Annotated in this window: 223 protein-coding genes, 9 tRNA genes, 1 other RNA gene and 4 pseudogenes (2 of these 237 only partly in view); 97 read left to right on the top strand and 140 right to left on the bottom strand. The window is 63.2% G+C overall.

All coding sequences use genetic code 11. The annotated features are described in order from the left end of the window. Positions 1 to 366, bottom strand: the start of a protein-coding gene (locus ACX80A_RS05885) for a multicopper oxidase domain-containing protein (protein WP_459258741.1). It extends 1,077 nt beyond the left edge of the window; the window shows 366 of its 1,443 coding nt (coding positions 1-366); its start codon is at positions 364 to 366; its stop codon lies off the left edge, out of view. Further along, positions 359 to 1,036, bottom strand: coding sequence for a hypothetical protein (locus ACX80A_RS05880; RefSeq protein WP_459258740.1), 678 nt, complete (start codon positions 1,034 to 1,036; stop codon positions 359 to 361). The genes ACX80A_RS05885 and ACX80A_RS05880 overlap by 8 nt, the downstream gene beginning before the upstream one ends. A gap of 109 nt (positions 1,037 to 1,145) precedes the next feature. Here ACX80A_RS05880 and ACX80A_RS05875 point away from each other — a divergent pair, with 109 nt between their 5' ends. Further along, complete coding sequence (locus ACX80A_RS05875; protein ID WP_459258739.1) at positions 1,146 to 2,036, top strand: hypothetical protein; 891 nt, start codon at positions 1,146 to 1,148, stop codon at positions 2,034 to 2,036. On the opposite strand, the gene ACX80A_RS05870 is transcribed toward ACX80A_RS05875, so the two are convergent. Continuing rightward, on the bottom strand, positions 2,033 to 2,533 hold the full coding sequence (locus ACX80A_RS05870) for a glutathione peroxidase (protein ID WP_459258738.1): 501 nt from the start codon (positions 2,531 to 2,533) through the stop codon (positions 2,033 to 2,035). The two genes, ACX80A_RS05875 and ACX80A_RS05870, sit on opposite strands and share 4 nt — an antisense overlap. A 75-nt stretch (positions 2,534 to 2,608) precedes the next feature. On the opposite strand from ACX80A_RS05870, the gene ACX80A_RS05865 reads away from it, so the two are divergent. Beyond that, positions 2,609 to 3,544 carry an oxygenase MpaB family protein gene (locus ACX80A_RS05865; protein ID WP_459258737.1) on the top strand — a complete coding sequence of 312 codons (936 nt, stop codon included), beginning with the start codon at positions 2,609 to 2,611 and terminating at the stop codon, positions 3,542 to 3,544. 156 nt (positions 3,545 to 3,700) lie between these two features. Here ACX80A_RS05865 and ACX80A_RS05860 read toward each other — a convergent pair. Then, a tRNA-Ser gene (locus ACX80A_RS05860) sits at positions 3,701 to 3,785 on the bottom strand. A gap of 191 nt (positions 3,786 to 3,976) precedes the next feature. On the opposite strand from ACX80A_RS05860, the gene ffs reads away from it, so the two are divergent. The 4 genes from ffs to recR all read left to right on the top strand — a co-directional run bounded on the left by ffs (position 3,977) and on the right by recR (position 8,323). Beyond that, positions 3,977 to 4,072: signal recognition particle sRNA small type (gene ffs, locus ACX80A_RS05855), an RNA gene on the top strand. 24 nt (positions 4,073 to 4,096) lie between these two features. Next, positions 4,097 to 4,990 (top strand): tRNA glutamyl-Q(34) synthetase GluQRS, encoded by an 894-nt coding sequence (gene gluQRS, locus ACX80A_RS05850; protein WP_459258736.1) that lies wholly within the window; start codon positions 4,097 to 4,099, stop codon positions 4,988 to 4,990. Between the two features lie 44 nt (positions 4,991 to 5,034). After that, complete coding sequence (locus ACX80A_RS05845; protein ID WP_459258735.1) at positions 5,035 to 7,686, top strand: DNA polymerase III subunit gamma and tau; 2,652 nt, start codon at positions 5,035 to 5,037, stop codon at positions 7,684 to 7,686. A gap of 40 nt (positions 7,687 to 7,726) precedes the next feature. Continuing rightward, positions 7,727 to 8,323: a recombination mediator RecR gene (recR, locus tag ACX80A_RS05840; protein ID WP_459258734.1), complete on the top strand. Its 597-nt coding sequence runs from the start codon at positions 7,727 to 7,729 to the stop codon at positions 8,321 to 8,323. A 17-nt stretch (positions 8,324 to 8,340) separates the two neighbouring features. Here recR and ACX80A_RS05835 read toward each other — a convergent pair whose 3' ends face one another. Then, complete coding sequence (locus ACX80A_RS05835; protein WP_459258733.1) at positions 8,341 to 9,477, bottom strand: ABC transporter permease; 1,137 nt, start codon at positions 9,475 to 9,477, stop codon at positions 8,341 to 8,343. After that, entirely contained in the window at positions 9,474 to 10,406 is a 933-nt protein-coding gene (locus ACX80A_RS05830; RefSeq protein ID WP_459258732.1) for an ABC transporter ATP-binding protein, read from the bottom strand. Before ACX80A_RS05830 ends, ACX80A_RS05835 begins: the two co-directional genes overlap by 4 nt. A 163-nt stretch (positions 10,407 to 10,569) precedes the next feature. Here ACX80A_RS05830 and ACX80A_RS05825 point away from each other — a divergent pair, with 163 nt between their 5' ends. Further along, entirely contained in the window at positions 10,570 to 11,862 is a 1,293-nt protein-coding gene (locus ACX80A_RS05825) for an aspartate kinase (RefSeq protein WP_459258731.1), read from the top strand. Here ACX80A_RS05825 and ACX80A_RS05820 read toward each other — a convergent pair. After that, positions 11,859 to 12,140, bottom strand: a complete 282-nt coding sequence (locus tag ACX80A_RS05820) for a hypothetical protein (RefSeq protein WP_459258730.1) — start codon at positions 12,138 to 12,140, stop codon at positions 11,859 to 11,861. The genes ACX80A_RS05825 and ACX80A_RS05820 overlap by 4 nt on opposite strands. 84 nt (positions 12,141 to 12,224) lie before the next feature. Beyond that, entirely contained in the window at positions 12,225 to 12,431 is a 207-nt protein-coding gene (locus ACX80A_RS05815) for a hypothetical protein (protein ID WP_459258729.1), read from the bottom strand. Positions 12,432 to 12,542: 111 nt separating this feature from the next. Between ACX80A_RS05815 and ACX80A_RS05810 the strand changes: the two genes are divergently transcribed. From ACX80A_RS05810 to purL, 5 genes are all read left to right on the top strand, one after another. Further along, on the top strand, positions 12,543 to 13,517 hold the full coding sequence (locus tag ACX80A_RS05810) for a 3-methyladenine DNA glycosylase (protein ID WP_459258728.1): 975 nt from the start codon (positions 12,543 to 12,545) through the stop codon (positions 13,515 to 13,517). Between the two features lie 92 nt (positions 13,518 to 13,609). After that, positions 13,610 to 14,143 (top strand): subtilase-type protease inhibitor, encoded by a 534-nt coding sequence (locus ACX80A_RS05805; protein WP_459258727.1) that lies wholly within the window; start codon positions 13,610 to 13,612, stop codon positions 14,141 to 14,143. A gap of 173 nt (positions 14,144 to 14,316) precedes the next feature. Then, complete coding sequence (gene purS / locus ACX80A_RS05800; RefSeq protein ID WP_459258726.1) at positions 14,317 to 14,589, top strand: phosphoribosylformylglycinamidine synthase subunit PurS; 273 nt, start codon at positions 14,317 to 14,319, stop codon at positions 14,587 to 14,589. Beyond that, positions 14,586 to 15,344 (top strand): phosphoribosylformylglycinamidine synthase subunit PurQ, encoded by a 759-nt coding sequence (purQ, locus tag ACX80A_RS05795; protein ID WP_459258725.1) that lies wholly within the window; start codon positions 14,586 to 14,588, stop codon positions 15,342 to 15,344. The genes purS and purQ overlap by 4 nt, the downstream gene beginning before the upstream one ends. Next, positions 15,344 to 17,656: a phosphoribosylformylglycinamidine synthase subunit PurL gene (gene purL / locus ACX80A_RS05790; RefSeq protein ID WP_459258724.1), complete on the top strand. Its 2,313-nt coding sequence runs from the start codon at positions 15,344 to 15,346 to the stop codon at positions 17,654 to 17,656. The genes purQ and purL overlap by 1 nt, the downstream gene beginning before the upstream one ends. Positions 17,657 to 17,801: 145 nt before the next feature. Here the strand turns inward: purL and ACX80A_RS05785 are convergent, their stop codons facing one another. Both ACX80A_RS05785 and ACX80A_RS05780 read right to left on the bottom strand, forming a co-directional pair. Continuing rightward, on the bottom strand, positions 17,802 to 18,329 hold the full coding sequence (locus ACX80A_RS05785) for a DUF1990 family protein (RefSeq protein WP_459258723.1): 528 nt from the start codon (positions 18,327 to 18,329) through the stop codon (positions 17,802 to 17,804). Then, positions 18,316 to 18,711 carry an MmcQ/YjbR family DNA-binding protein gene (locus ACX80A_RS05780; protein ID WP_459258722.1) on the bottom strand — a complete coding sequence of 132 codons (396 nt, stop codon included), beginning with the start codon at positions 18,709 to 18,711 and terminating at the stop codon, positions 18,316 to 18,318. Before ACX80A_RS05780 ends, ACX80A_RS05785 begins: the two co-directional genes overlap by 14 nt. A gap of 60 nt (positions 18,712 to 18,771) precedes the next feature. Between ACX80A_RS05780 and ACX80A_RS05775 the strand changes: the two genes are divergently transcribed. Further along, a complete protein-coding gene (locus tag ACX80A_RS05775) occupies positions 18,772 to 19,599 on the top strand; it encodes a DUF1206 domain-containing protein (protein ID WP_459258721.1) in 828 nt (275 codons plus the stop codon). Positions 19,600 to 19,605: 6 nt separating this feature from the next. Here ACX80A_RS05775 and ACX80A_RS05770 read toward each other — a convergent pair whose 3' ends face one another. After that, positions 19,606 to 20,022 carry a CoA-binding protein gene (locus tag ACX80A_RS05770; protein ID WP_459258720.1) on the bottom strand — a complete coding sequence of 139 codons (417 nt, stop codon included), beginning with the start codon at positions 20,020 to 20,022 and terminating at the stop codon, positions 19,606 to 19,608. Between the two features lie 25 nt (positions 20,023 to 20,047). Continuing rightward, positions 20,048 to 21,028, bottom strand: a complete 981-nt coding sequence (locus ACX80A_RS05765) for a GlxA family transcriptional regulator (RefSeq protein WP_459258719.1) — start codon at positions 21,026 to 21,028, stop codon at positions 20,048 to 20,050. A gap of 260 nt (positions 21,029 to 21,288) precedes the next feature. On the opposite strand from ACX80A_RS05765, the gene ACX80A_RS05760 reads away from it, so the two are divergent. From ACX80A_RS05760 to ACX80A_RS05725, 8 genes are all read left to right on the top strand, one after another. After that, positions 21,289 to 21,510, top strand: coding sequence for a hypothetical protein (locus ACX80A_RS05760; protein ID WP_459258718.1), 222 nt, complete (start codon positions 21,289 to 21,291; stop codon positions 21,508 to 21,510). Positions 21,511 to 21,691: 181 nt separating this feature from the next. Next, on the top strand, positions 21,692 to 22,504 hold the full coding sequence (locus tag ACX80A_RS05755) for an ABC transporter ATP-binding protein (protein WP_459258717.1): 813 nt from the start codon (positions 21,692 to 21,694) through the stop codon (positions 22,502 to 22,504). Positions 22,505 to 22,645: 141 nt separating this feature from the next. Next, a complete protein-coding gene (locus tag ACX80A_RS05750) occupies positions 22,646 to 23,686 on the top strand; it encodes an aliphatic sulfonate ABC transporter substrate-binding protein (protein WP_459258716.1) in 1,041 nt (346 codons plus the stop codon). After that, a complete protein-coding gene (locus ACX80A_RS05745) occupies positions 23,683 to 24,609 on the top strand; it encodes an ABC transporter permease (RefSeq protein ID WP_459258715.1) in 927 nt (308 codons plus the stop codon). The genes ACX80A_RS05750 and ACX80A_RS05745 overlap by 4 nt, the downstream gene beginning before the upstream one ends. After that, positions 24,600 to 26,549, top strand: coding sequence for an acetate--CoA ligase (gene acs / locus ACX80A_RS05740; RefSeq protein WP_459258835.1), 1,950 nt, complete (start codon positions 24,600 to 24,602; stop codon positions 26,547 to 26,549). Before ACX80A_RS05745 ends, acs begins: the two co-directional genes overlap by 10 nt. A 348-nt stretch (positions 26,550 to 26,897) precedes the next feature. Beyond that, positions 26,898 to 28,043: a dimethylsulfone monooxygenase SfnG gene (gene sfnG / locus ACX80A_RS05735; RefSeq protein ID WP_459258714.1), complete on the top strand. Its 1,146-nt coding sequence runs from the start codon at positions 26,898 to 26,900 to the stop codon at positions 28,041 to 28,043. Next, complete coding sequence (locus ACX80A_RS05730) at positions 28,043 to 29,374, top strand: O-acetylhomoserine aminocarboxypropyltransferase/cysteine synthase family protein (protein WP_459258713.1); 1,332 nt, start codon at positions 28,043 to 28,045, stop codon at positions 29,372 to 29,374. The genes sfnG and ACX80A_RS05730 overlap by 1 nt, the downstream gene beginning before the upstream one ends. Continuing rightward, positions 29,371 to 29,874: a CoA-binding protein gene (locus ACX80A_RS05725; protein ID WP_459258712.1), complete on the top strand. Its 504-nt coding sequence runs from the start codon at positions 29,371 to 29,373 to the stop codon at positions 29,872 to 29,874. Before ACX80A_RS05730 ends, ACX80A_RS05725 begins: the two co-directional genes overlap by 4 nt. 20 nt (positions 29,875 to 29,894) lie before the next feature. Here the strand turns inward: ACX80A_RS05725 and ACX80A_RS05720 are convergent, their stop codons facing one another. Then, positions 29,895 to 30,701: a carbon-nitrogen hydrolase family protein gene (locus ACX80A_RS05720; protein WP_459258711.1), complete on the bottom strand. Its 807-nt coding sequence runs from the start codon at positions 30,699 to 30,701 to the stop codon at positions 29,895 to 29,897. A gap of 72 nt (positions 30,702 to 30,773) precedes the next feature. Between ACX80A_RS05720 and ACX80A_RS05715 the strand changes: the two genes are divergently transcribed. Both ACX80A_RS05715 and ACX80A_RS05710 read left to right on the top strand, forming a co-directional pair. Further along, complete coding sequence (locus tag ACX80A_RS05715; protein WP_459258710.1) at positions 30,774 to 31,268, top strand: DUF427 domain-containing protein; 495 nt, start codon at positions 30,774 to 30,776, stop codon at positions 31,266 to 31,268. A 114-nt stretch (positions 31,269 to 31,382) separates the two neighbouring features. Continuing rightward, entirely contained in the window at positions 31,383 to 32,159 is a 777-nt protein-coding gene (locus ACX80A_RS05710; RefSeq protein WP_459258709.1) for a SurA N-terminal domain-containing protein, read from the top strand. Between the two features lie 21 nt (positions 32,160 to 32,180). On the opposite strand, the gene ACX80A_RS05705 is transcribed toward ACX80A_RS05710, so the two are convergent. From ACX80A_RS05705 to ACX80A_RS05695, 3 genes are all read right to left on the bottom strand, one after another. Further along, positions 32,181 to 32,450, bottom strand: coding sequence for a DUF3253 domain-containing protein (locus tag ACX80A_RS05705; RefSeq protein ID WP_459258708.1), 270 nt, complete (start codon positions 32,448 to 32,450; stop codon positions 32,181 to 32,183). Between the two features lie 8 nt (positions 32,451 to 32,458). After that, positions 32,459 to 33,745, bottom strand: a complete 1,287-nt coding sequence (locus tag ACX80A_RS05700) for an adenylosuccinate synthase (protein WP_459258707.1) — start codon at positions 33,743 to 33,745, stop codon at positions 32,459 to 32,461. A gap of 160 nt (positions 33,746 to 33,905) precedes the next feature. Beyond that, complete coding sequence (locus tag ACX80A_RS05695) at positions 33,906 to 34,274, bottom strand: DoxX family protein (protein ID WP_459258706.1); 369 nt, start codon at positions 34,272 to 34,274, stop codon at positions 33,906 to 33,908. Positions 34,275 to 34,321: 47 nt separating this feature from the next. Here ACX80A_RS05695 and ACX80A_RS05690 point away from each other — a divergent pair, with 47 nt between their 5' ends. Beyond that, positions 34,322 to 34,918 (top strand): hypothetical protein, encoded by a 597-nt coding sequence (locus ACX80A_RS05690; RefSeq protein WP_459258705.1) that lies wholly within the window; start codon positions 34,322 to 34,324, stop codon positions 34,916 to 34,918. A 1-nt stretch (position 34,919) separates the two neighbouring features. Here ACX80A_RS05690 and ACX80A_RS05685 read toward each other — a convergent pair whose 3' ends face one another. The 3 genes from ACX80A_RS05685 to ACX80A_RS05675 form a co-directional block, all read right to left on the bottom strand. Further along, positions 34,920 to 35,339 carry a DUF3151 domain-containing protein gene (locus ACX80A_RS05685; RefSeq protein ID WP_459258704.1) on the bottom strand — a complete coding sequence of 140 codons (420 nt, stop codon included), beginning with the start codon at positions 35,337 to 35,339 and terminating at the stop codon, positions 34,920 to 34,922. Between the two features lies 1 nt (position 35,340). Next, entirely contained in the window at positions 35,341 to 36,360 is a 1,020-nt protein-coding gene (gene fbaA / locus ACX80A_RS05680) for a class II fructose-bisphosphate aldolase (RefSeq protein WP_459258703.1), read from the bottom strand. A 62-nt stretch (positions 36,361 to 36,422) separates the two neighbouring features. After that, positions 36,423 to 37,088 (bottom strand): TrmH family RNA methyltransferase, encoded by a 666-nt coding sequence (locus tag ACX80A_RS05675; protein ID WP_459258702.1) that lies wholly within the window; start codon positions 37,086 to 37,088, stop codon positions 36,423 to 36,425. A 63-nt stretch (positions 37,089 to 37,151) separates the two neighbouring features. Here ACX80A_RS05675 and ACX80A_RS05670 point away from each other — a divergent pair, with 63 nt between their 5' ends. Beyond that, on the top strand, positions 37,152 to 37,931 hold the full coding sequence (locus ACX80A_RS05670) for an HAD-IIA family hydrolase (protein WP_459258701.1): 780 nt from the start codon (positions 37,152 to 37,154) through the stop codon (positions 37,929 to 37,931). Between the two features lie 3 nt (positions 37,932 to 37,934). Then, complete coding sequence (locus ACX80A_RS05665) at positions 37,935 to 38,669, top strand: tyrosine-protein phosphatase (protein ID WP_459258700.1); 735 nt, start codon at positions 37,935 to 37,937, stop codon at positions 38,667 to 38,669. Here ACX80A_RS05665 and ACX80A_RS05660 read toward each other — a convergent pair. The 3 genes from ACX80A_RS05660 to ACX80A_RS05650 form a co-directional block, all read right to left on the bottom strand. Next, complete coding sequence (locus ACX80A_RS05660; protein WP_459258699.1) at positions 38,663 to 39,664, bottom strand: thioesterase domain-containing protein; 1,002 nt, start codon at positions 39,662 to 39,664, stop codon at positions 38,663 to 38,665. The two genes, ACX80A_RS05665 and ACX80A_RS05660, sit on opposite strands and share 7 nt — an antisense overlap. A gap of 14 nt (positions 39,665 to 39,678) precedes the next feature. Then, positions 39,679 to 40,239, bottom strand: a complete 561-nt coding sequence (pyrE, locus tag ACX80A_RS05655; RefSeq protein WP_459258698.1) for an orotate phosphoribosyltransferase — start codon at positions 40,237 to 40,239, stop codon at positions 39,679 to 39,681. A gap of 64 nt (positions 40,240 to 40,303) precedes the next feature. Next, the gene (locus tag ACX80A_RS05650; RefSeq protein ID WP_459258697.1) at positions 40,304 to 41,515 is read right to left on the bottom strand and encodes an ROK family transcriptional regulator; all 1,212 of its coding nucleotides are present in this window, start codon (positions 41,513 to 41,515) and stop codon (positions 40,304 to 40,306) included. 203 nt (positions 41,516 to 41,718) lie between these two features. On the opposite strand from ACX80A_RS05650, the pseudogene ACX80A_RS05645 reads away from it, so the two are divergent. From ACX80A_RS05645 to ACX80A_RS05615, 7 genes and pseudogenes are all read left to right on the top strand, one after another. Next, positions 41,719 to 42,808, top strand: a pseudogene (locus ACX80A_RS05645) (Gfo/Idh/MocA family protein). A gap of 38 nt (positions 42,809 to 42,846) precedes the next feature. Next, the gene (locus tag ACX80A_RS05640) at positions 42,847 to 43,584 is read left to right on the top strand and encodes a sugar phosphate isomerase/epimerase family protein (protein ID WP_459258696.1); all 738 of its coding nucleotides are present in this window, start codon (positions 42,847 to 42,849) and stop codon (positions 43,582 to 43,584) included. Beyond that, complete coding sequence (locus ACX80A_RS05635) at positions 43,581 to 44,684, top strand: Gfo/Idh/MocA family protein (RefSeq protein WP_459258695.1); 1,104 nt, start codon at positions 43,581 to 43,583, stop codon at positions 44,682 to 44,684. Before ACX80A_RS05640 ends, ACX80A_RS05635 begins: the two co-directional genes overlap by 4 nt. Positions 44,685 to 44,693: 9 nt before the next feature. Further along, positions 44,694 to 45,692, top strand: coding sequence for a sugar phosphate isomerase/epimerase family protein (locus ACX80A_RS05630; protein WP_459258694.1), 999 nt, complete (start codon positions 44,694 to 44,696; stop codon positions 45,690 to 45,692). A 92-nt stretch (positions 45,693 to 45,784) separates the two neighbouring features. Next, on the top strand, positions 45,785 to 46,609 hold the full coding sequence (nadE, locus tag ACX80A_RS05625; RefSeq protein WP_459258693.1) for an ammonia-dependent NAD(+) synthetase: 825 nt from the start codon (positions 45,785 to 45,787) through the stop codon (positions 46,607 to 46,609). 28 nt (positions 46,610 to 46,637) lie between these two features. After that, positions 46,638 to 47,438: an exodeoxyribonuclease III gene (locus tag ACX80A_RS05620; RefSeq protein ID WP_459258692.1), complete on the top strand. Its 801-nt coding sequence runs from the start codon at positions 46,638 to 46,640 to the stop codon at positions 47,436 to 47,438. Between the two features lie 3 nt (positions 47,439 to 47,441). Beyond that, positions 47,442 to 48,296 carry a hypothetical protein gene (locus ACX80A_RS05615; RefSeq protein WP_459258691.1) on the top strand — a complete coding sequence of 285 codons (855 nt, stop codon included), beginning with the start codon at positions 47,442 to 47,444 and terminating at the stop codon, positions 48,294 to 48,296. A 239-nt stretch (positions 48,297 to 48,535) separates the two neighbouring features. Here the strand turns inward: ACX80A_RS05615 and ACX80A_RS05610 are convergent, their stop codons facing one another. The 5 genes from ACX80A_RS05610 to ACX80A_RS05590 all read right to left on the bottom strand — a co-directional run bounded on the left by ACX80A_RS05610 (position 48,536) and on the right by ACX80A_RS05590 (position 53,749). Next, a complete protein-coding gene (locus ACX80A_RS05610; protein WP_459258690.1) occupies positions 48,536 to 49,291 on the bottom strand; it encodes an alanine--tRNA ligase-related protein in 756 nt (251 codons plus the stop codon). Positions 49,292 to 49,300: 9 nt separating this feature from the next. Next, the gene (locus ACX80A_RS05605) at positions 49,301 to 50,323 is read right to left on the bottom strand and encodes a LacI family DNA-binding transcriptional regulator (RefSeq protein ID WP_459258689.1); all 1,023 of its coding nucleotides are present in this window, start codon (positions 50,321 to 50,323) and stop codon (positions 49,301 to 49,303) included. Between the two features lie 6 nt (positions 50,324 to 50,329). Further along, on the bottom strand, positions 50,330 to 51,292 hold the full coding sequence (locus tag ACX80A_RS05600) for a carbohydrate ABC transporter permease (protein WP_459258688.1): 963 nt from the start codon (positions 51,290 to 51,292) through the stop codon (positions 50,330 to 50,332). Then, positions 51,289 to 52,254 carry a carbohydrate ABC transporter permease gene (locus ACX80A_RS05595; RefSeq protein ID WP_459258687.1) on the bottom strand — a complete coding sequence of 322 codons (966 nt, stop codon included), beginning with the start codon at positions 52,252 to 52,254 and terminating at the stop codon, positions 51,289 to 51,291. The genes ACX80A_RS05600 and ACX80A_RS05595 overlap by 4 nt, the downstream gene beginning before the upstream one ends. A 139-nt stretch (positions 52,255 to 52,393) precedes the next feature. Continuing rightward, positions 52,394 to 53,749: an ABC transporter substrate-binding protein gene (locus ACX80A_RS05590; RefSeq protein WP_459258686.1), complete on the bottom strand. Its 1,356-nt coding sequence runs from the start codon at positions 53,747 to 53,749 to the stop codon at positions 52,394 to 52,396. Positions 53,750 to 53,943: 194 nt separating this feature from the next. Here ACX80A_RS05590 and ACX80A_RS05585 point away from each other — a divergent pair, with 194 nt between their 5' ends. Further along, positions 53,944 to 55,692, top strand: a complete 1,749-nt coding sequence (locus ACX80A_RS05585) for a glycoside hydrolase family 13 protein (protein WP_459258685.1) — start codon at positions 53,944 to 53,946, stop codon at positions 55,690 to 55,692. A 2-nt stretch (positions 55,693 to 55,694) separates the two neighbouring features. On the opposite strand, the gene ACX80A_RS05580 is transcribed toward ACX80A_RS05585, so the two are convergent. From ACX80A_RS05580 to ACX80A_RS05545, 8 genes are all read right to left on the bottom strand, one after another. Then, on the bottom strand, positions 55,695 to 56,309 hold the full coding sequence (locus tag ACX80A_RS05580) for a hypothetical protein (RefSeq protein ID WP_459258684.1): 615 nt from the start codon (positions 56,307 to 56,309) through the stop codon (positions 55,695 to 55,697). Further along, on the bottom strand, positions 56,306 to 56,893 hold the full coding sequence (locus tag ACX80A_RS05575) for a DUF6286 domain-containing protein (protein WP_459258683.1): 588 nt from the start codon (positions 56,891 to 56,893) through the stop codon (positions 56,306 to 56,308). Before ACX80A_RS05575 ends, ACX80A_RS05580 begins: the two co-directional genes overlap by 4 nt. Next, on the bottom strand, positions 56,890 to 57,255 hold the full coding sequence (locus ACX80A_RS05570) for a hypothetical protein (RefSeq protein ID WP_459258682.1): 366 nt from the start codon (positions 57,253 to 57,255) through the stop codon (positions 56,890 to 56,892). The genes ACX80A_RS05575 and ACX80A_RS05570 overlap by 4 nt, the downstream gene beginning before the upstream one ends. After that, entirely contained in the window at positions 57,252 to 57,443 is a 192-nt protein-coding gene (locus tag ACX80A_RS05565; RefSeq protein ID WP_459258681.1) for a DUF2273 domain-containing protein, read from the bottom strand. Before ACX80A_RS05565 ends, ACX80A_RS05570 begins: the two co-directional genes overlap by 4 nt. Positions 57,444 to 57,452: 9 nt before the next feature. After that, on the bottom strand, positions 57,453 to 57,938 hold the full coding sequence (locus ACX80A_RS05560) for an Asp23/Gls24 family envelope stress response protein (RefSeq protein ID WP_459258680.1): 486 nt from the start codon (positions 57,936 to 57,938) through the stop codon (positions 57,453 to 57,455). A gap of 83 nt (positions 57,939 to 58,021) precedes the next feature. After that, positions 58,022 to 58,546, bottom strand: coding sequence for a hypothetical protein (locus ACX80A_RS05555; protein ID WP_459258679.1), 525 nt, complete (start codon positions 58,544 to 58,546; stop codon positions 58,022 to 58,024). 117 nt (positions 58,547 to 58,663) lie between these two features. After that, on the bottom strand, positions 58,664 to 59,848 hold the full coding sequence (locus ACX80A_RS05550; RefSeq protein ID WP_459258678.1) for a fatty acid desaturase family protein: 1,185 nt from the start codon (positions 59,846 to 59,848) through the stop codon (positions 58,664 to 58,666). Between the two features lie 13 nt (positions 59,849 to 59,861). Next, entirely contained in the window at positions 59,862 to 60,944 is a 1,083-nt protein-coding gene (locus ACX80A_RS05545) for a ferredoxin reductase (RefSeq protein WP_459258677.1), read from the bottom strand. 97 nt (positions 60,945 to 61,041) lie between these two features. Between ACX80A_RS05545 and ACX80A_RS05540 the strand changes: the two genes are divergently transcribed. From ACX80A_RS05540 to ACX80A_RS05530, 3 genes are all read left to right on the top strand, one after another. Further along, positions 61,042 to 62,241, top strand: a complete 1,200-nt coding sequence (locus tag ACX80A_RS05540) for a PucR family transcriptional regulator (protein ID WP_459258676.1) — start codon at positions 61,042 to 61,044, stop codon at positions 62,239 to 62,241. A gap of 136 nt (positions 62,242 to 62,377) precedes the next feature. Continuing rightward, positions 62,378 to 62,740, top strand: a complete 363-nt coding sequence (locus tag ACX80A_RS05535; RefSeq protein ID WP_459258675.1) for a YtxH domain-containing protein — start codon at positions 62,378 to 62,380, stop codon at positions 62,738 to 62,740. A 69-nt stretch (positions 62,741 to 62,809) separates the two neighbouring features. Then, the gene (locus ACX80A_RS05530; RefSeq protein WP_459258674.1) at positions 62,810 to 63,022 is read left to right on the top strand and encodes a hypothetical protein; all 213 of its coding nucleotides are present in this window, start codon (positions 62,810 to 62,812) and stop codon (positions 63,020 to 63,022) included. Positions 63,023 to 63,089: 67 nt separating this feature from the next. On the opposite strand, the gene ACX80A_RS05525 is transcribed toward ACX80A_RS05530, so the two are convergent. The 3 genes from ACX80A_RS05525 to ACX80A_RS05515 form a co-directional block, all read right to left on the bottom strand. Continuing rightward, positions 63,090 to 63,165 (bottom strand) — tRNA-Phe (locus tag ACX80A_RS05525). Positions 63,166 to 63,222: 57 nt separating this feature from the next. After that, positions 63,223 to 63,296, bottom strand: a tRNA-Asp gene (locus ACX80A_RS05520). 86 nt (positions 63,297 to 63,382) lie between these two features. Then, positions 63,383 to 63,455: transfer RNA gene (locus tag ACX80A_RS05515), tRNA-Glu, on the bottom strand. A gap of 124 nt (positions 63,456 to 63,579) precedes the next feature. On the opposite strand from ACX80A_RS05515, the gene ACX80A_RS05510 reads away from it, so the two are divergent. The 3 genes from ACX80A_RS05510 to ACX80A_RS05500 all read left to right on the top strand — a co-directional run bounded on the left by ACX80A_RS05510 (position 63,580) and on the right by ACX80A_RS05500 (position 66,589). Then, the gene (locus ACX80A_RS05510; RefSeq protein ID WP_459258834.1) at positions 63,580 to 63,939 is read left to right on the top strand and encodes a metallopeptidase family protein; all 360 of its coding nucleotides are present in this window, start codon (positions 63,580 to 63,582) and stop codon (positions 63,937 to 63,939) included. A 45-nt stretch (positions 63,940 to 63,984) separates the two neighbouring features. Continuing rightward, the gene (locus ACX80A_RS05505; RefSeq protein WP_459258673.1) at positions 63,985 to 64,905 is read left to right on the top strand and encodes a cation diffusion facilitator family transporter; all 921 of its coding nucleotides are present in this window, start codon (positions 63,985 to 63,987) and stop codon (positions 64,903 to 64,905) included. 178 nt (positions 64,906 to 65,083) lie between these two features. Further along, positions 65,084 to 66,589 carry a C40 family peptidase gene (locus ACX80A_RS05500; protein ID WP_459258672.1) on the top strand — a complete coding sequence of 502 codons (1,506 nt, stop codon included), beginning with the start codon at positions 65,084 to 65,086 and terminating at the stop codon, positions 66,587 to 66,589. Positions 66,590 to 66,626: 37 nt separating this feature from the next. Here ACX80A_RS05500 and ACX80A_RS05495 read toward each other — a convergent pair whose 3' ends face one another. Beyond that, the gene (locus ACX80A_RS05495; protein ID WP_459258671.1) at positions 66,627 to 67,649 is read right to left on the bottom strand and encodes a universal stress protein; all 1,023 of its coding nucleotides are present in this window, start codon (positions 67,647 to 67,649) and stop codon (positions 66,627 to 66,629) included. Positions 67,650 to 67,920: 271 nt separating this feature from the next. Between ACX80A_RS05495 and ACX80A_RS05490 the strand changes: the two genes are divergently transcribed. Next, complete coding sequence (locus ACX80A_RS05490; RefSeq protein ID WP_459258670.1) at positions 67,921 to 68,556, top strand: FAD-dependent monooxygenase; 636 nt, start codon at positions 67,921 to 67,923, stop codon at positions 68,554 to 68,556. Between the two features lie 12 nt (positions 68,557 to 68,568). Here ACX80A_RS05490 and ACX80A_RS05485 read toward each other — a convergent pair whose 3' ends face one another. Further along, the gene (locus tag ACX80A_RS05485; protein ID WP_459258669.1) at positions 68,569 to 69,174 is read right to left on the bottom strand and encodes a copper resistance CopC family protein; all 606 of its coding nucleotides are present in this window, start codon (positions 69,172 to 69,174) and stop codon (positions 68,569 to 68,571) included. Between the two features lie 278 nt (positions 69,175 to 69,452). Between ACX80A_RS05485 and ACX80A_RS05480 the strand changes: the two genes are divergently transcribed. Further along, positions 69,453 to 70,904, top strand: a complete 1,452-nt coding sequence (locus ACX80A_RS05480; protein ID WP_459258668.1) for an NCS2 family permease — start codon at positions 69,453 to 69,455, stop codon at positions 70,902 to 70,904. Positions 70,905 to 70,952: 48 nt separating this feature from the next. Here the strand turns inward: ACX80A_RS05480 and ACX80A_RS05475 are convergent, their stop codons facing one another. The 6 genes and pseudogenes from ACX80A_RS05475 to ACX80A_RS05450 form a co-directional block, all read right to left on the bottom strand. Continuing rightward, the gene (locus tag ACX80A_RS05475; RefSeq protein WP_459258667.1) at positions 70,953 to 71,762 is read right to left on the bottom strand and encodes a 3-hydroxybutyrate dehydrogenase; all 810 of its coding nucleotides are present in this window, start codon (positions 71,760 to 71,762) and stop codon (positions 70,953 to 70,955) included. 3 nt (positions 71,763 to 71,765) lie between these two features. Further along, a pseudogene (locus ACX80A_RS05470) lies at positions 71,766 to 72,494 on the bottom strand (MFS transporter); the annotation flags it as partial. 26 nt (positions 72,495 to 72,520) lie between these two features. After that, the gene (locus tag ACX80A_RS05465) at positions 72,521 to 73,378 is read right to left on the bottom strand and encodes a spermidine synthase (protein WP_459258666.1); all 858 of its coding nucleotides are present in this window, start codon (positions 73,376 to 73,378) and stop codon (positions 72,521 to 72,523) included. Next, a complete protein-coding gene (locus ACX80A_RS05460) occupies positions 73,378 to 73,578 on the bottom strand; it encodes an N-acetyltransferase (protein WP_459258665.1) in 201 nt (66 codons plus the stop codon). The genes ACX80A_RS05465 and ACX80A_RS05460 overlap by 1 nt, the downstream gene beginning before the upstream one ends. A 64-nt stretch (positions 73,579 to 73,642) precedes the next feature. After that, positions 73,643 to 73,771, bottom strand: a complete 129-nt coding sequence (locus ACX80A_RS05455; RefSeq protein WP_459258664.1) for a hypothetical protein — start codon at positions 73,769 to 73,771, stop codon at positions 73,643 to 73,645. Then, positions 73,768 to 74,109, bottom strand: a complete 342-nt coding sequence (locus ACX80A_RS05450; RefSeq protein ID WP_459258663.1) for a thiamine-binding protein — start codon at positions 74,107 to 74,109, stop codon at positions 73,768 to 73,770. The genes ACX80A_RS05455 and ACX80A_RS05450 overlap by 4 nt, the downstream gene beginning before the upstream one ends. Before the next feature lie 277 nt (positions 74,110 to 74,386). On the opposite strand from ACX80A_RS05450, the gene pta reads away from it, so the two are divergent. Together pta and ACX80A_RS05440 are read left to right on the top strand one after the other, a co-directional pair. Further along, positions 74,387 to 76,462, top strand: coding sequence for a phosphate acetyltransferase (pta, locus tag ACX80A_RS05445; RefSeq protein WP_459258662.1), 2,076 nt, complete (start codon positions 74,387 to 74,389; stop codon positions 76,460 to 76,462). Further along, a complete protein-coding gene (locus ACX80A_RS05440) occupies positions 76,459 to 77,592 on the top strand; it encodes an acetate kinase (RefSeq protein ID WP_459258661.1) in 1,134 nt (377 codons plus the stop codon). Before pta ends, ACX80A_RS05440 begins: the two co-directional genes overlap by 4 nt. Positions 77,593 to 77,605: 13 nt before the next feature. On the opposite strand, the gene ACX80A_RS05435 is transcribed toward ACX80A_RS05440, so the two are convergent. Next, positions 77,606 to 77,917, bottom strand: a complete 312-nt coding sequence (locus tag ACX80A_RS05435; protein ID WP_459258660.1) for an AzlD domain-containing protein — start codon at positions 77,915 to 77,917, stop codon at positions 77,606 to 77,608. Beyond that, positions 77,914 to 78,636, bottom strand: coding sequence for an AzlC family ABC transporter permease (locus ACX80A_RS05430; RefSeq protein WP_459258659.1), 723 nt, complete (start codon positions 78,634 to 78,636; stop codon positions 77,914 to 77,916). Before ACX80A_RS05430 ends, ACX80A_RS05435 begins: the two co-directional genes overlap by 4 nt. 114 nt (positions 78,637 to 78,750) lie before the next feature. Here ACX80A_RS05430 and ACX80A_RS05425 point away from each other — a divergent pair, with 114 nt between their 5' ends. After that, the gene (locus ACX80A_RS05425) at positions 78,751 to 79,926 is read left to right on the top strand and encodes a zinc-dependent alcohol dehydrogenase (RefSeq protein ID WP_459258658.1); all 1,176 of its coding nucleotides are present in this window, start codon (positions 78,751 to 78,753) and stop codon (positions 79,924 to 79,926) included. Positions 79,927 to 80,033: 107 nt separating this feature from the next. Here ACX80A_RS05425 and ACX80A_RS05420 read toward each other — a convergent pair whose 3' ends face one another. Continuing rightward, entirely contained in the window at positions 80,034 to 81,833 is a 1,800-nt protein-coding gene (locus ACX80A_RS05420; RefSeq protein ID WP_459258657.1) for a glycoside hydrolase family 15 protein, read from the bottom strand. Between the two features lie 21 nt (positions 81,834 to 81,854). Continuing rightward, a complete protein-coding gene (locus ACX80A_RS05415) occupies positions 81,855 to 82,745 on the bottom strand; it encodes a glycerophosphodiester phosphodiesterase (protein WP_459258656.1) in 891 nt (296 codons plus the stop codon). Positions 82,746 to 82,937: 192 nt separating this feature from the next. Between ACX80A_RS05415 and ACX80A_RS05410 the strand changes: the two genes are divergently transcribed. Beyond that, positions 82,938 to 84,143 carry a DUF445 domain-containing protein gene (locus ACX80A_RS05410; RefSeq protein WP_459258833.1) on the top strand — a complete coding sequence of 402 codons (1,206 nt, stop codon included), beginning with the start codon at positions 82,938 to 82,940 and terminating at the stop codon, positions 84,141 to 84,143. A gap of 89 nt (positions 84,144 to 84,232) precedes the next feature. Here the strand turns inward: ACX80A_RS05410 and ACX80A_RS05405 are convergent, their stop codons facing one another. Both ACX80A_RS05405 and ACX80A_RS05400 read right to left on the bottom strand, forming a co-directional pair. Continuing rightward, entirely contained in the window at positions 84,233 to 84,982 is a 750-nt protein-coding gene (locus ACX80A_RS05405; RefSeq protein WP_459258655.1) for a hypothetical protein, read from the bottom strand. A 121-nt stretch (positions 84,983 to 85,103) separates the two neighbouring features. Then, positions 85,104 to 85,370 carry a GlsB/YeaQ/YmgE family stress response membrane protein gene (locus tag ACX80A_RS05400; RefSeq protein ID WP_459258654.1) on the bottom strand — a complete coding sequence of 89 codons (267 nt, stop codon included), beginning with the start codon at positions 85,368 to 85,370 and terminating at the stop codon, positions 85,104 to 85,106. Between the two features lie 371 nt (positions 85,371 to 85,741). Here ACX80A_RS05400 and ACX80A_RS05395 point away from each other — a divergent pair, with 371 nt between their 5' ends. From ACX80A_RS05395 to ptsP, 3 genes and pseudogenes are all read left to right on the top strand, one after another. Then, on the top strand, positions 85,742 to 85,996 hold the full coding sequence (locus ACX80A_RS05395; protein WP_459258653.1) for a DUF6458 family protein: 255 nt from the start codon (positions 85,742 to 85,744) through the stop codon (positions 85,994 to 85,996). Positions 85,997 to 86,094: 98 nt separating this feature from the next. Continuing rightward, positions 86,095 to 86,397: pseudogene (locus tag ACX80A_RS05390) on the top strand (PTS lactose transporter subunit IIC); the annotation flags it as partial. 22 nt (positions 86,398 to 86,419) lie between these two features. After that, positions 86,420 to 88,117 carry a phosphoenolpyruvate--protein phosphotransferase gene (ptsP, locus tag ACX80A_RS05385; protein ID WP_459258652.1) on the top strand — a complete coding sequence of 566 codons (1,698 nt, stop codon included), beginning with the start codon at positions 86,420 to 86,422 and terminating at the stop codon, positions 88,115 to 88,117. Between the two features lie 318 nt (positions 88,118 to 88,435). Here the strand turns inward: ptsP and ACX80A_RS05380 are convergent, their stop codons facing one another. The 5 genes from ACX80A_RS05380 to ACX80A_RS05360 all read right to left on the bottom strand — a co-directional run bounded on the left by ACX80A_RS05380 (position 88,436) and on the right by ACX80A_RS05360 (position 91,337). After that, positions 88,436 to 89,155, bottom strand: coding sequence for a hypothetical protein (locus ACX80A_RS05380; protein WP_459258651.1), 720 nt, complete (start codon positions 89,153 to 89,155; stop codon positions 88,436 to 88,438). Next, a complete protein-coding gene (locus tag ACX80A_RS05375) occupies positions 89,152 to 89,886 on the bottom strand; it encodes a hypothetical protein (RefSeq protein ID WP_459258650.1) in 735 nt (244 codons plus the stop codon). The genes ACX80A_RS05380 and ACX80A_RS05375 overlap by 4 nt, the downstream gene beginning before the upstream one ends. Before the next feature lie 129 nt (positions 89,887 to 90,015). Continuing rightward, the gene (locus ACX80A_RS05370; RefSeq protein ID WP_459258649.1) at positions 90,016 to 90,246 is read right to left on the bottom strand and encodes a hypothetical protein; all 231 of its coding nucleotides are present in this window, start codon (positions 90,244 to 90,246) and stop codon (positions 90,016 to 90,018) included. 203 nt (positions 90,247 to 90,449) lie between these two features. Then, on the bottom strand, positions 90,450 to 91,070 hold the full coding sequence (locus ACX80A_RS05365) for a hypothetical protein (RefSeq protein ID WP_459258648.1): 621 nt from the start codon (positions 91,068 to 91,070) through the stop codon (positions 90,450 to 90,452). A gap of 194 nt (positions 91,071 to 91,264) precedes the next feature. Further along, positions 91,265 to 91,337: transfer RNA gene (locus tag ACX80A_RS05360), tRNA-Lys, on the bottom strand. Between the two features lie 178 nt (positions 91,338 to 91,515). On the opposite strand from ACX80A_RS05360, the gene ACX80A_RS05355 reads away from it, so the two are divergent. The 3 genes from ACX80A_RS05355 to ACX80A_RS05345 all read left to right on the top strand — a co-directional run bounded on the left by ACX80A_RS05355 (position 91,516) and on the right by ACX80A_RS05345 (position 94,106). Next, entirely contained in the window at positions 91,516 to 92,163 is a 648-nt protein-coding gene (locus tag ACX80A_RS05355) for a hypothetical protein (RefSeq protein ID WP_459258647.1), read from the top strand. 314 nt (positions 92,164 to 92,477) lie between these two features. After that, on the top strand, positions 92,478 to 93,095 hold the full coding sequence (locus ACX80A_RS05350) for a DUF47 domain-containing protein (RefSeq protein ID WP_459258646.1): 618 nt from the start codon (positions 92,478 to 92,480) through the stop codon (positions 93,093 to 93,095). Beyond that, a complete protein-coding gene (locus ACX80A_RS05345; protein ID WP_459258645.1) occupies positions 93,096 to 94,106 on the top strand; it encodes an inorganic phosphate transporter in 1,011 nt (336 codons plus the stop codon). A 57-nt stretch (positions 94,107 to 94,163) separates the two neighbouring features. Here ACX80A_RS05345 and pstB read toward each other — a convergent pair whose 3' ends face one another. From pstB to ACX80A_RS05325, 4 genes are all read right to left on the bottom strand, one after another. Next, the gene (pstB, locus tag ACX80A_RS05340) at positions 94,164 to 94,943 is read right to left on the bottom strand and encodes a phosphate ABC transporter ATP-binding protein PstB (protein WP_459258644.1); all 780 of its coding nucleotides are present in this window, start codon (positions 94,941 to 94,943) and stop codon (positions 94,164 to 94,166) included. Between the two features lie 27 nt (positions 94,944 to 94,970). Next, the gene (gene pstA, locus ACX80A_RS05335; RefSeq protein WP_459258643.1) at positions 94,971 to 96,074 is read right to left on the bottom strand and encodes a phosphate ABC transporter permease PstA; all 1,104 of its coding nucleotides are present in this window, start codon (positions 96,072 to 96,074) and stop codon (positions 94,971 to 94,973) included. After that, positions 96,074 to 97,006: a phosphate ABC transporter permease subunit PstC gene (gene pstC / locus ACX80A_RS05330; protein WP_459258832.1), complete on the bottom strand. Its 933-nt coding sequence runs from the start codon at positions 97,004 to 97,006 to the stop codon at positions 96,074 to 96,076. Before pstC ends, pstA begins: the two co-directional genes overlap by 1 nt. Before the next feature lie 174 nt (positions 97,007 to 97,180). After that, positions 97,181 to 98,305, bottom strand: coding sequence for a phosphate ABC transporter substrate-binding protein PstS (locus tag ACX80A_RS05325; protein WP_459258642.1), 1,125 nt, complete (start codon positions 98,303 to 98,305; stop codon positions 97,181 to 97,183). Between the two features lie 268 nt (positions 98,306 to 98,573). Between ACX80A_RS05325 and ACX80A_RS05320 the strand changes: the two genes are divergently transcribed. The 3 genes from ACX80A_RS05320 to disA all read left to right on the top strand — a co-directional run bounded on the left by ACX80A_RS05320 (position 98,574) and on the right by disA (position 102,420). After that, positions 98,574 to 99,701, top strand: a complete 1,128-nt coding sequence (locus ACX80A_RS05320) for an FUSC family protein (protein WP_459258641.1) — start codon at positions 98,574 to 98,576, stop codon at positions 99,699 to 99,701. Positions 99,702 to 99,774: 73 nt separating this feature from the next. After that, positions 99,775 to 101,151: a DNA repair protein RadA gene (gene radA, locus ACX80A_RS05315; protein WP_459258640.1), complete on the top strand. Its 1,377-nt coding sequence runs from the start codon at positions 99,775 to 99,777 to the stop codon at positions 101,149 to 101,151. A gap of 192 nt (positions 101,152 to 101,343) precedes the next feature. Further along, on the top strand, positions 101,344 to 102,420 hold the full coding sequence (disA, locus tag ACX80A_RS05310) for a DNA integrity scanning diadenylate cyclase DisA (protein WP_459258639.1): 1,077 nt from the start codon (positions 101,344 to 101,346) through the stop codon (positions 102,418 to 102,420). A gap of 3 nt (positions 102,421 to 102,423) precedes the next feature. On the opposite strand, the gene ACX80A_RS05305 is transcribed toward disA, so the two are convergent. Then, complete coding sequence (locus ACX80A_RS05305) at positions 102,424 to 103,086, bottom strand: hypothetical protein (protein ID WP_459258638.1); 663 nt, start codon at positions 103,084 to 103,086, stop codon at positions 102,424 to 102,426. Positions 103,087 to 103,172: 86 nt separating this feature from the next. Here ACX80A_RS05305 and ACX80A_RS05300 point away from each other — a divergent pair, with 86 nt between their 5' ends. Further along, entirely contained in the window at positions 103,173 to 104,114 is a 942-nt protein-coding gene (locus ACX80A_RS05300) for an HhH-GPD family protein (protein ID WP_459258637.1), read from the top strand. A gap of 41 nt (positions 104,115 to 104,155) precedes the next feature. On the opposite strand, the gene dhaM is transcribed toward ACX80A_RS05300, so the two are convergent. The 24 genes from dhaM to dacB all read right to left on the bottom strand — a co-directional run bounded on the left by dhaM (position 104,156) and on the right by dacB (position 128,178). Beyond that, on the bottom strand, positions 104,156 to 104,890 hold the full coding sequence (gene dhaM / locus ACX80A_RS05295; RefSeq protein WP_459258636.1) for a dihydroxyacetone kinase phosphoryl donor subunit DhaM: 735 nt from the start codon (positions 104,888 to 104,890) through the stop codon (positions 104,156 to 104,158). Beyond that, positions 104,887 to 105,546, bottom strand: a complete 660-nt coding sequence (gene dhaL / locus ACX80A_RS05290; protein ID WP_459258635.1) for a dihydroxyacetone kinase subunit DhaL — start codon at positions 105,544 to 105,546, stop codon at positions 104,887 to 104,889. The genes dhaM and dhaL overlap by 4 nt, the downstream gene beginning before the upstream one ends. Positions 105,547 to 105,548: 2 nt before the next feature. Then, a complete protein-coding gene (gene dhaK, locus ACX80A_RS05285) occupies positions 105,549 to 106,550 on the bottom strand; it encodes a dihydroxyacetone kinase subunit DhaK (protein WP_459258634.1) in 1,002 nt (333 codons plus the stop codon). Between the two features lie 229 nt (positions 106,551 to 106,779). Further along, positions 106,780 to 106,962: a CsbD family protein gene (locus ACX80A_RS05280; protein ID WP_459258633.1), complete on the bottom strand. Its 183-nt coding sequence runs from the start codon at positions 106,960 to 106,962 to the stop codon at positions 106,780 to 106,782. Between the two features lie 88 nt (positions 106,963 to 107,050). Beyond that, positions 107,051 to 107,596: an amino-acid N-acetyltransferase gene (locus tag ACX80A_RS05275; protein WP_459258632.1), complete on the bottom strand. Its 546-nt coding sequence runs from the start codon at positions 107,594 to 107,596 to the stop codon at positions 107,051 to 107,053. A gap of 35 nt (positions 107,597 to 107,631) precedes the next feature. Continuing rightward, the gene (locus ACX80A_RS05270; RefSeq protein WP_459258631.1) at positions 107,632 to 109,734 is read right to left on the bottom strand and encodes a S9 family peptidase; all 2,103 of its coding nucleotides are present in this window, start codon (positions 109,732 to 109,734) and stop codon (positions 107,632 to 107,634) included. A gap of 188 nt (positions 109,735 to 109,922) precedes the next feature. Then, positions 109,923 to 112,430, bottom strand: coding sequence for an ATP-dependent Clp protease ATP-binding subunit (locus tag ACX80A_RS05265; RefSeq protein ID WP_459258630.1), 2,508 nt, complete (start codon positions 112,428 to 112,430; stop codon positions 109,923 to 109,925). 130 nt (positions 112,431 to 112,560) lie between these two features. Beyond that, entirely contained in the window at positions 112,561 to 112,881 is a 321-nt protein-coding gene (locus ACX80A_RS05260; protein ID WP_459258629.1) for a histone-like nucleoid-structuring protein Lsr2, read from the bottom strand. A gap of 124 nt (positions 112,882 to 113,005) precedes the next feature. Beyond that, entirely contained in the window at positions 113,006 to 113,200 is a 195-nt protein-coding gene (locus ACX80A_RS05255; RefSeq protein ID WP_459258628.1) for a hypothetical protein, read from the bottom strand. Continuing rightward, positions 113,193 to 114,683, bottom strand: a complete 1,491-nt coding sequence (gene lysS, locus ACX80A_RS05250; protein ID WP_459258831.1) for a lysine--tRNA ligase — start codon at positions 114,681 to 114,683, stop codon at positions 113,193 to 113,195. Before lysS ends, ACX80A_RS05255 begins: the two co-directional genes overlap by 8 nt. 113 nt (positions 114,684 to 114,796) lie before the next feature. Further along, a complete protein-coding gene (gene panC / locus ACX80A_RS05245) occupies positions 114,797 to 115,666 on the bottom strand; it encodes a pantoate--beta-alanine ligase (protein ID WP_459258627.1) in 870 nt (289 codons plus the stop codon). Positions 115,667 to 115,710: 44 nt separating this feature from the next. Further along, positions 115,711 to 116,622: a Rossmann-like and DUF2520 domain-containing protein gene (locus tag ACX80A_RS05240; protein WP_459258626.1), complete on the bottom strand. Its 912-nt coding sequence runs from the start codon at positions 116,620 to 116,622 to the stop codon at positions 115,711 to 115,713. Next, entirely contained in the window at positions 116,609 to 118,168 is a 1,560-nt protein-coding gene (locus tag ACX80A_RS05235; protein ID WP_459258625.1) for a PH domain-containing protein, read from the bottom strand. Before ACX80A_RS05235 ends, ACX80A_RS05240 begins: the two co-directional genes overlap by 14 nt. After that, the gene (locus ACX80A_RS05230; RefSeq protein WP_459258624.1) at positions 118,165 to 118,680 is read right to left on the bottom strand and encodes a PH domain-containing protein; all 516 of its coding nucleotides are present in this window, start codon (positions 118,678 to 118,680) and stop codon (positions 118,165 to 118,167) included. The genes ACX80A_RS05235 and ACX80A_RS05230 overlap by 4 nt, the downstream gene beginning before the upstream one ends. Continuing rightward, entirely contained in the window at positions 118,673 to 119,188 is a 516-nt protein-coding gene (locus tag ACX80A_RS05225) for a DUF3180 domain-containing protein (protein WP_459258623.1), read from the bottom strand. The genes ACX80A_RS05230 and ACX80A_RS05225 overlap by 8 nt, the downstream gene beginning before the upstream one ends. Continuing rightward, a complete protein-coding gene (gene folK, locus ACX80A_RS05220) occupies positions 119,176 to 119,691 on the bottom strand; it encodes a 2-amino-4-hydroxy-6-hydroxymethyldihydropteridine diphosphokinase (protein ID WP_459258622.1) in 516 nt (171 codons plus the stop codon). Before folK ends, ACX80A_RS05225 begins: the two co-directional genes overlap by 13 nt. Beyond that, on the bottom strand, positions 119,688 to 120,098 hold the full coding sequence (gene folB / locus ACX80A_RS05215) for a dihydroneopterin aldolase (RefSeq protein WP_459258621.1): 411 nt from the start codon (positions 120,096 to 120,098) through the stop codon (positions 119,688 to 119,690). Before folB ends, folK begins: the two co-directional genes overlap by 4 nt. Further along, positions 120,086 to 120,991: a dihydropteroate synthase gene (gene folP / locus ACX80A_RS05210; protein ID WP_459258620.1), complete on the bottom strand. Its 906-nt coding sequence runs from the start codon at positions 120,989 to 120,991 to the stop codon at positions 120,086 to 120,088. Before folP ends, folB begins: the two co-directional genes overlap by 13 nt. Positions 120,992 to 121,005: 14 nt before the next feature. Beyond that, positions 121,006 to 121,623 (bottom strand): GTP cyclohydrolase I FolE, encoded by a 618-nt coding sequence (gene folE, locus ACX80A_RS05205; RefSeq protein ID WP_459258619.1) that lies wholly within the window; start codon positions 121,621 to 121,623, stop codon positions 121,006 to 121,008. Positions 121,624 to 121,659: 36 nt separating this feature from the next. Further along, complete coding sequence (ftsH, locus tag ACX80A_RS05200) at positions 121,660 to 123,732, bottom strand: ATP-dependent zinc metalloprotease FtsH (protein ID WP_459258618.1); 2,073 nt, start codon at positions 123,730 to 123,732, stop codon at positions 121,660 to 121,662. A 188-nt stretch (positions 123,733 to 123,920) separates the two neighbouring features. After that, on the bottom strand, positions 123,921 to 124,472 hold the full coding sequence (gene hpt, locus ACX80A_RS05195; RefSeq protein WP_459258617.1) for a hypoxanthine phosphoribosyltransferase: 552 nt from the start codon (positions 124,470 to 124,472) through the stop codon (positions 123,921 to 123,923). Between the two features lie 40 nt (positions 124,473 to 124,512). Beyond that, positions 124,513 to 125,556: a tRNA lysidine(34) synthetase TilS gene (gene tilS, locus ACX80A_RS05190; RefSeq protein WP_459258616.1), complete on the bottom strand. Its 1,044-nt coding sequence runs from the start codon at positions 125,554 to 125,556 to the stop codon at positions 124,513 to 124,515. Then, entirely contained in the window at positions 125,549 to 126,703 is a 1,155-nt protein-coding gene (locus tag ACX80A_RS05185) for a zinc-dependent metalloprotease (RefSeq protein ID WP_459258615.1), read from the bottom strand. Before ACX80A_RS05185 ends, tilS begins: the two co-directional genes overlap by 8 nt. 41 nt (positions 126,704 to 126,744) lie before the next feature. Continuing rightward, positions 126,745 to 128,178: a D-alanyl-D-alanine carboxypeptidase/D-alanyl-D-alanine endopeptidase gene (dacB, locus tag ACX80A_RS05180; protein ID WP_459258614.1), complete on the bottom strand. Its 1,434-nt coding sequence runs from the start codon at positions 128,176 to 128,178 to the stop codon at positions 126,745 to 126,747. Between the two features lie 143 nt (positions 128,179 to 128,321). On the opposite strand from dacB, the gene ACX80A_RS05175 reads away from it, so the two are divergent. Both ACX80A_RS05175 and ACX80A_RS05170 read left to right on the top strand, forming a co-directional pair. Then, positions 128,322 to 128,888, top strand: coding sequence for an inorganic diphosphatase (locus tag ACX80A_RS05175; protein WP_459258613.1), 567 nt, complete (start codon positions 128,322 to 128,324; stop codon positions 128,886 to 128,888). A 72-nt stretch (positions 128,889 to 128,960) separates the two neighbouring features. Further along, positions 128,961 to 129,608, top strand: a complete 648-nt coding sequence (locus ACX80A_RS05170; protein WP_459258612.1) for a hypothetical protein — start codon at positions 128,961 to 128,963, stop codon at positions 129,606 to 129,608. Positions 129,609 to 129,649: 41 nt separating this feature from the next. Here the strand turns inward: ACX80A_RS05170 and ACX80A_RS05165 are convergent, their stop codons facing one another. Together ACX80A_RS05165 and serS are read right to left on the bottom strand one after the other, a co-directional pair. Continuing rightward, positions 129,650 to 130,480, bottom strand: coding sequence for an HAD family hydrolase (locus ACX80A_RS05165; protein ID WP_459258611.1), 831 nt, complete (start codon positions 130,478 to 130,480; stop codon positions 129,650 to 129,652). Positions 130,481 to 130,528: 48 nt separating this feature from the next. Then, on the bottom strand, positions 130,529 to 131,815 hold the full coding sequence (serS, locus tag ACX80A_RS05160; RefSeq protein WP_459258610.1) for a serine--tRNA ligase: 1,287 nt from the start codon (positions 131,813 to 131,815) through the stop codon (positions 130,529 to 130,531). Between the two features lie 72 nt (positions 131,816 to 131,887). Between serS and ACX80A_RS05155 the strand changes: the two genes are divergently transcribed. Beyond that, positions 131,888 to 132,988, top strand: coding sequence for a diacylglycerol/lipid kinase family protein (locus ACX80A_RS05155; protein WP_459258609.1), 1,101 nt, complete (start codon positions 131,888 to 131,890; stop codon positions 132,986 to 132,988). Here ACX80A_RS05155 and ACX80A_RS05150 read toward each other — a convergent pair. From ACX80A_RS05150 to ACX80A_RS05135, 4 genes are all read right to left on the bottom strand, one after another. Then, positions 132,985 to 133,350 carry a hypothetical protein gene (locus tag ACX80A_RS05150; protein WP_459258608.1) on the bottom strand — a complete coding sequence of 122 codons (366 nt, stop codon included), beginning with the start codon at positions 133,348 to 133,350 and terminating at the stop codon, positions 132,985 to 132,987. The genes ACX80A_RS05155 and ACX80A_RS05150 overlap by 4 nt on opposite strands. Positions 133,351 to 133,433: 83 nt before the next feature. After that, a complete protein-coding gene (locus tag ACX80A_RS05145) occupies positions 133,434 to 134,408 on the bottom strand; it encodes a DNA topoisomerase IB (RefSeq protein ID WP_459258607.1) in 975 nt (324 codons plus the stop codon). Positions 134,409 to 134,487: 79 nt separating this feature from the next. Beyond that, entirely contained in the window at positions 134,488 to 135,420 is a 933-nt protein-coding gene (gene pheA, locus ACX80A_RS05140; RefSeq protein ID WP_459258606.1) for a prephenate dehydratase, read from the bottom strand. A 10-nt stretch (positions 135,421 to 135,430) separates the two neighbouring features. Beyond that, positions 135,431 to 135,757 (bottom strand): rhodanese-like domain-containing protein, encoded by a 327-nt coding sequence (locus ACX80A_RS05135; RefSeq protein WP_459258605.1) that lies wholly within the window; start codon positions 135,755 to 135,757, stop codon positions 135,431 to 135,433. A gap of 93 nt (positions 135,758 to 135,850) precedes the next feature. Here ACX80A_RS05135 and ACX80A_RS05130 point away from each other — a divergent pair, with 93 nt between their 5' ends. The 5 genes from ACX80A_RS05130 (at position 135,851) to pgm (ending at position 142,030) form a co-directional block, all read left to right on the top strand. Continuing rightward, entirely contained in the window at positions 135,851 to 136,603 is a 753-nt protein-coding gene (locus tag ACX80A_RS05130) for a Type 1 glutamine amidotransferase-like domain-containing protein (RefSeq protein ID WP_459258604.1), read from the top strand. Continuing rightward, positions 136,600 to 138,021: an amidase gene (locus ACX80A_RS05125; RefSeq protein ID WP_459258603.1), complete on the top strand. Its 1,422-nt coding sequence runs from the start codon at positions 136,600 to 136,602 to the stop codon at positions 138,019 to 138,021. The genes ACX80A_RS05130 and ACX80A_RS05125 overlap by 4 nt, the downstream gene beginning before the upstream one ends. Positions 138,022 to 138,095: 74 nt before the next feature. After that, complete coding sequence (locus ACX80A_RS05120; RefSeq protein ID WP_459258602.1) at positions 138,096 to 139,619, top strand: long-chain-fatty-acid--CoA ligase; 1,524 nt, start codon at positions 138,096 to 138,098, stop codon at positions 139,617 to 139,619. Positions 139,620 to 139,685: 66 nt separating this feature from the next. After that, complete coding sequence (locus ACX80A_RS05115; RefSeq protein WP_459258601.1) at positions 139,686 to 140,312, top strand: class I SAM-dependent methyltransferase; 627 nt, start codon at positions 139,686 to 139,688, stop codon at positions 140,310 to 140,312. Between the two features lie 83 nt (positions 140,313 to 140,395). Beyond that, positions 140,396 to 142,030, top strand: a complete 1,635-nt coding sequence (gene pgm / locus ACX80A_RS05110; RefSeq protein ID WP_459258600.1) for a phosphoglucomutase (alpha-D-glucose-1,6-bisphosphate-dependent) — start codon at positions 140,396 to 140,398, stop codon at positions 142,028 to 142,030. Positions 142,031 to 142,098: 68 nt separating this feature from the next. Here pgm and ACX80A_RS05105 read toward each other — a convergent pair whose 3' ends face one another. Together ACX80A_RS05105 and ACX80A_RS05100 are read right to left on the bottom strand one after the other, a co-directional pair. Further along, a complete protein-coding gene (locus ACX80A_RS05105) occupies positions 142,099 to 143,466 on the bottom strand; it encodes an aldehyde dehydrogenase family protein (RefSeq protein WP_459258599.1) in 1,368 nt (455 codons plus the stop codon). Between the two features lie 8 nt (positions 143,467 to 143,474). Beyond that, positions 143,475 to 144,302: an SDR family NAD(P)-dependent oxidoreductase gene (locus ACX80A_RS05100; protein ID WP_459258598.1), complete on the bottom strand. Its 828-nt coding sequence runs from the start codon at positions 144,300 to 144,302 to the stop codon at positions 143,475 to 143,477. A gap of 74 nt (positions 144,303 to 144,376) precedes the next feature. Here ACX80A_RS05100 and ACX80A_RS05095 point away from each other — a divergent pair, with 74 nt between their 5' ends. The 4 genes from ACX80A_RS05095 to ACX80A_RS05080 all read left to right on the top strand — a co-directional run bounded on the left by ACX80A_RS05095 (position 144,377) and on the right by ACX80A_RS05080 (position 148,259). Beyond that, positions 144,377 to 145,705: a uracil-xanthine permease family protein gene (locus ACX80A_RS05095; protein ID WP_459258597.1), complete on the top strand. Its 1,329-nt coding sequence runs from the start codon at positions 144,377 to 144,379 to the stop codon at positions 145,703 to 145,705. A 5-nt stretch (positions 145,706 to 145,710) separates the two neighbouring features. Then, on the top strand, positions 145,711 to 146,295 hold the full coding sequence (locus ACX80A_RS05090; protein WP_459258596.1) for an RBBP9/YdeN family alpha/beta hydrolase: 585 nt from the start codon (positions 145,711 to 145,713) through the stop codon (positions 146,293 to 146,295). A 479-nt stretch (positions 146,296 to 146,774) separates the two neighbouring features. Continuing rightward, positions 146,775 to 147,155 (top strand): DUF7793 family protein, encoded by a 381-nt coding sequence (locus ACX80A_RS05085; protein ID WP_459258595.1) that lies wholly within the window; start codon positions 146,775 to 146,777, stop codon positions 147,153 to 147,155. 108 nt (positions 147,156 to 147,263) lie between these two features. Next, complete coding sequence (locus ACX80A_RS05080; RefSeq protein WP_459258594.1) at positions 147,264 to 148,259, top strand: phosphotransferase; 996 nt, start codon at positions 147,264 to 147,266, stop codon at positions 148,257 to 148,259. 110 nt (positions 148,260 to 148,369) lie between these two features. Here the strand turns inward: ACX80A_RS05080 and ACX80A_RS05075 are convergent, their stop codons facing one another. From ACX80A_RS05075 to ACX80A_RS05055, 5 genes are all read right to left on the bottom strand, one after another. Next, complete coding sequence (locus tag ACX80A_RS05075) at positions 148,370 to 149,164, bottom strand: glycerophosphodiester phosphodiesterase family protein (protein WP_459258593.1); 795 nt, start codon at positions 149,162 to 149,164, stop codon at positions 148,370 to 148,372. 2 nt (positions 149,165 to 149,166) lie between these two features. Continuing rightward, positions 149,167 to 149,979 (bottom strand): HAD family hydrolase, encoded by an 813-nt coding sequence (locus ACX80A_RS05070; RefSeq protein ID WP_459258592.1) that lies wholly within the window; start codon positions 149,977 to 149,979, stop codon positions 149,167 to 149,169. 83 nt (positions 149,980 to 150,062) lie between these two features. After that, positions 150,063 to 150,293 carry a zinc-ribbon domain-containing protein gene (locus ACX80A_RS05065; protein ID WP_459258591.1) on the bottom strand — a complete coding sequence of 77 codons (231 nt, stop codon included), beginning with the start codon at positions 150,291 to 150,293 and terminating at the stop codon, positions 150,063 to 150,065. 82 nt (positions 150,294 to 150,375) lie between these two features. After that, a complete protein-coding gene (locus ACX80A_RS05060) occupies positions 150,376 to 150,906 on the bottom strand; it encodes a YbhB/YbcL family Raf kinase inhibitor-like protein (RefSeq protein WP_459258590.1) in 531 nt (176 codons plus the stop codon). A gap of 13 nt (positions 150,907 to 150,919) precedes the next feature. Next, positions 150,920 to 151,846, bottom strand: coding sequence for a carbohydrate kinase family protein (locus tag ACX80A_RS05055; protein ID WP_459258589.1), 927 nt, complete (start codon positions 151,844 to 151,846; stop codon positions 150,920 to 150,922). Positions 151,847 to 152,036: 190 nt separating this feature from the next. Here ACX80A_RS05055 and ACX80A_RS05050 point away from each other — a divergent pair, with 190 nt between their 5' ends. Beyond that, positions 152,037 to 152,636 (top strand): DUF6318 family protein, encoded by a 600-nt coding sequence (locus ACX80A_RS05050; RefSeq protein ID WP_459258588.1) that lies wholly within the window; start codon positions 152,037 to 152,039, stop codon positions 152,634 to 152,636. Positions 152,637 to 152,716: 80 nt separating this feature from the next. Here the strand turns inward: ACX80A_RS05050 and ACX80A_RS05045 are convergent, their stop codons facing one another. Together ACX80A_RS05045 and ACX80A_RS05040 are read right to left on the bottom strand one after the other, a co-directional pair. Further along, the gene (locus ACX80A_RS05045) at positions 152,717 to 153,637 is read right to left on the bottom strand and encodes an ROK family protein (protein ID WP_459258587.1); all 921 of its coding nucleotides are present in this window, start codon (positions 153,635 to 153,637) and stop codon (positions 152,717 to 152,719) included. Positions 153,638 to 153,735: 98 nt separating this feature from the next. Beyond that, entirely contained in the window at positions 153,736 to 154,635 is a 900-nt protein-coding gene (locus tag ACX80A_RS05040) for an alpha/beta hydrolase family protein (RefSeq protein WP_459258586.1), read from the bottom strand. Between the two features lie 111 nt (positions 154,636 to 154,746). Here ACX80A_RS05040 and ACX80A_RS05035 point away from each other — a divergent pair, with 111 nt between their 5' ends. Together ACX80A_RS05035 and ACX80A_RS05030 are read left to right on the top strand one after the other, a co-directional pair. After that, the gene (locus ACX80A_RS05035) at positions 154,747 to 155,856 is read left to right on the top strand and encodes a GTP pyrophosphokinase (protein ID WP_459258585.1); all 1,110 of its coding nucleotides are present in this window, start codon (positions 154,747 to 154,749) and stop codon (positions 155,854 to 155,856) included. Between the two features lie 74 nt (positions 155,857 to 155,930). Further along, on the top strand, positions 155,931 to 156,758 hold the full coding sequence (locus tag ACX80A_RS05030; RefSeq protein WP_459258584.1) for a caspase family protein: 828 nt from the start codon (positions 155,931 to 155,933) through the stop codon (positions 156,756 to 156,758). Positions 156,759 to 156,769: 11 nt separating this feature from the next. Here the strand turns inward: ACX80A_RS05030 and ACX80A_RS05025 are convergent, their stop codons facing one another. Next, on the bottom strand, positions 156,770 to 158,428 hold the full coding sequence (locus tag ACX80A_RS05025; protein WP_459258583.1) for a gluzincin family metallopeptidase: 1,659 nt from the start codon (positions 158,426 to 158,428) through the stop codon (positions 156,770 to 156,772). Positions 158,429 to 158,625: 197 nt separating this feature from the next. Between ACX80A_RS05025 and ACX80A_RS05020 the strand changes: the two genes are divergently transcribed. Continuing rightward, on the top strand, positions 158,626 to 160,704 hold the full coding sequence (locus ACX80A_RS05020; protein WP_459258582.1) for a caspase family protein: 2,079 nt from the start codon (positions 158,626 to 158,628) through the stop codon (positions 160,702 to 160,704). A 14-nt stretch (positions 160,705 to 160,718) separates the two neighbouring features. Here ACX80A_RS05020 and ACX80A_RS05015 read toward each other — a convergent pair whose 3' ends face one another. The 4 genes from ACX80A_RS05015 to ACX80A_RS05000 form a co-directional block, all read right to left on the bottom strand. Next, complete coding sequence (locus tag ACX80A_RS05015) at positions 160,719 to 162,197, bottom strand: flotillin family protein (RefSeq protein WP_459258581.1); 1,479 nt, start codon at positions 162,195 to 162,197, stop codon at positions 160,719 to 160,721. Positions 162,198 to 162,439: 242 nt separating this feature from the next. Continuing rightward, a complete protein-coding gene (locus ACX80A_RS05010; protein ID WP_459258580.1) occupies positions 162,440 to 162,904 on the bottom strand; it encodes an SRPBCC family protein in 465 nt (154 codons plus the stop codon). Between the two features lie 34 nt (positions 162,905 to 162,938). Beyond that, positions 162,939 to 165,413, bottom strand: a complete 2,475-nt coding sequence (locus ACX80A_RS05005) for an ATP-dependent DNA ligase (protein ID WP_459258579.1) — start codon at positions 165,411 to 165,413, stop codon at positions 162,939 to 162,941. Between the two features lie 68 nt (positions 165,414 to 165,481). Next, positions 165,482 to 165,973, bottom strand: a complete 492-nt coding sequence (locus ACX80A_RS05000; RefSeq protein WP_459258578.1) for an SRPBCC domain-containing protein — start codon at positions 165,971 to 165,973, stop codon at positions 165,482 to 165,484. Between the two features lie 45 nt (positions 165,974 to 166,018). Here ACX80A_RS05000 and ku point away from each other — a divergent pair, with 45 nt between their 5' ends. Next, the gene (gene ku, locus ACX80A_RS04995) at positions 166,019 to 166,891 is read left to right on the top strand and encodes a non-homologous end joining protein Ku (protein ID WP_459258577.1); all 873 of its coding nucleotides are present in this window, start codon (positions 166,019 to 166,021) and stop codon (positions 166,889 to 166,891) included. A gap of 107 nt (positions 166,892 to 166,998) precedes the next feature. Here the strand turns inward: ku and ACX80A_RS04990 are convergent, their stop codons facing one another. Further along, complete coding sequence (locus tag ACX80A_RS04990) at positions 166,999 to 167,667, bottom strand: haloacid dehalogenase type II (protein ID WP_459258576.1); 669 nt, start codon at positions 167,665 to 167,667, stop codon at positions 166,999 to 167,001. After that, entirely contained in the window at positions 167,667 to 167,903 is a 237-nt protein-coding gene (locus ACX80A_RS04985; RefSeq protein WP_459258575.1) for a DUF2630 family protein, read from the bottom strand. Before ACX80A_RS04985 ends, ACX80A_RS04990 begins: the two co-directional genes overlap by 1 nt. A gap of 208 nt (positions 167,904 to 168,111) precedes the next feature. Here ACX80A_RS04985 and ACX80A_RS04980 point away from each other — a divergent pair. After that, a tRNA-Val gene (locus ACX80A_RS04980) sits at positions 168,112 to 168,188 on the top strand. A 94-nt stretch (positions 168,189 to 168,282) separates the two neighbouring features. Next, on the top strand, positions 168,283 to 169,080 hold the full coding sequence (locus ACX80A_RS04975; protein ID WP_459258574.1) for an SDR family oxidoreductase: 798 nt from the start codon (positions 168,283 to 168,285) through the stop codon (positions 169,078 to 169,080). A 444-nt stretch (positions 169,081 to 169,524) separates the two neighbouring features. On the opposite strand, the gene ACX80A_RS04970 is transcribed toward ACX80A_RS04975, so the two are convergent. Together ACX80A_RS04970 and ACX80A_RS04965 are read right to left on the bottom strand one after the other, a co-directional pair. Next, entirely contained in the window at positions 169,525 to 169,758 is a 234-nt protein-coding gene (locus ACX80A_RS04970; RefSeq protein WP_459258573.1) for a hypothetical protein, read from the bottom strand. 290 nt (positions 169,759 to 170,048) lie between these two features. Then, on the bottom strand, positions 170,049 to 170,279 hold the full coding sequence (locus tag ACX80A_RS04965) for a hypothetical protein (RefSeq protein ID WP_459258572.1): 231 nt from the start codon (positions 170,277 to 170,279) through the stop codon (positions 170,049 to 170,051). Between the two features lie 204 nt (positions 170,280 to 170,483). On the opposite strand from ACX80A_RS04965, the pseudogene ACX80A_RS04960 reads away from it, so the two are divergent. After that, a pseudogene (locus ACX80A_RS04960) lies at positions 170,484 to 170,945 on the top strand (LuxR C-terminal-related transcriptional regulator); the annotation flags it as partial. Positions 170,946 to 171,060: 115 nt separating this feature from the next. After that, the gene (locus ACX80A_RS04955) at positions 171,061 to 171,279 is read left to right on the top strand and encodes a hypothetical protein (protein WP_459258571.1); all 219 of its coding nucleotides are present in this window, start codon (positions 171,061 to 171,063) and stop codon (positions 171,277 to 171,279) included. An 18-nt stretch (positions 171,280 to 171,297) separates the two neighbouring features. On the opposite strand, the gene ACX80A_RS04950 is transcribed toward ACX80A_RS04955, so the two are convergent. From ACX80A_RS04950 to ACX80A_RS04940, 3 genes are read right to left on the bottom strand one after another with little or no spacing between them, the layout of a single operon-like run. After that, positions 171,298 to 172,002 carry a glycosyltransferase family 2 protein gene (locus tag ACX80A_RS04950; RefSeq protein ID WP_459258570.1) on the bottom strand — a complete coding sequence of 235 codons (705 nt, stop codon included), beginning with the start codon at positions 172,000 to 172,002 and terminating at the stop codon, positions 171,298 to 171,300. Beyond that, a complete protein-coding gene (locus ACX80A_RS04945; protein WP_459258569.1) occupies positions 171,999 to 173,360 on the bottom strand; it encodes a PIG-L family deacetylase in 1,362 nt (453 codons plus the stop codon). The genes ACX80A_RS04950 and ACX80A_RS04945 overlap by 4 nt, the downstream gene beginning before the upstream one ends. Continuing rightward, positions 173,354 to 174,385 (bottom strand): acyl-CoA dehydrogenase, encoded by a 1,032-nt coding sequence (locus tag ACX80A_RS04940; RefSeq protein ID WP_459258568.1) that lies wholly within the window; start codon positions 174,383 to 174,385, stop codon positions 173,354 to 173,356. Before ACX80A_RS04940 ends, ACX80A_RS04945 begins: the two co-directional genes overlap by 7 nt. Positions 174,386 to 174,539: 154 nt before the next feature. Between ACX80A_RS04940 and ACX80A_RS04935 the strand changes: the two genes are divergently transcribed. After that, positions 174,540 to 176,039, top strand: a complete 1,500-nt coding sequence (locus ACX80A_RS04935) for an FAD-dependent oxidoreductase (RefSeq protein ID WP_459258567.1) — start codon at positions 174,540 to 174,542, stop codon at positions 176,037 to 176,039. Positions 176,040 to 176,137: 98 nt separating this feature from the next. On the opposite strand, the gene ACX80A_RS04930 is transcribed toward ACX80A_RS04935, so the two are convergent. After that, positions 176,138 to 176,707: an SRPBCC family protein gene (locus ACX80A_RS04930; RefSeq protein ID WP_459258566.1), complete on the bottom strand. Its 570-nt coding sequence runs from the start codon at positions 176,705 to 176,707 to the stop codon at positions 176,138 to 176,140. Positions 176,708 to 176,877: 170 nt separating this feature from the next. Between ACX80A_RS04930 and ACX80A_RS04925 the strand changes: the two genes are divergently transcribed. Then, positions 176,878 to 177,357, top strand: coding sequence for a Dps family protein (locus ACX80A_RS04925; protein WP_459258565.1), 480 nt, complete (start codon positions 176,878 to 176,880; stop codon positions 177,355 to 177,357). Between the two features lie 23 nt (positions 177,358 to 177,380). Here ACX80A_RS04925 and ACX80A_RS04920 read toward each other — a convergent pair whose 3' ends face one another. Continuing rightward, positions 177,381 to 178,190: an enoyl-CoA hydratase/isomerase family protein gene (locus ACX80A_RS04920; protein ID WP_459258564.1), complete on the bottom strand. Its 810-nt coding sequence runs from the start codon at positions 178,188 to 178,190 to the stop codon at positions 177,381 to 177,383. A gap of 42 nt (positions 178,191 to 178,232) precedes the next feature. After that, a complete protein-coding gene (locus tag ACX80A_RS04915) occupies positions 178,233 to 179,129 on the bottom strand; it encodes a CPBP family intramembrane glutamic endopeptidase (RefSeq protein ID WP_459258563.1) in 897 nt (298 codons plus the stop codon). Between the two features lie 130 nt (positions 179,130 to 179,259). On the opposite strand from ACX80A_RS04915, the gene ACX80A_RS04910 reads away from it, so the two are divergent. Further along, positions 179,260 to 180,627, top strand: a complete 1,368-nt coding sequence (locus tag ACX80A_RS04910) for a GH1 family beta-glucosidase (RefSeq protein WP_459258562.1) — start codon at positions 179,260 to 179,262, stop codon at positions 180,625 to 180,627. 148 nt (positions 180,628 to 180,775) lie between these two features. Here the strand turns inward: ACX80A_RS04910 and ACX80A_RS04905 are convergent, their stop codons facing one another. From ACX80A_RS04905 to ACX80A_RS04870, 8 genes are all read right to left on the bottom strand, one after another. Next, positions 180,776 to 182,401, bottom strand: a complete 1,626-nt coding sequence (locus ACX80A_RS04905; RefSeq protein ID WP_459258561.1) for an HNH endonuclease — start codon at positions 182,399 to 182,401, stop codon at positions 180,776 to 180,778. A gap of 166 nt (positions 182,402 to 182,567) precedes the next feature. Beyond that, a complete protein-coding gene (locus ACX80A_RS04900) occupies positions 182,568 to 183,308 on the bottom strand; it encodes a LysR family substrate-binding domain-containing protein (protein ID WP_459258560.1) in 741 nt (246 codons plus the stop codon). Between the two features lie 63 nt (positions 183,309 to 183,371). Continuing rightward, entirely contained in the window at positions 183,372 to 184,175 is an 804-nt protein-coding gene (locus tag ACX80A_RS04895) for an HpcH/HpaI aldolase family protein (protein ID WP_459258559.1), read from the bottom strand. Continuing rightward, positions 184,160 to 184,945 carry a 2-oxo-hept-4-ene-1,7-dioate hydratase gene (gene hpaH / locus ACX80A_RS04890; RefSeq protein ID WP_459258558.1) on the bottom strand — a complete coding sequence of 262 codons (786 nt, stop codon included), beginning with the start codon at positions 184,943 to 184,945 and terminating at the stop codon, positions 184,160 to 184,162. The genes ACX80A_RS04895 and hpaH overlap by 16 nt, the downstream gene beginning before the upstream one ends. A gap of 2 nt (positions 184,946 to 184,947) precedes the next feature. Further along, entirely contained in the window at positions 184,948 to 186,027 is a 1,080-nt protein-coding gene (hpaD, locus tag ACX80A_RS04885) for a 3,4-dihydroxyphenylacetate 2,3-dioxygenase (RefSeq protein ID WP_459258557.1), read from the bottom strand. Between the two features lie 28 nt (positions 186,028 to 186,055). Further along, positions 186,056 to 187,591: a 5-carboxymethyl-2-hydroxymuconate semialdehyde dehydrogenase gene (gene hpaE / locus ACX80A_RS04880; RefSeq protein ID WP_459258556.1), complete on the bottom strand. Its 1,536-nt coding sequence runs from the start codon at positions 187,589 to 187,591 to the stop codon at positions 186,056 to 186,058. Positions 187,592 to 187,624: 33 nt separating this feature from the next. Then, a complete protein-coding gene (locus ACX80A_RS04875) occupies positions 187,625 to 188,326 on the bottom strand; it encodes a GntR family transcriptional regulator (RefSeq protein ID WP_459258555.1) in 702 nt (233 codons plus the stop codon). Beyond that, complete coding sequence (locus ACX80A_RS04870) at positions 188,319 to 189,794, bottom strand: fumarylacetoacetate hydrolase family protein (RefSeq protein ID WP_459258830.1); 1,476 nt, start codon at positions 189,792 to 189,794, stop codon at positions 188,319 to 188,321. Before ACX80A_RS04870 ends, ACX80A_RS04875 begins: the two co-directional genes overlap by 8 nt. 251 nt (positions 189,795 to 190,045) lie before the next feature. On the opposite strand from ACX80A_RS04870, the gene ACX80A_RS04865 reads away from it, so the two are divergent. From ACX80A_RS04865 to ACX80A_RS04850, 4 genes are read left to right on the top strand one after another with little or no spacing between them, the layout of a single operon-like run. Then, a complete protein-coding gene (locus ACX80A_RS04865; RefSeq protein ID WP_459258554.1) occupies positions 190,046 to 191,968 on the top strand; it encodes an FAD-binding monooxygenase in 1,923 nt (640 codons plus the stop codon). Further along, positions 191,965 to 192,351 carry a DUF5997 family protein gene (locus ACX80A_RS04860; RefSeq protein WP_459258553.1) on the top strand — a complete coding sequence of 129 codons (387 nt, stop codon included), beginning with the start codon at positions 191,965 to 191,967 and terminating at the stop codon, positions 192,349 to 192,351. The genes ACX80A_RS04865 and ACX80A_RS04860 overlap by 4 nt, the downstream gene beginning before the upstream one ends. Positions 192,352 to 192,406: 55 nt before the next feature. After that, positions 192,407 to 193,516 (top strand): glycosyltransferase, encoded by a 1,110-nt coding sequence (locus ACX80A_RS04855; RefSeq protein ID WP_459258552.1) that lies wholly within the window; start codon positions 192,407 to 192,409, stop codon positions 193,514 to 193,516. Positions 193,517 to 193,523: 7 nt separating this feature from the next. After that, complete coding sequence (locus tag ACX80A_RS04850) at positions 193,524 to 194,573, top strand: glycosyltransferase (RefSeq protein WP_459258551.1); 1,050 nt, start codon at positions 193,524 to 193,526, stop codon at positions 194,571 to 194,573. Here ACX80A_RS04850 and ACX80A_RS04845 read toward each other — a convergent pair. Next, positions 194,570 to 195,469: a glycosyltransferase family 2 protein gene (locus ACX80A_RS04845; RefSeq protein ID WP_459258550.1), complete on the bottom strand. Its 900-nt coding sequence runs from the start codon at positions 195,467 to 195,469 to the stop codon at positions 194,570 to 194,572. The genes ACX80A_RS04850 and ACX80A_RS04845 overlap by 4 nt on opposite strands. Continuing rightward, on the bottom strand, positions 195,466 to 196,176 hold the full coding sequence (locus ACX80A_RS04840) for an SOS response-associated peptidase (RefSeq protein ID WP_459258549.1): 711 nt from the start codon (positions 196,174 to 196,176) through the stop codon (positions 195,466 to 195,468). Before ACX80A_RS04840 ends, ACX80A_RS04845 begins: the two co-directional genes overlap by 4 nt. 102 nt (positions 196,177 to 196,278) lie before the next feature. On the opposite strand from ACX80A_RS04840, the gene ACX80A_RS04835 reads away from it, so the two are divergent. Genes ACX80A_RS04835 through ACX80A_RS04825 form a run of 3 tightly spaced genes read left to right on the top strand, consistent with a single transcriptional unit; the run spans position 196,279 to position 202,102 of the window. Continuing rightward, positions 196,279 to 197,043, top strand: a complete 765-nt coding sequence (locus ACX80A_RS04835; protein WP_459258548.1) for a hypothetical protein — start codon at positions 196,279 to 196,281, stop codon at positions 197,041 to 197,043. Then, positions 197,040 to 198,650 carry a DNA polymerase Y family protein gene (locus tag ACX80A_RS04830; protein ID WP_459258547.1) on the top strand — a complete coding sequence of 537 codons (1,611 nt, stop codon included), beginning with the start codon at positions 197,040 to 197,042 and terminating at the stop codon, positions 198,648 to 198,650. Before ACX80A_RS04835 ends, ACX80A_RS04830 begins: the two co-directional genes overlap by 4 nt. 32 nt (positions 198,651 to 198,682) lie before the next feature. Continuing rightward, positions 198,683 to 202,102 carry an error-prone DNA polymerase gene (locus tag ACX80A_RS04825; protein ID WP_459258546.1) on the top strand — a complete coding sequence of 1,140 codons (3,420 nt, stop codon included), beginning with the start codon at positions 198,683 to 198,685 and terminating at the stop codon, positions 202,100 to 202,102. 95 nt (positions 202,103 to 202,197) lie between these two features. Here the strand turns inward: ACX80A_RS04825 and ACX80A_RS04820 are convergent. Next, positions 202,198 to 202,280, bottom strand: a tRNA-Leu gene (locus ACX80A_RS04820). Between the two features lie 324 nt (positions 202,281 to 202,604). On the opposite strand from ACX80A_RS04820, the gene ACX80A_RS04815 reads away from it, so the two are divergent. From ACX80A_RS04815 to pknB, 7 genes are read left to right on the top strand one after another with little or no spacing between them, the layout of a single operon-like run. Next, complete coding sequence (locus ACX80A_RS04815; protein ID WP_459258545.1) at positions 202,605 to 203,330, top strand: FhaA domain-containing protein; 726 nt, start codon at positions 202,605 to 202,607, stop codon at positions 203,328 to 203,330. A gap of 2 nt (positions 203,331 to 203,332) precedes the next feature. Next, a complete protein-coding gene (locus ACX80A_RS04810; protein WP_459258544.1) occupies positions 203,333 to 203,818 on the top strand; it encodes an FHA domain-containing protein FhaB/FipA in 486 nt (161 codons plus the stop codon). A gap of 44 nt (positions 203,819 to 203,862) precedes the next feature. After that, positions 203,863 to 205,326 (top strand): PP2C family protein-serine/threonine phosphatase, encoded by a 1,464-nt coding sequence (locus tag ACX80A_RS04805; protein ID WP_459258829.1) that lies wholly within the window; start codon positions 203,863 to 203,865, stop codon positions 205,324 to 205,326. Then, a complete protein-coding gene (locus ACX80A_RS04800; RefSeq protein WP_459258543.1) occupies positions 205,323 to 206,726 on the top strand; it encodes an FtsW/RodA/SpoVE family cell cycle protein in 1,404 nt (467 codons plus the stop codon). Before ACX80A_RS04805 ends, ACX80A_RS04800 begins: the two co-directional genes overlap by 4 nt. Further along, on the top strand, positions 206,723 to 208,165 hold the full coding sequence (locus ACX80A_RS04795; protein ID WP_459258542.1) for a peptidoglycan D,D-transpeptidase FtsI family protein: 1,443 nt from the start codon (positions 206,723 to 206,725) through the stop codon (positions 208,163 to 208,165). Before ACX80A_RS04800 ends, ACX80A_RS04795 begins: the two co-directional genes overlap by 4 nt. Then, complete coding sequence (locus ACX80A_RS04790; protein ID WP_459258541.1) at positions 208,162 to 209,910, top strand: protein kinase domain-containing protein; 1,749 nt, start codon at positions 208,162 to 208,164, stop codon at positions 209,908 to 209,910. The genes ACX80A_RS04795 and ACX80A_RS04790 overlap by 4 nt, the downstream gene beginning before the upstream one ends. Before the next feature lie 39 nt (positions 209,911 to 209,949). Then, a complete protein-coding gene (pknB, locus tag ACX80A_RS04785) occupies positions 209,950 to 211,833 on the top strand; it encodes a Stk1 family PASTA domain-containing Ser/Thr kinase (protein ID WP_459258540.1) in 1,884 nt (627 codons plus the stop codon). Between the two features lie 31 nt (positions 211,834 to 211,864). On the opposite strand, the gene ACX80A_RS04780 is transcribed toward pknB, so the two are convergent. Continuing rightward, positions 211,865 to 212,509, bottom strand: a complete 645-nt coding sequence (locus tag ACX80A_RS04780) for an anthranilate synthase component II (protein ID WP_459258539.1) — start codon at positions 212,507 to 212,509, stop codon at positions 211,865 to 211,867. 261 nt (positions 212,510 to 212,770) lie between these two features. Here ACX80A_RS04780 and ACX80A_RS04775 point away from each other — a divergent pair, with 261 nt between their 5' ends. Next, positions 212,771 to 213,019 (top strand): cell division protein CrgA, encoded by a 249-nt coding sequence (locus ACX80A_RS04775; RefSeq protein WP_459258538.1) that lies wholly within the window; start codon positions 212,771 to 212,773, stop codon positions 213,017 to 213,019. Positions 213,020 to 213,223: 204 nt separating this feature from the next. Here the strand turns inward: ACX80A_RS04775 and ACX80A_RS04770 are convergent, their stop codons facing one another. Together ACX80A_RS04770 and ACX80A_RS04765 are read right to left on the bottom strand one after the other, a co-directional pair. Then, entirely contained in the window at positions 213,224 to 213,832 is a 609-nt protein-coding gene (locus ACX80A_RS04770) for a rhomboid family intramembrane serine protease (RefSeq protein ID WP_459258537.1), read from the bottom strand. A gap of 268 nt (positions 213,833 to 214,100) precedes the next feature. Next, complete coding sequence (locus ACX80A_RS04765; RefSeq protein ID WP_459258536.1) at positions 214,101 to 214,643, bottom strand: peptidylprolyl isomerase; 543 nt, start codon at positions 214,641 to 214,643, stop codon at positions 214,101 to 214,103. A gap of 152 nt (positions 214,644 to 214,795) precedes the next feature. Here ACX80A_RS04765 and ACX80A_RS04760 point away from each other — a divergent pair, with 152 nt between their 5' ends. Together ACX80A_RS04760 and ACX80A_RS04755 are read left to right on the top strand one after the other, a co-directional pair. Further along, a complete protein-coding gene (locus ACX80A_RS04760) occupies positions 214,796 to 215,662 on the top strand; it encodes a hypothetical protein (protein ID WP_459258535.1) in 867 nt (288 codons plus the stop codon). Positions 215,663 to 215,764: 102 nt separating this feature from the next. Beyond that, positions 215,765 to 216,640: a glycosyltransferase family 2 protein gene (locus ACX80A_RS04755; protein ID WP_459258534.1), complete on the top strand. Its 876-nt coding sequence runs from the start codon at positions 215,765 to 215,767 to the stop codon at positions 216,638 to 216,640. Here the strand turns inward: ACX80A_RS04755 and ACX80A_RS04750 are convergent. The 10 genes from ACX80A_RS04750 to gnd form a co-directional block, all read right to left on the bottom strand. After that, complete coding sequence (locus tag ACX80A_RS04750; RefSeq protein ID WP_459258533.1) at positions 216,637 to 217,548, bottom strand: DMT family transporter; 912 nt, start codon at positions 217,546 to 217,548, stop codon at positions 216,637 to 216,639. The two genes, ACX80A_RS04755 and ACX80A_RS04750, sit on opposite strands and share 4 nt — an antisense overlap. A 91-nt stretch (positions 217,549 to 217,639) precedes the next feature. Then, a tRNA-Ala gene (locus tag ACX80A_RS04745) sits at positions 217,640 to 217,712 on the bottom strand. A 36-nt stretch (positions 217,713 to 217,748) separates the two neighbouring features. Further along, positions 217,749 to 217,865, bottom strand: a complete 117-nt coding sequence (locus ACX80A_RS04740; protein WP_459258532.1) for a DLW-39 family protein — start codon at positions 217,863 to 217,865, stop codon at positions 217,749 to 217,751. A 41-nt stretch (positions 217,866 to 217,906) separates the two neighbouring features. Further along, positions 217,907 to 217,980, bottom strand: a tRNA-Ile gene (locus ACX80A_RS04735). 86 nt (positions 217,981 to 218,066) lie between these two features. Further along, positions 218,067 to 218,603, bottom strand: a complete 537-nt coding sequence (locus tag ACX80A_RS04730; RefSeq protein ID WP_459258531.1) for a DUF3566 domain-containing protein — start codon at positions 218,601 to 218,603, stop codon at positions 218,067 to 218,069. Beyond that, a complete protein-coding gene (gene gyrA, locus ACX80A_RS04725) occupies positions 218,600 to 221,221 on the bottom strand; it encodes a DNA gyrase subunit A (RefSeq protein WP_459258530.1) in 2,622 nt (873 codons plus the stop codon). The genes ACX80A_RS04730 and gyrA overlap by 4 nt, the downstream gene beginning before the upstream one ends. 76 nt (positions 221,222 to 221,297) lie before the next feature. Next, complete coding sequence (gene gyrB, locus ACX80A_RS04720) at positions 221,298 to 223,367, bottom strand: DNA topoisomerase (ATP-hydrolyzing) subunit B (protein ID WP_459258529.1); 2,070 nt, start codon at positions 223,365 to 223,367, stop codon at positions 221,298 to 221,300. Between the two features lie 292 nt (positions 223,368 to 223,659). After that, complete coding sequence (locus tag ACX80A_RS04715; protein ID WP_459258528.1) at positions 223,660 to 224,232, bottom strand: DUF721 domain-containing protein; 573 nt, start codon at positions 224,230 to 224,232, stop codon at positions 223,660 to 223,662. Beyond that, positions 224,222 to 225,394 carry a DNA replication/repair protein RecF gene (recF, locus tag ACX80A_RS04710; protein WP_459258527.1) on the bottom strand — a complete coding sequence of 391 codons (1,173 nt, stop codon included), beginning with the start codon at positions 225,392 to 225,394 and terminating at the stop codon, positions 224,222 to 224,224. The genes ACX80A_RS04715 and recF overlap by 11 nt, the downstream gene beginning before the upstream one ends. Before the next feature lie 10 nt (positions 225,395 to 225,404). Next, a protein-coding gene (gene gnd, locus ACX80A_RS04705) for a phosphogluconate dehydrogenase (NAD(+)-dependent, decarboxylating) (protein ID WP_459258526.1) crosses the window boundary here: on the bottom strand, positions 225,405 to 226,073 show its 3' portion. 225 nt of this gene lie beyond the right edge of the window; the window shows 669 of its 894 coding nt (coding positions 226-894); its start codon lies off the right edge, out of view; it ends in the stop codon at positions 225,405 to 225,407.

Genomic DNA, 226,073 nt, shown 5'->3' with positions numbered 1-226,073 from the left:
CCCGTCCGCTGTGTACACCTTGGGGGCAATGGTAAGGCTCGGGCGGAAATCGTCGACATCGGTCGGTCGGTCCCCGAATCCACGGTGGTAAACCAACGAATTGTCGACCATTTTGAGGTAACCCTCATTGATGTAGAGATCCAGCACACCGGGGATTGGGCTGACGGCGAGGGGCCGCGCCGTCACCACTCTACTAACCCGTGCGGCCTGGGGCTGGGCGTGAAGCAGGGCTACCGCGCCCACACCGGCGGCTGCCCCGTACCGGAGGAAGTCCCAACGACCCAGCTGGCCGCCCGTGGCCCTCGGATCGGTGGGTTCTCCAACGTTCTCGTAGCCAGTTTTTGCGGTTCCCTGGCTATCAGTCATGATTCACCGCCAGCGCGCCCAGCCGGTTGAGCACCGGCGGCAACTCAAGGACCAGGGGGGCGCTGCCGCCCCACGGGTCGGTGAACTCGGCGGAGAGTCGCGTCTCATCGGAGGGCACCAGGAAGTTGATCCATCGGGAGGTTGTCGATTTGGCCGGGAGCGGGCCGGTGATCGCTTCTGCGTCCCGGTTCGTCACGGTAGGTCCGTCCGCCCCGATCCGCAGGCGCAACTGGCCCGGGGCGAAGAGGACGGACTGGTCGGAGTCGTTGCGGACCTCCAGTCGAAGGGCAAGGTGTTCCCCCCAGGTGCTGTTCGCCGGTTGGGCTGTGCCACCGAGCGTGCTGCCGAGCGCACTGTGACCGCCATGGGCGGTGCCTGGCAAATTCTGTGCGTCGGCGCCATCTGGACCGTTCGCTGACAGGAACCTCAACTGCCGCTCGGCCTCGGTCAGCCGGACGCTGCCAAAGGAAGTCTTCGTTCCCGGCGGGCCACCAGAAGTGCCAGTTGCCAGCAGGCCGCCCATTGCCGCTGCGCCAGTCACCGTGACACCGATCAGTACGCCAAAGACCCGGCGCGTCAGGCCGATCCGGTCGCCATCTGTGGCGCTCACGTCGACGACTTCGTCCGCCTCTACAGCGGGTTGCTCAACTTCCTCCAATAGTGTGATCATCGGTCCATCCGGTCAGTATGTGTGAGTATTTTTGAAGGATGCGTGTCTGAAAACACGCGTGTCATCATTTTGCTTTCGACACCTTGTAGAAACCATGGAGAATTGACCTATGCCCGATACAGATGCACACCTGCGCACCGGACTTCTGCTGGACGTCGACGGGCCGATCGCGAGTCCCGTGACCCGGACCGTGCGCCCGGGAATCATCGCCGATCTAATCACCCTCGCCGCCGCGGGGTGGCCGGTCATCTTCAACACCGGACGGTCCGATTCGTTTATCCGCAGCGAGGTGATGGAACCGATGCTCGCGGCCGGGATTCCGGAGGGCGTGGTGTTCCACGCCATTTGCGAGAAGGGCGGGGTCTGGTTCAGCTTTGACCGCTCAGGAGCCGGCGAACTGCACGTCGATCAGTCGCTCGCGCTGCCGAAGGAGTTCGGGGCAAAGATCCGCGACCTTGTGGGAAAGAAATACTCGGCCCACATGTTTTTCGACGAGACCAAGTATGCGATGGTCTCGGCGGAACAGCACATAGACGTGGACAACACCGACTACCTGGCGGAGCAGGCCGGATTCGACGCGGATGCGCTGGCCCTGATGCGTTCCTTCGGGATGGGAGTGTGCCGGTTGGCCCACCATGCCCCGGACAGCGACGACAACATTGACTTCAGGATCGATCCGACCATCATCTCCACCGATATCGAGTCGGTCCGCCTGGGCAAGGACCTCGGCGCCGAGCGGGCCCTGGCCCTGCTCCACACCATTCCGTCCCGGTGGCGGACCGTCGGGGATTCACGCACCGACTACGCGATGGCCGATTATCTCCACGAACACGGGTATGACGTCGCCCATGTCGACGTCCGGCCCGCCGACGGCGTTCCCGCGACCCCCTACCCAGTGCTCACCGAGGACCACCTGACCAACGACGACGCCGGTGCCGCCTTCCTCGCGGGCTGCGTGCGGTCCCTCCGGGAGGCCGGTCACGAGCCACCAGCCAGCTAGGCCGCTTTGCCGAGCGCGTCCTCGATGGCCGCGACAACCTCTTCCGACTCAGGGTCAACGGTCGGGGCGAAGCGCGCCACCACCGAGCCCCGATCGTTGATCAGGAACTTCTCGAAATTCCACTTCACCAGTCCGGGTAGGATCCCGTTCTTGAACTTGGTCAGCTCCGAGTACAAAGGGTGCTGGTTCTTGCCGCGCACGTCAGCCTTTTTGGTCAGCGGGAAGGTGACGTCGTAGGTGGTGGAGCAGAAGGACTGAATGTCCTCGTCGGTGCCGGGCTCCTGGCTCATGAACTGGTTGCAGGGCACCCCGACCACCACAAACCCCTGATCGCGATACTTCTGATACAGGTTCTCCAGCCCACCATACTGTGGGGTGTACCCGCACTTCGACGCGACATTCACCACCATCACCGTCTGGCCTTTGAATTCCCCGAACGACTTCTCGGTGCCGTCATTCATGGTCAAAGGAATGGAATGCAGATTCTTTGGTGACATGGTTACTCCCGGTAGGCGACTGCTTAGCATTCGTACGGTAGCAGTCCGCGGATGGGCCTGCGCAATAATGAGAGCGTGGCCTCCCTTATCAGCACCTGGCGAACACAGCTCCGCAAAACCTTCACCGGCAACGCGGAGGCCCCTCCATCCTGGGCTGAGAAGCTCGACGAGGGCGACGATGTCGGCTACTTCCCGCCGTCGTCAGCGGCCTGGGCAGTTCACGGCTCCATGACTCCCCTGGTCGGCGGCATCCGCGCGCTACTCCTACAGGCCCTGCACCCGGGGGCGATGGCGGGCGTCCACGACTTTTCCCGCTACCGCGAAGACCCCCTCGGGCGCCTTGCCGGCACCATCCAGTGGATCTTCACCGTCACCTATGGGTCTGCCGCGGCGGCCAGGGGCGGCTCCGCCTGGGTGCAGCGGCTGCACCGGCGGGTCTCGGGGACCTACACCGACAGCAGGGGCGCCACTCAGCCCTATTCCGCGGCGTCCCCGGATCTGCTGCGCTGGGTGCATCTGGCTTTCACCGACGCGTTCCTCGCCTCACACCTTGCCTACGGGCCGAAAATTCCCGGTGGCGCTGACAGCTACGTGGCTGAATGGGCCCAGGCGGGGCGACTGATGGGGGTCACCGATCCGCCGGAGTCCACCGTGGAGCTGGCCGCCCAGCTGGCCGCGTTCGACGGCGAACTCGTCTGCGGCCCGCAGGTCACCGAAGCCCTCCGGTACATCAAACGTCCGCCACTACCGGCGTCACAGCGGCTGGGATACCAGGTCCTGTTTGCCGGGGCGGTAGCCACTCTCGAGCCGCGCCACCGGGAACTACTCGGGCTCCGCGTGCCATCCCTCGGACCGATCCCGCTGCCTGTTCGTACAGCAACCCGGCTAGTGATGCTTATCGTCCGGATGGGTCTTGGACCTGAGGGGCCCAGCGAGGCTGCCGCACTCCGTCGGCTGGCACGGCTGCGCGGCACCGACGCCGAGGCCAACCCGCCACGGCGTGGGAGGTAGCATCCGGGCAAGCTGCAGGGCTGCTCGCTAAGACCGGGCTTTTACTGCGCATGAACGCTCATGCGCAGTAAAGCTGGCCAATGGATGGGCATCTGTGCCGGCTTGGCCCAAAGGAAAAGCACCCCCAGCCGAGGCTGAGGGTGCTTTTTTCTAGTGCGGAGGATGGGGGATTTGAACCCCCGAGGGCGTTAACCCAACACGCGTTCCAGGCGTGCGCCATAGGCCGCTAGGCGAATCCTCCTAGTTTGGAGCAGATACCAGACTACCCAACGGAGAACGATCTAACGAATCGCCGTCGGGTGACCCCGCCCCACACCACCAGAAAGAACCGTTACCCGACGCGCCGCCGACCGGTCCTAGGCCGGCATTTGAGCCCTCGGCCCGGCCGATAGCCCAGTTCGAAGCTGACCGCCGGATTCCTGTAGACTCTTTTCCGGCCCCTCATGTGGTGTCACCCTGTGAACTCCCCCAGGACCGGAAGGTAGCAAGGGTAAGCGGGCTCTGGCAGGTGCATGGGGGGTCTTCTCATTCCCTGACGCTTCAGGAGCACCGATGAACAGCCCCGGCGCCGGACGCTTCGCACCCAGCCCCTCCGGGGAGCTGCACCTGGGAAATCTTCGCACCGCTATGCTCGCCTGGCTGTTCGCGCGCAGCACCGCACGGACGTTCCTCCTGCGGATCGAGGACCTGGATCGCGTCCGTGCTGGAGCCGAGGATGCGCAGCTCGCCGAGCTGGCCGCCGTCGGGATTGACTGGGATGGGAGGCCGGTTCGCCAAAGCGAGCGCCTTCCCCGGTACCAGGACGCAATCGAATCCCTGCGACATGCTGGCCTGCTGTACGAGTGCTTCTGCACCCGTCGGGACATCGCCGAGGCAGCAACCGCGCCGCACGGCCTGCCCGGCTCCTACCCGGGCACCTGCCGTGCCCTCACGCCGTCGGCCCGCACCAGGCGACCTGACCGTCCGCCGGCGCTTCGATTACGGTCGCGGGTCATCTCGTGGACGGTTCCCGATCAATTGCACGGCGAGTACACGGGATCGGTGGATGACTTCGTCATTGTCCGCAGCGACGGTGTGCCCGCCTACAACCTGGCCGTGGTGGTCGACGATGACGCCCAGGGGGTGGACCAGGTGGTCCGCGGCGATGACCTTCTCAGCTCCGCGCCACGGCAGGCTTACCTCGCCACGCTGCTGGGGATCACGCCGCCTCAGTACGCGCATGTTCCCCTGGCTCTGAACCCGGAGGGTCGGCGGCTCGCCAAACGGGACGGCGCCGTCACCCTGGAATCCCTCGCCGAAAAAGGGTGGAGCAGTGGCCGGGTAAGGGATCTGATCCTTCGTTCGGCAGGACTCCCGGCGGGTACGCTGGCAGAAGCGCTGGAGGCGTTTCACCCCGCAGAAGTGCCGCGCGAAGCCTGGCTGGTCGACCCCGAGGACCTGTCCTGATGCCACCACTGCAATACGTCACCACCAACCGATAGGGTTCTTCTGTGAGCACAGCCCTTTACCGCCGATACCGTCCCGAAGCTTTCGCGGATGTCATTGGCCAGGAGCACGTCACTGAGCCCCTCATGGCTGCCATCGAGAAGGGTAGGGTCAACCACGCCTACCTGTTCTCCGGGCCCCGCGGCTGCGGCAAGACCACGTCCGCACGCATCCTGGCGCGCTGCCTTAACTGTGCCCAGGGCCCCACCCCGGTCCCCTGCGGTGCTTGCGACAGTTGCGTGGAGCTGGCCCGCGGTGGCTCCGGAAGTCTCGACGTGATTGAGATCGATGCCGCAAGCCATGGCGGTGTCGACGACGCCCGGGACCTGAGGGAACGCGCCACTTTCGCGCCCGTCCGCGACCGGTACAAGATCTTCATCATTGATGAGGCCCACATGGTCACGTCGGCGGGCTTCAACGCGCTGCTGAAGATCGTTGAAGAGCCGCCCGAGCACATCAAATTCATCTTCGCCACGACCGAACCTGACAAGGTGATCGGCACCATCCGGTCCCGCACCCACCATTACCCGTTCCGGCTGGTTCCGCCCGAGCCGCTGCTGGCGTACCTTGATCTCCTCTGCCAGCAGGAGGGCATCCCGGTGGCGCCCGGGGTGCTGTCCCTCGTGATCCGGGCCGGCGGCGGCTCGGTACGCGATTCCCTCTCGGTCCTCGACCAGCTCATGGCAGGGGCCGGTCCGGAGGGTCTCGACTACGAACTGGCCGTGTCCCTCCTCGGGTACACGCACGCCTCGCTGCTCGACGACGTCGTCGACGCTTTCGCAGCAGGCGACGCCGGCACGGTGTTCAGCGCCGTCGACCGCGTGATCCAGACGGGCCATGACCCACGCAGGTTCGTTGAGGATCTCCTTGAGCGGTTCCGCGACCTCATCATTGTCAACGCCGTCCCGGACAGCGCCGCAGCGATCCTTCGCGGTACCCCGGATGACCAGCTGAATCGCATGCGCACCCAGGCGAACCAGCTGGGACGCGGCGAGCTCTCCCGTGCGGCCGACATCACCAATACGGCCCTGACGGAAATGACCGGCGCCACCTCCCCCCGCCTTCACCTTGAGCTCTTGTGTGCGCGCATCTTGTTGCCTGCCGCCGACGAGACCGAGCGGGGAACCCTGGCACGCGTCGACAGGATTGAACGTCGGCTGCAGTATGCCGGCCCCGCAGCCGTCGCCGACCAGCCCGCCGGACCGGGCGCCAACGCGCAGGAACCCACTCCTACCTCCAGCGCACCAGGCAGCCCCCGGGTAACGCCGCCTACCGCGACCCCCGCACCGGAAAAGATCGCGCCCAGTGATTCGACGTGGCCAGAGGAGCCAGCCCCTGCCGAGAAGTCGCCGACCGCACCGGTTCCAGCTTCATCGGATCCGGGCGCTTCGGCACCCGAGGCCTCCGCGCCGACCACTACGGGTCCTGACGCACCGGAATCTGCGCAGCGAGAGGCAACAGCGGCTCCTGGCTCGTCTGGCGCGCCGCAAGTGGAGATGATCCGCCGTGCGTGGCCCGAGATCATGGACGAACTGGCCCGGATCAAGCGGACCACCTGGCTCAACGTCAACCCCGACGCCAAGCCGCGGACCATGAACGGAAACCAGCTGGTGCTCGCCTTCGCAACGCAGGGGAACGCCATCGCCTTCCAACGCGGCACCCATATGGATAATGTGAAACAGGCGATCCACAAGATCCTCGCCTTGAACGTCACTATTGAAGTACTTCATGATGGAGCAGCGCCAGCGGGTGAGCCAAACCCAAAAGTACCCACTAGTCGGCAGGCGCCGACGGAGCCCCCCAGCAGCTCGATGCCCGAGTCGCGCCAGCCAAGCCAATCGCTTCCGCCGGCGACGCCCATCTCACCACCGCCGGCATCACCGGCTAGCTCGCCCCAACCAGAACCGTCAGCAGGCACCCCAGCAACCGCTGAATCACCCTCGGAGCCGGACAGTCCTGAATCTCCCGCCCCGACACCCCCTCCCCCGGCGGCTCCGAAGTCAGCCACTGCCGGTGCGTCGCCCGCGCGATGGAATACCGGGTCCGTCGCCCCCGCGACCGGGGCCACCTCTGGAGTTCCGAACACCGAACGCCCCCGTCCGGGCCGGCCCTCCGCCGCCGAACCTGATGACTCGTGGGCTTCGATTGAGCCGCCCTCCGATGAATATGATCTGGGACCCGAAAGCAACGCCTGGCAGACAGCCGAACCAGCCAGCGCTGAGCCGGAGCACTCATCGCCTGTTCGCCGTCCAGCGACACCGAAGATCGCGACGCCGGAACAGGCCACTGTGTTAGTGCGGGAACCAACGCCTGAACGCCCACCCGCCCCCGAGCCGGCGAGTGCACCCCGGCAGGCACAGCCACAGCAGCAGGCCGCCGCCCCGCCACAACACTCAGTGGCTCCCGCGATGGAGGTTGCCCCGCCCCCAGCGAAACCGCTTAGCCGGTATCAGCGCCTGCTCGACGAGGCAGAGCGCAAGCGGCTGGAGGAGGAAGCGGCCAATCCGCGTATCGGCGCCGTAGACTTGACCTACGTTGAGGACGAGCCAAGCGCCGATGATGAAACCATCGAGGAGTCAGGGCTGGTTGGACGCTCAGCCATCGAACGCATCCTCAACGGCAAGCTGATTGAGGAACGCGGCGTCGACAGCCCGTAGGGTTCCGCCCCAAAGGATTTAACAACCAGAAGAAGGTCCAGTGTACGAAGGCGCAGTCCAGGAGCTCATTGACGAACTGGGCCGCCTTCCGGGGGTCGGGCCCAAGTCGGCCCAGCGGCTTGCCTTCTACATTCTCGAGGGCGACGGCGAGGACATCAAGCGCCTCGTGAACGCCATTGTCACGGTCAAGGAACGGGTCAAATTCTGCTCGGTCTGCGGCAATGTCGCCGAACAGGATACCTGCGGGATCTGCCGTGATCCGCGCCGTGATCCAACAGCGATCTGCGTGGTGGAAGAGTCAAAGGACGTGATCGCGGTGGAGCGCACCCGATCCTTCAGGGGCCGCTACCACGTGCTCGGCGGCGCCATCAATCCCATCGCGGGTGTCGGCCCCGATCAGCTCCGGATCCGGGAACTTCTGAGCAGGCTCTCCGACGATCAAATCGAAGAGGTCATTATCGCCACCGATCCGAACCTCGAGGGAGAAGCGACCGCCACCTACCTGGCGCGGATGCTGAAGACCATCGGGGTCAAAGTGACCCGTCTGGCCTCCGGCCTACCGGTGGGCGGCGACCTTGAATACGCCGACGAAGTGACCCTTGGCCGCGCCTTCGAGGGGCGCCGGACCGTCTCCTGACCCAGCACCTTCGCCGGTCAGGCGATCCGCGTCCCCTGCGCGAGCCGCCGGGCGGGAGTGGCAAGCTTCCGGCGTCCAAGCCATAGCAGGCCTCCCGCCAGCGCCGACTGCAGCACCAAACCCAGTGGCCAGATCGGGAATCCGCCTTCGGGGAGGTCCCGGCCAAAACCTTGTGCTTCCTCGCAGGTCGTCTCATAGTCGGGGCCAGCCTGCAGGAAACGAACCCCATCGCTGATGCCCTCCATCACGCCGGGCTGGACGTATCCGTCGGAGGTCATCGGCGAAGACACCTGCCCAAAATCACCACCGCGAGAGTACGGCACCGAGTCGGCCACGATGACGAAGGGGTTGGCTGCCAACAGCCAGGCCGTCCGTTCGGTGTGGTGCACGGTCTGAATCTCGGTGCGGGTGATGCATTCCATCTCCACCGACGGTGGAATCTCTGCCGAGAAATCGGTGCCAGGTGGATAGTCCATGTAGGAGTAGGACACCTCCACGTTGTCTTCCTCGACCAGTGCGTAGCTCAGCCCGAACGTGATCAGCGTGCCGATGCCCAGCAGTGCCACCACCATGTAGGTGGTCACGATGGAGAACAGAGGGCGGTTCGCCAGAGCCGAGATACCGATGCCGATCGCCGACACAATGCCCAACTCAATGCTGAGCATCAGTAACGAGACAAACGCCTCTGCCGGGTTCACCCCACCCAGCGCGAGCGCCCAGAAGATGAACGGTGTGCTGACCAGCAGGAAGGCCAGCGACGCCACCCACGAGGCAAGCCACTTGCCCCACAGAATCTGCCCGGGAGTAAGCAAGGTGATCTGCAGGATGGCGAGGGTACCGGCGGCACGGTCCCCATTGACCGCATTTGCCGAGAGTCCCGGCGCGACCAGCAGCCCAAAGAACAAGACGAAGCCCACCACCAGGTCAAAGAGGATGGCTCCCGTCCCGAAGGTCGACGCCGTCGTCAGGGACGCCAGCAGAAATACCAGACCGATGACGAAGAACCAGACAACCAGCATGATGTACCAGGCCCGTGCCCGCAGCCGTTGCCGCATTTCCAGGCCGAACACCGCTTTTACTCCACCCCAATACGTCAGGGCGAGGTCGGAGGACGCTCCGGTGGAGCCCGGCTGCTCAGTGATTGAGATACTCATTGTCTGTCCGTATCGAGGCTCATGTAGGTTTCTTCGAGGGCACCGCCGGCTGGCGCGAAGGCAGTGATGGCGACGTCGGCGAGGACCAGGGTGCGCAGGAGCCATGCCGCCTGGTCAGTGCTGCTGACCAGTACCTGATACTCGGTGCGGCGCGAATCCCCCCGCACCTCAAACTCGACGCCGTGACTGGCCAGCGCGTCGGCCAGCGGCTGCAAGGGATCAGCCTGGATGTAGTAGCGGCGGATCTGGGTGCCAGCCTCGTCGAGCGTCTGATTCTTGACCGACTCGCCCCGGTTGATGAACACCGCCCGGTCGGCGATCTCGTCGAGTTCGGAGAGCACATGGCTTGACACCACAATGGTCTTTCCCTGATCCGCGAGGGACCGCAGTGTGGTGCGAAGGTCCACCCGGGACCCAGGGTCGAGCCCAGACGCCGGCTCATCCAGGAGGAGCACCGCAGGATCGTGGATCAGCGCGCGGGCCAGGCTTAACCGCTGTTGCTGCCCGCGCGACAGCACCCGTGCGGGTTTGTCTGCGAACTCCTCAAGCCGGACGGCCGCCAGTAACTCTGCTGCGCGGTCACGGCGTCGGTCGACCGGCATCCCGTAGAGCGAACCCATCGTGGTGAGGATCTCGGTTGCGGTGAGTGTTTCCCAGACCCCCAGGGTGTCGGGCATCCATCCGACCCTGCGCCGCACTGCGGCGGCATCCTGCATTGGGTCCGCGCCGCCCACGGTGAGCGTCCCGCTGTCGGGCGCTAGCAGCGAGGCCAGGATCAGTAGCAAAGTCGTTTTACCCGAGCCGTTGGGCCCGATCAGCGCTGTCACCTCCCCGGGCGGCGCCGCAAAGTCGATGTGCCTGATGGCTGCGACGGAACCGAAATTCCGCGCAATCCCCCTGGCAACGATTCCCCCATACTCGTTGTTCATAGTTGAACATTATGCGACTTACGTCACATTGAGGGGATGCTGGGCGGAACAATCGGACGCACAATTGGTTGACGCAAATCCCGCAGGGCTAAACTTGGACCGTCAACCGCGGCGCCAACGATGTCGCACGGCATCACCCACATATCCGTCAGCGAGCGTGCGCATGAGCTTGATCGTCCAAAAGTTTGGTGGCTCCTCAGTTGGGGACGCTGCTGGCATCAAGCGTGTCGCGCAGCGGATCGTCGAGACCCAGCGTGCTGGCCACCAGGTAGTGGTCGTCGTATCGGCGATGGGCGACAGCACCGACGAGCTCCTCGACCTGGCCGCACAGGTGTCCAACGACGTCGTCGCCAACCCCCGCGAAATGGACATGCTCCTGAGCGCGGGCGAACGTATTTCCATGGCTCTGCTGGCGATGGGCATTCAGGGGCTCGGCGCGTCTGCGCAGTCATTCACCGGCAGTCAGGCCGGCATGATCACCGACGCCATCCATGGCCGCGCCCGCATCATTTCCGTGTCACCGCACCGGATCCGAACCGCTATTGACCGCGGCGACGTTGCCATTGTCGCGGGCTTTCAGGGAATGAGCCGTGAGAGCAACGACATCACGACGCTTGGCCGTGGCGGGTCGGATACGACGGCGGTGGCGTTGGCTGCAGCGCTCAGCGCGGATGTCTGCGAAATCTATACCGACGTCGACGGCATCTACAGCGCTGACCCGCGAGTGGTGCCGAGTGCCCGGAAGATCGACCAGATTTCCAGCGAGGAAATGCTGGAAATGGCAGCGTCAGGCGCGAAAATCCTGCACCTGCGCAGCGTCGAGTACGCACGTCGGTTCGGGGTCCGCCTGCACGTACGCTCCTCGTTCAGCGAGCGGGAAGGAACCTGGGTGCTGCCCAGCCCCGACGACCAGATCAAGATTCAAGAGGGAGATCCCATGGAACAACCCATCATCTCGGGCGTCGCCCATGACCGTTCGGAAGCGAAGGTCACCGTGGTGGGTGTCCCCGACATTCCCGGCAAGGCCGCGGAGATTTTCGGCATTGTTGCTGGAGCGCATTCCAACATCGACATGATCGTGCAGAACGTGTCGACGCACGGGTCCGGGCGCACCGACATTTCCTTCACGCTACCGATCGTTGAGGGTTCTGAAGCGTTGGCCGCCCTGAAAGCTGCCCAGAACCGGGTGGGGTACGAAAGCGTCGACTACAACGAGAAGATCGGCAAGCTGTCACTGATCGGCGCGGGAATGCGCTCGAATCCCGGAGTGTCCTTCCGGTTCTTCAAGGCTCTGTCCGACGCCGGGGTGAACATCGACATGATTTCAACGTCGGAAATCCGCATCTCGGTGGTAACCGATGCCGACCTGCTGGACCGTGCGGTCCGAGCCGTCCACGCGGCGTTTGACCTCGACGGCGAAACGGTGGCCACCGTGCACGCTGGCACCGGGCGCTAATCCTCAGTGTGAAGGACCTTCTTGCCTGACCAGTCGTCGTATTTCATTGGTGGCTCGGGCGCTCGTGCTGGCGGGTGCTCTTTCCGCACCGCGTAGTGGTGCCCCGTCGAGTCCTGCTCCACCTCAAATCCGGCAAGGTCGACCTCCGACGCCTGCTCAAATTCGTCATGCCGGTGGATAACGGGGAGGCTGGAATCGCTGCGTTCCGCCGGGCCCATAAAGACTTTGGCCGGGTTTTTTAACCACCTGCGTGACGATGCTCCGGGGTGATCTTTCATTCGAACCGCCTTCTTTCCGCGCGAGACGCCTGCCGACAATTTTACCGCCAACGGACGGAAAAGGCGCCGCCGAAAGCCGGTCAGCTAGCTTTTGGGCACAATGTAGGTGCTGCCGTCCGGGCGCTTCACCGTTTCCCACTGCGACGCCTCGGCTTCACGGTCTTTCAGCAGCGCCTGGTTCTCCTGGGTCATGGGGTGATCCAGTGAACTGCTCTGGGCCGGCCCGAACACTGCGCGAGCCCGCCCCGTCGCCTTCATGAACCGTTGCACAAAACTGGTCTTACCTGCCATGGTGTTCCTTCCGCGCTGCTGGTCGATCAACGCCTTCCTGCTCCCATTATCCTCTCTGGGCGACCGGTCCCACGCTTCGACCGGACGTAGGCACGGTGAGACACTAAAGGGGTGAGCAGCTTATCGACCAGTGCGACGACGTCGGCCCGGCCGGACACCCTGACAGTGCTGCGACGGGAACAGTGGCTCGACGCTGCGGCATCACACCGGGCACGGGTGGAACCCTTCGCGCGCCCATATCTGGAACGGCGATCGGCCGGGTTGAAGCACCCGGTTGAGGACTTCCTGTTCACCTACTACACCCAGAAACCGGGCCAGCTGTCGCGCTGGCACCCGGGAGCCGGCGTCGTACTCACCGGCCCGGAAGCCGCCGAACGGACCGACTGGAAGCACTACCGGACGCTTACTGGAGCCGAGCGTACGGAACTGGCCCTGGAGAAGGACGTAGCCGCCGTCACCGCCGACGTTGACGCGTTCCGCCGCGACCGTGCGGAGGCGCTGCATTTCGCGGCGATCATTGTCCGCCGCACGCAGGCCCGGCGGGCGCAGCTGGGTTGTTTCGGTCTGCACGAGTGGGCGATGGCGTACCGGTCGCAGGTCAATGGGGTGCGCCACGAGTACCTCGAACTCCGGCTCGGGGCTGAGGGAACCGACCAGCTGGTCGAAGACAGCAAGATCAGTTGCACCCACTTCGACGCCTTCCGGTTTTACACCCCGCAGGCGGTTCCGCTGAACGCGCTGCAACCCACCCGGGTGACGCAGCGTGACCTTGAACAACCCGGGTGCCTGCATGCCAACATGGACCTGTACAAATGGGCGTACAAGCTCACCCCCCTGCTCCCCAGCGCCCTGGTGATGGACTGCTTTGAACTGGCCTGGCGGATCCGGGCAATGGACATGCGGGCTTCACCCTACGACCTCGACGCGTGGGGCTATGGCCCGATCCGCGTCGAAACACCCAGGGGCCGCTCCGAGTATGCCCGTCTGCAGCGCGGCTTCTCCGACGAGTCCCAGCACCTTCGGCAACGATTGGGCACCGCTTTGGCGAACGTGGAACTGACCGGGAATGGGTCAGCGTTGAGCTAGTAAAGGTCCCTCAGGGCCACCGGGCCAAAGGGGCCACCGAACGCAGAGCCACCGGGCCACAAGAGCTCGTCGGCAGGAGAAGGAGAGATTCCATGATCCGCGAAGACCTCTCCCGCCAGCCGTCGACGCCGCTGGGCGTCCTGGCCGGTGCTGGCATGCTCCTGGCGCTGCTCACCGGCTGCGGTGCCGGCGGAGGCACACCGCCGGGGTCAGCACCCGGCGACCCGACCACGCAGGCGCCGAGAACAGATCCCGAGCCGTCGGCAAGCGTCGGCCCCGCCGCTGACTCTCACCTCACCATTATCGTGACCGCCGACGACGACGCCGAACCGGTCACCTATGAGCTGGGGTGCACCGCCGGTGCGCCCGTTGGGGAATCCGAGTTACCGGACCCCGCCGCGGCCTGCGAGGTGCTCACCTCGCACGGTGACCTGATCATGGCCGCGCCGGAACCCGGCGCCATGTGCACCCAGCAATACGGCGGTCCGGAGACCGCCGTCGTGAAAGGCACTGTTGCCGGAGAACAGGTCAAGGCAAGCTTCTCCCGGGAGAACGGCTGCGAGATTGCCCGGTGGACCATGTTTGCGCCGCTGCTCGGGGGCCCCGGCGGCGCGGGCGCCCTGTAGCCTGGTGTCCCGCCGAACGCCCTCCCCCGCCGCCCGAAATAACGGGCTGCAGTGATCCCCGGTAGACTGGCCAGGCAAGCTCGCGGAGCGCTGGATTCACCACTTCTTCTCAGCGTGAGACGGCACCTCCGAAGCCACTGCATTTAACGCACCTTGAGCCCAGGAGTAACCGGATGCCCCGGATAATTGTTGACGTCATGCCTAAACCCGAGATTCTTGACCCGCAGGGCAAGGCCATTGCGGGTGCGCTGCCGCGGTTGGGCTTTACCGGGTTCTCCGGGGTCCGTCAAGGTAAGCGCTTCGAACTCACCGTTGACGGCGAGGTGACCGAGGAACTGCTGGAGCAGGCACGCGCCGCTGCAGCCACCCTTCTGTCCAACCCGGTCATCGAAGACGTCACCCGCGTTGAGGTGCTCACCGACGGACCCGGCGAGGCCGCGAAGTGACCCAGGTGCTCGCATCGGAGACTGGGGCGGCGCTGGATTTGGTCCGGGTCGGGATTGTCACCTTCCCGGGCTCCCTCGACGACCGTGATGCCGCCCGCGCGGTGCGCCTCGCCGGTGGCACCGCCGTCCCCCTCTGGCATGGCGACCACGACCTTCAGGACGTTGACGCCGTCGTCATTCCCGGTGGTTTCTCCTACGGCGACTACCTGCGCGCCGGCGCCATCTCCCGCTTCGCGCCGCTGATGGAACAGATCACCGCCGCCGCCTCGGGTGGCGAAAACGCACTGCCAGTGCTGGGAATCTGCAACGGATTCCAGGTCCTCACCGAAGCTCACCTGCTGCCTGGCTCCATGATCAAGAACAACCACCTGCACTTCCTCTGCCAGGACCAACGCCTGCGCGTGGAGAACTCCACCACCGCGTGGACCGCTTCCTACGCCACCGGAGACGAGATCGTGGTTCCTCTAAAGAACCAGGACGGCCAGTTTGTTGCCGACGAACGCACCCTCGACGAACTGGAGGGCGAAGGCCGGGTAGTGTTCCGCTACGTCGGCGGCAATCCCAATGGGTCCCGCCGCGACATTGCCGGAATCTCTAACGCCGCCGGAAACGTGGTGGGCTTGATGCCGCACCCCGAGCACGCGGTCGAGGCCGGCTTCGGTCCCGACTCCTCAGCGACCGGGCAGGTCGGCGTCCGCGGTGGCACCGACGGTCTAGGAATATTCACCTCTGTACTCAAGAAGCTGGTTAAGTAGTGACCTTCAATAGCTCCGGCGCGCCCGCTGAGGCCCGCAAATTCAACATCGACACCGTAGCGCACGCCGCCGAGACTCCCGACGTCGAACTTCCCTGGGCGGCTCTCGGGCTGAAGGAGAACGAGTTCAACCGGGTCGTCGAGATCCTCGGTCGCCGCCCTACCGCCGCGGAGTTGGCCATGTACTCGGTGATGTGGAGCGAACACTGCTCCTACAAGTCCTCGAAGGTGCACCTGGCGCAGTTCGGGGACAAGGTCACCGACGCCATGAAGGAGCACCTCCTGGTAGGCATCGGCGAGAACGCCGGCGTCGTCGACATCGGCGACGGCTGGGCCGTCACCTTCAAGGTGGAATCCCATAACCACCCCTCCTTCGTGGAGCCCTACCAGGGTGCAGCGACCGGCGTCGGCGGCATTGTGCGTGACATCATCTCGATGGGCGCCCGTCCGGTCGCGATCATGGATCCGCTGCGGTTCGGTGCCATCGACCACGCCGACACCCCACGTCTGGTGCACGGCATCGTGTCCGGCATCGGCGGGTACGGGAACTCCCTCGGCCTGCCGAACATTGGCGGTGAAGTGGTCTTCGACTCCGTCTACCAAGGCAACCCACTGGTCAATGCACTGGCTGTCGGCGTCCTGCGGCACGAGGACATCCGCCTGGCCAACGCCTCCGGCGTGGGCAACAAGGTGGTCCTCTTCGGCGCCCGCACCGGCGGCGACGGGATCGGCGGCGCCTCGGTGCTGGCCTCCGAGTCGTTCGACGCCGACAAGCCGTCCAAGCGCCCCGCGGTGCAGGTGGGCGACCCGTTTGCCGAGAAGGTCCTCATCGAGTGCTGCCTTGAGCTGTTCAAGGCCTCAGTGGTGGAGGGCATCCAGGATCTCGGCGCGGCCGGGATCTCCTGCGCCACCTCTGAACTGGCGTCCAACGGCGACGGCGGCATGCACGTGGAGCTGACCGATGTGCTGTTGCGCGATCCTTCCTTGACACCGGGCGAGATCCTGATGTCCGAGTCGCAGGAACGCATGATGGCGGTCGTCACCCCGGCCAACGCGGCCGCGTTCGAAGCCATCATGGACAAGTGGAACGTTGAGTACTCGTGGCTCGGCGAGGTCACCGACACTGGCCGGCTCATCATTGAATGGGACGGCGAGAAGATTGTCGACGTCGACCCCCGGACCGTCGCCCACGACGGACCCGTCTACAACCGGCCCTTCCACCGCCCAGCCTGGCTCGACGCGTTGCAGGACAACACGTTCGACGGCGACCGGCCAGCGGACGGCGATGCCCTCCGCGCCGCCGTGCTGGAGCTGATGGCGTCACCGAACATGTGCTCGAAGGAATGGATCACCAACCAGTACGACAGGTTTGTGCAGGGCAACACCGCTCTGGCCATGCCCGACGACGCCGGCGTGGTCCGCGTGGATGAGGAAACCGGCCTGGGCGTCGCTATCTCCACCGACGCGAACGGCCGCTACTCCTACCTGAACCCTTACGAGGGCGCCCGTCTGGCCCTCGCCGAGGCCTACCGGAACGTCGCCACCACCGGCGCCAAACCGCTGGCCGTCACGGACTGCCTGAACTTCGGCTCCCCAGAGGACCCCGAGGTGATGTGGCAGTTCGCCGAGACGGTGCGCGGCCTCGCGGACGCCTGCCAGGAACTCGGTGTCCCGGTCACCGGCGGCAACGTGTCCCTCTACAACCAGACCGGCGGCGTGCCCATCCACCCCACGCCGGTGGTCGGAGTGCTCGGCGTGTTTGACGACGTCGCCCGCCGCACTCCCTCAGGCTGGCGTGATGACGGGCAGGCCGTCTACCTGCTTGGCACCACCCGGAATGAGCTGGACGGCTCTGAGTGGGCCAACCTGCGCGGCCACCTCGGCGGGCAGCCGCCGGCGGCCGACCTGACGGCGGAGAAGACCCTGGCCGCCATCCTGATCAACTCCTCCCGTGACGGCATGATCGACGCCGCCCACGACCTGTCCGAGGGCGGGCTCGCCGCTGCACTGTCCGAGGCTGCCCTGCGCTTCGGCGTCGGCGCGCGGATCGGGATCGATGAGCTATGCGAGCGCGACGGCATCGACCCGTTCACCGCACTGTTCTCCGAGTCGCAGGGGCGCGCCGTCGTCAGCGTCGCCCGCTCCGAAGAGGTCCGGTTCAACGACATGTGCACGGCACGCAACTACCCGCACCTGCGGATCGGCGTGGTCGACGTCGAAAGCGGCGCCCTTGACGTGCAGGGCCACTTCGCCCTGCCGCTGGATGAGCTGCGTGCAGCCCATGAGTGGACCCTGCCAGCGCACTTCGCCTGACCGTCCACCGCGCCCGATCCCGGCAGCCGCCCCACAAAACGGCGAACGCCCCCGATATATTAGGGGCGTCCGCCGATATCTGGGGCGTTTGCCGGGATCGGGGGCGCTAGCGGATTCGGACGCCCGCGGATTAGGGGCCCGGAAGCTAGCTGGCCAGGCGCTGCGCGGTGGAAAGGTACCGGCGGGTGACAAGTTCCTGGCAGAACCGGGCCACGGGTGCGCCGAGCGTAAAGAACCAGTTGGCGTGCCGGCTGAAGGCAAACACCTCGAAGTAGACGGCATCGTCCGCATCGAGGATGGCGATGAAGGCCTCTTCACCGCGCGCCGGGTGGCCCGGCAACGTGCCGTACCCAAACCCGGCCCGCTGCGCGCCGCCGCCGGCATCGGCCGGCTCCTCGACCCACACCACCCGGCACGGCGCGGGCAGCCGCAACCGGCCCACGCCGAACCCGGGTACCACGTCGCGGCCGACGACGGCGCGACCCTGGTCCGGGGGCACACTCAACCCGGCGCCGCGGTGCAGCTGCCAGGACAGGATGCCGTCCGCCAGGCGGACATACGCGGCGTGCCCTGTACCGACCCGGACCCGGCGGTTGACCTGCCGAAAACCATCCGGGGACTCACCGCGCTGACTCCATCCAACAGGCTCATACGTGAAACTAGGTGTCGTCATCTGCTGCCCATCTGCTCCAGCCGAGCATCACGCGGTCTCGCGTTGGCAGGGATGCCACCACAAGGTCATAGGAATCCTCAATCATGTCGCGGATCATCGGGTCCGGGAGGCTACCGGTGCACGACACACCATTCCAGTGGGTCTTGTTGAGGTGGTAGGCGCCCACAATTTCCGGGTGCGCGGCGCGCAACTGCTCCGCCAGTAGCGGCTCACACTTCAGGCTCACTGACAGCTGCGGGTCCGACAGATCGGATAGGGCGAACATCTTCGCGGCACCCCCAGGGGCTTTCACCTTGAACACCGATGCTGCAGGGCCGAAAGGGAAGTCCTCGAAGGTGCCCGGCAGCGCCAGACACAACTCCCGCAGACCAACTGGATCCATAGGGCGAGCGTACCGCGAACTAATGGCAGGATGGGAGGACACCAACCGCAGGAGCGCACCATGAGCGAGGCAAAACGCCAGGCAGATAAGGCAGTGGACGCCGCCGAGGACGTATCGGAGTCCAAGGCATTTGAGATCGCGGCCCGGGCTGGCTACATCGCCGCCGGTCTGCTCCACCTTCTGATCGGCGTGATCGCGCTCCGCGTGGCGATGGGCGGGTCCGGCAGCGCTGATCAAAGCGGGGCAATCAGTGCTCTGGGCGACGGCCCAGGTGGAGCACTGCTCCTCTGGGGATGCGCCATTGGCTCGATCGCGCTGGCACTGTTCTCGGTCAGCGAGGTGTTCTTCGGCGCCCGCGGCCTCAAAGATTCCGACAAGCTCAAGTTCCGCGCCAAGAACGGCGCCAAAGCGGTCGCCTATGGTGTCATCGGCGGCACCTTCGCCACCTACGCCGCGGGTGGCGGCAGGGACAGCAGCGAAAGCACCCAAAACCTGAGCGCCTCCCTCATGTCCAACCCCGCCGGTTCGATCCTACTGATGGCTGTTGGGGCCGCAGTGATGGTGGTCGGTGGCTACTTCGTCTACAGCGGTGCCACCAGACACTTCACCAAGAATCTGTCCGGGCTGCCCGGGAATGGCGCGGGCGACTCAGTGATCCGCCTCGGCATGGTGGGTTACATCGCCAAGGGTGTTGCCCTGCTGGTGCTGGGTTTGCTGTTCATTGTGGCGACGGTGAAGAACAATCCCGAAGAATCCACCGGCCTGGACGGCGCATTGAAGTCCCTGCAGGACCAGCCGTATGGCGCGTGGATCCTCGGCGTCGTCGCCGTCGGCCTGATCGCCTACGGCGTGTTTATGGTGATCCGCTCCAAATACCAAAAAATGTAGCTGGTTTTACAACCCCAGGCGCGGCGCTTCGATCGCCGGGCAGGTGTTCATGATGACGGTGAGGCCCGCCGCCGTAGCGCGAGCCGCCGCGGCCTCGTCGCTGACCCCCAGTTGGAGCCAGACGGCTTTCGCGCCGACGGCGATGGCTTGATCCACCACCGCCCCCACCTTCGATGAGTTCACAAAGCAGTCGACAACGTCGATGGTCCCCGGGATATCGGCTAACCGCCGGTACCCGGCCCGCCCGTGCACGGCGTCACCCTTGAGGCTCACCGGGATGACCTCCATCCCCAGGTGATCGATCAGGAACCGGGAGACCCCCAGCGCCGCCCGTCGGGGGTTATTGGACAGGCCCACCACCGCCCAGCGCGCCGGGGTGGTGAGCAGTGAGCGGATCAATTCGGGATCGTTGCTATGTGCCAAGGTGTTCCCTCTCCTCTAAATCTGATCAGTTGGCCGCAGGAGCAGTTGCCTGCTGGGATCGCCTCCCCCGGAAGGTTCTGCGGTAGCCAGCCGGGCTAACGCCGAGCGCCTTATGAAAATGATGACGCAGCAGGACGGCCTGCCCGAACCCGGCTCTCGTTGCGACGGCGTCGATGCTGAGCTCTGTGTCTTCCAGCAGGGCCTGCGCCCGCAGCAGCCGTTGAGCGTTCACCCAGGCGGCCGGGGTTGTCCCCGTTTCAGCCCGGAATCTCCGCGCGAAGGTGCGATCAGACATGTGCATCCGTGTCGCCAGGGCGGCCACAGGTTGGTCCTCGTCCAGATGATCGCCCAACCAGACCAGCAGCTGTTCCATCGTTTCGCCGCACGTCACCGGAAACGGCCGGTCAATATATTGCGCCTGCCCACCATCGCGGTGGGGTGGAACCACCATCCCTCGGGCTATCGCGTTGGCAACCTTGGTGCCCAGTTCGGTGCGCACGAGATGCAGACAGGCATCAATTCCCGCCGCGGACCCCGCACTGGTGATGATGTTGCCGTCCTGGACGTAGAGCACATCCTCATCTACGGTCACTTCCGGGTAGTCATCAGCCAGCATCCGTGAGTGCTTCCAATGCGTTGCGGCCCGGCGTCCGTTGAGCAACCCTGCCTCAGCCAGAACGAATGCTCCGCTGCAAACGGACAGAATCCAGGCGCCACGCTCGTTCGCCTGCCGCAGGGCATCGATGACAGGCTGGGGTAGCGTCCGCCCGCCGTTGTAAGGGCAGACGATCACCAGGTCAGCTGTCGCAACGGGCGAAAGATCATTGTCTACTTGCACCGCAAAACCCAGGCTAGTCGGCACCAGACCGGGGCTGTGAGCGCAAATTTGAAGGTCAAAGGGGGGCACCCCGTAGGCGGTCCGGTCCGAGCCGAATACCTCACACACCACGCCGAATTCGAAGGGCGCCAAGCCTGGGAGAACCACTACTGCCACACTTTTCAGCATGAAACCAGTATGGCAGAAATTTAGCGAATAGGGTCGTTTCTGCCACTGTTTTTGTACCCTGGTCGGGCGGATTATCGAGGTATGGAACTCATAACAGCCCTCGCGTTGATCGCAGTGTTCACGGCCGTAGTGCAGGTATTATGGGCCGTTGTTCGTGACGGTTCGGGGCACGCCCCGCCTATCCGGTCGCATCGTCCCTGGGCCGCTGAGCACTTGCCGAGCATCGCCTATTCACGCACCCAGGATCCTGGGGACAGTTGATGATTGCCGCGATAATCTTCGGCATCCCAATTGCAGCGTTCGCCTACATCGGCAGGATGAGTGTGCCAGCGGTCGAGCGGCTTCCGCTGGGATCCTGGGGTATCCGCGGGCTCGCCAGAAACCTCTGGCAAGGGCTCACCATTTGCTCCGCGGAGACCCCGCTGGCGCGCACCCTGAACGACCTGGAACGGTGGCAGCACGCTGCGCGCGGGCGACACTAATTGTCGGATTGTTACGCCCACACTTGCGAAGCATCCTTCCACAGGAGTTTAGTAGTGCTTGACCATCCCGAGCGGCCGAGAGACCTGGATCGATGAAGCCGCAGCAACCCTGGCCATCCGGCTGACCACAGTCAACCGGTGACAGTAGGGTGCTACCGCCAGGACCGATGGAGTTGACTCTATGAGCGTTCTGGCATCACCACATCCGAGAACTTCCCTGTCCACCAAGCAGGCACTCACTATCACGTTCACTGGCGTGGGCCGCAGCTTCGGCTCTGCCTCCGATCGCCGCGCCGTGCTACGGGACATCAACTTCGAGGTCAATGCCGGCGAGGTACTCGCCATTCTGGGGCCCAGCGGCTGCGGCAAGTCGACCCTGTTGCGGGCAGCCGCCGGCCTTGACGCACCCAACGCCGGGTCGGTGCTGATTGATGGTATCGAAGTTCACGGCATCGACGAACGCTGTGCCGTCGCATTCCAGGAGCCACGACTCCTGCCCTGGCACACCTTGCAGGCTAATGTGGCGATCGGACTACCCAAAGCCTTCAGCGCCAGCGAAGGCAAGGCCAAAGTGGCCGAGCTGCTGCACCTGGTCGAACTGGATTCGTTCGCCAAGCACCGTCCGCGGGAAGTCTCCGGCGGAATGGCGCAGCGGGCCTCCCTGGCGCGCGCGCTGGCCCGCAACCCGGGCGTTCTCCTCCTTGACGAACCGTTCGGCGCACTGGACGCCCTGACCCGGATCAAAATGCAGGACCTCCTCCTCAGCATCCACCGCGCCCAGCCCACCACTGTGCTGCTCGTGACCCACGACGTCGATGAAGCGCTGCAACTCGCGGACCGCATCATCGTCCTTGGGCCCGACGGCGACCGGCCCGGCGCGACAATCACCGAGGTGCTTACTGTCCCAGGGCATCGACCCCGCAACCGCAACTCGACTGACCTCGGCCGAATGCGCAGCTCTCTTCTGGCTTCCCTCGGAGTCACCGGCCACTAGGCTGCACCCTCCTCCCCGCCCTCCGGCACCACCGCCTTACCTCTTTGCAGCTCCCCCGCACCGGGTGCCGCACTTGCACCACCCCACTTTTGTTCGTCTCATCCATCCCGTCTCGGACGATTTCTTACCTAAAGGACCCTCATGAACCGCAAACCTGCACCTTTCCCACGCCGCTCCGCTCTGGCCGCCGCGTCCCTTGCCGCCGTCGCTTCACTGACGCTGACGGGTTGCATGGCCGGTGAGGATGCCGAATCGGCGGGCCCTGCCGGGGGTGAGCTGAACATCGATTTCGCCACCTACAATCCGCTAAGTTTGGTCATCAAGGAGCAGGGCTGGCTTGAGGATGAACTCGCCGACGAGAACGTCACCGTCAACTGGATCCAGTCCGCCGGCTCCAACAAGGCCAATGAGGCGCTGCGGGCCGGCGCGATCGACGTTGGTTCCACCGCCGGTTCGGCTGCCCTGCTGGCCCGGTCCAACGGATCGCCCATCAAAGCAATCGACATCTACTCCCAGCCGGAATGGGCTGCCCTGGTGACCAGTGCAGACTCCGACATCAAGGAGATCGAGGATCTGCGGGGCAAGTCGATCGCCGCGACCAAGGGCACCGACCCCTACTTCTTCCTCTTGCAGGCCCTGGAGGCCGGCGGGGTCGATCCCTCCGAGGTGACAGTTCAGAACCTGCAGCACGCCGACGGGCGGGCGGCCCTGGCCAACGGGTCGGTCGACGCCTGGTCGGGGCTCGACCCGATCATGGCCTCAGCCGAGCAGGAGGGCGCGACCCTGTTCTTCAGGGACATCGACTTCAACACCTACGGCTTCCTCAACGCCACCGAAGACTTCCTGGCCGAGAGCCCCGAGGTCGCCCAGACAGTGGTCAACGCCTACGAGAAAGCCCGCGAATGGGCGAAGGAAAACCCTGAGGAGACGGCCGAGATTCTCGCCGAGGTGGCAGGGATCGACGTCGAAATCGCCAATGCCGTCATCATCGACCGCACCAACCTCGACGTCGACCCGGCCCCGGGCGACGCGCAGCGGGCCGTCCTGGAGAAAATCGGGCCGGTATTCGTCGAATCCGGTGACGTCTCCAGCCAAAAGCAGGTCGACGAAGCGTTGGATACCCTCTTTGATGACTCCCTGGTACGTAACGCGGACCCCGCAGCGATTGAGGCTTCCTCATGACCCACGGCGGGGATCCCTATTTCACCGGGAACAGTGTTGCGGGGGTGGTCAGGCCCGAGGGGCTTGCACCCTTGGCGGCCTCAGGCTCCACCGTAACAACGGCAGACGCTGCCCAGCCGCAGCCCGAACGGGGTGGACCGGCACATGGATGGTCCCAGGCCGGTCCGCTGCGGCGCGGCTGGGTGCGTCTGCTCCTTGGGATGATCCTGCCAGCGCTGATTATCACCGTCTGGCAGCTGAATTCGGTGACCGGCCTCTTCAGCGCTGTTCAGGTGCCGCCACCCGCAGCAGTATTCAACGCCGCCGTCGAGCTGATCCAGCGCGGCGAACTGTGGACCCATGTCGGCATCTCCACCCAACGGGTCCTGCTTGGCTTCACCTTCGGTGCCGCATTGGGCCTGGCGATCGGCTCCCTGGTGGGACTCTCGCGGATCGCCGATGCCCTCCTCGCACCGACGATCGGCGCGCTGCGGGCCGTTCCGTCGCTGGCCTGGGTGCCGCTACTGATCCTCTGGATGAAGATCGGTGAGGACTCGAAGATCACGTTGATCCTCATCGGGGCCTTCTTCCCGGTTTTCACCACTGTGTATCTGGCGTTACGCCACGTGGACCGGAACCTGGTCGAGGCCGGCCGGGCGTTCGGGCTCAACGGGTTCAAACTGCTGACCACGGTGCAGCTGCCTGCCGTGATTCCCTCGGTCTTCTCCGGTCTCCGGCTCGGCCTCGCCCAGGCGTGGCTGTTTCTGGTCGCTGCGGAACTGATCGCCTCCTCCCTCGGGCTCGGGTATCTGCTCAGCGACTCGCAAAACAACGGGCGGGTGGACAGGATTTTCCTGGCGATCATCCTGTTGGCTGTCATCGGCAAGACCACCGACGCGCTACTGGGGATTGCAGAGAAGTGGGCGGTGCGGAAATGGGCCTGAGCCTGCCGGAAGTGGACCCGCTCACGGAGACCGACCGGGTGGCGTTCTGGGAACGGCAGGCCCGCCGGCTGGACTGGGCTGCCGAGTGGTCCTCAGCGCACACCTTCGCACCGGCCCGCCCCGTCCCGGGCGGGGAAGACGGAGAGCTCACCGTTCCAGTGATCGAGTGGTTCACTGGCGGCCAGCTCAACGTGGCGCACAACTGCGTGGACCGCCACGTCGATGCCGGGTTGGGCAACAAGGTGGCATTGCACTTTGAGGGCGAACCCGGTGACCGCCGGACCGTCACCTACGCGCAGTTGCGGGACCAGGTATCCCGTGCCGCCAACGCCCTGCTGAATCTGGGGATCGGCAAGGGCGATCGGGTGGTGATCTACCTGCCGGTCCTGGTGGAAACCGTCGTCGTCACCCTGGCCTGCGCCCGGATCGGCGCGGTCCATTCGCTGGTGTTCGGCGGGTTCTCCGCCGAGGCGCTCCGGTTCCGGGTTGAAGACACCGGCGCCAAGCTGCTGGTCACCACCGACGGGCAATACCGTCGCGGTGCGGCGGTACCGGTCAAGGCCAACGCCGACGAGGCCGTGTCCGGATCCAACAGCGTCGAGCACGTCCTGGTGATCCGCCGCACCGGCAGTGACATCGACTGGACCGCGGGCCGCGACATCTGGTGGCACGACGCCGTCGATGCCGCCTCCCCCCAGCACGCCGCTGAGCCGTTCGACGCCGAGACCCCCCTGTTCATCATGTACACCTCCGGCACCACCGGGAAACCCAAGGGCCTGGTGCATACCTCCGGTGGGTACCTCACCCAGGCGTCATGGAGTTTCGACTATCTGTTCAGTCACCCGGACCCTGCCCGGCGCGACAAGGAAGTGCACTGGTGCACCGCCGACCTCGCCTGGGTCACCGCCCACACCTACGAGATCTACGGGCCGCTCTCCAACGGCGCCACCCAGGTGATCTTCGAGGGGACGCCCAACACGCCCCATCCTGGACGGCACTTCGAGATCATCGAGCGCTACGGCGTGACGAGTTACTATACGGCCCCCACCCTGATCCGGTCGCTGATGGGCTGGTTTCCGGACGGCGTGCCATCCGGTTACAACCTCTCCAGCATCCGGCTCCTCGGCACCGTCGGTGAGGCGACCAACCCTGAGGCCTGGCGCTGGTTCAGGGAGCACCTCGGATCTGGTACCGCGCCGGTGGTGGACACCTGGTGGCAGTCCGAAACCGGCGCCGCCATCCTGTCTCCCCGCCCTACCGATACGTCCTTCAAGCCGGGCAGTGCATCCCGGGCCCTACCAGGTGTCAGCACCCGAATTGTCGACGACGCCGGTCGTGCGGTGCCGCCCGGCGTGCAGGGCCTGATCGTGCTCGACCAGACCGGGCCCGCCATGGCCCGGACCGTGTGGGGTGACCCGCAGCGTTACCTGGATTCCTATTGGCGGAAGTTCGCGGCTCAGGGCTGGTTCCTGGCCGGTGATGGCGCCCGCTACGACGACGACGGCGATACCTGGATCCTCGGTCGGATCGACGACGTGCTCAACGTGTCGGGTCACCGGCTCTCCACCATCGAGATTGAATCGGCATTGGTGGCTCACCCGTGGGTGGTTGAGGCAGGGGTGTGCCCGGTCGCGGACCCGCGGACCGGTCACGCCATCGCCGCTTTTGTGGTGCTGTCCTCGTCGAGTAGTGAGGTACGCACTGAAGAGGAAGTGGCCCGGGTTCTGCGGGACCACGTCGGTACGGTGATCGGGCCGATCGCCAAGCCGGCGGCCGTCGTCGTCGTCGGGGATGTCCCGAAGACCCGGTCCGGGAAGATCATGCGTCGGCTACTGACCCAGCTGTACGAGGGATCCACCCTCGGTGACACTACGTCGCTGCAGAATGAGGCCTGCGTGCCGGGTATCGCGGCGGTCCTTGCCGGACGGGCAGCACAATGACCCCGTCCGCGGCCCGCGCCTCGCCCTCCGGCCATCCCGGGAACCTTTCGCGCCGTCCCGGAGTCAAAGTGGACATCGGTGGGAAACGTACCGCCCACCGACCTCCACGTTGACCCCCACGGTCCAGGTTGCTCACCGATCCGGACGTTCAGCGGCGCAGCATCATGTGGCTGGGGGCAAACCTGCAATGGGGAGCAACATTCTTGGCCTTACCGCGATGGGCCTGCCACACTGGTAGTGACCATCCCGAGCGGTACGAGAGATCTGGCTCGTTGACACCGCAGCAACCCTGGCCACTGCCCCCACAGTGACATTAGGGTGCTAACGCCAGGCACGATGGAGGTTTTCATGACTATTGACCTTTCCCAACCCCTGAAATTCGCCTACTGGGTTCCCAATGTGAGCGGCGGGCTGGTGGTGTCGACCATTGAGCAGCGCACCAGCTGGGACTTCGATTACAACAAGAAGCTGGCGCGCATCGCGGAGACCGCCGGCTTCGAGTACGCCCTCTCGCAGACCCGGTACGCGGCGTCGTACGGCGCTGACAAGCAGCACGAGGCCACCTCGTTTTCGCTGGCCCTGCTCGGTGCCACCGAGAAGCTCAAGGTGATTGCCGCCGTCCACCCCGGCATGTGGCAGCCGGGTGTCCTGGCGAAGTTCATCATCACCGCCGACCACATCTCCGGTGGCCGGGCCGCAGTGAACATTGTCTCGGGCTGGCTGAAAAGTGAGTTCACCGGGTTCGGGCTGCCGTGGCTGGAACACGACGAGCGGTACGTCCGCACCGAGGAGTTCATCAGGATCCTCCGCGGCCTCTGGACCGAGCAGAACTTCACCCAGGCCGGGAAGTACTACAACATCACCGATTTCACCCTCAGCCCGCCACCCGTTGACGTGCCGGGTCGGCCGCACCCGGAAATCTTCTTCGGCGGTAACTCGACGGCGGCACAGGCGACCGCGGGCCGGGTTGCCGACTGGTATTTCTCCAACGGGAAAGACCTCGAGGGGTTCAAGGAAAACGTCGCGGGCGTGCAGGCATCAGCGGCCGACGCCGGACGGCACCCGAGGTTCGGGCTCAACGGCTTTGTCATTGCCCGCGATACCGAGAAGGAAGCCCGCGAAACCCTTCGCGAGATCGTCGCCAAGGCCCATAAGCCGGCCGTCGAAGGGTTCCGTGACGCAGTCCAGGAGGCCGGCGCGTCAACCAAGGACGGCAAGGGCATGTGGGCCGACTCGTCCTTCGAGGACCTGATCCAATACAACGACGGGTTCAAGACCCAGCTCATCGGTACACCGGAGCAGATTGCCGAACGCATCGTCGAGTACAAGAAGATCGGTGTGAACCTGATGCTGACCTGCTACCTGCACTTCCAGGAGGAAGTCGAGGCCTTCGGCAAGAACGTCCTCCCCATTGTCCGCGAGCTCGAAGCGGATCTCGCCCGCAAAGAGGGCCTAGATTTCAATGTTGACAACCAGATTAAGGCAGGTGTCTGATGGCTGACCGCAGCTTCGGTTTCCGCACGCGCGCCCTCCACGCGGGTGGCACCCCCGACTCGGCCCACGGTGCCCGGGCCGTACCTATCTACCAGACGACGTCGTTCGTCTTCAAGGACACGGCCGACGCCGCCAACCTGTTTGCGCTACAGAAGTACGGCAACATCTACTCGCGGATCGGCAACCCCACGGTCGCCGCATTCGAGGAGCGGATCGCGTCCCTGGAGGGCGGGATCGGGGCGGTGGCGACGGCGTCGGGCATGAGCGCCGAATTCATCACCTTCGCGGCGCTCTGCCAGGCGGGGGATCACATCGTCGCCGCGTCGCAGCTCTACGGTGGCACCGTCACCCAGCTCGACGTGACGCTGCGCCGGTTCGGCATTGACACCACGTTCGTGCCCGGCACCGACCCCGCAGATTATGCGGCGGCCATCCAGGACAACACGAAGGCCGTCTACGCCGAAGTAATCGCCAACCCGTCCGGCGAGATCGCCGATATTCAGGGGCTGGCGAAGATCGCCCACGACGCCGGGGTGCCCCTGATCATCGATTCCACCCTGAGCACTCCCTACCTGATCCGTCCGATCGAGCACGGCGCGGACATTGTGATCCACTCCGCCACGAAGTTCATCGGCGGGCATGGGACCACACTTGGCGGCGTCGTCGTCGAGGCCGGCACCTTCAACTGGGGTAATGGCAAGTTCCCCACCATGACCGAGCCCGTGCCGTCTTACGGCAATATCCAGTGGTGGGCCAACTTCGGGGAGTACGGGTTCCTGACCAAGCTGCGCACCGAGCAGTTGCGGGACATCGGGCCGTCCCTCTCCCCCATGTCGGCGTTCCAGCTGCTGCAGGGCGTGGAAACCCTGGCCCAGCGCCTCGACGAGCACCTGTCCAACGCTCAGGCGGTCGCCGAATGGTTGGAGAACGACCCGCGAGTGGAATACGTCAACTACGCAGGGCTCCCCTCACATCGTCATTTTGAACGGGCAGCCAGGTACCTTCCTCAAGGGCCGGGGTCGGTCTTCAGCTTCGGTGTGAAGGGCGGCCGGGCGGCGGGGCAAAAGTTCATCGAATCGCTGCAGCTTGCTTCGCACTTGGCGAACGTTGGTGACTCCCGGACTCTGGTTATCCATCCCGGCTCGACGACGCACCAGCAGCTGTCCGCCGAACAGTTGGTCACGGCTGGCATCCCCGAGGACCTGGTCAGGATTTCGATCGGGCTGGAGGACCTGGACGATATCCTGTGGGACATCAACCAGGCGCTGGACCTTGCCACTGCGCCCGATCTTGCAGTAACGACGACCCTAACCGAAGGAGTTCAGGCATGAGCGCTGACCTGGAAACGTCACGGACCTGGGAGGGCCCGTCCGCACCCGAACGGCTCGCCCTCCTGCGCAAGGCAAAGTCAGTGGCGATTGTCGGGGCGTCGGACAAGCCGTCCCGGGCGTCATACTTCGTGGCGACGTACCTGCAGTCGTCGTCGCCCTACCGGTTGTACTTCGTGAACCCGGTGGCCAAGGAAATCCTGGGCCAGCCCGCCTACGCATCACTAGCGGATCTACCCGAGGTTCCCGATATTGTTGACGTGTTCCGGAAGCACGACGACCTCCCAGGGGTGCTTGAGGAGACGAAGGCGGTCGGCGCCAAGACCCTGTGGCTGCAACTGGGTTCCTGGCATGAGGGCGTTGCGCACGGCGCCGAAAAGGCCGGCCTGAATGTTGTGATGGACCGGTGTATCAAGATTGAGCACGCGCGGTTCCACGGTGGACTGAACCTGGCCGGCTTCAACACGGGAGTTATCTCCTCGAAGCGCCAGGTCACCGCCTAGCCCGACAACACCACCAAGGGCTAGTGGGATTCGACGATTTCCTCGTTGCGCGCAAACCGCCGATTCTTCAGGACGGGCAAGAACTGCCGGACGTCGGCGATCCGCTGGCGTGACACGTTGGTGGTTACCACGCTCTCTTCCTCGTCGTTGAGGAAGACCTGCGGGATCCCCATCGGATCGAGGATGGCCGAGTGGCCGATGGTGTGCCCGCTGGAGGTTCCTGCCGCAGCGATCCAGACGGTGTTCTCGATGGCGCGGGCCTTCAGCAGGGTTTCCCAGTGATCCACCTTGTGGTCGCCCTTGAACCAGGCGGCCGGCACCAGGATCAGATCTGCTCCGCGGTCAGCGAGGGCGCGGGCCTGTTCCGGGAAGCGGATGTCGTAGCAGGTCATCAGGCCTACCGTGAGCTCACCGATGGTGACCACCTTGATACCGCCGTCGCCCGGTTTGATCCGGGTGGACTCCTGGTAGCTGAAAGCGTCGTACAGGTGGAGCTTGCGGTAGGTGTCCACGATCTTCCCGGTGGCATCCACCAGCACCAGCGTGTTGTAGGGGCGGTCCTCACCGCTGCCCTCATACCCGCCGGCGACGATCGCGATGTCCAGTTCAACGGCGATGAAAGACAGATGCTGCACGAACGTCGACCAGTTCTCGTCAACGGCGGCAGCCAGCGAACCTTCCACCTTGCCGATGGAGAACATGGATTCCTCGGGAAAGACGATCAGCTCCGATCCCTCGGAGCGCGCCCGTTCGGCGAGCCCCCGCATGGTCCTGAGGTTGTCCGAGACGTCGCCGCCCGGCCGGAACTGCCCAACACTGATCTTCATTGTCGCCGCTTTCAGTCATGAAATAGGTGCCCTTACAGCCTACCGAATGCTTGAAGGTCCTATCGTTGGGTTATGAGACTGCAACCTATCGTCCCCGGTCCGGGCCAGGAGTCAGTGTGGGACTACCCGCGACCACCCCGGCTGGAGAACGCCAGCGAGCGGATAGTGATCGAGTTTAACGGCACGGTGATCGCCGAGAGCACCACTGCGGTCCGGGTCCTCGAGACCAGCCACCCGCCGGTGTATTACGTGCCGATCGAGGATTTCGTAGCAGCTGCGTTGGTCTCCGCGGAAGGTTCCTCGCTGTGCGAGTACAAGGGGATGGCGGCCTATTACGACGTCGTCAGCGACCGCCACCGCGCACAACGCGCCGGGTGGACCTATCCCAGTCCGGCTCCCGGCTTCGAGGCTTTGCAGACCCGGGTAGCGGTTTACCCGGGAGCGATGGACCGCTGCCTGATCGGCGACGAGGTGGTCACTGCCCAGGATGGCGACTTTTACGGGGGCTGGATTACCAGCCGAATTGTCGGGCCTTTCAAGGGTGCGCCGGGCACCTGGGGCTGGTAGCCCGGTAAGCACCGTCAGCGCAAAACCTCGTGGCGGGATCAGGTAACGCCCAGCTAACGCTCATAGAGACCTGATAGCTTCGCAGGTTGGTTATCTATCTGGCAGGAGAACGTTGTGCGGAAGAAGTTGTTACTGAGTATTGCCTTGGCCGGGATTATGTCTGTGGTGTCCGCGTGCGGCACGCCCGAGGACGGCAGCGAGTCAGGATCCGAGACGTCGCAGTCCCCCGCCAATGAAAGCGCAGCACCCGATGCGGCTCCCGAGGTAGCCGAGCCCGACCTTGAGGGCGTGCCCGACGTCGTCGCGCTGGTCAACGGCACAGAGATCCTGAAAGCCGACTTCGAGTCGGTCTACACCGCCCAGTACGAGCAGGCCGCCATTCAGTCGCAGATGTCCGGGGAGGCTGTCGATCAGGATGGGCTGAAAACCCAGACCGTTGAGGGAATGATCGGCACGGAACTGCTGGTTCAGGAAGCTGGCAAGAGGGGGCTCGAGGCGAGCGAGGAAGCAATCACCGCCGCACTCGACGAGCTCGTGGCAGCCAACCAGCTCGGTTCGGCGGATGAGTTTTACGCGGCGCTCGCCGAGCAGGGCATGGACGAGGCAACCGTCAAGGACCAGCTTGCCACCCAGGTCCAGGTGGAGCAGCTCATCAAGGAAGAGGCCGGGGACGCCGCACCCTCAGAGGAAGAGCTCACCACCGCCTACGAGGAGGCAGTGGCCCAGCAGGAAGAGCAGAACGCCCAGAGCGGCGAAAAAACCGAGGTTCCTCCCTTCGAGGAGGCGCGTCCAGCTCTTGAGGAGCAGCTCAAGAGCCAGAAGGAATCCGCAGCAGCGGAGTCCCTGGTGTCCAGCCTCCGTGAGGAAGCGGACATCACGATTAACCTGTAAGACGCACGGTCGGTGCCACAGCTACCCTGTGCGTCGGCGCCGAATCCTGATCGGGCCCTTGATCGCTGACGGGTCAATGACCGACCCGCCCTGGGTAATTTCCACCTCGCCGGCCGCCACCATCCGCCGGGCAGCGTCGCGGGACGCCTCCATCAGGTCCCGCCACTGCCCGTCGGAGACGGCGCGGGCGGCCTCCGACGGGCAGATCGTCGCCTCCGGCGCACGCCTGTCGAGCAACCGCCGGATGGCGGCCTCGAGGAGCTGGCCGGTGTCGTCGCTGGCGGGATCCACTGGCTGTTCTAGCCGATCAGATCATTGATGACGATGGTCTGATCACGGTCCGGGCCCACCCCAATGGCCGAGAACCGCGCACCCGACATCTTCTCCAATGCCCGCACGTACACTTGCGCGTTCTCTGGCAGGTCATCGATGGTGCGTGCCGTGGTGATGTCCTCGGTCCAGCCCTCGAAGTACTCAAAGATGGGCTCGGCGTGATGAAAGTCGGTCTGGGTCATCGGCATCTGATCATGCCGGACGCCGTCGACATCGTACGCCACACAGACCGGGATCCGCTCGATTCCGGTGAGCACGTCAAGCTTCGTCACGAAGTAGTCGGTGAAGCCATTGACGCGGGCGGCGTGGCGCGCCAGCACGGCGTCGTACCAGCCACAGCGGCGGGGACGGCCGGTGTTGACGCCGAACTCACCACCCTTCGTCTGCAGGTACATGCCCATGTCGTCGAAGAGTTCGGTGGGGAACGGTCCGGCGCCAACCCGCGTGGTGTAGGCCTTGATGATGCCCACGGCGCGACTGATCCGGGTGGGACCGATTCCCGACCCGACCGAGGCGCCGCCGGCGGTGGGGTTCGACGACGTCACGAACGGGTAGGTGCCGTGGTCCACGTCGAGGAAGGTGGCCTGGCCGCCCTCCATGAGGACGACCTTACCTGCGTCGAGGGCTTCGTTGAGCACGTAGGTGGAGTCAATGACGAGCGGACGCAGGCGGTCGGCGAAGGACAGGAAGTATTCGACCACTTCCTCCACCTCGACGTCACGGCGGTTGTACACCTTGACCAGCAGCTCATTTTTCTGGGCCAGCGACCCTTCGACCTTCTGCCGCAGGATCGACTCGTCGAAGACGTCCTGAACCCGGATCCCCAGGCGTGCGACCTTATCCATGTAGGCGGGGCCGATGCCACGCCCGGTCGTCCCGATGGCCCGCTTGCCGAGGAACCGTTCGGTGACCTTGTCGAGGACCTGGTGGTACGGCGCCACCAGGTGGGCGTTTGCCGAGATGCGCAGCTTGGAGGTGTCGGCGCCGCGGGCTTCGAGACCCTCGATTTCCTCGAAGAGCGCCTCAAGGTTGATGACGCACCCGTTGCCGATGATCGGGATCGCGTTGGGGCTCAGGATGCCTGCCGGCAGGAGCTTCAGCTCGTACTTTTCACCACCGACGACGACGGTGTGCCCTGCATTGTTTCCGCCGTTCGGCTTGACGACATAGTCAACCCGTCCGCCGAGCAGGTCGGTTGCTTTGCCTTTACCTTCGTCGCCCCACTGGGCTCCGACAATAACGATCGCTGGCATGGGATCCTCCCCCATCGTTGCGGCAGCACCCGCACAACACGCGATGCCGCCAGAAGTGCATGAGAATGCCCCAAGACCTCACACTGCGTAGCTGCAAGAAATCTGGGGCTCTTACCACCCGAGTTTAGCAACAGATCCTACGGGAGCTCACTTGCGGTGGCTATTCGCGGCGAGTTAGGAGATGCGGGCGTCCCTGCCAGGCCAGGACCAGGGCTCCGGCACCAAGCAGCACGTTGGTCCACACATAGCCAACGTCGCCATTGACGATGTTGGTCACCGCCGCGCCCGCCATGACCAGCACGAGCAACAGCGCCCCCAGGGTACGGACCCGGGGTACAAACAATGCGACGCTGCCAATAAACTCGAAGGCAGCGGTCAGGTAGACGGTCCACCCGGGCAAGCCTGATTTCTGGAACGGGAGCAGGGCGGCTGGTTCCCCGATAACCTTCTCGATGCCCGCCCGGACGAAAAAGAAAGCCAGCACGGCGGCGAGCGCTAGCCAAACCAGGTCGATCCGCTTCTTCTGCATAGGCCCATAATGCCACTCGGGACACCGCCGGAGGGGAGAATACTCTCATGGATCGTTTTGTTGGCACCATCGCAGGACTTGGCACCGGTTCAGGCACCCGACTGGTGGTGGGCCGCTGGGTCGAGTCGCCGTTCGGGCCCTTCACCGACGTGATGGTGGAGGACAACGGCGGGATGCGGACGCTGCTCGCTCCCACCCGGGCGGTCGCCGACTACGTCAGCGCCACCTACCAGTTCGACCGCGTGCTCGTGGTCGACGTAACCTCTACGCTCGACGGCAGCACCCTGACGGTCACAGCCGGGCCCCTGACGGTCGCCGCTGAACTGGGCGAGGTCACCGGGCTGGGCCGGTTGCTGCGCCTCGTTCCCGCCCGGCTGGCCACCTCACCACGCTGGCTCAGCCTCATCAATCCGGTCGCTGGCTTGTTCATGCCGGGCGTCAGGACGGCCGGTTCGGCAGGGAATGGCCGCACGGAATACTACGGGGTAACGACGGCCCGGAGCATCCTCGCGGCGACGGCGAGCTGGGACGAAACCGACCTGGGTTGTCTGGCCCGGCTGACACCCCCGGTACGGTTTGGGTTCAGCTCGGCCCCGGCCGCGCCGATGCTGGTCACCGTTGTGACCAGCATCAGGCAGCCGTAAGTTAACTACCGAGCTGTTTGCTCGCCTCGGGGTCGGATTCGCCCAGAAACTTGGCAATCCGTTCGGCCTCGTCAATCTCCCCGATGGAAGCGGCGGCCCGCCCCAACGCGTAGAGCGAACGCAGGAACCCGCGGTTGGGCTCGTGCGAGTACGGGACCGGACCGGTGCCCCGCCAGCCGTTACGGCGGAGGGCGTCGAGGCCGCGGTGGTAGCCGGTCCGGGCATACGCATAGGACTCGATGGTGCGTCCCTCGTCGTACGCCTCATCGGCGAGGATGGCCCACACCAACGACGACGTCGGGTACTGGGCGGCGAGGTCAACCGCCTCGTCACCGGCAGCCAGCCGTGCCCCAAGATCCGTCTCCTCAGGGAGCAGGGTGGGCTCGGGGCCGAGCAGGTTACGGCGGAATTCGTCAGACATCCTAGAGCTTCTTCCCGGCGGAGCCCAGGGATGCGGCGGCCTCGACGACGCGGGCGGCGAGGCCGGCTTCGGCTGCTGCACCCCAAACCCGTGGGTCATAGACCTTCTTGTTGCCCACCTCGTTGTCGACCTTCAGGACGCCGTCGTAATTCTTGAACATGTGGTCAACCACCGGGCGGGTAAACGCGTACTGCGTGTCAGTGTCGATGTTCATTTTAATGACCCCGAAGGAGACGGCGTCGGAGATTTCCTGCGCTGACGAGCCGGACCCGCCGTGGAAAACCAGATCGAAAGGCTTGTCCTTCCCCAGCTTGGCGCCGATCTGGTCCTGGATATCCTTGAGGATTTCGGGGCGCAGCTTGACGCCACCAGGCTTGTACACGCCGTGCACATTGCCGAAGGTCAGGGCGGTCAGGTAGCGGCCGTGCTCGCCGGAGCCCAGGGCATCAACGGTGGCCAGGGCGTCTTCGACAGTGGTGTACAACTTGTCATTGATGGCGTTTTCCACGCCGTCCTCTTCACCACCGACGGTCCCGATCTCCACCTCCAGGATGATCCTTGCTGCTGCCGCCCGGGGGAGGATGTCCTTGGCGATCCGCAGATTTTCTTCGAGCGTTTCGGCTGAACCGTCCCACATGTGGGACTGGAAGATGGGGTTGCCGCCGCGCTTGACTGCCTCTTCGGACGCGGCAAGAAGTGGGAGGACGAAGTCGTCCAGCTTGTCCTTGGGGCAGTGATCGGTGTGCAGGGCAATGTTGATGTCGTACTTCTTGGCTACCTCGTGGGCGAACGCCGCGAACCCGAGAGATCCGACCACCATGTCCTTTACCGACGCGCCGGACCAGTACGCGGCACCGCCGGTGGAGACCTGCACAATGCCGTCGGAGCCCGCCTCAGCGAACCCGCGCATCGCCGCGTTGAGGGTCTGTGACGAGGTGACGTTGACGGCCGGATACGCGAATCCCCCAGCCTTGGCCCGGTCGATCATTTCCGAATAGATCTCAGGTGTTGCGATAGGCATAAGGACTCCTTTGTGGAATGCGTGCTAACAGGCGGGATGCAAAATGGACCGCTCAAGCCATCCTATTCGACTGGTCGATCAGCAGAAACGGCCTGAACGCTCTGGTCGAAGACGTGGCGGCGGATCCAGGCGTGCATGGCGATTGCGGCGGCGGCTGACGCGTTGATGGAGCGGGTCGACCCGAACTGGGCGATGGAGAGAGTGGCATCAGCGGCAGCGTGCACCTCGGGGGTGAGCCCTGGCCCCTCCTGGCCGAACACGAGCACACAGTTCTCGGGCAACTCGTAGCCTTCCAGCGACACCGAATCAGGGAAATTATCGATCCCAATTATTCGCAGCCCCTCCCCCGTGGCCCAGGCCACGAACTCCTCCACCGTGGGGTGGTGACGGACGTGCTGGTAGCGGTCGGTGACCATGGCGCCCCGGCGGTTCCACCGCCGTCGTCCGATGATGTGGACTTCCTTGGCCAGGAAGGCGTTTGCGGTGCGCACCACCGAGCCGATGTTCAGGTCGTGCTGCCAGTTTTCGATCGCCACATGGAAGTTGTGGCGGCGGGAGTCAAGATCGGCGACAATCGCGTCGTGAGCCCAATAGCGGTATTGATCAACCACGTTGCGGGTGTCCCCTGCGGCGAGCAGGTCGGGATCCCAGTGACTGCCTTCCGGCAACTGGCCCGCCCAGGGTCCAACGCCAACCGGGACCGGCGGAATTTCGGGATTTTCTTTCACGCTCCCAGCCTAAGGTGAAAGACTGGGGCTGATAGCACCGCCCAGACGGCAGGGAGAGATCACATGCGCGAGAACGAACACATTGAATGCTGGCTGACGGACATGGATGGTGTACTCGTCCACGAGAACCAGGCCATCCCGGGTGCAGCGGACCTGATTGACCGTTGGGTGGCCACTTCCAAACGATTCCTGGTGCTGACCAACAACTCGATCTACACACCGCGTGACCTGGCAGCCCGGCTCAAGGCTTCGGGCCTGGAAATCCCCGAGGAGAACCTATGGACCTCGGCTCTGGCGACCGCCCAGTTCCTCAAGGATCAACTGCCGGGCGGACGCGCCTATGTCATCGGTGAGGCGGGATTGACGACGGCGCTGCACAACGCGGGTTTTGTGCTCACCGATCAGCACCCCGACTACGTGGTTCTCGGCGAGACCCGCACCTACTCGTTCGAGGCCATCACCAAGGCGATCCGACTGGTGGAAGGCGGCGCCCGGTTCATCGCGACCAACCCCGACGTCACCGGTCCCTCCAAGGAAGGGCCGCTGCCCGCGACCGGGGCGGTAGCCGCCCTGATCACTGCTGCCACCAGTCGCGTCCCCTACATTGTGGGAAAGCCCAATCCCATGATGTTCCGGTCGGCCATGAACCAGATTGACGCCCACTCGGAGACGACGGCGATGATCGGCGACCGGATGGACACCGACATTATCGCGGGGATGGAGGCCGGGCTGCATACGGTGCTGGTGCTGACTGGGATAACCCAGCGGGGCGACATTGACGCGTACCCGTTCCGGCCCGCGCAGATCATGGAGTCGGTGGCGGATCTCATCGATCAGGTGTAGCAAGTGCCCGGAATTCTCAATTTCCGCGACATCTCCGAGCTCACTGCAGCCGATCCCCGGGCGCCCGTGCCCGGCCGGGTGTTCCGCTCCAGCCAACCCTTCGGGTGGGATCGCGGGGCCACCATGGACTTCCTCACAGGCAAGGGGATCGAGGCGATCGTTGACCTGCGGAGCAGCCGCGAGGCGGGCATGGTGCCGTGGCTGGTGGCGGCCGACGCCGGGATCGACGTCGTCGCTGCACCGCTCGACCCCTCAGAGGCGAACCTGGCCTCCACCCTGGACCTGTTGACCGCCGAAGACCTGGGAAACCACTACGTGGGTTGGCTGCACAGCCGCCCCGAAGCGGTGGTCAGCGCTCTGACGCCGATCACCGCGGGCCGGACCACGCTGGTGCATTGCGCGGCGGGCAAGGATCGGACGGGAGTGATCACCGCCGTCGTCCTCCTGGTGGCGGGGGTCTCCGATGAGCTGATCATCCAGGACTACGCCCACACCAGTGGCGCCCTGCCCCTTATCCTGCCGGCGCTCGCACAGCTCTGGATGGGAAACGCACCGTTGGGTTCGGACCAGATTTCGTTCGATAACCCGCCGGTGATCCTCACATCCCCGGCCGCAGCCATGGCCACATTCATCGACGGGCTGCGCCGTGAATTCGGGACCGTCGACGCCTTCCTGGCCGGTGCAGGCATGGACCGCACCGATCTGGCGCGGCTGCGGCGGACGCTCAGGGGTCAGTAGATAGTTTTGAGGTAGCCGCCGCGCGGGCGTGGAAGGAATTCATCCTGCAGCGCCACGACGATGCTCTGGTAAATCAGTGGGTTCCACTGCGGGCTGGCGTGAGCGGGGACCGCACCCTCGGTGACGTAGTCGGCCGATACCAGGTTGTCGGGGAACGCCTCCGCCCAGCCCGGCCGCGCGGTTGAGTAGTTCACCGTACCGTCGTGGGGGTTCCCGATAAAGGCGATCTGGGTATCGCCGAGAGTACCCTGAAACCGGGTGACGTTGTAGTGGTAGATGTAGGACGACTGCGACTGGATCAGTACGCTGGACGGCGCGAGCGGGGACAGCTGTTCGAGGGTTTGGTTGAGGATCTGTTGCCAGGTGCGCTCGTCCTTGTTGACGATCCGCTCACCCAGTTCGTAGCCGCCCCGCAGCACGGTAGGCACCCGGTAGCCGGCGTCGTACAGGAGCACCACACCCTCGAAAACTGCCTGGTCCAGCACATCGTCGCGGGAGTGCGGACTGGAATCGAGAATGATCAGCTCCACGTTAATGCCTAGGCTACGCAGCTTCGACGCCACCTCAATTGCCACCATTCCGCCAAAACTGTGACCGTAGAAGTACAGGGTTTCCACTTGGAAGATGCGCACGTAGCGGTTCAGTGCCGCCACAATGTTGGCGACGTTCAGCCCCCGGTTGGAGTACCCGACCACCGAGATCTGCCCGCGCTGGCTCAGCGCCGGCTGGAGTGAGTTGGCAATCCAGCCGCCTTCCTCCCAGCTGGTCTTGTAGCCGGGGAAGATAATCCAGCGGGTTCGCGGGAACCGCCGCGCTGCCTCGTCGTCGGTGACGGGCAGGACCTGCAGTTCTTCGCGTTCCTCCTGAATCCGCCGGGTCAGGAACAGATCCGCAGCCAGCGTGAGTCCAAACCCCGCGCCAACCAGGAACGACCGGCGGGACATGCCTTTGATCCCGTGCGCCAGGTGAAGCAGCCGCTCGGAGTCGTCAGTCATCGCTCGACGGGGCGCTAGCCCAGACCAAGCTCGTCCTTGCCGAAGGCGTAAAGGTAAGGCACGCCGGCTTCGGACTCGATCCGTTCCTTCGAGCCGGTGTCCCGGTCAACGATCACTGCCACCGCCTGCACGAGGCCACCTGCCCGCCGGACACCCTCGACAGCGGTCAAGGCCGATTCCCCGGTGGTCGAGGTATCTTCAAGCACGACGACGGCCCGGCCGGCGACATCCGGGCCTTCCACCTGACGAGCCATGCCATGCGTCTTCTGGGTTTTGCGCACCACGAACGCGTCAATACCTCGGCTGTCGCGGGCGGCGGCATGCATGAGGGCAGTGCCCACCGGGTCGGCGCCCATGGTCAGCCCGCCCGCGCTCTGGAATGTAATCCCGGCGTCGTCGAGCAGGTCCAGCATGACCCGCCCCACCAGCTGCGAGGCTTCGTGATGGAGGGTGACCCGGCGGAGGTCGATGTAATAGTCGGCTTCCTTTCCGCTGGACAGGATGACCTTCTCATGCACGATGGCCAGTTCCCGGATGAGTTCACGCAGGCGGTCTCGGGCGGCGGTAGCTGTCATGCGTGCAATTCTAATGTCTTTGCCAGGCCCGGTGACGCCGATGCCTGGTGCGTGGCAACCGACATCAAAGCGTGGCCAGGCTCGCCGCCTCTACTGACTCGGGGGACAGGACGTGCGAAATGGCCATCACCGAGGCGCCCCGGACGCCAGCACTTTCGCCGGCGACCGACGCCACAATCCGCAGGTGCTCGGTTGCCAGTGGCAGGGACCGCCGGTAGACCACCTCGCGAATCCCGGCCAGCAGCTGCTCGCCCGCCTGTGCGAGGCTGCCCCCGATCACCACCACTGACGGGTTGATCAGGTTCACACAGGTCGCCAGCACATCGCCGATGTCCCGTCCGGCCTGGCGGATCACCTGGATGGCGTCGCTGTCCCCCGAGCGAAGCAGGTCGATCACCCCCTGACTACTGGTCAACGCACCACCGGTACGGGCGTTCAACGCCGCCGCGAGGGCGGGCCCGCCCGCCAACGCTTCGAGGCACCCGGTGTTTCCGCAGCGGCAGGGAGTGTCGCCGCCACGGGGAACGCGAACGTGGCCAAGGTCGCCCGCCGTGCCCTGCGCACCGCGTTGCAGCAGGGACCCGGAGATGATCCCCGCGCCGATTCCGGTGGCTACCTTGATAAACATCAGGTCAGTAATACCCGGCCAGTTATCGCCCAGCTCGCCAAGAGCCATGATGTTGACGTCGTTGTCCACCAGCACCGGCACGTCGAAGCTCCGCCGCACCAGCCCCGGCACGTCGAACCGGTCCCAGCCCGGCATGATCGGGGGGTTGAAGGGGCGCCCGGTCTCGTGTTCGACCGGCCCCGGCAGACCAATGCCAATGGCTGCCAGTTCGGTGCGGTTCCGCCGGGCCTCCAGCAACAAGGCGCCGATCGCTTCGACCAGCCAGCCAAGCACCGCTGCAGGCCCGTCGGAAATGTCCAGCGCCTGCCGGGTGCTGGCAAGTTCGGCTCCCGAGAGGTCGGTGAGGATGACGAGCGCGTGGGTCGCACCGATATCGGCGCCGACCACCACCCGGGCCCCGGGGTTGAGCGCAAACAACGACGGCGGCCGCCCCCCGGTGGAGACCGCGCCCCCGTACGGCGCAACCAGCCCCAGGGCCATCAGGGTTTCCACCCGGGACGTGACAGTCGAGCGGGCCAGACCGGTGAGCTGCGCCAGCTCCGCCCGAGTCCGCGGCTGCCCGTCGCGGAGAAGCTGGAACACCTCGCTAGCGCCGGGAGCAGGCAACGCCGGGGAACGGGCCTGCCATTCGGACTCGATCTTCACCACAGTTTCAGTAAACCATGAGGATCTTAATCGCGTCTCGCAAGCAACTAACTAATGTTTAACAGATTACTTTTGCTTCACACTCGACAAAAGTGCGAATCCCATGCCACAGTGAGCGAGTGGATAAAGATGTCTTCCCCCAACGTCTCGGGCCAGCAGTTGCCGCGCCCGGTCCGCTCGGGGTGGCCGTGCTCGGCTACTCCTTCATGGGGAAGGCGCATTCCAATGCCTGGCGCAACGTCAATGCCTTCTACCCGACGCCGCGCGTGACGCAGCAGCTCCTGGTGGGACGGGATTCCGACCACGTCGCCGATGCCGCCAACCAGTTCGGCTGGGCCGAGAGCTCTACTGACTGGCGGGAAGTGCTCGAACGCGACGACATCCAGATTGTCGACATTTGCACCCCCGGTCATCTCCACGCCGAACTGGCCATTGCCGCCCTGAACGCTGGCAAACACGTCATCGTGGAGAAACCGCTGGCCAACTCGGTAGCGGAAGCCGAACGAATGGCCGCCGCGGCCGTCGAGGCACGGACCCGCGGCATCCAGTCAATGGTCGGCTTCAACTACCGTCGACTTCCCGCGCTTGCCCTGGCGCGGTCCCTGATCTCTGACGGGCGGGTGGGGGACGTCCGTCAGCTACGCGTGAGTTACCTGCAGGACTGGCTCGCTGATGAGCGCGCCGCCATGAGCTGGCGGCTGCGTAAAAGCATCCGCCGGCTCGGGTGCCCTGGGCGACCTGGCGTCGCACGCAGTCGATCAGGTGGCGTTCCTGCTCGACGACCCCGTGACCACAGTGTCGGGCACGGTCAACACGTTCGTGACCGAACGTCCCGGCCCGGGAGGCCCCGAGCCGGTCACCGTCGACGACGCCGCCTGGGCCACCTTGCGGCTGGCCTCCGGCGCCGTCGCCAGCCTGGAAGTCTCACGGTTCGCCACGGGCCGCAAGAACTCGCTGCAAATTGAGATCTACGGCTCCCGCGGCGGGCTGCGCTTCGACCTTGAGCACCTCAACGAGCTGCGGTACTTTGACAGCAGCACACCGGCTGGGTTGCAGGGCTACAGCACAATACTCGTCACCGAGCCTTCCCACCCGTACCTTGGAGCGTGGTGGCCCGCCGGGCACATCCTCGGTTGGGACCACACCTTCACAAGCCAGGCAGCCGACTTCCTCACCGCAATCGACACGGGTTCCCCACCATCGCCTTCGTTCGAGGACGGGTTGGCGACCCAGCGGGTGCTGGCCGCGTTGGAAGCCAGCGCCGCCCGGACGGGCACCGCCGTCGCACCCGCCTGAAAAACCTACTGCATCCACTACTGCATCCAGGAGTAACTATGGAACTGTCTGTTCAGCTGTACACCGTCCGCGATTCGCTTGAGGCCGACCTCGATGGCACCATCGATCGGATCGCCGCGATGGGCTTCACCAACGTCGAGCCCTACAACTTTGCTGCCGATCCGGGCCCACTAGCCGCCGCACTGCGGCGTAACGGACTGTCGGCGCCGTCCGGTCACGCGCCGTTGCTCTCCGCTGACCAGGCCGCAATCTTTGAGGCCGCCCGCACCCTCGGCATGCGCACCGTAATCGACCCCTTCGTCGATCCGCAACGCTGGACGTCGGTCGCCGACATCGCCGCAACGGCCGGTCAGCTCAACGAAGCGGCGGCCCTCGCCGCCGGGTATGGTCTCAAGGTGGGGTATCACAACCACTGGTTCGAGGTGGAGACCGACTTCGAGGGCCGCACCGGCCTTGAGGTCCTGGCCGGGCATCTCCACTCATCGGTGGTGCTGGAGGTGGACACCTACTGGGTGGCGGTTGGCGGCCAGGATCCTGCGGCGCTGCTCGGCCGGCTGGGAGACCGGGTCCGGCTTATCCACATCAAGGACGGCGCTGTCGATCGGGACAATAGGTCCCAGGTCGCCGTGGGTGCCGGGCAGATGAACATCGACGCGGTCCTGGGGGCGGCGTCGACGGTCGAAACGGCTGTTGTTGAACTCGATGACAGTGCCGGCGACCTGTTTGAAGCGATCGAGGACAGTCGCCGGTTCCTGCTGTCCCGGACCGGCGCGTGAGGGGGCCGGTCGGCGTCGGCGTGATCGGCGCCGGTGTCATCAGCAAGGAATACCTGACCAACCTCACCGCGTTCCCCGATCTCCACGTCCACATCGTGGCTGACCTTTTCGAGGATGCTGCCCGCACCCGTGCCGCCGAATTTGGCATCGAACTCTCGGGCAGTGTCGACGACGCTCTGGCCCACCCGGACGTGGAAATTGTGGTCAACCTGACTACTCCTGCCGCGCACGTGCCGGTGGCCCTCGCCGCCGTGGCTGCTGGCAAGCACGTCTGGTCCGAGAAGCCCTTTTCACTGGACCGGAGCACGGGAATGGAACTGCTTGCCGCCGCCGAGGAGGCGGGGGTCCGTTTGGGCTGCGCGCCGGACACTTTCCTCGGCGCTGGCCTGCAGACAGGGCTACGCAGTATCCGGCGTGGCGATATCGGCACGCCCCTAACCGCGCTGACCCTTATGCAGTCCCCCGGGCCGGAATCATGGCACCCCAATCCTGCCTTCCTGTTCCAGGAGGGTGCAGGTCCCCTGTTCGACATCGGCCCCTACTACCTGACCACGCTCGTGCAGGCTTTCGGGTCCATCCGGCGGGTTGCCGCCGTCGGCTCCCGGTCGCGGGATACCCGGGTGATCGGCTCCGGGCCGAAAGCCGGCGAATCGTTTGAGGTATCGGTTCCCACGCACGTCAGTGCACTGGTGGAGTACGACGGCGGCCAGTCGTCGCAGAGCATCTTCAGCTTCGATTCGCCCCACCCGCGGACCGGTTTCGTCGAAATCACCGGGACCGACGCCACCATCGCCTTCCCCGATCCGAACGAGTTCTTCGGGGATGTCAGGGTGCACCGACACGGCGCCGACGGCTGGGAAGTCATTCCCGCCATCGGATCCGTATTCAGCCGGGGCACCGGCGTCCTGGAGATGGCGCGTGCCATCCGCTCAGGCCAACCCCACCGCGCCCAGGGTGCAACAGGGTTCCATATCCTCGATGCGATGGCCGCGATCACCGAATCGGTCGACACCGGCGCATTTGTGCCGGTGACCAGCTCGGCAGCGGCAATGGAGCCCCTTCCCGAGAACTGGGATCCTACCGAGCTCACACTTTCCTAGGAGAACCACATGGCACGCAACTACACCCTGTTCACTGGCCAGTGGGCCGACCTCCCCTTCGAGGAAGTGGCGCGCCTCGCCAGCGAATGGGGCTACGACGGCCTGGAAATCGCCGTCTCCGGGGACCATCTCGACGCGTGGCGTTGGGACGATGCCGACTACATCGCCGGGCGGCTGGAAATTCTCGAACGCCACGGACTGCGGGTGTGGGCCATTTCCAACCACCTCAAGGGCCAGGCCGTCTGTGATGACCCCATCGACTTCAGGCACCAGGCCATCGTGGGTCCGCGGGTCTGGGGAGATGGGGAACCCGACGGCGTCAGGGCCCGCGCGTCCGAGGAAATGAAGCTCACCGCCCGGCTGGCGCAGAAACTCGGGGTGAACACCGTGGTGGGGTTCACCGGATCCTCAATCTGGCAGTACGTCGCGATGTTCCCGCCCGTCGCCCAGGACGTGATCGACGCCGGGTACCAGGACTTCGCCGACCGCTGGAACCCCATCCTCGACGTGTTCGATGAGTGCGGGGTCCGGTTCGCCCACGAGGTACACCCCTCCGAAATTGCCTACGACTACTGGTCGACCCAGCGCGCCCTCGAAGCCATCGGGAACCGCCCGGCATTCGGTCTGAACTGGGATCCCAGCCACTTCATGTGGCAGCAGATTGACCCGGTGGCGTTTATCTCCGACTTCGCCGACCGGATCTATCACGTCGACTGCAAGGACACGAAAATGCGGATGGGCGGCGGTCGCAACGGCATCTTGTCCTCCCATCTTCCCTGGGGTGACCCCCGCCGCGGGTGGGACTTCGTCTCCACCGGCCGCGGGGACGTGCCATGGGAGGACAGTTTCAGGGCACTGACCAGCATCGGCTATGACGGCCCCATCTCAGTTGAGTGGGAAGACGCTGGGATGGACCGGTTGCAGGGGGCCCCGGAGGCGTTGGCGTTCCTGAAGCAGTTCAACTTCGGCCCCTCCGGCGCCTCCTTCGACGCGGCCTTCAGGCAGTAGCGGGCTTCATTCCATGGACGCGGCCTCTTTGGGTGCGGCCCGGTGGGATTCGCCGTAACGCACCGGGAACGCCCCCGTAGTAGCCTTTCCCCATGCGCGAAAAACAGGCCAGCATCATCGAGGAGATGGGTGTGCAGCCCACCATCAACCCTGCAGCGGAAATCCGTGCCCGGGTCACCTTCCTGAAGGACTACCTGAAGACCACTGGCACCAACGGCTTTGTCCTCGGGATCAGCGGCGGAGTGGATTCGTCCCTGGCGGGCCGGCTGGCGCAACTCGCTGTGACCGAACTCGCCGAAGAGGGAGCCGACGCCGATTTCATCGCGGTCCGGCTGCCCTACCGCGAGCAGCACGACGAGGACGACGCGCAGGCGGCCCTGGATTTCATCAAACCCAAGAGCCAGCGGACGTTTAACATTGTGGCGCCCGTGCACGGTTTCGAAGCCGAATATGCCAGCGCTACGGGCGAGGATTTGTCCGACTTCACCAAGGGCAACATCAAGGCCCGGGCACGGATGATTGCCCAGTATGCCCTCGCCGGCCAACACAACCTCCTGGTGATCGGCACCGATCACGGAGCGGAATCGGTCACCGGGTTCTTCACCAAGTACGGCGACGGCGGCGCTGACGTCCTCCCCCTGTTTGGCTTGAACAAGCGTCAGAACCGGGCACTGCTGAAGGAACTCGGAGCGCCGGAGCAGATTTACGCCAAGGTGCCGACTGCCGACCTCCTCGATCACCAGCCCGGCCGCACCGACGAGCATGAACTCGGAATCACCTACAACCAGATTGACGACTACCTGGAAGGCAGGGAGATCGACGAGGCCGCCGCCCTCGCCATCGAACGCCGCCACACCGCTACCCGGCACAAGCGGACCGTCCCGGTCACCATCCGCGACACCTGGTGGCGGGGCTGACACCCAGGACATTGGTAACGTGTTCCCTGTGAAGATTGCCACCTGGAACGTCAATTCCCTCCGAGCCCGCGCGGACCGCGTCGAAGCCTGGCTTGCCCGCTCCGACGTCGACGTCCTGGCAATCCAGGAGACCAAGTGCAAGGACGAAAATTTTCCCTGGGATCTGTTCGAGGCCAACGGCTACGAGGTAGCCCACTTCGGCCTCAGCCAGTGGAACGGCGTCGCAATTGCCTCCCGGGTGGGGCTCGACGACGTCGAACGCACCTTCGAGGGCCAACCCCTCTTCGGGAAGGACGCCGAACCGATCCAGGAGGCCCGCGCCATCGGTGCCACCTGCGGCGGGGTACGGGTCTGGAGCCTCTATGTCCCGAATGGACGTTCCCTCGATGATCCGCACATGCACTACAAAATTGACTGGTTGGATACCCTGCGAGAGAAAGCCCTCGGCTGGATCGAAGCCGACCCGACGGCACAGATCGCCCTGACCGGCGACTGGAACATCGCACCACGGGATGAGGACGTCTGGGACATTGACCTGTTCCAGCGGGAGGGCTACACCCACGTCAGTCCGCCGGAACGTGCAGCGTTCCACGCGTTCGAGAGCTCAGGCTTCACCGACGTCGCCCGGCCGCACACCCCCGGTCCTGGCGTCTACACCTACTGGGACTACAAGCAACTGAGCTTCCCCAAAAAGATGGGCATGCGCATTGACTTCGTGCTCGCCTCCCCGGCGCTTGCCGAGCGCGTGACCGGCGCCTCCATCGACCGCGAGGAACGCAAGGGCAAGGGTGCTTCCGACCATGCCCCGGTCGTTGTGGAGCTGGGATAGCTGGTGGCGGGCATCGACCCGGCCGCCACCGGCCACACCTTCCCTTACGTTTCATTCCTCAGGGTTTTCGAACCACTTGAAGCGTTCAGCGATGCCCAACAACTGGTCATCCTGGAACAGCGATCCCGCGACCGCAAGGACACCGAGGGGATTGAGCGACGCAACTCGCTACAACGCATCCTGAGGCAGGTGTCAGACCCCTTCCCCCACCACGGCACTGATCTGGTCCGGGTACTACACTTCCCCGGCACCAACGGCATCACCGCCCAGTACTACTGCCCCAACCAACTCGCGGTCCGCACGTCCCTGGCAGCCGAATCGTTGGGCCAGACCATCCGCGGCCCCCTCGTTGACGTGCTGCTCCCGGAAGCGGCGGCTGACGCGCATCAGGCACGGCTCGACCCCGAAACAGTCGCCGAGACCACCGCCAAACTGCACACCCGCTCCGCCACGTGGGGAATCCCGTTCTCCTGGTTCGTCCTGATCCACGAGGACGATCTGACCGAGGTAATCGAGGACGGCGGGCAGGTGCGCACGGTCCGGGTTGCCGCGGCAGTGCACCAGTGCATCGAACGGGCCAAGCACGCGATGGCGTCCCTGGCGATTGCCGCACCGGAACTGGACCTGCTCGACGATCTGACCGACATCATCGAGTGGCTCCAGCTGTTCCGCCTCGACGCGGTCGTCGAGTTGGACTACGGCCCAGTCGCCGACCTGGTCTTCCCCGACGAGTCCCCCATGGACGTCCGCATGGGCATCGAGTGCCTCTCCGAAGGGGACATGACCGGCGCCGCCGCCTCGTACCGCCGGCTTGCCTCCCGCTGGATTCCGATCCGCCAGCTGGCCCGCGCGAACTAGCTGGCTGGCAGGCCACCTGCCCCGGCGTCGTCGTCGTTGTCCCGCCGCCGCCTGTCCCGGAGAGGAATCTGGGCATTTGGGTGCGAAATAGCGCTCACCCATGTCGAGGTTGACCCGACCCGTCCAGAACGCTCACCGGAACGCGCGTACGCTGGACCCCACCAGTCCCACTAGCCTCGCCATCCCCTCTCTTCCCACGTAAAGTCGGCAGGAAGCCCGGTAGCAGACAGCCGACGGCGCTAGTTGATCCCGTCGACGGCGTAGGACACCTTCGTAAGACCCTTCTTCGATTTGATCTTGGTGATAGTCAGGGTGCCGATGTCACTGACGTCCGCCACATGGGTGCCCCCGCACGGTACGCCGAAATCAGCTGTATACAGCACAATCCGCGCCGGCTTGTTGGTGGGAATGTTATCCGGCACGTTCCGGCAGTAGTCCCCCATCTCGGATACAGGCATGAACCGAATCTCGTTGGTGCTGCCGGTGTCGACCACGCCCCGCGCGGCCTCCTGGATCTGGGCGACGACGGCGTCGACCTCCTCGGCAGGCACAGCCGCGTTGTACTCGACGAACGCCATGTGCGGGTAGTGGGCGCCCTTGCCGGGAACCCACGGTAGGCCGAGCCGTTCAACGGCGAGGTCGACCACGTGACCGGCGGAGTGCAACCGGGTATTGACCATCCGCCGGGCGGCGTCCACCTCCAATGACACCTCGTCGTCCACCGCGATCGAGCCGGTTCCAAGGTGGTGCACCACTCCCTCGGAATCCAGCCGAACCTCGTCCACAGTGAAGGCGCCGCTGGAGTGCCCTGCGTGCTCACCACCGGCGTCCCGGATGACGCCGGTATCCCAGTCCTGGCCACCGCCGCGAGGATAGAAGCAGGTCCGATCCAGCACGACGTCGGTCCGGCCGTCATCGTCATGGGTGACCGACAGCACACGCGCGGTGCCGGTCAGCACATCAAAATCGTTCAGGTAGGTCAGTTCGGTAGCCATCTGCCGAGTCTATCGACCCTGTTGCTCACCGGGTGGCGCCGTGGAGGTCCTGAGGATCAACTTGTGGGGGCGCGGGGCCGGGGCGGTAACTGGAACGCCTCCGTCCAGTTCGGCGAGCAGAAGGTCAGCAGCGTAAGCCCCCTGCTCCTCGGGGCTTTGCCGGATGGTTGTCAGCCCCAGCGGATCGGCGAACTCATGGTCGTCGATTCCCACCACGGAGAGTTGCTCCGGGATGCTGATACCCAGCTCGGCGGCGGCACGGATTACTCCGAACGCCATTTCGTCCGATGAACAGAACACCGCCGTGGGCCGGTCGTGCGGATCCTTCAACAGGATAAGGGCCGCCTCTTTGCCACGTTTGAAACGGAAGTCCCCGAACAGCGACCATTCGGGCCGGATGATCAGCCCATGCCTGGCCATCACCGAAAGGTACGCCTCCTCACGGATGCGGGGCACCTCGAACTCGATGCCATAGGAGCCCCCGCCCCGCAGATGCGCGATTCTGGTGTGTCCCAGACCAATCAGGTGCTCGACGGCGTCGCGGGCCGCGGCGTCGTCGTCAATCCCCACGTGGCGGACTCCTTTGACTGACCCGCCCACTACGATGGTCGGCGACTCAAGTGCCTGCAGTGATTGCAACTCGTCATCGGTGAGCTCCATGCACATCACCAGAAGCGCGTCGATGCGTTTGCGCAGGATGGACCGGTGGAATACCCGTTGCCGGTTGACGCCCGACCCGCCCAGGCTAAACACGACCAGGTCGTATCCGGCGGCACGGAGCTGGCGGTCCACACCCGCGAGCACCGCGGAAAAGTACCAGTGATTGATCAGAGGCAGCAGCACGCCCATCGCCATTGTCCGGCCTGACGCGAGACCGGACGCCGACGACGATGGGACGTAACCAAGCCTGGCGGCAGCTGCCAGCACTCGATCGCGGGTGCCGGCAGACACCCCCGGAAGCCCGCGCAGCGCCCGTGAGACGGTCGCCGTAGAGACTCCGACTGACTTGGCGACGTCGTCAATGCTGGTCATCGTGGATCAGCCCTTGAGGCCACCCGCGAGCAGACCGCGGACAAAGTATCGCTGCAGCCCGAAGAAAACCAAGAGCGGAACGATCATTGACACGAAGGCACCAGCGGTGAGCCTATGCCATTCGCCGCCTCGTGTACCGGTGAGTTCTGCCAACCGTTGGGTGATCGGAGCGACATCGCCAGTGCCACCCGAAAATACGAGCGCCACCAGCAGATCGTTCCACACCCAAAGGAACTGAAAAATGGCGTAGGAGGCAAGCGCGGGCACGGACAGCGGGATGATGATTCGCCAGAAAATAGTCGCGTGGCCCGCGCCATCCACTCGCGCAGCTTCGATCACTTCACCAGGTATCTCAGCGATGAAGTTGTGTAGCAGGAAGATGGCGAGAGGGAGGGCAAAGATGGAGTGTGCAATCCACAGTTGGGCATAGGATCCAGACGGCAGCAGCTGGAAATCGCCGATCTGAAGGTTCACAAACAGTCTCAGAAGAGGTATCAGCGCCATCTGTAGGGGAATGATCTGCAGGGCGAAGATAAACACGAACATCGTGTCCTTGCCCCGGAACTTCCCCCAGGCGAACATGTACGCCGCCATGGCGGCGATCACGAGCGGGATGATAGTGGCGGGAATGACGATAGCCAGCGAGTTCACGAAGTATTGGCCGAGGTTTGGCGACTGACTCCCGCCGGAGACCAGCACATCCACGTAGTTGTCGGCCGTGAACTGTCGATCCCCGAACACGTTCCACCAGCCGTTGCGCTGGATGTTCTCCTCCGGTCGGAAAGATGAAATCAAAAGGCCGAGGGTGGGGACAGTCCACACCGTAGCGATGATGATCGCGGCGATCGTGGCACCGCGGGAAGTGAGCTTCTGCTTCACCCGGCGGGTGATGGGCGGTTGCACACCGGCTGGCGTCGCCGCGGGTTGGCCTGATGCAGGAACTGGCGGGATAGTAGGCGTCGAGCTCATCGGATCTGCCTCTGCTGCTTGAGTACGCGTGCGTTGTAGACGACCACCGGTAGCACCATGAGAAACAGGACGAGGGCCAGCGCCGCGCCTCGGCCCGGCTCATTCGCTCTGAAGGCCTGGGTATACATCTCGTTGGCGATCACCGAGGTGTCGTAATTTCCGGCGGTCATGGTGCGCACGATGTCGAAGACCTTCAAGGTGATGATGGTAATGGTCGTGACCACCACTACCAGCGCGCCACGGATCGAGGGAATGGTGATGTCACGGAATTGTTGCCACGCGGACGCCCCGTCCAGCCGGGCAGCTTCCACAATCTCCATCGGAATGCCCTTGATCGCGGCCGAGAGGATCACCATCGCGAAGCCCACCTGGATCCAGACCATCACGGCGATCATAAAAAAGGTATTGCCGGGTGCGTCAAGCAGGAACTGCTGAGGTTCGCCACCGAACCAGACCAGAATTTGGTTCAGCAGACCAATCTGTTCCTGTTCCGGCCCCTTATAGGCGTATACGAAACGCCAGATGACGCCCGCGCCCACCATCGAAATGGCCATTGGCATGAACACCAGCGCCTTGAGGAGGCGCTCCCCTTTGGCCTTATCGATGAAGACGGCATATACCAGGCCGATCCCGGATGCCAGAAGCGGCACCAGGATGACCCAAAGCACGGTGTTTCGGAGCGTGATGAGGGCCGACGGTTCGGTAAACATCCAGACGAAGTTCTCGATGCCGTTGAGGTTACCGTCGCGGTCGGTGAAGGCTAGCAGCGCGGTTTGCAGCGCGGGCCAGATCATTCCAACGACTAGAAGGATCGCCGCCGGGGCGAGGAAGCCAATGACTGTCGCCTTATCCCGGAACGATTTGGGCGCTCGATCAACTATGAGCATGATCAATCCGATAATGGCGGCGAAGATGGCCATCGCCACTATCACCTGCAGGAACTTATTACCAAGATCCTCCATTGCGCAGCCTCCTTGGTGCGATAACGGTTGGTGCAAGAATTCGCGTTAGCGAATGACACGATGCCGAGCACAGTGCGAAGAATGTCAGGACAAACCTGGCGTTCCTCCTCAACGAAGGAACGCCAGGTTTGCCTCTGAGTTACTGCGGCCAGGAGCTTTCGATGGTGTCGAGGACCTCTTCGGTCTCCGAGCCATTGATCCACTCCACAATGCCGCTCCAGAAGGAGTTGGAGCCGACAGCGCCCGGCATCAGATCGGATGCGTCAAAGCGAAAGACGGTGTCCTCGCTCTGCAGCAGTTCGATGGATTGGCGGTCCAGGTCAGAGGTGGCCACTGATGGGTCGAGCGCAAGGTTGGCGCTGATTCCGCTACCTTGAGACACCCTGGCATTGGCGAACTCTCCGCTGGCCATGAACGATTGAAAGGCAACGACCTCTTCGCGGTCGGCGTACGCAGCGACGATCTCGCCACCACCGGTAATTGCACCGCCACCAGCTTCAACGCCCGGCGTCATGAACGCCCACACGTCGCCATCCTCGGCAACTACAGTTCCCTCGGGCCAGTTGGCCGCCTGGAACGAAGCCTGGTGGTGCATGGCGCACGTCCCGTCGAGTACCGGCTGCCCTGCATCAGCAAATGGTGTCGAGAGGATCGAACGGACATCCCCGATACCGCCGTTCACGTATTCCTCATTCTTGAGGATGGCGCCTACCGAATCGAAGGCCTCGACGATCGCCGGATCATTGAATGGAATCTCGTGATTCACCCACTGGTCGTAGACCTCCGGACCGGCTTGGCGGAGGACGAAGTCCTCAACCCAGTCGGTTCCTGGCCAGCCGGTCGCTTCGCCCGATTCAAACCCTGCGCACCATGGCTTCATAGTTCCTTCGGCCGCGATGTCCTCGGTGAGTGTCATCATCTCGTCGAGTGTCTCAGGAATTTCCCACCCCTTGTCGGCGAAGACAGTGGGGTCATACCAAACGTAACCCTTGATGTTGGCAAGCATCGGCGCGCCGTAGAAGACGTCATCGACGGTGCCGTAGCCCTTCCAATCCTCTGACCAGTTTTCGTCAACAAGTGCCTCAACTTCGGACGGGGCGGGAAGCACGTTTCCACCTGCAACCTCGGCAGCCAATAGACCAGGCTGCGGGAAGATCGCGATGTCCGGCGGGTTGCCTGCCTGCGACCGGACTCCGATCTGGGTTTCGAACTCCTTGGACCCCTCGTAAACGACTTCTACGCCCGTGCACTCCGCGAAGTCTGCCCAGGCATTTTCGAGAAGCTCGGCCTCAGTGTCCACAATGGTGGCGTAGACGCTGACTTCAGCGCCATCGAAAGTCCCGTAGGTTTCGTAGGCCGCGCAGTCAGCCGCAGGCTCGTCTCCGGCCCCACCGCCATCGTCTCCGGACCCGCTGCCGCAAGCGGAGAGACCCAGTGTCAGTACGCCCAGTGCCGCTATCGGCAACAGCGATTTCTTTGTGCGAAATGTCGCCATGAAAAGACTCCTTTGTCTGGCGGTGGCAGCCCATAAAGCTTGTCCCGCCTAAGCGTTTGGTAGAATGAATGTAAGCGCTTACGCACATAACGACAATACATGTGCCAGATGTCACAGCATTTGATACCGAATCGTGACGTGCTCTTAGGCCCCAATCTTCTGATTCCCCTCGCCAATTTCTCCTAGGAGAGTAAATGACTGCCTCAGCACCCGCTGTCAGCGACTCCACCGATACAGCTGCAAACCCCACCCCCTGGTGGACGGACGCGGTGATTTACCAGATCTATCCCCGGTCCTTCGCGGACGGCAACGCCGACGGGATGGGCGACCTGCCGGGCGTCCGGAGCAGGCTTCCCTATCTGCGGAAGCTGGGAGTGGATGCCATCTGGTTGTCCCCGTTCTACGTGTCCCCGCAGGCGGACGCCGGGTATGACGTCGCCGATTACCGCAACGTCGACCCCCTGTTCGGCACGTTGGCTGACTTCGACTCAATGCTCGCTGAAGCTCACGCGTCAGGCATGAAAGTGATCGTGGACCTGGTGCCGAATCACACCTCGGACGAGCACGAGTGGTTCAAGGCCGCCGCCGTCGCCGCGCCCGGATCGCCGGAACGCGAGCGCTACATCTTCCGTGACGGCCTCGGCGCTCACGGCGAATTGCCGCCGAACAACTGGCAGTCCATCTTCGGCGGAAACGCGTGGACCCGGCTCGCGGACGGTCAGTGGTACCTGCACCTCTTCGACACGAAGCAGCCGGACCTGAACTGGGACAACCCTGAGGTGCGTGCCGAGATGATTTCGGTGCTGCGGTTCTGGCTGGACCGGGGCGTGGATGGCTTCCGCATCGATGTGGCGCACGGCATGGTCAAGGCGGAAGGGCTCCCTGACTGGGCCGAGCAGGCGAGCATGATCGACGGCGGTAACTCGGGCCGGCCCAGCGAATCCGATGAACCGGAACCGGTCGACCCCGACCAAACCCCGCCCTACTTCGATCAGCCGGGGGTGCACGACATTTACCGCGAATGGAACAGGGTGCTGGCGCAGTACGACGGCGATCGCATGCTGGTTGCAGAAGCGTGGGTTGAACCGGCCGAGCGGTTGTTCCGCTACGTCCGTCACGACGAAATGCAGCAGGCGTTCAACTTTGATTTCCTGCTGGCCGGGTGGGACGCTGCCCAGCTGACAGAGAGCATCACCGAGTCGTTGAGTGAAGCTGGCAAGGTGGGTGCACCGAGCACCTGGGTGATGTCCAACCATGACACGGTCCGCCACACCAGCCGGTTCGGCCTTCAGGACCCCACCCAGTTCCCCAAGGGGCTGGGCTCCGACCATGAGCAGCCGGATGAGACGCTGGGCCTCGCCCGCGGCAGGGCGGCGGCCCTGATAATGCTGGCTCTACCGGGTTCCGCCTACCTATATCAGGGAGACGAGCTGGGCCTTCCCGAGCACACCACCCTCCCCGACGGCGTCCGCGAGGATCCCACCTTCGCCCGCACCAGAGGAACGGAGATCGGCCGGGACGGCTGCCGGGTTCCCCTGCCCTGGATAGCAGACGCGCCGGGGTTTGGGTTCGGGGTGTACGACGCCGTGAGCGCGCCGGGCGCGGCCCCGTGGCTACCGCAGCCGTCAAGCTTCGCTGGCTACGCGGCCGACGTCCAGGTAGGCGTGACCGGTTCAACCTTTGAGCTGTACCGCAGCGCGCTGGGTTTGCGCCAGAGCCATGCGCTGGGCGGTGGCCAGCTTGAGTGGACACCCCTGAACAGCCCCCAGGAGGGGATCCTCTCCTATCGCAACGGCGCAGTGCTCCTGTTGGCCAACATGGGAGCTGCCACCATCGACCTGCCGAACGATCACCGGATCATCCTGGCCAGTAGCGAGGCAGCCGTCGACGGCGGTCGCCTCGCCACCAACGCTTCGGTGTGGCTGGTCCCCGCCGAGTCCTAACCTCAGCGCACCCGTTCCGTCCGGGTGAAGCGGGTCCGGGCGCCGGAGCTGATACTGATCAGCACCGGCGTCTGGCGTCCCACGAGCAGGTCGAGGGCTTCAACCAGGTCGGTGACCTCGGAGGCCACCTCATGCGGCGAGACTCCCGATCGCGGGAACACCCTGATCCGCAGGGCCGGTTCCCCATCAAAATCGTAGGTGGTGACCGCTGCATTCACCAGGTCACCGCGTTCCTGCAGCGCAGCCTTCAAAGCCTGCTCTGCCACCGCCCCGTTGATCGTGACCCGGCCGGCGCCGTCGGACCCCTCGGGACCCTTCTCCTGCACCAGCGTCCCGGAGCGCCCGCGGCCCTGCGCCGCGACCCAGGCCACCATGAGGACCACCACCAACAGCATCACCAGCGCCACCACAATCCACAACCAGCTGTCCTGCTGGCCGGCGAGGGTGGTCCGTTCGAGCACGTCGTTTATTGACCGGTTGAGCCCTGAGACAGCGGATCGCCACCAGGTCGCCACGGCAGGGACCGTTAGCAGGGCCACAGTGGCACCGACGGCCATCAATACCGCACCGAACAACCCCAGCAGCAGCCGGTTGAGAATACGTGGGGTCTGGTTCACTGGCCAATCACCCCCGAAGGGGCAATAGCTACCCGCACGGCGGGGACCGGTTCCACCGAGGTAAGCCGCAGTTCGCCCTCGACGGCACCCCGGATGGCGTCGACGTTGACAGGTGCGCCCGACGTCGGGCGCACCTGAACGTCGACGGCGCGGCGCCCCACTGTCACCATTACCTGATCAGGGGTCACCCCGGCAGCGATCCGTGCACGGCGGGCCAGCGCAGAGGCGAGCACCTCGGCGTCAACGACGACCGCGGTCCGTGGGTTGGGGATCGAGTGGCGGGCCCGGCGTCCCGGCAGCACTGCGTTGAGGAAGAAGAGCAGGCCGATGAGAAAGAGCAGCAGTCCCGCTGCCACCAGAAGCGTCGGTTGGACGGCGCCGGGCAGGGTTACCAGCCAGTCTGCCGCCTGACCCGGACTGGCCAGCCAGGCGTCCTGGCCGGTCGCCTTCAAGGCAGCCTCGAACATCACGTACAGACAGCCGAGGGTGATTAGGGTTGCGGCGGCAACCGAGGGTAGTGCCCGCGAGGAATGCAGTTCACGGCGCTCGACTTTCCGGGTCAGCTGAGTGATCCGTGGGTTCACTTGACGCGCCCACTCTCGGCGAGTTTGATCCCGGTGATTCTGATGTCCACGCGGCTGAGTTGTGATCCGCTCAGCTGTGTCACCCGTTGGAGGATAAGCGCTTTTGCTGCGTGGGTGCGGTCCCAGATTGATCCGCCAAACCCGCTGACCAGCGACGGATCTCTGACGATGCGGGTCAGTGGCGGGACGGCTATGGGTAGGGCCAGCCGGAGGGCCAGCAGACCCTGATCATCGGACCAGCTAGCCCGGATCTGCTGGGCTGGAATGTCGAAGATATCGGCGGCAACCGCCCGCGCCGTGCTGGTCAGCGCCTGTGCGCTGATCCGATTGTGCCCGGCGAGACCCGGAGGCGCGGCGCTCACGAGGACGAGCGTCGGCCCGTGAGGGCGTCACGGACGCTGCCCAGGTCCAGTTTGCCCTCGGCAACCCTGCCCAGCAGGACCCCCACCCCTACAAACAAGCTCATGAGGAGGAAACCCCAGAACCCGAAGATCAGTGCGGTGAATGCCAGGACAATGCCCAGCGCTATGCCAACTATTGTGGGAGTCATTGTGGCGGCCTAACTTGCTGCGGAACGGGATTTGTCGGGACTCTTGGGGTCGTTGAGGCCCGGTACGTGAACATCGCTGATTTCGACATTCACCTCAATTACCTGCAGGCCTACGAGGTCGTGGATGCTCTGATAGACGGCCGCGCGAACCTGGTCGGCGACTCCCGTGAGCGGGTGGCCGTATTCGGCCACCAGGACAATATCCACCGCCACCTGGGTTTCTCCTACCTCGACCTGCACGCCCTGGCTCAGGTCGCCGCCACCGACGACGTCCCGGATCGCGCCGAGCGCCCGGCCGGAGGCTGCCCCGAGACTGTACACGCCTGGCACTTTCCGCGCCGCGATGGCCACGACCTTAGCCACAGCCGGGTCAGCGATGGTGGTCCTCCCACCCGTCGCGTCGAGATCTTGAGTGATTGCCTGCGCTCCGCCGGGAACTTCCGGTTGGCGGTCAAGCGGTCGGCTGCTGGGCGGTGGTATCCGGTTCTCATCCATCTGCTGTGCACCCCTTTCGTTGTGCTCAGCCTAACGGTTAGCTGCCGAGGAAGGCACGGTTGTGGGAAGGCTGTGGGTGTGGCCTACGGAAGAGACTTGTTGCAGTGCTGATGAAGCCAGTCCTCAATGGGTTCGACTGCGTCCCGGTAGGCGCTTTCGTCGAAGCTTCCCCCGTCCTCGGTGCTGGCCGTGAGGACATCCTGCAGACGATCGAAATCGCTGGCGAGCGCTGACGGAACCATGGACTGCACATCGTTGATCTGATCGTGAAGACGCTCAACGGCTTCATCGTCCGAGGTCCCCATGAAACTCAGTGGCGCCAGCAGGATTGATGCCACCCCGGCAGCCACAATGACGCAATCTTCGGTGCTGGTATCGGCTGCTTCGGTGCTGCCCGAATTCTTTGGCGACGAGGACGACGCGTCCGGTCCTGCGGTGTCCCAGAGGGAATTCGGCGACGGTTCGGTGGTTTCAGCGGTGGGGGTCTCGGTGGCAGTCTCGGGAAGTTCGATGGCGGTGCCGGCTGTCTCCGGGGCGGCGACTCCGCAGGCGGCGAGCGAAAATGCCAGTACACACCCGGCACCTACTGTGACACGCGACCTCAACACCCAGCGAACTCCTAATCCGGTTGGCTACCCACTGACACGTTACTTAACGTGCGAGTGCCCCGGTCTTCTCCCTGACCGGGGCACTCGCACGTTAAGTAACGTGTACTCAGCGACCGGTTAGGCGGTCGCCTTCTTCCGCAGCGAAAACCGGCCGGTGTCGGGAAGTGCAAGCTTGAAAACCTTGGCCCAGGTGGAGGCCACCTGTTTGGGAAGCGGGCCGGTGGTGTACGGCAGTCCGTAGCGGTTACAGATTTCCTTGACCTTTACGGCCACTTCCGCGTACCGGTTAGACGGCAAGTCGGGGAAACAGTGGTGCTCCACCTGGTGCGACAGGTTGCCGGTCATCAGGTGCATAAGCTTCGACCCGGAGATGTTGGCAGAACCAATCATCTGGCGGACGTACCAGTCACCGCGGGTTTCACCCTCAACCATTTCCTCGGTGAACGTGTCAGTACCCTCCGGGAAGTGTCCGCAGAAGATGACCGCGTGCGCCCAGACGTTGCGGATCGCGTTGGCCGCGAGCGTGCCGTACAGGGCCTGCTTTCCTGACCCGGTGAGCATCGCGACGGCCGGCGTAGCAGCGTAATCCTTGGTGAACTGCTTGACCGCTTTGACGCCAACCGCCTTAAGGTCCCGCGACATGTCCTCCTTGGACTTCAGGCCCTCCTGGTACTCGGGAATTTCCAGGTCATAGAGCGCGATTCCCCACTCAAAAACCGGGGCCAGGATGGCGTTGTACAGCGGGTTGCCCAGGTTGAATGGGGTCCACGGCTGATCCGCGTCCATCCGCAGCAGGTTGTAGCCGACGTCGCGGTCCTTGCCGACCACATTGGTCCAGCGGTGATGGAGGTCATTGTGGGTGTGCTGCCACGACCTGGCGGGGGTCACGAAGTCCCACTCCCAGGTGGTGGAGTGGATGTCAGGATCCCGCATCCAGTCCCACTGCCCGTGGAGGACATTGTGACCAATTTCCATGTTCTCAAGGATCTTTGCGACGCTGAGCATTGCTGTCCCAGCCACCCAGGCGGCCTTGTTGCGTCCCACCAGCAGAGATGCACGGCCAGCAATTTCCAACCCGCGCTGCACCTTGATGACCCGCCGAATGTACGCCGCGTCAGTGGCTCCGCGTTTTGCCAACACCTCATCCCGGATCGCATCAAGCTCCCGGCCCAGCTCCGCTACCTGCTCGTCGGACAGGTGCGCCGCAGCCGGTGGCCGCACCAACGGGTGCCCGGTTGCGGCGAGCGCCCCGGGTCGGGTAACGGCAGGCTTGGTTTCGGTGCGTTCAGTTAGTGTCGTCATACGGTGGTGCTCCTTAGAGGTCCAGGTTAACGGGTCCGGCCGCTGCCGAAACGCACGTCTGAATTAGTTGGCCAGGTTCCCCATGAACTTCCCCCGTACGAAGATCGCGTACCTGGCCGGCGCGCAACGGGGTGAGACAACTATGACAAATGCCCATCCGGCATCCGCTAGGCATCAGCACGCCGGCGTCTTCGCCGACGTCGAGCAGTGGCGTATCGCCGTCGGCCTCAACCTCGCGGTCGGACGCCTCGAACTGAACCAGTCCGCCGTCGTGCCCGTCGCCGCCAGCGAGATTGGTGCTGAACCGTTCAATGGTGAGAGTGCTTCGTTCCGTGGCACCCTCATCCGCTGCCAGCGCGGGCTGGGAGGCCCAGAGTGCCTCGGCTTCGTCCAGGAACCCTTCGGGACCGCAAGCGTAGGCCGCCCGATCCCGCCAGTCCGGGCACAGCTCACCGAGATCGGCATCGGAGCCGAAGTCCAGCCGACCCCGTTCGCCGGTGAAGAGGTGGGTGACGCGAAGGTTGGAAAATTGGTCGGCCAGTTCGTTCAGCTCTTCACGGAACAGGCTGTCGCCGGGTGTCCGGGCTGAGTGAATCAGGACGACGTCGGCGTCAGGACGACGCGGAACCAGGGTGCGCACCATGGACATCACCGGGGTGATCCCACTACCAGCCGTCAGCATCAGCAGCGGCCGCGGGTGCTCAGGGAGCACAAACTCGCCCTGTGGTGGCGCCAGAAAGAGGACGTCACCTGGTTTGGTGTTGCGCACCAGCACCCCGGAAACCGCTCCGGCATCGGTGACGGTAATTGCTGGGTCCTCACCGGCGGCCGCGCTCAGTGAATAGGAACGCCAGTGGCGGACACCGTTCAGTTCCACCCCAATCCGCGCCCATTGGCCGGCTTGATGGGCTTTCCAGCCCCGCCCGGGATGGAAGTGGATGGTGACCGAGTCAGGAGTTTCGGACATGACTTTAGTAACCACACCGCGCAGCTGACGACTCGAGTACACCGGGTTGAAGAGAGCAAGAATATCTTCTGCGGTGAGAGGAGTGGTGAGGACGGATGCGGCGTGGGCCAACCGACGGAGCCGAATCATCCTCCAATTCTAGGATATTCACAGCCAAAGTTCTCCTAGCAGGACATACGATTGAGCGAAGAAAACTATCCTGGCGAGACAATCTTTGAGGCATTCCATGAGTTCGAGACCGCCTGACGCCGCGAGTATTGCGTTGGAACCACCCTGGCTTGCCCTTCCGGAGGAGATCAGTGCCCTATTGCGGCCGATGATGCCAGGCGTGGTCGAGGCGATCATCGAAGCGGTGCCACAACTGGTTCCGACCTATGCGCGCCCCATTGAGGGTCGGTTTGGTAGAGGTCTACGCCGAGGGGTGGCCGTCGCACTTGAACGTTTTCTGCAACTCCCAGGCACGAGGCTGCCAGCCCTGTCCGAGGAGAGCAGGGCGCTGGTGGCCGGGCTCGGCAGCGGAGAGTTCAGGCAGGGACGCAGCATGGACGCGTTGCTGAGCGCCTACCGGATGGGCGCACGGGTGACGTTCCGTGAGATGTCGAGGATCTCTCTGACACAGGATTTGGGACTTGACGTGGTGGTGAACCTGGGTGAGTCAATCCTCGCGTACATCGATGAGCTGTCTGCCGTGAGCGCCGAGGCCTACGCGTATGAGCAGTCCGAGCGCGCGGGGGCTGTCGACCGACGGCGGACCGAGCTGCTGGAATTGCTCTTGCTGGGGCAAGCCGATGAAGCGGCGCTGCGGCAGGCGGCGTCGATGGCTGATTGGGCATTGCCCGCGCAATTGACAGTAGTGACGCTACCACTCGACCGGGCCGCCGGGCTGCGCCGCCAGCTTGATCCTGGTTCCCTGCTGGTCGAGCGGGAGACCGATGCGGTGGTCCTGATCCCTACCCGGGATACCCCGCTCGCACGGCGCCAGCTGTCGACGGCGTTGGCGGGGCGGTCAGCGGCCATCGGACCGGCCTGCGGCTGGGAGCGTGTCCCTGATTCACTGCGGCTGGCAGTCCTTGCGTCCACGGTTTTTCCACCGCGGGAGGGGGCGACGGACCCCCCGGTCTGGGCTGACGAGCATCTGGCGGAAGTAATTCTCGGCGCCGAACCCACGGCAATCACCGAACTGGCCCAGCGGCGGCTGGCGCCGCTGGATGGAATGCGCCCCGCCCAGCGGGAACGGCTGGTGCAGACCCTGTTGTCCTGGCTAAAGCATTGGGGTCAGCGCGCCCCGATCGCCGTTGAGCTGCAGATTCATCCCCAGACGGTGGGCTACCGGCTAGCCCAGCTGCGGGAGGTCTTCGGTGACGAACTCGAGAGCCCGCAGGTCCGGTTCGAATTGCAGTTGGCATTGAATGCTGGGCGACGTTGAAGACCAAATGTCGTACATCTGTCGGCCGATCCGAACATAAACTAAGGTTGCTGATGAGATTGTTCGGCGAATCGGATAGATTCAAGCTGACAACCCTTCCTTGGAAACCCTTGGACGATTAGACAGGAGCACCATCATGAAGAACAAACTTGTATTCGCAGCAGGCATGGCCGCCGGCTATGTGCTCGGCTCGCGTGCCGGCCGGGAAAGCTACGAAAAGCTGAAGACCAAAGCAGACGAGCTGTGGAACAACCCGAAGGTACAGGAAACCGTCGCTGACACCGCTTCCACCTTGAAGCACAAGATGCCCGAGGTGCAGGAACAGGCTGGCGACGCCGTCAAGAAGGCCAAGGAGACCGTCACCGGTGCACTGCACCGCAGTGACAAGGCCGACGACGCGAAGGGCGCAACCACCGGCCCCAGCGGCGGAAACCCAGCCAAGGTCGAGGACACGCCGTTTCAGAACCAGGACGACGACACCCGCCCCGACACGGTCTAGGGAATCGGCGTCGAAAATCTTCTAACGCACGATACCTCAGCACATCAATCACTAGACGGGCAGACCACCATGAGCGATGACGACTCCAAAGCCACCGACGGCAATGACCTCGAGGGCAAAACTGAAAGCACGCAGAAAAATGCTTCGGGCACGTCCGGCGAGGAGGGCTCATCGCGCCCCAAATCTCCGGTGGAGGACATTGATGCAAGCCCCGAGGGGCTCAAGGATGCTCCTGCTCTGGAGGAAGAAGAAGACAGCCTAGTTGCCCCAGAAAATAGCTGATCCTCGCAGTCAGCAACGAAAAACCCCGCAGCTCCCGTGTAGACACTGGGAACCGCGGGGTTTTAGCTGGTGGCTCCGACCGGCGTCGATCCGGTGACCTTTCGATTTTCAGTCGAACGCTCTACCAACTGAGCTACAGAGCCGTGCAACTATCCTACGACAGTCACTGCGGTCAACCAGCCGAAACCAGTCAACCTGAGCGACCCTGACGGGACTTGAACCCGCGACCTCCGCCGTGACAGGGCGGCGCGCTAACCAACTGCGCTACAGGGCCTTGCTTTTTTGCAAGAGTTTTAGCCTACCAGCATCTCAGCTGCTTTCTGACCGCCTCGAAGTGCTCCGAATCAATCTGCTCTTGCGTACCCCCAACGGGATTCGAACCCGTGCCGCCGCCGTGAAAGGGCGGTGTCCTAGGCCGCTAGACGATGGGGGCCAGGACCACATTAGGCAAGTAATTCTCCCCTGTCGTGGACCTATAAAACTATAGGGCCTGCGTCGCGATTCCACAAAACCGGCCCCGGCGCAGCCCCGGTACAGTCGACTGTGTGCCCATCGAGATGAACCTTGAAGATTTCGAGTCTGCCGTGGATGACGCGATCGACCAGATTCCCGAGGATTTGACGCGCATGATGAACAATGTGGCGATTTTCGTCCGCGAAGAATATGAGCCGGGTCCCGGCGAGGCCCCCGACCCCGGCCTGCTGGGACTCTACGAAGGCACCCCCCTCACCGAACGCGACTCCTGGTGGGGGGCGGGATCCCTGCCGGATAGCATTAGCATCTTTCGCCAGCCGCTGCTCCGTCACTGCGGGACCCGTGATGAACTTATCGAGGAAATTCTCATCACCGTCATCCACGAGGTGGCCCATCACTTCGGCATTGACGACGAGCGTCTGCACGAGCTGGGCTGGGGATAACTTCCGACTCGCTTCGGGCGCCCCAAACGGCGGATACTTGACTGCATGAACGCGCACGATCATGGATTACCTCAGAGGACGGCTACGGGGAGGCATCGCCGGAAGCTCATCGTCGTCGTCGGCATCACCCTGGCGGTTGTCTTTGTGCAGGTGGTCGGAGCCATCTGGTCCGGGTCCCTGGCCCTCCTCGCCGATGCAGGTCATATGCTCTCCGACGCGGCGGGGGTCTCAATTGCCCTCTTCGCCTCCTGGATAGCTAGCCGGCCAGCCACCCAAAGAAGTACCTACGGGTACCAGCGGGCCGAAGTCCTCGCTGCCCTGGCGAATGCGATCATTCTGGTGGTGATCGCCGTCGTCATTCTCATCGAAGCGCTGCGCCGTTTCAACACGACTCCCGACATTCGCTCCGACGTGATGATTGTGACAGCGGTGGTTGGAGCCGTTGCCAACCTTGCCTGCCTACTCATCCTCCGTCGGGGACAAACCGAAAGCCTCAACCTCCGCGGCGCCTACCTGGAGGTGCTGGGTGACCTGCTGGGTTCAATGGCGGTCATTATCGCCGCCGTCGTGATTGCGATGACCGGCTACCTCCCGGCAGACGCCCTCGCGTCGATAGCAATCGCCCTGATGATCCTGCCCCGGGCCTGGAGTCTCCTGCGGGACGTCATTAACGTGCTGCTTGAGTCAGCACCGAAGGGTGTTGACTCCGAGATGATTCGCAGCCACATCCTGGGGGTTCGCGGCGTGGTGGGCGTTCACGACATTCATGCCTGGACCATTACCTCAGGCGTCCCGGTCTTCTCGGCGCACGTCGTGGTGGACGGCGCAACGCTCAACGCCGAGGGAGTGGATCAGGTGCTCGACCGGCTAACCCATTGCCTTCGTAACCACTTCGATACCCAGCACTGCACCTTCCAGCTTGAGCCAGCCGAGCACGCGGTCCATGAAAGCCGTCAACATGCCTGATCTGGCGGGCAATAAGCGACACGCCGACGCCTTATGCCACCAAATGACACGGTTGTTGTTTATGGTACGTGTGTGACCAGTGTTGCTAAAGTGACATACATCCCCTTATTGTCGTGACTGTTGTGTAATACGCCGCGCGAGGATTTGGGGAATAGTGCAGTCATCAGGAAAGCGGCGCATGCGCTCCTTGAAAGCATCCGGGGTTCTTGCCACGGCAGTCCTCCTCTCCGGGGTAGGGCTCACCCCCTCGATCGCAGCCCCCGCCACCGCTGGCATCGCCTCAGCTGTCATCCCCACACCGGATGAAATCGCTACCGCACTGGCCAGCACGACGGCGAAAGCAGCCCTTGTGGGCGACATTGAAGGCATCCTCGCAACAGCAACCTCAAACCTTCAGGATGCCCAAACGGCCGCGATGCAGTCCCAGGGCGCCTATGTCGACGCACTTGCTTCCCTCGACGAACGACGCGCAACGGCTGAAGCCACCACGGCACTCGCGGACGAGGCAGCATTGACCCACGACGCCGCGTCAGTCCAGGTGGGGCAACTAGCCGGCGACCTGTACCGCGCGGGCGGGGTCACCCCCGGAATGACCTTGCTCCTCAGCGGCGAAAACCCCGATGAACTGTTGTCACGGGCCTCAACCATGTACGGCTTGTCGGCAAACCGTGCGACCACCTTTACAAACGCCCAAACCGCGGCCAAGACCTGGGAAGCGCTGCGCGTCGATGCCACTGCTGCCCGGCAGGCCGCGGCAGTCGCGACTGAGACCGCCCGACTGGCGGGGGAAGACAACAAGCGAGCCACCGATGCGGCGGAACGCCAGGTCAAAGAACGACAGGCCGAGCGCACCATCCTGGTTAAGCAACTCGCGTCGCTGCGCAACACCACTGCGGCGCTCGAGGAACAACGTATCTCCGGACTGGAGGCCCAGCAGCGCGAACTGGAACTCGCCAAGATTATCGCCGAGTCGGAGCGCGCCACGGAGTCTGCAGCGCGACCATCCAATGACGCCCCGGTAGCCGTGCAGCAAGCCGCGCCCGCCACGATCCTTCCGCCGGCACCCGGCTCCAGCAGGCCGGCGGTCAACCGCCCCGTAACGCCTGCGCCTGCGCCAGCGCCATCCGATACCCCTTCGTCGCGCCCGTCGGCAGCCGCTCCCGCACCAATCCCGGCGCCCGCACCAGCCCCCGCACCCGCACCAGCCCCGGCGCCCGCACCAGCACCAGCGCCCGCACCAGCACCAGCACCCGCTCCCGCACCAGCCCCGGCGCCTGCTCCCGCTCCCGCACCGCCACCCTCGAACGGTGGCTCGGTCTCAGCAGCAATCAGCTTCGCCATGTCGAAGACCGGCTCGCCTAACTTCTACCAGTGGGGAGGAGCAGGACCGCGCGGTTTCGACTGCTCGGGGCTGGTACAGAAAGCTTTCGCTTCAGCCGGCATCTCCTTGCCACGGGTGGCCACCGCCCAGTACGCGGCAAGTTCCAACCAGGTCCCGCTCGCCCAGGCGCAACCCGGCGATCTGGTGTTCTGGGGTTCACCTGGGAATTTCTACCACGTCGGTATTTACATCGGCAACAACAAGGTAGTCAATGCGCTCAACGAGTCGCAAGGCATTCTTGTCACCGATCTGGCGCACATGGGTGGCATGCCTAACCTGTACCCGATGGTCGCCAGGTTCTAACCGAATCGCTTTGAGCCTCCCAGCCCCGAGCGGTGTACTAGCTGGGCGGGGCTACCATCGGCCCGAAGTTCTCGCGATCAAGCAGCCGCGGATCATTGCTGTCAGGAACCACGAGCACTGGCCCCTTGGCGTGATGGAGCACTCCCTGGCTTGTGGAGCCAAGAAGCATTCCAGCGAACCCACCCCGTCCCCGCGTTCCCACCACTAACAACTCTGAAGTCCGCGAGTTCTCAATCAGCACCTCAACCGGCGGACCATCGAGTAGCTCAACTGAGATCTCCAAGCCTGGGAAGTGGCTCTGCAACCAGGCCTTCCCCGCATTCAGCGAGACGTTAATGTCAGCGTGGAGCGCTTCGCGGTCCAACGGCGCCGGAACCCAGGCCAGGGATCCCGTAAAGGGAGGTAGCGAGCAGACCACGCGCAGCGGCATCCCCCGTGAGACAGCCTGCTCAGCGGCAGCGAGCGAAGCCATCCGGGCCTGCTCCGAGCCGTCAACTCCCACCACCACCACATGCTCCACTTCGTCGGCCGTTAAGCCGAGCTCCCCCTTCGTTTTGGGCGGCTCAACCCCAACATCGTCATATCGGCGTGCAGCACAGAGCGGAATTACTACGGTGGGGCATTTGGCATGGGCAGGCACCGCACTGCTAACCGAGCCCAGAAGGCGCCCAACGAATCCTCCCCTGCCGCGGGAGCCGACAACGATCAGTTCGGCCTCCTCCGACAGTTCCAGCAATACCCCAGCGGCATCCCCGGATTCAACCCTTGGGTCGATCTCGACGGGAAGGCCTTCGACTCGTGCGACGGCCTGGTTGAGTACCGCCTCTGCGCCCTCACGGATGACGGCGTCGTCAATGGTGGCATAGCCAGCGTCCATGCTGGAAGCGGCAAACACCGGAACCGTATAGGCGGTGACCACACTCAAACGGGTGCCTCTGCGGGCCGCCTCATGCGCCGCCCAGACCAGGGCGCACTGGCTTTGGTCGGAGCCGTCCACACCGACCACTATCCCGCTACCGTAGAGACTATTCACACCATTCCCGGACTGTGCCTTTTCCATGGCTACGCCTCTCTGCGGTCACTATTTGCTGCGTTCGGGCGGCGGTCGGAGACCGCCGTCGAACTATTTCAAAGCCTACTCTCCCGCGCAGGACTATTCACCGTGGCCAAAGTTATATAGGCTTCGAGAAATCGTTACTTGTCCGATCTGCAATTGGTTCGGACAGGCTACGAAGTGCGCTTGGTTGACCCGTTCGCAGCCAAGTGTCCGCACGGCCCGGAAGAGGCGCCGGGCCGTGCGGAATTACTCCTTCCCTCCGGAGGTTTACCCTGTGAGTTTGCCGATGCCCGGCTCCGTGTCCATGCGTTCAGACGCGCACGGCGGCGCGGAGCTCACCACTACGGTGGTCATCGGGTCGGGACTTTCTGGATTAGCTGTCGCCAGTGAGCTCAGCCGGCGGGGCATCGAATCAATCGTGGTTGAATGCATGGAATCGGTCGACACCGGTCAGTTGTCCCGGACGGTCATGACCGATTCGGTTTCCCTGTCAGAGCGGACGGAGCTGCTTCGGCTGCTGCGCGGCTACGCTAGCAGCCATTCACTGGACATCAGACACAGCACGATTGCTGAAAACCTCTGCGTGGTGGGCCATTCGCAATTACTGTCCGCCCCGGTGCTGGGCTCGAAGAAATGGGCGGTCCAGACGGGCAGCGGCGTCCTGCTGGCAGACCATGTGGTCCTGACCAAGTACCCCCAGAACCAGCTCCGACGCTTCCTCCTGTCCCTCGGCCTTGCTGTGGGACAGGATCTGAAGGCAGCGGCGCAGGCGATTGGCCTTCACCTGGTGGGGGTCGGTGAACTCCTTAGCCCGACCACCCGCGAGATTGTTCGGCAGGCGAAACTGGTGAGCACGGCGATCGTGCAACATCCATCGCTGCTACCCAAGCCGCGGGTGTTAGGCGCCTAGCCGGCGCTGGTGCTACGAGTCCGCGCCCTGACGCAGCTTCTTGCGTGCGGTGACGGCCAGGACCACAGCAAGTGCGATCAGAACCATTACCATCACCACGATGCTCCAGGGAAACTCCCCGTCGGAGGTTTGCTCGGCCTGCACTATTTCGATTGGTCCCTGTGTCCCTACCGAGGCGCCGGGGGTTTGCCCTGCGCTCGCGGCGGCCGCCGTGAACGCAAAGGTGCCCTCGATTGGATGGGAGTCCGAGGAAACCACGCGCCAGTTGACCGTGTATTCCCCAGCTGGAGCACCTGCTTTGACCGGCTGGCTCGCTATGCGGTCAACGATCGAGACGTCGCCCTGCGCCCAGTTCTCGCCGTCCGCATCGAGGATCTCCACCTCCGAGCCGATTCCCGACGGCACACTGGAAAGCGTCAACTCCACCGCCGCTGGAAGTGCCTCGACGCTCGCTCCGGACTCGGGATTGCTGCCGACGAGCTCGTCGTGGGCGCTGGCCGATGGGGCGGAACCGAGCGTCGCCATCAACGCGACCATCAGCATCGCGGCTAACAGGGCGGTAACCCTCAGGACGGAATGGTGGACGGCCGTGGTCGCGGCGCGGTAGGTGGTACTCATGCTTCAACTCTACGTGCCGGGGCTGGCAGTCGGCTGGAAGGGGTGATGAGGCCCGAGTGAGCCGATACGCCGCCGCAGGGGTGGTCAATCTGGACATCGGTGACCGACATTTCCACCCCGCATTTCCACTTTGCCCCCGCCGGTCCAGATTCCACACCGCGACGACGACGACGTCGGCCCCCTGGCGGCGACAACCAGCCCACGTCACACGGAAGTACCCACCGCGTGCAGCGGATAGACTCATCCCGCAGACCACCCCCATCGTTCAAGGAATGACCATGCTCAAAAAGGGTTCCGTACTGGACCGCTATTTCGAAGTCTCACAACGCGGCAGCACCTACGCGCGGGAAATCCGCGGCGGGGTAGCCACCTTCTTCGCCATGAGCTACATCGTGGTCCTGAACCCCTTGATCCTAGCCGGGGCCGATTCCTCGGGTGCCGAACTGGGATTCGAACGGGTCGCCGCAGTGACTGCCCTCGTGGCGGGAATCCTGACCATTGTGATGGGCGCCTGGGCCAAGTACCCGTTCGCCCTTGCCACCGGGCTCGGTGTGAACGCGTTCGTCGCCATCACCGTCGCCACCAACCCCGAACTGACCTGGCCGCAGGTGATGGGCCTGGTGGTGCTGGCTGGCCTCACCATGCTGATCCTGGTCCTCACCGGATTCCGGACAGCTGTTTTCAACGCCGTCCCGGAGAGCCTGAAGACCGCCATCGTGGTCGGCATCGGCCTGTTCATCGCCTTGATTGGCCTGGTCAATGCAGGGTTCGTCCGCCGGGTCCCCGACGTCGCTCAAACCACCGTCCCGGTAGGCCTCGGTTTTGAGGGCGCCCTGCTGGGCTGGCCCACCCTGGTGTTTGTGTTCGGCTTGATTCTCACCATTGCCCTCGTGGTCCGCAAGGTACGCGGCGGAATCCTGATCGGCGTCATCGCCTCCACCATTCTCGCCGTCGTGGTGGAGGCGATGGCCAATGTGGGGCCCAGCGTTGGCCCCGACGGCGCCAATGCGCAGGGCTGGTCCCTGGTGGTTCCCGAACTTCCCACCGGGTCCTGGGTTGGCATACCGGACCTGTCGCTGATCGGTAACGTCAGCCTGTTCGGAGCTTTCAGCTCCATCGGGGCCACCGCTGCCCTGCTGTTGACGTTCACCATCCTGCTGAGCATTTTCTTCGACGCGATGGGAACCATGGTGGGCCTGGCCAATGAGGCAAAGCTCGTTGACAGTAAGGGCAACATCCCCGGCGTCAACCGAGTGCTCATCGTCGACGCCCTCGGCGCCGTTGCTGGCGGCGCCGGGTCGGTATCCTCCAACCAGATTTACGTCGAGTCCGGCGCCGGTATCGGTGAGGGCGCCCGCACCGGTATCGCCAACATCGTCACCGGTGTGCTGTTCCTGCTCGCAATGTTCTTCACCCCGCTGATCTCCCTGGTGCCGTTCGAAGCGGTGGCCCCGGCGCTCGTCGTCGTCGGGTTCATGATGGTGGCCCAGGTGGGCCGGATCGACTGGGAGGACTGGGGTGTTGCCATCCCGGCGTTCCTGACCTTCATCCTGATGCCGTTTACCTACTCGATCGCCAACGGTCTCGGAGCCGGATTCATCGCGTACGTCCTCGTGCGCACCTTCCAGGGCCGGGCCCGGGAAATCCACCCGCTGATGTGGGCTGTCGCAGGCGCGTTCGTGGTGTTCTTCGGAATCGGACCGATCGAACTGCTACTGGGCCTGCGGTAGGCCTGGGCTGGCGCCGGAAACAGGCGCCAGCCCAGGCTGGTTTGGGGGTCAGCGGGCCGACCAACCGCCGTCCATCACATAGGACGAACCGGTGACCATCCCTGCGGTGTCCGATGCCAACCAGCACACCAGCCCGGCCACCTCTTCCGGCTCCACCATCCGTTTGATGGCGCTCTCCGTCAGCATGATGGTGGACAGCACGTCATCCTCGCTGATCCCGTGGAGCCGTGCCTGGTCGGCGATCTGGTTTTCGACCAGCGGGGTCCTGACATAGCCGGGATTCACACAGTTACTGGTGACCCCGTGTGGCCCACCCTCAAGCGCAGTCACCTTGGACAGTCCCTCCAGCCCGTGCTTCGCGGAGACGTAGGCGGATTTGAACGGTGACGCCCGCAGACCGTGGATTGAGGACAGGTTGATGACCCGCCCGAATCCTCTGCTGTACATTCCGGGCAGCACGGCGCGAATCAGCAGGAACGGAGCCTCCAGCATGAGCGTGTGGATACGCCGAAAATCCGCCGGGTCGAACTCGTGGATGGGGCTGACCGTCTGGATTCCTGCGTTGTTCACCAGGATGTCGACGTCGAGGGTGAGGTCTTCCAGGCCACCCGTCTGCAGCAGGTCAACCGTCCATGGCTCGCCGTCGATCTCCTGTGCAAGAGCCGCAGCGCCGTCGCCGTCGCGGTCCGCGATGATCACGGAGGCGCCCTGCGCTGCCAGCAGGCGGGCTGTGGCAGCCCCAATTCCACTGGCCGCGCCGGTGACCAGTGCCCGACGGCCAGCGAGGGGGTGAGCCAGCCTAGCGTCCGCTTCACGGACCGACGCTACGCCGTCGTCAAACTGTGTTGGGTGCGCCATGGGTCAGTTGCCCTTCAGAACCTTGATGCCGTGCCGTTCAGCGTCCTCGGCATCGACGTCGCGCAACGAGATGCCCTTGGTTTCACGGAGGGTGACGACGGCGATGGCGGTTACCACGCAGGCGCCCAGGACGTACAGCGCGACTCCCACCCACGAACCGGTCTGCTGCAGGATGGCCGTGGCGATGATCGGCGCCATCGATCCGGCGATGATCGAGGTCACCTGGTAGCCGAGGGAAACTCCCGAGTAGCGCATCCGGGTGGGGAACATTTCGGCCATGATGGCGGGCTGGCCCGCGTACATCAGCGCGTGGAAGCACAGGCCGATGGTGACGGCCAGAATGATGATCACCGGGTCCTGGGTGTCGAACATCGGGAAGGCAAAGAACGCCCAGGTCGCGCCAAGGATTGCACCAGCCAGGTACACCGGCTGGCGGCCAAAGCGGTCGGATAGCCGGCCTACCTGAGGGATCACCAAAAAGTGGACCACGTGGGCGATCAGCAGGGCGAGGAGTAGCTGGCTGGTGTCGTACTCGTGAACAGTTTTTAGGTACACAATCGAGAAGCTGACGATGATGTAGTAGAGGATATTTTCGGCGAAGCGCAGGCCCATGGCGCCGAGGATTCCCTTGGGGTACTTCCGGACAACCTCAAGCACGCCGTAGTTGACCGACTTCTCACGTTCAACCTGCTCGCGGGCCTCAAGGAAGATGGGCGCCTCACTGACGTGGGTGAACCAGCAACTGCATTCGTCGCAATCTATTGATCGGATAACACCTGCGCTCCATTGCAGAACTTCCTGACCCGGGCGTCGTCCCACGCCTGGGCGGGCACCCCTCCCCCAAGCAGGACCCGTGCCAGCCCCGGATCCTGGGCCAGGGGAACGTCGCTGCCAGCAATAATCACATTGCCGTACCGGCGCCCCTTCAGCATCGCCGGATCGGCGACGATCGCCGTGTGGGTGAAGACTTCGCCAATGGTCGCGGCTTCACGACGGGCGCCAGCGAGATCCGGTGAATCCCCGCAATTGACCAGGTACAGGCCATCGTTGCTGAGCACCCGCTTGGCGTGTTGGGTGAACTCACGGGTGGTTAACGGCTGGGGCGTGGTACTGCCGGCAAAGACGTCACGGATGATGAGGTTCCGGCTGCCTGCGGTCAGCGACTCGGTCACCGCGCGGGCCTCCCCCACCCTGATGCGTACCAGCGGCGCCCGCGGCAGATCGAACCAGTCACGCACCAACCCGGCGAGCTTGCCATCGAGTTCCACTACCACCTGCCGGGCCGCTGGCTCGGCTGCAGCGAAATACCGAGCCAGCGAGCAGGCTCCGCCGCCCAGATGGAGGACGCGAAGAGACCCACCGTCACGCCGCTGCGATTCAACCAGTGCCGCGATCCACCGCATGTACTCGAAATCCAAACGCAGGGGGTCGCTGAGATCAATGTGGGAACTCGGCACCCCGTTGACTTTGAGGATCCAGCCGTTGGGGTTGAATGGATCCGGTTCCACCTCGCAGGTGCCGGTATCGATGGAGTAGGTGCCGGCAACCGGACCCGACTCGGCACTTTCCGGTTGCGTTTTCGAAGCGCCGGGTCGCGCCGGCCGTTGCCTGCCCATTACTGGCGTGCCATGCGAATCTCGACCTGACGGTGCCAGCGGGGCGACAACTGCTCCTGTGCCCTGTCGGGTTCGAAACCGAGCTTCCGGCAGAAGGCGATGGCGCGGCAATTGCCTTCGAGCACCCAGACCAGGTTTTTCATCCGGAGGGCTGTTTCAACCTCGGCGGGGGCGCACGGCCGGATCGTGATGGTGGGCATAAATGTCATGCTAGCCGCCCGACAGGTCAAGCATCTCTACCGGGTGCATCCTGAACCTGGGCGGTCACGCCAAATTGGACCGCGCCTCGTGCTGGGCCGTCCGGCGCAGACCGCCCAGCAGCTCAAGGGCACCGCGGGTGCCCTGCACAGCCTGGTCACCGTCGGCCGCCAGGACGGCGGCCCACTCGGTCATGAATGGCCTTGGTACTCATCCATCTCGTCGATGGCCTGCTCAAGGCGCTCCACCTTACCGGTGAGCTCACCGCTGTAGCCCGGCCGGATGTCGGCCTTGAGGACCAATGACACGCGGCTGCCATACTTGCCGACCGCCTCGGTGGCCCGTTTGATCACGTCCATCACCTCGTCCCATTCACCCTCGATGGTGGTGAACATGGAATCGGTCTGGTTGGCCAGGCCTGAATCCCGGACGATCTTGACAGCCTCAGCCACTGCATCGTGGACTGAACCATCGGCGTTCTCGACCGACGTGGTGCCGTTTCCGGCCGGGGCAACTGAGAAGGCTACAAGCATGACCCAAGTCTGGCATACGGGCGTCCCCGCGGAAGGGGCGCGAGGAAAGATTTTGTGCAACTGTGGCGGGTCGCGATGGCACGGGTCGCCGTCGTCGCCCTTGCTTGTGTAGTTGTGGTGGGTGGGAGGGCGCCCCACCCACCACAACTACACAAAAGCTCAGCGGGCTCAGCTCCTGACCCGCCACATCTACACAAAAGGCAGGACCCGCTAGATAAAACGTCCCGATGTGCCCGCCGTCATGGCTACCGAGCCCACCGTTTGGCAGGATGAGTCAATGACTCGAGGAATATATGTCAGCGCCATGACTGAAGGCTCAGGTAAGTCCCTCATCTCGCTGGGGTTAGCCGACATGCTGCACCGCCACGCTGACCGGGTCGGATTCTTCCGGCCCATCGTCGAAGGCGACGACACCACGGCGGACCCCATGGTCAACCTGATGAAACGGTCCTTCAATCTCCCACCGGCCCGCGCCCGCGGCGGTCTCACTCGCGCTGAGGCACGCGCCCTCCTGGTGAAGGGGCAGCGGGAGGAAATCGACACCAGGTGTGTTGCCATTTACAGCGAGATGGCGCGGGAGTGTGACGTCATCATCGTTGAGGGCACCGACCTGAGCGGCTACGACGCGGCCGTCGAATTCGATCTCAACGGGCGTCTAGCCAACAACCTCGGCGCCATGGTGTTGGCGGTGGTGAATGCCAAGGAAATGTCGGCGTCCGAGGCTGCTGACGCCGTCGACGTCGCCCGGCGGGAACTGGACGCCGCTCAGGTATCCCTGCTCGCCATGATGGTCAACCGGGCCGCCGACGACGCCGTCGCCGAGATCAGTGCAAAGGTGCGTCCTGGTCGTTCGGGCCGCCCCGTATATGTCATTCCGGAGCTGGCGGAGATCTCCCGGCCCACAGTGGGCGAGGTGGCGCGGGAACTCGGCGCGCGTCAGATTGCTGGCAGCCCCACCCTTGAACGGGATGTCGCGTCGATCAAGGTTGCCGCGATGAACGTGGGCAACTTCCTGCACAAGCTCACCGATGGTGCCCTGGTGATCGTCCCCGGAGATCGGGCCGACGTCATGGTCGCCACCCTTGCCTCTTCCTTCTCCGCCGAGTTTCCGGTTCCCTCGGGCATGATCCTGACGGGCGGGCTGGCCCCGGATTCCACCATTCTGTCCCTCCTCGCTCAGGCTCCGTTTCCTGTGTTCGCTGTCGACGATGACACGTACACGGCCGCCCGGCGGGTCAGCGAGGTGCGCGGCGAGATCGCCACTGGGCTGCGGCGCAAGGCTGCGGCAGCCCTGGGCGCCTGGGCGCGCCAGGTCGATGAACGAGAACTTCTTGAACGGCTGGAACTCCCGCGGGCGCTCACCATGACGCCGTTGCGGTTCCTGCACGACCTGATCGAACGGGCGCGGTCCCAACGCCGGCACATCGTCCTTCCCGAAGGTGAGGATCTGCGGATTCTGCGAGCGGCGGAGATCCTGCACCGCCGGGACGTCTGCGACTTGACCGTCCTGGGGCCGGAGGCAAAGATCCGGGAACTTGCGGCGGGGCAGGGCATTGACCTGACGGGGCTGACCCTGATCGATCCGGCGGTGTCTGAACTGCGCGAGGAGTTCGCAGTCGAGTACGCCAGGCTCCGCTCCCGAAAAGGCGTCTCGATCGAGGACGCCAGGGAACGTATGCTCGAAGGTGCATACTTCGGTACCATGATGGTTCAGCTGGGGAGAGTGGACGGCATGGTATCCGGTGCAGCCCACACCACGGCGAATACCATTCGGCCAGCCCTGGAGTTCGTGAAGACCAAGGAGGGGGCCAAGATCGTCTCGTCGGTCTTCCTGATGCTGCTCCGCGACCGGGTGCTGGTGTACGGCGACTGCGCGGTCAACCCGAGCCCCAACGACGAGCAACTCGCTGACATCGCTGTCGCCTCCGCCGAGACCGCCCAGCAGTTTGGCGTGAACCCGCGGGTGGCAATGCTGTCGTACTCGACCGGCGAATCGGGCTCCGGCGGAGCGGTGGATGAGGTGCGCCGCGCCACAGAGCTGGTGCGGAAGTTGCGGCCCGACCTGCCCGTCGAGGGGCCCATCCAATACGACGCTGCCGTAGACGCGTCGGTGGCCGAGTCGAAGCTTCCTGGCTCTTCTGTTGCGGGGCAGGCAACGGTGTTCATTTTTCCCGACCTGAACACGGGTAATAACACGTATAAGGCTGTCCAGCAGTCTGCGGGCGCCGTCGCGGTGGGCCCGGTACTGCAGGGCTTGCGGAAACCTGTCAATGACCTTTCCCGGGGCTGCACCGTTGAAGACATCGTGAACACCGTTGCCATAACGGCTGTCCAGGCGCAGGAGGCATCATGATCATTCTTGTCATTAACTCGGGCTCATCGTCTTTGAAGTACCAGGTGCGTGACACCGGCTCCGGCGAACGACTGGCTGACGGCACCGTGGAACGGATCGGCGATCCGACCCACGGCGGCCCCGCCGACCACCAGTCAGCCCTCGACCGGGTAACAGCTGATGTAGAAGAGGCACTGAAGGGGAACACTATCGACGCTGTCGGGCACCGAGTGGTGCATGGCGGTGAGCGGTTCAGTGAACCAGTCCTGGTGGACAACGAGATCACCAGGGCGATCGAACGCCTCAACCCGCTCGCCCCGCTGCACAATCCGGCGAACGTCCAGGGCATTAGGGCGATTACCGCTAAATGGCCGCACATGCCGCAGGTAGCGGTCTTCGACACAGCGTTCCATCGCACCCTGCCCGAGCACGCCTGGCGGTACGCCGTTCCCGATCAGCTGTACACCCGGTTCGGCATCCGCCGCTACGGCTTTCACGGCACCTCCATTGGGTATGTCACCCACCACGCGGCATCGCTGCTAGGGATGGCTCCCACCGGGTTCACCGGGATCATTGCTCACCTCGGCAACGGCGCCTCCATCACCGCAGTTAAATCGGGGTCCAGTATCGATACCTCCATGGGGTTCACCCCGCTGGAGGGATTGGTGATGGGAACCAGGTCCGGTGACATTGACCCGTCGATTCTGCTGTTCCTGAGCCGGGAAGGCTACTCCGCCGAGGACCTCGACCAGCTCCTCAACCGCGACGCCGGCCTCAAAGGCCTGACCGGGCAGAACGACATGCGCTCCGTAGTGGATTCAGCTGCCACGGGGGATACCAGGGCGAAGCTGGCCCTGGATCTGGCATCCTACCGGCTCGCCAAGTACATCGGGGGATACCACGTGGCTGTCGATGGGGCACAGGCGTTGGTGTTCACCGCGGGCATCGGGGAGAACTCCTGGCAATTCAGGGAGCTCGTCGTGAATCGTCTGGGCGCCCTTGGCCTCCACCTTGACGACGCCGAGAACCGAAAGCAGACCGCCTCGCCCCGCCAGATCAGCACCGAGGAGTCAGCGTTCCCGGTCCTCGTGGTGCCCACTGATGAGGAAGCAGCGATTGCAGAGGCGACCGCCGTCGTCCTCGCGCGCTGAGCTCGGTGACCAGTTAGGGCATTCCTGCCAACCGGGCCAGTGCTGCCGCTACAGCGCCGGCCAGCACTACCACTAGGAACGGTGCCCGCAGGAGCAAGGCAACGGCGGCCGCGGCCAGGGCCGCAATCCTCGCATCGAGGACAAGCTGCTGGCCCGAAGCGAACGTGTTGACCGCAGTGAGCGAGGCGAGCAGCCCAATGGTCAGGGTGCCCGCGACCCGGTTCATTCGGGGGTTGTCCATCCACCGCGCCGGAACAAGATACCCGGCGAGTTTGGTCAGAAACGCGAGAGCGCAGGCAAGCAGGATCCACAACCACAAGGTCATCGGCCCGCCTCTCCGTCGGCGTAGGGGTCAACATCGGGCTCGAGGCCCTCTTTTGGGCGACCGTGACCAAACCAGCCGATGGCTCCGGCCACGGCGGCGGCGATCAGGATGGGCAGACCCGGCGCCACCAGAGGCGCTGCCACCACGGTGACCAACGCGCAAACCACTGCGATTGCCGCCGGTTCCTTGGCCTTCAGCCGCGGCCAAAGCAACCCCAGGAACGCGGCCACTGCAGCACCGTCGAGACCCCACTGCGCGGGGTCTCCGAGCGCGGTGCCCAGCAGTGCGCCGACCACAGTGAAGACGTTCCACAGCACAAACACGCCGATTCCCGCGCTCCAGAACCCGAGCCGCCGCTCGGTTGGGTCGGTTTGGCCGCTGGCGGTCGCAGCCGATTCATCAATGGTCACCTGGGCCGCAACAAACCGCCGCCACCCGGTGGGCCGGACCAGCGCGTTCATCTGCATGCCATACACGGCGTTGCGGATTCCCAGCAGCGATGCGGCAGTCATGGCGGCAGCGCCGGTGCCCCCACCGGCCACTACGCCGATGAACGCGAACTGGGAGCCACCACTAAACAACAGCAGGCTCAGGGCCATGGTCTGCCACAGGTCGAACCCTGAGGTCACCGATAACGCACCGAAAGAAATTCCGTACAGGCCGGTAGCGACGGCAATCGAGAGTCCAACCCGGACGGCGGGTGACTGCAGATATTTCACCGATTCAGCGTATTGCCCGGTCGGGAATTCACCTACTCGGCTTTCCTTCCTGATCGATCGAGGCAATACTGAAAAGGTAGTCAGCTTACTTACTAACCGAATGGAGCGCAAATCATGAAGGCAGTGACATGGCAGGGCCGTCGCAACGTCAGCGTTGAGCAGGTTCCGGATCCCGTGATCCAGGAGCCCACTGACGCTATTGTCCGCATTACCTCCTCGGCCATCTGTGGGTCCGACCTGCACCTGTACGAAGTTCTCACCCCATACATGCACAAGAACGACGTGCTGGGCCACGAGCCGATGGGCATCGTGCAGGAAGTCGGGAGCGCGGTAACCAACCTCCGCCCCGGCGACCGGGTGGTCATCCCCTTCAACATTTCGTGCGGCCATTGCTGGATGTGCACGCGCGGACTTCAGTCCCAGTGCGAGACCACCCAGGTCCGCGAACAGGGGTCAGGCGCCAGCCTGCTGGGGTTCTCTGAACTGTACGGGTCCGTGCCGGGCGGGCAGGCCGAGTTCCTGCGCGTCCCCCACGCCGACTACGGACCCGTCAAGGTGGGTCACGAACTGCCCGATGAGCGGTACCTCTACCTCTCCGACATCCTCCCCACCGCCTGGCAGGGCGTGAAGTACGCAGACGTGCCCGACGGCGGCACCCTCGCCGTCTTCGGCCTCGGGCCGGTAGGGCAGTTCGCCGCACGGATTGGACGCCACTTCGGTCAGCGAGTCATCGCCGTCGAACCGGTCCCTGAACGGCGTGCCATGGCAGAACGCCACGGGATAGAGACCCTCGATTTCACCAAGGATATTGGCGACGAACTGCGGGAAATGACTGACGGCCGCGGGCCAGACGCAGTGGTGGATGCCGTCGGCATGGAGTCGCACGACTCCCCGCTGGGCGCCTTCGCCCAGAACGCAGTCAATATGTTACCGGAAGCCCTTGCCAAGAAAGCAATGGAGACCGCAGGCGTTGACCGCCTCACGGTCCTTCATGCTGCGATTGACGCGGTCCGCCGCGGTGGAACCATCTCTCTGAGCGGCGTCTACGGTGGCACGGCAAGCCCGATGCCCCTGCTGAACATGTTCGACAAGCAGCTCCAGACGCGCATGGGCCAGTGCAACGTCCGCAACTGGACCGACGAACTGCTGCCGATCGTCGAGGACCCCACGGATCCGCTGGGCGTCATGGACTTGATGACCCACACGATCGGCATCGATGAGGCGCCAGCGGCCTACGAGAAGTTCCAGAAGAAGCAGGACGGCTGCATCAAGGTAGTCATCCGCCCCTGAATACCAGGCCTGGGTGATGGAAAAGTACCGGACCTGCAGGTTCGCTGTTGTGCAACAGCGAACCTGCAGGTCCGGTACTTTTTTGTCCGTGAGAGTGCTGGCGAGCGCTACAGGGAGCCGCTATTCACGCCGTGGATCGCGTCCGCGGCACGAACCAGTCCCAGATGCGAGAACGCCTGGGGGTAGTTGCCAGCCATTCGGCCGCCGTCGCTGTCATATTCCTCAGCCAGCAAGCCAAGCCCGTTGGCGTATCCAACCAACTGGTCCATCAACCGCTTCGCATCCCCGATCCTGCCGGACCGGGCGTACTGTTCAACCAGCCAGAAGGAGCAGGCAAGGAAGGGGTGCTCGCCCGGCTCCAGCCCGTCCATCCCCGCATCGGTCCGGTAACGCAGCAGCAGACCATGCTCGTTGGCCAGCTCTTTTTCCAGCCGTGCCACGGTGCCGAGCATCCGGGGGTCGTCGTAATCGAGAAACCCGACCTGCGGCAGTTGCAGCAAGGAGGCGTCTACCTCGGGGCTGCCATACGTCTGGGTGAAGGAGTTGATGCTGGGGTCGAAACCTTTGTCCAAAATGTTCTCGCGTAGTCGGTCCCTGAGCTCGGCCCATCGTTCGGCGTGGCCCTCCAGCCCGTGTTCCCGGACTGCGCGCACACCGCGGTCAAAGGCCGCCCACATCATCACCCTTGAGTGGGTGAAATACTTCAGATCGCCGCGCATCTCCCAGATGCCGTGATCGGGGTCGTCAAAGTGATTCTCGGCGAAACTTAGCAGAGCGCGCTGCAGCGGCCAGGAGAAACTGTCCTCGAGCACTCCCCTGTTACGGAGCTTCTCCAAGGCCACCATCACTTCCCCGACCACGTCCGCCTGATACTGGTCCACTGCCCCGTTGCCGACCCGCACCGGCGTGGATGCCTCGTACCCGGGAAGGTGTTCGAGAATCCTTTCTGTCAGCTCCCTCTCCCCGCCGACCCCATACATAATCTGCAGGTCTTCAGGGTCACCCGCCACTGCCCGGAGCAGCCAGTTGCGCCATTCCAACGCCTCCTCCTGATAGCCGTGGGTCATCATAGCTTCGAGGGTCAGTGCAGCGTCACGGAGCCAGCAGAACCGGTAGTCCCAGTTGCGGGCACCGCCAAAGTGCTCAGGGAGTGACGTTGTGGGCGCCGCGACGATCCCACCGGTGTCCTCATGGGTGAGCGCGCGAAGCACCAGCAGCGAGCGCTTCACGATCGGGTCGTACTCCCCCTGTCGTTCGAAGCTCGCCGCCCAACCAGACCAGTAGTCAATGGTTTCCTGCAACTCAGTATCGACATTCGCCGGCCGGGGCATCGGACGGTACGAGGGATACCACATGAGTTCGAGGTCCACGGTTTCACCCGCAGCAACAGTGAACTCCCCCTCATGTCGCCGATGGGATGCGCGCGGCAGGTGATCGCCGCGCAACGCGAGTGCGTCGGGTCCCGCAATCGCTGAGATCGCCTGGCCGCTCTCGTCGCTCTGCCGGCTGACCCATGGGACAATCTTGCCGTAGCCGAACCGCACCACGAGTTCCTGACGCATCGGCACATCGCCGCTCAGCCCTTCAATCCGTCGCACCAATGAGGCCCTGCGGTCGCCGATCGGCATGAAATCGGTCACTCGGACATCGCCGGCGTCAGTGTGCCAGCGGGTAACCAAGACGAACGTCGAGTCGATGTAGTGCCACTCCACCACCTCGGCCGAGCCCGCGCCGGGGGCAGGTGCGACCAGCCATCGCCCGTGATCCTTTTCGCCCAACAGGGCGCTGAAAAAGGATTCGGAATCAAACCGGGGGAAGCACAGCCAGTCAACGCTTCCGGTTTTGGAGATCAGAGCACCCGTGTGCATATCGGAAACGAGTGCGTAGTCTTCGATCGGGGAATGCATTCTTCAACTCAATCACAATCGCTACCGGCCGGCTGTATCCTCGCCGTGGGCAGCGGAGCTTGCCAGCTGGGCGCGAACAGCTGCCGGACGGTTCGTGGTGATTTCCTGGACCCCCAACTCGCGCATGAGCTCGACGACGTCGGGTTCATCTACGGTCCACACGCGGATACGGATCCCTTCGGCAATCCACCGGCGCACCCGGGCCGGATGAGCCAGTACGTAGTCGACGCCCGGACCAGCCATTCCCGCTGAATGGGAATCGATGTTCTCCTCCCCGTCATTCAGTGCCCGCCGGAGTAGACCGATCACCGCTGCTGCTGTCAACGCTCCAAGATGCAGTTCGGCACGCAACTCCTGCGGTCTGACATCAGAAATCAGCTGGCAGACGGTGTGGGAGGGTACCTTCTCCAACAAATGTTTCACCGAGTCGGGATTAAAGCTCATAAAGCTGATATTCACGTTGGCGAGGGTAGAGCTTTCAGGGTCCCACCCCCGCTGCATCAGAAAGGAAATCAGCTTTTCCTCAAGTTTCAGTCCAAAGGGGCTGGGATGCTTGAGCTCGATGGCAAGCGAAACCTCCCGTCCCGCCGCCAGCAGCAGTTCCAGCAGGTCACCGAGCGAGAGAAACTGGTCGGCGATTCCGCCGAACTCCGGAGGGATATTCGCCCCCTTCCAGGACGCGAAGTCGAGCGCCCGCAACTCCCTCAGAGTATGGTCGGCGACGTCGCCGGTGCCGCTGGATGTCCTGTCCAAGGTTGAGTCGTGGATACAGACCAGTTGCCCATCGCGCGTCAGGTGCACATCGCATTCGACGCCGTCGGTTTTCTCCGCGAGCGCCTGGAGGTAGGCGGCCCGAGTGTGTTCTGCGAACTGGTGGCTGGCACCGCGGTGGGCGAAAATCGTGTGCAACATACCCCATCCTGTCAGCAACCGGCATCTCCCCGATACGCTACGCGAAATCGGTAGGCCTGGCGTGACTTACCCGGCCATTCGCTGCTTTACTGACACAGACGGTTGCACATCTAGTGCGCCGCAACTCGCGGAGGATCCTTGAGCTCTCACTTAGCCGGTACTGATGCAGAACGGGCCGCAGGACTGCGCCGCATGAAAGCGGTGGCCACCGGGCTGCTCGGGGCAATGGCGGTGATTTTCGTCGTCGCATTCGCTATGCAGGACCAATACCCGTGGCTCCAGTATGTGAGGGCGGCGGCTGAGGGCGGTATGGTCGGTGCGTTGGCTGACTGGTTTGCTGTCACCGCCCTGTTTAAGCACCCGATGGGTGTCAAAATTCCTCACACCGCAATCATTCCCCGGAAAAAGGACCAGATCGGGGCGTCCCTCGGGCAGTTCGTTGAGGAGAACTTCCTGTCGGAAGCTGTGGTGCAGCAGAAGCTTTCCGCGGTCGGTATCGCGCAGAAAGCTGGAGCATGGCTTGCCACTACCGAAGGATCAGACCGGGTAGCCGTTGAGGGCGCTGCCCTGATCCGGGGTGCGTTCACCGTCCTCGACGATGACGCCGTCCAATCCGTCATCGAGTCAATGGTGCGTAAACACCTGCTCACCCCGGCCTGGGGGCCACCCGCGGGAAAGATTGCCGAGCGGATCTTCGACAACGGCCATCACCATCAACTGGTGGATCTGCTGGTGGACCGCGCGGCCGAATGGGTGGACAGCAACTACAACCTCGTCTCGGGACTGGTGTCCCAGCGCTCCCCCACCTGGGTCCCCCAGTTTGTGGACGGCCTGGTGGGGGACAAGGTGTATGTGGAATTGTCCAAATTCGTGCGCGCTGTGCAGACCAAGCCAGACCACGACGTGCGTTTGGCCCTGGATAAGTACCTGAAGGATCTGGCCCAGGACCTACAACATGACCCGGCGGTCATTGCCAAAGCCGAAGACATTAAGGCTCAGGTACTGGGTGACCCCCAGGTGCGCGATCTGGCCGCCCGGACCTGGACCACCATCAAGAAGGCACTTCTTGAGGCTGTCGACGACCCAGAGGGCGAACTGACCCGTAACTTCAAGTCAGCGGTCCGGGACTTCGGTCGCCGGTTGTCCAGCGACGAAGAGCTGGCCCAAAAGGTGAACCGGTGGATCGCCGACGCGGCCGGGTACCTGGTGCGCACCTACCGCAGCGACATCGCTGCCATTATTACTGAGACCGTCGGCCGCTGGGACGCCGACGAAACCTCACACAAGATCGAACTGCAGATCGGCAAGGACCTGCAATTCATCAGGATTAACGGCACGGTGGTCGGCTCCCTGGCCGGCCTGGTGATCTTTGCCGTTGCTCACGCCGTCTTAGGCTAGCCCTCCCGCTGCTCTACCGCGGGCCTTGGCGGACTATTTCGACGGGTTCACTTGCTTCCGCGCGGTGACGGGCTGCTATTGGGGCTAGCTCACTTATCGAGGTCCTGGACCAGCTCGCCGGGCAGGACGCTAGGGGCCGGACCGAAAGCCTGAGCCGTCGCAGCGACTACTGCACGCCCCATCATGTGGTTGCCGGCACCGCCGACGACGGCGCCGATACCAAAGGGAAGAGCCCTCCCCAACAGAGCGCTGCCCTGCTTGGCCAGCATCTTGCGCACGAAGCGCCTTCTGATGCTGTGCCCGATGGTGCGCGCAATCGGCGATGACGCGCTTCCGCCGAGCATCGTGCCCCAATGCTCGGTCGCTCCGCCTCCTGAGCCGCGAAGGACCGACTGGATGAGTGCGAGGCCCTCGTCGCCCATGAGGATGGCCATCACCAGAGTTCGCGCGCGTTCCGGATCTCCGGTCTGCACGCCGTGAAGTTCGGCGATGGACTGGGCGTAGAGCGCAGTGGCTTCAAGGAAGCCGATGGTAGCTGCGGCCGAGAGCCCCAACGACGCGATGGTCCCGATGGCGGGTACGACGGCGGTCGCGCCCACCCCGGCGCCCGTTACGGTGATCACTGCAAGATAATGGCGCTCAAGGTCCGAGCTGATTTCGGCGACGGTCGCCTGCGGATTCTTCGCGTACATCCGCCGCAGGTTAGCCAGGACAAGCGGGCGCTGCACCTCGATTGCCCGTTCGATGGTCCGCTGGATGCCCGGTTTGGGTTTTCCCTCCTTATCGAAGAGAGCTCCGTTAGCCAACCGCGACGCCGGATTGAGGTTAGGCAGTTTCATTGCTGGTTTCCTTCAGTTGGGCACGGCACGGAACCGCGCAGCGCACACAAGTGGGACCGATAAATACACAAAAAACGCCGCCGGGTTGCCCCGGCGACGTTTGCAAAGTGCAGCGTCTGAATTAGGCGCGTGACTTGCGACCGGTGATGGCGCCGTATACAACGAGCACGATCAGCGCACCGCCGATTGCCAGCAGCCATGACTCGAGTGAGAAGAATTCGTTCATGTCGGCGCCGAAGAGTGCCTGGCCGATGAAGCCGCCGAGCAGTGCGCCGACAACGCCAAGGATGAGGGTGATTACCCATCCACCGGCCTGCTTGCCGGGAAGGATGAGCTTGGCGATTGCGCCAGCGATGAGGCCTAGAAGAAGAAATGCGAAGAAACCCATGGAGTACTCCTTGTAATCGGGTCTTGTCTACGAGTGATACGTATAACAAAAGTGCTGTAATGCAGGATGTCCCTACACAAGCTTCCAACCATCCTACTTCATCAGCGTGCTTAGTTTAAAGTGAAGGCGGTGCCGACTTCATTAAACCTCTTGCACATGCTTTTTCAATAGACCACGCCGGTGTTGATTTGATAACGCTTGACCTCCGCCCGCCACGGCACGATTTCTGCAAATAGTCTGGTTGACGTGCATAAATCGGAACAACAGTATGCTGATCTCGACGATAGGGCCGAAATCTGACTGTTCATCTGTTTCACCCCTGTCGGCCAATTTGCCACGGTCCGCCGGATATCAAAGGAGTAGTAAACAAAATGAGAATCGGTTCTTCAATCGTACTTATTGCACTGGGTGCAATTCTTGCTTTCGCAGTTGCTGACGTCGTTGACTTCATCGACCTCACCCTTGTGGGCTACATCCTCATGGGGGTAGGAGTACTCGGCCTAATCATTTCACTGGTGATGAATGCCCCGCGCAGCCAGCGTCGGGTGACGGAGTCACGAACGCTCCAGGATCCAAACACAGGCGAGACAGTCACCCGCAATGAAACCCGGGACGGCGGCATCTAACTCCCGCAAGCACTCCCAAGCGCCACCTGCCCACTGCCGGGCTGGTGGCGCTTTCTGCTTGCCACAAAATGATTGACAAACAAAAATGAACACAGACTTTGCCGGGTGCCGCGTTCATCTCCGAAGGCGCGATTCCTTTCGCAGCAGTCAGCCCATGCCGTGTCACCCCCGCGAGTATGTTCGGCGCAGCGGTGACAGGAGCCATCGTGATGGGCACCGGCGTCAGATCCCAGGCACCCCACGGCGGCATCTTCGTCTTCTTTGCCATCGGGAATGTCGCTATGTTTGTGGTGGCGATCATCGCGGGAACCATCATTTCGGCAATCGCAGTGGTGGGACTGAAGCGCTTCGCCACGCGGAAGACCGAGGACACCCCCGTCGCCGAGACGGTCGCCGCCTAACCGAACCCCGGAGGGTAGTTCAATGATGAAACTTACCGGAGTCGGGGTTAGCCCCGGCCGTGTCATCGGTCCTGTGCTGCAGATGCCGAGCAGCGTGACCGAACCTCCCTCGGATGAGCGGTGGGGCAAGGACACCAACGCCGGCGCCGAAACGGCCCGGCTGAAGACCGCATCAACGGCAGTGCAGGCCGAGCTGAAACGCCGCGCCGAAGCCGCGCCGAAGGATGCGAGCGCCGTGTTAGAGGCCACAGCAATGATGGCCGCCGACCCAATGTTGCTGAAGTCGGCGACCAAGCTCATCATGGCCGGAACCTCGGCTGAACGTTCGGTGTGGGAGGCCGGATCCGCCGTCGCCGACATGTTGCGGGGCCTCGGCGGGTACATGGCCGAACGCACCCAGGACGTCCACGATGTGCGGGCACGGCTGGTCGCTGAACTGCGCGGGCTCCCCGCACCGGGGGTTCCGACGTCAGAAAATCCCTTTATCCTGGCCGCCGAGGACCTTGCCCCGGCGGACACCGCGACCCTTGACTCCACCAAAGTACTGGCGCTGATCACGAGCAGCGGTGGACCTCAGTCGCACACAGCCATCCTGGCCCGGGCGCTGGGGTTGCCAGCTGTGGTGGCGGCACCTGGTGCCGAAGCCATTGAAGCCGGAACCAAGGTGTATGTCGACGGTGCCGCTGGCAGTATCATCACCGATCCCGGCGATGAGGAGCAAGCGGCAGCTGAGCAGTGGATCGAACAGTCGGCAGCGCTCGGCGCCTTCAACGGCGCCGGTGCCACAGCTGACGGGCATTCGGTGCCGTTACTGGCAAACGTGGGGTCCGGTAAGGACGCGCGCGCCGCGGCTGCAGCCGGGGCCGAGGGCGTTGGCCTGTTTCGCACCGAGTTCTGTTTCCTCGATCGTGAAACCGAACCCAGCCGAGAAGAGCAGGCAGCCGCGTATCGGGAGGTCTTCGACGCATTCCCGGGCCGTAAGGTGGTGGTGAGGACGCTCGACGCTGGCGCCGACAAGCCGCTTCCCTTCCTCACCGATACCTCCGAACCTAACCCGGCGTTAGGTGTTAGAGGGTACCGGACCGGCTCTATCAGCCCCGACGTCCTGACCCGTCAGCTGCAGGCAATCGCCCGGGCCGCAACTGACGCAGAGGCCGAGGTATGGGTGATGGCGCCGATGATCTCCACGGCGGCGGAGGCCGAAGCCTTCGGTGAACTGTGCCTGGCCGAAGGCCTGAACCATCCCGGGGTGATGGTTGAAGTTCCGTCAGCCGCGCTGACTGCCGAAGCCATCCTGCACCATGTCGGGTTCGCATCGCTGGGCACCAATGACCTCACCCAGTACACGATGGCCGCTGATCGGCAGTTGGGGCATCTGGCCGCACTCAACGACTCCTGGCAACCGGCGGTCCTGCAGCTGATAAAGCTCACCGTCGCCGGCGCGGAGTCGGCGTCCGCAGACACTGCGGTGCAGAAGCCGGTCGGGGTGTGCGGTGAGGCTGCGGCGGATCCTGCCCTCGCTGTCGTACTGGTAGGTCTGGGAGTTCAGACCCTCTCCATGTCGGCCAGGTCGCTCCCCATCGTCGCGGCTGTGCTCGCCTCGGTGACCCGCCACGAAGCCCAGGAACTCGCGGCGCTGGCTCTTGCCGCTCGCACTGCCGATTCGGGTCGCGCCGCCGTGCGTGAACGGCTCCCCATTCTGAAAACCCTGGGCCAGTAAGCGCCTAACCAAGGAGGAAACCCTATGTCAGAACGCAGAGCCACAGTCGCGAGCTGGCCGAAGATGCAACGGATGCGTCGAGTGACACTAGGGGCTGCGACTGGGCGGCTGTTCGGCCGGAGAGGCGCAACGGCTGGATCGGGTACAACGATCGAGAACGGGTAGGTGCGTCCACCCGTTCTAATGGACGCCCCACCCCGCACTATAGCTCCGCTGTCCCCCATGGCTAAGCGGAGTTACACAATCATTATTTTGGCACATGATGATGAAAGTGTGAATACCCCCCCCCGGTCTGATCAATCACCAAAACGTCAGATATCAAGCAAGTGGGTTCCCTTGCGGTGAACGCTCGGTCCGACGTCTCGTGGCCCAGATGATCGTGAGACCGGTAGTGACCAGCAGGATTGCGCCGAAAGGGAGGATCACTTCCCAGATGCCGAGATCACCCACTGCAAGCCGAGCAACTGCAAAATAGGTGACGGCGAGGAAACCGATAGCCAACAAGGCGGAAGCACCTCGATGCGCCAACCGTCCGGTTGGGTCTGCAACCCCTTTCACGGCCGGAAGTATCAGGCACGCCGCAACGTATCCCGGATAGAGCCGACCGGCTTCGGCGTAATACTGGACCGTACCCTGGCCATAATAGGCCTGCAGACCGGTCGAACTTTCGGGGAGGTCGCTGACCACAAACAACGCTACGGTCCCCAACACGAACAAACCCAACACCGCCACCCCGACCGGCCCGACAATCAACGAGCGTGTTCGGCGAGACCTGAAGGCCGCAGCGATTCTAATACCTAAAAGCACCACAATCGCGAAGAGTGAGAGTCTGATGATCAGGTTGGCGATGTTGATCCCGCCCAGGAATCCGTCGACCGGCAGGTAGATCTGCGGCAGGCTCAGTCCCACAGCAACAACCAGCAGCACCAGGGCAACGAACACGCCGCGCCCCCGGCCGCGGACGGCGTCCGGTAGCCGCAACAAAGCAAACCCGATACATGATGCCAGCACCGTCCACTGGATTACCTGCTCGCTCATCCGAGGTTCTCCCATAGGTCGCGGTCCCGGCTAGCTGCCAGCTCAAGTTTTTTTAGTGACTTGCCCAGCACGTCGAGGCGGTCCCTCGCGAGGAGCACCAGGTCGGCGTCCTGCATGACGCTTAATGCCCGATGTCTACCGTTTGCTGGCCAGTTACCCTCGCCGGGGGTGATCAGACCGGTAACAACCAGCCCACTGGCGAGTGAGACCCCTGCAAACCGTGCTGCTTCTACAGCCAGTGCGGGGGTCAGGCGTCCGGCAGTTAGTTGCGCCGAAAGATTTTGGGGGGCAATCCCGGTTTTCGCCGCCAGTCCCTGCCGGAGGTCGCCACGATCTATAGCATCGATCCACGCCCGTACCGAGTTGCGGTGCGGGAAGGAGGCCAGGTCCAGCTGGACTTCCCGGTCCACCGCCTCACTGTCCCGGCTGCGGGCCACGACGAGCCGGAGGATGTCGATGTGCGAGACCTGGCTGATCAGTTCGGCGTCGGTCGGTTCCCGGATCCCGGACGGAAGGTCGCGGTAGCCATCGAAACTGCCCAGCTCCTGCGCTGGGTGTAGGTGGTAGGCACGGGCGATGCTGACGATGGTGCTGGTGGCTACCTTCCCGCGGACCAGCTGCTGACCGAGAGTCGACCTTTTAATTCCTGCCTTGCGGCATACGTCCGAAACGGTGTCGTCTGGAGCAACCCGGGACCGCCACAGCTGGAAGGACTTAGCTGCGACAGTCATTACCACCCCTTAATTGGACTTCCCATGCTCGGATTGAAGTATACTGAGGTTGCTGGCTCCCCATTCTGCGATTCCCCCATACGCAGAACGCGGAGCCAGTCTCAATTTAACCGTGCGCTGCCTGGAGAGTTACCAGCGCGCTTTCTTCTCAGTTTTGCCCTGCTTCCCGCTGCGGTGGACCGGCTGATGGTTGGGTCCGGTGCTTCGCGACCCGGCGAGCTTCCCAAAGTCAGGGTTCTTCTTTTCGAGGGCGAGCTTGGCTCGGGGATCGTCCTGCAGTTTTTTGGCTGCCGATTCCGTCAGGTGTACTGCGAGGTCCGGATTATGGTCTTTAGCTTGGTTTTTCGGTGTCTCGGTCATGATGATCCTTAAATTTTCGGCTGTTGAAGGATGCTCAACTGCCGCTGTGATGGGAAAGAAACGTCACTCGGAGGCATAGCCTCAACAAGTGTGGTCTTCGACAAGGAGAGAATCCCTTTGATGAACTACTCGAAAATCATTGTTCTCATGCGGTTAAACCTACACGACACCCCCAGCGTCGGACAGCACCCTCAACCCACCGGCTAAGTGAACGTGCGGCCAGGGGCATTGCCTCCCACGACATCACCTCGCACCACTCCGGCGGCCGTTTCGGCGGCCGCCAGGGCCGCTTCGAGCCGTGCCACAGCCGACTCGTACTCGGGCGCTCCGACGTCGCCGTCGTCAAACCTCACCCGCAACAGCGCTGCTGCCCGCATCGACTGGATCAGCTGGGACGTATCGCTGCGTGAGAGATCGGTCATTGCCGGGAAATCGATAGCTGCTGCCGGATCGAGTTCGTAGCTGACCCATTGCTGGAGGACACGGTCGTGGCGTGTGCGAAGATTCTCACTCTGCTGGCGGGCTGCCTCATCGTCAAGTCTCACCCTGCGTTCCCGCTCGCCTCGCCACAGCCAGCCGGCCGCCAGACCCGTGCTTACCAGCGCCCCGGCGGTGACCGTTCCTCCGCTACCGGGGATGGTTGCTGCGGCCCCAATAACCGCTAGGACGACTGCTACAAATCCGGAAAACCCGTACCAAAAGAGGGAGTCGATGTCGTCGTGGCGCTTGAGGCTGCTGGCCAAGGCCACAGCCGTGATCGCGGTGAGTATACCTACTACCGCGACGGCAATTGTTGCCTGGATCACGAAACTGGCAAGGTCCATCGGTCTTCCTCCCGGCGGAGCCGAGGTTCACGGACCGAGTGAGTCCGAAAACGTAGCATCCTTGTGGAATTACCTACTATCCATTGCAAACGCTTAAGCGGTCAGAGTCAATCCCCAGTTTCGACCGGCAATGCACAGAATCCCCACCGTTGCGCTGAACGGCGGGGATTCTGTGGTTGGGTTTCCCACGATTGTGGGCCCTGAGGGGCTCGAACCCTCGACCCACGGATTAAAAGTCCGATGCTCTACCATCTGAGCTAAAGGCCCGCATCACCTCAGACCACCGAAGTAGTCGAAATGACCTGCTTACATTATCGCATTCCGCCTCGGTGTGCAGAACGCGGGCGTTCAATCGGCTTCCATGACACGGTGTTACGGTGGGGCCGAAAGCTGCCCAGTTTGACGACTCTGGCATGGAGGGAAACGGCAGGAGTATCCTCAATTCATGAGCGGTAACTACGAGAACCAGAGTCCACGGCACCACAAGCCCAAGCCATTCGCGCCGCTGGACTTTGAAGTTTTCGCTGGTGGTGCAGATCCGTCGCGGGTGTCGGAGGCCGCCCACCTATCGGCGCGCGCGTTGGTCCACCATGGTCGCCTCGCTGACGATCCTGGGACCACCCAGCGGTTGGTCGAACTGGCCGATCAGCAGGGTCTTGAGGCGATTGCCGAGATGTGGGCGGAAAGCCCGGCACGTTCCCTCCCGGGTGCCCTCTGGCGGCTCTACGCTCTCCGTGCAGCCACCCAACAGAACCCAGAACGCATTGCTTCCTACTTCGAATCCGGCAAGGACGTTGCGCAGGTCTCCAAAGTGATTGCGGGTGTTGCAGAGCCCCCCGGAGCCGAGGAGGTCAGGTCCATGGCAGACACCATTTTGTCTGGTGCCTTCGAGGGCGATTTCGATGTCGCCTTGGAGCGCTTCGCCGCTTTCTGCCGGGTCATCGCCCTGGGCCAGACCCACCACGCGGACGACGCCGAACCGGTCAATGGCGCGCATGCCGCCAAATTGACGCGCAATTCACATCAGCTAATCAAGACCGCTGAAGATCTGGAACATGCTGCTGCGTCGTGGCGTCGTGGCGAACTCGACTAACTTGCATTGTCTGGACCCCAATGTTGACATGAGCGCATGGGAGGAGAACACTGAAAGTGGTGTCGGACCGTGGAACCCCCGGGCTTCAACATTTAGCCGCTTCGAGCGGCCTTCCGCCGAGAGGCGCTCCCGGTTCGGCACCATTTTTGTGGCATCAGCGCCAGATTCCTGCGTCACCGGATTCCTCACTACACGCTTCGTAACCGCTCGTCCGGATGCGGATACACCGGCAAAGGTGAGCCTCCGAAGCAGTGTCAGTTATTCTTAGGCTGCAACTCATTAACCCGATGCCCCAGCAGGTTAGGTAGCCCCCCGTGAAGCTTCGCCTCTTTCCGCAGGAGGACGCTGGCCTCGTGCTGCTCTCCGACATGGCGCAGCAACTGGTGCTGGGTGTACGCACCATGTCGGGGATCCTCGGGGCCACCACCCGCGACTACGACCGCCTCGCCGAAGAACTGCACGAGCATGAGGCCAATTCGGCCGAGCTGCATTACGCATTGCTCACCTCAATGCGCAGCAGCTTCGTCAACCCGCTTCCCCGGGAAGACCTCTACGCCCTGTCCCGGCTCCTGAATGAGGCAATCGAGAAGCTCGACGGCGCCGCCGAGCTCATCTCCCTCTACCAGCTCAGCAAACTGAGCCGCCGGGCCACCGAACAGCTCGAGGTGATCACCCGCCAGTCGGAACTGACCGCAGCCGCGATGAAACGACTGAACTCGATGGATGAGCTGGAAGAGTACTGGATCGAAATCCTCCGGCTGGCCAAACGAGCCGAGCGGACCCACCGGAGCTGGTGCTCGGAACTCCTCAACGATCACAAGCCGCTTGTTTACGCGCGGCACCGCGATGTTGCCAATCAGCTTGTCGACGTCACCAAGGACATTCGCAAGGTGGCAACACACGTCGGTAGCATCCTCGTCAAGGAATCATAGGTGGAGCTGTTCCTCCTCGGCGTCGTCGTGATGCTGGCCGGAGGTTTTGCGTTACTCAACGGTTTCCACGATGTCTCCAACTCGGTTGCCACCGCAGTACGCACCCGGGCCCTCACCCCGAGTGTCGCAGTCCTCCTGGTTGCGTTCTTCAATCTGATTGGCGCCCTCCTGGGGGCCGGCGTTGCCCTGCTCTTCACCGGGAATGCGCTGAGCGTTCCGCCGGGCACGGTTGGCCTCGGGATCCTTGTTGCAGGACTCATTGCTGCGCTCAGCTGGGGTTTGCTCACCTGGTACCGGGGCAAGCCGTCGTCGTCCACCCACGCCCTCATTGGGGGGCTAATTGGCTCGGGCGGGGCATCGGCCATGATTGGGGGCAAGTCAATCGCCGATTCGGAGCAGGTGTTCCTCCTGCAGATCGCACTCCCCCTCCTTCTGTCACCACTAGTGGCGTACCTGCTGGCCTATCTATCGGTGTTTCCCGCCATCTGGCTGCTGCGGTACAGCCCGCCGCGGAAGGTGAATTACAGGAGCCGGATGGCGCAGTCGGTGCTGGCCGGAGTATTCGCGCTGGGCCATGGGCTGCAGGACGGGCAACGAACCATGGCGGTGATTATGCTCGCCCTGGTCGGCAGCGGCGTGGCAACGGGCAGCGCGATTCCGTTATGGGTACAAATCTTCGCAGCAGTCTTGCTGGCTACCGGGTCCCTCTTCGGCGGCTGGCGGATCACCCACACCCTCGCGCATCGGCTGGTGCGGGTGGATCCGTTGCGCGGGATGACCGCTCAGGGCGTTAGCGCTGCGATGCTTTTTGTCGGCTCGATCTCCCTGTCAATGCCGCTTTCAAGCACTCACACCATGACCTCCGCGATCCTCGGCGCGGGAGCCAATCAACGGTTCCCCACGGTTCGAGGCCGCGAAGTTGTGAAGGTGCTGCTCGTCTGGTTCTCTACGGCGGCGGCGACTGCACTGCTCGGCGCGATCCTTTTTCTGGCAATAAGTCCGCTCCTCTAACTGGGCTGACTCCTCACCCCAGCACAATCACCCCCCCCGTCGCCGCCCCGGAAACCGTTAGCCGAAGCGGCCGGAGACGTAATCCTCGGTAGACTTTTCCTTGGGGTTGTTGAAGATGTCGGTGGTGTTGCCGAACTCGATCATCTTCCCGGGCATACCCGTCGCAGCGATGTTGAAGAAGGCTGTCTTGTCCGAAACCCGAGCAGCCTGCTGCATGTTGTGGGTGACGATGGCCACCGTGTAGTCGGTTTTCAGCTCGTTGATGAGGTCCTCGATGGCGAGCGTGGAGATTGGATCAAGAGCCGAACAGGGCTCGTCCATGAGGATTACCTCGGGGGAGACTGCAATGGCTCGAGCAATACATAGGCGCTGCTGCTGCCCACCAGACAGCCCGGAGCCTGGTCGGTCGAGGCGATCCTTCACTTCGTTCCACAGGTTGGCTCCCCGCAGCGACTTTTCCACCAGAGCGTCTGCATCCGATTTGCTGATGCGCTTGCTGTTGAGCTTCACGCCAGCCAGCACGTTGTCGCGGATGGACATGGTCGGAAACGGGTTGGGCCGCTGGAAGACCATCCCGATCTGGCTACGCACGTGCACGGGATCAACCGCGTCGTCATAAAGGTCATCGCCGTCGAGCAGTACCTCGCCCTCAACACGGGCACCCGGGATAACCTCGTGCATCCGGTTCAGCGTTCGCAGAAAGGTCGACTTACCGCAGCCCGATGGACCGATGAAGGCGGTGACTGAGCTGGCTTCAATGGTGACGTTGACGTCCTCGACCGCGAGGAACTTGCTGTAGTAGACGTTCAAGTCCTTGACGTCGATACGCTTTGACATCTGAATCCTTAGGTTGTGCAGCGCCGTTTAGCGGCTGGTTTTGGGGGCGAACATCCGGGCGATGAGACGGGCAACAAGGTTCAGGACCATCACGAGAATAATCAATACCAACGCCGCCGCCCACGCGCGCTGGATGCTCGGATCGGTGCTGGTTGGCGATGTGGGCGTGATGATCTGGTAGTAAATATAGGTGGGGAGGGTGCTCATCCATCCACCGAAAACATCAAGGTTGATCCCTGTTGCAAATCCCGCAGTGACCAGGATCGGCGCGGTCTCTCCGATGACCCGGGCGATCGCCAGGGTGACACCTGACGCGATGCCTGAAATGGCTGTCGGAATGACCACCTTGGTGATGGTCCGCCACTTTCTGACACCCAGCGCGAAGGACGCCTCCCGGAGTTCGTTGGGGACAATCTTCAACATTTCCTCAGTTGCACGCACGACCACTGGGATCATCAGCACTGACAACGCGGCTGCAGCCACAAATCCGGTACGAGTACCTGGACCAAAGATCAAACCGAACAGCGCGGCAGCGAACAGACCGGCAACGATGGAAGGGATGCCGGTCATCACGTCGACGAAGAAGGTGATGGCCCGGCTGAGAGGGCCGCCAGTCGAGTATTCGACCAGGTAGATGGCCGCCAGCAGGCCAACCGGTACCGAGATGATGGTGGCCCACAGGGTGATCTGGAGTGTGCCAAGGATCGCGTGGTAGGCACCACCCATCACCGGAGTGCCTTCGGCAACGCTCTGGTTGTCCATGGCTCCGGTGAGACCGTTCATCGAACGGAACAAGAAGTCGCTGGTCAGGCCCGGCATGCCACGCTCAAGCACCGTCCAGATGACTGAAAACAGGGGCAGCACAGCAATGATGAAGGCGCCGTAGATAAGATAGGTTGCCAGCCGGTCGCGTGCCTTGCGACCCCCTTCCACGGCAGCGGACACTACTGTGCCACCGACGACGAAGAAAATCGCGGCGAGAATGGCCATTGTTATCGGGCTGAATCCGAGCAGCGCTGAGACAGCCGCGCCGAGGATCAGGGCGCCTGCCAGGACGGCCCAGATCGACCATCTCGGAAGCTTGTTCTTGGTGAATTGGGAAGGACGCCGGGTCATGGTTGCGTTACTCATTAGTTGGCACCTGAGAATTCCTTGTGGCGGCTGATGATCCAGCGGGCAATCATGTTCACTGCCAGGGTGATGACGAAGAGGACGAGGCCGGCGGCGATGAGCTCGCTGAGGCGAAGACCGAATGCCTCAGGGAAGTTGAGTGCGATCTCAGCGGCGATGGTTTGGTTGCCGGTCTGGATGAGACTGGCGTTCAACGCTCCGCCGGAAAGTACCAGAGCAACTGCCATCGTCTCGCCCAGCGCCCTGCCAAGGCCCAGCATTGCTGCGCTAATGATCCCTGGGCGAGCGAAGGGCAGCACCGACATCTTGATCATTTCCCAGCGGGTGGCCCCGAGCGCCAAGGATGCCTCTTCATGCAGTTTGGGGGTCTGGAGAAAGATTTCCCGGCTGAGTGAGGTGATAATCGGCAGGACCATGACCGCGAGAACAATTCCAGCGGTGAGCATGGTCCGTCCGGTGTTGCTGGCGGGTCCCTCGAAGATGGGGATCCACCCGAGATTGGCGGCAAGCCAGTCATAGGCCAACGCCAGCTGCGGAGCCAGCACTGCGTAACCCCAGGCACCGTATACCACCGACGGGATAGCCGCCAGAAGATCAATTAGATAGCCGAATCCCTGCGCGAGCCGGCGGGGAGCGTAATGCGAGATGAACAGTGCGACCCCGATGCCTACGGGAGTGGCGAGAATGAGTGCGATAACAGCCGCAATCACCGTCCCGATGACGATGGGCCAAATGTAGGAGAGGAATCCGTTGCCACCCGAAATGTCGGCCGGGTCGGCAACGAAGGTCGGGAAGGCCTGGACTAGCAGGAAGATTGCCACACTGAACAGCACGGCGAGAATCAGGCAACCGGCTAAAAGACTGGCTGTAGAGAATATTTTGTCCCCTGATTGACCGCTGTCGCCTTCTCTGCGCAACGTGTTCGGAGACACCGTCTTCGTGGACACTAGTGAACCCTTCGGAGCTGGTACTGGGTTGATCCTGCTGTGCTGCCAAGGACGGGCGCCGTCAGCGGTCGGTGGTAGTAACTGGATACCAGCCTAACGGCTGAGCGCAAAGGACAGCCCCGCCCGGTCTGTGAGACCGGACGGGGCAAACGAACTGTATTAGGAAGCAACCGTTATCGAGTCGATAGCGGCCTGGGCCTGCTCGCGCAAGGTTTCGGAGATCGGGGCGTTTCCGGCCGACTCAGCAGCGTCGGCCTGACCCGCCTCGCTGATTGCGTAAGAACCGAAGGCCTTGACCAGGTCAACTGTCTCCTGGTCTGGGTAGGTGGCGCAGTAGACGTGGTACGAGATCAGCACGATCGGGTACGCGCCGGATTCGGTGGTGTCCCGGGTGAGGTTGTAGGACATATCCACCTCGGGAGCACCTTCAACCTCGGCTGGCTCCGCCACCTCGACTGCCAGTGAGGCAGCCTCTGGCGTCAGTGCAACGTTTTCCTCCCCAACCTTTACCAAAACCTGGCCCAAATCGCCGACGGCTGACGCGTCTGTGTAGGTGATCGCGCCTTCGGTGCCGGAGGTGGTGGAAACTACACCGTTGGTACCCTGAGCGTTCTCCGCAACGATTTCGGCGGGCCAGTCACCCGAAACCTCATCGGTCCACACGTCGGGTGCGGCTGCGGCGAGATAGTCCACAAAGTTCTCGGTGGTGCCTGACTCGTCGCTGCGGTGGACAACAGTAATGGCCAGGTCAGGAAGGTCGACGCCCTCGTTTTGGGAGACGATAGCCTCGTCGTTCCAGTTGGTGATGTCACCACGGAACACTGAAGCGATAGTTTCTGCATCCATGTTCACTTCATCGATGCCCGGCAGGTTGAAGGCCACAGCGATTGGCGCAATGTAGGCGGGGATGTTGAATGCGCCTTCGGGACCGCAGACCTCAACGGCTGCTGCGTGCTCTTCCTCATCGAGGTAAGCGTCCGAGCCGGCAAACTGGACGCCGCCACCCAGGAAGGCTTCACGGCCAGCGCCGGAGCCGTCTGGGGAGTACTGAAGTGTTGCGTCAGGGTTGGCAGCGGTGAACCCGGACTGCCAGGCGGTCATAGCCGCGCCCTGGGAGGAAGCGCCAGCACCGGTCAGCGTTCCTGAAACGGTGCTCTCTGCGGCACCGTTGTCGCCGGTGGTCGCTGCCGGCTCGTCGGTTGCACTGTCGGAACCGCAGGCGGTCAAAGCCAGTGCGGCGACGGAGATTACTGCCGCTGCGCGGCCAAAGCGAAGAACCTTCACTTGATATTGCCCCTTCCAGGGAGTCGAAAATCGGTGCCGAGGGCACCTATGAAGATGGAAAAGTCGAACTTTTCGGTATGCGTACCTTGAATAAGCTAGGTGCCGCAGGTGACGAGACTGACTGACCAAAGTTAACGGACGGTGAACGGGAAACGTACAGATGCAATCAGCTTGTTCGGTAGCCTTGCCAAACTGTCTCGGGTACTGTCCAAATCCCAGCACTCCACCGCGACTCCGTACCCGGGATACCGGGGCTAGGCTGGGTTGCATGCCGCGGCCATCATTTCCCTCGCGAGCCCGCTCTTTTGTTCGCAACCGGACGCGGGTGGGTTTCCGCCGGAGCTCCAACTCGGTGATCCCGGCCATCCAGATGACCGTCTGCGCTGTGGGAGCGTACGTCTTCGCTGAACGGGTCCTTGGTCACAGCGGCCCCCTGTTCGCTGCGACCTCCTCGATGATCGCGCTCGGCTTCACCCGTGACCCGCGGCTTCGGCGGGTGCTTGAGGTGGGGTTGGGCTGCACCCTTGGCATTGCGCTTGGAGACGTGCTGCTGGCCCTGTTCGGTACCGGAATCTGGCAGGCCGCCGTCGTACTGTTTGTCTCTATCCTGCTGGCCAGGTTCCTGGACAGTGGGACCATTTTCACGACGCAGCTAGGCCTGCAGTCCCTGCTGGTGGTGCTCCTGCCAGCCCCTGACGGCGGTCCGTTCACCCGCAGCGTCGACGCAATCGTAGGTGGGCTTTTTGCCCTGGTAATAGTCATCCTCGCCCCCAAGGATCCACGGAAGGAACCGAAAACCAATGTGCGGGAGCTCCTCGGGGAGCTGTCGGCGGTACTCCGGGAATCGTCGACGGCACTGACCCGCAGCGATCCTACGCTCGCCTGGCATGCGCTGATCAGGGCCCGCAACTGCCAGCCCCTGATGGAGGGGCTGTCCGGCAGTATGGGAGCGGCCCAGGAAGTGGCGCGGCTCTCCCCTGCCTACCGGCGGCACCGCCACGAGCTCGGTGAGCTCAGGGGGTCAATCGAGTCGATCGACCTCGCCGTCCGCAACGCGCGGGTGTTCACCCGTCGGCTGACCTCGGTCATCAACCATGCGGCGCTTACCGACGAAGCCGTCCAGGAACTGTCCCAGGTCATTGAGGACACCGCCGACGCCGTCGACGTGCTGGGCCGCGCTTTATCCTCCACAAGTACCCCCGAACAGAAGCTCTCCCTTCGGCAGGCGCGGGAGGATCTGGCAGCCGTTGCAACCATGCTCCATCCACGCCTGCTGAAGATCCAGCGGCTGGAAGGTGAGGGGCTGGTGCTACTGTACCGCCCGCTGATTGTTGACCTGCTGGAGGCGACCGGCCTCCAGCACGACGAGGCCGCCGGGTACCTGCCGAAACTGTGACCCTTCTCAAAGCGGGCGCTACCGGTAGTGTCTTTGCCGCCCCATGTCCCTACCCGCCGGTACGTTAGAGCCCATGGCAACAAAGACAGTACGCCCCGCACGCACCTCGGCTCCCGCCTACCGGTGCGGTGAATGCGGGTGGACCACGGCCAAATGGGTTGGCCGGTGCGGCGAGTGCCAGGCGTGGGGGACGGTCGAGGAAACGGGCCAGACAGTAGCGCGGACGACGCCGGCCGTAGCAGTTGCCTCGCCTGCCCTGCGGATTTCGCAGGTCGATGCAACAGCTGCCTCCTACCAGCCCACCCAGATCGGCGAACTTGACCGGGTGCTCGGCGGCGGTCTGGTACCTGGCGCGGTGATCCTCCTCGCAGGGGAACCTGGAGTCGGCAAGTCCACCCTGGTCCTCGACGTCGCAGCGAGGGTTGCGCGGCTCGGGAAGGACGTGCTGTATATCACCGGGGAGGAATCGTCGGCCCAGGTAAAGCTGCGGGCTGAACGCATCGGTGCGCTGGCGGACACCCTTTACCTCACCGCCGAATCGGATCTGGGGCAGGCGTTGGGGCAGGTGGAACGGCTATCCCCCTCGCTGCTCATTGTTGATTCGGTGCAGACCCTCAGCAGCGCCGCCGTCGACGGGACCGCCGGAGGAGTGACCCAGGTCCGGGAGGTCGCTGCGTCGTTGATCGCCGCAGCGAAAACCCGCGGAATGACAACCATTCTGGTTGGACATGTCACCAAGGACGGGTCGATCGCTGGGCCGCGCCTGCTGGAACATCTGGTCGATGTGGTGTGCCAGTTCGAGGGCGACCGGCACTCACGGCTTCGGCTGATGCGGGCCATCAAGAACCGGTACGGGCCCACCGATGAGGTTGGCTGTTTCGATCTGACCGAGACCGGTGTTGAGGGTCTCGCCGATCCCAGCGGCCTCTTTGTCTCCCGCACCAAGGACCCGGTATCCGGCACCTGCATCACCGTCACCCTGGAGGGGCGCAGACCGCTGCTGGCGGAAGTTCAGGCCCTGCTCGCCGAGTCTTCCAACTCCCAACCCCGGCGGGCGACCAGCGGCCTTGACAGTTCACGGGTGGCGATGCTCCTGGCGGTACTCCAGCAGCGCGCCTCGCTGAGTCTGCACAAGGACGACAGCTACGTGGCGACGGTCGGAGGGGTGAAGCTCAGCGAACCGGCAACCGACCTGGCAGTCGCGCTGGCCATCGCATCGGCGAAAACCAACCAGCCGCTCGCGGCACGGCTGATCGCCTTCGGCGAGGTCGGACTTGCCGGTGAGGTTCGGCCGGTCCCCGGTATCGCGCAACGGGTCCAGGAGGCGGAGCGGCTGGGCTTCACCCACGCAGTGGTGCCGGCCTCGCCCAACGGCCCCGGCCGGGCCCCGGCGGGGTTCACCGTGCACGAAGTCTCGACGCTGACCGAGGCCCTGGAACTGCTCTTCTGACTGTTCCTCCACCTGCGCGGCTACCTCGCCTGCGTCATCCGCTGTAACCGTTACCCATTTGCGTCCCTAACCGGTATCTGGGTTTAGGCGGCGCGCCCACTAGGATTGGAACGGCTGCGCGGGTACCTGCTCGGCAGGGCCTTGCTCAGCCGGATGCCGGTTGGCGGCGCTGGTAGCGGGAAGGAAGTGGCAATGGTTCGCAGTCCAGAGGACGCGTTGAAGGCTACCTTGGCGCGCGTGGCTCCCGGCACCCAGTTGCGGGACGGACTGGAACGCATTCTGCGCGGGCGCACCGGGGCGCTGATCGTTCTGGGATTCGACCGCACAGTAGATTCCATCTGCTCCGGCGGGTTCGACATCGGCATCACCTTCTCGCCCACGCGGCTTCGGGAGCTCGCCAAGATGGATGGGGCGATTGTCTGCGACAGGGACGCGAGCAATATCCTGCGGGCCGGTGTGCAACTGGTCCCGGACCACACCATCGACACCCAGGAGTCCGGGACGCGACACCGGACTGCCGAGCGGGTAGCCATCCAGACCGGGCTCCCTGTCATCTCCGTCAGCCAGTCGATGCACATTATCGCCCTCTATATCAACGGCCTGCGGCACGTACTGGAGGGTTCAGAACCGGTGCTGGCGCGCGCGAATCAGGCCCTCGCTACCCTGGAACGGTATCGGGCCCGCCTGGATCAGGTGACCGGCTCATTGTCGGCGCTGGAGATCGAGGCAATGGTCACGGTCAGGGATGTGGCGGTAACCCTGCAACGCCAAGAGATGGTGAGGCGGATCTCCGAAGAAATCTCGCAGTATGTCCTTGAACTGGGCGTGGACGGCCGTCTGCTCTCACTGCAGGTCGAAGAACTGACCACGGGTCTAGGGCCAGGCAGCGAAATGGTGCTGAGAGACTATCTCGACCTCGGCGACGCGTCCCTGGTGGTGGAGAAACAGCTCGCCGCGTTGCAGGCCTTCAGCTCTACCGACCTGATTGACCTCGGCACCATTGCCAGCGTCGTGGGTTTCAATCCGTCGAGCGACTCGCTTGACGCGGTGGTCCAGCCCAAAGGGTTCCGGCTGGTGTCGGGCATCAAGGCTGTTCCCCCGGCGGTAGCGAACCGGCTGGTCGACCACTTCGGTGGTTTGCAGAACCTGATGGCCGCTAACATTGACGACCTGATGGCCGTTGACGGCATCGGCGAGCAGCGGGCACGTACTGTGCGGGAGGGACTCTCCCGGATTGCCGAGACGAGCCTCCTCGACCGCTTCATGTAGCGGTTACTGCAGCTCGAAGGGCACTTTCTCACTGGTCCGGCCGCCCAGTGACACGCTCACGGTGTAGGAACCTGGCGTGGGGTTGGCTTCGACCGTCTCGCAGCCTGGGGCGCTGCGGTTCCGTTCCCACGTGAAATTGGCTTCCTCTGTACCGCCCGGCGGGATATCCCGGTTGAGGTCCTCGGCACCCTCCTGGCAGTCAAGGGACGAGAAGATCCGGTCATCACCACTGGTGACCAGGAACTCCATCTGCGAGGTCCCCACGTTTACCGGGCAGGCCACGCCGCCGGTATTCGTCACAGTCAACGTCAGCACCGGGTTCTGCTCGGGTGCGTAATCCTGCGCGTCGGTCGACGCGCTGACCTCCACCTGGGCGGGGTCGCAGGCAGGATCCGACGGCGATGGCTTGTCGGTGGGCGCAGTCGCCACGGTGGGTCCAGCCGACTTCCCCGCTTCCGCGACCGGGTCGGCGGTATCCTGTGCGGTGGCGATCAGGCCCGCTAGGACAATCCCCGCCCATACCAAAGCCCCGACCACGGTCAGCGCGAGGGCCAGCACCACCAACCTGCGGCGGCGGTACACCCGTGGGCTGGCCCGGGGCGCGCCAGACGGGCGTGACGGCTTGTCCTGCGGCCCGCCCCGCGAAGGGCCACCCTGCGAATGCATAGGTTAAGGCTAGGGACAGAGATGCCGGATACCTGTGACCCCACGCCGGTCAGTACAGTATTGATGGTCGACTATCAGGAGTGTCAATGGACCAGGCGTCACCAGCCCAGCTGCATCAACGCATCATTGGCTGGTTCGGTGTTCAGGCCCGGGACCTACCGTGGCGGGGACCCGTCCGCACCCCGTGGTCGGTGCTGGTGAGCGAGTTCATGCTTCAGCAGACACCGGTGGTGCGTGTCCTACCCGTCTTCACCGACTGGCTCTCACGCTGGCCCACACCGGCCGACCTTGCCGCAGCACCCGCCGGCGATGCGCTGAGGCATTGGGGGCGGCTGGGCTATCCGCGACGTGCCCTTCGGTTGCACGCGGCCGCGCGCGCCCTCGTCGAAGACCATAACGGCGAGGTACCGGACACTGTTGACGAGCTCCTTACGTTGCCCGGCGTGGGCACCTACACGGCGGCGGCCGTGGCAGTGTTCGCCTTCGGGAAGCGTGAGACCGTGGTGGACACCAACATCCGGCGCGTCCACGCACGGCTAGTCGGTGGGGACGCCTTACCTGCACCGGCGCTCACAGCAGCAGAGCTGCGTCGGGCGGCCGATCTGCTGCCCGACGACGGCGCCCAGTCAGTACTGTGGAACGCAGCGGTGATGGAACTGGGTGCGCTCGTCTGCACCGCCCGGGCACCCAAATGCTCGCAGTGCCCGGTATTCGATGCCTGTGCGTGGATGGCCGCTGGCAGGCCGGAGCCGCACTACGTCCCCAAAGGCCAGGCGTGGGCCGGGACTGACCGCCAGGTGCGCGGGGCAATGATGGGCGTGCTCCGGGATGCAGCGGTGCCGGTGGTCAGGGAGGCACTGGTCGGCGAACCGGTTGACTTGATGTCCGGGCCCGGCACATCACTGACTCCACTGCTGAAGCTGCACGGTCTAAACGCGCCGAAGGATCAGCTGGAGCGGTCACTGGCGGGTCTCGTGAAAGATGGCCTCGCCCGTGATACCCCCGCTGGCATCACCCTCCCCGACTGACACAGCCCTCCGTTCAGGCCCCAGTCCGAGTTAACCAAAAGTCAGAGTTCACCGAATCCGGCGGTGACCTCGTTGCCGATCAGGTCGATCGCTTTCTGCGCGTCCGGGCCAGCAGCCGAAGCCGTCAGCACTTTGCCCTGCCCAAGCCCGAGGCTCATCAGCAGCATTACCGATTTGGCGTCGACGCCGTTCACCGTCACGTCCGCCTCAAGTTCGCCCATCGCACGCGCCAGGGTCGCCGCGGGGCGTGCGTGGAGTCCCATCGGGTTGGGCAGCTCCCACGACCCCTCTGCCGAGTGGCCACTGGTTGACGGTGCAGCCAGGGGGTCTCCCGGAACTGCTGCCGCATGGCTGACGAACGGCTCAAGGACGGCAGGATCCAAGGCAATGATCGCCGCCTCGGCGGCCCTGGTTACAGCATCCGCGTCAGCACCGGTCTGCGCTTCCACGGCGGCAGCAACCGCCCCTTCCACCAACGCTGCCCGGGCGAGCCTGACCCGCGCCCGAAGATCGCCGTCGAGGAACTCCAGCGCCATCTCGGCTGTCATGACCGCCGACCCCAGATCAGTCAGTATGACGACGCCGCGGCCCCGGTCGGCGGCTGAAATTGCCTCGAGCACTTTCTCGAAACTGGTGCCGATCCTCGACACCCCCGATTCGTCCTCCACTCCGCCCGCAGGGACCAGCGCGACGTCGGCAGCCATTTGCCGGGCCAGATCGCAGACGCCCTCGGCGATCTTCGAACTATGCGACACGATCACCAGGCCGACGTTCACTGTTGGCCCCCGGCTGCGTCGACGGCCGCCTGCAGGATCAACCCCGTCGAGACTGCACCCGGATCGAGGTGCCCGGCACTGCGTTCACCCAAATAGCTCGCGCGCCCCTTCCGCGCGATCAAGGGTTCGGTGGCCGCGGCCCCCGCGTTGGCCGCGTTGGCTGCGGCTGTGAGGACCTCGGTCACCGTCGCACCGGCCAGTGCCGCCGTGCCCGCCGCTTCCACGGCAGGGGTCCACGCGTCGACCATCGTCTTGTCACCCGATTCGGCCTTCCCTCGGGCCACCACTCCATCCCGTGCAGCCGTGAGCAGCCCGACGACGTCGTCGGGGCCCACCTGCTGAGCGTCGCCCAGCGAGGCTGCCGCCCGCAGGAATGCAGTTCCGTAGAGCGGGCCGGCCGCGCCGCCCACCGTGGACATCAGGGTCATCGCTGCGAGCTTCAGGCCAGCGGCCGGAGTGGCTGGATCTTCGCCGTCGTCGAGCTTTTTCGCTATCGCCGAGAATCCGCGGTCGAGGTTCTCCCCGTGATCGGCGTCGCCGATCGCCCGGTCAAGGTCAATTAGGCGTTGTCGGTGCTCGCCGACCACGCGGGCACTCTCGCGCAGCCAGGCGACCACCCATGCCGCGGTCAGGGTCGCGGGGGATCCTTCAGCCACGCCTAGACTCCCCAGCGCAGTGCCGCAGTCAGGACCGGCGAGTCCCACAACTGAACCATCTCGTCGTCGAGCCGCAGAACGGTGATTGAGGCACCCTGCATCTCGAGGGCGGTGATGTAATTACCGACCAACGAGCGTTCGACAATAATTCCCTGCTCCTCGAGGAGCAGGCGGGCCCGCCGGTAGACAATGTACAGCTCGCTGGCAGGAGTTCCCCCCATTCCATTGACGAATAACAACACCCGTTCACCGCTGCCAACCCGCAGGTCGGTGAGTATCGGTTCCATCAGCCGTCCGGTAATCCCGTCGGCGTTTTCCATTGCGATGCGGTGCCTGCCGGGCTCCCCGTGAATGCCGATGCCGATTTCTATCTCGTTATCGGTCAGGTCGAAGCTGGGCTGCCCGGCGTGCGGCACGGTGCAGGCGGCAAGTGCCACCCCCATTGACCTGACGTTGTCGATGACGCGTTGCGCAACGGCAGTCACCGAGTCCAGGGTGTCCCCACGTTCGGCGGCGGCCCCGGCAATCCGCTCGACGAGCACCGTCCCGCCGACTCCGCGGCGGCCGGCGGTGTAGAGCGAGTCCTCGACGGCGACATCGTCGTTCACGAGGACCGACTGCACGGTCACGCCCTCGGCTTCGGCCAGCTCGGCGGCGGTTTCGAAATTCAGGACATCGCCGGTGTAGTTCTTGACGATATGCAGCACTCCCGCTCCCCCGTCAACAGCCATGGTGGCGGGGAGGATCTGGTCCGGGGTGGGCGAGGTAAACATGGCCCCCGGCACGGCGGCGTCGAGCATGCCCAGCCCCACATAGCCGGCGTGCAGCGGCTCGTGGCCGCTCCCTCCGCCCGAGACCAGCCCCACCTTCCCTTGCCGGGGGGCGTCCCGCCGTGTGATGAACAGGGGGTCCGAATGAACGCTGACCAGATCGGCATGAGCGGCCCCGAACCCTTCGACGGATTCGGTGACTACCTGTTTGGGGTCATTGATTAGCTTTTTCATGGCGGCTCCTCGGTTAAAGGACACAGGGCTGAGTGATTTACGGCCCGCCGGACCTGCTGGCCGTGTCTGAACCATACCCTTCGGTCGGCTACTTGCCTATAGGCTGAACCACTGCCATTAAATGACCGTGGGAGGGTTCCGGGGCTGAGCCCGGTCCCTCCCACAGCACTAATCCTTCGCTGGCTTCCGCAAACCACTGATTGAGGAGCGGATGCCCGATGGATCAGATCTAGCGGTTGTCACCCTTGAAGACGTCCTTGATGTTCTCGCCAGCGTTTTTGATGTCGCCGGAGGCCTGGTCCTTGTGGCCGTCGGCTTCCATCTTTTCGTTGCCGGTGAGCTTGCCAACGCCTTCTTTGATCTTGCCGCCCAGCTTCTCGCCGGTGTTTGCTGCCTTGTCGTCTGCACCCATAGTCTGACCTACTTCCGCTCGGTGTGTCGGGCCCCGGTTTCGGGACCCGCTTTCGCATCGTCGTAGATGCCAAGCCCCCTTAGCTTATCTATTCTGCCGTTGGTATGCCACCCGCAGCATTACCATCGTTGACCTGGCGGATCATCCGGGTGTTGCCGAGGGTATTCGGTTTCACCCGCGCGAGATCGAGGAACTCTGCCACGCCCTCGTCGTGAGAGCGCAAAAGTTCCGAGTACACGGCAGGGTCAACCGCCGACTGGTCTGCCATCACTTCAAAACCCCTGCGCCGGAAGAACTCCACCTCGAAGGTCAGGCAGAAGACGCGGTCGACGCCGAGGGCCCTGGCGTCGTCGAGCAGTCTTTCCACCAGCGCGGTACCGATCCCCCGGCCCTGCGCTGTGGGGGAGGTGGCGAGGGTGCGGATCTCCGCCAGGTCCTCCCACATGACGTGCAAGGCACCGCATCCGAGGACGCCGTCGTCGTCCTCGGCAATGCGGAACTCCTGCAGCCCCTCGTAGTAGGCGACTGTTTCCTTTGCCATCAGCACCCGGCTATCAGCCAACGGAGCTACCAGCGCCTTGATTACCGGGACGTCGGCGGTGCGTGCTGGCCGGATTCTGAAGGAGGAACTCACTAGGGCAGTCTACAAAGTCTGCGGTGCCACTATCGCTACAGGCCAAGCTCGGGTGGGAGCGTGGCGTGCTTACCCAGCACGTGGTGTGCCAGGAAGTGCCTGACGACGCCGTACCAGACCTTGGCATGCTGAGGCTTGAGGATCCAGTGGTTCTCGTCCGGGAAGTACAGGAAACGGTGCTCGGTGCGGCCCTGTTCATCTGCCGCCAGCCGGGACCGGGAGAGCAGCTCGTACCAGAGCCTCAGGCCCTCCCCGATGGGAACGCGGTAATCCTTGTCGCCATGGATTACCAGCATCGGGGTCGAGATGCTGCCCACGTGGTGGTGCGGTGAATTCTCGGCAGCCATTTCCGGCGTCATTTCTTTCTCCCAGTAGTAGGAAGCATCGGTGGTGGGCCCGAACTGGTCGAGGGCCCACAGGCTCGCGTGGGTGACGATGGCGTTGAACCGGTCGGTGTGCCCGGCTATCCAGTTGGCCATGTAACCGCCGAACGAGCCGCCCATCGCCGCGGTCCGCGTCTCGTCGATGTCTGCACGGGCCACGACGGCGTCGGTGGCTTTCATGAGGTCGGTGTAGGGCGCCCTGCCCCATTGGCCCCACCCGCGGTCGATCATGCGCTGACCGTAACCGGTCGACAGCGCCGGGTCAGGAAGTAGCACAGCGTAGCCCTGCGCGGCGAGTAGCCAAGGCGACCACCGCCAGGTCCACGCATTCCAGGATCCGAGTGGGCCGCCGTGGATCCAGAGCAGGAGCGGGGCGGGATGGGAGGCGCTGGCGTCGGTGGGGAGGACCAGCCAGGACCCTATTTTTTGTCCGTCGTCGGCTGTGGTGTGCACTCGTTCGAGCCGACCCGGCAGGACAGGGCGCTCCACTGGGCCAGCGAGTGTTTGAACCGTTGAGTCCGCAAGATTGATGCTGACCACTTCAGGGGGAAACGCGTAGGAGCTGCGCAGCGCGTAGGCGGTGGCGCCGTCGGGAGCCACCACAACATCCGTATAGGCGGCTTCGTCACGGGTCACCCTGGTCACAGCTCCAGTGTCGACGGCGATCAGGAACACCGGGGAGGCCCCCTCCTCGTCGGCTGTTGAGAGCAGGGCACTGCCATCGGGCAGCCAGGCGGCGGGCGACGGCCAGCGATCCCAGTCCTCGGCGAGTAGGCCGAGCTTGCCGCCGGCAACGGGCAGCAGGCCCAGCGTCTGCTGAGGCGAAATCTCGGCTGTGGTTCGCCTCGCGCGGTGAACCACGAGGGTGGCGCCGTCGGGGCTGATGGGCCCGGGCGAGAAGTCATAGTCGGGGTCATCGAGGAGCACCCTGTGTTCCCCTGTCGCCACCTCGATGCGGGCAAGGACACTGCGCCGGTCGCCTCGTCCCGCGGGAACACTCAAGGAGGTCACCACGAGTGAGCCGTCGGGGCTGATCACCTGCTGTGCGTTTCGGAGCGAAACCCCTGCCGCCGGGGTGATGTCGCGCAACCGCAGTGGGGCTGCGGTGTCGCTGGTCGGGGGGTGGGGGTGTTGTGATGCGTCATCTTCCAGGGCGAAGTAGCGCGGCTCCGCCGGCCCCAGGTCAGCGTCCCAGTAGCGGACCGGGTAACCGGAGTGCAGGATGGCTCCCACCTTCGCATCCTTGCGCTGGGTCCGGCGTTCGCCGTCGTCGGCCTCGTTGCTCGAGCCGGCGAGGACGTCGGCCAGGACGACAGCGGAATCGGCAGCTGCGGCCGCGAGGATGCCGTTGATGCCCCCCACGCGGGAGTGCACCACTCTGGCTTCGCCACCGCTGGCAGGCAGCCGCCAGAGGGCGGTGGTGGTCTCCTTGGCCGCGTCGCCGTCGGCGCGGTCCGGATCGGGCCGCGCCGAGGTGAATAGTAGGTCACCACCGGCAAGAAATGCGGCCCCGGACTCGCCCTTGGCGCTGCGGGTGAGTCGGCGGGCGGGGTTTTTGCCAGCCGGGTCCACCTCCCACAGGGCGGTGGCGTACTCGGTGGACTTCGCATTCAGGGTTGCGACGGCCACAACCAGCCGCGATCCGTCCGGGCTCAACACCAACGAACCAACGCGGGGAATCGCGATGAAGTGGTCCAGGTCGTGAAACGGGGTTTCGGGTACGGCCGTGGCATTCATTTCCGATTCGGATGTCATGATCCATCCTTACCATCGGGTGTGGTGTAGTTCACCATGACTTCTCTGAGAGAGTAATAAGTTGCTTCAGGCACACAAGGCAGCGGCAGCTCGCGGGGTTGCCACTCCAACGGCGTGAGGCCCCCGGCCGGCACTCTGGTGCTGGTTGGGGGCCCCATGCCGACGCGTTCAATGTGTCAGCCGATGACTTAGTCGGGGACCGTTGCCTCAATGGCAGCCGGTGCATCCTCGATTTCCTTCGGCGCTCCATGTCCGACGAAGGTGAACCGCGCCTCATCTCCCTCGCCCTCGACATCCACCGAGACCAGTTCACCGGATTTCAGCTCGCCGAAGAGAATCTTCTCGGACAGCTGGTCCTCGATCTCCCGCTGGATGGTGCGGCGCAGCGGCCGCGCACCCATGGAGGGATCGTAGCCGCGGGTTGCCAGCAGTACCTTGGCAGCGGGGGTGAGCTCAATGCTCATTCCCTTATCAGCCATCCGCTTCCCCAACCGGTCCAGGAACAGATCGACGATCTCAACGATTTCGTCCTGGGTGAGCTGCGGGAACACCACCGTGTCATCGACGCGGTTGAGGAACTCGGGCCGGAAGTGCTGCTTGAGCTCCTCAGTGACTTTCGCCTTCATCCTGTTGTAGGTGGTGGTGGTGTCGGTCCCGGACTGGAACCCGGTCATCACACCCTTCGAAATGTCGCGGGTACCCAGGTTGGTGGTCATAATGATGACAGTGTTCTTGAAGTCGACTACCCGGCCCTGGCTATCGGTGAGCCGGCCATCCTCAAGGATCTGGAGGAGCGAGTTGAACAGGTCGGCGTGTGCCTTCTCGACCTCGTCGAACAGCACCACCGAGAACGGACGCCGCCGCACCTTTTCCGTGAGCTGGCCACCCTCTTCGTACCCTACGTATCCCGGGGGCGCACCAAACAGTCTGGATACGGTGTGCTTCTCCGAGTATTCAGACATGTCGAGCGTGATCAGGGCGTCCTCGTCGCCGAACAGGAATTCGGCCAGCGCCTTGGCCAGTTCGGTCTTGCCAACCCCAGTTGGGCCGGCGAAGATAAATGATCCTCCCGGACGCTTGGGATCCTTCAGTCCTGCCCGCGTGCGACGGATCGCCTGCGAGATGGCCCTGATGGCGTCGTTCTGCCCCACAACCCGTTTGTGCAGTTCGTCTTCCATCTTGAGGAGGCGTGTCGATTCCTCTTCGGTCAGTTTGAAGACCGGAATGCCAGTGGAGTTGGCGAGCACCTCAGCGATGAGCTCCTCATCGACCTCGGCGATGTCGTCGAGGCCGCCAGACTTCCACCGACGCTCCTTTTCCATCCGCTCGTCGTGGAGCTTCTGCTCCTTGTCGCGCAGTGATGCTGCGCCTTCGAAGTCCTGCGCATCTATCGCGGACTCCTTCTCACGCTTGACGTCAGCAATGCGGTCGTCGATTTCCTTTAGCTCCGGTGGAGCGGTCATTCTGCGAATCCGCAGCCGCGCACCGGCCTCGTCAATCAGGTCGATCGCCTTATCCGGCAGGAACCGGTCCGAAATATAGCGCTCAGCGAGGGTTGCCGCCGAGATCAGCGCCTCATCTGTGATTGAGACACGGTGGTGTGCTTCATACCGGTCACGCAGCCCTTTGAGGATCTCGATGGTGTGTGCCACCGAGGGTTCCTGGACCTGGATCGGCTGGAACCGGCGCTCCAGGGCCGCGTCCTTCTCTATGTGCTTACGGTATTCGTCGAGGGTGGTTGCGCCGATGGTCTGGAGCTCGCCGCGGGCCAGCATCGGCTTCAGGATGGACGCTGCGTCGATTGCACCTTCTGCGGCTCCCGCACCCACCAGCGTGTGGATCTCATCGATGAACAGGATAATGTCACCGCGGGTGCGGATTTCTTTCAGCACCTTCTTGAGGCGCTCCTCGAAGTCGCCGCGGTACCGCGAGCCAGCAACGAGGGACCCGAGGTCAAGGGTGTAGAGCTGCTTGTCCTTGATGGTCTCCGGCACGTCGCCGCGCACGATCGCCTGAGCAAGTCCTTCGACTACTGCCGTCTTGCCGACGCCGGGCTCGCCAATCAGCACGGGGTTGTTCTTGGTGCGGCGGGAGAGGACCTGCATGACTCGTTCCATCTCCAGTGCGCGCCCGATCACGGGGTCAAGCTTGCCCTCACGGGCGGCCTGGGTGAGGTTACGTCCGAATTGATCGAGCACCACCGACCCTGCTGGCGTCCCCTCCTGCTGCTGACCACCAACGGAGGCCGGTTCTTTGCCCTGGTAGCCGGAGAGCAACTGGATGACCTGCTGGCGGACGCGGTTGAGGTCGGCGCCGAGCTTAACCAGCACTTGCGCTGCCACGCCTTCGCCCTCGCGGATGAGGCCGAGCAGGATGTGCTCGGTGCCGATGTAATTGTGGCCCAGCTGCAGGGCTTCCCGCAGTGAAAGTTCAAGTACCTTTTTGGCACGGGGCGTGAACGGGATGTGACCGGACGGCGCCTGCTGGCCCTGGCCGATAATCTCCTGAACCTGCTCCCGGACAGCGCCGAGAGAGATGCTGAGGGATTCGAGCGCCTTTGCGGCGACGCCTTCTCCCTCGTGGATGAGACCGAGCAGGATGTGCTCGGTGCCGATGTAATTGTGGTTGAGCATGCGAGCCTCTTCTTGGGCCAGCACAACAACGCGACGGGCGCGGTCGGTAAATCTCTCAAACATGGGGCACACTCCTAGCTAACGCGTAATTCGATGCTACGTGTCCCGCTCAGGCTTTTGGCCCGTGTTCGCCACAGGCGAGATATCACACCCGCCCGAGGCTGTGCCCGGCAGGGCCCAGTCTCAGCCCCTGTCAGCGCTGGGCGGCGCGGTAGGCCTCAACGATTTCGCTGTTAACCCTGCCACGCGCCGACACACTGTACCCGTTGGCGCGCGCCCATTCACGGACCTGCGCAGCCTCCTGATTGCGGCCCGGCGTGGCTACACGAGCCTTAACCTGCGAGCTCCTACGTGCGCCAGCAACGTAATTGCTCATTGCGGCCCTGAGCTCTTTTGCATGGGATTTGGAAAGATCTATTTCATACTGCACGCCGTCAAGGCCAAAACGTACGGTTTCATCAGCCTCGCCGCCGTCGAGGTCATCGATCAGGAGGATCTTTACTTTTTGTGCCACGGTTTGCTCCTGCGTTTTGTGATGAATTGTTATGTTCACCCAATTATGGGCCAGTCACACAGTGACCGTCAAAGCACAGTACAAAACGTCTATAAAAACTTAAGCCGAAATGCGTAAAAGCACTTCACCTTGGCGCCGCCGGATCCTCTTGGTCGGGCGCTGCAACAGGTTGTTCCTGCCGTGACTGGGCGATCCGCTCTTCGGCCTGGCTCATTGCCTCACGCTCAGTGCGATCGGCGTTGAAAATTGCACGCATGACAAAATAAAAAATCGCCCCGACTGCTAACGACGGCAGCAATACGGCAGCATACTCAAGCACGGCTATCTCCTACTGGTTTCAGAATGGGAAAGAGGATGGTTTCCCTTATCCCGGCATTGGTGAACAGCATGACCAGCCGGTCAATGCCGAGGCCAATACCGCCCATTGGGGGCGCACCGTACTCCAGCGCCCGCAGGAAGTCCTCGTCAAGCTGCATTGCCTCATCATCACCGGCAGCGGCCCGCCTGGATTGATCGACAAGCCGCTCCCGCTGCACTACCGGGTCGATCAATTCCGAGAAGGCCGTCCCCCGCTCCATGCCACCGATGATCAGGTCCCACGCTTCAATCAGGTTGGGATCCTCGCGGTGCGGGCGGGCCAGCGGCTGCGCGGATGGCGGATAATCGTACACAAAGGTCGGTTGGATCAGGGTTGGCTCAACCAGCTCACCGAACAATTCGAGGACAAGCTTTTCGCTGTCCCATTCGGGAGCTATCTTTACCTCGTGCATTTCCGCGATATCCATGAGCTCAGCTTTGGTGGTCCCGGGGGTCACCTGGCGCCCCACCACGTCGGAAAGCCCCGGGTACACACCAAGCCATCGCCATTCACCATCCAGGTCAATGACACCGGCGGCGGTTTCGATGCGCCGCGAACCCAGGACGTCAGCACAATTGATAATAATTTCCTTCATCCGCTCAGCCATTCCAAACTGGTCGGTGTACGCCTCGTAACACTCCAGCATGGTGAATTCCGGACTGTGGGTTGAGTCAACCCCTTCATTGCGGAAAATCCGTCCGATCTCGTACACCCGGTCTATTCCGCCCACTACAGCGCGCTTCAGATAAAGCTCAAGTGCGATTCGCAGAGTCATTTTCTGGTCAAAAGCATTCAGGTGCGTTTCAAACGGGCGTGCAGCGGCGCCACCGTGCACCAACTGAAGCATTGGCGTTTCCACTTCAACATATTCGAGTGAATGAAGAGTTTCCCTGATGGACCGCACAATCGCTGCGCGTTTCCGCACCATGTCCCGCGCCTCTTCGCGCACCATCAGGTCGACATAGCGCTGCCTCACCCGGGTCTCTTCATTGACCCCGGCATGCAAGGTGGGCAGGGGGCGAAGTGCCTTCGATGCCATCGCCCAACCGTCGGCCATGACTGACAATTCGCCGCGCCTGGAGCTAATGACCTCGCCGTGCACCACGACGTGGTCGCCCAGGTCCACCAGGGCCTTCCAATCCGCCAGGGGCTGCTCGCCAATCTCCGCGAGGCTGAGCATGGCCTGCAGCCGGGCCCCGCCGCCCTCCTGGAGGGTAGCGAAACAGAGCTTTCCGGTGTTGCGGATAAACACCACACGACCCACCACTGAAACAACCCTGCCGGTGGTTTCGTCGGCGGACAACTGACCGAATTCGGTCCGCAGCTGGGCCAGGGAGTGGGTCCGCTCCGGCTTCACCGGGTAGGCCTCGACACCCCGTTCGAGCAACCGCTCCCGCTTCTCCATGCGGATGCGCATTTGCTCGGTGGTTTCGTCGTTACCCATGCCATCGGTCGGGACGGATTCTATGGCGATGCTGGAATTATCTTTGGTCACGATATATAAGGTTACCGGCTACGTTCCATCGCCCGCATTGGAACGGCATGGAACTGGCTGGCTCAGTACCCCAATGGAGCGTTGTCGATTAGTCTTACTGACCCCACCCGCGCCGCGATCAGAGCCAATGCCTCACCGGTAAAGGGAGTGTGCCGGCAGTTGAAGGCAAGCGGTTCGAGGGTCGCCGGATCAACTACTTCGAAATAGTCGAGGTCCACCAGGGGGTGGCTAGTGACCAGCCCCACCGCTGAGTCGAGGTCCAGCGGTTCGTGGCGTTGAGCTCTGGCTTCGAGGAGACGCAATGCGCGGGAGAGCACCAGGGCAGCGTCCTGTTGCACCGCGCTGAGGAACCGGTTCCTGCTGGACAGCGCCAACCCGGCGTCGTTCCTGACCGTGGGAACTCCAACGATCTCAGCCGGAAAATTCAGGTCGCTGACCATCCGGCGGATCAGCGCCAGCTGCTGAGCGTCCTTCTGCCCGAAATAGCAACGAAATCTGGCGTCAACTGCTGGCGCTCCGACGTGCAACAGTTTGGCCACCACCGTGAGCATCCCGTCGAAGTGTCCGGGCCGGGCAGCACCCTCAAACTTACTGCCGAGGGCGCCCGAATTCAGGGTGATGAGCGGCGGCCCGTCCGGGTACATCTCCTGTTCCGAGGGCGCGAACACCAGATCCGCTCCGCAATCGGCCAGCAGGTCAAGGTCTTGTTCGAGCTGCCGCGGGTAACGCTGAAGGTCGGTGGAGTCGCCGAACTGCAGCGGATTCACGAAAATCGACACGACAACTACCTCATTGGCCTCACGCGCTGACCGCACCAACGCGGCGTGCCCCTCATGCAGGGCACCCATGGTGGGGACCAGCCCGAGGCTGCGGCGTTGACCCTTGTAGCCCGGTGCCGGGTGCCCGCTGAGGAGTTCAGTCGTGGCGGTCATTAGACCGGCCGTGCCCCTGATGACCCGTGGAGCGTGAGCTCCGCTCACGAGGGACCCAACTCATCAGGAGCCAGCGCCTGGGTGATCGCGTTGGCCTGCGCCTCGCTCAGGAGGCCTCGGTTCACGGCTCGGCGCGCCGTGGCAATTGCCAGACCACGGTAAGCGGCACGAATGTCCTCCGCCGGTTGGGAGTTCAGCGCCTCGACGTGCGCCTCGACAGTTCCGGTATCCCCGCGGGCCACTGGACCAGTGAGTGCTCCCTCACCGGCTGAGAGGGCATTCTCCAGGGAAGCCCTCATCAATGGCCCGAGCATTCGATGCGGTTGCTCAACGCCAATGTCGGTAAGTAGCTGGGTCGACTGTGCAGTGATCGTCACCAGGTGGTTTGAAGCGTGAGCCAAAGCAGCGTGATAGAGGGGCCGGCGGGCCTCGTCAATCACCACGGGTTCGGCACCCATCTCGACCACCAGGGCCTGTGCCACGGGCAGCACGGCTGAGGGAGCGGTGATGCCAAAGCTACAGTCGGGCAACCGGGCAAGGTCCAGGCTCATCCCGGTGAAGGTCATCGCCGGGTGCAACGCCAGGGGGATGGCACCCATCCGGTGGGCTGGTGCAAGCACCGAAATACCGAACCGTCCGGAGGTGTGAGCGACCAGCTGCCCTGGCTGCCATGCCCCGAGGTTGGCAAGACCCTCCACCAGTTCGGACAATGCATCGTCGGGAACCGCAATGAGGACCAGTTCCGAGCGTTCAATAATGTCGGGGATTTCCAGCACCGGGACGCCCGGCAACAGCATCTCGGCGCGTTCCAGGCTTGCCTCGGACACCGCCGACACCCCGATGACCGCGTGTTCGGCGGCACGCAGTGCCGCACCCAGGACTGCCCCCACCTTGCCCGCACCGATGATTCCTACCCCGAGCCGGCCCGGTCGCCTTGCCCCGCTAGCGTTGATCATCGGTGTCCTTTACGTCTTCGCTGAGCTGCTTCGGACCCCCATAGGACGGTGGGGACGGCATGAGGGCCGCATCAGCCACCTCAACCGGTCTCATCCACTGCTCTGGAAGGCTACGGCGGCGTGCCTCGGCGGCGCGGATCGCCTGTTCGTGGAAGAGCCGCCAGGCGGTTTCCTCGTCAACCTGCTGGATTCGTGGGATTACCGGTCCCGGCGTGGTGTGGAGCACCAGATCGGCGACCTTGAACCGTCGATACACCGGTCCCTGATGCAGGGCCAGCGACTGGGTGCGCTCGTGCGGCACCACGGCAAGGGCCCGCCAGAAAAAACCCGACCGGATGAGCAGGGCTGTGTTGGTTACTGCAAACCCGTTGCGGCGCCATTCGAGCGGTCCAATCCAGCGCGCACGCCGTGGGGTTGAGAGGAACCCCGCACGACTGTCCCTGCCCTCCATCCCGGCACTGAACACTTCAAGGGGTTCGTCGATGCCGGGATCCGGGAGTACCAGCGCGAGAATCTGCAGGACTTCCTGGCGGGTTCCTACCGGGAGCAAGGAGGCTCTCGCCTGGGCATCCCCGGAAGCTGAAATACCGTAGCCGGCAACATTCACTGTCACTCGGTACCAGCCCTTCACCCGCCAGAGCGGAGACTGAATAATTCCGACAGCCTGGATACGCCCCGGCGGGACGGTCTGGGTTCGCGTGTCGAGAAGGCCGTAGCGCACCCTGATGCCATCGGGCGAGATTGCCGTCCGAAAATTGAATCCGTTCTTGATGCTGTTCCAGTATCCGCCTGCCACGGCAAGCCCCAACGGGATGATGACAGCCAGGGGTGCCGACGCATCGAGGACAACGGCCAGTACCACCACCACTGCCACACCGAGGATCAGGAGGATCGTGGTTCCCGACAGTAACGCCGCAGCGATCACCCGTCCCGGCGCCAATGCCAGCACCTCACGTTCGGGCGCTTCCTGAACATCGTCGGGGTGGTCCGGGTCTACGCTCACACCGGCCGCCCGGGCCAGAATCGTCGCCCGGAGACGCTGCGCGTCGCTAAGTTTGAGGAAAGCGAGCTTCACCGCTGACTCGCCGGCATCGGCCACTTCAAATTTCAGTTCAGCCAGCCCGAAGACGCGAGCGAGGAAGGGTTGCACCACGTCAATAGCCTGAACCCGATCCAGCCGAGCCTGTCGGTTCTGGCGAAACAACACTCCCGAGTTCACCTTGACGTGCCGTTCGGTCACCTGGTAGCGGGTGAAATACCAGGACAGCAGGAAACCGGCTGCAACGAGTACGATAATCCCGCCGATGATGGCGATGGTCCAGGGTAACCGGAATCCGCCGTCGTTAATGCTTGGTAGGCCGTTGCCGCTGAGCACGCTTTCAAACAGGTCCTGGCCGGCGAAGAACGCAATGGCAATCAGCGCAATCCAGCCCCGCACCAGAGGGGAGATGACGTGAACACGACTCCACTGATCCTCTGAGGTTGCCAGCAGAGACGGGTCTGGGGCGATAGGGCTGTCCGGCGGCGTCTGGTCCTGGGTTGTCACAGTCCGGCCAGCTTCGCCTCACCGCGGGCGGATAACTGCTCGCGCAGGCGTGCACCCTCGTCGGCTGGCAGACCCGGGATGGCGGCGTTGGTGCCGGGCGAGGCTGTGTGCATCTTCAGCGTGCATAGTCCGAAGGCCCGTTCAATCGGCCCGACAGCGACGTCGACGTACTGCATCCTCCCGTAGGGCACCACCATGGTGCGCTGGTAGAAGACACCGCTACGAATGAGGAGGTCCTCATTCCGCTCGGCGTAGCCGATCGCCCTGACTTGTCGGGGAAGGAGAACTCCCCGCCAGAGGGAGAGTGCCAGGGCACCAATCGGCAGGGTCCATGCAATCCATAGTGGTGGGAAGCCCCACCAGATGTCGGTCAGGACGAGGATCAGCGGAATGCTGAAAATTGCGAGGCTAATAATCGTCCCGGCGGCCCAGCCGAGCAGGCGTACGGTCAAGTACTTCGGTGATACTCGAGTCCATTCGACGCCGTCCGGGTCGATAGGTTCCTTATGCATACTCCCCCTCGTCATTGCGGCTCCTCCTCCCGTCGGCACCGTCGTCCCCATTGGCGCCGTTGGCGCCGTCGTCGGGCGGTAGCCGACAGAATCCCTGGACCATTATCCCGACGACGATCATCAGCATGCCGCTGAGAATCAGGACAAGGGTTCCCCAGACCGATCCGGTCACGCCGCGCACGGCGACGAGGGAGAATTGATCGACCAGAATTCCTAGATGCCACCCCGCGTTCAGCGTCCCCGCATAGGCGGCCGCCTGGGCCAGCACCACGGTGCGGGCGGCGAGGATGGGATTCAGCGCCCGGTCGCGCCGACCGTTTCGCCAGCGCAGCACTCGCAGCCCGAAAACCAGCGTGATGGTCAGGATGGCAGCCACGGTCAGTAACGAGCTCAGCGGCAGGGTGGGAACGGGGAACCCGTTCCTGCTCGCCCACCAGTTCACCAGCCAGCCGCCAATCCCCGCTATGACCCCGAGTGCCGCCAGCCAGCCGAACTTTAGGGTACCCACTGTGTATCGGCCCCCTCGTATGGTCGGATTCCGGTGAGGTCGGCGGTCTCGCCGACCAGTTCAGTCACCAAACGCCCGCCGAGGCGCGCCGTGGAGTCCATCCACGCCCACGGCTGGAGGACAAAGGCACGCTCGGCTGCCCGGGGGTGCGGGATGGTGAGCCGCTCGTCACCGGAGGTGTAGTCACCGAAGGTGATGATGTCGACGTCGAGGGTCCTCGGCCCCCACCGGACATCCCTGCTGCGTTGGTGCTTGTTCTCGACGGCCTGACAATGGGCGAGGAACGCATAGGGGTCCAGGTCGGTTTCGACTTCGATCACCATATTGAGGTAGTCCGGCTGTTCCGCCGGGCCACCAACCGGGCTGGATCTAACCACTGGGGAGACCTCCCTCAGGCGCACCAGGGGACTGTCCACCAGATCGGCGACGGCGAGGGAGAGGGTGCTGTGACTGTCGCCGAGGTTACTTCCCAATGCCAGCACCGAGCGCACCCGCCCGGTCACGGTGTTTCCCGGCCGATCCGGGAGCGAACGATCGATACCGCAACGTCGCCGAAGGGCACCGGGATTGGCGCCCGGGGTTTGTGGACAGTGATCTGTACCGCTTCTGCGGGAAATGAGGCAAGCAGTCGGGCCGCGATTCGCTCGGCGAGGGCCTCGACCAGGTTCAGGGGTTCGCCGGTGACAGCTTCAACAACCTGTTCGGCGACGTCGCCGTAGTGAGCGGTCGCGGTCAGCTCGTCTGTTTCCCCAGCGATGCGAAGGTCAAGGTGGAGTACGACGTCAACGACGAAGGGCTGACCGTCGCGGCGTTCGGAGTCGAATACCCCGTGGAAGCCGACCGCTGTGATGCCGGTGATTGTGATGGTGTCCTGCTGGCCGGATGTCACGGCGGGGCCTAGCCGGTCCACGCGGCAGAAACCTTGACGGCGTCCAGATTGGGGCCGACGTCGTGCACGCGGACGCCCCAGGCACCCGCGGCAGCGGCGAGTGCCGATATCGCAACGGTGGCCGAGTCACGTTCCTGCGGGGCGGCCGCCTTTCCAGCTGAGGTGAGCAGCGTGCCGAGAAACCGTTTACGCGACGCCCCGATCAGGACCCGGTGACCGAGGTTGGTGAACCGGTCGATGGCGCGCAGGATCACCCAATTGTGGTCTTCGTTTTTGGCAAACCCGAGGCCGGGGTCAAGGATGATCTGGCCAGCATCCACTCCCGCTGCAACAAACGCATCCCGAACCTGGGTCAGCTCCGCGATAACCTCGTCAACCACTTCCCCGTAGTGGGCGAGGGAACCCATCGTCGCGGCGGTGCCGCGGCGGTGCATTAGAACGTAGGGCACGTTCCGCTCGGCAATCAGCGCGGGCATCGCGCGGTCGTAGTCCAGACCTGAGACGTCGTTGACCAGGGCGGCGCCGGCGTCGAGCGCCTTACCTGCGGTCGACGCGTGCATCGTGTCCACGCTGATTAGAGCACCAGCCTTCACCAGGGTCGCTACCACTGGCAGAATCCGCTGTTGTTCTTCGTCGGGACTGGTCAGGTCCGCGTTGGGGCGGGTCGACTCGCCCCCCACATCAATGATGTCCGCGCCAGCGTAGTGCATCCTAAGACCTTCGACGATTGCCTCATCGGCGCTGGCGAAGCGCCCCCCGTCACTGAAAGAATCCGGGGTGACGTTGAGGACCCCCATCACGAGTGAACGGTCGCCGGGAAGGTCGGCGAGGGTTTTCGGCTTCCTGGCGACCCGTAGGACCGGGAGGGGGGAGGTGGCTGGCCCGGTTCCCGGCGCCGCAGCGAGTGAATCCATCGGTCTGTGATGTCCTATCTTCCGAGTATCAGGCTCATGGCTTCGGCCCGGGTGGCGGGGTCCCGCACCTGGCCGCGTACGGCCGATGTAACAGTTTTGGCGCCGGGTTTGCGCACCCCGCGCATTGACATGCACATGTGTTCACATTCGATAACCACAATGGCACCCTTTGGCTGCAGATGCGTCATGAGTGCTTCAACGATCTGGGTGGTGAGCCGCTCCTGAACCTGGGGGCGTCGCGCGAAAACCTCGACCAGCCGGGCTAGTTTACTCAGCCCGGTCACGCGCCCCTCCGCCGATGGAATATACCCGATATGGGCCGATCCGTGGAACGGCACGAGATGGTGCTCGCAGGTGGAGTAGAACGGTATGTCCTTGACCAGGACCAGTTCCTCGTGGTCTATCTCGAAGGTGGTTGAAAGAATTTCCGCCGGGTCCTGGTGGAGCCCGGCGAAAAACTCGGCGTACGCCCTGGCAACCCGTTTCGGTGTCTCAACCAACCCATCACGATCAGGATTCTCCCCGATCGCGACAAGGATTTCCCTAACTGCCCGTTGGATCCTCGGTTGATCCACTGGTGAACCTGCTGCCTCAAGGGCGGCTGAGAACACCTCGTCATCGAATTCGGTCACTGGAGAAATCTTACCCGGTGCCTGCGGCCCGGCCGGTTAAGGCTGGACCCCTTCGGCGCCGCCCTTGCCAGCGGATCCGTTCCCGGGCTCTGGTGCGGGCAGCTCGGTGCCGTGCACATCGAAGTCCCCAACGAGGTGCGCGTCGGCAATCTGGTCCTGTGGCGCTACCGTCTCGGGCGCCGGTTCACCAGCTTCCTCAGCCTCAGCGCGCTCCTTCTTGGAGGTCACCGGCGGCAGGGCGTGAACCGGGCGGGAGTCTTTGGACAGCCACACGTCGCGTAGATCGCGTTTGCGGATCTCGGTGAAGACCTCAGCGATCTCCGCCTGGTTCAGGGTTTCCCGCTCCAGCAGCTCCAGCGCGACCCGGTCCAGAACGTCGCGGTTCTCGGTCAGGATCTCGTAGGCCTCGTCGTGCGCGTTGTCGATAAGCCGGCGAATTTCCTCATCGACGATGTACGCGATGTGGTCCGAATAGTTCCGTTCGTGGCCCATGTCCCGACCCAGGAAGGGCTCACCACCGCCCTGGCCCAGCTTCACCGAACCGATCCGTTCGCTCATGCCGTACTGGGTGACCATCTTGCGGGCAGTGGCGGTTGCCTTCTCAATGTCGTTCGACGCACCGGTCGACGGGTCGTGGAACACGATTTCCTCGGCGACCCTGCCGCCCATGGCGTAGGCCAGCTGGTCAAGCAGCTCGTTACGGGTGATCGAGTACTTATCGTCGCTGGGCAGCACCATGGTGTAGCCCAGCGCACGGCCGCGCGGGAGGATGGTGACCTTGGTGACCGGGTCGGTGTTGCGCAAGGCTGCCGCCACGAGTGCGTGTCCGCCCTCATGGTAGGCGGTGATCTTCCGTTCCAGTTCCTTCATCACCCGGCTGCGTTTCTGCGGACCGGCGATGACTCGGTCGATTGATTCGTCGAGGGCACGGTCGTCGATCAGTTGGGCGTTCGAGCGCGCCGTCAGCAGCGCCGCTTCATTAAGGACGTTGGCAAGATCGGCACCGGTGAAGCCGGGGGTCTTCTTGGCCACCGAGCGGAGGTCCACATCGGGAGCCATGGGCTTACCCTTCGAGTGGACCGTCAGGATGTGCTCGCGGCCCAGCATATCGGGTGCCTCCACGCCGATCTGCCGGTCGAAACGCCCCGGGCGCAGCAGGGCGGGGTCCAGGACGTCGGGGCGGTTGGTGGCGGCGATGAGGATGACGTTGGAGGTGGCGTCAAAACCATCCATCTCGACCAGGAGCTGGTTCAGTGTCTGTTCCCGCTCGTCGTTACCGCCGCCGACGCCGGCGCCGCGGTGGCGACCGACGGCGTCGATCTCATCGACAAAGATGATTGCCGGGGCGTTGGCTTTGGCCTGTTCGAACAGGTCGCGCACCCGGGAGGCGCCGACGCCAACGAACATTTCGACGAAGTCGGACCCTGAGATGGAGTAGAACGGCACTCCCGCTTCGCCAGCCACGGCCCGGGCCAGGAGAGTCTTGCCGGTACCGGGCGGGCCATACAGCAGCACGCCCTTGGGGATCTTGGCGCCGAGGGCCTGGAACTTGGCTGGTTCCTGGAGGAACTCCTTGATTTCGTGGAGTTCCTCAACCGCTTCGTCGGCGCCAGCCACATCGTTGAAGGTGACCTGGGGCATGTCCTTGGAGACGAGCTTCGCCTTGGACTTGCCGAACTGCATCACCTTCGACCCGCCGCCCTGCATCCGGGAAAGCAGGAACCAGAAAATGGCGCCGATGATCAGGAGTGGCAGGAGCAACCCGAGCAGGCTGGTGAACCAGTTGCTCTCGGCGGGTTGGTCTGTGAACCCGTCAACATCGGACGTGTTGATCGCTGCCACCACGTCATCGGCACGGGCGGTGCTGAAGAAAAACTGCACGCTGCGGCCCATATCCTCATAGTCCTCACGCAAGGTGAGATCGACGCGCTGGTCGCCGTCGTAAATCTTCGCCTGCTCGACCCGATTGTCATTCAGGAGGTCGAGACCCACATTGGTATCCACCCGTGAGCTACTGGTGCTGAACAGGTTGGGCAGGATGATTAGCAGCGCCACGACGGCGAGCACAATCCAGAAAATGGGCCCCTTGAAAAGGTTCTTAAATTTCATTCGTCTCAGGGCTGCGAGACCCTGTCCCTCCTGCTTAACAAGTCAAATATCGCTGACGTCACGCGGTGGGCGCGAGGAAAGCTACTCAAGCTTTACACCGTCTGCACACAACCACGCACCAAACTACCCATTAGTTCCCTATGGGCGGACAGATTTCGTCTGCGTCCGGCTTCGCCGGCTGGTTGGGGCTACTCGTAAACGTGCGGGGCGAGCGTGCCGATGAAGTCAAGGTTGCGGTACTTCTCGGCGAAGTCCAGGCCGTAGCCGACGACGAACTCGTTGGGGATGTCGTAGCCGACATACTTCACGTCGATACTGACCTTCGCGGCCTCGGGCTTCCGCAGCAAGGTGCAGATTTCCACTGAGGCCGGTCCACGTGATTGTAGGTTGGACTTCAACCAGGAGAGGGTCAGCCCGGAATCGATGATGTCCTCGACAATGAGCACATGCTTGCCCATCAGATCGGTTTCGAGGTCTTTGAGGATACGGACGACCCCCGAGGACTGGGTACCGGAACCGTAGGAGGACACCGCCATCCAGTCCATCGTGACGTGGGAGTGCAGCGCACGCGCCAGATCCGCCATGACCATCACCGCGCCCTTCAGGACACCGACAATCAGAAGGTCCCGGCCAGCGTAATCGGCGTCGATCTGGGCCGCCAACTCAGCGACGCGCTGCTGGATTTCCTCTTTCGTGTAGAGAACATGCTTAAGGTCGTCCTGGACGTCCTGTGAATCCACCAAGTGCTCCTGAAGGTTTGGATGGGGCGGCACCGACGGCTTAGGGAAGCGCGCGGTTGTTTCTAAAGACAAGACTGCCATAGCTTGGGTCCCCTTGGGGAACGGATTTTCCCCGCACCTGACGGTGAACGCTCACGCCCCCGCCGAGCTGCACCGGACCGGCGGAACCCCGCCGTTCGAGCAGCGTTTCGGTGGCCCGGATCCGCTCGAAACTTGGCTGCTCTCCGCCGAGCCGGACGGCGGCGAGCGCCAGCACCCGTTGCCGGAGAGATGGCGGCAGGGCCCGGAGTGCGTCCTCGGCGAGAAGGCTGTCGGTTCCGTCAGGAACGTGCAGCTGGAGGTACGTTTCGAGGCTGAGGCGGTCCAGGTAGTCGGCGTCCTGCGCGAGGATCCGGGAGCTGCGATACAGTGCCCGCGCCACGCCGGGGCCCAGTTGGGCCTCCAGATACGGTAAAACCTGGGTCCTGACCCTGGAACGGGCGAGGCTGGGATCGGAGTTGGACGGGTCGTACCACGGTTCGAGGCCCTCGAACCGGCAGATCTCGACCGTCTTTTCGCGTCGCAGCCCCAGGAAGGGGCGCAGATAGAGCCCGCGTTGCGCCGGCATTCCGGCCAGGGACCGGGTCCCGGAACCCCGGGCGAGTCCAAGCAACACCTGCTCCGCCTGGTCATCGAGCGTGTGGCCAAGCAACACCGCCGACGCACCCAGTTCGGTGGCCGCGGCGTCCAGGGCCTCGAACCGCGCCGTCCGCGCCGCGGCCTCCGGGCCCATCCCCCGGAGGTCGACCGCTACGGTGCGCACGCCGACCGGCTCCAGGCCCATCGCCATCAACGTCAGTGCGGCCTGTGCCGCCACCGCCGCGCTGCCGGGTTGAAGGCTGTGATCCACCACAACTGCGCCGACCCGGTACTCGCCGGAGCGGGCTGAGTGAGCCGCAACCGATGCCAGGGCGAGGGAATCGGGGCCGCCACTACAGGCCACCAGGATGAGCGATCCGGCAGGGGTACCGCTTGCCTCAAGTGCGTGGCGAAGAAGATTGCGCGCATTGGCAACCACCGGGCTGAGCCGGGGGCGCCTAACCACCGGTGTGCAGTCCCATTCGGGCGATCCACTTGTCGGGGGCGTGGATCTCCTCTTCGGTGGGGAGGTGGTCGGCGCTGCTCCACACGCTGTTAAACCCTTCCATGCCCACCCGGTCCACAACCCGGCGGACAAACCGCGCGCCGTCGCTGTACTGCCGCATTTTCGCGTCCAGCCCCAGCACCCGGCGCAGGAATTTCTCCAAGGGTCCGCGGGACTTTCCTCTCGCATTGAATCGGCGGCGGATGGTTTTGACGCTGGGGACAATACTCGAGTCGACGGCGTCCATCACCACGTTCGCGTGCCCTTCGAGCAGACTCATGACGGCGGTAAGGTGGGACATTCGCGCCTTGTCCTGCGGGTCCTGCAGGAGGGACAGGATCCCAATGTCGCTGTCCCGGTGCTTACTGTCTGCTTCGCCTCGGTCCGTATCGGCTGGCTGCCCCCCGCTGGCGAGGCCTTTCGCGGCTTTGGCCAGCCGTTCTGCGAGACCGTCCGCCTTATCGAGCAGACCCTCGGTGAGTTCGGAGATGTGGGCCAGCATGTGGTCCTTCAACCAGGGCGCTGCAGCGAATTGCACCCGGTGGGTCTGCTCATGCAGGCATACCCAGAGCCGAAAATCGGCAGGCTCCACGTTCAATTCACGCTCGAGCGCCAGAATGTTGGGGGCAACCAGCATCAGCCGACCGCCGGTGCCGTTCCTGGCGGGGCCAAAGGGATCGTACTGCCCGAGCACCTTTGACGATAGGAAAGCCAGAATGGCTCCGAACTGGGCGCCGGTGACAGTTCCACCGAGGGCAGCGCTGGCGCTATTGAGTTCGTCTTTCTTGGTGCGGGAAAGGTGCTCCAGCGCTGGCGCCATCAGTGCCTGGAAACTTTGGGTGTTGGCTTTCGCCCACGATGCCCTGTCCACGATAAGCAGGTCAGAGTCCCGCAGGTCCTTGGCGGCGTCGAGCCCGGTGATTTGATGGACGTACCCGATTGACGCCTCGGCTGCAGACCGCAGGTCGGCTACCGCTGTCGCGATTTCGCTGGCACTCACCTGGGGTCCGGCGGGGGTTAGCTTCGCGGCGCTGGACGCCGCAAGCTCCCAGTTGATGAGCTGGGCCGGTACCTTGTGTTGGACGGTGGATGAAAGGTTACTCTCCATGGGGACCATTCGATCACACTAGTCTGTGAGGGGAGCGGCAGCTATCTGCAGCCGCAGCCGGCCAGGGTGGCAGCGGCCCCGTCGATCGCTGTCCGCGCGGCGAGGGTATTTCCGTCAAGCCCGTCGGCAATGAAGGAGAACACCAGCAGCCGTCCGTCCGCCGTCACCACGTACCCGCTGAGCGCCGTCACCGCGTTCAGCGTTCCCGTTTTCGCTCTGACAAGGCCAGCGCCGTCAGCCGCTGGCCCTTGCAGCTCGTACCTGTCCTGCAGGGTGCCTGAGAGTCCAGCGATCGGCAGGCCAGCGAGGACGGAGGCCAGCCCCTGCTCCTCGGCGACAGCCAACGCGCGCACCACTGCAGCGAGTTGGGCCGGTGACACCTCGTTTCGCGGGGATAGCCCGGCTGCGTCGCTGACCACCAGCCCCTCCGTTGCCACACCCAGCCGGTTCATGACGCTCACCATGGTGTCGGTGGCACCGCCGAAGGACGCCGACTGGCCGGCCGCCCGCGCTGCCAGCCGGGCCAGCGACTCGGCAAGATAGTTGTCGCTCGTCAGCAGCATGTGTTCCACCTGATCGGCGACGGTTGCCGACTCAACGGTGGCGAGCCTAACGCTGTCGTCGGGTGCCTTCGACCGGGCGACCTCCGCTGTCACTTCGATGCCGAGCTCACGGCCCGCGGCGGCGAACGCGGCGCTGAATATTGTTGCGGCGTCGAGGGCCGCGTCGGGTGACCGCGGGCCCTGGGAGGCACCCTCGGTGACCCATGACGAGTTGATGGCCAGTGGAAAGATGGGGGCGATCTCGCCGGCAACCACGTCCCCGCGCAACCAGCCGGCGTTCAGGGTGGGTCCGACGAACAGGGTGTCGTCCAGGAGGATGGTGAACGGGGCGTCAGCCGGGTCGACGGCCGCAACGGTTTTCTCGGCGAGAGTCTGCAGTCCCGCCCGTCCGCTCACCGTGTCCGGATCGGATCTACCTGCAGACAACAGCACGTCTCCGCCCGCCACCAGCACCAGCTCGCTGGCCCCCTCGCCAGCGACAACTGTTGTTTCGAGCCGCCGGTCCGGGCCGATTTTGCCCAGCACGGCCGCAGCAGTGAGCAGCTTCTGGTTGGATGCAGGGAACTGAAGCTTACCCGAGTCTTTGTCGAAGAGGACATCGCCGGACTCGGCATCCATCACCACCCCGGAGAACCCGCCCGATCCGTCCAACGAGAGTTCAGCGTCAAGGGCGGCGGTCAGAAGCCCCGGGCTGGGCATCGGTGCTGCCGGATCCAGAGCAGTGACGTGGGCGGGAGGCGTGAGCGTTGACGGCGGCAGCTGACGTGCATCGGTGGCGGGTTCCGGCGTCGGCTCGGGCACTTCGAAGGCCCGAACCACCGACGGCACGGCGGCAAAACCAAGGGGCACGGCAAGGATGGCGAACACCGCAATCAGGAGGGCTGCAGTGATCACGCGTGCGCTTCGGAGCATGCAGATCCCCCATCGTTTGTCATCCGAACTGTTTCGAACCCACGGGATACGCCCTAAACCGATATGTTTAAGACTAGACCGACGCGGCGGCCCTTGCGGCATACCGCCGCGCGCTGCCCGCCAGGATTCCATAGGAGAGTGCCATGAACCTCGACGTCACCATCGAGATCCCCAAAGGATCACGCGTCAAGTACGAAATCGACCACGAGACGCACCGGCTGCGCCTGGACCGTGTCCTCTTTACCTCGATGCAGTACCCCACCCACTACGGCTACTTCGAGAACACCCTTGGTGAAGACGGCGATCCGCTGGACGCCATGGTCATGCTTCAGGATTTCGACCTGATTCCCGGCGTGCTGGTGGAGTCTCGCCCCATCGGTGTGTTCAACATGACCGACGACGGCGGCGGCGACGCCAAGGTATTGTGCGTGCCCACCGACCCACGCTTCGAGCACATCAGGGAGTTGTCCGACGTGTCGCCGTTCCTGTTGGAGGAGATCAAGCACTTCTTCGAGCGGTATAAGGACCTTGAACCAGGCAAGTGGGTTGAGGCAGCCGACTGGGCCGACCGCTCGGCGGCAGAAGCGGAGATCGAAGCATCCCTGCAGCGTTTCCAGGAGCTAGGCGAGCAGCGGGAAGAAGACGAGCCTCAGGGCCGCGATGTCGACGCCGACGTTGACAACGCCACAGCCACCCCGCAGGGGCGCTAGACTCCCCGCCAAAAACAACGGTTATCGGTTGATTAAGGCGTTGTAGAGCATGGTTTCAGGCATACTGAAGCCATGCTCTACGTTCTAACGATCAATCAGCGGGACTCCCGCGAGGTGGGGGACCTGGTCAATGATCTGCTGCGTGGGCTACGCCACGTCGACGCCGTGGTGCCGTTCCAGCGGTCGACCGGTGACGAGTTGCAGGGGGTTGTGGACAGCGCCTCGACCGCCGTCGACGTCGCTCTGAGCGCTCTCCGGCACCGTCGCTGGCACGTGGGAATCGGTGTCGGAGGAGTCAACCCACCGATCCCCCGGAATATCCTCGAGGCGGAGGGCTACGGGCTTATCTACGCGCGCCGCGCTGTCACCCGGGCCCAGAAAACCGGCGAACGGATTCCCCTTGCCGTGGAGGGACCGGATTCCGAAGTTGCGGCTGAGGCCGAGGCGGTGCTTCGCCTCCTCGGTCAGATTGTCTTCACCCGGACAGAAGCCGAATGGCACGTCCTCGACCTATTGACGCCGGGCGCCAGGGGGCAGCAACGGTTGATTGCCGCTGAACTGGGAATCACGACCCAGGCCGTCAGCAAGGCAGTTGTCAGGTCGCACTGGGTGGAGGAATGGGCCACCCGGCCGGCAGCCGCGAGGTTGCTCGACCTCGCCGCGGGACCGGTAGCGCTGCCGCCGGGGACGGTGCCCTACGAGTCGGGCCCCGCTTACTGACCGGCCGCGCCGCACCCCGGCAGATGAGGTGGGCGTGGGGACTAGACGAGCGTGCGGAGGACCTTGGCGGCGCCGTCGTCGGACACGCTGGCCGTCACCTCGGTTGCTGCTGCCAACACCTCAGCCGGTGACTGGCCCATTGCGACGCCGCGCGCAGCCCAGGAGAGCATCTCGATATCGTTCCGTCCGTCCCCAATAGCGACGGTATGCGACGGGTCTATGTCCAGCCGGCGGCGCAGGAGCTCAAGCGCACTCGCCTTGGTAACCCCGGCCGCTGCAATATCCAGCCAAGCCGTCCATCCCACGGAATAGGTGACACCGTGTAGGCCGATTGCCTCGACTGCCTCACCAAACTGCTCGGCGGTGCTGTCCGTACTGAAGACCACCACCCGGACCGCCGCGGCGTCAAGCATGTCATTAAAATCGACTGTCCGGGTCAGGGCCCCGAAGCTTGCGTCCTGGAACGGTTCGGTGGCGAGGAAGTTGCCCTCGTCATCTTCGAGGGCGTACTTGGCGGTTGGCAGGCGTTCCCGCAGCGCGACGAGAGCGGGCCGGGGATCAAAGGTAACGCGGTCAATAATGTCAAAACCCTGCGCCAGGGTGGGATCGACGCGGAGGGTGACGCCTCCGTTGGAGCAAACGCTGTAGCCGCGTGTGAGCCCGATGTGTTCAATGATGGGCAGCGCCGCACCAAGGGAGCGTCCCGTGGCGATAATGACCTCGTGCCCGGCGTCGACGACGGCCCGGGCGGCACTACGGACCTCATCGGTCATCTTTCCGTCGTGATCGACCAGTGTCCCGTCGACGTCGAGGGCGACGAGCTTACGGTGGGGCTGCTGGTCCTCGGTGCCGGCAGTAACAATTTCTTCCATTATCCAAGTGAACCAGATTCACCGGTCCGGCGGGCGGAGTGTGGAAGGTCAGGAGGCATCGAGCACCGGCAGGACGTCCAGCCCGCCCAGGTACGGCCTGAGTGCCTGCGGCACGGTCACCGAACCATCGGCATTCTGGTGGTGTTCGAGAATCGCGACTATCCAGCGGGTGGTGGCCAGCGTTCCGTTGAGTGTGGCGACCGCGCGGGTGCCCTTCTGCCCCTCCGGTTGCCGCTCACGAATGTTCAGGCGGCGGGCCTGGAACGTGGTGCAGTTCGAGGTGGAGGTGAGCTCGCGGTACGCGCCCTGAGTGGGGACCCACGCCTCACAGTCGAACTTGCGGGCGGCGGACATGCCCAGGTCCCCGGCCGCGGTATCGATCACCCGGTAGGGCAGCTCCACTTTGGCGAGCATCTCCTCTTCCCACGCCAGCATTCTGGCGTGCTCGGCGTAGGACTCCTCCTCGGTGGTGTAGGCGAACATTTCAACCTTGTTGAACTGGTGCACCCTGATGATTCCGCGGGTGTCCTTACCGTGGGAGCCGGCTTCACGGCGGTAGCAGGAGGACCAGCCAGCGTACCGGACCGGCCCGGCCGAGAGATCGAGGATCTCGTCGGAGTGGTAGCCGGCCATGGCCACCTCCGAGGTGCCTACCAGATACAGGTCATCTTCGGCAAGGCGGTAAATCTCGGCGTCGTGGGCCACATCGAAGCCGGTGCCCTGCATGATTTCGGGGCGGACCAGGGTGGGCGTGATCATCGGGGTAAATCCGGCCTGGACCGCCTGATCCATTGCCATGTTGAGAAGCGCAAGCTCCAGGCGGGCCCCAACGCCTTTGAGGAAGTAGAAGCGTGAGCCCGAGACCTTTGCGCCACGTTCCATGTCAATGGCACCGATGAGCTCGCCAATCTCAAGGTGGTCCCGGGGTGCGAAGCCTTCGCCGCTGAAGTCGCGTGGGACGCCGACCGTCTTGATGACTTCGAAGTCCTCCTCGCCACCGGCCGGCACGCCGTCCTGGATGGCGTTGGGCAGGCTGCGAAGGAGTGCGTCCTGCTCCTGCCGGGCGGCCTCAGCCGCAGCGGCCGCTGCCTTCACCGAGGCGGCGAGCTCCTTGACCTCCGCGAGCAGCGTCTGCTTCTCTTCGCCCTTGGCCTGAGCAACACGTTTGCCGAAGGCGTTCTGGTCTGCCCTCAGGGATTCGGCGCTGGTGACCACCTCCCGACGGCGGGAGTCGGCCGAGATAATCGCATCGATCAGGTCGACATCAGCACGGCGGGCGCGCTGTGACGTGCGGAATTTCTCAGGATTGTCGCGGAGTTCGTTAACATCGATCACGAACCAACACTATCAATGGCGCGGCGCGATGATGCCCCGACCTTGCCGCGGGGCGATACCCTGAAGGACATCATGCCACTCCGCCAAATCCTGTTGATTGCTTTGGCCTTGGTCGCGGCCGGTTCGCTCGCGAGCTGGTTGGGAGTGCGCCGGCTGCATTTCCGAAAACCACCCGCTCCTCACGCGGCACCTCCCCTTCCGGCGCCGACCGGTCGACAGCGCGTGGCCCTGGTGCTGCACCCAGGGAAACTCAATGCTGGGCTGGCACGCGAACTGGTTGAACTGGCCTGCGCCGAGGCTGCGTGGGATCCCCCGCTGGTGTTGGAGACCACAGTCTCGGACCCGGGCTTCGGTCAGGCCTGCCGGGCACTCCGGGAGGGGGCCGACGTCGTCATCGCCGCCGGTGGCGACGGGACGGTGCGGGCCGTGGCCCGGGCGATGGCCCATGAGGGCGCGGTCCTGGGCCTGATCCCGCTGGGGACGGGCAACCTGTTGGCGCGAAATCTTGGTATTCCGGTGTCGGATTTGGCCGCAAGTGTGCGCCACGCGCTCCATGGCGGGGGACGGCGAATCGACATGGGACGCGTGAAACTGCTGAACGACCGGACTGGCACAGGCACCGAGCACGTTTTCCTGGTAATGGGCGGGGTTGGCCTGGACGCGTTGGTTGTCGCGGCGACGCGGGACGTGCTGAAGGAGAAGTTGGGGTGGCTGGCCTATAGCGAAGCCGGGTTCCGTAGCCTCCCAGGCAAGCGGCAGCGGATGGGAATCAGCCTCGATGGTCAGCCGGCGCAAAGCAGAACCGTTCACAGCGTGCTCTTTGCCAATTGTGGGAGGCTTCCAGGCGGGATCGAGTTGATCCCCGATTCGACGCTCGACGACGGCTACCTGGATGTGGTGGTGATGAGTCCCCGGAGCATTCTCGGCTGGATCTGGATGGGAGCCAAAATTGTCTTCCGCCCGCGGAGCGTTATCCCGGTCATCAACTACTACCGGGCGCGGAGCGTCACCGTAACGGTCTCTGAACCCACGGAGACCCAGCTCGACGGCGACCTCTCGGGGGCCGTCACGTCCCTCACCATCAGTATTGATCCTGGTGCGCTGATCGTCAGGTCACTCCCTGCACCCGATCCCCAGCGCACCAGGCCAGTGGTGCGGCGGATTCGCGGCTAGCGGGAGCCGCCTTCGGTGTCGGCGTCCGTGTACTCACCCTGCGGGCCGGTACCATCAGACGGGTCTTCCTCGACGTCGGTGTACTCGCCCTCGTTTTCGGCGTCCTGCTCGCCCGTGAAACCGCCTTCACTGGCGCTTTTTTTCTGCGCACCAGTGTACCCGCCGCCGGGGACGGGCTCCAGGTTCTCGGTATCCGAATCGGGAAATTCGCCCTTCGCCTGGCTGTTGATGAGTTGCTGTTCCTCCGAGAACCGCAGGTCGTTGGCCTGGTCTCCGGCGTCTCCCCGATAATTGTCGTCGGAGGTGGCTCCGCCGCCCTCGTTCGGGGTGATGTCCCGTCCTTCGTTAGCCTGCTCGCTCATGATGCGCCTTTCGTTGAACGTTGCGCCAACGCTGGCGCCTTGAGTGAAGCCTACTGACGAACTGCTTCCGGTGGGAAGCATCCCTACGCTTTAAGCAGCCCGCGAACAGCTTTCTCGGAAGCTGAGTAGCTGGCAATCTCGATGACTTCGCCGACCATGAACCGATCGACCAGTCGTGGGTCCACATACGAGCGCTTCGCGACGGCCGGGGTGTTCCCGAGCCGCTCCGCCACCGCCCGCATGGTTGCAGCAACGGCTTTCTGCCGGGCGGTGCGACTGGTGGCCAGAAGGTCGCTGCGTGCAAGGTCCATGGCTGCGACAACTGTCGCCTGCCAGGTGCGGAAGTCTTTTGCGGTGAAGCCCTCGCCAGTGACCTGGCGGAGGAATTCGTTCAGCTGCGACGCGTCAACGCGGTGCCATTCGCCGTCGGCAGTCCGGTAGGCCAGGGCGGTGTCGGCCGGTTCGCGTTTAAGCATTGGCCGCATCGCCGCCGAAAGGTCGGCGTCCTCAACGGTTGACTCCCACTGTTGGCCACTCTTCCCGGGGAATCCGAAGGTAATCACTGAGCCCTTGATGCTGACGTGCTCAACTTGAAGGGTGGTGACTCCGAAGGACCCGTTCGCTTCGGCGTACTGCTCGGAACCGATCCGAAGCGATCCCGAATCGACGATCCGCAGTGCAGCGGCGAACGCGCGCTCCCGTGGGATGCCCTCACTGCGCAGATGGGTGGTGATGACCCTCCGGGCAGCCGGCAGCTTTTCCCCGAATTCCAGGGCACGATCAAACTTCTCGCGGTCCTTCTTCTGGCGCCACGCCGTGTGATAAACGTACTGACGCCGTCCAGCCGCGTCGGTGCCGAGCGCCTGGATATGGCCGTTGGAATACGGGGCAATCCAGACATCCTGCCAGGCCGGTGGGATAGCCAACTCCTTGATCCGCCGCAGCTCGGTGGCATCACGGAGTGGGGTTCCGTCGGGTGTCCGGTAGCCAAAACCCTTTGCGTGCCGGCGTCGGGTGATGCCCGGCTTTTCACAGTTACTGCGGCGAAGTCGAGGCATGGGTGCCACCTTTCCGGATCGAGAAGATCAGCCTACTGCGTATCTCTCCAGTGTGGGTGGATCACGGGCATGCCGCCGCCTAGTTGCCCGCGCGCAGCGAATCCACCCAGATCCGCGCCGCCCGGAACGCTTCATCGGAGGTATGCCGGGCAACCGAGTGTTCACGCCGGTCAGCCCTGGCGTAGGAACCCAGAAACCGCAGGTGGGGGCTAATCCTGTGCAGCCCCTGCAGTGCGTCTGCCACCCGGGAATCAGCGATGTGCCCCTCGGCGTCGATGCTGAAGAAGTAGTCACCGAGGAACTGGCCGGTGGGTCGGGATTCAATTCTGCTGAGGTTCACTCCACGTGCAGCAAACTGGTCGAGGATTTCCATCAGCGCGCCCGGATGATCCTCCGGCAGAGGGATGACCAGCGTCGTCTTGTCGGCTCCGGTGGGGTCGGGGAGCATGGTGGGCCTGCTGACCAGGATGAACCGGGTCACGGCGTCGGCCACATCCCCGATATGGCTTCCCAGGACCCCCAGGCCTAACCGTTCAGCCACGAGCGGGGAGCAGATCGCTGCATCATATGGGCAATCGGCCTCGAGAAGGCCCACGGCGGCCGCAGCAGTCGAGGAACCAGGCATATATTCCACATCAGGAATATGCTTGGCGGTCCACAACTGGCATTGAGCCCAGGCGTGACCATGCGTGGAAACGGTGCGAACGTCGGTCAAAAGCGTTCCTGGTTTGGCAACCAGAACGAAGCTGATGGGAACCAGCACCTCGCGGATGATTCGAAGTGGATCTCCCTGCGCGATTGCGTCCAGAGTGGCGCTCACCCCGCCCTCCACCGAGTTCTCTATTGGGACCATGGCGGCCTCGACCATGCCGTTACGCACCAGGTCCAGGGCTGCGTTGACGGTCGGTGCGGGAACCCGACGGGCGGCGTCAGCCCCGGGTACCTGCAGCAGGGCCGCCTCGGTAAAAGTCCCCTCGGGACCAAGGAAAGTGTAGGAGGCCGTAGAGATCATAGTTTCCAGCTCACAGGACGGTGGGCGGCTGAACGGTGTCCGAGACCATGGGGCGATCAGCCTCAAGCCATGCACCCATTCCGCCAGTGACGTTGACCGCAGAGTACCCGTTGGCTACCAGCCACTGTGCAACGCGCTGGGAACGGCCGCCAGTGCGACAGATGACGTGCAGGTCGGCGTCGGGGTCGAGCTCATCCAGCCGGGCGGGAATCTGCTCCATCGGAATATGCAGTGCCCCGTCGATGTGACCGGCGGCCCACTCGTAGTCCTCCCTGACATCCACCACAGTGGTGTCCTCGACAATTGAATCAATCGAGACATCCTCGAATTCACTCATCATTTATTCCCTTCCCATGGGTCATATTCCGCCCAAGCCTATAGTGGGAGAGGAACCTCACCCCACTAAGGTACGCCCAACCGGGAGGTAAGAATGACTGCTGATCGCCCCACCATCCTCGCGACGTCGGGCGGATACCGCCGGGGCCTCCGAGTCGACCTCGAATTCAATCTGCTCATACATCACGCCGTCGAGCTGGCGGGTGTCACCGGGCGAGCCCCGCGGGTCACCTATGTGGGCACCGCAGGCGGTGACTCACGGGAGTGGAATCAGCGTTTTACCGAGGCTGCCCGGATTGCAGGCTTTGATGCAGCATGTCTGAACCTGTTCACCATGCCGAATATCGATCCGATGGAGGATCACCTGCTGTCCCGGGACGTGGTGTGGGTTGGTGGTGGGTCGGTGGTAAACCTGTTGGCCGTCTGGCGTGTCCACGCCCTCGACCAGCTCTTTCACCGCACCTGGCAAGCCGGGGTGGTCCTCGGAGGGGTCTCAGCCGGTTCGTTGTGCTGGTTCCGCGGCGGAGCAACAGATTCATTCGGCCCCGAATTGCAACCGGTCATCAACGGCCTGGGTTTCCTGCCTTACGGCAACGGGGTGCATTACGACTCGGAGGAAGGCAGGCGCCCCCTCATCCACCGGATGGTGGCCGACGGCACACTTGGCGAAACGCATTGCTCCGACGACGGCGTGGGGCTGGTCTACCACGGCACCGCGCTGGTGGAGGCTGTCAGCGAAACCCCTGGCAAGAACGCCTACATTGTCCGGGCCGGCGCTGGGGATAGCGTCGACGCGGTGGCTGTCGAGGAACCACTGACGGCCAGGCTCCTGGGCAGAATCCAGTGACCGCACTCCACAACCTAACCGCGCTGGCTCAGCGGGACGCGATCGCGCGCGGTGAGCTGGGCTCCCGTGAATTGACCTCCCACTACTTAAGCCGAATTGACGAACTCAATCCGCGGCTGGGGTCCTTCATCACCGTGACCGCAGACCTGGCGATGCGCGAGGCGGCCGAAGCGGACGCCCGGCAGGCGTCGTCGGGCCGCTCGGACGGTCACCTGCCAGTGCTCCACGGCATGCCGCTGGCGCATAAGGACCTGACCGACGTCGCTGGCGTCAGGACCACGTACGGCACGGCGTCGATGGATCCGATGCTGGCTGCCACTGATTCTCCGCTGGCAGCCATTCTGCGTTCTGCCGGCGGCATCAGCCTCGGCAAGACCCAGGTGCCCGAATTCGGTCTGAGCTGCCACAGCGAGAACACCATTGCACCGCCGGCCAGGAACCCGCTCGACCCCTCGCTTAGCCCCGGCGGGTCCTCCGGCGGCAGCGCCGCCGCGGTCGCGGCCGGCATGATCCCGTTCGCGCCAGGAAGCGACGGCGGCGGGTCGGTTCGCATTCCGGCCTCGGCAACCGGCCTGATCGGGCTGAAACCCAACCGGGGGCGGATTCCTTCCCTATCTGGGCAGGCGGACCTAGGCCAGTTCGTGGTGGCAGGGCCCTTGGCCAGGACCGCCGCCGACGCCGCACTGCTGCTGGACGCGATGGTGGCCGAGCCCAATCACCGGGCCACCAGCGCCGTGCCGGGATCGGCGTCATTCCTCGACGCTGCCCTGCGGGCGGAGGGTAAGTTCCGGATCGGTGCCAGCACCGTCTCGCCCTTCGCCAGTGCCTATGACATTGTCCTGGACCCTGAGGCCGTGGCCGCCTACCAGCAGGGCATCAAGGCTCTCGGGGCTGCGGGGCACGACGTGGTCGACGCCGACATCAGCTACGATCCCCGCTACCATCAGGCCTTCCAGTTGGTCTGGACCGCCGCCCTGGCAGCCGCTCCCATCCCAACGGATCGCGAAGCGCTGCTTTCCCCGCTCGCCCGTGATATGCGACACCGTGCCTTGGGCCGCAGTGCGGCCGAGCTGGTCACCGCCATCGATATTCTGCGGCAGTTTGAGCAGCAGAGCATCGCCGACTACTCGCTGTACGACCTCATGCTGACGCCGGCGCTGGGCCAGACGCCCCGCCCGATCGGCTGGTATGACTCGGATGAGGGCGATGTCGATTACATGAGACAGTGCCAATACTCCCCCTACACGTCGATGGTCAATGTCTGCGGACTGCCGGCGATCACCCTGCCCACCCTGACCACCGATAGCGGCCTGTCCATGGGCATCCAGTTGATCGGACGCCCCAGCGCCGAGGCTCAACTGCTGTCGGTTTCGGCGCAGCTTGAGGCTCAGTGGGGGCGGACGCCCTCGTCGGTGTAACCGGTATTGCGCGCCGGCGTGCCATGAATGAGACTGTTACTCACCGGTAACCCGCAATGATCGAAGGAGATCACGTGCCAAACCTCGCCAACAACCTCGCTTCCACCGCCCAGGTGCACCCGGACGCGGTGAGCATCAAGCTCGACGACGTTGAACTTACCTTCGCGGCGCTGGACGGATGGAGTCAGCGGGTGGCCCGCCTGCTGGCGCAGAAGGGCGTGCGGGCCGGGGACCGGGTGGCGCTCATCATGCCCAATATTCCTCAAATGGCGTTTATCTATTATGGCGTCCTTCGGTTCGGAGCGGTGGTGGTCCCCCTCAATCCCCTCCTGAAGGCCCGCGAGGTGGCCTATCACCTGACCGATTCTGGCGCCCGTCTGGTCTTTGCCTGGGAGGGAATTGTCGGGGAGGCAACGAAAGGCGCAGAACAGTCGGCTGCTGATCAGGACGCCCCACTCGAGGTCATCACCGTTGACGGGGCGACGTTCATGCAGCAGTTGGGTGCAATAGAACCGGATCCGGCTGTCGCGACAGTCGATGCAGATGACACCGCCGTCCTGCTGTACACCTCCGGGACCACCGGACGCCCCAAAGGTGCCGCTCTGACTCACTCAAATTTGCAGCGTAACACCGAGATTTCGCGGGACCTGATGGGAACCAAGGTGGGCGACGTGCTCTTCGGCGGCCTTCCGTTTTTCCACATTTTCGGACAAACCTGCGCGTTGAATGCGTCGGTGCTGACCGGGGCCACGGTGACGCTGCTCCCCCGGTTCGAGCCCGGGAAGGCGTTGGAAATTATTGCGCGCGACCGCGTGACGATCTTCGAGGGCGTCCCCACGATGTACATCGCCATGCTGCGGCATCCGTCGGTCGCCGAAACCGACCTGTCGTCGCTGCGCGTGGCCGTATCAGGCGGGTCGGCGTTGCCGGTGGAGGTGCTTCACGAGTTTGAACGGGTCTTCGCTGCGGAACTACTCGAGGGGTACGGCCTGTCCGAGACATCGCCGATCGTCAGCTTCAACCGGCGCGGAACGATCCGCAAGCCGGGCTCGATCGGAATACCGGTGGACGGCGTTGAGGTGCGGATGCTCGACACCGACGGAGTCGAGGTGCCTACCGGGGAGGTGGGTGAGCTCGCTGTTCGTGGTCATTGCGTGATGAAGGGGTATTGGAACAACGCCGATGCCACGGCGGCCGCCATCCCCGACGGCTGGTTCCGCACGGGTGATCTGGCTCGGTTCGACGAGGACGGAGCCATCTTCATCGTCGACCGGAAGAAGGACGTCATCCTCCGTGGGGGTTACAACGTCTACCCACGCGAGGTGGAGGAGGCCCTCTATGAACACCCCGCCGTGGCGGAAGCCGCGGTCATCGGCGTACCGGATGACCTTCAGGGTGAGGAAATTGTGGCCGTAGTGGGCATCAAGGCAGAACTTACCCCGACCGACGACGACGCCCGGGAGCGGCTGAGCTCCGAAATCCTTGACTTCACCAAGGAGCGCGTTGCCGCGTACAAGTACCCCCGCAGGGTGGTGCTGGTGGAGGCCCTACCCAAGGGGCCGACGGGAAAGATCCTCAAGCGTGAGATCCAGGTCTAGCTGTCCCGGTACATCTAGCCTCGCCGCCGTTCATTCGGTAGGCGTAGGAAACGGGCAGGAAGCCGAATGGCCACACCAGAGGACCCAACCACCAGGGTGTTGCGTGCCTGGGAACAGAACGCTGAGAGCTACGACCGAAAGATCGCTTTTCTGGACCGGGTCTGGTTCGGTGGTGGCCGCGAATGGTTGGGGGCCCGGGCCGGGGGCCGCGTCCTTGAGGTGGCCATCGGTACCGGGCTGAACCTCCCCCATCTCCCGCCCACCGCCCAGGTCACCGGGGTTGACCTCAGCCCGGCCATGCTCGCCGTCGCAGTTGACCGGGCACGCCGCCTGGGCCGCGACGTTGACCTGCGGGTAGGCAACGCCGAACAGTTGCCGTTCGACGACGACTCGTTTGATTCGGTGATCTGTGGATTATCGCTCTGCGGGATTCCTGATCCGGAGGCAGCCGTCCGCGAGGCCTGGCGCGTGCTGGTGCCCGGTGGGAGGCTGCTCCTCCTCGATCACGTGGCGAGCACGTGGCCCCCGATCTACGCACTGCAGTGGCTGCTGGAGCGCGTCACCATCCGGACGGCCGGCGAGCACTTCACCCGCCGCCAGTTGCCCCTGGTGCAGGCTGCCGGGTTCGTCGTCGTCGAGGTGGAACGCCTCAAAGCCGGCACCATTGAACGGATCCACGCCCGTAAACCCTGAGCCCAGACTGGAGAGGGCCGAAACGCCCTGCGCATTTGCCACCCGGGGCTGTAATAGTCACAGTTCTTTGGCATGCTGTAGCAATGGCAAACCGAGCGGGCACAGTGGCCCTCCCTAGCGATCTCGTCAATGTTTCTTCGCTTCTGGACGCGTATTTCGACGTCGTCCCGGACCTGGACGACCCGGCACAGCGGGTGGCGTTTGGCACTTCCGGTCACCGCGGGTCCTCCCTGAAAGCCTCGTTCAACGAGGGGCACATCGCTGCGATCACCCAGGCGATCGTCGAATACCGGGCGGGGCAGGGCATCACCGGCCCCCTGTTCATGGGCCGGGACACCCATGCGCTCTCCGAGCCGGCCCAGCAGACAGCCCTTGAAGTCCTGGCCGCGAACAGGGTCACAGTCAAGGTGGACGCCCGCGGCGCCTACACCCCCACCCCTGCCGTCTCCCACGCGATTCTTGCCTACAACGCCCGCGGCGCGGATCAAGCCGACGGTATCGTCATCACCCCCTCACACAATCCGCCCGGCGACGGCGGATTCAAATACAACCCCCCGCACGGCGGACCCGCAGACTCGGACGCCACCAACTGGATCGCCGACCGGGCCAACACCCTGATGGAAGGCGGGCTCCGCGAGGTGCCGCGCGTCCCCGCCAGCCAGGCGCGGCAGGCGGACGGCATTGGAACCTACGACTTCCTGCAGCACTACGTCGAGGATCTGCCCACCGTCCTCAACCTTGAAGCCATCCGTGCGTCCGGTCTCCACATCGGCGCCGATCCGATGGGCGGGGCCGCCGTCGACTATTGGGGTGCCATCGGCGAAACCCACAACCTGAACCTGACCGTCGTGAATCCCGCCGTCGACCCCCAGTGGGCGTTTATGACGCTCGACTGGGACGAGAAGATCAGGATGGACTGCTCCTCGCCGTCGGCGATGGCCTCGCTGATTGCCCGCTCGTCGGAGTTCGACATCTCCACCGGGAACGACGCCGACGCCGACCGGCACGGGATCGTCACCCCCGATGCGGGCCTCATGAACCCCAACCATTACCTTGCGGTGGCCATCGACTATCTTTACCGGAACCGCCCGCACTGGCGGGCTGACGCCGTCGTCGGGAAGACCCTCGTCTCGTCGTCGATCATCGACCGGGTGGCCGCCGATCTGGGGCGGACCCTCGAAGAGGTGCCGGTGGGCTTCAAGTGGTTTGTGCCGGGTCTACTCTCCGGCGGGCTCGCCTTCGGTGGGGAGGAATCTGCCGGGGCGTCATTCCTGCGCCACGACGGCGGACCCTGGACCACTGACAAGGATGGCATTCTGCTGGCTCTGCTGGCCTCCGAGATCACCGCGGTCACCGGCCGCACGCCGTCCCAGCACTATGCCAGCCTGACCGACCGGTTTGGCTCGCCCGTCTACGCGCGGATCGACGCTGCGGCGTCACGGGAGCAGAAGGCAGCGCTCGGGAAGCTGTCCCCGTCGGACGTCTCGGCGACCACCCTCGCCGGCGAGGCCATCACCGCCCGGCTGACCACCGCGCCGGGCAACGGGGCGTCGATCGGTGGGTTGAAGGTCACCACCGAGAACGCGTGGTTCGCTGCCCGCCCGTCGGGGACCGAGGACGTGTACAAGATCTACGCCGAGTCCTTCAAGGGCGCCGACCACCTCAAGCAGGTCCAGGATGAGGCTAAGGCCCTGGTTGACGGAGTCATCGGCGGCTAATCTCTCCGCCGAACCGTGAGGTGCGGCGAAAGGAGTTCAGGGGTGGGGGCGTGAATCCCGCCGCCAGCTCAGAGGAGCCGACGCAGGAGCCACTTCTTCAGGGCGTTGTGCGGCGGGTAGGCCAATCGTAGGGTGTCGATTCCGGTGCCCTTGGACAGCACTCCGCGCAACTGGCTGAACGTGTCGAAGGAATAGCGGCCGTGGTAGGCGCCCGAACCGCTATCCCCCACTCCGCCGAAGGGCAGATCGGGCACCGTCAGGTGCAGGTTGCAGGCGTTATGGCCGATCCCTCCGGCGCGCACACGAGCCTCGAAGTCCTGCCGCGCCGTCGTCGTGTTGCTGAACAGGTATGCCGCCAGGGGACTGGGACGGGAGTTGATGAAGTTCACTGCCTCGTCCATCCCACTCACCGTCAGGATGGGAAGGATAGGTCCGAAGATTTCCTCCAGCATCACCGGGGAGTCCGGCGGGACATCGGTCAGCAGCGTGGGTTCGAGGTATCGGGTGGCACGGTCGTGAGCCCCACCGGCGTAGACGGTGCCGCCACTGAGAAGTCCAACCAGGCGATCGAAGTGCGGCTCGTTGACGATTCGCCCGTAGTCGGTGCTGCGTTGCGGATCCCTGCCGTAGAACTCGGCGAGCGCTTTCTTCAGGTGGTGCAGCAACTGCGTTTCCAGCCCCGCCTCGACGAGCACGTAATCGGGGGCCACACAGGTCTGGCCCGCGTTAAGGAACTTGCCGAAGATCAGCCGCCGGGCCACCGCGCGGAGGTTCCCATCCATCACGACGGCGGGAGACTTGCCTCCCAGCTCGAGCGTGACCGGTGTGAGCTGCTCGGCCGCGGCATGGGCGACGATCCTTCCGACGCGTGCTCCGCCGGTGAAGAAAATGGAATCGTAGTTGTGGGTGAGCAACTCGGTGCTTACCTCGGGGCCGCCTTCCACCACTTCCACAGCTGTGTCGTCACAGTAGAGCGGTAACAGCCCGGCGATGACCGCTGACGTGGCAGGGGCCAGTTCGCTCGGTTTCAGGACTGCACAGTTCCCTGCGGCGAGCGCTCCAACCAGCGGGGACAGCAGCAGTTGCACCGGGTAGTTCCAGGGGCCGATGATCAGCACCACGCCCAGTGGCTGCGCCTGTCGGTGGGCCGTCGCTGGCAGCAGCCCGGCTGGCACCGGCACTTGTTTGGCGCTGCACCACGCGGTCAAGTGCCGCAGGGCGTACTCGGCTTCGACCCTGACCAACGACAGCTCGGAAACCAGTCCTTCGAGGCGGCTCTTCCCGAGGTCGGCATGCAGCGCGTCGGTGAAGTCAGTCTCCCGCTCGGCGCACATGCGGATCAGCCCGTTGAGCTGGTCCCGCCGCCAGGCCAGCGGGCGGGTGGTCCCGGCATCGAACGTCCGGCGCAGCCGTTCCCCGGCCGTCGCTGCATCCACCCCCGAGTTCACTTTGCACGACCCGTGAAGTGCTCCATGGAGCTGTACACCTTGAACACGCGCCCGGCGATTACATCCCATACCGGCTGCGGCAAGATTCCACGTAGCGCACTGCCCAACGCCACCGACCATGGCAGCTGGAGCCGGGGACGCCCGGCAAGCACCGCCCGCCAGACCTTGTCGACGACGTCGGCCGGATCCATCAGGGGCGTGAACAGAGGACCTTTGGCCCCCTCAAACATGCCCGTCCGGATGTAGCTGGGGATCAGCGTGGTGACCTTAATATGACGGTGACCCGCCTCGAGCAGTTCGAGTCGCAGCGAGTCGCTCCAGCCGATGACCGCCCACTTCGATGCCGTGTAGACGCTCATCCGGGGCACCGCCAGGGTACCGGATGCTGACGCGACATTGAGGATGCGTGCCTCTGCCTGCGACGCGATGAGATCCGGCAGGAACGCCCGGGTCAAATGCATCAACGCAAGGGTGTTGATCTGCATGACCAGTGCAATGTCCGCCTCCTGCTCGTGCTCCCAGAAGTACTTCCCACGCACAATCCCGGCGTTGTTGATCAGTACCGCGGGAATCCCGACGTCGTTCCTGACGGCGGCCGCCGCCGTCGTGATCTCACTCAGCGAGGCAAGATCGACAACGTAGCTGTGCACAGACGACCCCGCTCCTCCGAGGGAATCGGCGGTCGCGTGGAGCGCACCGGCGTCAACATCCCAGAGGACGACGGCGGCGGCCCGCTCCCGGACCGCGCGTTCGGCATACAACCGGCCCATCCCGCTGGCGGCTCCGGTGATGAGGACTGTGCGGCCTTCGACAGTGAATGACATGAGTGCAACGTAACATCACGCGGCGGGCGGTAGGATTTCCGACAGATCACCCCACATCTTTGGAAGGCACAGCCATGAGCAGGCTCGGTACGTCTTGGACACTCCACGGCGATGGGAAGAATGTCCTGCCGGGACAGTTTGTCGCCCCGGACGAGCGGCTCAGCTGGCCCCGGACGGTCGGCATCGGCGCACAGCACGTGGTCGCGATGTTTGGCGCAACGTTCCTGGTCCCGCTGATCACCGGGTTCCCACCCGCGACCACCCTCCTGTTTTCCGGCATCGGGACCATCCTGTTCCTGATTATCACCGCAGGAAAGGTCCCCAGCTACCTCGGGTCTAGCTTCGCCTTCATCGCGCCGATTGCCGCCGCCCAAAGCCAGCACGGCGCAGCGGGCGCGCTTGGCGGGATCATCATGGCCGGTGCGGTCCTCGCCATCATCGGCGCGGTCGTGCATAAGGCAGGGTCCCGGTGGATCCAGGTGGTGATGCCGCCGATCGTCACCGGTGCCATCGTGGCGCTGATTGGCCTCAACCTGGCCCCCACAGCAAAATCCAGCTTCGAGCAGGCGCCCCTGACCGCGCTCATCACCGTGGTGGTTATCCTCCTGGTGACCGTCCTGCTCAAGGGGATCCTAGGGCGACTATCAATCCTCGTGGGCGTTGTCGCCGGTTACATCGTCGCCATGCTCCGCGGGGAAGTGGATTTCACCGCCATCGGCGATGCCGCCTGGATCGGCCTTCCTCCGTTCCAGACCCCCGAGTTCCACCTGTCAGTGGTGGGATTGTTCATCCCGGTTGTCCTGGTGCTCGTCGCCGAGAACATCGGGCACGTGAAGTCGGTGGCGGCCATGACCGGGCGCGACCTCGACCCCGTGACCGGTCGCGCCCTGATGGCCGACGGCCTCGCCACCATGCTCGCAGGGTCCGGCGGCGGCTCCGGTACCACCACCTATGCGGAGAACATCGGCGTGATGGCAGCGTCCCGGGTGTATTCGACGGCCGCCTACTGGGTGGCCGGAATTGTCGCCATTCTCCTCAGCCTGTTCCCGAAGTTCGGTGCGCTGATCGCCACCGTCCCACCAGGCGTCCTGGGCGGCGCCGGAGTGGTGCTGTACGGCATGATCGGCATCCTTGGAGTCCGGATCTGGGTGCAGAATCAGGTCAACTTCTCCAACCCCATCAACCTGTCGACCGCTGGCGTTGCCCTCGTCGTTGGGATCGCCAACTTCACCTGGACTATTGGGGAACTCACCTTCGAAGGCATCGCCCTCGGTACAGCCGCAACCCTCGTGATTTACCACGGAATGAACAGTCTCGCCCGCTGGCGGGGCAGCGAACATGTCACCGGTCCCAACGACGTCGACGCCTCCGACAAGGGGTCCCGCCCGTCGAAGCTGGGCTGAGCCGAATGAACATCTTCGTGGTCCACGGATACCAGGCGTCACCGGGTGAGCACTGGTTTCCCTGGCTCAAGTCCCGCTTCTCGACGCTTCGGGACCGGGTGACCGTGCTGGAACTACCCACCCCGAACGAGCCCACCACTGCAGGGTGGACAGCCGCACTCCACGCGTCGATCGGCCATCCGTCGGCGGAGACGGTGATCGTCGCCCACAGCCTCGGCTGCATCACGGCTCTTCGCTACCTGGCGTCCCTGGAACCGGGCTGGTCGCTCGGGGGCCTGATCCTTGTCGCCGGGTTCGCCCAGCCCATCGACTCCCTCCCTCTCCTCGACGGCTTCACCGCCGACAGCGGGTTTGTCGATGAACTGGTAATACCCCGGTGCACGGTCATCGGATCGGACAACGACCCGGTGGTAGCTCCGGCGATTACCGCCAGTCTCGCGAGCAGGCTCGGTGGCAGGCTGGTCGTCGTCCCCGGGGGCGGGCATTTCGGGTCCGACGACGGCTACCGGACCTTCGCCGAGGTGGAGACCGAACTTGTTGGACTGCTCGCTCAAGCCTCAAGGGCTACCCTTGAGAATCCGGCGGGGTAAAGGCTCGCCCGCGTCACGAGGTTAGGCTGAGGAAATGAGCGGACCGATGCAGTGTGTCTTCCTCAACGGAACTGTGGGGGCGGGAAAGACGTCCGTTGACCAGGCAGCCTCGACCATCCTGACCGCCGATGGAGTACCTTATGCGGTAGTCGATCTGGACTGGTTACGATTCGCTTGGATGCCCCACTCACCACGGTCCGAAACAGACTACGCCGTCGTCATGGCTCCCACGACCCGGGATTGGAGTGGCATCTACACCGTGCAGGCGAGCTACAGGCGATCTTGGAGGAGGCAGGCACTGCCGACGCTGCCATTTCGACCGAGGGCCTTGGGGTTAAGCAGGCGACCGCGACCGTCGTTGGGTTTAGTCAACAAGAATTTATCAGGAGTGAACACATCCAAATGAGCGCCTGCGACGAAGCAATCAGGAAGTACTTACTTTAAGGTTCAATGGAATTGCTAAAACTTCGGGGCGTATTATGAACAATTCTTCTCCCACTTTCACTGAACGCTGTGCAGTCGTCGACGAAACACAACGGCTCACCTTGCGTGAAGACGGCATCCTGCACGTGTGGTGGCACCCTTCCACCGTGGTGACGGTCGGCGAGGCCCGAGCCGCCCTCGACGCGTCCCTCCTCAACCCCGGAACCCGCCGGATTCTCATGAGCATGACAGCTGTGACATTCACCAACGCCGCCCGCCGCGCCTTCTGCGATGAGGAGGGGATCTCTGCCATTGCTCTGGTTGGGGAGGATCCAGTCGATCGTGTGGTTGCAGCGTTTGCCGACAACGCTGCACACCCAGCCCGGTTCTTCACTTCCGAACGCGACGCAATCGACTGGCTCGAAACCTTCGTTTGATCGGCGGGCTGTACCCACCGATGCCGCCTCCTGTGCGGCTGACGGTGCCTAAACTGGTGTGATGCTAAGGATCGGGTTACTGGACGGGTTCAGTCGGGAGACCAGTTGATGGATCTGCAGCAAGTCTGGACGTCACGGGAGTGGCGTATCGGTGTACAGCAGTGGATCACCCAGGTGCTCGAAAGCTGCAACCTCACGCAGACCGGGCCCCTGGAGCCGGCCCGGACCCGGTTCTGGTCCACCCAACTCACCGTGTCAACCAATCATGGACGGCTCTGGTTTAAGGAGAACAACCCCGGTCAGTTTACGGAGGCCACACTCGTGGCCCGCATGTCCGAACTGGTGCCCGACCATGTTGTGGCACCCCTGGCCATCGAACCAGCCAAGGGCTGGCTGCTCACCCCTGACCATGGGAAGACCCTCGCCTCCCTCAATTCGGCGGACTACCAACTATGGGTCCGGGTGGCGAAGGACTTCGCTGATCTCCAACAGCAACTCATTCCACACGGCGCTTCGCTGGCCGCTGCAGGCCTGGTCAGCATGGATCCAGGAATTGCCGGGAACTTCGCCAGCAACCAACTGCTCCTTCACACGGGCCTACCCCCCGAGCATCCCCTGCACCTCTCAGCGCAGGCCGCCGACGGCGTCTTCGCCAGCATCCCGGCCCTTGAGCAGGCTGCCGCAATCGTCCTGGCATCAGGAGTGCCCCTGAGCCTTGAACACAACGACCTCCACTCGGGCAATGCCTTCATCCCGGGAACTACCACAGCCCCACTACGGTTCTTCGACTTCGGTGACTCCTATTGGGCGCACCCCTTCAGTTCGCTGTATGTTCCGCTGACCGTGATGCAGGAACAGTGGCGAACCACAGTTGACGACCCGCGGATCCAGCAAGTAATCACGGCCTACCTGGAGTGCTGGACTGACTATGCTCCGGTGGCCGAGCTGCGCCTAGCGGTCGAGCCTGCCCTCCAATTGGCGCGGATTCACCGATATGGGTCCTGGCTACGGCTTCTGATTCACGCCGACGACGCATCGATGGCTCAGTACGGCCCGCGCGCCCTCGAATATCTGAGAACGCTGACCGACCCGGTCCTTCGGTAGGCCACGCGGGGCCAGGAAAGTGCCGCAGCTGCAGGATAGTGGTTGGCAAGCAGCGCACCTGCGGGTGAGGCACTCTTCTCTGGCCGTAGGACGGGACAACCGGACCGGGCTCAGGTGCTCTGGGGCCACTGCCCGCGGGAATGCATGGCGGTGGCCAACCGATCTGCGCGATCGGACACCAGGCCGTCCACACCGCCGCCCAGCGATAGCAGCCGGTCCATCGACTCGACGTCGTTGATAGTCCAGACATGAAGCGGCAGCCCGGCCTTCTTGCACCGTCTGATGAAGCGTTCGGTCACCACCACAACCCCGGCGTGCTGCACGGGCACCTGCAGGCAATCGACCCGAGCCAGGCGGGCGAGTCGCCGCGTCTGGCCTAGCGGGCTCAGCAACCACAGCGACGCCGACCATACCCTCCCTGCCGACGATGCCACCGGCCGGGACAACAGTTTCAGCACCCTGAGCCGCCGCCGATCCGAAAAGGACGCAACCAGCACCCGGTCATGAGCACTCCACCGTTCCACCAGCTCAACAAAAGGCTCCACTGAGGCGTCGTCCTTGATGTCGATATTCAATTTCATGGTTGGCCACCGGATCAGTACCTCCTCCAGGGTGGGAATCGGTTCGACGCCCTGGACGAGGACGGCCGCCAGTTCCTCCACCGTGCGATCGGCCACCGGCCCGACGGCATCGCAGACGCGGTCCAGCAGCTCGTCGTGGAACACCATGACCACGCCGTCGCGGCTGGTGCGGATGTCAATCTCCAGATAGCCGAAACCCAGCTCGACGGCGGCGGCGAAGGCGACCATGGAGTTTTCCAACCCGTCGGGCGAGAACCCGCGATGCGAGAGAGCCAGCCTCCGCTGCTCCCCGCCTGGTCCAACGTTCCGCAGGTAGGGCAGCATCCCTAGCGGGCGGCCTTGAGTGCGGCGAGGCGTTCCTCAAGAATCTGCGCCACGCCGTCGTCCTCGAAGGCCGGGGCTTGCAGATCGGCGGCAGCAATCGCTTCCGGGTGCCCGGAGGCCATGGCGTATCCGGTGCCGGCCCAGTCCAACATTTGCACGTCGTTGGGCATGTCTCCGAAGGCGACGACGTCAGTCTGGCTGATCCCGCGGCCCGCGGCAAATTCGGCGAGGGTCACTGACTTGTTGATGCCTGGCATCGACATCTCAAGCAGGGCGATGCTCGGTGCCGAGTGGGTGGCGGTAACCAGGTGGGCCACTGCTGGGCGGACCGTATTCAGGAAGTGATCAGGCAACACCTCGCGTTCCCTGGCCAGGAATTTGATCACTCGCTCTCCCGCGAGGGAATCTGCGAGCGGCATGGCCACGGCTCCGGCGAGCAGCTCCACCGAACCCTCTTCAGCAAACCCGTGTTCAATGTGGAAGCCGCCCACAGTTTCGGCGGCAAACGAGGCGGCGGGGTAAAGATTAAGGATGATCTCGCGCGCCGCCAGAATGTTGCTGTGCTCCAGCAGGTGAGCGCTCAACACCTTCTCGTTGTGAAGGCTGTAGGTCACTGCACCGTTGGAGCAGATGACTGTGCCGCGGTGTCCCAGTTGCTCACGCAGCGGGTCCAGCCATCGCGGTGGCCGGCCAGTGACAAAAACCACTTCGACTCCCGCATCCAGGCACGCCTGAAACGCTTCAACTGTCCGGGGACTGATCTTGCCGTCGTGGCCGACGATCGTTCCGTCCATGTCGCTGGCGACCAGGCGCATGCAGGTACTCCTTTATAAACGGGCGGCTCAAGCAGCAAGGTAATCTAAGCCTACCCGTGGCAGCTAGTGCCGGACCGCCCAGATCAGCCAGCTAGCGCCTCTTTCTCCCGTTTGGAAAGCGCAGTCGAGCCACCACAGTTGGAACAGGTGGTGCCGTAGCGGCGCCGGGTAGTGAACAGGGGAATGAAGAACAAAGTGAAGCGGGTAGCGCGTTCCTCGACCCGCTGCGCGACATGCTGGTTGCAGTACTGGCACGTGCTGGGAAAGCTGAACAAGTGCCGGACAGCGGTCTTGAAACCAAACAGGATGAACATAAGCCGATTTCCAGTCTTTGGGTTGAGTAAGGCGTCCTGGGTGAGGCCGGTGACTGCCGCCTGGGACAGCCGATGAAGTGACCTACTGCTCGAACGTGGGGATCAGCCGGGCACGTCCCAGGGTATGGGAGAAGAGGTTGAATCCGAGGAAGGCGTTGCTGCCTTCCGCTGGCACCTCCAGGTTCTCCACGTCTACTGCATGCACCACCACGTGATAGTGGTGCGACCCATGGCCAGCCGGAGGCGCAGCACCGATGAAGCCACTGAAGCCGCCGTCGTTTTTTAACTGGATGGCACCCTGGGGCAGGTCGGTGCTGCCGTCCACGCCGGCACCGGAGGGCAGAGACGTGGTGCTCACCGGAACGTTGAAGACCGCCCAGTGCCAAAACCCGCTGGCCGTTGGAGCGTCCGGGTCGTAGACCGTCACGGCGAAGCTTTTGGTCCCCTCAGGGAACCCGCTCCAGGACAGCTGGGGTGACAGGTCCGTCCCGCCTTCGATGCCCATCGCTCCCGAGGCGTGCCTGACGTCCAGCGGCTGGTTGTGCTCGACGTCGGTGCTGGTGAGGGTAAATTCGGGGACTGCGGGGAGGTCGGCGTAGGGATCGCGGGTCATTATTGCTCCTGGTTCACTGGGGGTCTGCTACTAGCTCGCTGCGTACGGGTGGATTCGCACCGGCGCGTGAGACGGTCACGGCCGCCGCCTTTGCTGCATAGGCGAGAACTGCTTCCAACTGTTCAACGGATATGTGGCGCAGCTCATTCCGCTGGGGCGCGCCGACCAGACCGCGGTCCACCAGCGAGCCCAGCAGCGCCGACATGAACGAGTCCCCTGCGCCGACAGTGTCCACCACCTGGGTGGCGGGAGCTGGGACCGAGGTTTCGCCGCGGGTGACGACGGCCCACGGCCCGAGGGAACCACGCGTCACCACCACCATGGCTGGTCCGCGTGCGATCCACTGGCGGGCTGTGTCAAACACGGTCTGGCCCGGATAAAGCCATTCAAGATCCTCGTCGGAAGCCTTGACAACGTCGGCAAGCGCAACAAATTTCTCGGCCTGCGCTCGGGCGAAGTCCACGTCGGTGACGATGCTCGGCCGACAGTTCGGGTCGTAGGAGATAGTGGCCAGCGGATGGGCATATTGGACGACGGCGAGCACCTGGGTTGCACCCGGCTCCAGCATGGTGGCAATTGAGCCGGTGTGCAGGAGGGAGGTGCCGTCGAGGATCTGGTCCTTCTGCTCACGGACGGTGGGCAGGTCCCACACGAGCTGGAAGGTGTAGGAGGCTCCGCCGGCTGGATCCAGGCGTGCGGTGGCAATACTTGTGGGGTTATTGTCTGGCCCCATCGGAGTCAGCACCGAATTGCTGCTCAGGTGCTCGTGGATCATCCGGCCGTACTCGTCGTCCCCCCAGCGGCCGATGAACCGGCAAGGATGTCCCAACCGGGCCAGCCCCACGGCCACGTTCATAGGGCTCCCACCCACATGGGCGCGAGGTGAGGCGACATCGCTGATGACTTCGTCTATGAGGGTTTCCCCGATCACGGTGAGCACGCTAACAAGTTAGCATCCTCACCGATACCCGGCCCAGCCGCAATCAGAAAATCGCGATGCCACCGGTGCCTAACTCCTGTGATCTCAGGCACAGTCAAAGGATCCCGAGCCTAGTTGCCTAAGGCTACGGCTAGGATGGGCCGGTACGCCGCCTTGAGCGGGACCAGATTTTACGACCTTTGGGGATCCCATGAAGATCAAAAATGCCGCGGCCATCGCCGTGATCGCACTCGCCACGCTGACGGCGTGCGGCGAATCCACCGAATCCGCTGCCCGTTCGGAGGCTGCAGCGCCCACCCCCGCGAGCTCAACCGCGCCCGCGCAGAACATTCAGCCCCCGGAGACCAACGACCTCATGGCTGAGGCGAGTCCCGAAGGCGCGCGGGCATTCCTCCACCACGTCTTCGAGTTGAAGTCGTACAACCAGCGGACCGGTGAGACCGAACAGCTCACTGCCGCCCTTGATGGCGCCGGAGCCGCCACCGCGGAGGCCGAAAAATTTGCGACCATCTACGACGATGGCGGCTGGATTCTCGGTGGTCAGCCGAAGGTCAAGCAGATCATCGTCACCACACCCGCTGATGAGGTGGCCGAAGGTGTAAAGGTTGACGCACTGATAACCGTCAATCCCGACGCGTTTACCTCGTTCGACGAGGCAGGCGAGATCCAGGAGACCCGCCCATTCGACCCAGCCGGCACCATCTACTCGGCAACGGTTGTCTACACGGATGGCACCTGGAAGGCCACCTACCTCGAAGAAACACCCGACGCCGAAATTCCCTCAGAGTAACCCGGCTCCGGCTGTCAGCACACGCCGTTGACAGCCGGGTCAGGTGCTCCCAGCAGCCCTGGCCGTCGGTTCGATCACTTTCACGCAGTATCGCTCTCACGCAGTGCCGCCCAGTAGGCCGCCCCCACCAGCGCGGCGTCGTCGGGCAGGATTGCCTGCTTGATTCTGAAATTCGCCAGACCCTGGTCCGCGAGCCGCAGGCCGGCGCGGATGGCAGGCTCCACCAGGTCCCAGGACCTGGACATGGATCCACCGATCACCAGAATCCCGGCGTCGAAGCGCTTAAGCACCACCGCCAGTGTTTCCCCGAGGGCACCAAACGCGTCGTCAAGCACCCGCCGCGCGGACTCGTCACCGGAGCGGCCTAGGTCCGCGATGGTATGAACGTCGGGACCCGTTGCCGGATCCACCCCGGTAGCCTCAGCGAATGCGGCCCGGATGGCCCGACGGGACACGGTGTTTTCCAGCGGGGTGCCCCGGTACAGCTCGTGATGGATGCTCCCATCCGGGGAGACGGTCGGCCCGGTACTTACGGGTATCCCGTTGACCAGGAAGGTTGACCCGACGCCGGTTCCCAAAGTGATGCACACGGCACGGTCAATACCCGGGGCGGCGCCGAGGGCGTATTCGCCAATCCCGAAAGCATCGGCGTCATTAAGGAAATGGATAGCGCCGGGCGTCGGTGTGATCCGCTCCATCAGGGCTGCACCGAGGTCGAAGCCGTTCAGGCTGTCAAACTTCCCCACGTGTTCGAATCGGCCGATCCCCTGGTCGTAGTCGAATGGTCCGGGGATCGCCACCGACCAGGTGGCTCCCGGTGCTCCCCCGAGCGCATCGGCGGCAACTCCGATTTCCTCAACCAGGCTCGCCGCGGTGCCTTGGGCCTGCAGGTCGACCCGGGCCAGTGATTCCCGGTCAATGCGCCACGTTCCGGATTCCACCAGAGCGGCGGTGAGGTGGGTGCCCCCAATTTCAAGCACGGCAATGGTGGTGCCACTCATCGATGGGCGCCTTTCAGTCGGTCTGATTACGGTATCCCCGAACCCAGGCCAACAGTAATTCGTTGCGGCCTGTGCCTGGTCCGGGCAGCCAACGGTTCCTACGCCGCCATGAGCCGATCCACCGCCTGCACCACCCGTGTCCAGGCGTCGGTTCCCGGCGTGATCATGGCGAAGTGATCGCCGGGAATCATAATTAGCTCAGCATCCGCTCCAGCGGCATCTGCCGCGGTCACATAGCTCTCCGACTGGCTGAGCGGCACCGTCGAGTCCTCCTCACCGTGGAGGGCCAGCACCGGAACGGCGAGGGGAATCCCGGTCATCGGATCGGCCAGCCGGTATCGTTCTGGACCTTCGGCCGGATCTACGCCCAACAGGTTGCTGACTGCTCCGCCGCCCAACCCCAACCCGTGGGCTTCCGTAAGGTTCAGGACACCCGACTGGCTGACGACGCCGGTCAGCGGCACCAACGGTGTCCCAGCCCCCGGTGCGCCGCTGGGAAGGGTTGACCGTCCCGCGGCCCAGACCGCCAGGTGGCCGCCCGCCGAATGACCGAGCGCTGTAGTTGTACCCAAATCGAGGCTGTGCTCAGCCGCCGCCGTCGCCAGAAGGTCTATCCCGGCACTCACATCGTCGAAGGTCTCCGGCCAGCCACCGCCGTTACCGGCTCGCCGGTATTCAAGATTCCAGCAGGCGTAACCGCGGGACGCCAGGTCTTCGGCAAGGGGTTGACCCAAATCCAGTCCGTAGCCGGCACCCCAGTAGCCGCCGTGAATGATGACGACGGCGCCCGACCGGCGTTCGCCCAACGGGAGGTACAGCTCGGCGAACTGGCTCGGATCGTCACCATAGGCGTAGCGCTGGGGTGTCACGGGGTCCTCCGGATTCTTGGTGGGGCCAGCCGATCCGCCGGGGGCACAGCCCGCGAGTGCGGCCGCTGCACCTGCGGCCAGAAGAGTGACAGCGGCACCCAGCAAGGTGCGTCGGGAAAGGTTGTCCACATTGGAAGCGTAGCCCAGGGGCAGATCGGCGGCCCGCTCTAGCCAGCGCTCCAGCAGGACTGTCCGACCCGGCCGATAGGATGGCCTGAAGCCATCGTCGGAGGAGTCTTAATGAGCGCCTGGGATCAGTTGGATGACCGTCTCCGCCCCGCGGTGGAAGCGAGCACCCGCGAATTTGATCGGGTGCGCCCGCACCTTGAAGAAGTGACCCGGCAGATGCAGGCAGGGATCCAGGAGATCTTCGTCGGCTCCGAGTTGAGCCCCCTGTTTGTCACCGCCCGGACCAAAACTGTCCAGTCGTTCCGCGATAAGGCCTCCCGGATGCTCGCCGCAGCCGTTCCAGGGGATCTCCCCACCCTGGTGTTCCCAGATCCGCTGCGCAACCTGACCGACGTCGTCGGGGTCCGGGTGATCACCACCTTGCCGCACGAGGTTGACGTTGCAGCCAACCTGATCAAGCGACAACGCCAGGAATTCGACTGCCGCGGAGACCGCGAAAAGGACATCGGCACCATCGAGTCCGGCACCTATGGCTACTCCAGCCGGCACCTGATCCTGAGGACAATCCAGAGCGACGCCGTCAAGGAGTACCAACGGGCCCTTGATCCTGCGGCAAAGGCGGGCGGCAGTTACATGCTCGAGGTGCAGATTCGCACCGTGCTCGCGCACGCCTGGTCAGAAATTGAACATGACATCCGGTTCAAGGCCTCCAACCCGCGCGCCTGGAGCCCCTACTTCGACCGCCAGTTCACCGGCACCGCGGCAATGCTCGAATCGGTGGAGTCAGCATTCGCCGAACTCCACGAACGGTATGAAACTGTCACCGGGTTCTGGGACGAGGACGGCGAGGGAAGCGCCCCCCTCACCCCCAACCGGGTGCGGGACGTCTGGCAGACTTTACTCCCCCACGTCGACCGGAAGTCCGACGACAACTGGGGTTGGGCGGCCGAACTGCTCGCCGCTCACGGACTGACGACGACGACGGCCCTCGCCTCGTTACTCCAGGCGGACACCATCACCTCGGTACGCCGTGCATTGGACCACCGGTACTCGCCCGGCCCGGACCGGCTCCTCGACGACGTGCTGCTGTGGCACTACGGCGAACGCCACATCGACCTGACTGCCGAGGCTGCGGACGCCGCCGTCTCGCCGCGACGCGATAGTTTGCAGCGCAGGCATCGGCAGATGGCCACCTACCGGGCTCTCAAGGCCGGCCGGTAACGCAGCAGTAACACCGGACCCGCTAGGTTGCGGCATACCTGCGATGGGGCAGGGCCCGTGGGAGGATCTGCGCTATGTCCAAGTACGCACTCTGTGTCGGCATCAACAAGTTTGAGAACCTCCCGACCAACGGCTGGCTGAATGGCTGCGTGAACGATGCCAAGGACTTTGCCGCCCTGCTCACCGGCCAGTACGGTTTCGCGAAGCGGAACGTCACGATGCTGCTGGATTCCAAGGCGACGAAGGCCGCCGTCGTTGGGAAGCTGCAGGCGATGATCAAGCGGGCCAAGCCGGGGGATTACCTGGTGTTCACCTTCTCCAGCCACGGCACCCAGGTTCTCGATGCGTCGGGAGATGAGCCGGATGGCGCCGATGAAGCTTTTGTCACCTTCGACATGCGGCAGAAAGGCGACCAGTGGGACGCCGCAACGTTGATTCTCGACGACGAGTTGCATGACCTACTAGGTACCCTGTCCGACGGCGTCCTGCTCGACGTCGTTCTCGACACCTGCCACAGTGGCTCCGGCCTCAGAGCACTTGACCTGCTGCCCACCAGGAGACCGCGGTTCGTGCCGCCGCCCACGCCGCTCGGTCTGGAGCTGACCGAGTCGGCGGATCCGCGGGCCTTCCGTGATCTGGTCCGGTCCGACAGGAAAGCCAAACCTGTGCTCTTCGCGGCCTGCCGGTCGGATCAGACAGCCGCCGACGCCGACTTCTCCGGCCGATATAACGGCGCCTTCAGCTATTTCCTGCTCAAGGCACTTAAGGACGACCCGATGAAAAGCCGCCGGGAAGTACTGAAGCAGGTCAGCGCGGACCTGCGCGGTGGGAGGTTTACCCAGCGCGCCCAACTGGAGGCGCCGACCGCAGCCAAAGGCCTGGCATGGGGCACTGCGCCGTAGGTGCGGCCCGGCTACCGTCCCCGGCCCTGCCGATGGAACGTGAGCTTCTCGGGCGCGCCGCCAGCCCGGGATCCGGCGGCGGTAATTTCAGCGAGCATCGCCGCATCGCGAGCCTTGGCCCGCCGGATGTCCTGCTGCCGCCCGGCATCGTAGACCGGCTTCAACGCCGCGTAACAGAGGTGGCCCCCCTCGTCGAAGCGGAGCAACCCGCCGCCCCTGACCGTCACCGGTCCGGGCCCCGTCAGACCGAGGCGGCGCATTTCCGTACGCCCAATAGTGAACTCCTGCACAAACGAGGCACCAATCTCCGACACCACGAAGCCGTCGGGGCTGACCCTGATACTCGGGCGCACCCGGTCCACAGTGATCGAATGCCGTTCATCCATCGCGGTTTCCCGCAGCAGGTCGCCGTTCTCCCAGATGAACCTGACGATCTCCTCGGGGTCCGTCCCCAACGCCGAAAGCCGCACCGGGTACCTGAGGCTACTCATGGCAGCAGTTCCGGAGAGCAAGTCATCAGGGTCCACGGTCACCCCCACCTCCGCAAAAGCATCCCGCACCACCTGCCGATAGTGGTACCTGTCCTGGGGTACCAGCACCAGGTCGGCGGACAGGATCCCGCGCAGGAGATCGGTCCAGGTCACGTCTACCGGCGCCATGTAGCCGAGTCCGCGAATCAGCATGGCCAGCACCTGCTCGCCCACCTTCGCCCCCGATTTCGCCACCTGGAAAAGACTCGACCTGCCACCGGGCTGGTCCAGCCGAATCTTCCAGAGGCGCGCCACAACGTTGAGGATCACCTGAACAATCGGCTCACCACGGCGATGAGGATCCGGCAGGGTGCGCCAGTCCGCGGGTACCGGAGCCCGCATGGACTGGCGTGCAGGTCCATGGGAGAAGAGTCCGTCCCCGAAACTGAACAGACCACTCAGCAGGATCTGCTCATCCAACCCGGCCAGGTCCGTCGCGCCGGATCCCAACGGGTCCAGCAACTGTTCCACCCGATCCGCCGACGAGAACACCGACAGCATGGCCACCAGGTCGGAGATTGCCTCATGAAGGGCAAACTGGTCGAGAGACGCGAACTGGTCCGACCAGCGTGTCCGGTAGCCGGCGAGGATGGCGTGCGTCACCTCATGCGCCACCAGGTCCCGATAGAGTGCCAACGGCACCGACAGCCGCTCCCGGCCATCCCTGCGATGCCCAAACCGAATTACTCCCTCCTCCCGGTCGTAGCCGGAGTCGGCGTAGGGCACGGTGTCATAGGCGTGAATTTTCAGCCGTCGCCCACGGGCCCAGCCCATCCGGCGTCCCAGAGTCGATTCGAACGCGGCGAGGGTCGACGCCGCCACCGCGTAGGTATGTTGCGCGAGGAACCGCCGGTCAGCCAGCAGCTCCCCCAGGTCACTGGGTGGGCTCTCGTCCATCAGCATCCACGGGTCTGCGTCCTCGCCGAGAAACAGGTCCAGGGGTTTGCCTTCGGGACCGCGAACGACGACGTCGAACCGTGCCCCGCGTGGCCCCCCGCCAATGCGCTCAACCGGCACCCGGAGCGTCGTCGTCATCGGACCAGCCGGGCCCAGGGTGAAGGGACCCTCGGCGAGGATGGTCAGCGGGCGTAGCTCCCCGGTGTGGCTCCCCGGACCGAGCATCACGCCCACAACTGGCACCCCTCCCTGCGGCCTGCCCGCGACACCTGGTGACCCGCTGGGTAGCTACCTGAAATATCCACCTCAGCGACGCTGGCCGTCAAGCACGAAACGCCCAGTAACACCCCAGTAACAAGAGGCAGTGGATACTGCGTCCTGTGCGGTCGCCGTGGCCCTGGCACTGCCATCCAGGGAATGCCGCTCACCAAGGAGTAGCCATGAGTACCCCCACCGCCGCGACCACCAGCCCACGCGGCTCAGGGCTGAATGCCGAGCAGATCGCAGCCCTCAAACCCCATATTGTGAACCTCACCCGTGGCAAGTTCTCCGCCGGCGGGGAGACCAGTACCACTGCTGCTGACGTGGATGCCATTTTTGAGCAGCATCTTCCGGCCTTCGCGCCCGTCGACGAAGGGGTGCCGATCATGCTGTACGCCCACGGGGGGCTGGTGAGCGAGGGCGCCGGGTTGAAGCTCGCCCACCTGCAGAGCGAATGGTGGAAATCGAACGGTGTCTATCCGATCTTCTTTGTCTGGGAGACCGGTTTCCTTGACGCGGTGTTCGGTTCACTGCCCGGCGCCCGGGGGGTACTCGGTGATGTGAAGGACCGGGCGATCGAGTTACTGGCCCGGGCTGCCAACGGGGAGAAGATCTGGGGTGAGATGAAGCAGTTCGCCGAGGATGCGTCGGCGCCGGGTGGCGGCGCCCGGTATGTTGCCAAAGCCCTGGCAAAATACGTGTCCGCCCATCCCAAGACCACTGTGCACGCCGTCGGGCATAGCGCCGGGTCCATTTTCCACTCCCACTTTGTGCCAACCGCGCTGAAGGCCGGCGTTCCGGAGTTCTCCACGGTGAGCCTGCTGGCCCCGGCTGTCCGCACCGACACCTTCAAGGCGAAGCTGGTGCCCGAGACTGGGAAGGGCATCAAGTCGCTCGCCATGTTCACCATGACCCAGGACACCGAGCTGACTGACACCTGCCCTGGTGGGTACGGCAAGTCGCTGCTCTATCTGGTCCGCGCATCGTTCGAGAACGAAGAATTCACGCCGATCCTGGGCCTGCAGGAGTGCGTCAACGCGGACCCCGAGTTGCGGAAGTTCTTCAGCACGGCTGGCGCCAGGGCGAATGCCGAGGTGATTTGGTCGGTGGCTGAGACTGGACCCGAGACCCGACGGAGCACCGCTACCTCGCACGGAGGCTTTGACGACAACGCGTCGACCATGGAGAGCGTTGCCCGTCGGATCACTGGCAAAAAGCCGAAGTCGTTTGGTACCCGCTTGGTGAGCGAACCGTGGGCGGTGTCGCCCACCACCCGTGAGGAGCCCGCGGTGAGTACCCGCCGTGCGCTGTGCATCGGGATCAACGCGTACCCTCCCGGCAGCGAACTCCATGGCTGCGTGGCCGACGCGCAAGCCTGGAGCAAGCAGTTGGAGTCGCTCGGGTTCGAGGTCACGACACTCCTCGATACCGACGCCACCAGGGTCAACATTCTCCAGGGAATTTTCGATCTGGTCACCCACAGCACCACCGGAGACGTTCTGGTAGTGCAGTACGCAGGTCACGGAACGTACATTGACGATCTCGACGGCGACGAAAAGGAGGCCGGAAACGAGGAGAAACTGCACGACGAGGCCCTCTGCCCGGTGGACTTCCAGAACGGAAACCTGATTATCGACGACGATCTCGGGGAAATCTTCGACCTGCTTCCCGACGGCGTAAGCCTGACTGGCTTCTTCGACTCCTGTCATTCGGGGGACGGCACCCGGCTGCTGCCCTCGTTCGGCGTCGCCGTCGTGGATGGAGCGCAGCAGGCAGCCGATCACGGTCGGCGGGCACGGTTTATCGTGCCAGACGAGACCACCACCAGGAATTTCAGGCTGCGGCGCGGCTCCACCGGTAACACGCAACAGCGGGCGAACGCCCGCGAATTACTCTTCAGTGCCTGCCAGCCCGACGAAGTCGCCTACGAGACGGGTGGACACGGCGACTTCACCGCCGCTGCCAGCCTGCTACTGGCCCCGAGCGCTGAGAAGATAACCAACGCAGATTTCCTGGCAAAAGTTCTTGAGTCGTTCGCGCACCAGCCGCGGCAGAACCCCTACTTCTACGGCGCGACAGCGGGTTCCGCCAGGACCTTCCTGGCGCCGCTCAGCGCGACGGTGGACGCCGGACAGGGCATCCACCCGGTGCCCTCTCCGACGGTTCAGCCGATCGTTGTCGCCCCGGAAGACGCCGTCACACGGGCACGTGCGGCGGCGTCCTTCCTGCGGGCGACTGCCGATTTCATCGAGGGGTGAAATCGACGGGTGAACTAGACCACCGTCCGGTGGGTGTTCTCAGTAGGCGACGCGGGTTGCGGGGTTGCGCCGTCCTTGGCACCCCAGTTCTTCAGCATCTCGACGGCATCCAGCCCGGTGGTGTCTTTGAGGAGCTGGAAGGTCTGCTGCAACCCGCCTGACACATTCTTGCTCAGTTGGGTAGCCCCGTCGTTGGAGATGACCGTCATGTTATCGATTCCCGACATTGGGGCGGCAATCTCCCGGGCGATCTGCGGGAGGATCTCCATTACCTTGTTGAGAATCGCCGCTTCGTTGAACTGCTCGTATGCCTTGGCCTGGGCTTCGATTCCCTCAGCCTGAGCGATTCCCTTCTGGCGGACAACGTCTGCCTCGGCCTGGCCGCGGAGCGCGATGATCTCCGCTTCCGCTGCACCGTTGGCACGGGTCACTGACGCCGCTGCGTTACCGCGTGCGGTGTTGGCTGCAGCTTCCGCCTCGGCGGTGACCTTGTCACCCTCGGCGCTGAGCCGGCGCTTGGTCAGCGCTACTTCAGCTTCAACCTGGTCGGCCTCGGACTGGCGCTTGCGCTGCTCGAGCTTACCGGCGGCTTCCTGTTCCACCCGGTACTTCTCGGCGTCGGCAGGCTTGCGGATCTCAATGTCGAGTTCGCGTTCGCGCAGCTCTGACTGCCGCGAAGCAACCTGCTGTTCCTTGACCAGGATTGACTGCCGCTGCTCGGCGGCGGCCAGTGGACCGGCTGCATCGGCCTGGGCCTGCCGTGCGTCGGCGACCTCTTTGAGCTCGGCGCGGCGGATGGCGAGCCGCTGTTCGGCGAGCGCCACCTGCTCGTCTGCGACCGCGGCGGCCTCGGCGGCTTCCTGCGCTGCATTGGCTTCGGCTATCTTCGCCTGCTTCTCCGCGAGCGCCGCCTCAGGCCGGCCCAGGTTCTTCAGGTAGCTGGAGTCGTCGTCGACCGACTGGATCTGGAAGGTGTCAATCTCCAGACCCTGGTTGTGCATTGAGTGCTCGGCTTCTTCCTTGACACTCTTAGCGAAGGAAGCACGGTCCTTGATGATGGAGTCCACCGACAGGGTGCCCACAATGGAGCGCAGCGAACCGGACAGGGTCTCCTGCGTGTAGTGGTCGATCTGGTCCTGCTGGTTCAGGAATCGCTGAGCGGCGCGGCGGACGGCTTCCTCGTCGCCGCCGACCTTGATTTGGGCGACTCCGGTCAGGCGCAACTTGATGCCGTTCTGCGAAATGCCCTCGATCTGGAGGGTCACCTGGCGTGAGGCGAGCGAAATGGAGAACGCCTTCTGGCTGAACGGGTTGATGAATGTGCGACCGAACACCACGCGTTGGCTTTCCTGGCTGCCTTTGCCGGTGATGATCAGTGCTTCGGACGGGCTCGCAATTCGCAGTGCAAGACGCGCGATGACGGCGGCAATAACTGCCAGTACCACCAACACGGCGAGCACAATGCCGATACCAATAAACTGACTGAGGTCCACTACAGCCCCTTCTGTGGGATTCAATAAGGATGAGTGGCCGGAAGTTCCAGTGCCCGGCCGAACCGGCTGGATAAATACTGGAGTGTCCGTGCGGTCCCCCACCGTCCGTCATGTGTCGGACGCCACTCTATGGACGGTACACGACCCATTCCGGGGAAGCTGAGCGTTCCAAAGCTCGACGACGACGTGGACGGTCACCATCGTCGAGCTGGCGGCCGTCCGACGTCGAACGTTAGGTCTGGTTATACCTCCGACACCGCGGCGGCCAGGTTGTTCAGCGAAGCCTCCAGATCGTGGGCGGAAACCGCCGGGAAGGACACCTTCTTGAGCACCTTGTTGTCGGTAACACCGCTCCAGTCGTAGGTGAGCGTGACTTCGGTGGAGTCAGGACCCTGCGGTGTCAGCTCCCACACCCACTGCCAACCGGCAGGCTCGGTGCCCTCCTCTGCGGTCTTCCAGGCGAGGAGCTTGTTGTGGTCGTAACCCACCACATGGTTATCGGTCTTATAGTCGCCGCCCAGTTTGTCCCAGTGCTGATTCATGGTGAACATCTGTCCCACAGCAGTAATCCTGTCCGACTTCTCGTCAGACTGCACCATGCCTGAGCCGTCAATCTGCGCGTGACGCTCGGGGTTGGATAGGACGTTGAAGATCGCGTCAGCTGAAGCGTCGATGATGCGGGATGTGGTGATTCTCTTGTCACTCATTTTTGTGCTCCTTGATGTTGTTGGTCAGTTATATTCACAGTTCGACGACCACGTCGGACGGCAGTTTGTCGGGCCGCCAACCCCGCCAGACGGGGTGGCGGAGTTTCCCCCCTCCGGTTCGTTCGCTGAACTGCACCTCGCCGACCAGGGCTGGGCGTACCCAGTGTGCGTCTGAGGCATCAGCGGCTGGCACATCCGCTAGTGGTGCAGTCTTTCTGGACATCTTGCGTAGTCGTGAACCAATCTCAGCGAGATCACGTTCGGTCAGGCCTGACCCCACCCGGCCCACATACTTCAGGTCGACGCCGTCGGGCACGGCTACCAGTAGCGAACCCACCTTGTGCGCACGGCTGCCCTTACCCGGGCGCCAGCCGACCACCACCACTTCCTGGGTGAGCTGGTGCTTGATCTTGATCCACCCGCGGGAGCGTCGTCCGGCGGCGTAGGCGCCGGACGTTCGCTTGGCGACTACCCCCTCCAGTCCGAGTTCCCTACTGGCGGCTACTGCTTCCGTAAGGGTGGCGTCCAGGGCTGGGGGCACCTGAATATGGCCATCCGCGGGGCTGTCCACCGCCTGCTCAAGGATTTCCCGGCGCTGGGCATACTGCAGTTGCAGCAGAGAATTTCCGTCAAGGTAAAGCAGATCGAAAATCATGAAATGCACAGGAGCCTTGCGGCGTGCGGCGTCAATCTCGGAGCTCTTGGTGAGATTGAAGCGATTCTGCAGCAACCCGAAGTCGGGACGGCCCGACTTGTTCAAGGCAACGATTTCCCCGTCCAGAACTACATTGTTGCCGTTGACGCAGTCGCACAGGTCCGCCAGTTCGGGGTACAGCGCCGTCATGTCATTGGCGTTTCGGCTGGTGAGACGCACCCCGTCGGGCGTCACTGTGGCGATTGCCCTGACGCCGTCCCACTTCATTTCAAAAGCCCAGTCCTCGTCGGCTGTCACGTCACCAGCCGATCCGGGGGAGGCGAGCATCGGCATCAGCTCCGGTGGGGTCTCGGCGGCACCCGGCGCCGGGGCTTCGATCGAGGTGTCAGTGGCGCCCTGGTCCTTCATCAGGTGCATCAACCAGTTCCTCTCCCCTGAGCCGCCGCCACCTCCGGTATGGATGAGGGCATACCGCCGGACGGGGCTGCCGCTGCGTGCCAGGCCGCCGTCGTCGCGACCCCGGACCGTGCAGATCACTTCTTTGCCGTCACGCCACTTCTCGGCGTCGTAGGTCCCGGAATCCCAGATGTACATTTCCCCGGCGCCGTATTCTCCTTTGGGGATGGTGCCCTCAAAGGTTGAGTATTCCAGCGGGTGGTCTTCGGTCTGGACGGCGAGATGGTTGGTATTTGGGGTGTCCGGCGGACCCTTGGGCACCGCCCAGGAGACGAGGACGCCGTCACGCTCCAGCCGGAAGTCGTAGTGCAGCCGGCGGGCGTGGTGCTCCTGGATGACAAAACGGTTGCCGCCGGTGTCTCTAACGCCGGCCGGGATCGGCTCGGGAGTCTTCGCTCCGTCGCGCATGGAGCGGTAGGTGTGAAGCCGGTCGATGGTCGTGTCGCTGGCGCCGTCGTTGTCGTTCTTGTCGTTCTTGTCGTTCTTGTCAGCCGCCGGGCGGCCGTCGAGTCCCGCGAGCAGGTCACCTAACTCGTGCACCCGGTCCATCATCTGCCGGTAGTCGACCTGCGCCAGCTCAGGGTCGTCCAACTCCTCCCAGGTGCGGGGCGCGGCAACAGTGGGGCGCAGCCTGCCACGCAGGGAGTAGGGCGCCACGGTGGTCTTGTTCCTGTTGTTTTGGCTCCAGTCCACCAGTACCTTTCCCCCGCGCAGGGACTTCTTCATGTCGCTAACCACCTGGTCGGGGTGGTCAGCCTCGAGCGTTCTGGCCAGCTCATGGGCGACCGTCGATACCTTGTCGGAGGACTGGGAGCCATCCAGTGCCGCATACAGGTGGATGCCCTTGGAGCCACTGGTGACGGGGTAGGGTTCCAGGCCCATGTCTTGCAGGATCGCGCGGGCGTGGCGGGCAACCTCGGCGCACTCGGCAAGGCTGACTCCCTCACCCGGGTCGAGATCGAGCACCATTCGGTCCGGATTGCTGATCTTCCCGTCCGGGCCAAACCTCCACTGCGGTACGTGGATTTCCAGGGCGGAAATCTGTCCGAGCCAGGTCAACGTGGCAAGGTCATTGACCATCGGGTACTCGTTGACGTGGTCTTTGTGGGCAATGGAATGGCGTTGCACCCAGGCCGGCGCTGACTGGTCGAGGTTCTTCTGGAAAAACACCTGTCCAGGCTGCTCCGCGGTTCCCACACCGTTGACCCAGCGTTTCCGGGTCAACGCCCGGTCCCTGACGTGCGGGATGAGGTAGTCAGCGATCGCCGCATAGTAGACGAGAACGTCCGCCTTGGTAGTCCCGGACGCTGGATAGATCACCTTGTTGAGGTTCGTCAGCCGGAGACGTTGACCGTCCACAGTGACAGTCTGCTGCTGCTGACCGGTGCTGGAACCCATGGCACCAGTCTTGTCTGGAAGCGCCGTAAACACCACATACGACCGAAAAACATGGCACGGGGGTGTTGCTAGTCGCTGAACTTCTCCTGGTATTGAGCGACGAGGCGCTCCCAGTCAGCAGGGTTCTGGCCCAGTGGACGCTCGTTCAGGAGATCGTCGAGGCCGATCAGCGTAAAGTGCCAGCCCGCCGCTGAATTGCCTGCGGCTTCTGGGTCCTGCAGGGTGTTGGTGAGGGTCAGCAGGGTGCTGGAGTCGCCGTCGTTCGCCAACTCCCAGCGCAGCACCTCCCGATCCCAGGTGTAGGCGAGAAGGTTCGGCTTCTCGGCGTCGAGGACCTTGCCTTTGGTGGGCCGCTCCCCCGGGAACGTGAAGGTCACTTCGGCGCCCTTGCGCGGGAGCAGGTCCAGTTCGCAGGGGAACCAGTACTTGAGTTTGCGGGGGTCCGTCAGGTGCTTCCAAAGCACTGATGCGGGAAAGTTGTACCGCATCTCGAACCGGAGGGCGGGCTTGCCGTCGACTGTGGCCTTGGTGACAGTGGGCTCAGCTTTTTCAGGATTCACCAAGCCATCGTATCCGCGGAACCCAAACACTGGTTCACTTGGTATATGAGAGCCATCTGGAAGGGCGCCGTCGCTTTTGGGCTGGTCAATGTGCCAGTCAAGGTCTACAGCGCCACCGAAGATCACGACATCAGCCTCCACCAGGTCCACGACAAGGACGGCGGTCGCATCCGTTACCAGCGCCGCTGCGAGATCTGCGGGGAGGTGGTCGAATACAAAAACATCGATAAGGCGTACGACGACGGCGAACGCACCGTGGTGCTCACAGAAGAGGACTTCGCAACGCTCCCTATTGAAAAGAGCCGCGAGATCGGCGTCGTCGAATTTGTGCCCAGCGACCAGATCGATCCGATCATGCTTGATCGTTCCTACTTTCTGGAGCCGGATTCGACTTCCACCAAGGCCTATGTCCTGCTGCGGCGCACTCTCGAGGAAACCGACCGTACGGCGATCGTTCAATTCACGCTGCGGCAAAAGAGCCGGCTGGGAGCGCTCCGCGTCCGTGGTGACGTGCTGATGCTCCAGTCGCTGCTCTGGGACGACGAGGTGAGGGAGGCCAAGTTTCCGGCCCTTGATGAACGGGTACGGATCTCGGCCAAGGAGAAGGAAATGTCGGCTGCGCTGGTGGATTCCTTCTCCACCGATTTTGATCCCGAAAACTTCACCGACGAGTATCAGGAACAGCTGCGCACCCTTATCGACGCGAAGCTTGAGAAGGGTGAGGCCCTTGACACCGAGGAGACGTTCGGGGAATCCGGTGAGGACGACGGCGGCGGCAAGGTTCTTGACCTGATGGAGGCACTGCGGCGGAGCGTCGAAAAGAATCGTGAGAAGAAGGGCACTTCGTCCGATCAGAAAAAGTCGGCATCCAAAGGGTCCTCGGAACCAGCATCCAACGCAAAGTCGAAGGGCGCCTGATGTCCACCACACCTTTACCCCTGCCCAGCTTCCTCACCACCTTGCGATGGCGGTAATCACTCGGCGAGACAGTGTGAGGGCCGTTGAGCCTTGGGGCCTGATCTTTGTCAGCGGGTTAGCTGGTCTGCCAGGGCGGCAAGACCATCGGTGGTGTAAGTGGGTGCCGTGGCGTAGGCGGGATACGGGACACCAGAGCGGTTGATCCACGCCGTCTGTAGACCCGCCCGGGCAGCCCCGTCAATATCCCAGGGGTGCACAGCAACCAGCAGCATGTCCTCGGGGGCGGTGCCGCAGCGATCGGCAGCGTAAGCGTATGACGCCGGTGCCGGCTTCCAGAGCGGAGCATCCTCCACGGACAGCAGCAGTTCGAAACGCTCCCGCACCCCGCCCCGCTGCAGGAGCGAGTCCGCGATAGCAGCCGCGCCGTTGGAAAATGTCACCAGGCGATGCCCGGCATCGGCGAGCCGTGCGACGGCGGTGGGAACATCCTGGTGCACCGGCAACGCCTGCAGGCAGCCCAGAAGGTGAGCGACGGCGTCATCAAGGCTGCGGTTGAGCCGCCGGCCCGCGAGAGTCGAACGCAGCGTAGCGTCGGCAATGACCGAGAACCGTTCGTTAACGCCGGCGGCGGCGAGGCCGAAACCGTCGCGTAGCACCCCGGCGAACCAACTGCCCGCCAGCTCCTCCGGCACTCCCACCTCCGCGAAGTGCTGCGCCATAGGAGACAGATCGGAGAGGGTTTCGTTGACGTCGAAGACGATGACCGGCGTAGCCATTACTGCCGGTAGCCTTCCACCTGGTCAATTGGACGCGCGCCAGCGTCGGCCGGGTTACCCCCGGCGTCCTGCCGGGCGCGTCGCTGGCGCAGCAGATCCCAGCATTGGTCGAGGTCCTGCCCCACCCGCCGCAGCCGCTCCCGGCGGGATTCGGCGTCGTCGGCCGCGCCCTCCCGGAGCTGGTGTTCTTCATCGACAAGTTTCTGGATGCGTTCCAGCAGATCCTGGTTGTCCATGATGAAATCTCCTCGACGTCGGTTGCACCTGAGTTGAAAGGCCACCCCGGGATGAAAGCGGCCTCAGTTTGTCAGGCTACGTACCGCCCGGCGAAAATGCCAGACCATGGCGCCCGGCAGTGCATCTGTGAGCCTGCTGATTTTGTGCAGCCCGAGTATGGCCTAAACTGACAACTGTTGCTCTGCGCTGAGGCGCGGCGGAACACCTGCCTGTGTAGCTCAGTCTGGTAGAGCATCCGCTTCACACGCGGAAGGCCCGGGGATCAAGGCCCCGCGCAGGCACCACCACCGGCCCACCGCAACCGCGGCGGGCCGGTTTCGTCTAACTGGAAGAGCAGCAGGCTTGCTTTCACAGCTCGGTCCTCGCAAGGATAGGGCTATGGCATACTCTCCCAGCACCGCAATCGTCACCGGATCCGACTCGGGAATTGGCCGGGCAACAGCCCTTGCCCTCGCAGAGGCTGGCTGCGATGTAGGAATCACCTGGCACTCCGACGAGGACGGCGCCAACGAAACCGCCCGGCTGGTCCGCGAGTTCGGTCGTCAGGCTGTGGTAGCCCAACTCGATACCACTGATGCCCCAGCGTGCGGCGATGTGGTGGACCAGATGATCAGCGATCTCGGCGGATTGGACGTCTTCGTCAACAACGCTGGCGTCAACGGAGGCACCCCCTTCATGGACACCAGCTACGACGAATGGCGGGGCACCGTCGCTGCCAACCTGGACGGCGCGTTCGTCTGTATCCAGCGTGCCGCAGCCACAATGATTTCGGCGGGAAACGGCGGCCGGATCATTGCCGTCACCAGCGTGCACCAGGAGCAGCCCCGCGTGGGATCGGCCGCCTACGATGCGTCGAAACACGGCCTCGGCGGGTTGATCAAGACCATCGCCCTGGAATTGGGAGACCAGGGAATCACCGCCAATGCTGTCCTTCCCGGAGAAATTTCGACGCCGATGAACGACGCCGGCGACGAGGACCCCCACAATGTCGACCGGCCAGGCATTCCCCTGGGTCGTCCCGGAGCTGCCTCGGAAGTCGCAGCAGTGATTGCGTTTCTTGCGTCGCCCGCGTCCAGTTACGTCAACGGTGCTTCCTGGGTGGTTGACGGTGGCATGCTGCAGATGGGCCCGCAGGCTGGGTCGCATTTGACGACCGGAAAGTGGCGCACGGTCTAACCGAGTGAGTCCTATCAGGCGTTTGCTGCGGGGCCGCCCATCGCCTATCACTATGCCCCTGGATGCCCGGCACCGGGCACGGTTCTGCGACCGTAGCCATCGTCACTGATTCGGCCAGTTAGGAACACTGCGCGAAACCTACAGTTCGGCGACAAGCAAAGCGGCAATTTTCTCGTCTGCCGGCTCCCATAGCCTCGCCTTGCGCGACAGCCGCCAATACGACTCGGTGGCTCCTCGGGACCGATCATCTCACCGGTCCAGCGCACCCGGTTGCTGACATCACAGACCACATTCACATGTCCCAGGTCACCTGAAGTCGATTCACGAATCTGCATGAGCAAAGCGCACTCACCAGCAAGTCGAACGGCTCCATCGTTCCTGCACGCTAGCCGATCCCTCGTCGCGCATGACCTAGGTAGTAGCCAGGGTGAGCCGATCAGATTTCTAGCTGCCTTCACCCTTCGATTTATGGCCAGCTCCATTGCCCGACTTATGTTCCACGTGAGTCTCCGTCTCGTCAGCGCGTTTCTTTCTGGCACTGCTATCGAGCAAAAAACCAAGGCTCGCTACGAAGCCAGCCGCTAGTGCGATCAGCAACCCCTCGAAGCCTCGATCGAGGATTAACACACCGCCGAATATGACGGCGAGCACTACAGCGATCGGCAGCAAACGTTTCATACTTGAAGTTATACGGGAAGCCCACTGTCCGAATTCCCTAGGCCGCTCAATCGGCGGACCACCTGGTGTCGTCACCGGATTATGGATGGTGGTTCATCACACCTAACCAGGACGGAATCTGAGGCCGTCTTCACCCCCCAGTGAAGACGATCCGCACAGACCCCAATGCTGACACTTGCCGGGCCATCACTCGCCCCGTACGTGCTGGCCCGACTTCTCCCACAGTAAACACAACACCTCCTCAGCAACAGGGTCCTAAGTCCCAGCGCCGAGCGTCCCAACTAGCAGAATTAGAATACGATTGCTCCTGCCACTTCGGTCAGATTCCGGATTGGTTGGGCGGACGCCCGTTGCGCATCTCGACGATCAGCGCCCCGGGCTCTGTCGACGAGGTATAGCGCCTCCCATGACTGGTAGCGGGCCTGTACAGGGTCGCTTCGGTACGCCGTTAGTGCGGCAGCGTCGTTGGTCATTCGACGCAGCACCAGATGCTCGATGACGGCCAGGATCTCCTCGGTCATCGTGCTCAGCTCCTTGGGGTACCGAGATGCACGGCGTCAGGCGTCGCGTCGGTGCAGCGTGATTGCGGCCGCTGCAAGAGGGACGACGGCGTAGCTGGCCAGCACAGTCAGGCTTGCCTGTGTGGAGAGGTAGACACCTTGCGTCTCGGCTGCTCCGGTGGTGAGCAACGCTGAGGTCGCCGGCAGCGGTAGGTAGCTGACTATGGTCTCGAAGCCACCCGCCAGCTCGCCGGACCGGAGGTCACCGACCCCCTGCCGATCATTGTGATCACCACTTTTGACCTCGACGAGTACGTCCATGGGGCGTTGAAGGCCGGTGCCCGGGGCTTCCTGCTCAAGGACGCTGGACCTGCGCTGCTGACCCAGGCGATCCACGCTGCAGCCGATGGCGATGCTCTGATCGCTCCTAGCGTCACCGTCCGCCTACTTGCAGCGTTTGCCAGATCGCAGAAGGGACCATCCGTGCAGCCGATAGAACCGCTCACCTCCCATGAGGAGCAAGTGCTCCTCACCGTGGCGCAGGGCCGAACCAACAGTGAGATCGCCGCCGATCTCCACATCAGTCCCAGCACCGTCAAGACCCATCTGGCCAGCCTGATGCGCAAGCTCGGCGCGCGTAATCGGGTCGAGCTGGCCATGTGGGCTCATGAGACCGGCCGCATCTGAGCCCGGCAGCTTGCGTCCGGGGCCGCCCCGGACGCTCAGGTGGCATTCACCTGCTGTTCAGACGGGGAAAGTACGTTGGTGGCATCAGCCTCCCGAACTGAAAGGACTTCCGGTCATGGACACATCATCGCCAACCCGCGACCCCATCATCGACTGGTCTACCCTCCACCGGGGGCAGCAGATCGCGTTCAACCATCACAGCGATGGCCCGGTGGCCGGCGTCGTCGAGATGAGTACCGACGACGCCTCGGTGCTGTGGATCCAGCTCGATGACGGCGCGGGTCGACGCCTAATTCACTGCGACGACGGCTACCGGCTCAAGCGGGCAGACTAGCCCCCTGCCCACTGCTGGCTATAGCGGTAGCTCCCGAAGATAGCGGGCAAACCCGCCCGGCGTCCGGCCCAACATCCTGGCCGAGGTGGTTACCCTGATGGTGTTCACAGCCGACCAAGTGACACCGAGGGCTTTCAGGCGGGCGACCAGGTCGACGTCTTCGTGGACGTCCAACCCCGCGAATTCGCCGGCCAGGAGATAGCTGTCTGCCCGGAATCCGAGGTTCGCCCCGTGGATGTAGTCATGTCCGTGGTTGAGCGGATGTGCCGCGTGCCAGGCCCGTTCGCGCTCAGTGCCCAACCCCGACGGATCGGGCACCACTGTCCCCAACACCAACTGCACCCCCCGGGCAGCCAACCGGCATTGCTCGACGAGCCAATGTGGCGGCACCACAGTGTCGGCATCGGTGTTAGCCACCCAGATCTCCCCGGCAGGGTGTCCCACCCGGCCGAGGGCGTCAGCGATGCCCGCCCTGCGGGCCGGTCCGACCGAGGCGACGTCGACCATTAGCGGCTGGGCAAACGGGTACTCACTCACCACCCGCGCGGATGAGTCGGTGCAGCCATCCAGCACCACGGTGACCGTCACCTCAACGGTGGGATAGGCGGCCGCCAGCGCCAGGCCAGCCACCTCAAGAGCGGCGAGACACTGCGGCAGGCTCTCCTCCTCGTTCCGGGCGGGGACGACGACGACGACAGCCCCCGGCAGCTGATGAGCTGTCACAGCACCCCCGTTGCCCGGGCCACCGACACCGCTGGTGGATGCACGAACAGGTCGATGCGGAAGTCCTCCTCGCATTGTTCGGCGAACAATGCCAGCGAAGACGATCCGCGGAACAACTCATGCACGGTATCCCCGTCCAGCTCCCAGCCGTCCACCGGGTGACGCCAATGGCAGAGCAGCACCACTCCGTCGGGAGTCAGGGACGCCACCGCCCGGGCGACGACGTCGAGCAGCTGAGTCCTGGTGAGGAAGTACCCGACCTCGGAAATCACTATGAGATCAAATGCGCCCGCAGGCCAGTCCCGCGGCACTGAGGCAACGCGGGCGGTGGCGGCCGGGAAGTCGGCGAGCCGTCGCTGGGTCGCAGCGACCGCCGTCGGGCTGATGTCCAGCGCCAGCAGCGAATCGGACCGTGCCTCGAGCTCGGCGGAGAGCACGCCGATCGAGCACCCTAGTTCGAGTGTTGCAGCGAACCGCTCCCGGGGCAACAGCGCCAACGCCACCGCCCGTTTGCGGCGTTCGTAGAAGCGATCCTGGAGCCCCCACGGATCGTCGGCTCCGGCGTGCAGCCGTTCGAAGACCCCCGCTGAGGGCGTCGGGATAAAGGTTTCAAAACCGCGGGCAAAGTGTTCAAGGAACGTCGGGGCGAGCAGGGCCTCGTCGCCGGGCGCCTCGGAGAGCGCCGCTGTCTGGCTGGCGTGCAGTAGCAGTGCCGACTGCTTCAACGCCTGTTCATCACCGGCTAGATCAAGCACCTCAAGGTGTTCCCAGGGCACCTCGGGGGAATCGGGGGTCGCCCAGTGCCAAAGCCACACGGGATATTCCAGTAGCGGCATATTCAGCTCGGCGGCAATGAGGGCTGCTGCCGCACCGGCGGCTTCGTGATCTCCGTGCCCGTCGCCGCGCCACGGGGCCACCAGCAGGGTGCGCTCCCCCGGACGTCCCCCTTCCCCAACGATTCGGCGCAGCTGCATTGCAAGGTCGTTCACGACCAGCGAGCCGTCGGGGAGGTGCAGGAAATGCGTTCGCGCTGACGGTGCGAGGAGTTCGACGGCTTCCCCTAGTTCCCTCCGGCGCACGTCGGCCAGTTGGGCCGGAGTGTGCGTGGGTGAGTCCGGGTGGGACGCCTCACCATTGGTGGCAATAACAATGTCCGTCGCCACTCCGGCGCGGGCCAGGCGTCGGACCAGCCCGGCCGCGCCCAACGTCTCGTCATCGGGATGCGCCGCCACTACCACCAGACGCTCGGGCATTCTGCCGTCGAAAAGGTCCTCAATACTGAGCCGCGCATCGCTCCGCCAGTCCTGGCTCCAGCTCTGTTCAGGCGTCCCCGCCTCATCGTGCGTAAAGCTCACCATGGGGCAACCTCCGTCTGCTGGAGATGACGGCCCAGTGATGCCGCATCGCGTTCGGCGTGATGCTGCCGCAGATAGACCTGCAGGTCAGCAACCCGCCGCGCGTGATCCTCCTCCAGCACCAGCGGAGCCGGCCCAAGCCCGTGACCCACCATTGAAAGAACCGCCTCGGCGGCGACCGCCACGATTCCCCTGACCCGCGCTGCAAGCAGCGCTCCAGCAGCGCCACCCGCCTTGCCAGCGTCGACGGCGGTTGCCGCCTCGACCAGCGCAACCCGAGCTGCGTGCAAGTGCCGGTCAACCTCGCCAAGGTGCATCAACGCCACCTGGTCAGGCGGTCGTTCCCCAACCGAGCGCAGCAGCCGCCGGGCGACGCCTACTGCCCCGCCGTACCAGCACGCAGCGACCCCCAATCCACCCCAGGCAAATCCGTCGCGTTCCAGGTACCAATTGTCGGCACCGACCGGAGAACCGGGCACCCGATCGAAGTCGACGGGTCCACTGTCCACTGCGGTGAGCCCGCGGCTCACCCAGGTGCCGGAAATTGCGGTGACTCCACGCTGCCGCAGGTCGACCGTAAAGGCGCGCCGTTTGCCGTCGGGGACGTGGGCTATCACTATCGCATGGTCCAGCTTGCCTGCCAGGGAACACCAGGGCTTCCGTCCGGTCAACAGCCAGCCATTGCCGGGCTCGCGTTGCGCCTCAAGGCGGGCGCCTGGGCCTTCGGCGGCGAACACACCCCAGGTGCCGGGAGCCACCGGCAGTTGGGCCTGCCGCAGGATGGCCAGGGCATCCAGATGGGGTTCAACGGTGCGGGCCACCGACAGGTCAGCTGCGGCAAGGGTCGCCAGCGTCTCCCAGAGGGCTGCTGTCGATCCCGCTCCGGGAAGTGGGGTGGTCCCGCCGATGTCGGCGGCCAGGGTGAGAGCTCCCGGCATCGAACCCGCAGCGGCCACCGCCCGATCGTAAAGGGCGTCCTGGGAGTCCGACCCAACCTTCAAAAGTACTGCCCGCTTCGGCGTCGTCATATGGTCCTCTTCCTCTGGCGGTTCGATCCTCAGCATACTTATTCAATCTGGGACCCGTTGCCGTCAGGAAACCTAACGACACAGCCGAATCCTTGACGGGAATAGATTTTCGGAGTGGGCTTAGGTCCCACACTCCGACGGCGGAAGGCACCCGATGACATCCCTCTGGCAGGCGACTCGGCCCCACATTCCAACCGACCCCTTTACTCCCGATGCCAGCTTCGACTCGGTGGTGGTGGGCGCCGGAATCACCGGGATCAGCACTGCCTTGCTGCTCGCCCGATCCGGCCAACGAGTCGCCGTCCTCGAGGCGCGGCGAGCCGGGGAAGTCACTACCGGAAACACCACAGGAAAAATCTCGCTCCTGCAAGGGACCCAGCTCTCCACCATTATCCGGCACCACGACGCCGAAACCGCGCGCCACTACGTCACAGGGAACCTTGAGGGCCAGTCCTGGTTGCTGCGTTTCTGCAGTGACCACGGGATTCCATTCGACACCGCTGACGCAGTGACCTACTCGGTCACAGACTCTGGCGCCGTTGCCCTCGCAGCTGAACATGAAGCCTGCCTCCAGGCCGGGTTGGAGCCGACCCTGGAGGCTACCTCCACCCTCCCGTTCGCTGTCACAGGCGCGCTAAGCCTCCCCGGACAGGCCCAGTTCCACCCCCTGCAGGGCCTCGCTGGCCTCGCGGCAGACCTGCGCGCCCACGGCGGCCACCTCATCGAAGGCGTCCGGGTTGAAGGAATCAGTACCGGCAAGCTGAAGGGCGACAAGATCCAGGTCAACACCTCGCGCGGGTCGGTGACTACCGAAAACCTGATCCTTGCGACCGGCACACCCGTCCTCGACCGCGGAGGCCACTTCACTGTCCTCACCCCGCAGCGGTCCTACGCGGTGGCCTTCGCCGTTGAAGACGGGGCGCTGCAGGCGTTAGATCAGATGTACCTCTCCATCGACTTGCCGACACGGTCCCTTCGAACCGCCGTCGTCGGCGGCCGCAGCTACCTAATTACCGGCGGCAACGGGCACCGGGTGGGCCGCGAGAGTCACACGCAGGGCCTCGTTGATGATCTGGTGCGCTGGACCGGGGAACACTTTCCTGCGGCCCGGCCCGTTCATTTCTGGTCTGCGCAGGACTACGAACCCGCGTCCGCCCTACCCTATGTGGGCAAGCTGCCCCTCAGCCGCCACAGGATCTACACGGCGACCGGGTACAACAAGTGGGGGATGACCAACGCGGTGGCAGCTGCTCTGTCGCTGTCAGCTGAGATCCTTGGCGGACAGATGCCGTGGGCCAGTAAGCTCTACGCCACCCGTATCGGTCGGCAGGACGCCCTTAGCACCGTCAAGTCGAACGCTGGTGTCGGGTTGGAGCTGTTGAACGGCTGGTTAGGAGGGCTGGCCCGCACCAGCACGGTGAATCCACCGGAGGGCCAGGGCATAGTGGTCCGCCATGGCGCGCGCCCTGAGGGCATCTGCGTGGTCGACGGCGTGACGCACCGGGTATCGGCGGTCTGCCCCCACCTGGGCGGCGTCCTGGGCTGGAACGACGCCGAACGGTCCTGGGATTGCCCCTTGCACGGGTCACGCTTCAGCGCGGATGGCACTCTTCTGGAAGGACCGGCCACCCGCGACCTCACCGCGGGTTCCTGACCGCTCGTGCCTCTCCGGTCTCGAACCCGTCTTTCTGCTCGTACCCTGACGCTGCGGCAGGGAACTCATCGAACGTTTGGCGCCTCCAGAATTTCCGGCTAGCGCGGCGCGACTGTTGCGCGCGGGACACCCGATTCCGGATCATCCAGTGAGGGATCGCTGAGATCCGGTGCTCCGGCCGTGGGCGAGGACGTCCCGGAGGGGGATTCTGACGACGGTGCGGCGATGTCACCCCGCCAGGCTCCTGTTTCGGTGTTGGTGCTTTCGATGAAATCCTTGAAGCGATGCAAGTCGGACTTCACCTGCCGGTTGTCGGCGTTAACTGCCGAGCCAAGCTTTTCGGTGAAGGTTTCGGGGTGCCAATCCAGCTGGACGGCGACGCGGGAGGTGACGTCGTCGATCCGGTGGAAAGTGACCACTCCGGCGTGGGACTTCCCATCAACGCTCTTCCAGGCGATTCGTTCATCGGGGTGCTGTTCGGTGATCTCGGTGTCAAACTCCCGTTCCACCCCGCCGATCTTGGTGACCCAGTGGCTACGGGTATCAGACACTTGGGTGACTGATTCAACCCCGCCCATGAACTGGGGAAAGGTTTCAAACTGTGTCCACTGGTTGTAGGCCGTGTTCACGGGCACTGCCACGTCAATGAATTCCTGAACTGTCGTCATCTTGATTCCTCCGGTAAGTTCTACGATGTAAGAACTACTAAGCTCACTTATCGTATGGCTTTCCGCTGGATTTCCATAACATTCGCGGTTTAGGGTGAAGGTAGATCCACCCCTTACCTGGCCCTTTCCCGGGACCCGGGAGGGCAGGTCCGACACATAGGAGGATATCCATGAAGGCGTCAAAGAAACTGACCGACAACATGCAGGCCGTACTGGTCGAGCTGATTGAGCTCCATTTACAGGGGAAGCAGGCGCACTGGAACGTCGTCGGCAAGAACTTCCGCGACATGCACCTGCAGCTCGATGAGATTATCGACGACGCCCGCCTCTTCGCCGACCAGATCGCCGAGCGCATGCGCGCCCTGCACGCGGTACCTGATGGCCGCAGCGCTTCAGTCGCGAAGGGGACCACCCTCAACGAGTTCCCTGCGGGACTTGTCTCCACCAAGGACACCGTCACCATGGTCGTCGCGCTGCTTGAGGGCACGGTGAAAACCATGCGCGACGTGCACGACCAAATCGATGAGGAAGACCCCACCACGGCCGACATCCTGCATGGCTTCATTGAGAAGCTTGAGCAGTACGCATGGATGGTTGACGCCGAAAACATGGAGCCGACGGCGACGGTAACCAAGCCCGCCAACGTCTAGATTCCGCGACCCATCTTCCTCGGTTAGTAGCCGGGGAAGATGGGTTTTTCCTTGGCCAGAAACGCCCGGGTTCCTTCGCGCATGTCCGACGTGGTGAACGCCCCCTTGAACGATTCGGCTTCGATGGCAAGACCCTCGGTGGTGGATAGACCCTCGACGCGCGCCACTGTCGCCTTCACTGCGGCGACCGCTGCGGGAGACTGCCTGGCGATTGCTCCAATCGTGTTTCGCGCGGCCGCAAGCAGTTCGTCCCGGTCGCTGAGAATCGCGTTGATAAGGCCGATCCGAAGAGCCTCATCCGCTGTGATCCGCCGACCGGTGTACAGCAGTTCCCGAGCCACGGCAGGTCCCACCCGCTGCTGCATCCTGACGGAGCCGCCGAACCCCGGAACCAGGCCCAGACTGACTTCCGGTTGACCAAAGGAGGCTGAGCTGGTGGCATAGATGAAGTCACAGGCCATAGCTAGCTCGCAGCCTCCACCCAGTGCGAACCCGTTGACCGCGGCGATGACCGGAACCCGTAGTGCTTCAAACCTGAGGGTAAGTGCCTGCATCCTGGTGCTGTACTCCCAGGCCTCGTCGGGTGTCATTGCGGTCATCTCGCGAATATCCGCCCCGGCAACGAACGCCTTCTCGCCCGCCCCGGTGATGATCACGCCGCGGAACGACCGGGCGTCGTCGTCCGTCGCCGTTTTGAGAACGTTGAAGACATCACCCAGCTCATCAATCACCTGCGACGACAGGGCGTTGAGCGCCTCCGGCCGGTTGATGATGATGGTGACCAAGGGGTCCTCATGGGTGACGAGGAGGGTCGAATATTCTTTGAACTGCATATGCCTGGGTTCTTCCTATCGGCGGACACTTGAGCGTGCGAACTATGGGAGCAAATCGGGGGGCAGGATCAGAAGAAGCCCTATTGCCGATCCGTTGAAAACGACGTGAGTGACGATCGCGGGCCCCAACCGGCCAGTCCACACGGTGAGGAGGCCACAGATCACCCCGACGGTGAAAGTGCCGACAAGCAGGTAAACCGAGGATCGGAAGTCAGCAACCGCGCCGGTATGCAGAAGCCCGAAGGCGAGGGAACTGACGAGAATTGCCAACACGGTCGCAGTTGTCAGTGAGCGCCGTGGGGTTGCAGGCGAGACCATGCCTCTGGCGGATCCACGTAACCACCATGCGTTCTGGACAGCACGCAGGACCAGCCCGCGGTTGAAGAGTTCCTCAAGGAACGGAGCGATCAACGCCCCGCCCAGGACTGCGTTCACAAAGATCCAACGGCTGTCGCCAGTCAGGAAGACTCCTGCATTCCCCTGCAGAACTTCACCTTCGCCGAGCGGCCAGAGCAGGGTGATGGTCACCTGTACCAGAGCCAGGATGATGCGAGCGGCGATGCCAACGCCAACCCCGATCGCCAAGTCAATCCATTTGAACCGCAAACCGAAGTCATGTGCCAGCGACCCGAAGCCCCATCTCCGCGACGCCAATATGCTGCTTCCCAGGAGGACAATCCACGTGAGGCACAGCGATACGAAGACGAGCTCCGGCCCGAATGGGAGGACCGAGGAGAGGGCCAGGGTAGTCCCCAGCGGCAAGGCCAGCACCAAGACCAGACCCATTGCCGCTTGCCAGAGTCCCCATCCCGGCTTGAGGGGCCCCGCTGGACTGAGCTGTGCTGGGTTGGCGAACCGGGTGCGTGACGCACCGTTCAGACCGTTCGGTGGATCTGCCGTCTGCGCCCCGGACTTGTCGGGGGTCGGTTCAATCCGCATAGTCAGCACATTACCCGCATGCCTCCCGCGCCCAGCCACCGCAGAGGTGTCAGGTGGATAGCCATTGACCAAACGGACTTATGGGTTTTAGGTAAAGGAATCAGGCCGAGCGTTAGAACGGGTGGAGTAGATGAACGAATTTGGTTTACCGCCCGGGTTCGTCTTCGGAACCTCCACCGCTGCCGCCCAGATTGAGGGCGGTATCCATCAGGGCGGCCGCGGCGAGAGTATCTGGGACGCATACGCCAGGACCCACAGGAATATCCTCGATGCGTCAAGCGCTGCGATCGCCTGCGACCACTATCATCGGTATGCCGAGGACTTCGACCTGCTCCAGCAATTAGGCGGGCAGGTGTACCGGATGTCGATCGCCTGGCCGCGGATCCAACCCACCGGTCACGGACCGGCGAACCCCGAGGGTGTCGCCTTTTATCATCGCCTCCTCGATGCCCTGCTTGAGCGAGGCATTCAGCCCTGGGTCACCATCTACCACTGGGATTTGCCTCTCGCCCTGCAGGACTCCGGTGGGTGGCAGAACCGCGACACGGTTGCCGCGTTCGCCGAGTACACAAGAATTTTGCGCGACGAGTTCGGCGCCAAGGTCGCTGCATGGATGACCCTCAACGAGCCTGTGGTACATACTGGCGTTGGACATGCGATCGGACACGCCGCACCCGGTTTGATGCTGCTGGGCAGTGCTTTCGTGGTCGCTCACCATTTGTTGGTGGCGCACGGACACGCGGTGCGAATTTTGCGCGAGACCCTCTCCACACCGGTGGGCATCGTCAACAACCATTCCCCGGTAGAACCGGAGACTGATTCGGAAAAGGACTCGCGTCTTGCAGTGCTCTACGACCACTATCACAACGGCCAGTTCGCCGGTCCGGTCCTGGCCGGCAGGTATCCGCCAGAGCTGGAGGAGGTGGACGGGATCTCCTTCGAGGTGATCCTCGACGGCGACATGGAGATCATCTCAGCGCCTCTGGACTTCTACGGCGTCAATTACTATTTTCCTACCAAGGTGGGGGCGGCTCCCCCGTTTTACCCGGTGCCTTTTGTTCCGAAACCCTACGAGGGCGTCCCGGTCACCGACTTCGGTTGGCCGGTCCTTCCCGCCGGTCTCCCCACCATCCTGGAGCAGCTCAAGGCCTCTTATCCCAATTTGCCACCGGTCTACATCACGGAAAACGGATGCGCGTACGACGACGAACCGCAGGGTGGTTCGGCTGGCCGGCACGACGGCCTGCAGGACACCCGGCGGATCGAGTTCCTTGAGAAGCACCTGGCGGCGATCGGTGAGGCAGTGACCGCCGGCATCGATGTACGGGGGTATTTTCATTGGACCCTCATGGATAACTGGGAATGGCAGGAGGGGTACACGAAGAAGTTTGGTCTGGTGCGGTTGGAGCCCGCAACATTGGAGCGGGTGCCACGCGCGTCCTTCTACCGTTACGCGGAGATCATCCGATCGGTCAACGGCTCCCATCCTGCCGCGTAGCGAGATGTGGCGGGTTGAGGCACAACTGGCCGGCGTGGCGGGCTGAGGCACAACTGGCCGGCGTGGCGGGCTGACCGCACAGCGGGCTGGCGGCCGGTTGACTCGCAGTCTAACCCGCCATATCTCTTGGTCGGCTTGGTTTTCGTGTTCAGAACGGAGCCGGTGGTGTTGGTGGTGGGTTTGGTTGGGTGAGGTAGGTTTCCCCTGCGGGGGAGATCGCGATGATGGTCCCGGGTTCGGGTTGGGTGTAGTGCCAGTAGCCTTCGGTTTTGAACACGTGGGGACGTTTACATAGACAGGCGAAGTTACCGTAACTGGTTTTCCCGCCCCTGGCCCAGGGGGTGGTGTGGTCGAGTTCGCAGAACACCGCCAACCGGTTACACCCCGGATGCCGGCACGTCCCATCCCGCACCCTCACCGTATCCTGTAAGTCCTTCGGCACCCGATACGTGCCCGCATCGGCGCCGAGCCTGGCCCCGGTGTAGGGGTGGGTGAGGATCCTCGTGAACGAGGACGCATGCCCGGCAAGTTTCCGGGCGGTCTCCGGATCGATCGGCCCATACCCCTCCAACTCCCCCGGCGTATCCCCGCCCAACAGGGTGAGCACCGGGACGGTGACGAACACCTTCGCCTGAACACCCCAATACCCATCACCATCCCGCGACTGGCGATCCTCACCTGGGGTGCTGGTTTCGGGAACGGTAATCGGTGCAGACCCAGCACCCCCAGCGGATTCCGACCCGGCGGGTTCGGGATCACTCAGGTGTCCGTCTGTCATGTGGCCGGTGGTTCCGGCGCTGGTGAGGACGTCTACCAGGACGTCGGCGCGTAATTGGGTGAGGGTGCGGGGTTCGTCGGGGCCTTGCAGGTTCCGGGCCGCGGTATCGACCCGGTGGAAAATCCCTGCCGCCTGCTCAACGGGAAGGAACGCTTGAAACCAGGCCATCCCGTCCGGGGCCGGGTCGAGATACACCCGACGATCCAGGACGGCCTTCCGGTGCCGGATCGTGATCGATTCCGGGTGGAGTTTCTCCCGTAACCGGAGGGCCTGGCGGCAGAACTTCGCCACCGTCGTCCGACCCGCCAGCGCGATGAGCCCTTGTTCGTAGCCGACGGTGACCGCGGGAACAAGGTCCGGGATGCTCGTGGCCTCTTCCACGACCGCCCACGCGTGACGTTTCGAGAGCCTACCGTCTTCCAACGCCGTCAGGGTCGCCGGATAGTGGCGGGCCAGGAGCATACTGTGTTCGAGCAAGTACCCTGCGGTCCGCTCCGGCAGGCGCAAGGCGGCACCAATCTCGCTCGCGCCAAGGGTGTGATCCAACCCCCGGCCAGCGTTGATCCGCTCAGCCTGAAGGTCCAAGATCCGGGTCACCAGTTTCGCTTCCTGCGCATCCGCCCACGACCTCAACCCGCCAACGCCCTTCAACGCTTCCAGCGCCTCAAACGAGTCCAAACCAGCCACCGCAACCAACTCCAGTTGACCCGTCAATGCAGCCGACCCCCCGCTGCACCGCGCCCGGGCACCAGGACCGGAATCAGCAAAACCCGAATCAGCGAGCATGCCAGGATCGGCCCAGTCGGAATCAGTTAGGCTCTCTGGCGGGGTAGTGACCGGTGCCGCCCACACGGCGTCGACACTCAACGGGCCGCCAGGACCATACCGGCTGGGCGTCCTCGCGGACATATCCGCGGCCCCGCTATCGGAGCCGGAATCCGCACCAGAATCGGACGGGATACCCGATCCGGTAGAAGAAGCTGTACTGCTTTTCATACCCCCATTCCATCACCCACCACTGACAAAATAAGGTCCGTGGAGTGGCCCCCAGCAAAACAATTTCAACTATTTTCCGGGACACAACCAAGACCCCAATTCGGGGCACCGATAACACCGCTGCCACACCCGGGGAACCGGCGAAAAGTAAGCGTGGAGGTGGGTGCTAGCGGCGGCCACGCCCCCCAGCACCAGGCTTCCGGCCACGCGGGGTCTGCTTCTTGCCCTTTGCTGACAACCGTTTGGTCCCGCCAGTCTTCGGTCCCGACTTCGGTGTCCCTGCCGATGGTTGCTTCTTGCCGGCCGCCTTCAGCGCCTTCTTTTCCTTCTTTGCCGGCTCCTTTGCCGAAGGCTGCCGTGAGCTGTGCTCGGTGCGCCCCCGGACGATGCCAATGAACTCCTCGATGTCTTCGGAAGTGTTCTCGGCCAACCAGGTGACGGCGATGGTGGTGGCAGGCACATCCAGCACCGGACGATAGACAGCGTCCCTACGGGTATAGAGGCGGGCAATCGATATGGGCACAATCACCACTCCTGCGCCGGTGGCTGCCAGTTCGATGGCAGCCTTCTCCCCACCATTCGCGTTGACGTCAAGCAGGTTCTCAGCGGCCAGTTCGGCGAATGGCACCTCGTCAAACAGCGACAGTTCGTGGTCCTTGCCCGCTACCACCACTGGTTGTTCCTCGTAGAGCGGGATGACGCTGAGACCCTCACGCTCCACCGGGAGACGGACAAAACCAAGATCAGCAGTTCCGTTACGGAGGGCCAACTCCTGGCTGGCGGCATCGTATTCGACGGTTTCCAGCGGTTTGTCCGGATGCCTCTCACGCCACCTGCTCACCCATTTACCGGGGGTCACACCTGGGACAAAACCGACGGTGAGGACGCTGGGCTGGGGCTCGGACACCTGATCACACTAACCCACCAGCGTCTCCGAAAGCCCAGCACCCCGGTCAATCAAGGATGAGGGTCAGTAGCTGGCGGGGGAATCGCCGTCGGACACCGGAATGAACTGGGCAGCCAGAGCTTCCGAGCCTCGGGCCAGGAGTGCGACGTCGGCACCCACCAAAATGAAATTGGCGCCGCTGGCCAGGTAGTGGCGCGCCGTTTCGGGGTTAAAGGCGTTAACACCAGCCGGTTTGCCCATTTTCTGCGCCGCTGAAAGACAGCGTTCGACGGCGGCGCGCACCCGAGGGTGGTCCTGCTGCCCCAGCACCCCCATGGAGGCTGCCAGATCGGCTGGGCCCACGAAGATCGCGTCAACACCGTCAACCGCAAGGATCGCCTCGACGGCGTCGACGGCGGCAGCTGACTCAATTTGCACCGTCACACTGATGGTCTCCCCAGCGAGCGACAGATAATCGGGCACCCGGTTCCAACGGGCGGCCCGTGCCAATGCCGAACCAACACCCCGCACACCAGCAGGTGGGTACCTGGTGGCCGCAACCGCCGCTTCAGCCTCAGCAACTGTGTGAACCATCGGAAGCAGCAAGTTCTGCACCCCCAGGTCCAGATACTGCTTAATGAGCACACTGTCATTCACCGGGGGACGAACCATGACGTGCACCGGGTAACCGTGAATAGCCTGCAGTTGGGCGAGGATGGATTCCAACCCGTTCGGGCTGTGCTCGGCGTCGATGAGGAGCCAGTCCAGACCCGCTCCGGCGCAGAGCTCAGCAATTAGAGGGCTACCGGAACACACCCACATGCCCGCTAGCGGGCGATCGGCTTCGGCGAGCGCTTCACGGAAGGTGGTCTCTAGCGAAAATGGCATGTCACTGCTCCCAGTGGTCCGTAGTCGGCGTGAATGGTGTCGCCCTGGTGAACCCACAGTGGTCGGGTGAAGGAGCCTGCGAGGATGATGTCTCCGATCTTCAGGCTGTCACCGTGGGCGGCAATCTTGTTGGCCAGCCAGTGGACGCCGGCGGCTGGGTGGTCCAGCACCCCGGCCGCCACGCCGGTCTCCTCGACGGTCTGATTCTTGTAGAGGATAGCCGCGACCCAGCGGAGGTCGACGGCGTCGGGCTTCACTGGGCGGCCGCCCACCACCATGGCGCCCATCGCCGCGTTGTCCGAGATGGTGTCAACGATGGTCCTGCCCTCCATCTCAATCCGGGAATCCAGGATTTCCAGGGCGGGAACCACATAATCGGTGGCGTTCAGGACGTCGAAGATGGTGCAGCCTGGACCGGACAGATCCTGCTTCAACACAAACGCCAACTCCACCTCGACCCGGGGGTGGGTGTACCGGTCCCAGTCCACCGAGCAGCCGGTGTCCAGCACCATGTCGTCGAAAATGGCACCGTAGTCCGGTTCGGTGATGCCGGTGGCCGCCTGCATGGCCCTGGAGGTGAGGCCAATCTTGCGTCCCACCAGCGTCCGGCCGGCGTCCTCGTTGCGTCGACGCCAGAGCCGCTGCACGGCGTAAGCGTCGTCCACCGTCATGTCGGGGTATCTGAGGGTCAGGCGGGGAATCGGGGTGCGGCTGCGGCCGGCCTCGACCAGTTCATCGGCGATGGCTTCAATAAGTATGGCGTCCAGCATGGCTACAGCTGCGCCCCCAACTTGAACCCCTGGGCATCACTTTCGCCCTCCTTGCGGGTGTAGGAGAAGCCGTCGGCGCCGACAGTCACCGACATTTCGCTTTTTTCCTCTCGCTCGATCACGGCCTGTGGATTGCCGTCGAGGTCGAGGACCAGTGACGCTTCGCTGTACCAGGACGGGACGACGGCGTTACCCCACCAGTCGCGTCGCTGGTTGTCGTGGACATCCCAGGTGACCGTCGGATTGTCGGGGTCGCCGGTGTAGTAGTCCTGGGTGTAGATCTCGATCCGGTGGCCATCGGGGTCAAGGATGTAGAGGTAGAAGGCGTTGGAAACGCCGTGCCGACCCGGCCCGCGCTCAATCCGGTCGGAGATGCGCAGGGCGCCCATCTTGTCGCAGATCTGGATGATGTTGTGCTTTTCGTGGGTGGCGAAGGCGACGTGGTGCATCCGTGGGCCGTTGCCACCGGTCAGGGCAGTGTCATGCACTGTCTGTTTGCGGTGCATCCAAACGGCGTAGCTGACGCCGTCGGAATCCTGGATGTCTTCCGAGACCCGGAAACCAAGGTCTTCAAGGTACTTACGTCCACGCGGCACATCTGGGGTGACCTGGTTGAAGTGATCAAGGCGCACCAACTCGCCAGCAGAGTAGAGGTCGTAACGCTGGGTAAGGCGTTCTACATGCTCGACGTCGTAGAAGAACTCGTAGGGGAAGCCCAAGGGGTCCTCTACCCGGACTGAATCGCCGACACCCTTGGTGAAGCCCTCTTTCCGGCGTTCGGTGCGGCAGCCCAGTTCCTTGTAATACGCCTCGGCAGCGTCCACTTCGGCCGGGGATTTGACCCGGTAGGCGAAGGCCGCGACGGCGGCCACCGGCCCCTTGCAGAGCACAAGGTTGTGGTGGATGAACTCCTCCAGCGACCGGAGGTAAATGTTGCTGTCGTCCTCCTCGGTGACATGCAGGCCGAGGACGTCAACGTAGAACTCCCGCGACTTCACGAGGTCAGTAACGACGATTTCCATGTAGGCGCACCGGACAATGTCAGGGGCCGGGACGCTGGGGGTGGGGACGAAGTTGGTCATGGTGGTCTCTCTTCTTCGAGTGAGTGTATTAGCGTTCGTTGCTTGCTGGTGCGATGCTGCCGAACTTCGGGGTGTGGACGGCCCCGAGACTGATGTGGACCGCCTGCTGGTCGGTGTAAAAGTCGATTGACCGGTAGCCACCCTCATGACCCAGACCTGACGCTTTCACGCCGCCAAATGGGGTGCGAAGGTCGCGGACGTTGTGGCTGTTCAGCCACACCATGCCAACCTCCATGTTTTGGGAGAAGGTGTGGGCACGGGTCAGGTTTTGCGTCCAGATGTAGGCGGCGAGACCGTACTTGGTGTTGTTGGCCAGCGCCAGCGCTTCGTCGTCGTTATCAAACGGGGTGATCGTCACTACCGGCCCGAAGATCTCCTCCTGGAAGACCCGTGCTTCCGGTGCGACGTCTGCAAACACCGTCGGCGCGATGTAGTTGCCCTCGGGTAGGTGCGCTGGCCGTCCGCCGCCGGCCAGCAGCCTGCCCTCGGACTTGCCGATCTCGACATAGGAGGCAACCTTCTCGTAGTGCTCGGGGTGGACCAGAGCACCGACTTCAGTTTTGGGATCGTGAGGATCGCCGACGACGATTGCCTTCGCGCGGGCAGCGTAATTCTCGCAGAACTCGTCGTAGATGCCGCGTTCCACCAGGATGCGGGACCCGGCGGTGCAGCGTTCACCGTTGAGCGAGAAAACACCGAAGAGCGCCGAATCAATGGCCGCGTCAAGGTCCGCGTCGGCGAAGATGACACATGGCGACTTCCCGCCGAGTTCCATGGAGAGACCTTTGAGATTGGCCGCCGCGTTACGGAAGATTGTCTGTCCGGTGGTGGTCTCGCCGGTGAAGGAAATCAGCGGCACGTGAGGATGTTTGACCAGTGCATCTCCCGCTTCCTCGCCGAGCCCGTTGACCAGGTTGAACACGCCCTCGGGCAGCCCGGCATCCCTAAAGATTTGGGCCCACAGGGAGGCGGAGAGCGGAGTGAATTCGGCGGGTTTGAGCACCACGGTGTTTCCCGTCGCCAGGGCCGGGGCCAGTTTCCAGGATTCCAGCATGAAGGGGGTATTCCAGGGTGTGATCAACCCGGCGACACCGATCGGCTTCCGGTTCACGTAGTTAATCTGGGAACCCGGGACTTTCATGGCGTCGTCGAACTGAGCCACGATGAGGTCGGCGAAGAAACGGAAGTTCTCGGCTGCACGCAGGGCCTGGCCCTTCGCCTGAGTGATGGGCAACCCGGTGTCAAAGCTCTCCAGCTCGGCCAGGCGTGGCTCCTGCGCCTCAACGGCGTCGGCAATCTTGTTGAGAACCCGGGCTCGCTCACGTGGTTTCATCTGCGGCCACGGGCCGTTGACGAATGCCCCGCGTGCAGCGGCGACCGCGAGGTCAATGTCTTCCTCCTGCCCGGCGGCAGCGGTGGCGTAATTGGTATTGGACACCGGATCCTGCACATCGAAGGTCTTCCCACTGACGGAATCAACAAACTTTCCGTTGATGTAGTGCTGGAGGTGCGTGGGCACGTCCTGCGGTACATAGTGAGTGATTTCAGGGACGGTCGACGTCATAGTTTTTCTTCCTGACTACTTGTGGGGGGGGGCTTATTCGACGGAGGCGGATGCCTGCGCAAGGTAGGCATCGAGTGTTGCGGAGCGGTGACGGCGGGCAGCGTGCTCGATGATGTCGGCATCGGCCGCTGATTCGATCAGCTTCAGCAGCGCCTCATGTTCCAGGACCGATTCCTTGGCACGCCCAGGAACGAACCTGAACGTGGACGACCGAAGCGCTGCCAGCCGGTTCCAGCCGCGGTGCACCAAATCAAGGATGTGCGGATTGGGGCAGTGCTCAAACAGGATGCTGTGGAAGTCCTGGTTAAGTGCCGTGAAACGAACCGGGTCGAAATGGTCAAGACACTCCCGCATCTGGGTATTGACCGTGCGTGCCCGGGCTATCGCTACCGAATCGATCAGCGGCGCGGAAAGGGCGGTGGCTGCCCCCTCGACAACACTGAGGGTTTGCATCGTGTAAAGGTATTCGGTGGGGTCGATTCCTGAGACGGTCGCGCCAACGTTGCGCTCAAACGTCACCAGACCTTCGGCTTCGAGACGCCGAATTGCTTCCCGGACCGGTACCACACTGACACCAAGGTCCTCGGCGATTTTTGCCAGCACCAGCCGGTATCCCGGGGAGAGAGAGCCTTCGATGATCCGGGCTTTGATGGAGGCATAGGCCCGCTCGGACTTGCTGGTCGGTGGGACATCACCTTCCAGACCAGTCGTTTGTGCGACGACGGCGTCAGTCATTCGATGCTTCTTCAGCGATCCACTGCACGTACTTCGCCTTCCAATCCGCGTTCATGGGGTAGAGCCCATCAACACCGTTACCCTGCTTGACCATTTCGAAGATGAAAGTCTCTTCCTGCTCCTGCAGGATGCAGTCGTCGACGAGTTCCTCGGCAAGTGCCGGCGGGATGACGAGGATGCCGTCTGAATCGGCAACGATAATGTCGCCGGGCTGGACGGTTGTTCCGCCGCACGCGATGGTGATATCGGTATCCCACGGGACGTGCCGCCGGCCCAGAACTGCTGGGTGGGGGTTGGCAAAGTAGGTCGGCATGTCGAGCTCAGCGACCGCCGAGTAGTCACGAACCCCGCCATCGGTGATGATGGCCGCTGCGCCCCGAACCTGGGCGCGCATGGCCAGAATGTCCCCTACCGTTCCGGTGCCCTTTTCACCCCGTGCTTCCATGACGAGAATTTCGCCGTCGTTCACCGAGTCGATGGCGCGCTTCTGAGCGTTGAACCCCCCACCGTGTGATGCGAAAAGGTCCTCCCGGTTGGGAACGAAACGCAGGGTACGGGCCAGTCCCACCACGCGGCGTTCCGGACGGGTTGCCTGCAGCCCATCAATGCTCACATTGTTGAGGCCCCGCTTTCGCAACTGGGAGGACAGCGTGGCGGTGGCAACCCCCTCGAGCTTCTTCTTCAGACTCGGTGGCAGGGCCTGTGCAAGCGGCTCCAGCCCTGCTACCTCACGCGAACCGTAGGCTTCCTCGCGCTGGGTGTCATCGATTTTTGGCTTTGAGCCGAAGTCGGCGAACGGCGTCGTGCCCGCGACCACCACTGTTCGTAGCCGCCCGCTGGTGTAGCCGTCTGCGGTCACCTCGACATCCACAACATCGTCTGGATTCGCCACCGACGCGCCAGCGGGGGTGCCGGTCAGGATAATGTCGCCCTCCTCAAGGGTGAGGAGCTGGGACAGATCGGCGACAAGCTGGGCGAAGGGAAACAGCAGGTCCTCAGTGGTGTCGTCCTGGACGAGAATTTCGTTGTGCCAGGTGCGTACCCGCAGTGCAGTGGGATCAACGTCCTTGGCAAGAATGAGGTCGGGGCCAACCGGGGTGAATCCGTCGCCACCCTTGGATCGAACGTTCGAACCCTTATCCGCGTAGCGGAGGTCATAAACGCCCAGATCGTTGCTGGCGGTCACCCATTGGACATGCCCCCAAGCCTCAACAGGGCTAACCCGGCGCGCGGTGGTGCCGATGATCAGAGCGATTTCGCCCTCGTAACCGAGCAATTCGCAGCCCAGCGGACGCTCGACAACGCCTGGCGCCTCAAGCGACCCGAGCGAAAGAGACGAGGAAGGTTTGAGGAAGTAGGAAGGCTGCGACGGAGTACGTCCTCGCTGCGCGGCACGGCTGGGGTAGTTGATATGAACCGCGATCACCTTCCGGGTACGGCCGAGCAGTTCAGCGCTTACGGACTCCATGGTCATGTCGCGGTCTCCTCATCGTTCTACACGTCATCAAGCTCTCATGTATGAAATCGTATACGATCATGATGTCGTGTGACCCGTAACACGTCAACCCCTCTGCTTCACGAAACAAGATGTTGTGTCCTACGTCATTTCCGCCGTACAGTTCTAGCTACGACATTCGATTATCGAATAGCTTGTTCGAATATAGAACTTTTAGAATTGTAAAATCCAGCAGTTTCACACCGAAGTGAGCGAGGAATACCGTGCATTTTCACCATCACGGCTATGTATCAGGTGATCCGCGGGTCCAGGCAGCGTCCGGCGTCGGTATCGACAGGCCAGACGATTTGCCCGATAAGGTGGATGTGCTGATCGTCGGCAGCGGGCCGGCCGGAATGCTCGCGGCCGCCCAGTTATCCCAATTTCCTACAATCGCCACTCGCATTGTTGAGCGCCGTCCCGGCCGACTCGCGATTGGGCAGGCTGACGGCATCCAGGCGAGGAGTGTTGAGACCTTTCAGGCCTTCGGGTTCGCCGAGCGCATTACTGCAGAGGCATACCGGATTACCGAGATGGCGTTTTGGAAACCCGACCCGGCGGATCCCTCCCGTATTGTCCGGACCGCCCGCCCGCTCGACGACCCGGCGGGCGTCAGCGAATTCCCGCACCTCATCGTCAACCAGGCGCGTGTGCTCGACTACTTTGCCGAGGTCATGGCCAACTCCCCCACCCGCATGAAACCCGACTACGGTCTCGATTTCGTTGAATTGACCGTCTCCGACGGGGACGAATACCCGGTCGCCGTCACACTTACCCACACCACCGGACCCCTCGAAGGAACGCAGCGGTCAGTGCGGGCCAAATACGTGATCGGCGCCGACGGAGCCCGCAGCAAGGTCCGAACCGCCATCGGCTGCACGCTCGCCGGTGATGCAGCGAATCATGCGTGGGGAGTCATGGATGTTCTTGCCGTCACCGATTTCCCGGACATCCGGCTGAAGTGCGCTATTCAGTCCGGTACTGGTGGAAGCATCCTTCTCATTCCCCGGGAGGGTGGCCACCTCTTCCGCATGTATGTCGACCTGGGCGACGTCGATACACACACCAAAGGCGAAATCCGCAGCACCACGATTGAGGAGATCATTCACAAGGCCAACGCCATCCTTCACCCCTACACGCTGGACGTCCGCAACGTCGCCTGGCACAGCGTGTATGAGGTGGGACACCGCCTCACTGACCGCTTCGACGACGTCCGACCCGAGGAGCTCGGCAGCCGTACCCCTCGGGTCTTCATCACCGGGGACGCCTGCCACACACATAGCGCGAAAGCCGGCCAGGGAATGAACGTCTCCATGCAGGACGGTTTCAATATTGCCTGGAAACTCGGCCACGTTCTGGAAGGCCGCAGCCCCGAAAGCCTGCTGTCCACCTACTCCGCCGAGCGGCAGGTCGTAGCGAAAAACCTGATCGACTTCGACAAGCAGTGGTCCTCTTTGATGGCCCGGAAACCCGAGGAATTTGAGGACCCGACGGAACTTGAGACCTTCTACACCAGCACCATGGAGTTCCCCGCCGGATTCATGACCGAGTACATGCCCTCCCTGATTGTCGGTGAGGCAACGCACCAGCAGCTCGCCGCGGGGTTCCCCATCGGCAAACGTTTCAAGTCAGCGCCGGTGATACGCGTCTGTGACACCAACCCTCTTCAGCTTGGCCATCAGGCGATGGCCGACGGGCGGTGGCGCATCTACGTCTTCGCCGATGAAGCCCTGCCGGGTACCCAGTCGAAGGTCGGCACCTTCGCCGACTGGCTGGCATCCGCGCCGAATTCCCCGCTCGTCTTGACGCCAGAGGACACCGACCGCGACTCGTGGTTCGACGTCAAAGTGATCTACCAGCAGGATCACCAGAGCCTCGACATCAACGCTGTGCCAGCGGTATTCAAGCCCCAGGTGGGGCCGTTCAAACTGAACTATCTGGAGAAGGTTTTCTGCGCCGACTCCGATCACGACATTTTCGGGTTGCGCGGACTGGACCGGGACGGCGTCGTCGTCATCGTCCGTCCGGACCAGTACGTGGCCCACGTGCTGCCACTCACGGCAAGGGCTGAGCTGGCCGCCTTCTTCGCACGAATGCAGACCGGGCGCAGGCCAGAAGCGGTGGGGGGAGCTAGGGTTGAGGAATGACCCCCGCAAAAAGCCCCCAGACCATGAAACCCGCTACAGCGGCGAAGAAACTGGGAATCTACCTACCAGCCGCACCACAGGAATTCCAGGACAACGACGTCGCCCGGGCCGAGTTCAATGATCTGCAGCAGCATCCCCCTGAATGGCTGGCTGAGCTTCGCCGCAGCGGACCTCACCCTCGCCCGGTAGTGGCACAGAAACTCGGTATTTCCATCAGCGGTCTGGCCCGTGGGGGAGTCACCGAGCCGCTCACCACCACCGACATCACTGCGCTCCTGCAGGAGCCGCCAGCGTGGCTGGTTGCTGAACGCGCCACCCACGCGGCGGTCCGGAAACAGGACCTGATCACCAAAAACCTTCACGCGGAGAAACCCGACCAGTAGTTCTCTCTCCCGTCTGCGTACCGATTTTTGACGGCAATGAAGCATACTTACTTTTATGCTGCTTGCACACCCGCTCACCATTGCCGTCATGGCACACCTGCACCATCCGATCGCCAGCCCCTATCCCGGCGGGCTGGAAATGCATACCGCCCTACTGACCGAAGAACTGACCGCCCGGGGCCATTCGGTGACCCTGTTCGCCAAGGACGGTAGTCGAACGCCGGGCACAGTGGTGCCCGTCCTGGACGCAGAATTCACCTTTATCAAGTATCCCGACGGCCCAGATCGCGATGCTCAGACGCACCTCCTCGATAATGCGCAGCGTGTCACTCTCGACCTGGTCGACAAGGGTGCTTTCGACGTCGTCATCAACAACTCGCTGAGCCCGTTGCCGCATGCCAATCCGCCGCGCCACCCCATGCTGTCCATCTTGCACACCCCACCATTGCCGCGGGTGACGGACGTCTTTGACGCCGCCGATTACAGCCCGCCCCCGCGACACCGGTTTGTTAGCGTGTCGGCCGCCAATGCGCTGCAGTGGAAAAATCATCTGCAGAACATCAGCGTGGTCCACAATGGAATCCGTCTCGAGGAATGGCGCACTGCAGGTCCAGCCCGACGACGGCCCAATACAGCTGTCTGGTCCGGGAGGATTACCCCCGAGAAGGGTCTGCATGTGGCAATTGAAGCTGCCACTCTCGCCGGGATGCGCATCCGTTTTGCCGGTCCTATCAGTGATCAGGACTACTTCGATCGGACCATCGCCCCGCTGCTGAGCGAATCGGTCCAGCATGTTGGCCACCTCGACCACGGCCAACTGGCGTCTTTCCTCAGCTCAGGAGCGGTGTTCATCTCCTCACCGTTATGGGCCGAACCCTTCGGGTTGAGCACCGTTGAAGCGATGGCTTGCGGTACACCGGTGGCTGCTCTGCCCTGTGGGGCGATGGCTGAAATCATTGACGATCGGGCCGGGGTGGTCGCCAAGGGGTTTTCGGCGGCTGACCTGGCGCTGTCCGTTGAACAAGCCCGCGGGGCAGACGGGAGGGAGGTGCAGGCCTCGGCGTCGCGGTTCGCAGCTGAGGTCATGATTGACAGCTATGAAAAGCACCTCGGGGAGTTGGTGGGCCAAAACCTGCTGGCTGCCTCCGAGATGCTAGCGTCCTAGGGAACCGATGACCCTCCCCCGCGTTGCCTATTACACGCACCATCACGGGTCCGGACACCTGCGCCACGCCTTGGCTATCGCACGGTTACAGGTTGTTGATCTCCTGGTTACGGGCTCGACCGAACCGCCCGGGCTAAATGACATCCCGCACACCCGCTTTGCCCAGCTTACTGCTGACATCCGACCCGACGGCGAGCCCTACCCGGTACCCCCTGAACCGTTTCTGCATTACGCACCAACCCACTCAACCATCAGGGACCGGTTCTCCCAGTTGCATGCTGCCTGGCAGGATTTCGATCCCCAGGTTGTCATCATCGACGTTTCCGCCGAGGCTGCAGTCTTTGCCCGGCTCTGTGGGTATCCGGTGCTTTACCGGCGGATGCCCGGAGACCGGTCAGACGTGGCGCACCAAACCGCCTACGCTGCGGCCACCGGGCTGTTCGCCTACTACCCTCAAACGCTGGAGGACCCCGCCTATGGTGAGGCGTATGGAGATCGGACACAGTATCTGGGGATGCTCGAACCAACGGGTTCTGCGTCCGCCGGGCCCGTCTCCACCGGCGGGAAAGTCATTGCGGTTCAGACCAGCCTTGGCGGCAGCGGAGTCAGCGTCACTGAGATTGCCAGGGCTGCACGATCGTGCCCCGAGTGGCAGTGGAATGTGGTGGGTCTCAGCTCCGGCAGTGCCGACCTGCCATCGAATGTGCGCCTGCTCGGCGTTCTCAAGGACCCGCGCCCGGACCTGGCGGCGGCGGATCTAGTCGTCACGTCGTCCGGCTACCACGCCGTCGCGGCAGCGGCAGCGGCCGGCCGGCCCACCGTCCTGGTGCCAGAGGAGCGGCCTTTCGGTGAGCAAACCGCCTTTGCCCGCGCGCTGAATAGGTCAGCAGGAATCCCGATGGCTGAGACCTGGTCAACGGCGGCATGGCCAGAGCTCCTACGCCAGGCTGTGGGATCGGATGCCGGAGCGCTACGGGCGGCCCTGTTTGTCAGCCGCGACACCTTTAGCGACCGGTTGCTTGACCTGGTATCGAGAGCCTCGGCGGCGGGCCTCTAGTACGGCGCATTCACCCGTGCCGCGGCGACCTCACCCGTGGTGGGCTGTCTGAGCACGTCGATTGTGTGGCCATCGTCGGCCCAGGCGATGTGCCCGGCGTCGGCGAAGGCCGTCAACCAACCGGTCATCGGCCACACCCCCCATTTGCTGTAGAACACGAGGCTGTTCGCAATGATGTCGGAGAAGTGCTGCAGTGGGGGGCGAGTGACGCCGTGATGCTGGTGGAACATGGTGGCGCTGGAGAACGAAAGATTCACGCCACGATCCCGGGCGGTGAAGGAAAAATCGGTGTCCTCCCCACCGTATCCGGTGAACGTCTCATCGAAGCCGCCGATCCGTCCGAAATCGCCGGCCGTAACGGCGAAACCCAGAGACCAGAACAGTTCGAAACGGTCGGTGGGGGTCGGCGGTTCGCCGTCTGCCGGCGCCAGGGACCTCCGCGCGTGGTGAGGCAGGGAGGCCCGCATCAGCCCTGCATCGCCGTCGTGTTCAGGAAACCCGGCGGCACTGAGGTAGCGGGGCTGGGCCATGACCATTCCCCCGGCGTCCACCAGGTCCCGAAGCAGGGTCTCACACAATGTGCTGGCCGGGATGCAGTCCACGTCCAGGAAGATGAGGGCCTCAGTCGAAGCGGCTACGGCTGCTGCATTGCGAGCGGCTGCGAGGTTGAGGGTGCCGGTGGCCGATGCTGGAAGATGGACAATCCGCTGAGGAATCGTTGAAGCCAGCGGCGCGGGATTTGGTTGGCCCATGTAGGCAACCACCAATTCAGTGGGCTGCAGGGTTGAACGGTTAAGACCCGCCACCAGATTGGCGAGGTGGTGATCCCGATTGGCGCTGAGGACGAGGACGGAGAAGTCTGGAACCGGGAGATCAGTGACTGCTGAGACTGTCATGTAGCAACGGGTTCAATCAGCTGCGGCCCATTGTTGCGGACCGAGCCGACGGCGTTACCTACCACGCGGGGCACCAGTAGAGGTTCAGGGATGGCGTCGATCAGTGTCTGCACATCAGTGCTACTGGTCATTCGTGGATCAAGCCATTCTGGGTAAAGGTCTGCGGGAAGAATGAGCGGTGTCCGGTCGTGAATATGGCCAAGCGTGTCGCTGGCCGTGGTGGTGATGATGGTGCAGCTACGCAGCCATTTTTCCTGATGATCTTCGGGAAGTGCTGGGTCCGGCCAGTATTCATAGAGGGCCGCGAAGGCGAGCATGTCGTTGGTTTGGCCATGTAGATAGGTGGGTATTTTGCCGTCCGTCCCCTTCTCCCACTCGTAGTAGCCGTTGGCCATCACAATGCCCCGACGACGTGAGGCAGCGGTGCGGAAGGACGGTTTCTCGAGGATAGTCTCAACCCGCGCATTGATCAGGGGTGGGCCCTTCTTTGGGGCTTTCAGCCAGGACGGCACCAGTCCCCACCGGGCGGTGGTCAAGTGTCGGGTCGGATGACCATTTGTATCAGAAAGACGTTCCAGCAGGAGCCGTACGGTATCTGTGGGGGCAACGTTGTAGGAAGGTTCCGGCAGATCCTTGTCAACAAAGTCAACGTCAAACAGGTCGATGAGGTCCTGGTCAGATCCCGCCACCACAAAACGTCCGCACATGAGGATAGGGTACTCCGGGGAACCTTTAAACCATATGTTCAGAAGGTTTGAAGCCCCGAACCACCGATTGACTTAATCGAACATATATTCGAAAATTAAAGGGTGAGCGCATCAGCAACCAGCCCTGTAATGTCTCCGGGATACGCCCCGGAACAGGACATGCTGGTGCCAGAAACCGCTGGTAAATCCCGCAGTGAGTCCGGGCTGCAGGAGATGATCAATCAAATGCAGGGAAGCCGGTTGGGATCCCGGCGGTTGCCTACCATTCCTTCTCTCGGGCGAATCCTCCCTGGCGGTGGTCTGATGGCTGGCGCCGCCTACTCAGTTGAAAACTCCACCACGCTGGCGATGGCCTTACTTGCTGGCCCGTCAGGCTCTGGCGCCTGGTGCAGCGTGATCGGTATCCCCGACTTCAACGTTGAGGCCGCAGCAAACCTGGGTATTGATCTGGATCGTCTGATTCTCATTCCCCAGCTGGAGGGCCAATGGTTGGCAGCCACAGCAGCAATGGTGGACGTTGTGTCGGTCATCCTGACCAAGGCGCCATCGACCATTACTGGCTCAGATGTGGCACGGCTCAGGGCGCGGTTACGGCAGCGCGGAGCAGTCTTGATCACCGTGGGTGCCTGGCCGCAGAGCGAAGCTGTGCTCAGCGTGTCAGAAAACAGGTGGGGGGGCTTGGGATCCGGGGCAGGACACCTCCAGACCCGTAGGTTGAAGGTAACCGTCAAGGGACACAATGGTCGCTCCAGAAGTTCGGAACTTTCCCTGACCGAACTACGGCAAAGCACATGGTCCCAGTTCCCCGGTGCTGGCAGCGGTGATAAGGGTCGGCCTTTCATCCCCCGGGTGGTGAGTGCTTCATGAAGCTGCAGGCATTTCCTCAACCGCCGCGGCGGAGCGCCACCAGAGTCATGATGCTCTGGATCCCGGACTGGCCGATTACCGCTGCCCTCCGTGAACTTGACGTTCCAGTTAATGCTCCCCTCGCACTTATTGACAAGGGAGAGGTGTTTGCCTGTTCCCCTTCGGCGCGGGCCGAGGGCGTGAGACGTGGGCTAAGGATCCGGGAAGCCCAGGCACGATGCCCTGAACTCGTCGTCGAACGCTACGCTCCGGACCTCGATGAACGGGTCTTTGAACCAGTAGTCGCCGGTATTGAAAAGATGATGCCGGGAGTCCAGGTGGTACGCCCGGGGTTGTGCGCCATCCACGCCCAGGGACCCAGCAGGTACTACGGCGGCGAGTCTCCCGCCGCATCGGTACTCCTCACCACGCTCGCTTCGTTTGGACTGAACACTGCAAGAATTGGTGTTGCCGATTCACCGTTCGCAGCTGAGCATGCAGCCCGTGCCACAGAGGTTCTCGAGGGCGCTGAACAAGACCCCATCTGGGTTGTCCCACCCGGCGAATCACCACACTTCTTGAGCACGTTTCCCTTGGATGTGCTTGGTGAACCCAAACTCGCAGTCCTGCTGCGACGGCTGGGAATCAGGACTCTAGGCGACTTTGCCAGATTGGATTCCGGCGACATCCGCAATCGGTTCGGCGTCGATGGAGCCCTCGCTCACAGCAAAGCCAGCGGGTTCGATCACCGCACTGTCGTGGCCCGAAAGCCTCCGCCCGAACTGGATGTCGTCGTCGACTTCGAACCGGCTCTGGTTCGAATTGATGAACTCGCTTTCGCCTTCCGCATCGCTGCTGATCGCTTTGTTGACCATCTTCGCGAGACAGGTCTCGTGTGTACCGCGGTGCGGGTGGTGCTGCACTCCGAATCAGGTGAAGTGTCTGACCGGCTCTGGAAGCATCCACGATGGTTTGATGCCGATGATGTTCTCGATCGCGTGAGGTGGCAACTGCAGGGCGGAGGACTGGTTGAGCACGGACTGCAATCGGGCATCACCCGGGTGCAAACAATTCCTGACACTGTTGAGGATCTGGGTGACCACGCGGACGGGCTGTGGGGTACTGGACCCGATGAAAGCATTCATCACGGGCTGGCCCGTGTACAAAGCATGCTGGGGCACGGGGCTGTGCTTACTGCGATAGTTGCAGGGGGCAGGATGCTCAAGGACCGCAGGGTGTTCATCCCCTGGGGTGACTCAGCAACCAGTCATCCGGCAATGGCAAAGTCGCGCCAGGGTCAGCCCTGGCCTGGACGGCTGCCGGGGCCGGCTCCTGCTACCGTCTTCGACACTCCCCTCGAGGTGCTCGTGCAGGATACTGCGGGGTGCACCGTTGACGTTGACCCCCGAGGAGTGCTCACCAGCATCCCTGCGCAGTTCGCTGCGCCAGGAACAACCACCCGCCAGCGCACGGTGCAGCATTGGGCCGGGCCTTGGCCAATCAACGAACGATGGTGGGATTCAACGGGCCGCGTACTCAACCGTTTTCAGCTGGTGGATGATACCGGTGCGGCCTGGCTACTGCTGCTTGAGGACCACCGTTGGTGGGCTGAGGCCAGCTATGACTAGGGCCAGGCAATTAAAGGAACAGCGGGGCCGCCATGGGGTGGAGTAATCCCCCCATTTCGTGGTCAGAGTTTGAGCGAACCCTTTCCGACCGCCGTCGTCCTGGTGCGCCCCCCGTCGGTGCTGACGGCGGTGACAGCCCAGCCTGGTCACCGAAACGCCAACCATACCGGGCGCCCGACGCAGAGATTCCTGAACCAACCGGTCCCTCGGTGCCCTACGCGGAACTTCACGTTCACTCAAACTTCAGCTTTCTCGACGGCGCATCAAGTCCCGAGCACTTAGTGGAGGAAGCTTACCGGCTGCGGTTGCATGGCCTGGCGTTGACCGATCATGACGGCCTCTATGGGGTGGTTCACCTTGCCGAAGCCGCCGAAAAATACCCACAGTTGAGCACAGTTTATGGCACCGAGCTGTCCCTGGATCTGCAGAAACCTCAAACCGGTGAACCCGATCCGGAAGGCAGCCATCTGTTGGTCCTCGCCCGGGGCGCAGAAGGCTACCGGCGGTTGGCAGGGGCCATCACCGCTGCACAGTTGGCCGAAGGCGCCGAGAAGGGAAAACCACGCTACAGCCTTGATGGGTTGGCGGGGCGGGCGGCAGACAGTTGGATGATTCTTACCGGCTGCCGAAAAGGTACTGTCCGTCAGGCGCTGAGGCGCGACGGCGAGAGAGGCGCCCGGCTCGCCGTCCGGCATCTGGTTGAGCTGTTTGGGCAGGACAATGTTGCTGTCGAGCTCACCGATCAGGGGAACCCGATGGACAGTGCTTTCAACGATGCACTGGCGGCTGTGGCGGCTCGGTTGAAACTTCCGGTGATCGCCACCAACAACGTGCACTATGCCTCACCCGACCAGCACCAACTGGCCACTGCCCTGGCTGCTGTGCGTGCACGGAGGAGCCTTGATGAGATGAACGGTTGGCTACCCGCTGCAGGTTCCGCTCATCTGCGCAGCGGAGCAGAAATGGCTGCACGGTTTGCTGCCTATCCCGGCGCGATCGAACGAACAGTGGATCTGGCGGACGACCTTGCCTTCAGGCTGCGGAGCGTCAAGCCCGGGCTGCCCAATCTGACACTTCCGGACGGACATACCCAGATGAGCTACTTGCGGAAACTGGTCTGGCAGGGCGCCGACAAGTTTTACCCGGGGCGGAGGGACATAGTGGAGCGGATTGAGAAGGAACTTGGCGTCATCGAGGACAAAAAGTTCCCCGGCTACTTCCTGATTGTTCACGACCTGGTGCACTTCGCCCGGAGGAAAGGGATTCTTTGCCAAGGTCGCGGCTCGGCGGCCAACTCGGCTGTCTGTTACCTGCTGGAAATCACTGCAGTCGATTCAATTCTGTACAACCTGCCATTTGAGCGTTTCCTTTCCAGCATGCGGGATGAGGAACCGGATATTGACGTCGACTTCGATTCCGACCGACGGGAGGAAGTCATTCAATATGTGTACAACAAGTACGGGAGATTCAATGCCGCCCAGGTAGCCAACGTGATCACCTACCGACCTAAATTTGCTGTCCGGGACATGGCTAAGGCTTTAGGCCACAGCCCGGGGCAGCAGGACGCCTGGTCCAAGCAGATTGAACGTTGGGGTGGACTCGTATCCAGCGACGACCACGACATCCCTGAGCCGGTTGTTCATCTGGCCCAGAGTGTTCTGAAATTCCCGCGGCACCTTGGCATCCATTCAGGGGGGATGGTGCTCACGGATCGGCCCGTCGGTGAAGTATGCCCGATTGAGGATGGACGAATGGAGAACCGGACCGTCCTGCAGTGGGACAAGGATGACTGCGCGTGGATGGGGTTGGTGAAGTTCGACCTGCTGGGCCTGGGAATCCTCGCCGCCATCCAGTACAACTTCGATCTGGCTGAGAAACATTTTGGTGAAAGGTGGAATCTGCACAGCGTTCCGAAGGAAGAGCAGGGCGTCTATGACATGCTCTGCTTCGCCGATTCCATCGGTGTATTCCAGGTGGAAAGTCGTGCCCAGATGGGCATGCTGCCCCGCCTCCAGCCACGGGAGTTTTATGACCTGGTAATTGAGGTGGCACTGGTGCGGCCAGGACCTATTCAGGGTGGGGCGGTCCACCCCTACATTAAACGGAAGCTGAAGGAGGAGGAGGTCACCTACCTGCATCCCAAACTGGAACCCGTGCTGGAACGAACTTTGGGAGTACCGCTCTTCCAGGAACAACTTATGCAGATGGCCATGGTGGTTGGTAACTGTTCGGGTGCCGACGCCGACCAGTTACGCCGGGCGATGGGGTCCAAACGAGGACTGGAACGCATTGATACCTTGCGGGACAAGCTGTATGTAGGGATGGCATCCAACGGCATCACCGGTGAGACGGCCGATTCGATCTACCGTAAAATCCAGGCCTTCGCCAACTTCGGTTTTGCTGAAAGCCATTCCATCAGCTTCGCCCTCCTGGTGTACGTCAGTGCCTGGTTGAGACTGCATTATCCTGGGGCCTTTCTTGCCTCACTGTTGCGAGCTCAGCCCATGGGATTCTATTCCCCGCAGACGCTGGTGGCGGATGCCCGCCGACATGGGGTGACAGTGCTACGGCCAGATCTGCTGCAGTCGGGGGTACACGCCGATCTTGAGCCACTCAACGAACATGTGGGTGCGGTTACAGAACAAGCCACCGGGATGGACACCTGCTGCGATCATGATCAGCCACCCGTTGGGCCTTTTGACCGAAAGATCCCTTTCGATTCGACGCTGCACCGGCGGGACGCCAACTTTGCCGTGCGTTTAGGCCTGGATAGCGTCCAGTCCATCGGGACCACGTTGGCTGAGCAGATCGTCTCCGAACGCCTCAACAACGGCGTTTTTGCGGATATGGCCGACCTGGTACGGCGCACTGAACTCAACGCCGCCCAGCTTGAATCCCTGGCAGCGGCAGGAGCATTCGAGTCAATGGGACTCACTGAGCGTGAAGCGCTCTGGAACGCCGGCCCCGCCGCTACCGAACGCGCGGGGCAGCTCAAGGGCACCACCGTGTATATCCAACCGCCGCTGTTCCCTGACCTCACCGCTGCAGACCGGGTCGCCTCTGACCTCTGGTCCACCGGCATCACCCCCGATGATCATCCCGTACGGCACATCAGATCAACCCTGGCCAGGCGTGGTGTGCTGACTGCCGCAGACCTGGTGCAGTCTGAGTCGGGACGCAGGGTTGAAGTGGGCGGTGTGGTAACCCACCGGCAACGACCAGCCACTGCCAGTGGCATTACCTTCATGAATCTTGAGGATGAGACGGGCCTGGTGAACGTGATCTGCTCGGTGGGAGTCTGGCAGCGATACCGGCGCATTGCCCGGGAAGCAAGTGGCGTGCTGGTCCGTGGCATGCTCGAGCGGTCCTCCGAAGGTGTGGTGAATATTGTGGCGGACAAGTTTGAAGTGCTGAAGATGAAGGCGACCACTAAATCCCGAGATTTTCAGTAAGTCCAGCATCACTATCCCGGCAACCGGCTCACAGCCCGGATCTCGAACTCGGCGCTTAACGAAGAAGACCCCCGGATAACCGGGGGTCCAAACCGTGCGCGAGGGGGGATTTGAACCCCCACACCCTTTCGGATACTGGCACCTGAAGCCAGCGCGTCTGCCGTTCCGCCACTCGCGCGCAACCGCCCAGAACTTCCCAACAAACGTTGAAGGACCTCCGAGAACAGCAGAAATAAGCATAACGGAGCATTGCTGAAATCACCTAAACGCCAAACAGTCCCCCAGAACGCCAGCTTGCAGTGAGTCCCCGGTGACACCAGTCCCGGTGCCGCAATTGTGATCAGATAGTGGTTGATGCACGAGCTGCGGTTAAGGCCTTTTCCAAAGGTCCCCAGTAGTATCGAACTGACCGTGTCGTACGTCGACCATGCCTTCGCGCACAACGAGGGCTCTGGACGGCTGTTCCGACCAGCTAACCAGTCGGAAGGTGAGGAGGCAGCAAATGGGCATTCTGGATAACGTGGAACGCGGATTGGAGAAGATTGTCCGGGGCGCCTTCTCGACCGGATCGCGGTCCCAGGTACAGCCTGTCGAGATCGCTAGTGCCCTCCGACGGGAGCTGGACACCAAAGCAATCACGCTGGCAGAAGGCCGCACCCTCGCACCGAATGTTTTCACGGCCAGGCTTTCCGAGTCGGACTTCGTACTCGCCCAGGAATGGGGGGCGCCGCTCGCTGAAGAGTTGTGCGACGTTGTCATTAAGCATGTCAATAGTCAGGGTTACACCCTGCGAGGTCCCGTCAAGGTGTCATTCACCCGCGACACTGACCTTAAAGCTGGGGTTTTCGAGATTGACTCCGCGACCGAGAAGCAGGATGGCCCACGCCGGCAGGCAACCCCCAATGCACCCACCCGCCAACCGACCAGGCTGCAGCCCGTCCTTGATCTCGATGGCCAGCGCTATTCACTCAACGCTGGATCGATAGTCCTTGGTCGTTCTTCTGAAGCAGACATTCTTGTCGATGACACAGGGGTATCGCGGAAGCACCTCGAGATCCGCACCCAGGGTGGCACCACCCAGGCTGTCGACCTCGGCTCCACCAACGGCAGCTACGTGAACGGGCAGCGCGTCCAAGGCGAAACCGATCTGACTGACGGATCGATCATCACCATGGGCCGCACGCGCATGACCTTCCGGCTTATGCCGGTTCCGAACGGTGGCCGGTAGGAATGAATGACCTAAGTGAACTGACCCTCACCGTGCTCCGGTATGGCTTCCTGATTCTGATCTGGATTCTCGTAATCAGCGTGGTGAGCGCTTTACGACGGGATCTGGTGGTTGGCAGTAGAAACCGCCTCGGCACTCCCTCCGCGCGTCAGGCGCGAAAGCACCCCGAGCTGATCGAAGAGCCTCCATCCCGCGTAACAGCGCGCACCCTGGTCGTCACCGAAGGCCCGCTGAAGGGCACCACTCTGGAACTTTCCTCCAGTCCCATCCTGCTGGGGAGGGCACAAGAAGCGACCCTGGTACTCGAGGATGACTACGCCTCCGGTCGTCATGCGCGCCTGTTTCCACAAGGGAGCCGCTGGTTCATTGAGGATCTGGGTTCCACCAACGGCACCTTCCTTGCGGGCAGTCAGCTAACCCGCGCGCTGCCTGTTGACCTGGGTGTTCCCGTTCGGATCGGCAAGACGGTCATTGAATTGAGGTCATAACATTGGCCTACATTATGCGTTTTGCGGCGCGCTCGGACGTCGGGATGGTCCGCGCCAAGAACGATGACTCCGCCTACGTGGGCCGCTACCTTGCTGTCGTGGCTGACGGTATGGGCGGCCATGCGGGCGGTAACGTGGCGTCCGCGTCAACCGTGCTGGATCTGGTTCATTTGGACCGAAAAGATTACGACGACGGCGACGCGGCAAACCAGCTCGCCGACGAAATCCAGGCTGCCAATTCTCTACTCTCAGAACTGGTGGGTGCCAACCCTCAGCTGGCCGGGATGGGCACCACAGTCACCGCCCTCCTGCTCAACGGCAGCCGCCTCGAGTTCGCCCACATCGGTGACTCCCGGGCCTACCGGCTCAAAGATGACGTCTTTGAGCAGATCAGCGTCGACCACACCTTCGTGCAACGTCTCATCGACGAGGGGCGGCTGAAACCCGAGGAAGCTGACGTCCACCCGCACAAAAACGTTCTGATGCGGGTATTAGGGGACGTTGACGCGAGTCCCGAGCTGGATCTCCACTCTTTTGAGGTTACGGCCGGAGAGCGCTGGTTGCTGTGTTCGGATGGGCTCAACGCCGTTCTTGGGGATCCTCTCGTCGCACGGATCATGCGCGAGACGCCGGATCTGCGGGCCTGCGTCGATATGCTCATCGATTTGACCCTTGCTGGCGGTTCCCCCGACAACGTGACGATCGTCCTCGTCGAAATCGTCGAAGCGACGCCGGAGGATCTCCGGACCGCGGCCCTCACGGCCATTCCTCCCGCGAAAGTTGCGGCGGGCGAGAAAGAGGACGCTGAACCACCTGAAGCAAGGCCCGGTACAGCAATCCGCGCCGACGTGATCCGCCAAGATCTTTCGTTGCGGCCGCACATGCTGGTCGGATCGGCCGCCCTGGCTACCGAAACCGGCCAAATTCCGATTGTCACGCAACGCACCACCGAACGCCGCGCCGCCATGATGCTGACGCACAAAGCCGCAGTCGATGCAGAGATGTTCGGTGACGACGACGAAGAGCCCGCGAATAGCCGTAAGCGCTGGCTCGTCCCATCGTTTCTTGGACTAATGGCCCTGATTCTTGTTGCCGTCCTATGGTTCGGATATACCTGGACCCAGACCCGCTATTACGTCGCCGCCTATGAAGACAATGTCGCGATTTTTAACGGGGTCTCCCAGTCGATCGGCCCCGTGAAGCTCAGTCACCTCGATCAGGAAACCGACATCCCGGTATCCAACCTCCCGGAATATCAGCGCGCCCGTGTGGCCGGTTCGCTACCTGCCACCGACCTTGAACACGCCCAACGTATTGTCGAGGAACTCCGCGCCGACTTGCGTGCTGTGGCGTGCCCACCGGAGGACGAGACCCCTTCGCCATCCGCCTCACCCTCGCCGTCAGGGTCTTCTGATTTATCTGCCGAACCATCCAGCACTCCCAGCCCGGAAAGCACCGCCCAGGCGGCACCCGGTGACGCGCAGGACTGCCGAGACGAGACACTATGAGCGACGTCCTAACTGTTCCGAAATCACGCCGCGCGGTCGAAGCACTTCTCCTGGTGGTGGCCCTAGGAGTGGCGATCAGTGCCAACCTTATTGTGGGCCTGGACAAGCCCAACCCGCTCGACTCTGCCTTCTGGACCCAAAGCGGCATTCTCGCTGCGCTTGCTCTGGTCTTCCACCTCGTCCTCCGAATCAGAGCGAAGTATGCCGACCCGGTAATACTTCCTATTGTGATCGCGCTCAACGGCGTTGGCCTGGCGATGATCTACCGGATCGACCTGGCCAACGACACCACCGTTGCCGAGGACCAGTTTCTGTGGACGGCGGTGGCCATGGCGGCGTCGATTGCCGTCCTGCTGGTGTTCAAGGACCACCGGGTGCTCCGACGATTCACCTATATTTCCCTGATCGCCAGCGCCGTCCTACTGGTGCTACCGCTGTCGCCCCTCGGACTCGAGATCAACGGTGCCCGGATCTGGATCAACGTAGGCTTCGGAACCTTCCAGCCCGGAGAAATTGCAAAAATCACGCTCGCGATCTTCTTCGCGGGCTATCTGTCAACCAATCGTGATCTCATCCTGTTGGCCGGCAAAAAAGTGGGCCCACTGCAATTGCCCCGGTTCAAGGATCTCGCCCCCATGGTCGTGGCCTGGCTTGTCAGCATTGGAGTCCTGATCTTCCAGCGCGATCTCGGATCGTCGGTCCTTTTTTTCGGGCTGTTCATGGTGATGATCTACGTAGCCACCAGCCGGATCAGCTGGGTCCTCATCGGATTGCTCATGATCGCCGTCGGCGGATATGCAGCAGTCCAGCTGTTCAGCCACGTGTCGTTGCGCATAGATAGCTGGATCAACGCGTTCGATCCGGAAGTATTCAACCGTCAGTCTGGAAGTAGTTTCCAGGTGGTACAGGGGCTCTTCGGGCTCGCCAACGGTGGACTCTTCGGCACCGGTCTCGGTGAGGGACGCCCGGATCTGGTGATCTATGCCAACAGCGACATGATCATCGCCGCACTCGGCGAGGAGCTCGGGTTGATCGGCCTTTTCGGTATCATCATGCTCTTTGTCTTGTTGGTATCCCGGGGTATCCGCACAGCGCTTGGCACCAGGGATGGGTTCGGCAAACTGTTGGCCTGCGGCTTGTCCTTCACCATCGCCCTGCAGTGTTTTGTGGTGATGGGCGGAGTAACCCGGTTGATTCCCCTCACCGGTCTCACCACGCCGTTCATGTCCGCTGGCGGATCCTCCCTGCTCGCCAACTGGATTATCGTCGCTATTCTGCTGCTCATCTCGGAGTCCGCACGACGACCGGCAGTCACTGGACCGATGAAGGAATCTTTCCCTGACCGGCAGGATTTCCGGCCCGGGCCATCAACTGGTCGATCCGAGGAGGTCGGCGCATGAACCAGGCAATCAGGAACTCCTGGCTGGTAGCTCTCGCCATGTTCACGCTGGTCCTCGGATCACTCACGTTTGTTCAGTTCTTCGAAGCCGAAGCCCTTGCCGACAACGACTGGAATAACCGTTCGCTGCTTCAGGACTTTGGCAAGAACCGCGGGTCCATCCTCGTGGACGGACGGGCGGTAGCCGAGTCTGTCCCGTCCAACGATCAGTTCAACTACCAGCGGGTCTACAACGAACCGAATCTCTACGCCCATTTGACCGGGTTCTATTCGCTAGCCAACGGTGCAACGCAGTTGGAAAGCGTCATGGCGGACGAACTTTCGGGCACCAGTGACGATTTGTTCTACGATCGCATCGTTCAGTTGTTCTCCGGTGCACAAGCGCAGGGCGCATCGGTTGAGCTGACCATCGACCCGGAGATTCAACAACTAGCCTGGGACCTGATCCCGGACGGTCAACAAGGCTCGATAGTGGTGATGGAACCCGCAACCGGCAACATTCTTGCGATGGTATCCAAGCCGTCCTACGACCCCAATCTGCTGGCGGGACACGACACAGCGGTAGTGCTGGAAAACCTGGAGGAACTGTCCACAGTGCCCGGCCTCTCCCCCTACTTCAACCCCGCCACGGAATCCCTGGTGGCCCCTGGCTCTGTTTTCAAGTTGGTGGTTGCCGCAGCAGCACTGGAATCCGGAGACTTTGACGCCAGCTCTGAAATTCCGAACCCGCCGGTTCTCGATCTCCCGGGAACCGACGCTGGCCTTCCCAACTTCGTCAACGGTAATTGTGCCTCGCGGGCAACGGCGGACCTCGAGTTCGCCCTCGAACAGTCCTGCAATACGCCCTTCGCGCAGATTGCCTGGGATCTAGGGGCCCAAACGGTTCTGGAACAGGCGCAGGAGTTCGGTTTCGGTGAAACCTTCAACATTCCCGTGCGGGTCGAATCCAGCCAATTCCCAGCGGAACCGTCGCAGCCGGAACTCGCCCAATCGGCCATCGGCCAGTTTGATGTCCGAGTGACCCCCCTCCAGATGGCCATGGTGAATGCGGCGATCGCCAATGATGGGGTTCTCATGAAGCCGAACCTGGTCAAGGCCCTGCGAGCACCCGATCTGGAACGGATCAGTGCACCGGAACCCGAGGTGTTCAGGGAATCCATGAGCGCCGAGTCGGCGAACCAGCTCACCGAGTGGATGGTCAATGTGGTCAACAATGGCACGGCGCGCGGAGCTACCATCCCCGGTGTCGAAGTTGCGGGTAAGACCGGGACGGCCGAAGTTTCGGACCAGGGCGACAACGCCTGGTTCACCGGATTTGCACCCGCGGAAGACCCCCAGGTGGTGGTATCGATCGTGATGCAGAATGTGGACATTGCTACCGGTGCTCAACTAACCAGTCCAAGCGCCAAGCAACTGATAGAGGCGGTGTTGAATAAGTGAGGCCTACATCAGGAATCACCTTAGGCGGACGGTTCAAGCTGACCGACCGGATTGCCATTGGCGGAATGGGTGAGGTCTGGAAAGCGATGGACCAGGTCCTGGGCCGTGAAGTTGCCATCAAGATTCTGAAGGAGGAGTACACCGGCGATCCCAATTTCCTCGACCGCTTTCGCGCCGAGGCACGGCACACCGCCCTGCTGAATCACGACGGGATCGCCAACGTTTTCGACTACGGCGAAGAGGGGGGCTCCGCCTACCTCGTAATGGAACTGGTCCCGGGCCAGCCGCTCTCAACCATTATCGAGCGCGAACAGATTCTGTCCCCGGACCGCACCCTGTCGATCGTCGGACAGACCGCAACGGCCCTTTCCGTCGCCCACCGTCAGGGACTGGTGCACCGCGATGTTAAGCCGGGCAACCTGCTGATCCTGCCGGACGGTCGGGTCAAAATCACCGACTTTGGAATCGCCCGACTGGCCGATCAGGTTCCATTGACCGCCACTGGACAGGTGATGGGCACGGCCCAGTACCTTGCGCCCGAGCAGGCCACCGGCCAGGCCGCTACCGGGTCCAGTGATATTTATGCGCTGGGTGTGATTGGTTACGAGCTGCTAGCTGGCCGTCGCCCGTTCTCCGGCGAATCCCAGATCGCTATTGCCTTGGCTCAGGTCAATGATGCCCCCCCACCCCTTCCCGAGACCATCCCCACGCCCGTCCGTGCACTCATCGCTTCGATGCTCGCCAAGGACCCCGCCGAACGTCCGGCCGACGCCGAATTGTTGGCCCAGGCGGTCGCCGCCATCAGGCGCAATGACATCCGCGCCGCCGAGGCCGCGGTCCCGGGAATGCTCCTCTTCGGCGCAGGCACCGGGCCGATCACCGCTCCGGTACCCGCACCCCAAACCGCGGCGACGAGAGCTGTACCGTCGTCGACGTCGTCACTGCCGGTCGCAGGAACCGGCGTAGTTGCCGCGTCCCGCGAATGGCACGACGACGACATAGACCGGGACGACCCCGTTCAGGAATCCCGGGGCCGAAGCCCCTGGCTGATCCCGCTGGTTCTCCTGTTCCTGTTGGTGGGATTTGGTGTCGGACTGTTCTTCCTCTGGCCCGTGCTCACCGGCGCTGGCGACGATCCCACCATCCCTCCAGTGACCACGACGGCCGTGACCACCAACGCAACTCCAAGCGATACAGAGACGGAAACGCCAACCACTGAACCTCCGACGACTGAGCCGCCGACCACTGAGCCCGAGGAAACCGTGACAACCACAGAAGCAGAAATCGTAATAAACGCTGCGCAATTCGAGGGCAGACCAGTTGACGACGTAGTTGCTGAATTAGCGGCGCTTGGTTTGGCTGTCACGACCGTCGAAGAGAACTCCGCCGACGTATCCGAGGGGTTAGTGCTTGGTGTCAGCCCAGTCGGAACCCTCACCCGCGGCGCTGAGGTGACCGTGACGGCTTCCTCCGGGCCCGCACCGGTTGATGTACCGTCCGGATTGGTAGGGTCCACCGAGCAGGAACTGATGCAGGCACTCGCCAACGCGGGCCTGCAGGGCGCCAATTCGAGCCAGGAAGAATCCGGCGAACCCGCCGGAACGGTCCTCAGTGTGGCCCCCACCGAAGGGTCGAAAGTTGAGCCCGGCAGCACTGTGAACTACGTGGTGTCCTCGGGCCCGCCGGAGACCACCCCGCCCCCTGAACAGACCGCCAGCCCCGCACCCCCCACCGAAGCGCCGTAGCGCTCCTCAACTACTCGGATGCAGACAGAAGGCGGACACGTGACCACGGACAGAGTCCTCAACGGGCGTTACGAAGTAGGTGAGCTCATCGGCCGCGGCGGCATGGCCGATGTCTACCTCGGTCGTGACATCCGGCTGGGCCGGTCGGTGGCCATTAAGGTACTACGCCGGGATCTTGCCCGGGATCCGCTGTTCCAATCCCGGTTCCGCCGCGAGGCGCAAGCGGTCGCTGCGCTCAACCATCCCACTATTGTCTCCGTCTACGACACCGGTGAAGAGGACGCTGCTGGACGTTCGGTGGATGACGTGAGAGTTCCATTCATCGTGATGGAATACGTCGCGGGCCGGACACTGCGCGACCTGATCCGGGCGGGCGACCTGTCTCTCGAGCAGTCGGCTGAACACATGGTCGGTGTATTGTCGGCGCTGGAATACAGCCACAAGGCGGGCATCGTGCACCGCGACATTAAACCTGCCAACGTCATGATCACTCCTGAGGGCAATGTGAAGGTCATGGACTTTGGCATTGCCCGGGCCATCGCCGATTCAGCTGCCACCATGACCCAAACGCAGGCAGTCATTGGGACGGCGCAATATCTCTCGCCTGAGCAGGCGCGCGGGGAGACGGTCGACGCCCGCAGCGACCTGTACTCCGCTGGGTGCCTGATGTACGAACTGTTCACCGCACGCCCCCCCTTCATTGGGGATAGCCCCGTCTCAGTGGCCTACCAACACGTCCGGGAAGAGCCGAAGCCGGCCAGTCAGTTCAATCCCGAGGTTTCACCGGCACTCGACGCCGTGCTGCACCGCGCCCTGGAAAAGGATCGTCAAGATCGATACCAGGATGCCGTGGCCTTCCGTTCTGCGCTACAGGCCGCCCGGAAGGGCATTCTCCCAACTACCTCTCCGCACGAGCGCGCCACCGAGGCTCTCTCGACTCTTCCATCGGCGACTGCCAGTGCCGACGACGAGCCGCAGACCCGCGCCATGGCCAAGGTGCTGGCTGGCGGCTCGATGAGCTCTGTGCCCCTTGTTGACGATTATCCCTCGCATCCCCTGCCTCGCACGTCCAGCGACGACCACGATGAGGACGAGGACCGACGTCGGGCAACCAGGCGTGCCTGGACCACGACCTTTTTCATCATCGTGGCTCTGGTCCTCGCCGGCGGAGCCCTCGTGGTGTTCAATCTGTTGAACACAGAGCCTGAAGGTCCTGTCCTGCAGGTTGTCCCGTCTATCGAGGGGATGACTCAGGACGAGGCAACCAACGCCATCTTCGCCGTGGACCTGCGCCCCCAGTTCGAGGAAGACTTCAGCGACACGGTCGATTCGGGGTTGGTCATTGATTCCGATCCCGGGGCCGGTGAAGAGGTCGAACCCGGATCAACGGTCAACGTCACCATTTCTGAGGGACCATCCGACGCCGTCATTCCGGAAGGCATCATGGGGATGACCGAGTCCTCCGCCAGGGACGCGCTGACGTCCGCCGATCTCAGTGGCGGTGACGTCACCGAGGAGAACAGCGCAACGGTTCCCGCTGGCCGGGTGATTTCCACGAATCCCGCGGTGGGTGAATCTGTGCCCGTAGGGTCGGACGTCGACCTGGTGCTGTCCACCGGGCTGGTGGAAGTACCAGGGGTGATCGAATTGCCTGTCGATGAGGCTAGAGCATTGCTTGAAGACCCCGCGAAGGGTCTGACGGTCCGGGTTGTCGAGGTTGAAAACGAGGTAGTCGATCCGGAGATCGTCACCGGCCAGAGTGAGGAGCCCGGTTCGGCTGTCGCACCGGGGACAGAGATTGTCCTCACCGTGGCAATGGAACCGGCTCCGGAGGACGAGCCGACAACCGAACCGGAACCAGCAACAACAAGCCCAACGGCGACTCCAACAGCCACCCCAACGGGAGAGCCCGGGAAACCCTAGCCGCTCGACTGCGGGCTTCCAGGACAGAAACCTAGGTGGAGATCAGCGGGCTCAGCGTCGAGGACTTCGCGGCTGCTCCGACCAGCCCCAAGGATTCAAGCCAGTTGCCGAGCATCCGGTAGCCACCTTCGGTCAGCACGGACTCGGGGTGGAACTGCACGCCGCACAGTGGGGCCGTGCGATGCTCCAACCCCATAATGATGCCGCTGGCGGTGCGCGCGGTCACCACCAGATCCGGCGGGACTACATCGCTGACGGCAGCGAGTGAGTGGTAGCGGGTGGCCGTCAGTGGTGAGGGTAAGCCAGCGAAGATGCTGCCCGCCTCATGCTCCACCAGCGAGGTCTTGCCGTGCATAAGTTCGGGCGCATGGGTCACCGTGCCACCATACGCTTCAGCCAGCGCCTGGTGTCCCAAACAAACACCCAGCATCGGTACCTGGTTAGCGCCACACCACTTGATCAGCTCGATGCAGATTCCCGCGTCTGCAGGTGCGCCCGGACCCGGTGACACCAGCACACCGTCGCGCACCTCGGCGAGGGCAATCGCTTCAGCCAACGTGACGTCGTCGTTCCGCACCACTGTGGTCTCGGCTCCCAGCTCCTGCAGATAACCGACCAGGGTATAGACAAAGCTGTCATAGTTATCGATAACCAGAATGCGGGTGGTTTTGCTCATGATGCAGAATGCCAATCGTTGATTTGTCGAAGCCGAAAAGATGTTGCCTCACCACTGCCCAGTATCGACCGCAGCACTCCTGAAGTCCCGCGCTCGTAGCGTCCGGCACCCCGAGACCGGTTCATTGGTTAGAATTGAGCGGAACCGTGTCGATCACAGTGATCCTCTTCAGGATAACGTGTGTGATCGCCGACAGCCGAGCCCTTGTAAGGGTGAACACTATGGCGAAGCCGGTATGGCTTCAGCTACCTAGGAGGACAAGTGCCCGAGTCGAAGTCCCGTAAGAAGCCGGCCCAGTCCAACACCGCTGCCGCTTCCACCGAACGCAAGCCGAACCCCGTCTGGTACAAACCCGTGATGTTCGGGCTGATGATCCTGGGCCTGCTATGGATTATCGTCTACTACGTTTCCGAAGCACGGTTTCCGATTCCCACGATCGACTCCTGGAACATCCTGGTTGGGTTCGGTCTGGCGATCATTGGGTTCCTGATGACCACCCGGTGGCACTGACCTTATTTCGTGGAGACCCCCGGGCGCGTCCACAACGCGCATTCCGCTCAGTACACACGTTGTGCACTAAGTTATCCACAGGTGTGGGTAACTTAAGTGGTTTAAGGGTCAATTACTGCCGATCGCGGGCCAACGCTTATCCACAGCTGTGGAATTACATGTGTGTAAGTTATCCCCGCTGTTGATAAGCCCTGTGGACAACATTCATCCGAGAGGCAGTTGTACCAGGGTTGACCCGAGGACTGTCAGCCCGACGAGCACCACTGCCAGGCCCGCAAGGCCGCCCCAGTGGATCAGGGTCCGGTTCTCGCCCTTCGGCGCGTAGGCGATGATTGCGGCGGCCGCGGCCCCCGCAAGAAGCCCGCCCAGGTGCGCCTGCCATGAGATCCCGGACACGACAAACCCGAGGACACCGTTGATCGCAATCAAAACCACCAGTTGCCTCACATCGCCGCCCCTGCTGCGCTGCACGATAAACATGGCCCCGAAAAGTCCGAAGACTGCTCCAGATGCGCCGACCACAGGCTGCAGCGGATTGGAGAGTAGCAGTACTGCTACCGACCCCCCGAAGGCGGACAGCAGGTAGAGCGCGAGGAACCTGGCACGCCCCAGCAGCGGTTCCAGCGCCTGGCCCATAATCCACAGGGCGTACATATTGAAGCCAATGTGCAGAAGAAATCCGGTTGAGTGCAGGAATGCTGCACTGAGCATCCGCCATGGCTCGGGAGGGATAAATTCGGAGGTGTAGAGGGGGGCGTACGACAATGCCTCGGTGAGCCCGGGGGTCACCAGTTGCAGCAAAAAAAGCACCACACAGACACCGATGATAGAAAAGGTGAAAATAGGTTTGCCCTGCCTCACCACCCCTCCGAAAACGGTTCGCTGGGTTGGGGCGTTGCGGGCACTTTCCCTGACACAGTCAACACACTGGATCCCGACGGCAGCCGGCCGTTGGCACTCCGGACACGCGGGCCTGCCACACCGCTGGCAGCGGACGTAACTGACCCGGTCTAGGTGTCTGGGGCACACGGGCACTTCCTGTTGCGGCTGATCCGCCGGGATTCCGTATGTCATCGGGGTTTTAGAGCTGCTTGACCGTGATCGACTTGATGACTACATCTTCCAGCGGCTTATCCCGTGAATCGGTAGGGATGGCATTTAGCTGCTCGACGACGCCGCGCGAGGCTTCATCAGTAACATCGCCAAAGATGGTGTGCTTACCTTGCAACCAGGTGGTCGGTACCGAAGTGATGAAGAACTGTGACCCATTGGTGCCGCGACCCCCCTGGATTCCAGCATTGGCCATAGCCAACTTGTAGGGAGCGGTGAAGTCAAGGTCGGGGTTGATCTCATCGTCGAACTGGTAGCCCGGTCCGCCGATTCCCTGACCCAGAGGGTCACCACCCTGAATCATGAAGTCCCTAATGACCCGGTGGAAGATTGTGCCGTCGTACAACGGCTTCGTGGATTCCTCACCGCTCTGGGGGTGAGTCCATGACTTTTCACCGGTTGCGAGACCAACGAAGTTCTGCACGGTCTTTGGTGCGTGGTTCCCGAAGAGGTTGACCAAAATGTCACCAAGGTTGGTATGGATAGTTGCTTGTGCTGTTGCAATAACTGTCATCTGGCTATTCTTTCACGGAGCCCCTGATAAACCGCTGAGAACGACCTGTTCAGCGCACAGTGAAAATTGCCTTGAAGACGGTGACCGAATAGCACGTGAAAGCGTTAGCACGTAGGCTGACAGTCAACAGCCACTATCCCCGGGAGGCAGATGTGAAGAAGAACAAACGTATGACCCGCGACCTCGAGAAGAGTGTCGTCGCCAGTGCCGAAGCCGCACGGGATTGGGCTACGCCACGCGTGGACGCCGCCTATAACTGGGTAGCACCACGTATCGAAAAGGGCTACGGATCAGCGTCGCCCCGGATCCAGCATGGAGTGCAGCGTGCCGCCCACGGCATCTCTGACGGCATCTCCACCATCACCCCGCGCCTACAGGACAGCCTGGATAAGGTTGCTCCCCGCATCTCACAGGTCGTGGACTCCACTACCCCCCACATCCAGAAAACATTGGATCGGGCGGCACCAGCGATTACGAGCGCGCGGGACAAGGTAGTCGATGACTACCTGCCAACCCTGTCCTATAAGCTTGGCGATGCGGCCGATTCTGTGTCTCGTTCATTGTCCAATGCGACGATCCCCGAACCAATCAATCGGGCCGTCACGCGGGTGACCGGTGACAAGAAAGCTGTCAAAAAGGCCCAGAAGGCTGCTGCTGCAGCGGCCCTGAAAGCGTCGCGTGATCTGAAGAAACGGCAGAAAAGCGGCAGCAAGGGTTGGTTGATCTTCGGCATTATCGCTGCAGCCATTACTGCGGGCGTGGCGGTCTGGCGGGCGTCCAAGCCAGTCGAGGATCCTTGGAAGACCCCAGTCAAGGTGGAAACCAGGCCTACCGGCGAGGCGGAGCGCGCAAAGGAAGCCAAGGATGTTGTTGCCGACATCAAGGAGGCCGCTGACCGAGCCGCCGCTAAAGCTGGCGACACAGCAGACGAAGCGTCAGATGCGGCAAAGTCCGCCGGCACCGCGACTACCGGAAAAATTGCTGATGTGGCAGAAGAGGCGAAGGACGCTACCAAGTAGCGTCGAAGGTTTCGCGGTAGGGGAAGGCGGTTCTTCGGAACCGCTTTCCCCATTTAAAACGCCTGAGGCGGGATTACGAACAGCAGTGGTAGATTTACGGCCGTGCACCCCTTGAAGAACACCGTCTCCATTGTCGTTCCGGCGTACAACGAGGAAAGCGTCATCAGGCAATGCTTGATCGCTGCCATTTACCAGTCCGTACCTGCCGACGAAATTCTAGTGGTTGATAATCTCTCAACGGACGGCACAGCCCATATCGTCAGCCAGATGCAGTTGGAGTACCCGGAGAGCCCGATCAAACTGCTGGAGCAGTCAGCGGAGCAGGGCCTCATTCCTACTCGGAACTTTGGCTTCGACAGTGCAACCGGGGACATCATCGGTCGAATAGACGCGGATTCTGTGCCGGAGCCCGATTGGGTCGAAAAAGTGCTTGCCGGTTTTATGGACCCCGAAGTGGCTGCCGCCACAGGACCGGTGGTCTACTACGACATGCCAATGCGCCGCTGGGGACTTCTGGCCGATGACAAGCTACGGCAACTGGTCCTCAAGCTGGCCCGGAATCAGTATCATTTCCTGTTCGGTTCCAATATGGCGATCCGGCGCTCGGCCTGGGAACGGATTCGTGGGTCCACGTGCCGTGACGCGGCCGATGAGATGCACGAGGACATCGACCTCTCATTGCATCTCGCTGAGCATGACCTGATCATCCGTTACCTTCCGACTATGGTGAGTGGGATGTCAGCACGCCGGCTCGAGGATTCGCCGAAGGATTACCGCTACTACGTGACTCGATTCGATCGCACCTACAAGGCTCACAGCATCAACAAACGGATCCTCAAGGTCCCCCCGCTGATCTTCATGTCCATCTACTATCCGGCGAAAATGATTCGCGCTGTCCACTCCGCGCGCAGCCCCCAGAGTGTTCGGCGCGGAGGCACGGCTCGGCCCCTCACCGATGATGAGGGAACCCTGTCCTAAGAGCCGCCCATCGCGGGTGGAGGCACCGTCTCCACCGCTGCCCGCGCGCGGGCACGCCCGGTTGCCTGACCACGCACCACTATCGCCAGACCCACCAGGATCAGCAGTAGTCCCCCATACGTTCCGGCTGGCAACTGTTCGTTCAAAAAAACTGCGGCAAGCAATGCGGCACCAGGGATTTCAAGCAGAATAATCATTGAGACAACGAGCGGACTCATCACGGCCAACAAATGATTGAATACCGTGTGACCCATCAGTTGAGCCACCAGGGTGACGGCGATGATCCCCGCCCAGGCCGCAGGCGAGAATCCGGTCAACGGTTGCTGGAACGCGATGCACATCAGGAGCAGGATCGCCGCGCATCCGCCATAACATAGCGTTGTGTAGGTTCCGGTGGACATGGTCTTCCGGGCGCTCGCCCCGGCCATCTGATAGACCCCCGCCAGTGCCCCGCCAGCAAGAGCCAGACCATCCCCCAGGATCGCGTCCCGGGACAGCGTCAGGTCAAACCCTGTAATTACGACGACGCCGGCCAGCGCCACTCCTAGGCCTACGATAACCCTGGTAGTGGGCCTCGTGCCCTGGATTGCGTTAAACAACGCTATCCAGGCCACCTGCAGGCAGACCAGTGCCGTGGCCGCGGCCACGGAGGTCAGCTTCAAAGCTGTGATGAAGCAGGCGAAGTGCAACGCCAAGGAAGTCGCAGCTACAGCGAGGCGGAGGTAGTCAACGCGTCGCAACGCCCTAAATTCGTGCCGCTTGGAGAAAGCCGCAGGTCCGCCCATGACCAGTGCACCGATGGCGTTCCGCCAGAAAGCGATAGCTAGGGCGGGTGCCACCGTCGCCGCCATAATAGGCCCCGATGCCGCCACACCAAGAACCCCAAGAATCGACAGGAAGATGATCACCCAGTAACACTAAGCCACCCGGTGCGCTACGGTTAATCTTCTCTTTAAACGAAAAGGACCCGGCCGACAGACCGGGTCCTTTTCATTTCGGTGGAGGCACGGGGACTCGAACCCCGAACCCCCTGCTTGCAAAGCAGGTGCGCTACCAATTGCGCCATGCCCCCGAACGATTGCCTCAATGGCAACCTCACCAGTATAGCTTAGTCAACCGTGTCGGTTGCCTTGCTCCATACCGCCTTATCCCTTTCGGATTCCTGCCACCTTTTATAGGCGAACGCACTTGCGACTGCTGCTGCGATTACCAACAACTTTTTCACAGTGTTCCTCCTATCGCAGTTACCTGCGGCTGGTAGGTCCGTGGGCGTACCAGGACTTGAACCTGGGACCTCTTCGTTATCAGCGAAGCGCTCTAACCGCCTGAGCTATACGCCCCGAAGCCTGTTCGGGCCGAAACACGACTTTACAGGAGTATCTCGGCAATCATCAAATCGTCCCGAACCGGGCTTATCCTCGGGTGATCAATCGTCGGTGAGAGTAACGCCAATTCCGCCAACCAAGGTCGACGAAATGTTGTACAGCACTGCCGACAGCATGGCTAAAGCAGTCAACAGCACCACGTTCACGACGGCGATAATCGTTGCAAAAGAAACCACCTGTCCCAGCGAAGCAAACTGGCGGAGGTCAAACCCTCCGCTTTCGGAACCAGCAATCTCGCGCAGCAGGTCATTCACGCCGTCGAAAATCCCCGTGAGGTCCAGCACAGTCCAGATGACGATTGCAGCAACTACTGTCACAATTCCCAGAGCAACCGATAGCAGGAAAGACATCTTGAGGACGGACCAGGGGTCCACCTTGCTTACCAGAAGTCTCGCCTTGCGCGCTTTGGCCTTCGGGGCTGGTTTCACCAGACCGGGGCGTGTTGCGCCCGGGCGAGTGCCCGGAGCTGGACCAGACGGCCGCTGGGTTGGCCGCGCGGGAGCGTTCACTCGGGGCCCGGTACCGGTCTGCTTGACCGATCCTCCGGTTGCCCGTGGGTTTGAGTTGGGCGAGCTCACTCGGTACCTCCATTATCTGGTGACTGTGCTTCCCGCTCAGCCGTTTCTTCTGACGTCAACGGTACTTCATCGGTCTCTGGGTTATCGGATTCGATACCTCCAGTCACCTGATCCGCTACACCGTCCTCCACCGTCAGTCCCCGCTCACTGTTGCGTGCGACTGCAATGATGCGGTCCTTCTTATCCGGCTTCGCAAAGATCACGCCCATGGTGTCGCGGCCCTTGGCTGGTACGCCGGTAACCGCTGAGCGGACCACCTTGCCGCCGCCCATCACCACGAGCACCTCGTCCTCTTCCTGAACGATGAGTGCCCCGACCAGGTCTCCGCGTTCCTCTGCGAGCTTGGCAACCTTGATCCCCAGGCCACCTCGACCCTGTACCCGGTATTCCTCGACCTTGGTGCGCTTCGCGAAGCCGCCCTCGGTCACGATGAACACAAAGGATTCATCGGTCACGACGTTGGCGGCCAGCAGTTCATCGTCGTCCCGGAACTTCATCCCGGTAACACCGGATGTTGCCCTACCCATCGGGCGCAGCGCATCATTCGTCGCTGTGAAGCGAAGCGACTGACCCTTCCGGGAAACGAGCATCATGTCATCGCTCTCGGAGACCAGTTGTGCGGAGACCAACTCGTCCCCGTCGCGCAGGTTGATCGCGATAACCCCGGCTGTGCGGTTCGTGTCGTAATCTTCCAACCGGGTCTTCTTCGCGAGACCCCGTTTGGTCGCGAGGACGAGATAGGGAGACTGCTGGTAATCCCGCAGATCAAGAACCTGTGCAATCGATTCGTCAGGCTGGAAGGCGAGAAGGTTGGCAACGTGTTGACCCTTGGCATCCCGCCCGGCCTCAACCAACTCGTAGGCCTTGGCCCGGTAGACCCGTCCCAGGTTGGTGAAAAAGAGCAGCCAGTGATGGGTGGTGGTGACGAAGAAGTGCTCCACGACGTCGTCCCCGCGGAGCTGAGCTCCCTTGATGCCCTTCCCGCCCCGCGCCTGCTGACGGTAGTTGTCGCTGCGGGTCCGCTTGACGTAACCGCCGCGAGTGATGGTGACAACCATCTCCTCCTCGGGAATCAGGTCTTCCATGCTCATGTCCGAATCGAAGCCCATCAGGATTTCGGTGCGCCGGTCATCGCCGTGCTTGTCGACAATCTCGCGGAGTTCGGTGGAGACAATATCGCGTTGCAGCTGATTCGAGGCCAGAATTTTCTGGTATTCGGTGATTTCCGCCTCAAGTTTGGCGTGCTGGTCCTGTATTTTCTGGCGTTCCAGAGCGGCCAGGCGACGCAGTTGCATGTCAAGAATCGCCTGGGCCTGGATTTCGTCAATCGCCAGCAAACCCATCAGGCCGTTGCGGGCGTCCTCAACAGTTGACGACCTGCGGATCAGCGCGATGACCTCATCGAGCGCGTCGAGTGCCTTCAGCAGACCGCGCAGAATATGGGCTGCCTCTTCGGCTTTCCGCAACCGATACTGGGTTCGCCGGACAATGACCTCAAGCTGGTGGGTAACCCAGTGCCTGATGAACGCGTCGAGGCTGAGAGTACGGGGGACATCATCGACGATGGCCAACATGTTGGCGCTGAAATTGTCCTGAAGCTGGGTGTGCTTGTAAAGGTTGTTCAGTACTACCTTGGCGACAGCATCCCGCTTCAGGACGATCACCAGGCGTTGGCCGGTCCGGCCGGATGTCTCATCGCGAAGGTCGGCGATGCCACTGATCTTGCCGTCCTTGACCAGATCGGCAATCTTGATGGCCAGGTTGTCGGGGTTTGCCTGGTACGGCAGTTCGGTGACAACCAGGCAGGTGCGACCCTGGATTTCCTCAACATTGACCACGGCCCGCATCGTGACCGACCCCCGGCCGGTCCGGTAGGCGTCCTCGATACCCTTGTGTCCAAGAATCTGAGCACCGGTCGGGAAATCCGGGCCCTTGATGCGCACCAGGAGTTCTTCAAGGAGTTCCTCCTTGGTGGCGTCGGGGTTTTCCAGATACCACTGGACGCCCGAGGCAACTTCACGGAGGTTGTGCGGGGGAATGTTGGTGGCCATGCCGACGGCAATGCCTGACGATCCGTTGACCAGCAGGTTGGGGAACCGGGCCGGGAGGATGGTCGGCTCCTGGTTCTTGCCGTCGTAGTTGTCCTGGAAGTCGACGGTTTCCTCGTCGATATCGCGAACCATCTCCATCGCGAGCGGTGCCATTTTGGTTTCGGTATACCGGGGGGCTGCCGCGCCATCGTTGCCGGGAGACCCGAAGTTACCCTGCCCAAGAGCCAGTGGGTACCGCATCGTCCAGTCCTGGATCAGGCGGACCAAGGCATCGTAGATCGCGGTGTCACCGTGGGGGTGATACTGCCCCATGACCTCGCCCACCACGCGGGCACACTTGTTGAATGAGCGGTCCGGACGGTAACCGCCGTCGAACATCGCATAAAGAACCCGCCGGTGGACTGGCTTGAGCCCATCCCGGACGTCGGGCAGGGCGCGGCCAACAATGACTGCCATCGCATAATCCAGGTACGACCGCTGCATCTCTGTTTGCAGGTCGACTTGCTCAACTCGATCGGAGAGGACCCGTCCTTCGAGGGGAAAGTCGGGTGTTTCTTCGTCGCTCATTCGTCAGTTCCGTTCAGTGTCTAGGTACCAAAGCCGTTGGAGGTAAGCAGCGACAGCCGTACGTCGCCCGTGCTACCTAAATATCGAGGAACCTAACGTCCTTCGCGTTCTGCTGAATAAAGTTTCGGCGGGATTCGACATCTTCACCCATCAAAACCGAGAAAATCTGATCCGCGGCTGCCGCATCGTCGACAGTCACCTGCAACAGCGTCCGGTTGTCGGGATCCATAGTGGTCTCCCACAGCTCGGTGTAGTTCATTTCCCCGAGACCCTTGTACCGCTGCACACCGTTGTCTTTAGGCAACCGCTGATTGTTGGCCAGCCCCATCTTGATGACTTCATCCCGCTCACGGTCGCTGAAAACGTAGGAATGGGTGGCGTTGGACCATTTGATCCGGTACAGAGGTGGCTGCGCCAGATAGACGTAGCCGTTTTCAATCAGGGGCCTCATGTAGCGAAACAGGAGGGTGAGAAGCAACGTGGTGATGTGCTGCCCATCAACGTCGGCATCAGCCATCAGCACGATCTTGTGATACCGGGCTTTCGCGACGTCGAAATCCTCGCCGATCCCGGCACCAAAGGCGGTGATCATTGCCTGTACTTCACTATTGCCCAGTGCACGATCGAGCCGTGCCCGTTCGACATTGAGGATTTTGCCGCGCAAGGGGAGTATTGCCTGAGTGTCAGGGTTACGACCGCGAACGGCCGAACCGCCTGCTGAGTCGCCCTCCACAATGTAGATTTCCGACTTCGACGGGTCCTTTGACTGGCAGTCCTTCAACTTGCCGGGCATTCCTCCCGACTCAAGGAGTCCCTTGCGACGAGTGGACTCACGGGCCTTCCGCGCGGCCAGCCGTGCCTGTGCAGCCTGGATCGATTTGCGGATTACGTCCCGTGCCGGCCCGGGGTTACGTTCCAGCCAGTCACCGAGCTGATCCGTGACCACCCGCTGAACGAAACCTTTGGCTTCCGAGTTGCCTAGTTTGGTTTTTGTCTGGCCCTCAAACTGCGGCTCGGAAAGTTTGACCGAAATGACAGCCGTCAGACCCTCACGGATGTCATCACCGGTGAGGTTTTCGTCCTTTTCCTTGATAATGTTCTTATCCCGCGCATACCGATTGATAAGGGAAGTCATTGCGGCACGGAAACCCTCTTCGTGCGTACCACCTTCATGAGTGTTGATGGTGTTGGCATACGTGTGAACGCTCTCCGAGTATGCGCTGGTCCATTGCATGGCCACTTCGACCGCTATTTTGCGGTCCGTGTCCTCAGTTTCGAACCCAATGACGTCCTCGTGAATCACGTCCACCCGCTTGGACGAGTTCAGGTGGTTGACGTAGTCAAGCAACCCATTCTCATACATGTAATTCACCATGCGGTGCTTCGGAGCTGTTTCTTCAACAGCACTGCTGGCTGAAGCCTCGGCAATTTCCTCGGTTTCTACTTCGGTGACCCGTTCATCCACCAGGATGATGCGGAGTCCCTTATTGAGGAAGGCCATTTGCTGGAACCGGGCACGCAGGGTTTCGAAATCGAATTCCACGGTCTCAAAAATGGTTGCATCTGGATAGAACGTTTGGGTGGTGCCTGTTTCGGTGGTCTCAGCCCCCCGACGCAACTCGCCGACCGGTTTGCCCCCGTCGGCGAATGACTGATTCCAAACGTACCCTTGACGTCTCACTTCGGTTTCCACCCGGGATGACAGGGCGTTAACTACTGAGATGCCGACGCCGTGGAGGCCACCCGACACTGCGTAGCCGCCCCCGCCGAACTTACCGCCAGCGTGCAGGATGGTCATGACTACCTCAACCGTGGGGCGCCCCTCGGTCGGGTGCATGTCCACTGGAATTCCGCGGCCGTTATCAATAACCCTTACGCCACCGTCAGCCAGCAGGGTCACCTTGATGGTGTCGCAGTGCCCAGCAAGCGCCTCATCCACCGAGTTATCGACCACCTCATTGACCAGGTGATGGAGCCCGCGTGGGCCGGTCGAACCGATGTACATGCCTGGGCGTTTACGAACCGCCTCAAGACCCTCCAGGACGCTGATATCGCTCGCATCGTATCCGGTGGTCCCATTTTGGACTCCTGCAGCAGACTGCGGAGTTCCCTGGGTCTTGGCGTCCAGCTCGTTGTCATTAGCCACAGGCGCTGTCGGCTCCTCAAAGGTAGGAATCTTGGGTAAATAGCTTCGCTGTCTGACACCCGCGGAGCAGGCAACAGGTCAAAGGCATCCCCTAGGGAATGCCCGTTGCCTCCATTCTACCTTGCCGCGGCAGACAATACGGCACTAAACAGGCCTCCACTGGCGAATAAAGCGGCTTAGGAGCCACCCGGGGGCAGCCACTAAGGCCGGATACCTCCTGCGGCAAGTTCGCGGTCCTACACGGCATTTACCGAACTGGCAATAGGTCGGTCCGATACATCGGTACGGTGTCCTATCCGTAGGTGTCCCGAGGTCCCCTCCCCTTGACCGTCCGGCCCCCTTTTCGCCAGTTCGGGGACGCCGGTCCAAGCACCGAAATGCGCGTGACGACGCCGGAGCCTAGCTCAGCGTCAAACTTCTGGATCAACATCGGACCAATCAATCTCAGCTGGGTGGCCCATGCCGTTGAATCACACCGGACCAATACCGTATTGCCGTCAAAACTTTCCGGCCGACAATGAAGCGCTATCTCTTGTCCAACGAGTTCGTCCCAGCGTGCTAGCACCGAACCTACGGCTACCGGTGATTTCCATCCTCGTTCACTGAGCAACCTGTTGAAGACATTACCCAAATCTTCCGGGTCCCGCCCCGAATACGTGAGAGCACCAGTTTGGCGGCGTTTTGGCACAGCGGCTCCGCGCCGGCCCGCGGGTAGTCGGGTATTTCCTCGGTTCTTGGAGGCATCCCGGACCTGGTTAAGGAGGGACTGAGGGGCATCAAGGTAGGCTTCGTCGACTGCCGGGCGGTCGGTCTCGGCCGGGCCCGCAGGGGTTCCGCTGTCATGCTGCGGCTCATCAGGCGTCACCAGCGACCAGCCCTCCGGGAACAACCTGGAACTGGCGTCCTGCAAGAGCCTCGGGAATGTCTTCGCCCACTGCCGCCGTGACCAATACCTGTTCGGCCCCGCTCACTATTGCCGCGAGCTTTGTGCGCCGGCTTGAGTCAAGCTCCGCAAACACATCATCGAGAATGAGGACTGGGCTAGCGCCGGGCGTCCGATCGTCGTCTCGTAACAGGTAATAGGAGCCCAATCTCAGGGCTAAAGCGAGGGACCAAGTCTCTCCGTGGGAGGCGTACCCCTTGGCGATAGTTCCTCCGAGGATGAGGTCCACATCGTCCCGATGGGGTCCAACCAGCGAAATTCCGCGATCGAGTTCCCTCCTCCGCTGGGTGAGAAGCTCTGCAATGAACCTGGCCGTCAGATCCTCCACTCCGAGAGAACTGATGGATTCGTCCGCACCTGGCATACCGTCCTCGGCAGTACCGGACAGCGTGGAGCGGTAGGTCGCTTCCGCAGTCTTCGAACCGTCGGTCAACTCACGATAGGCCCGTTCAAGGTATGGCTGCAGTTGTGCCAGCACCGCTAACCGGGCGTGCAGGAGCCTCGCCCCTGCCTGAGCCAAATGTTGATCCCATACATCGAGTGTTGCCTCGTGGGAGACAGAAAGCTTCCCACTTGTCCGAGCTGATTTGAGGAGGGCATTCCGCTGTTTGAGGACCCGTTCGTAGTCGGCGCTTATCCCTGCTCGGTGTGGAAGCAACGTCGCCGTAAGGTCGTCGAGGAAGCGACGCCGGCTCGAGGGATCCCCTCTAACGAGGGTGAGGTCCTCCGGTGCGAAAAGCACCGTTCGGAGAATCCCGGCTGCGTCGCTGGCCCTCACCGGGTTGGCACGGTTTATTCGAGCCCGGTTAACACGGTCGGCATTGATCTCTACTTCAACGCTGATGGTTTGCGTGCCGCGTACCAGTCTTCCCCTGACCAGCGCCCGTTCGGCGTCGAACGCAATCAGGGGCTTGTCCGAGCTGACCCGATGCGAGGACATGGAGGCAAGGTAACCGATCGCTTCAACGATGTTGGTTTTGCCCACCCCATTGGGCCCGACAAAGACGGTTATTCCGGCCTCAAGCAAAACTTCGACCTGGCTATAGCTGCGGAAATCCGTCAGGGATAGATGCTGGACGTACACGATGCTCCACTCACGCGGATTCCTCGGGGCCGCGAACCGCGTGTCCGCCAAATTGGTGGCGGAGCGCTGCAACCATCTTCATAGCTGGGGCGTCATCCTGACGGGATGAGAATCGTGCAAAGAGTGCGGCGGTGATGGCGGGGACCGGAATCTCACTGGAGATGGCTTCTTCGACAGTCCAACGTCCTTCACCCGAGTCCTCAACATATCCGGCGGTTTTCTTCAACGCAGGGTCTTCGTCGAGGGCTTTGACCAGCAGATCAAGCAACCAGGATCGGACCACCGTTCCATGCTGCCATGCTTGGAAGGTGCCATGGACATCCTTGATGATGTCCTTGGCCGCCAGTAGCTCATACCCTTCAGCGTAGGACTGCATCAGCCCATACTCGATGCCGTTGTGGACCATTTTGGCATAGTGGCCCGCCCCCACGTCACCCACATGGACGAAGCTTTCCTCCCGGGGACCTTCTGGTCGCAGCGCATCAAAAACAGGGAGGACTCGCTGCACGTCAGTGGGAGTACCACCCGCCATAAGTCCATATCCGTTCTGCAGACCCCACACTCCTCCAGAAACACCGCAGTCAACGAAGGCGACACCCTGAGCAGCAAGCAATTCAGCGTTTCTTTGATCATCGGTGAACCGTGAATTTCCGCCGTCGATGATCAAATCTCCCTCGTC

The organism is Arthrobacter sp. TMN-50 (genome assembly GCF_054511125.1).
Note: the sequence above shows the minus strand (reverse complement) of the source record. Positions and strands in the feature narration are given on the sequence as shown.

Bases quoted from the DNA above. Each gene is read 5' to 3' on its own strand.
- sfnG (WP_459258714.1), top strand. From the start codon at position 26,898: ATGACTATTGACCTTTCCCAACCCCTGAAATTCGCCTACTGGGTTCCC.
- ACX80A_RS05135 (WP_459258605.1), bottom strand. From the start codon at position 135,757: ATGAGTGAATTCGAGGATGTCTCGATTGATTCAATTGTCGAGGACACC.
- disA (WP_459258639.1), top strand. From the start codon at position 101,344: ATGGTTCGCAGTCCAGAGGACGCGTTGAAGGCTACCTTGGCGCGCGTG.
- ACX80A_RS05115 (WP_459258601.1), top strand. From the start codon at position 139,686: ATGGCCACACCAGAGGACCCAACCACCAGGGTGTTGCGTGCCTGGGAA.
- ku (WP_459258577.1), top strand. From the start codon at position 166,019: ATGAGAGCCATCTGGAAGGGCGCCGTCGCTTTTGGGCTGGTCAATGTG.
- ACX80A_RS05060 (WP_459258590.1), bottom strand. From the start codon at position 150,906: ATGACCCGCGATCCCTACGCCGACCTCCCCGCAGTCCCCGAATTTACC.
- ACX80A_RS05375 (WP_459258650.1), bottom strand. From the start codon at position 89,886: ATGACTGTCGCAGCTAAGTCCTTCCAGCTGTGGCGGTCCCGGGTTGCT.
- ACX80A_RS04845 (WP_459258550.1), bottom strand. From the start codon at position 195,469: ATGACAGTCTCAGCAGTCACTGATCTCCCGGTTCCAGACTTCTCCGTC.
- ACX80A_RS05400 (WP_459258654.1), bottom strand. From the start codon at position 85,370: ATGGGTTTCTTCGCATTTCTTCTTCTAGGCCTCATCGCTGGCGCAATC.
- pstB (WP_459258644.1), bottom strand. From the start codon at position 94,943: ATGTCAAAGCGTATCGACGTCAAGGACTTGAACGTCTACTACAGCAAG.
- ACX80A_RS04815 (WP_459258545.1), top strand. From the start codon at position 202,605: ATGGGCATTCTGGATAACGTGGAACGCGGATTGGAGAAGATTGTCCGG.
- ACX80A_RS05505 (WP_459258673.1), top strand. From the start codon at position 63,985: ATGAACGCGCACGATCATGGATTACCTCAGAGGACGGCTACGGGGAGG.
- ACX80A_RS04945 (WP_459258569.1), bottom strand. From the start codon at position 173,360: ATGGTGAGCTTTACGCACGATGAGGCGGGGACGCCTGAACAGAGCTGG.
- ACX80A_RS05785 (WP_459258723.1), bottom strand. From the start codon at position 18,329: ATGACGACACCTAGTTTCACGTATGAGCCTGTTGGATGGAGTCAGCGC.
- ACX80A_RS05825 (WP_459258731.1), top strand. From the start codon at position 10,570: ATGAGCTTGATCGTCCAAAAGTTTGGTGGCTCCTCAGTTGGGGACGCT.
- ACX80A_RS05460 (WP_459258665.1), bottom strand. From the start codon at position 73,578: ATGCCCACCATCACGATCCGGCCGTGCGCCCCCGCCGAGGTTGAAACA.
- ACX80A_RS05595 (WP_459258687.1), bottom strand. From the start codon at position 52,254: ATGGAGGATCTTGGTAATAAGTTCCTGCAGGTGATAGTGGCGATGGCC.
- ACX80A_RS05695 (WP_459258706.1), bottom strand. From the start codon at position 34,274: ATGCAGAAGAAGCGGATCGACCTGGTTTGGCTAGCGCTCGCCGCCGTG.
- ACX80A_RS05545 (WP_459258677.1), bottom strand. From the start codon at position 60,944: ATGATTCGGCTCCGTCGGTTGGCCCACGCCGCATCCGTCCTCACCACT.
- ACX80A_RS05610 (WP_459258690.1), bottom strand. From the start codon at position 49,291: ATGGCTACCGAACTGACCTACCTGAACGATTTTGATGTGCTGACCGGC.
- ACX80A_RS05365 (WP_459258648.1), bottom strand. From the start codon at position 91,070: ATGGACCTTGCCAGTTTCGTGATCCAGGCAACAATTGCCGTCGCGGTA.
- dacB (WP_459258614.1), bottom strand. From the start codon at position 128,178: ATGCTCCGAAGCGCACGCGTGATCACTGCAGCCCTCCTGATTGCGGTG.
- ACX80A_RS05095 (WP_459258597.1), top strand. From the start codon at position 144,377: ATGAGCAGGCTCGGTACGTCTTGGACACTCCACGGCGATGGGAAGAAT.
- ACX80A_RS05760 (WP_459258718.1), top strand. From the start codon at position 21,289: ATGATTGCCGCGATAATCTTCGGCATCCCAATTGCAGCGTTCGCCTAC.
- ACX80A_RS04810 (WP_459258544.1), top strand. From the start codon at position 203,333: ATGAATGACCTAAGTGAACTGACCCTCACCGTGCTCCGGTATGGCTTC.
- pgm (WP_459258600.1), top strand. From the start codon at position 140,396: ATGGCAAACCGAGCGGGCACAGTGGCCCTCCCTAGCGATCTCGTCAAT.
- ACX80A_RS05230 (WP_459258624.1), bottom strand. From the start codon at position 118,680: ATGCATAAGGAACCTATCGACCCGGACGGCGTCGAATGGACTCGAGTA.
- ACX80A_RS05005 (WP_459258579.1), bottom strand. From the start codon at position 165,413: ATGGGTTCCAGCACCGGTCAGCAGCAGCAGACTGTCACTGTGGACGGT.
- ACX80A_RS05145 (WP_459258607.1), bottom strand. From the start codon at position 134,408: ATGCCTCGACTTCGCCGCAGTAACTGTGAAAAGCCGGGCATCACCCGA.
- ACX80A_RS05320 (WP_459258641.1), top strand. From the start codon at position 98,574: ATGCCGCGGCCATCATTTCCCTCGCGAGCCCGCTCTTTTGTTCGCAAC.
- ACX80A_RS05805 (WP_459258727.1), top strand. From the start codon at position 13,610: ATGATCCGCGAAGACCTCTCCCGCCAGCCGTCGACGCCGCTGGGCGTC.
- ACX80A_RS05670 (WP_459258701.1), top strand. From the start codon at position 37,152: ATGCGCGAGAACGAACACATTGAATGCTGGCTGACGGACATGGATGGT.
- ACX80A_RS04935 (WP_459258567.1), top strand. From the start codon at position 174,540: ATGACATCCCTCTGGCAGGCGACTCGGCCCCACATTCCAACCGACCCC.
- ACX80A_RS05380 (WP_459258651.1), bottom strand. From the start codon at position 89,155: ATGAGCGAGCAGGTAATCCAGTGGACGGTGCTGGCATCATGTATCGGG.
- ACX80A_RS05155 (WP_459258609.1), top strand. From the start codon at position 131,888: ATGCCACTCCGCCAAATCCTGTTGATTGCTTTGGCCTTGGTCGCGGCC.
- ACX80A_RS05030 (WP_459258584.1), top strand. From the start codon at position 155,931: ATGTCCAAGTACGCACTCTGTGTCGGCATCAACAAGTTTGAGAACCTC.
- pyrE (WP_459258698.1), bottom strand. From the start codon at position 40,239: ATGACAGCTACCGCCGCCCGAGACCGCCTGCGTGAACTCATCCGGGAA.
- ACX80A_RS05510 (WP_459258834.1), top strand. From the start codon at position 63,580: ATGAACCTTGAAGATTTCGAGTCTGCCGTGGATGACGCGATCGACCAG.
- ACX80A_RS05550 (WP_459258678.1), bottom strand. From the start codon at position 59,848: ATGACGACACTAACTGAACGCACCGAAACCAAGCCTGCCGTTACCCGA.
- ACX80A_RS05305 (WP_459258638.1), bottom strand. From the start codon at position 103,086: ATGCATTCGCAGGGTGGCCCTTCGCGGGGCGGGCCGCAGGACAAGCCG.
- ACX80A_RS05455 (WP_459258664.1), bottom strand. From the start codon at position 73,771: ATGACCGAGTGGGCCGCCGTCCTGGCGGCCGACGGTGACCAGGCTGTG.
- fbaA (WP_459258703.1), bottom strand. From the start codon at position 36,360: ATGCCTATCGCAACACCTGAGATCTATTCGGAAATGATCGACCGGGCC.
- ACX80A_RS05755 (WP_459258717.1), top strand. From the start codon at position 21,692: ATGAGCGTTCTGGCATCACCACATCCGAGAACTTCCCTGTCCACCAAG.
- ACX80A_RS05870 (WP_459258738.1), bottom strand. From the start codon at position 2,533: ATGTCACCAAAGAATCTGCATTCCATTCCTTTGACCATGAATGACGGC.
- pta (WP_459258662.1), top strand. From the start codon at position 74,387: ATGACTCGAGGAATATATGTCAGCGCCATGACTGAAGGCTCAGGTAAG.
- ACX80A_RS05065 (WP_459258591.1), bottom strand. From the start codon at position 150,293: ATGTTCATCCTGTTTGGTTTCAAGACCGCTGTCCGGCACTTGTTCAGC.
- gyrA (WP_459258530.1), bottom strand. From the start codon at position 221,221: ATGAGCGACGAAGAAACACCCGACTTTCCCCTCGAAGGACGGGTCCTC.
- ACX80A_RS05425 (WP_459258658.1), top strand. From the start codon at position 78,751: ATGAAGGCAGTGACATGGCAGGGCCGTCGCAACGTCAGCGTTGAGCAG.
- ACX80A_RS04830 (WP_459258547.1), top strand. From the start codon at position 197,040: ATGAAGCTGCAGGCATTTCCTCAACCGCCGCGGCGGAGCGCCACCAGA.
- ACX80A_RS05080 (WP_459258594.1), top strand. From the start codon at position 147,264: ATGGATCTGCAGCAAGTCTGGACGTCACGGGAGTGGCGTATCGGTGTA.
- ACX80A_RS05880 (WP_459258740.1), bottom strand. From the start codon at position 1,036: ATGATCACACTATTGGAGGAAGTTGAGCAACCCGCTGTAGAGGCGGAC.
- ACX80A_RS05405 (WP_459258655.1), bottom strand. From the start codon at position 84,982: ATGAAACTGCCTAACCTCAATCCGGCGTCGCGGTTGGCTAACGGAGCT.
- ACX80A_RS05050 (WP_459258588.1), top strand. From the start codon at position 152,037: ATGAAGATCAAAAATGCCGCGGCCATCGCCGTGATCGCACTCGCCACG.
- ACX80A_RS05100 (WP_459258598.1), bottom strand. From the start codon at position 144,302: ATGTCATTCACTGTCGAAGGCCGCACAGTCCTCATCACCGGAGCCGCC.
- ACX80A_RS05240 (WP_459258626.1), bottom strand. From the start codon at position 116,622: ATGATCAACGCTAGCGGGGCAAGGCGACCGGGCCGGCTCGGGGTAGGA.
- ACX80A_RS05175 (WP_459258613.1), top strand. From the start codon at position 128,322: ATGAACCTCGACGTCACCATCGAGATCCCCAAAGGATCACGCGTCAAG.
- ACX80A_RS04955 (WP_459258571.1), top strand. From the start codon at position 171,061: ATGGACACATCATCGCCAACCCGCGACCCCATCATCGACTGGTCTACC.
- ACX80A_RS05775 (WP_459258721.1), top strand. From the start codon at position 18,772: ATGAGCGAGGCAAAACGCCAGGCAGATAAGGCAGTGGACGCCGCCGAG.
- ACX80A_RS05395 (WP_459258653.1), top strand. From the start codon at position 85,742: ATGAGAATCGGTTCTTCAATCGTACTTATTGCACTGGGTGCAATTCTT.
- ACX80A_RS05640 (WP_459258696.1), top strand. From the start codon at position 42,847: ATGGAACTGTCTGTTCAGCTGTACACCGTCCGCGATTCGCTTGAGGCC.
- ACX80A_RS05820 (WP_459258730.1), bottom strand. From the start codon at position 12,140: ATGAAAGATCACCCCGGAGCATCGTCACGCAGGTGGTTAAAAAACCCG.
- ACX80A_RS05730 (WP_459258713.1), top strand. From the start codon at position 28,043: ATGGCTGACCGCAGCTTCGGTTTCCGCACGCGCGCCCTCCACGCGGGT.
- gluQRS (WP_459258736.1), top strand. From the start codon at position 4,097: ATGAACAGCCCCGGCGCCGGACGCTTCGCACCCAGCCCCTCCGGGGAG.
- ACX80A_RS04930 (WP_459258566.1), bottom strand. From the start codon at position 176,707: ATGACGACAGTTCAGGAATTCATTGACGTGGCAGTGCCCGTGAACACG.
- ACX80A_RS05495 (WP_459258671.1), bottom strand. From the start codon at position 67,649: ATGGAAAAGGCACAGTCCGGGAATGGTGTGAATAGTCTCTACGGTAGC.
- ACX80A_RS05130 (WP_459258604.1), top strand. From the start codon at position 135,851: ATGACTGCTGATCGCCCCACCATCCTCGCGACGTCGGGCGGATACCGC.
- ACX80A_RS05300 (WP_459258637.1), top strand. From the start codon at position 103,173: ATGGACCAGGCGTCACCAGCCCAGCTGCATCAACGCATCATTGGCTGG.
- ACX80A_RS04965 (WP_459258572.1), bottom strand. From the start codon at position 170,279: ATGACCGAGGAGATCCTGGCCGTCATCGAGCATCTGGTGCTGCGTCGA.
- ACX80A_RS05170 (WP_459258612.1), top strand. From the start codon at position 128,961: ATGCTCTACGTTCTAACGATCAATCAGCGGGACTCCCGCGAGGTGGGG.
- ACX80A_RS05415 (WP_459258656.1), bottom strand. From the start codon at position 82,745: ATGTTGCACACGATTTTCGCCCACCGCGGTGCCAGCCACCAGTTCGCA.
- hpaH (WP_459258558.1), bottom strand. From the start codon at position 184,945: ATGCTGGACGCCATACTTATTGAAGCCATCGCCGATGAACTGGTCGAG.
- ACX80A_RS05280 (WP_459258633.1), bottom strand. From the start codon at position 106,962: ATGGGTGCAGACGACAAGGCAGCAAACACCGGCGAGAAGCTGGGCGGC.
- ftsH (WP_459258618.1), bottom strand. From the start codon at position 123,732: ATGAAATTTAAGAACCTTTTCAAGGGGCCCATTTTCTGGATTGTGCTC.
- ACX80A_RS04855 (WP_459258552.1), top strand. From the start codon at position 192,407: ATGCTGCTTGCACACCCGCTCACCATTGCCGTCATGGCACACCTGCAC.
- acs (WP_459258835.1), top strand. From the start codon at position 24,600: ATGGGCCTGAGCCTGCCGGAAGTGGACCCGCTCACGGAGACCGACCGG.
- ACX80A_RS05010 (WP_459258580.1), bottom strand. From the start codon at position 162,904: ATGAGTGACAAGAGAATCACCACATCCCGCATCATCGACGCTTCAGCT.
- ACX80A_RS05435 (WP_459258660.1), bottom strand. From the start codon at position 77,917: ATGACCTTGTGGTTGTGGATCCTGCTTGCCTGCGCTCTCGCGTTTCTG.
- ACX80A_RS05875 (WP_459258739.1), top strand. From the start codon at position 1,146: ATGCCCGATACAGATGCACACCTGCGCACCGGACTTCTGCTGGACGTC.
- ACX80A_RS04875 (WP_459258555.1), bottom strand. From the start codon at position 188,326: ATGACTGACGCCGTCGTCGCACAAACGACTGGTCTGGAAGGTGATGTC.
- ACX80A_RS05185 (WP_459258615.1), bottom strand. From the start codon at position 126,703: ATGGAGAGTAACCTTTCATCCACCGTCCAACACAAGGTACCGGCCCAG.
- nadE (WP_459258693.1), top strand. From the start codon at position 45,785: ATGCGCGAAAAACAGGCCAGCATCATCGAGGAGATGGGTGTGCAGCCC.
- ACX80A_RS04840 (WP_459258549.1), bottom strand. From the start codon at position 196,176: ATGTGCGGACGTTTTGTGGTGGCGGGATCTGACCAGGACCTCATCGAC.
- ACX80A_RS04975 (WP_459258574.1), top strand. From the start codon at position 168,283: ATGGCATACTCTCCCAGCACCGCAATCGTCACCGGATCCGACTCGGGA.
- ACX80A_RS04895 (WP_459258559.1), bottom strand. From the start codon at position 184,175: ATGCCATTTTCGCTAGAGACCACCTTCCGTGAAGCGCTCGCCGAAGCC.
- ACX80A_RS04765 (WP_459258536.1), bottom strand. From the start codon at position 214,643: ATGACAGTTATTGCAACAGCACAAGCAACTATCCATACCAACCTTGGT.
- ACX80A_RS05560 (WP_459258680.1), bottom strand. From the start codon at position 57,938: ATGGATGAGAACCGGATACCACCGCCCAGCAGCCGACCGCTTGACCGC.
- ACX80A_RS05085 (WP_459258595.1), top strand. From the start codon at position 146,775: ATGAACAATTCTTCTCCCACTTTCACTGAACGCTGTGCAGTCGTCGAC.
- folP (WP_459258620.1), bottom strand. From the start codon at position 120,991: ATGGATTCACTCGCTGCGGCGCCGGGAACCGGGCCAGCCACCTCCCCC.
- ACX80A_RS04780 (WP_459258539.1), bottom strand. From the start codon at position 212,509: ATGAGCAAAACCACCCGCATTCTGGTTATCGATAACTATGACAGCTTT.
- ACX80A_RS05630 (WP_459258694.1), top strand. From the start codon at position 44,694: ATGGCACGCAACTACACCCTGTTCACTGGCCAGTGGGCCGACCTCCCC.
- ACX80A_RS05835 (WP_459258733.1), bottom strand. From the start codon at position 9,477: ATGAGTATCTCAATCACTGAGCAGCCGGGCTCCACCGGAGCGTCCTCC.
- ACX80A_RS05590 (WP_459258686.1), bottom strand. From the start codon at position 53,749: ATGGCGACATTTCGCACAAAGAAATCGCTGTTGCCGATAGCGGCACTG.
- ACX80A_RS05530 (WP_459258674.1), top strand. From the start codon at position 62,810: ATGAGCGATGACGACTCCAAAGCCACCGACGGCAATGACCTCGAGGGC.
- ACX80A_RS05725 (WP_459258712.1), top strand. From the start codon at position 29,371: ATGAGCGCTGACCTGGAAACGTCACGGACCTGGGAGGGCCCGTCCGCA.
- radA (WP_459258640.1), top strand. From the start codon at position 99,775: ATGGCAACAAAGACAGTACGCCCCGCACGCACCTCGGCTCCCGCCTAC.
- ACX80A_RS05690 (WP_459258705.1), top strand. From the start codon at position 34,322: ATGGATCGTTTTGTTGGCACCATCGCAGGACTTGGCACCGGTTCAGGC.
- ACX80A_RS05535 (WP_459258675.1), top strand. From the start codon at position 62,378: ATGAAGAACAAACTTGTATTCGCAGCAGGCATGGCCGCCGGCTATGTG.
- ACX80A_RS04825 (WP_459258546.1), top strand. From the start codon at position 198,683: ATGGGGTGGAGTAATCCCCCCATTTCGTGGTCAGAGTTTGAGCGAACC.
- pheA (WP_459258606.1), bottom strand. From the start codon at position 135,420: ATGATCTCTACGGCCTCCTACACTTTCCTTGGTCCCGAGGGGACTTTT.
- ACX80A_RS05500 (WP_459258672.1), top strand. From the start codon at position 65,084: ATGCGCTCCTTGAAAGCATCCGGGGTTCTTGCCACGGCAGTCCTCCTC.
- hpaD (WP_459258557.1), bottom strand. From the start codon at position 186,027: ATGACCAACTTCGTCCCCACCCCCAGCGTCCCGGCCCCTGACATTGTC.
- ACX80A_RS05165 (WP_459258611.1), bottom strand. From the start codon at position 130,480: ATGGAAGAAATTGTTACTGCCGGCACCGAGGACCAGCAGCCCCACCGT.
- ACX80A_RS05780 (WP_459258722.1), bottom strand. From the start codon at position 18,711: ATGGATCCAGTTGGTCTGCGGGAGTTGTGTCTGGCGCTGCCGGGCACC.
- purS (WP_459258726.1), top strand. From the start codon at position 14,317: ATGCCCCGGATAATTGTTGACGTCATGCCTAAACCCGAGATTCTTGAC.
- ACX80A_RS05070 (WP_459258592.1), bottom strand. From the start codon at position 149,979: ATGCGCCTGGTCGCCAGCGACATGGACGGAACGATCGTCGGCCACGAC.
- ACX80A_RS04985 (WP_459258575.1), bottom strand. From the start codon at position 167,903: ATGGACAACCAGGATCTGCTGGAACGCATCCAGAAACTTGTCGATGAA.
- ACX80A_RS05090 (WP_459258596.1), top strand. From the start codon at position 145,711: ATGAACATCTTCGTGGTCCACGGATACCAGGCGTCACCGGGTGAGCAC.
- ACX80A_RS05585 (WP_459258685.1), top strand. From the start codon at position 53,944: ATGACTGCCTCAGCACCCGCTGTCAGCGACTCCACCGATACAGCTGCA.
- ACX80A_RS05355 (WP_459258647.1), top strand. From the start codon at position 91,516: ATGAGCGGTAACTACGAGAACCAGAGTCCACGGCACCACAAGCCCAAG.
- ACX80A_RS05020 (WP_459258582.1), top strand. From the start codon at position 158,626: ATGAGTACCCCCACCGCCGCGACCACCAGCCCACGCGGCTCAGGGCTG.
- dhaK (WP_459258634.1), bottom strand. From the start codon at position 106,550: ATGAAAAAGCTAATCAATGACCCCAAACAGGTAGTCACCGAATCCGTC.
- ACX80A_RS05605 (WP_459258689.1), bottom strand. From the start codon at position 50,323: ATGACCAGCATTGACGACGTCGCCAAGTCAGTCGGAGTCTCTACGGCG.
- ptsP (WP_459258652.1), top strand. From the start codon at position 86,420: ATGATGAAACTTACCGGAGTCGGGGTTAGCCCCGGCCGTGTCATCGGT.
- hpaE (WP_459258556.1), bottom strand. From the start codon at position 187,591: ATGACGTCGACCGTCCCTGAAATCACTCACTATGTACCGCAGGACGTG.
- ACX80A_RS05440 (WP_459258661.1), top strand. From the start codon at position 76,459: ATGATCATTCTTGTCATTAACTCGGGCTCATCGTCTTTGAAGTACCAG.
- ACX80A_RS05540 (WP_459258676.1), top strand. From the start codon at position 61,042: ATGAGTTCGAGACCGCCTGACGCCGCGAGTATTGCGTTGGAACCACCC.
- ACX80A_RS05565 (WP_459258681.1), bottom strand. From the start codon at position 57,443: ATGACTCCCACAATAGTTGGCATAGCGCTGGGCATTGTCCTGGCATTC.
- ACX80A_RS04910 (WP_459258562.1), top strand. From the start codon at position 179,260: ATGAACGAATTTGGTTTACCGCCCGGGTTCGTCTTCGGAACCTCCACC.
- ACX80A_RS04805 (WP_459258829.1), top strand. From the start codon at position 203,863: ATGGTCCGCGCCAAGAACGATGACTCCGCCTACGTGGGCCGCTACCTT.
- lysS (WP_459258831.1), bottom strand. From the start codon at position 114,683: ATGGGTAACGACGAAACCACCGAGCAAATGCGCATCCGCATGGAGAAG.
- ACX80A_RS05450 (WP_459258663.1), bottom strand. From the start codon at position 74,109: ATGCTTGTAGCCTTCTCAGTTGCCCCGGCCGGAAACGGCACCACGTCG.
- ACX80A_RS05480 (WP_459258668.1), top strand. From the start codon at position 69,453: ATGCTCAAAAAGGGTTCCGTACTGGACCGCTATTTCGAAGTCTCACAA.
- ACX80A_RS05475 (WP_459258667.1), bottom strand. From the start codon at position 71,762: ATGGCGCACCCAACACAGTTTGACGACGGCGTAGCGTCGGTCCGTGAA.
- ACX80A_RS05370 (WP_459258649.1), bottom strand. From the start codon at position 90,246: ATGACCGAGACACCGAAAAACCAAGCTAAAGACCATAATCCGGACCTC.
- ACX80A_RS04925 (WP_459258565.1), top strand. From the start codon at position 176,878: ATGAAGGCGTCAAAGAAACTGACCGACAACATGCAGGCCGTACTGGTC.
- ACX80A_RS05700 (WP_459258707.1), bottom strand. From the start codon at position 33,745: ATGCCAGCGATCGTTATTGTCGGAGCCCAGTGGGGCGACGAAGGTAAA.
- ACX80A_RS05720 (WP_459258711.1), bottom strand. From the start codon at position 30,701: ATGAAGATCAGTGTTGGGCAGTTCCGGCCGGGCGGCGACGTCTCGGAC.
- ACX80A_RS05270 (WP_459258631.1), bottom strand. From the start codon at position 109,734: ATGACATCCGAATCGGAAATGAATGCCACGGCCGTACCCGAAACCCCG.
- ACX80A_RS05750 (WP_459258716.1), top strand. From the start codon at position 22,646: ATGAACCGCAAACCTGCACCTTTCCCACGCCGCTCCGCTCTGGCCGCC.
- ACX80A_RS04905 (WP_459258561.1), bottom strand. From the start codon at position 182,401: ATGAAAAGCAGTACAGCTTCTTCTACCGGATCGGGTATCCCGTCCGAT.
- ACX80A_RS05660 (WP_459258699.1), bottom strand. From the start codon at position 39,664: ATGACTGACGACTCCGAGCGGCTGCTTCACCTGGCGCACGGGATCAAA.
- ACX80A_RS04915 (WP_459258563.1), bottom strand. From the start codon at position 179,129: ATGCGGATTGAACCGACCCCCGACAAGTCCGGGGCGCAGACGGCAGAT.
- ACX80A_RS04850 (WP_459258551.1), top strand. From the start codon at position 193,524: ATGACCCTCCCCCGCGTTGCCTATTACACGCACCATCACGGGTCCGGA.
- ACX80A_RS05420 (WP_459258657.1), bottom strand. From the start codon at position 81,833: ATGCATTCCCCGATCGAAGACTACGCACTCGTTTCCGATATGCACACG.
- ACX80A_RS05745 (WP_459258715.1), top strand. From the start codon at position 23,683: ATGACCCACGGCGGGGATCCCTATTTCACCGGGAACAGTGTTGCGGGG.
- ACX80A_RS05410 (WP_459258833.1), top strand. From the start codon at position 82,938: ATGAAAGCGGTGGCCACCGGGCTGCTCGGGGCAATGGCGGTGATTTTC.
- panC (WP_459258627.1), bottom strand. From the start codon at position 115,666: ATGACCGCCACGACTGAACTCCTCAGCGGGCACCCGGCACCGGGCTAC.
- ACX80A_RS05045 (WP_459258587.1), bottom strand. From the start codon at position 153,637: ATGAGTGGCACCACCATTGCCGTGCTTGAAATTGGGGGCACCCACCTC.
- ACX80A_RS04800 (WP_459258543.1), top strand. From the start codon at position 205,323: ATGAGCGACGTCCTAACTGTTCCGAAATCACGCCGCGCGGTCGAAGCA.
- ACX80A_RS05465 (WP_459258666.1), bottom strand. From the start codon at position 73,378: ATGGGCAGGCAACGGCCGGCGCGACCCGGCGCTTCGAAAACGCAACCG.
- ACX80A_RS05035 (WP_459258585.1), top strand. From the start codon at position 154,747: ATGAGCGCCTGGGATCAGTTGGATGACCGTCTCCGCCCCGCGGTGGAA.
- ACX80A_RS05685 (WP_459258704.1), bottom strand. From the start codon at position 35,339: ATGTCTGACGAATTCCGCCGTAACCTGCTCGGCCCCGAGCCCACCCTG.
- ACX80A_RS05485 (WP_459258669.1), bottom strand. From the start codon at position 69,174: ATGAGTACCACCTACCGCGCCGCGACCACGGCCGTCCACCATTCCGTC.
- ACX80A_RS05150 (WP_459258608.1), bottom strand. From the start codon at position 133,350: ATGAGCGAGCAGGCTAACGAAGGACGGGACATCACCCCGAACGAGGGC.
- ACX80A_RS04795 (WP_459258542.1), top strand. From the start codon at position 206,723: ATGAACCAGGCAATCAGGAACTCCTGGCTGGTAGCTCTCGCCATGTTC.
- ACX80A_RS05600 (WP_459258688.1), bottom strand. From the start codon at position 51,292: ATGAGCTCGACGCCTACTATCCCGCCAGTTCCTGCATCAGGCCAACCC.
- ACX80A_RS04990 (WP_459258576.1), bottom strand. From the start codon at position 167,667: ATGGCTACGCCGGTCATCGTCTTCGACGTCAACGAAACCCTCTCCGAT.
- pstA (WP_459258643.1), bottom strand. From the start codon at position 96,074: ATGAGTAACGCAACCATGACCCGGCGTCCTTCCCAATTCACCAAGAAC.
- ACX80A_RS05715 (WP_459258710.1), top strand. From the start codon at position 30,774: ATGAGACTGCAACCTATCGTCCCCGGTCCGGGCCAGGAGTCAGTGTGG.
- ACX80A_RS04860 (WP_459258553.1), top strand. From the start codon at position 191,965: ATGACCCCCGCAAAAAGCCCCCAGACCATGAAACCCGCTACAGCGGCG.
- ACX80A_RS04940 (WP_459258568.1), bottom strand. From the start codon at position 174,385: ATGACGACGCCGAAGCGGGCAGTACTTTTGAAGGTTGGGTCGGACTCC.
- ACX80A_RS05075 (WP_459258593.1), bottom strand. From the start codon at position 149,164: ATGCTGCCCTACCTGCGGAACGTTGGACCAGGCGGGGAGCAGCGGAGG.
- ACX80A_RS05815 (WP_459258729.1), bottom strand. From the start codon at position 12,431: ATGGCAGGTAAGACCAGTTTTGTGCAACGGTTCATGAAGGCGACGGGG.
- ACX80A_RS04970 (WP_459258573.1), bottom strand. From the start codon at position 169,758: ATGAAACGTTTGCTGCCGATCGCTGTAGTGCTCGCCGTCATATTCGGC.
- ACX80A_RS04870 (WP_459258830.1), bottom strand. From the start codon at position 189,794: ATGGAGTCCGTAAGCGCTGAACTGCTCGGCCGTACCCGGAAGGTGATC.
- ACX80A_RS05830 (WP_459258732.1), bottom strand. From the start codon at position 10,406: ATGAACAACGAGTATGGGGGAATCGTTGCCAGGGGGATTGCGCGGAAT.
- ACX80A_RS05265 (WP_459258630.1), bottom strand. From the start codon at position 112,430: ATGTTTGAGAGATTTACCGACCGCGCCCGTCGCGTTGTTGTGCTGGCC.
- ACX80A_RS04920 (WP_459258564.1), bottom strand. From the start codon at position 178,190: ATGCAGTTCAAAGAATATTCGACCCTCCTCGTCACCCATGAGGACCCC.
- ACX80A_RS05765 (WP_459258719.1), bottom strand. From the start codon at position 21,028: ATGCTGAAAAGTGTGGCAGTAGTGGTTCTCCCAGGCTTGGCGCCCTTC.